This window comes from Salmonella sp. SAL04196 (genome assembly GCF_046550835.1).
Lineage (GTDB): Bacteria > Pseudomonadota > Gammaproteobacteria > Enterobacterales > Enterobacteriaceae > Salmonella > Salmonella enterica.
Window position 1 is genome coordinate 172806 of the sequence record NZ_JBGDXE010000001.1, and the last position, 224254, is coordinate 397059.

The following is a 224254-nucleotide window of genomic DNA, read 5'->3' on the forward strand; positions in this document are numbered from 1 at the left end:
GGCTTGTCTAATGGTTTGCTTATTGCACAACATCATGATGTGGTGGCGTTAGACATTGTTCCTTCCCGTGTTGAACTGTTAAATGATCGGATATCTCCGATTGTTGATAAAGAAATTCAGCAATTTTTAAAGGAAGATAACATCAGATTCAGGGCAACGCTGGATAAGTTTGATGCGTACCAGAATGCAGATTACGTCATCATTGCTACGCCTACGGATTACGATCCCAAAACCAACTATTTTAATACGTCCAGTGTGGAATCGGTCATTCAGGATGTGATCAGCATCAACCCCGCAGCCGTGATGATTATTAAGTCTACGGTGCCGGTTGGCTTCACGGCGGCAATGCGTCAGAAGTTTGCGACAGAAAATATCATTTTCTCTCCGGAGTTTTTACGTGAAGGTAAAGCCCTTTACGATAACCTTTATCCCTCCCGTATCGTGATTGGGGAACAGTCTGAGCGCGCCAGAGAATTTGCCGCATTACTCCAGGAAGGCGCTATTAAACAGGAGATTCCGACGCTGTTTACGGACTCCACTGAAGCGGAAGCCATTAAACTTTTCGCCAATACTTATCTCGCTATGCGAGTCGCTTATTTTAATGAATTAGACAGCTATGCTGAAACGTTAGGATTAAATACCCGACAAATTATTGAAGGGGTGTGCCTCGATCCGCGTATTGGCAATCATTATAATAATCCCTCTTTTGGTTATGGCGGATATTGTTTGCCAAAAGATACCAAACAGTTGCTGGCTAATTATCAGTCGGTGCCTAATAATATTATCTCCGCTATCGTTGAAGCAAACCGTACGCGTAAAGATTTTATTGCCGACGCTATCCTCGCCAGAAAGCCTAAAGTGGTGGGCATTTATCGCCTGATTATGAAGAGTGGCTCCGATAACTTCCGCGCCTCATCGATTCAGGGGATTATGAAGCGCATTAAAGCGAAAGGCGTAGAGGTCATCATCTATGAGCCGGTAATGGAAGAAGATACTTTCTTTAACTCACGTCTTGAACGTGATTTGCACTGCTTTAAACAGCAGGCGGATGTCATTATTTCCAACAGGATGGCGGCAGAGCTTTTGGATGTTGCTGAAAAAGTGTATACCCGCGATCTTTTCGGTAGTGATTAATAAGGCAATCGGGGCTGATGAGTCCCGATGATTTATTGACCAAATGGAAATAATGTCTGATTTTTATCATTAATCCTATGGCATATATTTGCTTTATGACTACACTGTCTCCAGCTTCATCCTTTTTTTAGTTAGGGTATCTATGACAGTGGATAGTAATACGTCTTCCGGGCGTGGGAACGATCCGGAACAGATTGATTTGATTGAGTTATTGCTACAGTTATGGCGTGGGAAGATGACCATTATTGTAGCCGTTGTTATCGCCATTTTGCTGGCCGTAGGCTACCTGATGATAGCCAAAGAAAAATGGACATCCACGGCGATTATTACCCAACCTGATGCCGCGCAGGTTGCCACCTATACCAACGCGCTCAACGTCTTGTATGGCGGGAATGCTCCCAAAATCTCTGAAGTGCAGGCGAATTTTATAAGCCGCTTTAGCTCTGCGTTTTCCGCATTATCGGAAGCGCTGGATAATCAGAAAGAGCGGGAAAAGCTCACCATTGAACAGTCGGTAAAGGGGCAGGCGCTGCCACTCTCGGTTTCTTATGTGAGTACTACCGCTGAAGGGGCGCAGCGTCGGCTGGCGGAATATATCCAACAGGTGGATGAAGAGGTCGCTAAGGAACTGGAAGTTGACCTGAAAGATAACATCACGCTGCAAACCAAAACGTTGCAGGAGTCTCTTGAGACGCAGGAAGTTGTGGCGCAGGAACAAAAAGATCTGCGTATTAAGCAAATCGAAGAAGCGTTGCGTTATGCGGATGAGGCCAAAATCACGCAGCCGCAGATTCAGCAAACCCAGGATGTTACCCAGGACACGATGTTCCTGCTGGGCAGCGATGCGCTGAAATCGATGATACAGAACGAAGCGACGCGTCCACTGGTCTTTTCTCCGGCCTATTACCAGACGAAGCAGACACTGCTGGACATTAAAAATCTGAAAGTGACTGCCGATACGGTGCACGTCTATCGTTATGTGATGAAGCCGACGCTGCCGGTCCGTCGCGATAGCCCGAAAAAAGCCATTACCCTCGTGCTGGCAGTGTTGCTGGGCGGGATGATCGGCGCCGGGATTGTGCTAGGGCGCAATGCGCTACGTAGCTATAAGCCAAAAGCCTTGTAAGCTTCTTTGCCGGATGGTGGGTTGGCTTCGAAAGGTTAAATTTCTCACTAAAAAACCGGGCATTGCCCGGTTTTTTTATGCTTATTGATGACGCTTACGAAGATTGTCGATCACGGTGGTGAGGTTGAGATCCTGATCCTGCAACAGCACCAGCAGGTGGTACATCAAATCAGACGCTTCATTGGTTAATTCAAAACGATCATTGACGGTGGCCGCCAGCGCGGTTTCTACACCTTCTTCGCCAACTTTTTGCGCAATACGTTTAGTACCGCTGGCGTACAGTTTCGCCGTGTAAGAGCTGGCCGGATCGGCGGTTTTGCGCTCTGCCAGTAGCTGCTCCAGTTGATACAGGAATAACCACTGATGGCTGGCGTCGCCAAAGCAACTGCTGGTACCTTTGTGGCAGGTCGGCCCGACAGGGTTTGCCAGCACCAGCAGTGTATCGTTGTCGCAATCTGGCGCAATGCTGACGACATTCAGCACATGGCCTGAGGTTTCGCCTTTGGTCCATAAACGCTGTTTCGTGCGTGAGAAGAACGTGACATGGCCGGATTCAATGGTTTTGTCCAGCGCTTGTGGGTTCATATAGCCCAGCATCAATACTTCGCCGGATACCGCATGTTGCACGATGGCTGGCATCAGGCCATCGGTTTTTTCCCAGTCCAGCTCGCGGCGTTGTTGCTCTGTTAACATATCCTGATCTCCACGCCCTGGCCTGCCAGGTACGCTTTTAATTCGCCAATATTGATGATTTGCTTATGAAAAACGGAGGCGGCAAGCGCGCCGTCGACATCGGCATCACGGAATGCCTCAAGAAAGTGTTCCATCGTGCCCGCGCCGCCGGAGGCGATCAGCGGCACGCGGCAAACGTCACGGACTTTTTTCAACTGCGTCAGATCGTAACCGTTACGCACACCGTCCTGGTTCATCATATTCAGGACGATTTCCCCCGCGCCGCGCTGTTGTACCTCTTGCACCCAATCCAGCGTCTCCCACTGCGTCACGCGGGTACGGTTTTCATCGCCGGTATACTGGTTAACATGATATTTCCCCGTGGCGTCGTCAAACCAGGTATCAATCCCGACGACAATGCACTGTACGCCAAAACGGTCAGCCAGACGGGTAATCAGCGTTGGGTCAGCCAGCGCCGGGGAGTTGATAGAGATCTTATCCGCCCCGAAAGAAAGAATTTTGGCGGCGTCGTCAATTGACCGGATACCGCCCGCTACACAAAACGGAATGTCGATCACCTCGGCAACGCGCGCCACCCAGCTTTTATCGACTACGCGGCCATCGCTGGAGGCGGTAATGTCATAGAACACCAGTTCGTCCGCGCCTTCGTCGGCATAGCGTTTGGCCAGCGGAACGATATCGCCAATGATCTCATGGTTGCGAAACTGTACGCCTTTCACCACCTGACCATCACGAACATCCAGACACGGAATTATACGTTTTGCCAGCATTGGATGGCCTCCTTAACGGTAAATTTCCCTTCTAACAGCGCGCGCCCGACAATCACGCCGCGCACGCCGGTGCCGCGCAGGGCGGCAATATCATCGATATCGCCAATACCGCCGGAGGATTGAAAGGCGATCTGCGGATATCTGGCGCATACTTCTTCGTACAGCGACACGTTAGAGCCCGCCAGCGTGCCGTCGCGAGAAATATCGGTACACAGTACATGTTTCAGGCCGACAGGGAGATAGGTCTCCACCAGTTGTTCCAGCGAGACGCCGGAATTTTCCTGCCAGCCGCTAACCGCCACCTGCTTGGTGCCGTGTTCGTCTATGCGAACGTCCAGCGCCAGCACCAGCGCCTGCGCGCCAAAACGTTCAAACCAGCCTTTCACCACGTCAGGGGATTTCACCGCCGTTGAACCGATGACCACACGGGCAACGCCAGCTTTCAGTAATGCCGCAACGTCTTCTTCGGTACGCACGCCGCCGCCGACCTGAACAGGCACGTTCACGCCCGCGACCAGGGTTTTAATCAGCGGTATCTGTCGCTTCGCCGGATCTTTAGCGCCGGTCAGATCTACCAGATGCAGCACCCCGGCGCCCTGGGCGGCGTAATCCTGCAAACGGGGCAGGGGATCGTTACCGTAATCCCGCTGGCGGGCGTAGTCGCCCTGATGGAGACGCACCACGGTGCCGTCAATTAAATCTAATGCCGGAATAATCATTACATCTCCAGGAAGTTTTTCAGCAACTGAGCGCCCGCCGCGCCAGAACGTTCCGGGTGGAACTGTACGCCGAAGAAATTATCTTTCTGTACCGCCGCGGTGAATGGCTCGCCGTAATTGCACTGGGCGATAGTCCACGGGTTGACCGGCATCGCGTAGCTGTGAACAAAGTAAAAATAGGCGCCATCTTCGATGCCCTGAAACAGTCGGTTGCCCGCCTGCGGATACACACGATTCCAGCCCATGTGCGGCAGCGGCAGACCAAAGTCGGTCATTTTCGGCACGTCTTGTTCGATAATGTTCAGCAGATCCACGCCGCGCGTCTCTTCGCTGCGACGACCCAGCAGTTGCATCCCTAAGCAGATACCCAGTACCGGCTGAGTACACGCTTTAATTAAGTCGATCAGTTCACGTTCGCGCAGTTGATCCATAGCGGCCTGCGCCGTGCCGACGCCGGGTAGAAAGAGTTTGTCAGCGCGTAATACGATTTCCGCTTCGCGGCTGACCACCGGGGTATAACCGTGGCGCGCCACGGCGGATTTTACCGAGCTTAAATTGGCGCAGCCGGTGTCAAGGATGACGACGTTCATCACAGCACTCCTTTCGAGGACGGTAATGTATCGCCCTCCACGCGAATAGCCTGGCGTAGCGTTCGACCAAAGGCTTTAAACAAACTTTCGACACGGTGGTGATCGTTCTTACCCTTAGTCTTGAGATGCAGAGTGACGCCCATCGTGTAAGAGAGTGAGCGGAAAAAGTGTTCAATCATCTCTGTGCTCAAATCGCCCACACGCTGGTAGGTAAATTCAGCTTTATATTCCAGATGCGGACGACCGGAAATATCCAGCGCGCAGCGCGCCAGACATTCATCCATCGGCAGTACAAAGCCAAAACGGCAGATACCGCGCTTGTCGCCGAGTGCCAGTTTTAATGCCTCACCGAGCGCCAGTCCGGTATCTTCTACCGTGTGGTGATCGTCGATATAGAGATCGCCCTTAACGGTAATCTCCATGCGAAAGCCGCCGTGGGTGGCGATTTGATCGAGCATATGGTCAAAGAAGCCGACGCCGGTATTAATCTTGCTGTTGCCTTCGCGATCCAGCCAGACGCTGACATCAATCTGTGTCTCTTTGGTGTTGCGGACCACATGCGCATAGCGATCGCGTTTCGTTAGCTGTTCGCCAATCATCGTCCAGTTCAGCGTTTCACGGTGATAGCGTAAACCAGTAATGCCCATATTATCAGCGAGCTGGATATCGGTCGCACGATCGCCGATCACATAGCTGTTGGCGCTATCCATCGCTTGTTCCGCAAGATAACGCTCCACCAGCTTCACTTTGGGCTTGCGGCACTCGCAATCGTCTGCGGGCAGGTGAGGGCAGATCAGCACCTCATCAAAGCATACGCCCTGAGAAGTGAAAATCTGCATCATCAGATTGTGCGGTCCGTCGAAGTCCGCCTGCGGGAAGCTTTGCGTGCCAAGTCCATCCTGGTTAGTGATCATCACCAGCTTAAAACCGGCTTTTTGCAGCTTCAGCAATACGGGAATCACCTCTGGCTCAAAGGCCAGTTTATCAAAGCGGTCTACCTGAAAATCGCTTGGCGGTTCGGAAATCAAGGTTCCGTCCCGGTCGATGAAAAGATACTTCTGACTCATACTGGCTCCGCACGTAAGGCGTCAATGACGCGCTGGTTTTCCTGGCGGGTGCCGACCGTAATCCGCAGGCAGCCGCTTAAAGAAGGTTGTTTATTCTGATCGCGTAAGATAATGCCCTGATCCCATAAGGATTTAAACACGCTGCTGGAGGCAGTAAATCGCGCCAGAATATAGTTGGTTTCAGAGTCAAAGACGTGTTCTACGCAGGCGGTCTGTTGCAGGGCATTCACCAGATACTGACGTTCCTGCACTGTCTGCGCCACGCGATCGCGCATTGCGTTTATTCCCTGCGGGCTCAGCGCCTGGGCGGCGATATCCGCCACTGGCGTAGAAAGCGGATAAGGGGCGATCACTTTTAACAGCAGGTTGATCACCTCTTCATTAGCCAGAGTAAAGCCGCAGCGCAGACCCGCCAGCGCAAAAGCTTTCGACAATGTGCGCAGGATAACCAGATGAGGATATTCAACCAGCCAGCCTGTCAGCGTGGCCTGTGGGCAAAACTCAATATAAGCTTCGTCGGCGACGACTATCGCTTTACCGCGTGTCAACTCCAGCAGCGTGCGCAGATCCTGCGGGTTGATAAGTTGCCCGGTAGGATTATTGGGGCTACAAACGAACACCACTTTTGCGCCGTCAAGGTTGTCGGAAATCCCCTGTAGATCCAGCTGCCAGTTTTCAAGCGCGGGAACCGTCCGGCGCTCTACGCCAATAGTTTCGGCGCTGACGCTGTACATTCCGTAAGTGGGCGGACAGTAGAGAATGGCGTCTTTCCCCGGTTCGCAGAAGGCGCGGATCACCAGCTCGATCCCTTCATCCGCGCCGCGGCTGACCAGCACCTGCTCCGGCTTTACGCCAGCATATTGCGCGTAGTTTTCAATCACGGCCTTTGGCTGGCATTCCGGGTAGCGGTTAAGCGTTTGTTGGGTGAGCTGAAACTCCACCGCTGTCGGGAATTCATTCGCGTTCAGCCAGACATCGCCGTTACCGCCCAGACGGCGGGCGGACTGATACGGTACCAGGTTGCGGACATTTTCACGGGCTAAGTCAGCGACGCTGAGAGTGTTTTCAGTGCTCATGCTTGCTCCTTGAGGGCGTTTACGCGCAGGGTCACGGCATTTTTATGGGCGGTCAGACGTTCTGCCGCCGCCAATGTTTCAATGGTTGATGCCAGAGTGGAAAAGCCCGCTTTCGACAGTTCCTGAACGGTCATCCGTTTCTGGAAATCCGCTAACCCAAGGCTGGAACAGGTAGCAGTATAGCCATAGGTCGGTAAAACATGGTTGGTTCCGGAAGCGTAATCACCGGCGGATTCCGGCGACCAGTCGCCGAGAAATACCGAGCCTGCGCTGGTAATCGCATCCACCAAATCGCGCGCATTGCGCGTCTGGATAATTAAGTGTTCCGGCCCATACTGATTAGAGATGGCGACGCACTGCGCTAAATCTTTGGTCACAATCAGACGACTGGCGCTCAGGGCCTGCCGGGCGGTGTCCGCGCGCGGCAGTTCCGCCAGTTGACGTTCTACCGCCTCCGCCACCTTGCGGGCAATGTCAGCATCAGGCGTCAGCAGGATCACCTGCGAATCCGGACCGTGTTCTGCCTGGGAGAGTAGGTCAGACGCGACGAAATCCGGTGTTGCGCCGCTGTCGGCGATCACCAGTACTTCAGACGGCCCGGCAGGCATATCGATAGCCGCGCCGTCGAGGCGTTGGCTGACCTGACGCTTGGCTTCGGTTACAAAGGCGTTGCCGGGGCCAAAAATTTTATCCACTTTCGGTACGGACTCGCTGCCGAAGGCCAGAGCGGCAATCGCCTGCGCGCCGCCGACGTTAAAGATTTCCTGCACGCCACACAGTTGCGCCGCATAGAGGATTTCATCAGCGATGGGCGGCGGCGAGCACAGAACTACGTTCTGACATCCCGCAATGCGCGCCGGCGTCGCCAGCATCAGCACCGTTGAGAAGAGCGGAGCCGAGCCGCCGGGAATATACAGACCGACAGACGTGACGGGACGCGTAACCTGCTGGCAACGCACGCCTGGCTGGGTTTCCACATCTACAGGCGGTAGCGTCTGCGCGGAATGGAACGTTTCAATATTTTTGACGGCAGCGGCCATCGCCTGTTTTAATTCGTCGCTCAGACGCGCGCCGGCGGCGGCGATCTCTTCAGGGGTGACGCGTAGCGCTGTCACTTCTGTTTTATCAAATTTAGCGCTGTATTCACGCAGGGCATCGTCACCGCGCGTTTTTACATTATCCAGAATATCGCTGACCGTCCGGGTAATACTGTCAGAGGCGGAAATCGCCGGACGCGTCAGCAGCGCACGCTGCTGTTCAGGGCTACAGCTGTTCCAGTCAATCAGGGTATTGAAGCTCATGGTCTTTACTCCATCACAGGGTTCCGCCTTATCCGGCCTACTGAACCCAAAATATCAACGCATTACGTAGGCCTGATAAGCGCAGCGCCATCAGGCGTCAGATCACTCCATCATCTTCTCGATCGGCAGTACCAGAATCGAGCTGGCGCCAAGCGCTTTCAGTTTCTCCATGGTTTCCCAGAACAGCGTTTCGCTGCTGACCATGTGCATCGCCACGCGCTGTTGCTCGCCCGCCAGCGGCAGAATTGTCGGCCTTTCGGCGCCTGGCAGCAGGGCGATAACCTCTTCCAGGCGTTCACTTGGCGCGTGCATCATGATGTATTTCGATTCGCGCGCCTGAATCACGCCCTGAATACGGGTCAGCAATTTATCGATCAGCTCTTGCTTGCTCTGTGCCATCTCACCGTCGCGCTGAATCAGACAGGCTTTAGAGCGGTAGATAACTTCGACTTCACGCAGGCCGTTAGCTTCAAGCGTCGCGCCGGTAGAGACCAAATCGCAGATAGCGTCGGCCAGCCCCGCGCGCGGCGCGACTTCGACAGAACCATTTAACAGACACGATTTAAAAGAGACGCCTTTCTGGTCGAGGTAGCGTTTGAGGAGGTGCGGATAAGAGGTAGCGATACGTTTACCGTCCAGCGCGGCCGGGCCGTCCCAGGCTTCGTCAACCGGCGTTGCCAGCGATAAACGGCAGCCGCCGAAGTCAAGACGGCGCAGGGTAAAATAGCGCGGATCTTCGCCCTGCGCGCGGCGGTTGAGTAGCTCTTCTTCCAGCACGTTCTCGCCGATAATGCCGAGATCGACCACGCCATCCATCACCAGACCCGGAATGTCATCATCACGCACGCGCAGGATATCAATCGGCATGTTTTCCGCCATCGCAATCAGGCGCTGAGTGTGTAAATTAATTTTTATGCCGCAGCGGGCCAGCAATTCTCGTGAATCATCGCTTAAACGGCCTGATTTCTGAATAGCTATGCGTAAGCGGGTGTTGTCTAACATTCTGCGTTCCTCTTTATCCTGTCTGAACCGGTCTGTATCGCGCGCCAAAAAAAAGCCCCCGGAAGATGATCTTCCGGGGGCTTTCTCATGCGTTCATGCACCACTGGAAGATCTGAATGTCTTCCAGCACACATCGCCTGAAAGACTAGTCAGGATGATGGTGATGATGGTGGTGTTTAAATTGAACGCGTGTCATAAAAATTCCGATGAATGCTTATTCATTTGATACCTTTTAACCTAAACCACTTTTACGCCTTAAAGCAAGCGCTTTTTTCATTTCGCATTTATAGTATGAATTGTCAGTCACGGCGGGCTGGCGTAGCCTTATGTATAAGGCGTTAAAGTCAGGAGAAAATGGATGAAAAAGGTCGCAATTGTCGGTTTAGGTTGGTTAGGCATGCCGCTGGCAATGTCGCTGGCAGCGAGAGGCTGGCAGGTTACCGGCAGCAAAACCACCCTTGACGGGGTGGAAGCGGCCCGTATGAGTGGAATTGAAAGCTATCCGCTGCGTCTGGAGCCGGAGCTGGTCTGTGAGGCGGACGATCTTGACGCTCTGCTGGATGTCGATGCGCTGGTGATAACACTGCCCGCGCGCCGTAGCGGTCCGGGAGAGGATTTTTATCTGCAGGCGATGCAGGAACTGGTCGACAGCGCGCTGGCTTATCGTATCCCGCGTATTATTTTTACCAGTTCGACGTCTGTTTACGGCGATGCGCAAGGCGTGGTGAAAGAGAATACGCCGCGTAATCCGGTCACGGCCAGCGGGCGTACCCTGAAGGAACTGGAAGATTGGCTGCATAATCTGCCGGGCACGTCAGTGGATATTCTGCGGCTGGCGGGGTTGGTCGGGCCTGGACGCCACCCCGGACGTTTCTTTGCTGGAAAAACCGCGCCGGATGGTCAACACGGGGTCAATCTGGTGCATCTTGAAGACGTGGTTGGCGCAATTACCCTCTTGCTACAGGCACCAAAAGGAGGGCACATCTATAATATATGTGCGCCGGCGCATCCAGCCCGCAACGTGTTTTATCCGCAAATGACGCGTTTGCTGGGAATGGCGCCGCCGCATTTTCGTGACGCACCGGACAACGGCAAAGGGAAGATTATCGACGGTAGCCGGATTTGTAATGAGCTGGGATTTGAATATCAATATCCCGATCCGCTGGTGATGCCGATGGAGTGAGTCGCTGTCCAGCAGGTGGTCGCCATATAGCGCAAGGGGACGAGTATGAAACCACTGCTGGACGTTCTGGTTATTCTTGATGCGTTAGAAAAAGAAGGCAGCTTCGCGGCGGCGTCGGCAAAATTATTTAAAACGCCGTCCGCCCTCAGTTATACCGTTCATAAGCTGGAAAACGATCTTAATATCCAACTGCTCGACCGTAGCGGGCATCGCGCGCGATTTACGCGAACCGGTAAGATGCTACTGGAAAAAGGCCGTGAAGTGCTGCACACCGTTCGCGAGCTGGAAAAGCAGGCGATTAAACTGCATGAAGGCTGGGAGAACGAACTGGTCATCGGTGTGGATGATACCTTTCCCTTTTCTCTTCTGGCCCCGCTTATCGACGCTTTTTATCAACGCCACAGCGTGACGCGCCTTAAATTTGTTAATGGCGTTCTCGGCGGTTCATGGGAGACGCTGACGCAGGGAAGGGCGGATATCATCGTTGGCGCCATGCGCGCGCCGCCGCCTGACACCGGCTTTGGCTTTGCAAGACTGGGCGATCTTGAACTGGTGTTTGCTGTCGCCCCGCATCATCCGCTGGTTCATGAAGAGGAACCGCTTAGCCGCCAGACGATCAAACGTTTTCGCGCGATTGTGGTTGGCGATAGCGTCCATTCCTCGCGATCAATAGGGTCTGAACTGCTCGACGCTCAGGAAGCGATTACCGTGTTTGATTTTAAAACCAAGCTGGAGCTGCAAATTAGCGGCCTGGGATGCGGCTATTTACCGCGTTATCTGGCGCAGCGATTTTTGGAAAGCGGCGCGCTTATAGAGAAGAAAGTTGTGGCGCAAATCGTCTATGAACCGGTGTGGGTTGGCTGGAATGAACAGACCGCCGGGCTGGCCAGCGGCTGGTGGCGGGATGAAATTTTAGCAAATAATGCTATTGTTGGGGTGTATGCAAAATCGCCGGTTTAAAAATCAATCGCTTATGAAAAATAATTTTTTGAACGCGCTCGCATTCTCTTGTCATTTCACTTCAATTTAGGGCAGAATACGCCGCTTGCAAAAAATGACACTAACCGACGTTTTAATACGCGTCGGTTATTTTTTTGCTTCAAACACATCATTCAATACCAAGAGGCCGGGCTTCGTACCGGATAGATACTTACTTAAAAATCGACAGTTGTTGTCGCTGAGGAATCCAGAAAATGGGGCAATTTTTTGCTTACGCGACGGCATTCGCCGTAAAGGAGAATGACCATGTCGCATAACGTTACTCCAAACACCTCTCGCGTGGAATTACGTAAAACGCTTACGTTAGTTCCGGTTGTAATGATGGGTCTTGCCTATATGCAGCCGATGACGCTGTTCGATACATTTGGTATCGTTTCAGGCCTCACTGACGGTCACGTACCGACGGCGTATGCATTCGCGTTAATCGCGATTCTGTTTACGGCGTTGAGCTACGGGAAACTGGTGCGTCGCTACCCTTCCGCGGGTTCGGCGTACACCTATGCCCAGAAATCCATCAGCCCGACCGTTGGCTTTATGGTGGGTTGGTCTTCTCTGCTCGATTATCTGTTCGCGCCGATGATCAACATTCTGTTGGCGAAAATTTATTTTGAAGCGCTGGTGCCCTCCATTCCGTCATGGGTGTTTGTCGTGGCGCTGGTGGCCTTTATGACGGCCTTTAACCTGCGCAGCCTCAAATCGGTCGCTAACTTCAACACCGTGATTGTAGTGCTACAGGTGGTGCTGATTGCGGTCATTCTGGGCATGGTGGTTTATGGCGTATTTGAAGGCGAAGGCGCCGGTACGCTGGCGAGCACCCGTCCGTTCTGGTCCGGCGATGCGCACGTTATCCCGATGATTACGGGAGCGACGATCCTGTGCTTCTCCTTTACCGGCTTTGACGGCATCAGTAACCTGTCGGAAGAGACCAAAGATGCTGAACGCGTGATCCCGCGTGCGATTTTCCTGACCGCGCTGATTGGCGGCCTGATCTTCATCTTTGCAACCTATTTCCTGCAATTGTACTTCCCGGATATCTCTCGCTTTAAAGATCCGGATGCGTCTCAGCCGGAAATCATGCTGTACGTGGCGGGTAAAACCTTCCAGGTTGGTGCGCTGATCTTCTCTACTATCACCGTGCTGGCTTCCGGTATGGCGGCGCATGCAGGCGTAGCGCGCCTGATGTACGTAATGGGGCGTGACGGCGTATTCCCGAAAAGCTTCTTCGGTTACGTTCATCCGAAATGGCGTACGCCAGCGATGAACATCATCCTGGTCGGGGCGATCGCGCTGCTGGCGATTAATTTTGACCTGGTGATGGCGACGGCGCTGATTAACTTTGGTGCGCTGGTCGCGTTTACCTTTGTTAACCTGTCGGTGATTTCGCAGTTCTGGATCCGTGAGAAGCGTAATAAAACGTTGAAAGATCACTTCCAGTATCTGTTCCTGCCGATGTGCGGCGCGCTCACGGTTGGTGCGTTGTGGGTTAACCTGGAAGAGAGCTCAATGGTACTGGGCCTGATCTGGGCGGGTATCGGGCTGATTTATCTGGCGTGCGTAACTAAAAGCTTCCGCAACCCGGTTCCACAGTACGAAGACGTCGCGTAATCGCGCGTATTATCGGCAATAGTAAAACCGGAGGCAGTGCCTCCGGTTTTTTGTTTGTCATCCAGCATGTTTACCGGATGGCGGCGTCACTATTTATCCGCTCTGGATTAACAATGCCCGTCAGGCATTGGTCAATTACACAATCTCAGTTGCGTACTGCCACAGTGATTTCAGCAACCCCAGCTTCGTTTTATCTTCCGCATACTGCTGAGAAAGCATCTGCAATTCGTTGGCATACTGTTGTAAAAACTCCGGCGTCAGCACCTGACGGCGATGCTCCAGCCAGCGCTGCTGCTCTGCGTCATCCAGCGTACCGGGAAAATTGCGTGCGCGGTAATTAAACAGCAGCTTCTCAATGCGCTTATCGACAAAGGTAATATCCAGCGCGGGCAGGTTACGCGGCTCGGTTTCGAGTACGATTTTCATGGCTGCGCGATCGGCATCGCTGAAAAAACCATCATAGAGCTGGGCATCAACGTTATCCGAGGCGGCAAAAGGTTCGGCTTCGGCGAAAATCGCCACCACTTTGTCGCGGACCTGCGGGTTTTCACGCAACACTTTCAGGTTATCCAGGCAGTGCTGGCGGTTAATTCCCAGCCGGTCGGCATCCTCCGGGCGCAAGGTATTCGCCTGCGCCAGTACCGGACATTTATTGATATGCACCAGCTTTACCGGCACTGCGGCGTGATCGCCAAGATCGGTTTTGGCCGTATAAAGCCGCTCGCGAAGGGTGTCGCTGTCCAGCTCAAGAAGAGGAGAAATATCGCCTGCTAAATCGACCATGATCACCGCGTTACGGTTTTCAGGATGCCACGCCAGCGGCGCGACCCAGCTTGTATTACCGCGCCACGCGCCAAACATGCCGGAGACATGTACCAGCGGCTTCATTTGCGGAACGTCAATCAGCGCCGCCAGTTTATGTTTACTGCGGTGGCTATAAAGATAATCAAACAGCCGCGGCTGGCGTGTTTTCACCAGTTGCGCCATCGCAATAGTGGCGTAGACATCCGCCATCGCATCATGCGCGTTGCTGTGTTCGATCCCGTTCGCCTGGGTTAAATGTTCCAGACGAAAGCTGGGCAGGCCGTCGTCGTTTTCCGGCCAGTTAATTCCCTCCGGGCGCAGCGCATAACAGGCGCGCATGACATCCAATAGATCCCAACGTGAATTATCATGCTGCCAGCTCCAGGCATAGGGATCGTAAAAGTTGCGATAAAAAATATTGCGCGTGACTTCATCATCAAAGCGCACATTGTTGTAGCCCACAACGCAGGTTTTAGGAACGGTAAACAGCGCATGAATGCGTCTGGCGAAAGCGGCTTCGTTTTCTCCTTTCTCACGCGCTTCCTGCGGCGTGATGCCGGTAATCAGCACTGCGCCGGGCTGCGGTAGATAATCATCGGCGGGTTTGCAATAAAACACCTCCGGCTCGCCAATAACGTTGAAGTCGTTATCCGTACGGAGCGCGGCGAATTGCGCAGGTCTGTCGAGGGCCGGATGCGTACCGAAGGTTTCGTAATCGTGGAAGAGGAATGTGCTCTGTATGCTGTCGTTTTTAACTGTCACTTGATGTACACGCCTGATGTTATATGTATATGAAATATTTTATTCTTTTATTTTGTCGTTGATGGATTGTATTTGTACACCAATTGATATTGTTGCTAATGTTCGTACATGCGATGGTGAGTACAAAATACTAAAATGACCATCAGCGACACTAAGCTACGCTCCCTCTATGGTAAACCATATTCCGGTTCATCTGAAATTACTGATTCCGATTTAGTACTGTATGGAATTTAGGCCAGGGTCAATCTGGCCGGGATCTCAAAAAATGCATGGACTAAAACGGGTCTATTTACAGAGGGACACAACGCTGTGTCCCTTAATTCCATGCGGGTTAAGGCTGGACTACGCCCAGGCCAGTGGCAGGATGGATGACAGAACACTCGGGAAATATTTTCTGGCATGACGTTGCATACTATCCGCCACAACGCTGGTACAGGTAAAGGCGCCATGGAGGCCGTGAAAACGGTCGGACCAGTCGGTAAACTGTTCGCTGGACGGGAAGATCGCCGGAGACAGCTCCCAGGCTTTCTGCATCAGCGCCTCCGCATAGCCTCTCAGGGCCGGCGGAGAGTCATGCTCAGTGCCGAAAATGGCGCTGGAGGAATAGCGTGCGAATGCGGTACTGAGACAGAACAGGGTTTCCGCCTGCTTCTGTGGGGTGGCGTCAGTCAGGTGATAAGCACTGAGGATGTGCTGGTAGTGTGCCGGGCTGAGTTTGCCTTCAGGAAGCAGGGGGTCAAAAATGGTGTTCAGACGCGACACTGAGGCATCATCAATCAACTTCACGGTGGAATGTTTCTGGTTCGTGGCGGCAATAAACTGCTGGTTCAGCTCCCCGTGCTCTTCAGTGCTGAGGATGATATCAATCAGTTCCCCAAAGCGTCGCTGCACGGCCTGCTGATTAAATGCGGCGAGAAACACCGGAAAGTCATGACGGAATAACTCTACCGGAGAGATTTGCGCGGTGGAAACGTTCTCTCCGGCTCGCAGCAGGTAAAAGTTGTCCCATGCAGTGTCAGGAGTAGGGTTTAGCATTGTTAACAGCGTGTCAGTGGAGAGCATCATCGCCGTGTCTGAATCTTGGGAGGAAAGCAGCAGGAAATTATCTGCCGCGCGGGTTGTCCAGTCCGGGCTGCCGTCATAATTGCCGAAGAGCCCATTATGGATGTGGGGAGACACCGCCGGGTGAGCAAGATACTGTTCATAAAGCGCTGCAGCTTTCTGGCGGATGCCATCAGTGCAGTCCACGCCTGTCATACAGTGTAAAATCACCTGATTAAAGAGTCCGCTGTGAGTGGTCATGGCGGCGCTGTTCCTGTCAAACGAATCCAGCAACACAGGCAGTATGCGCTGCTGATAATATGTGTCAGGAGCCGGCAGGGGAACGTCATTATAGGTCTGGCACTGGTGGGCAAAAAAACGTTCCTGAACAGGCCTGATCCACTCGCTGATAAGCGCACTTTGCGTATAGGGGGGGTGGGCCAGTACGCTCACCAGCGAGCTTTCAACTGGCCGGATACGTGCCTCTGTTAAGCGGCCACTCCGAAATGACTTTACCAGATCTTCCATTGCCCGGACTTTTTCCTGTCTGTATTTATCGGGCAGGTTGTTAATGGTCATCAGAATACTTTTACCATTATTATGTTCATGATTTAAAAATCCATCCACAGCGTTCTCAGTCCAAAGGAGTGGCATTTGCAGCCAGATATCACCTAGACGAATAAAATTTCCGCCCCCTGACACTGACGGAGGTGATGAATTATCCGGTTCATTTAAAATAACGTCGGAGAGGTTGGCTTTGTGAGGTATAAGCGTATTTTTTAAGGTTGTATTAATAAAAGAGGGCTGTTGTTGTGTAGTAATTGAATACAGTAAAGACACTTCATTCATGTCTGAATTACTAAATTTCGTATTACTGCAGACTACATCATTCAGTGTCGAATAAGTGAATCGGCATTCGTCAAAATGTAAATGAGATATATCAGAATAAGTAAATTTTGAATTTGAAAAGTTGAACCCCTTGATAATATCGCCGTCTCGCTTCATGAAGTTGGGGGGCAATATTTTGCTGAATTTAATATTACGGAAATCTGCGTTTGAAAAATCGCGATCTGCGGTCGTAAGGGGTTCTCCGGCTTGCTGTCGTAAAACTGCATCCGTGAGTTTCTTAGCCCAGTCGGCAGGTGATGACGGGGAAGACGTAGCCTGAAGTGAGAGGGAGGGGGATACTGGTGGTGTTCTACCTTCAGAAACCGTTGGCCTGTTATTGGCTGATACAGAGACTCCACCGGGGAGCGGGGCCGCACCTGTCACTCTGTAATTATAATCACGTGATTGATTTGCTATATGCTTACGCATGAATGCTGCAGTCATTTTTGAGGCATCTTCTTCTGAAATATTTTTCTTACCTGTATTATTTGTATCTTTAATATTTTTAACAGTAATCAATGTTTTGTTTAAGGTGTTTTTATCTTTCGGCTGAAAGAAGCCTTTTATTTTTTGTGGTAACGTGAACTCAATCGGTGAGTCCTTTCCTGTTTTAAATTTTTCATTTAAAGATGTATGCGTGTTTTTAACACTGGTTATTTTTGAGGCGAGCCCGTTTTTCGTATGTTCACGAATAGAGGTAATTAATTTTTTAACCTGGTTAGGAATAGTAGAAAAATTAATTGTGCCTGATGATATTTTCATTAGAATTCCTTATCAACATCATTATGGAAAAACGGTCTGGATTTTTAACGCCTTAGAAGTAAGTTTCATATGTCGGTATGGCGATGGAGATCACAATTCACCATGTTATCTGGCAGGTTTCTTTCAGAAAGTGTCCATCCTGCCATCATGTCACCGTATTGTGGGATGCTGACGTATCTGAGGAAAAATCCATGCATAAGAGAGCGGGTCGGGTAACGAAGCCTATAAGTGCGCAAAAGTAAATCCGCTTTGATGCTCAATCAGCGTTTTTTCGCCGGCATTCGGGATATCGTCGGCGGACGGTCCGGCGCGTATGAGAAAGAACTGCGAAAAGCCGCGCGAAATCGCTTTTCAGGAACTAATCGTTTTTTTTAAAATATTATTACGTGTTATTGGAGTTGTATCATTTTTATAATTAACAGTGAGTTGTTTGATAATTCTGCTGATTATTTAATGACAGTCCATGTGCGTGTTCAGAAAATATAAAATTTTTATAAAACAAAAGGTTTTATCGTGTCGGCATCTTCATTTTAACAACTATTTCAAATTGTGATTGAAGCCGACATTTCATAATACAAATTAAATATAATCTTCAGCTATATCTAATAACAGGAGGTTATATGAGCATTAGTCGTCGTTCTTTTTTGCAGGGGGTAGGCATCGGCTGCTCTGCCTGCGCGCTGGGCGCTTTTCCGCCCGGGGCGCTGGCGCGCAACCCGATTGCCGGCATTAACGGTAAAACCACGCTAACGCCAAGCTTGTGCGAAATGTGTTCCTTTCGTTGCCCTATTCAGGCGCAGGTAGTCAATAACAAGACCGTTTTTATCCAGGGCAATCCTTCTGCGCCGCAGCAGGGGACGCGCATATGCGCCAGGGGCGGGAGCGGCGTCAGCCTGGTCAATGACCCGCAACGGATTGTAAAACCTATGAAACGCACCGGGCCACGCGGCGACGGTGAATGGCAGGTGATTAGCTGGCAACAGGCTTACCAGGAAATCGCGGCGAAAATGAATGCCATCAAAGCGCAGCATGGCCCCGAGACCGTGGCTTTCTCTTCCAAATCGGGCTCGCTCTCCAGCCATCTTTTCCATCTGGCTACGGCCTTTGGTTCGCCTAATACCTTTACTCACGCCTCAACATGCCCTGCCGGGAAAGCCATTGCGGCAAAAGTGATGATGGGCGGCGATCTGGCGATGGATATCGCTAACACGCGCTATCTGGTTTCGTTTGGCCACAATTTGTATGAAGGGATTGAAGTTGCCGATACCCATGAGTTAATGACCGCGCAGGAGAAGGGGGCCAAAATGGTGAGCTTCGATCCGCGTTTGTCGATATTTTCCAGCAAGGCGGATGAGTGGCACGCTATTCGTCCCGGGGGGGATTTAGCGGTTCTGCTGGCGATGTGCCACGTCATGATTGATGAACAACTCTACGATGCGTCTTTTGTTGAGCGTTATACCAGCGGATTTGAACAGTTAGCACAGGCGGTAAAAGAGACGACGCCGGAATGGGCCGCCGCGCAGGCCGATGTCCCAGCCGACGTTATTGTCCGGGTGACACGCGAACTGGCCGCCTGCGCGCCTCACGCTATTGTCAGTCCTGGTCATCGCGCGACGTTCTCGCAGGAAGAGATCGATATGCGGCGTATGATTTTTACGCTTAATGTACTGCTCGGTAATATTGAGCGCGAAGGCGGGCTATATCAGAAAAAAAACGCGTCGGTTTACAACAAACTGGCCGGAGAAAAGGTCGCGCCAACGCTGGCGAAACTCAACATTAAAAATATGCCGAAACCGACGGCGCAACGAATCGATTTGGTCGCACCGCAGTTTAAATATATCGCCGCTGGCGGCGGCGTGGTGCAAAGCATTATGGACGCGGTGTTAACCCAGAAGCCTTACCCGATAAAGGCGTGGATTATGTCGCGGCATAATCCTTTCCAGACCGTCACCTGTCGTTCGGACCTGGTAAAAACCGTTGAGCAACTGGATCTGGTGGTCAGCTGCGATGTCTATTTGAGCGAGAGCGCGGCATATGCCGACTATCTGCTGCCGGAATGCACCTATCTCGAACGGGACGAAGAGGTATCGGATATGTCGGGACTGCACCCGGCTTACGCTCTGCGCCAACAGGTCGTAGAGCCGATTGGCGAGGCGCGTCCGAGTTGGCAAATCTGGAAAGAGCTTGGCGAGCTGTTGGGATTAGGGCAGTACTATCCGTGGCAGGATATGCAGACGCGCCAACTCTATCAGTTGAACGGCGACCATGCCTTAGCGAAGGAACTCCGACAGAAAGGGTATCTCGAATGGGGCGTTCCGCTGCTATTACGCGAACCAGAATCCGTTCGCCAGTTTACGGCGCGTTACCCCGGCGCTATCGCGACGGACAGCGACAACACCTATGGCGAACAGCTTCGCTTCAAATCGCCCTCCGGCAAAATCGAACTTTATTCCGCAACCCTGGAGGAATTGCTCCCAGGCTACGGCGTTCCGCGCGTTCGTGACTTTGCGCTTAAAAAAGAGAATGAGCTTTACTTCATTCAGGGCAAAGTGGCTGTGCATACCAATGGCGCGACGCAGTACGTACCTTTACTCAGCGAGCTAATGTGGGATAACGCGGTCTGGGTCCATCCGCAAACGGCGCAAGAAAAAGGCATTAAGACCGGAGATGAGATCTGGCTGGAAAATGCTACGGGTAAAGAGAAAGGTAAGGCGCTGGTGACGCCCGGAATCCGCCCGGACACGCTTTTTGTCTATATGGGATTTGGCGCTAAAGCTGGGGCCAAAACGGCGGCGACGACACACGGTATCCACTGTGGCAATTTACTGCCGCACGTGACGAGTCCGGTATCCGGTACGGTAGTGCATACCGCAGGCGTGACGCTGAGCCGGGCATGAGGGAGGAGGGAACCATGAATCATTTAACGAATCAGTACGTCATGCTGCATGATGAAAAACGTTGTATCGGCTGCCAGGCGTGTACCGTTGCCTGCAAAGTGCTTAATGACGTACCGGAGGGATTTAGCCGCGTACAGGTACAAATTCGCGCCCCTGAACAGGCATCCAACGCACTAACCCATTTTCAATTTGTCCGCGTCTCCTGTCAGCACTGTGAAAATGCGCCATGTGTCAGCGTTTGTCCTACCGGAGCGTCATATCGTGATGAAAACGGGATCGTGCAGGTGGATAAATCGCGCTGTATTGGCTGCGATTATTGTGTTGCCGCGTGTCCTTTCCATGTGCGCTATTTGAATCCGCAAACCGGTGTCGCCGACAAGTGTAACTTCTGTGCCGACACGCGGTTGGCGGCTGGCCAGTCTCCGGCGTGCGTATCCGTTTGCCCAACGGACGCGCTGAAATTCGGCAGACTGGATGAGAGCGAGATCCAGCGCTGGGTCGGTCAGAAAGAGGTCTATCGCCAGCAGGAGGCGCGTAGCGGCGCGGTCAGTCTGTACCGTCGTAAAGAAGTCCATCAGGAGGGTAAAGCATGAATACTATCTGGGGAGCGGAACTACATTATGCGCCAGATTATTGGCCGCTGTGGTTAATTTACGCAGGCGTCGTGGTGCTGCTCATGCTTGTTGGGCTGGTTATCCATGCGTTATTGCGCCGGATGCTGGCGCCAAAAACGGCGGGCGGCGAAGAGCATCGTGACTATCTCTACTCGCTGGCGATTCGCCGTTGGCATTGGGGAAATGCGTTACTGTTTGTTTTATTACTGTTAAGCGGTTTATTTGGTCATTTTTCTCTCGGCCCTGTAGCGCTAATGGTACAAGTGCATACCTGGTGTGGTTTTGCCTTACTGGCTTTCTGGGTCGGGTTTGTGCTGATCAACCTCACCACAGGTAACGGGCGTCACTATCGGGTAAATTTTTCCGGACTGGTAACGCGCTGCATACGCCAGACGCGTTTTTACCTTTTTGGCATTATGAAAGGGGAAGCGCATCCGTTCGCGGCAACAGAGCAGAATAAGTTCAATCCACTGCAACAACTGGCATATCTGGCGATTATGTACGCGCTGGTACCGCTGTTAATCATCACCGGTTTGCTGTGTCTCTATCCGCAGGTTGCGGGTCTGGGCCCTGTGATGCTGGTGCTGCATATGGCGCTTGCTATCATCGGCTTACTGTTTATTTGCGCGCATCTCTATCTGTGTACTCTTGGCGACACGCCGGGACAAATTTTCCGTAGCATGGTTGACGGCTATCATCGTCATCGTACCGCGCCGCGCGGGGATAAGTCCGCCGTCTGAGCGTATCCATAAAATGAAGTCAGCAAGAAAATGTGCCTTGTGTCACATTTTCTTGCAATTTATCCATGTTTGTTTAACTGAACTTCCGTAAAAAGAACGGCAAATAGAGACCATCCTGAGGACATGCTGTTGAAACGCCGTTTGTTTATTGCCGCTTCTTTATTCGCGATGCACCTTTCTCCTGCGCTTGCGGCCGATGCCGTAAGTTTTGCTCCCCAACCGCCAGCCATTGATGCAGGCGCCTGGGTGTTGATGGATTACACTACGGGACAGGTTCTTACCGCCGGTAATGAACACCAGCAACGTAATCCTGCCAGCCTTACCAAGCTAATGACGGGCTACGTCGTCGATCGCGCCATCGATAGTCATCGTATCAGCCCTGACGATATCGTCACCGTTGGGCGCGACGCCTGGGCGAAGGATAATCCGGTGTTTGTCGGCTCCTCGTTGATGTTTTTAAAAGAAGGGGATCGCGTGTCGGTGCGTGATTTAAGCCGTGGCTTAATCGTGGATTCCGGTAACGATGCCTGTGTGGCGCTGGCGGATTATATCGCGGGCGGGCAGCCGCAGTTTGTGGCGATGATGAACAGCTATGTGAAAAAACTCAATTTGCAGGATACCCATTTTGAAACCGTCCACGGTCTGGATGCGCCGGGACAACATAGCTCCGCGTATGATCTGGCCGTACTCTCCCGGGCGATTATTCACGGCGAACCTGAATTTTATCACATGTACAGCGAGAAAAGCCTGACCTGGAACGGCATCACGCAGCAGAACCGCAACGGCTTGTTGTGGGATAAGACCATGCATATTGATGGGCTTAAAACCGGACACACATCGGGGGCGGGATATAATCTTATCGCATCGGCGGTGGACGGGCAGCGTCGACTTATCGCTGTTGTGATGGGAGCGAAAAGTTCGAAAGGCCGTGAAGAACAGGCGCGAAAACTGTTGCAGTGGGGCCTGCAAAACTTTGCGACGGTGCAGATTTTGCACAGCGGTAAAAAAGTGGGCAGCGAGCGAATCTGGTATGGAGACAAAGAAAAGATTGCGCTGGGTACGGAACAGGATTTCTGGATGGCGCTGCCTAAAGCGGAAATTCCGCATATCAAAGCAAAATATGTGCTGGATAGAAAAGAGCTGGAGGCGCCAATCGCCGCTCATCAACAGGTAGGTGAAATAGAGCTCTACGATCGGGATAAACTGATCGCTCAGTGGCCGCTGGTCACTCTGGAATCGGTGGGTAAAGGCGGTATGTTCTCTCGTCTGAGCGACTATTTTCAGCATAAAGCGTAAGCCGTTGTCACATACCGTTCACCGTCATCTGAGGTGTCAAAAGGGCGGGATTGCGAGGTTGCTCACAAAATGATCACGCTGTCCTTGTGACCGTAAAATGCTGTAATTATACTGTACATTCATACAGTATGGTAAAGTGACGGAGGCAGCATGGATTACGAAATCAGGCAGGAACAAAAACGCAAGATAGCCGGTTTCCACATGGTCGGTCCATGGGAACACACCGTGAAGCAGGGTTTTGAACAACTGATGACGTGGGTGGATCGACAGCGGATCGTGCCAGTTGAATGGATTGCCGTCTATTACGACAATCCAGATGTCGTACCTGCAGAAAAACTCCGCTGCGATACCGTGGTGTCCGTGGCAGAGAATTTCATCCTGCCGGACAATAGTGAAGGCGTAATCGTGACCGCCATTGAAGGCGGCGAATATGCCACTGCTGTCGCGCGAGTGGAAGACCGTGACTTTGCGAAGCCGTGGGAACGGTTTTTTGACGTCCTGGAGCAGGATAGCGCTTATCAGATAGCCTCTGCGCCCTGTTTTGAAACCTATCTGAATAACGGTATGGAAGATGGATACTGGGATATTGAAATGTATATTCCGGTACAGCGGAAGTGATCGACTGGTTTCTTGGCTGAAAAGAGCGGACGGATAATGTGTTCCGTCCGCCAGTGCGCTATTTTTGCTATAAAGCAGGTACAATGCATTTTTTGCCATTCCCGTAAGGAGCGCAAGCGTGCGTGCCGATAAGTCATTAAGCCCTTTTGAAATACGGTTGTACCGTCATTATCGCATCGTGCACGGCATACGTATCGCCCTGGCGTTCATTCTTACCTTTCTGCTGGTTCGTCTGTTTTCTATTCCCGAGGGCACATGGCCGCTAATCACGTTAGTGGTGATTATGGGGCCCATCTCATTCTGGGGAAATGTAGTGCCTCGTGCTTTTGAGCGCATAGGCGGTACGATCCTGGGCGCGGCGTTAGGGCTGGTGGCGCTACGCCTGGAGCTCTTTTCCTTACCGTTGATGCTGGTGTGGTGTGCGATAGCGATGTTTTTGTGCGGCTGGCTGGCATTAGGGAAAAAACCGTATCAGGCGCTACTGATAGGCATAACGCTCGCCGTTGTTGTCGGCGCTCCCGCTGGTGATATGAATACGGCATTATGGCGTGGCGGGGATGTGATTTTGGGGGCGCTACTGGCAATGTTGTTTACCGGCATCTGGCCCCAGCGCGCCTTTTTGCACTGGCGCATCCAACTGGCGCATTGCGTCACGGCGTATAATCGGGTGTATCAGGCAGCGCTGTCGCCGAATTTGCTGGAGCGCCCCCGGTTGGATAAACATTTGCAACGGTTGCTGAACGATGTCGTCAAAATGCGCGGGCTGATAACGCCCGCCAGTAAAGAAACCCGGATACAAAAATCTATTTTCGAGGCCATTCAGACCATCAACCGCAATCTGGTTTGTATGCTTGAATTACAAATCAACGCCCACTGGGCGACGCGCGCCAGCCATTTTGTGATGCTTAACGCGCACACATTGCGTGAAACCCAGCAGATGACGCAGCAAACCTTGTTAACGATCGCCCACGCGTTGTTTGAAGGCAACCCGCAGCCGGTACTGGCAAACACCGGTAAACTGAATGATATTGCTGCCGAGTTGCGGCAGCTAATGAACGAGCAGCAGGGCGACGCGGTGGCTGAAACCCCCATCCACGGCTATGTTTGGCTAAGTATGGAAACGGCCCGACAGTTGGAACTGCTTTCGCATTTGATCTGCCGGGCTTTGCGCAAATAAAAAGCAGATGGGGTGAATGAATTTGTTGCTGCTTCGATTCAGCAAAGATTAAGAGTATGATACTAATATAAGGATAAAATGAGTGCTACTGGCAACGATTTTATCTCCGAACCTTCAGGTTTCCCCAGACGGCGACGTAACGGTGTTTCCTCTGGCGGCTTGAAGTATGACGGGGATAAACGTAATGTTTATCCACTAGCAGTTGCTTAACGAATCCGAATCTCACATTATCAGGGGTGTAAAAATGGAAACAACCAAGCCTTCTTTCCAGGACGTGCTGGAGTTTGTTCGTCTGTTCCGTCGCAAAAATAAACTGCAACGTGAAATTCAGGACATTGAGAAGAAGATCCGTGACAACCAGAAGCGTGTGCTGCTGCTGGACAACCTGAGCGACTACATCAAGCCAGGTATGAGCGTTGAGGCGATTCAGGGTATCATCGCCAGTATGAAAAGCGACTATGAAGATCGTGTTGATGACTACATCATTAAAAATGCCGAAATCTCCAAAGAGCGTCGCGACATTTCCAAAAAGCTGAAAGCGATGGGCGAAATGAAACACGCCGATGTAAAAGCCGAATAATGCGCTACGGCAGTGGGAGCGTATATCAGGCTCTCACTGCAGTTTGACCCCGCCTGTGACCATCTTGAGTAAATGTTGTTTTGGCCAGTGTCGGGTAAGTTTTTTCTCTGCCAGCTTACCTTTCAGACGCGCAATATCATGACGTTTCCGGTCCAGCATCAGACCCACCACGCTACCGCTATGCGCCACGTTCAATCCGTATAAATCACACTCTTCGACCAGCGACAGCAGGGCGGTAAAGCCCGGCTTAGGTAACAGCGTCTGGCTGGCGATTGCGCTAAGCGTAGCCGCCTCACCCAGTCGGAGCGGATTTTGCGTTATACAGGCTTCCTGCACCAGATTCCAGGCCTGCTGCAAGGTTGCTGAACTTGCTATTAATTTCTGCTGGCGAGGGAGACGGTGGTAATCTTGCGTGCGCAGTGTGACCGGGCTTTCCAGTACCAGCAAATCGATTGGCGGCGGTGGCTCGCAGGCGATTTGCGTGGCTGCATTATTATGATCAAACAGCGTTAACTGATGAAAAACGGTGCTATCAGTGGGTTCGATTGAGACGCAAAGCTGTGCAAGGGTGGTTTCATCCAGCGAATGGCCAAGATGATGCGCCGTTGCCACCGCCGTAGCGGCGATATCTGCGGTACTGCTGGCCATGCCTTTGGCAACGGGAATTGACGAACGCACATCGACGCGAATCTCGTTACTCCAGTGCGCAGGATACTGCCAGTGCGCCAAAACGCGCTCCACCATCGCCCGCGACAATGGACGCTCGTTTACCAGCGGCGGCGCAGCCGTGACTGCTACGGTGCTGTACCAGTCAACAGGGCAGGAGACCAGTTTCTCACTGCCCAGAATCCATCCCTGGATAAGTTCCCCGCATGAGGCGGGGCATTGCGCAACAGCCACGTTATCACCTTTCAGGTACAAATAGTGTGCGCGCATAGTGTCATGGTAAAAGCGTTATTACCATGACTTGCCGCAATGCGTCGTATAACCCTCTCAGGCTGGTACACAAAGCCCTTCCGTGGCCGGTAGCGCAATGCGCATAACGTCTTGTGCGATCATTAACTCTTCGTTGGTGTTGATGACGGCGACTTTCACCAGGGCGTTCTCCGTCTGGATAAATGTCGCATTACGTTGATTTTTCTCTTCATCAACGGCTAAGCCCAAAAATTGCAAATTATGGCACACCGCCGATCTGGCGCGCGCTGAGTTCTCGCCAATGCCCCCAGTGAATACCAGCGCATCCAGTCCTCCCATTTGCATAATATAGCTGCCGATGGTGGCGCGAATGCGTTCGGCAAACAGAGTGAGAGCGAGTTTAGCCTGCCGGTTACCGGTATTGGCTGCCTGTTCGACATCGCGGTAATCAGACGACACGCCAGAAACGCCCAGCAAGCCTGACTCATTATTTAATAACTGATTCAACTGTTGCGGCGTTTTGTTTTCGCGCTGGGCTATCCACGGCAGAATAGAGGGATCAATATCTCCGCTACGAGTGCCCATCATCACGCCTGACTGCGGCGTAAAGCCCATCGACGTATTGACCGAACGCCCGTTCTTGATAGCGCAAATGCTGCTACCGTTTCCAAGATGACAACAAATCACCCGTAATGCGCTGAGTGGTACGCCCAGCTTTTCAGCCAGAACGCCGCTGACATACTTATGGCTGGTGCCATGAAAGCCATAACGGCGAATCCCCAGTTCAGCGTAATAATGCCAGGGAAGCGGGTAAATATAGGCGGGTTCATCCAGCGTCTGGTGAAATGCCGTATCAAACACGGCTACGGAAGGGGCATCAGGCAACAGTTGACGAAAAACGTGAATACCCAACGCGTTTACCGGGTTGTGAAGCGGAGCCAGTTCGGCAAGACGTTCGATTTGCGCTAACGTTTCATCCGTGACCAGCGTCGAGTCTTTAAAAAACTCACCGCCGTGCGCCACTCGATGGCCCACCCCGTCAATGTCCCGCAGACTGTTAATGATTTGATAACCCAGCAGCTTTTCCAGAAGCAGCGTTACCGCATCGCGATGATCGGCAACGGGGACGGTTTCCTGCCATTTTTGGCTGTGCGTCTTAATTGTCACCTGCGCATCCGCCATACCGATACGCTCAATCAGCCCCTGGCAGAGCATGTCGCCCTGCGGCATCTCCAGCAGCTGGAATTTTAACGATGAGCTGCCGGCGTTAATGGCCATTATTTTGTAAGACATAAAGGTTCCTTCGAATTCAGAAAATCCAGCACGGCGTCGAGACCCGAGTTATTCAGCGCGCTGGTAATAAAAATCTGCCGGGCGCCAGCCTGCGTAAGCCATTGTGCGATAAGCGAAATACGCTGCGGGTCAGCGAGATCGGCTTTGGTGACAAGGCCAATCGTCGGGCGGTTCATCGGGGCGGTAAAACCCGGAGAAAAGGGCGACCACTGGGCGTCGGCATTCAGCACCAGCGCGATGACGTCGGCCTCGCAGGCGCTGGTTAGCAGGGCGCTATACAGGCAGCGGTTCTCCAGATATTCGCCCGGCGTATCGATAGCCATCGGAGACCATTCAATGGCCTGAGTTTTCTTATAATGGAGCGCTTCGCCGCGCAGGCTTTGGGTCAGCGAGGTTTTCCCGCATTGGCTGGGGCCGATAAACATCAAACGCTTCATGACGTTACGTCCGGGTGATCGAACAGGTGGTGAACTGCATCATTTCGCCCAGCGTGCGCGTTACCTGCTTGAGGGCATACTCGACGGCGGAAACGTCGCCGGTCAGCACTACGGCACCGGTAAAGCGATCGAGAAAACCAATTTCCACCGCGCCGGATTTAGTGGCGATATCGCAGGCGATAATCGATGCTTCGCTCGGCGTGATGGTAAGGATGCCAATCGCGGAAACCGCATCCGGCAGGCCCAGCTTCTTAAAGAGATCTTTCCCCGGATTGGCAATCAGGTGCGCGAGGGTGACCTGTTTCCCGGGAACGTACTCCTGAATCATGCGATCCGTTGTTGGCTGTCTTTCCATTATCCCTCCACCATCTGTCGCCACATGGCTTCATGCGGGCGCGGGATCACCGAGCGGTAAACCAGCAACCCTTTTTCGCCCGCGCTTTCGCTGGCAACCGTCACGGCGTTGTTGACATCAGAAACGTCGCCCGCCACCACCATGTAGCATTTACCGCCGATGCCGAAGGCCATATGCACCCGCACCAGGGTGACGTTTGAGCCTTTCACCGCCCGGTCTGCGGCGCTAATGCAGGCCGCTACGCTCCAGGTTTCGACGATACCTACCGCCTGGCGCTTATCGACGCTGTTCAGGCCGCTGATGGCCGGAAGTACGCTGGGATGAATATTTGCCAGCACCAGGCTGTCGACGAGCATTTCGCCGGCCTGGGACGTACCGGTTTCAATGGCCTGCTGGATAGCGCCGATATCGCCGCCGAGCATCAGCAAAAACTTCCCCGGACAGATGGTTTTACTGACCAGCAGATTAACGTTGGCGCTTTTCAGCATCGCATCGCCGAGTTCCATCCCTTTGGCGATGCTGGTGAGTTCTAAAATTCCTATAGCCTGAGACATGGTTAACCTCTTACAACCGTGATGGCCTGTTCGCTGATGGCCGAAACAATGCCGTCGATGCTGGCGTGAATGGGGGTGCCGAGCGCGCCAGGCGGGACATCGGCAACGCACTGTCCGCGCGTCACGCGCTCGCCGACGGCAACAGTCGGTACTGCGCTGGCACCAATATGCTGGCGCAGCTGCAAAGTGACTTTTTCTACTGACGGCTCTTCTTCCACCAGCGGTGCCTCCTGGTACCAGGGACTTAGTCCCAGTTTGGCGATCAGCCGCTTCACCGGCACCAGGCGATATTTCGCCATCTCGTCGGCCGGGTTCAGCGGCCCTACGTAGCGCTGGTTTTGCGCCCGCAGCTCGCGTTTTAACATGCGGTTGATGCGCATCGGCGAGATCCCCACCGGGCAGGCCACGCTTTCGCAAACGTTGCATTCCGAGCAGGTAAGGGCGCTCAGCAGCAGCTGCGGCGTGGCGGCCTGGTGAAAGTTCAACGCCCGCACCAGCAGGTGCGGGGAGAGTTCGTGGCCGATCAGATGCCGTGGGCAGAGATCGGTACACAGTCGGCACTGCTCGCAGACGGTGCGCGCGACGGAAAGCACCGTGCGCTCGTCCTGCATTCTCCGCTGGATAAGCGGATGGCTTTTGGGGAGCACCAGCAGGCCGCCGGTAGTTTTCGTCACCGGGTTATCAAGAGAGGTAATCAGGCCACCCATCATCGGGCCGCCGTTAATAAAACCAGGGTCGTCGACCGTTGCGCCGCCCGCCAGCGCCAGCACTTCATGCAGTGACATGCCGACAGGAACGGTAACGGTCAACGGTCTGGCGACCGCGCCGTTTACGGTCAACGTGCGACGAGTGACCGGAAACTGCTGCTCGACCGCCCGGGCAATATTCAGCACCGTTTGCACGTTATTGACGACCACGCCGACGCTGGCCGGTAGCGCAGCCGGGGCGACCCGGCGGCCGGTTGCCATCCAGATAGTCAGCACCTCATCGCCCGCAGGATAAACATCCGGCAGGATATGCAGGCGGATACCGGCTGGCAGCTGCGGGGTGAGCGCGTCGATGGCCCGGCGGTATTTTTCTTTCAGGGCTATCACCCCTTCGCGCGCGCCGGTTGCCGTCATCGCGTACTGCACGCCGCGAACAAGACGCGCGGCCTGCTGCCACATCAGTTGCTGGTCAACTTTGAGCATCGGTTCACACTCGGCGGCGTTCACCAGAAAAATCTCTACCTGCGCCTGTAGTTTGACGTGAGCGGGAAAACCTGCGCCGCCCGCGCCGACAACGCCCGCTGCGCGGACGCGCTCGCGAATTTCATCAGCGCTATAAGACATTTCAACGACGTTGACGGCGGTACTCATAGCAGTTCCTCCAGCAGTTCACGAATTTCCTCGGCATTGGCCGGGCGCGGGTTAGTGCGCAGCGTAACGTCAGCCAGCGCAGCCTGCACCATCGCCGGAATGCGTGCGGAAAAGTCGGATCTTCCTTCTTTAAGCGCAACGGCCAGTGAGGGAAGGGCGCAGCGTTGCTTAAGCAGTTCGATTTGCTGAATCAGCGCATTGATTGCCGCGATATCATTGGCTTCTGCCGGGCAAAAACCGCAGGCTTTGGCCATCCGCGCGTAGCGTTTGGCGGCGCGTGGAACTCCGGCGTTAAAACGGATCACCGCCGTGAGCAGCAGCGCATTGGCCAGCCCGTGCGGCAGATGAAACTGTCCGCCAAGCTGGTGGGCTATCGCGTGGTTAAGCCCCAGCCCCGCCTGGCTGAAGGCCATCCCGGCGAGCGTTGAGGCATTGTGCATTTTCCCGCGCGTCGCCACGCAGTCGCCTTTTTCCACCGCCGTGGGCAGATACTGGAACACCAGTTTGGCAGCCTTTTCCGCTAGCGCGTCGGTAAAGTCGCTGGCGTGTGGTGACACCCAGGCCTCCAGGGCGTGGGTCAGCACGTCCATGCCGGTGTTGGCGGTAATCTGCGGCGGTACGCTGACCACCAGCTCCGGGTCGAGGATCGCCATATCCGGATACAGCGCATTGTTGAACAGCGGGTACTTGATGCCTTTATCCGGGTCGCTAATTACGCAGGCGCTGGTCACTTCCGAACCGGTGCCGCTGGTGGTCGGGATCGCCACGCAGGTTTCGATGTTGATCCCGCTCTGCTGGCTAAACCAGACAATCGCTTTCGCCGCGTCCATTGCCGAGCCGCCGCCAAAACCGATCACCACCTGCGGTTGCAGAGCCTGCATTTGCGCAATGCCCTGAACCACTGTGTGGATGGTGGGGTCCGGCGTTATCTCGCTAAAGACGCTGATGCGGTTATCTGCGGGCAGCGCGTTACGCAGGGTATCCAGCAGCGGAGAGCGAGCCAGAAAGCCATCGCAGATTATCCAGATGTGCTTATTGGTAAAGCGCTTGAGCACCGCCAGGCTGCCCTGACCGCTGTACAACCGCGTTTGTAGTGAGAAGGTATTCATCGCGACCTCGGTTAGCGAATAGAAAAGCCGTTGGTCAGTACGCAGCGCCGGGAGCGGGCAAAAGTACGCGCTGACGTGGTCCCTTCACCGGTTGGCGTGGCAATAGTAAAGGTGGTAAAGCCTTCGCCGCCGACGCCGATCCCGGCATAAGAGGGGCCGTTTTTGACGAATATCGAGGTTTGCAGCGTGCGGGCCGCGAGGTTCAGGCGCGACACGTTCTGCGAGTGCATAATGGCGGTATGATGCAGCCCCTCTTCAACCTTCAGGGCCAGCGCCAGCGCGCTATCGAAATCGCTGACTTTTACCACCGGCAGCATCGGCATCAGCTGTTCGCTGGTGACCCACGGATCGTCGGCGTTGACAACGGCAATCAGCAGACGCGGCGCTTTTGCAGGGACAGCGATCCCGGCGGCTTCCAGCATGGCCGATGGGCTCTTGCCGACCAGTTTTTTATTCGCCTGGCCTTCAGGCAGGCAGACGGCGCGGAGTTTGTCGGTATCGGCAGGGCTTAGCAGCAGCGCACCGAAGGTTTGCATTTGCTGCACCAGACGTTCGGCGACGCTCTCCACTACGATCAGGCTCTTCTCGGCAATGCAGGGCAGGTTGTAATCGAATGAAGCGCCGTTGATGATATCTTCCGCCGCTTTCACCAGGTCCGCTGTTTCATCGACGATGCAGGGCGGGTTACCCGCGCCAGCGCCAATCACCTTCTTACCGCTCTTCATGCCCATTGCCACAATGCCGGGGCCGCCGGTAATAGCCAGTACCGCGATTCGCAGGTGGGCCATCATCTGCTGGGTCGCTTCGAAGGTGGGTTCAGCTACAGTCACCACCAGATTGCGGATGCCGCAGCAGCGGAAGGCAATCTCTTCAATCAGGCTAATCAGCTTCAGAGAGACCTTTTTCGCGCCCGGATGCGGGCTAAAGTAGATACTGTTGCCCGCCGCCAACATGCTGATGCTGTTATTGATGATGGTTTCCGTCGGGTTGGTGCTTGGGGCGACTGAACCGATGACGCCAAACGGCGAGTATTCAAAGAGTACCATGCCGCCGTCACCGGTCAGCGCGGTGGTGGTGAGATCTTCTACGCCCGGCGTGTTGTCCAGCGCAGCCTTGTTTTTGAGGAATTTATCTTCTTTGTTGCCCATTCCCGTTTCATTGGCGCTCTCCTCTGCCAGAGCAGCCAGCAGCGGCGTCAGTTCCTGACGCATCGCGCTGATGATAGCGCTGCGGGTTTTCAGCGGACACTGCTGATAACGTAAGAACGCCTGATGCGCGGCATCGATGGCCTCGCTCACGGACTGGAAAATCCCTTTGCCCTGAGGCTGGGCCGGTGTTTGCGCTGGCGTGGTTAATTGCTCGCTAAGAATGGTGCGAATCAGGGTTTCGAGTTCAGAAGTATTCATTGATGTGTTCCCACGTTAATAGCCGCGATGGCGGTCTGTGCTATGTCCATGTCCTGCTCAACGCTGCCGCCGCTGATGCCAAGACCCCCAATTAATATGCCGTCGCGCCACAGGGCGTAACCGCCGCCAAAGGTGACCACTTTTCCCTGTAAATGACTTTCCAGACCGTAAAGCGCGGCGCCCGGCTGAACGATATCGCTCAGCTCATGGGTCGCCGTTTTCATCGCCACTGCGGTCCAGGCCTTTTTCGGCGCCAGCTCGCTGCTGACCAGCAGGGCGTCCGGCATCCGCCAGGTCACAGTTTCCGTGCCGTGCGCGTCAACGATGCTGACGACTACCGGAACCTGCAGTTGCTGCGCGCGTTCAACGGCGGCGCGGGTGAGCTGGTGCAGATCGTGGAATGAGAGGGCCACTGGCGTCGTCTCCTTGCTGTGGGGCGGCTGGCAGGCAGCCAGATAGCGCTTGCTAACTTCACGGATGATGTTGGCCTGGTGCGCATCGCTATCTTCCGCGCGGGCCAGGGCGTACAGGCAGTCCGATAAGCGGTTGATATAGCGCATCAGCACCTGACGTACGTTGACTTCCGCCGCCAGCTCAACCAGCCGGCGTTCGGCGCGGCGCGCCAGCGTGCGGGCAAAATGTAATCGGCTCGCGGCTTCGCAGCGTCCGGGTAAAATAAAGCTGTGCAGCGGTTCGACGCGGGCCATTGCCCGATCGATAGCGGCTTCCAGGGCCGAAATCTCTTCGCTGCTGATGTAGCGCTGTTTGGGCGACGGGTGCTCGCTGTCGCTGGCCAGCTCTGCGCTAAACCAAAAAAGTTGCTGCTGGATGGCCTCGAGTAAGGTGCGGTGATTTTCATCCGCAGCGGCGCAGGCGCACAGGCTCAGCGCGGCGTTCAGCTCATCCAGCGTGCCGTAGGCTTCAACCCGCGGGTGGGTTTTGCTCACCCGCTGGCCGGTAAACAGTGATGTGGTGCCAGCGTCACCTGTTCGGGTATAAATCGCCATAACCGCCCCTTAACGCGAAAGCGTATCTACAATGCCGACAACGGCGAGGTCGATGGCCTCATTTGGCCCGGAAAAAACGTGCCTGGCGCTGGAGCCGCCGCTGAGCAAAACCAGTTCGCCGACGCCCGCGCCGACGGAGTCCACGGCCACTTCATCGCCGGAGGTGGGCGAGGCGGGGAGTTCGCCATCGGCGCTGACCCGACGCACCAGCAGCAGCTTTTTCCCAATCAAAGAAGGTGATTTTTGCGTGGAGACAACCGCGCCCGTGACTCGTGCCAGATGCATGATTTACTCCTGCTTAATTAATTGAATATTCCGCGCATTGGCCGCGTCACGCGCCATGGCGGTCACGATGCATTTGCGGTGGACAACCACACGCCCCCGGCTTAGCAGCGCGACATCGCGATAGCTCAGCACCGAACCCGCATGCAGAACCAGCGGCAGTCCGTGCTCGTCGGTGAATACCAGCGGCAGACGAGCCAGTTTTTTTACCGGGATAACCGGCAGCAACTGGCTGTGCAGGCTGAGCTGTACGCGGATGCCAAACGCCAGCGCGTCGTGAATTTTCCGGGCTGCGGCATCGTCGGTTTCTGCATCCGCAAGCTCACCCAGCAGCGGCAGGTCGACGAGCAGGATGCGCAGCGACGCGTGCTGACAGAACAGTGCTGGACAGTCGGCATCGCGAAGTTGCGTAACGCTCAGCGTCGCCGTGCTCTGGGCACGGCGCTGCAGCCGGGAGACAATCTCCTCGACAATGCGCTGCAGGGTTTCGCCGTTCATCGCGGGCCTACCAGCCGGGCAAAGGCCTGCGGGTTATCGGCACCAGCGGCGTTGGCTTCATCGGTATCAATGTGCATTTCGAGGCGCATGTCCGGTGAAACGCGAATCGCCACGTTGTTGAAAATCAGCCCGCGATCGTCGCCTTCAATCGCCACTGAAACCATATCGCCGTGGGAAACCTTCAGGATCAACGCATCAAGCGGCGACATATGGATATGTCGCTGCGCGACGATAACCCCGGAAGGTAGCTCCAGTTCGGCAAAGGGGCTGACCAGGCGGATGCCCGGCGTCCCCTTCAGGTTGCCGGACATTCTCAGCGGCGCGGCAATCCCCAGCGTTCTCGCATCGGTACGCGAAATTTCCACCTGGCTTACCGAGCGCAGCGGGCCGAGCAGGCGCACATTTTTTAGCTGTCCTTTCGGCCCTACCAGGGTGACGGTTTGCTCCGCAGCGTATTGTCCCGGCTGCAGCAGCGCTTTTTTCTCGCTGATGGGATGGCCGGGAAACAGCCGCTCATAATCCTGTGCGGACAGGTGGATATGACGGTTTGAGACGCCCAGCGGGATAGGCCACTGGCGCATCTCATCAAGAACTTTACTGACCGTTGATTGCAGAAGCTCTTTATCCATTACGCTTCACCTCGCTTACCGGGATGAATGCAAAGCGTGCGAGGTTCGCCCTTCTGGCGAGGACATTTTGGATCCAGACACAGGTTGCAACTGACCAGTTCTGATTCCTGCGGGGCCTCTTCTGCTGGCGCTTCAGAAACGACATCAGCTATCTCTGACTCTTCAGGCTCAGGTTCAATGACGGAGGGTGGGGGTGTTTCTGCGAGCAGGATCCCTTCTCCGGGCCTGGCGATAACCTTGTGGGCCACCAGGCCATTCCGCTGTTCGGCGAAATGCGCACCGGTGGTGATAGCCGCCTGAACGGAGGCCACATCACCGGTAATTTTAATCACCATCCAGCCTGAACCATTGGTCTTTTCGAGGGCGAGCAGCGTGATAGAAGCGGATTTCGCCATGATATCGGCGCAGCTGATAGCCAGTGCCAGACCACAAACTTCAAGTAATCCCAGTGATTGCTTCACGCGGTGCTCCTTATTCGCCATCGATTAGGCTGATTTCGGTAAAATGGCCTCAACATCGCTGTGCGGACGCGGGATAACGTGGCAGGATTTCACTTCACCCACGACGCTTGCCGCCGCGCTGCCTGCATCTACGGCTGCTTTAACCGCGCCGACATCGCCGCGAACCATGACGGTAACCAGGCCAGAACCAATTTTTTCGTAGCCCACCAGCTGTACGTTGGCGGATTTAACCATTGCATCGGCGGCTTCAATGGCGCCGACCAGCCCTTTTGTTTCAACCAGTCCCAGTGCGTTATTCATACTGCAGTTCTCCTGTTGCTTAGCTATTCAGATCCCGGAAAGGGATCCCTTTGACCAGCCGTGCCGCGTTATTACCGGTATTGCGATGGGCCTGACTGTCCTGATGATGCATCAGCGTAAAAAGCGGCGCCGATGCGGGTAAATTCTTGTAATGTACGACCAGCGTATGGCGATCGCAGGCAATGCCGACCAGCAGCGGCGAGCTGCGCGCCGCCTGCCAGGCGCTGTCAACGACCTCTCCTGCCGGATGATGCTGAAGCAGGAAAGGGATGCCTTCCTCTTCAATGCCCAGCAGCACTTCGTGCCAAAGGCTGGCGCAGTCGCTGATAACGGTAATGACGATGGCCGGGGCGCTGTGATTACTGTCCATGTGCAAACTCCTTATGCCAGGAGAGAATCAGGCCGGTGGCCACCGCGTTTCTTGGGCCTTCGCTGCCGCGAATATTTCCTCGCCCGGCGACCAGGCGGTAGTGCGCCAGCGCATCGGTGACCAGCTGCGGAACTTCGAAATCCAGCGACGAGCCGCCGACCAGCACCACGAACGGAATATCGCGAATGTTGCCGGTTGGACTGACCTGACGCAGCGCGCGCAGGGCGTTGGTGACAAAGACGCGCTCTTTGGCGCTGCGGCGAATGGCGCGCACTTTTTCCAGCGCTAAGTCGCCGGGAAGCGGCACCAGTTCGTCCGGTTTCACCACGCAGACGCGGGCGAACACCGCAGGAGGCAGCGGCGTCGGGAAGAACTGGACGCTGCCGTCCTCGTGGCGTAAGTGGAACAGGCTTTCGACCTTAGCCAGCGGGTATTTTTTGATCTCTTCCGCCAGATAGCGGTCTTCCAGCCCCAGTTCGCGGGCAATAATCATCGTGACCATGTCGCCTGCCCCGGCGAGATGGGTGGCGATGATTTCACCTTTAGGGTTGATGATGGAGGCATCGGTGGAACCCGCGCCGAGGTCGAGGATCGCCAGCGGTCGGGTGGTGCCCGGTGTGGTCAGCGCGCCCAGAATGGCGGCTTCAGCCTCAGCGCCGCCGATCTGCACGTCGATATTAAGCTTCTGCTCAATTTCACGGGCAATCATCGCCATCTGCAGACGGTCTGATTTCACCATCGAGGCGATGCCGACGGCCTGCTCCAGCGAGAACTCCCCGGCCAGACCGCCGGTGACGCTCACCGGAACCGAGGTGTCAACGGCCAGAAGATCCTGAATGAAAATCTCGCTGCTGGGTTTATTGGTTAGCTCGGCCATGGTCTGGCGCACGTGCTCCAGCATGCCGCCGATATTGGTCCCGGCCTCGCCGGTGACGTTGTCGAGCTTGCCGCAGCCGTCCACCGCTTTCATGATAGCTTCGGCACCGGCGGCAACATCCACGCGCACGGTACGACCCTGCGCCTGCAGCTCCAGGTTACCGGCGGGTATCGCACGAGCTTTGACGTCGCCGGATGGCGTTTTAACCACCACGGCGGAACGGTTGCCGATCAGCGCGCGCGCCATCGGAACGATGTTTTTCGTCTCATCGGCGTTGAGATTAAATACGGTGGCGATGCCGTAAGGGTTAGAGAGGGTTTCGATAACCTTTCCCGGCACGGCGACTTCAATCGCCGCCAGCATCCCCAGCGGAATACGGTCGATGTACAGAACTTCGTCAACGATCGGCAGCGATTTTTCCAGCCGGTTACTGACCAGTACGCCATCGTCGCGCTGCAAAATGACGCCGGTAATCTGGTATCCGGCGCGCATTGAGGCGTTGATAACATTGGCGATATCGGCAAAATCAAAGGCTGACGATACCACCAGAATATAGGGCGAGTCCGCCGGGCGGGTTAACAGCTCCTCCGGCGTAATCGTGATACCCACACCAAGGCCTACTCCCCCCGGCGTTTTTGGGTTATGGCCGATCATTGTCGATTCGGTGATGATGGTTTCGGTAATGGTTTCCATCGCCACATCGCCAATCACCGGCGTGGCTTCGTTAATGCGGATGAGCGAAATATCGCTGACATTGATCCCCGCGCGCTTTGCGACGAGGGCGAGCGCTTCCTGAATGCCGAACACGTTACGCAACGTGCCTTTGATCCCGGTGGTTTCCGCCAGCGCGCTGTGGGTGATTGTCAGCGCGCCAGCCTCATTCAGAGTCGCCAGGGCGACTTCCGTCGATGAGTTGCCGATATCAATGCCAGCTATATATCGCATCACATACCCCTGTAATTAATCGTCGCCTTTGAGTTTTTTACGCTCAACGTACAGCCCTGCCGCTTCACGAACGAAAGCTGCGCAAATCTTTGCCTGATAACGGTTTTCGAGATCGTCGGCGATAGCGAGCAGCTCTTCTTTCGTTGAACGATACGGACGAAGGGCGTTGTAGATTTCAAGAATGCGATCGTCCGGTACCGCGGTCAGTTCGGCGGCGCGTTCGAAGTTCATCGCCAGCCGGTCGCGGCCCGCATCTTTGGCGATAGACGCCTGTAAGCGCAGGGTTTCCGGGGTAATACGCATATCCTGAGCGGTGACTTTATTGCTCAGCACGTTTTCCAGCGTAAAGTCGTCCAGCGTTTTATTGGTGGCGGTTTTCACCCATTCCGGGTGTTTGTTCGCCAGCGGGTAGTCGCTGACCTTTGCGCTGCGGGACGTGCCGCCTGCCGCAGGAGCCGCTGCTGGCGCATCGCCCTGCAGGCTGTTCATGCGGCTCAATACGTCCCGGACCATCGATTCAATTGCGTCGGTATTCATGGAGTTATCCTTTATCAAAGCGCCACGCGCAGTTCCTGCGGGTTTTTGCCCGTCACGACGTACTTGGTCTCTTTAATGTGCAAAATGGCCGACTTTGCCTGGTACTTCGGGCGTGCCATCTGGTCATTGAGCGTAGGGACCGGCTGCGGTGATTCTCGTTTCGCATAGCGGGCGGCGTTTTTACCAATCTGACGGTAGGTTTCCAGCGTCAGCAGCGGTGCCTGCGGGAACAGCTCCAGGTTGGAGAGCGGCGGTAGCCCCTGCTGGTGGATAACCGTAGTACCTTTCGACTGGATGCCGATGGAGATGCCGGAGCCGCTCAGGCGGTTACCTTCAACGGCGACGAACGCCACGTCGGAAGATTTAAAGCAGCGAATCACGCGCGCCTTGATGCCTTCTTCTTCAATACCGGCAATGACTTCGCGCAGAATGCTCTTATGCGGTAAGCCCACGATATTGACGGTTTGCGCCAGGCCAAATGCCGGGCCGACGGCGATAATGACTTCGTCCTGCTGAGTGCCCTGGCGCGCTTCGCCCACTTCGGTCAGAAAGCCGTCGCCCGCAGGCGCAGCGGTCTGTGGCGCTGTGGATGCCGCAGGCGCATTAAACGAGACGGGTTTATCGCTGCCCTTCATGTCGCGGAGCACGTCTTCAATTATCTGGCGCAGCAATTTTTCATTAATTTCCATTTCTCACCCCTTAATCAATCTCGTTGGGATCAAGAGCGCCAGGGATATTTTTAATCTCTTCCCAGCGTTCTCCCTGCAGGCGATAACCTGTTGCCGGACCGGCATAGTCATTGACGTCATTAACCGCAGAGAGCACTTGTCCGTCGCCGACGATAATGGCGGAGGTGTGCAAATAGTCGCCGGTTAGCTTGGCTTTCTGGATGTTGAGCATGTCCTGGGCCACGTCGGTAAACCCGCCCTGCGCCAGCGCTTTAACGACTTCCAGACCGTTGCGGTTTTTATTGATGATTTCCTGGGCGAACTTGATGTCTTCGACGATGTTACGCTCCGGCATATCTTTCGAACCGTGGGCATAGGTCGCGGCTTCAACTTCTTCATCGGTAATCGGCGGTAGTCCCATTCCGGCAAACACGGCCTGCAGCGCGCGGGCGGCTTTGTTACGGATGGCGATAACGTCCTCTTCGCGAACCGGGCGCAGACCGCCGTCCACTTTCAGGTCACGCTGGATAACGTTGTAGTCGTCAAAGTCTTCCGCATCTTCGTTGGAACCGGCGAACATGTTGTCGTAGTTCGGCACCGCGGAATAACCAGAGGAGATAAAGTCGGTACCCGGCAGAAACTGCATCAGCAGGCGCGCGGTACGACGCATATCGGAGTGGGTGAAGGTCTGGTCGTTACTGGAGGCGCATTCCAGATCCAGCGACGAGCAGATCAGGTTTTCCGCCAGCACGGCACGAATGCCTGACGGCACGGCAGACGGTACGCCGATGCAGCTTACTGAGCCGTTTTGCAGCCCCTGAACGCCCGCGGCTTTGGTGATATAGATGCAGCGCGCTTCCAGATACAGCATGGATTTGCCTTCGGCGTAGCCCATCTGCACTTCGGAGCCGGAGCCGGAGGTGAAGCGCATTTTCAGGCCGCGAGAGGCGTAGGAAGAGGCTAAGAAGCCTTTCGACCATGGCGTATCGTCACCGTCGGTGAAGACCGGCTCGGTGCCGTAAACGGAGATGGTTTCAGCGTAGCAGGTGTGGCCCAGCATGCCGAGCTTCAGCTCGGTGGCTTCTTCCAGCGAGCACTGCGTCAGTACACCCGGACGACCAACCTGAGAACCGACCAACAGCGCGATGGCGTTGAACGGCGCGTAGCGTGCTACCGCAACCGTGGTTTCTTGTTCGTCAAACCCGCGCCATGCGCCTTCGGCGGCATCGGCGGCAATTTGCACCGGGTTATCCTTGACGTTGGTGACGTGCGCCTGCTGAGATGGAGTGCGGCGGGCGCGCATTTTCTGCATCGCCATCATCATCTCAACCACGTTCATATGCGAAACCACTTCAACAATTTTCGCCGGGGTCATGGCGGTGGTCAGCGGAACGATTTCGCTGCGCTTGACGTTCGGATCGCACAGCATATTGGCAAGCTTGACCGAATCCATCGCCATCACTTCTTCGGCGCGGTTCAGGTTGATGCCGTAGCGAGCGATAAAGTGGTCGATCAGGTCGAATTCGCTAACCGGTTTTCCGTCCAGCTCGGTCACCGCGCCGTTAACGATTTTAATCGACGGTTTTGGATCGTTCGGGCTTTCCATCGCGATAAAGCCTTCTTCGATCCACTCCTTAACGAAGCCGTCCTGATTCACAGGGCGTTTCGCCAGTGCTTCAAATCTTTTCGATCTCATGAATCAGCCTCGTGGGTATCAGATGTAGGACGGGCGATCGTTTTTCGGTTCAGAACCGAGGGTCGCAAGGACGGTTTTGCCGATTTCGCGGGCGGAGGTCACCGCCTGACGGACCGCGCCGGAGTCGCCGGAAATCACCAGAATGGCTTCGTTACTAAAGCTGGTGCCGTGCGCCGGAGAGCTGTACGCCACGACTTCAACGTTGGCTGACTTCAGGGCGGTATCGGCCATCAGTACGCCGACGGAAGCCGGAGCGCCGACAATGACGCCGCAGGCACGGCCAATCGGCGCGCCGAACGCTTTTTCCAGCGCGTAGCTGGCGCGAGCGGTGTACTGCAGCTCGATATGCCCGGCTTCGTTGCCGTAAACATCACCGAAGGTACGGTCCAGCTCTTTCAGCGCGACTTCGATACCGCGCTTGACGTCGGAAACGTCGTTGCCGCCTAAAATAATCAGCGAACCGTGGCCCGCGCCGCCTTTGGTATCGCGCGGCAGCTCAATGCTGACTACTTCGGTATTGGTGGCTTTCACCGCTTCGTCCGCCGCCATAATGTGCGGGCCTGCGCCGGTGCGGGCGCCGAGAATGCCGATGGAGCGATAGCGCTTCTCAAGCTTCATCGCATCCAGCAGGGCGGTATCGACGTTAGCGATAACCAGGCCAAGGGTATCGCCAATGGCGGTCCCGACAAATTCCGTTAAACTGCAGCTTTTTTCTGCCATAGCCGTCTCTCGTATAGGTTGGGGTTGACCAGGGATGGCCTGTTGTTCCGGCGTTGCCACACGGGCAATCACCTGCGCCATGATCTGTTCCACCAGCTCATTGCTGCTCATTGGCTAATTCCCTTCGGTAAGATTTTTTCTACATCGGTGTGAGGGCGTGGGATGACGTGTACGGCTTTCACTTCACCCACGTTGCGTGCGGCTGCGGCACCTGCATCGGTGGCCGCTTTGACCGCGCCAACATCGCCGCGCACGATGACGGTTACCAGCCCGGAGCCAATCTTTTCATAGCCCACTAACATCACATTGGCTGACTTAACCATTGCATCAGCGGCCTCTATGGCTGCGGTTAAGCCTTTGGTTTCTACCATTCCTAGTGCTTCTTGTTGCATAAAGACCTCGCATGGAGTGTTCCGATAGTGGGGACTATAAGAAGATGCGAGGAAAAAGAATGGCTGACTTGCTGTTGAGCATCAGAAAATAATGGGAAAACAATATGACTAAATTGTCTTTTGCTTTTATAACTTATTGATAAATTACATTTAATTTATTATTGTCTATATGATTATTTTGTTTTTATTATTTCATTTTTACATTTTTGTTAGTGACGAGAGTATTTTTATTTGATATGGCGAAAGACGCAAAATGTGATGTTTATTCGAAATTGATAAGTTGGCTTGTGCAATATTTTATTATTTCAACAGGCGTATTTTATAGCTCAAATTTCCCGTGTGATGGGCTGATAAAAATATCGGAAAAGCAAAATTTTGCTATCGCAACACGATTTTTCCGGAAGGCAGGCCCGCAGGTTGCCAACAATTTACAGGTGGCACTTTTTATAGTGAGGTTAGCTGTACTCTACCGCCAGCCGAAACTTGCGCTGGCCAGGACACGAACTTTGCTCAGAAGGTGTCACATGAATGATTCTCTAAAGGCGCAATGTGGTGCGGAATTTTTAGGCACCGGACTCTTTTTGTTTTTTGGTATCGGTTGTTTGAGCGCGCTCAAAGTCGCAGGCGCCAGCCTCGGATTATGGGAGATTTGCATTATTTGGGGGCTTGGAATTTCACTGGCCGTTTACCTTACGGCCGGGATCTCCGGCGGACATCTTAACCCTGCGGTGACGATTGCGCTGTGGCTGTTTGCCTGCTTCCCCAAACAGAAAGTATTGCCTTATATTATTGCCCAGTTTGCCGGCGCTTTTGGCGGCGCTCTGCTGGCGTATGTGCTTTATAGTAGTCTTTTTACTGAATTTGAGACTGCGCATCATATGGTGCGCGGTAGCGTCGAAAGTTTGCAATTAGCCAGCATTTTCAGTACCTATCCGGCCGCAGCGCTAAATGTATGGCAGGCTGCGTTGGTGGAAGTGGTCATTACCTCGATTCTGATGGGCATGATCATGGCATTGACGGATGATGGCAATGGCATTCCTAAAGGGCCGCTTGCACCTTTGCTTATTGGGATACTGGTTGCCGTTATCGGCGCGTCTACTGGACCTCTTACCGGTTTTGCAATGAATCCGGCGCGTGATTTCGGTCCCAAACTGTTCACATGGTTAGCGGGGTGGGGGAACATGGCGATGAGCGGTGGGCGAGAGATCCCTTATTTTATCGTGCCGATTGTCGCGCCTGTTATCGGCGCCTGTGCCGGAGCAGCCATATATCGCTATTTTATTGGTAAGAATTTACCTTGTAACCGCTGTGAACTGTAAGAAAATGCGAACCAGATTCACAGCAATGATGTATCGTAAAAACAGGTGAGATAATTTCGTGATCTGCTTTCACGAACTGATCAAAACGTCTCCCAGCAATGGGAGACTTTTGATATTGTCATTGTACTTTTTATCAGGGCCAGGATAATGCTAATAAAAAGTGAATGTAAATAATGTGTTTTGTTTATAACAATAAATTAACTGAGGGGTTTTATCATGATTTCTGCGAGCGCTCTGAACTCAGAACTCATTAATAAAATCGCACAGGATTTTGCACAAGCCACCGGTCTGGCGGTTGTGGTTGTCAATATTCATGGTGATGAAATATCTGAGCTATTCAATTTCACGCCGTTTTGTCAGTTGATGCGGCAGCATCCCCAGCATAGTACACGTTGTCGTATGAGCGATCGCTGCGGGGGACTGGAGGCATCGAAGTCCGATCAACCCTGTATTTATCGTTGTCATGCCGGTCTAACGGATTTTTCTATTCCGCTGGTAATCGCAGGGCATTTAGTTGGCTTTGTTTTATGCGGGCAGGTTCGTTTAAGTAATGACGTGGAGCTGGTAAACATTCTTAATGTCGACGATCGCTGGCAGGCTGACCCTGAGCTCTTGAATGAATTTCGGAATGTGCCAGAGATGGACTATTCACGCGTTATCGCTTCCGCCGATCTCCTTAAACTGATTGTTGAGAATTGCCTGAAAAAACAGCTCAATTTCGTGGTTATCAAAGACAATCCGCAGCAATCGGCGGCAAATAAAGCCGCTCGTGGTCCCACTCCGCATGACAGTAAAATGAAAAAAGCGCTTCGCTATATTGATGCGCATTTGTCCGACGATCTTCGTCTTGAGGATGTCGCCTCACATGTCTATCTCAGCCCCTATTACTTCAGTAAGCTATTCAAGAAATATCAGGGAATCGGATTTAATGCGTGGGTGAACCGCCAGAGAATGGTTAGCGCCAGAGAATTGCTTTGCCATAGTGACTGGAGTATTGCCAGTATTGCGCGTAATTTAGGCTTTTCGCAAACCAGCTATTTTTGTAAAGTCTTCCGCCAGACCTATCAGGTTACGCCGCAGGCTTATCGCCAGCAGATAAATGAGAATTCTCATCCTCCATCGTTATGAATAGCAATATTTTGCTATTGCCGATTTTTGATAGTGTTTTGTATCTTAATCATTTCAGAAAGAAAATTTATCTGGTGTAACAATAAATTGTCATAGCGCAACAAAATAATAAAATTTAGGGCATAAACTGCACCAGTTTTTATTTTTGTGATGAAGTACAGTGTCAGGAAAGATAACTTTTATTACGCTTTGTCGACACGTTTTATCGTCAATATACCGGTAAGGATGAGTAGATTAACGTCAGATGAGCAACCGCTCAGGCTATTGCTCACAGAAATGTAAAACGTAACACATTATTAATTACCGTTATGGGTGTGCCGTACAGCCATAACGTAAACCAACAGGTTTGCCACATTTGTGGTAGGGAAGGGGGTGAAAATCCCCCGCAGCCCCCGCTGCTGTGATGCTGACGACCCCGTAAAGACCACTGATCGCAAGATTGGGAAGGACGGGCGAGGAGGACGCTAAGCCAGAAGACCTGCCTGTCGGTGATAACCAACAACTTCGGTGGGAAGTGGGTTGCGAAGACGCGTACAGTCGAAAGACTGAACATGCGCGTACCTGTATACCCCTACCACCCTGAACAGGATCAGGGTAATGGCGGCAAGGCATCACGCATTTATTCTTGCAGGCACAGGAAGCGGTTGCGGCAAAACCACGGTGACGCTTGGTTTGTTGAGGCTGCTGCAAAAACGCGCGCTGCGCGTACAGCCGTTTAAAGTTGGGCCAGATTACCTTGATACCGGCTGGCATACCGCTATCTGTGGCGTGGCGTCCCGTAATCTTGACAGTTTCATGCTTCCTCCTCCTGTTCTCAACGCCTTATTTTGCGAACAAATGCGGCAGGCGGATATCGCTGTCATTGAAGGCGTCATGGGGCTGTATGACGGCTATGGCGTCGACCCCAATTACTGCAGCACAGCCGCGATGGCCAAACAGCTTGGTTGCCCGGTCATCCTACTGGTGGACGGCAAGGCTGTTTCAACGTCGCTTGCGGCTACCGTTATGGGATTTCAGCACTTCGACCCGACCCTCAACCTCGCGGGCGTGATTGTGAATCGCGTCACTAGCGACGCCCACTATCAGCTCCTCAAAAATGCCATTGAACATTATTGCTCACTGCCGGTACTGGGGTATGTCCCTCCTTGCGACGGCATCGCATTACCTGAACGCCACCTGGGGTTGATTACTGCCAGAGAATCCCTCGTCAATCAGCAATCATGGCATGATTTTGCCGCCACGCTGGAACAAACAGTGGATGTGGATGCGTTACTCTCGCTGAGCGTGTTATCAGCGCTTCCGACGGGAATGTGGTCTGAGCGCCCCGATAACACAGCGGGGGCAGGGCTGACGCTTGCTCTGGCGGATGATGAGGCCTTTAACTTTTATTACCCCGATAACATCGATTTGCTGGAGCGTGCCGGCGTTAACATTGTGCGTTTTAGCCCACTGCATGACCGCGTATTGCCTGATTGTCAGATGATCTGGCTGGGCGGTGGATATCCCGAATTATACGCCGCAGAGCTGGCGGCAAATACGGCGATGTTAAAACATTTGCGGGCGGCGCATCAGCGCGGCGTGGCGATTTACGCGGAGTGTGGCGGTCTGATGTATTTGGGGAGCACTCTGGAGGATAGCGGCGGGGAAATTCATCAGATGGCGAATATTATCCCCGGTCACAGCAAAATGGGTAAGCGACTTACCCGCTTTGGTTACTGTGAGGCGCAGGCTATGCAGCCAACGCTATTGGCGGTGCCTGGTGAGATAGTGCGCGGCCATGAATTTCACTACTCAGATTTTATCCCCGAAACACCCGCCGTTATGGCCTGTCGTAAGGTTCGCGATGGTCGCGTGTTACAGGAATGGACCGGCGGCTGGCAGACAGGCAACACGTTTGCCAGCTATCTGCACGTCCATTTCGCCCAGCGTCCGGAAATGTTGCAGCACTGGCTGGCGGCGGCGAGGCGCATATTATGACGATCCTTGCCTGGTGTATCGCCTGGGTGCTGGATTTTATCATCGGCGACCCTCAAAACTGGCCCCATCCGGTACGCTGGATAGGCCGTTTAATCACGTTTGTGCAGCGTATTGTGCGTCGCTATTGTCCCGGCGATAAAGCGCTGCGGATTGGCGGCGGCGTAATGTGGGTTGTGGTTGTCGGGGCGACCTGGGGCGTGGCATGGGGCGTACTGGCGCTGGCGCAGCGGATTCACCCCTGGTTTGGCTGGAGCGTCGAAGTCTGGATGATCTTTACCACGCTGGCCGGACGCTCTCTGGCCCGCGCCGCGCAGGAGGTTGAGCGACCGTTGCGGGAGAACGACCTTGCGGAAAGCCGAATAAAACTCTCCTGGATCGTCGGGCGCGATACGTCGCAACTTCAGCCAGCGCAGATCAATCGCGCCGTGGTGGAAACGGTTGCAGAAAACACCGTTGACGGCATTATCGCGCCGCTCTTTTTCCTCTTTCTCGGCGGCGCGCCGCTGGCGATGGCCTACAAAGCCGTCAATACCCTGGATTCAATGGTGGGCTACAAACATGAAAAATACTGGGCGATTGGTATGGTCAGCGCCCGTATGGACGACGTAGCGAACTATCTTCCCGCCCGCCTGAGCTGGCTGTTGCTGGGCATTGCGGCAGGACTGTGTCGCCTGAGTGGTTGGCGGGCGCTGCGTATTGGCTGGCGTGACCGTTATAACCACAGTAGCCCAAATTGCGCCTGGTCGGAAGCGTGTGTGGCCGGCGCCTTAGGTATCCAGCTCGGCGGCCCAAATAACTACTTTGGCGAGCGTGTGGACAAGCCCTGGATCGGCGACGCGCAGCGCGATATTTCCGTGGACGATATTTCCCGAACGATTCGATTGATGTGGGTCGCTTCAACCCTGGCGCTGGCGCTGTTTATTGTAGCGCGGTGCGGGTTATCTGGCGTGGCCTGAGGACGACAGTATGCATTATATCCAGCAGCCCCAAACCATTGAGGCCAACAGTTTCACCATTATTAGCGACATTATTCGCGAAACGCGTCCTGATTACCGTTTCGCCAGTCCGCTCCATGAGGCCATTATCAAGCGGGTTATTCATACCACCGCCGATTTCGACTGGCTGGACATTTTGTGGTTCTCTGCCGATGCGCTGGAGCAGCTTTGTGATGCGCTACGCCAACCGTGCATTATTTATACCGATACCACGATGGCGCTGTCCGGCATTAATAAAAGATTACTGGCGACGTTTGGCGGCGAGTGTCGCTGTTATATCAGCGATCCGCGCGTGGTGCGCGCCGCAAAAACGCAGGGGATTACCCGTTCAATGGCCGCCGTCGATATCGCTATCGCCGAGGAGGAGAAAAACAAGCTCTTTGTTTTCGGTAATGCGCCGACGGCCCTGTTCCGTTTGCTTGAACATAACGTGACGGTGAGCGGCGTGGTGGGCGTACCGGTAGGCTTTGTCGGCGCGGCGGAGTCCAAAGAGGCACTCACCCATAGCCATTTCCCCGCGGTTGCCGCGTTAGGGCGTAAAGGCGGCAGTAACGTGGCTGCCGCTATCGTCAATGCGCTGCTCTATCACCTCCGGGAGGCCTGATGAGCGAGCTTTCTTTTGACGCGCCGGTCTGGCACCACGGTAAAGCGTTACGTAAAGGATATACCACCGGTTCCTGCGCGACGGCGGCGGCAAAAGTCGCCGCGCTGATGGTATTGCGTCAACATCTGATTCATCAGGTCTCCATCGTCACGCCGTCGGGCGTCACGCTATGCCTGAACGTGGAGTCGCCGCACATTGAAGGCCAGCAGGCGATAGCCGCAATTCGTAAAGATGGCGGCGATGATGTGGATGCCACGCACGGAATGCTGATTTTTGCCCGCGTTACGCTCAACGACAGCGGTGAGATTACGCTCACTGGCGGCGAAGGTATTGGTACGGTAACGCGTAAAGGGGTTGGGCTGCCGCTCGGGAGTGCCGCCATCAATCGTACGCCGCGTCATACCATTGAATCTGCGGTGCGCGAAGCGATAGGCCCGGCGCGTGGGGCCGATGTGGAGATTTTTGCCCCGGAAGGTGAAGCGCGGGCGCAAAAAACGTATAACTCGCGGCTTGGCATTCTTGGCGGCATTTCCATTATTGGCACTACCGGCATTGTGACGCCGATGTCGGAAGAAAGCTGGAAACGCTCGCTATCGCTGGAACTGGAGATCAAACGGGCGTCAGGATTAACGCGGGTGATACTCGTGCCGGGCAACCACGGCGAACGGTTTGTTCGCGAACAAATGGGCGTCGACACACAGGCGGTCGTCACCATGAGCAATTTTGTCGGCTACATGATTGAAGAGGCGGTACGGCTGGGATTTTGCCAGATAGTGCTGGTGGGGCATCCTGGAAAATTGATCAAAATCGCCGCCGGGATCTTTCATACCCATAGCCATATTGCCGATGCGCGCATGGAAACGCTGGTCGCGCATTTAGCTTTACTGGGCGCGCCGCTGGAGTTACTCACCCTGGTCAGCGATTGCGATACCACTGAAGCGGCAATGGAGCACATTGAAGCATATGGCTTCGGGCATATCTATAACCATCTTGCCAGGCGTATTTGTTTGCGAGTCATGCAGATGCTGCGTTTTACCAAAACGCCGCCTGTCTGCGACGCCATCCTGTTTTCTTTTGATAACCATATTCTCGGCAGTAATCGTCCCGTCGACGAGATTGCTAAGGAGCTGCAATGCTAACGGTCGTGGGAATGGGGCCCGCTGGACGGCATTTGATGACGCCTGCGGCGCTGGAAGCGATAGACCACGCCGATGCGCTGGCAGGCGGTAAACGGCATTTGGCGCAGTTTCCGGCGTTTGGCGGCGAACGATTTACGCTGGGCGCGGATATTGGCGCGTTGTTGTCATGGATTGCCGCCCGTCGGGATAAAGGGATCGTGGTGCTGGCCTCCGGCGATCCGCTGTTTTATGGCATCGGTACACGCCTGGTGGCGCATTTTGGTATCGAACAGGTTCGCATTATCCCTGGCATCAGCGCCGTACAGTATCTGTGCGCACAGGCTGGAATTGATATGAATGACATGTGGTTGACCAGTAGCCACGGTCGTTGCGTCAGCTTCGATCAGTTAGCGAACCATCGCAAAGTGGCGATGGTCACGGATGCCCGCTGCGGGCCGCGAGAAATCGCGCGGGAACTGGTCGCGCGGGGCAAAGGGCATCGCTTAATGGTGATTGGTGAAAATCTGGCGATGGAAAATGAGCGGATCCACTGGCTACCCGTCAGTGCGGTCAACGCCGACTATGAAATGAATGCAGTGGTGATCCTGGATGAAAGATGAGCTTTTTCTGCGCGGCGAGAACGTGCCAATGACCAAAGAGGCGGTACGGGCGCTGGCACTGTCGAAACTTGAGCTCCACCGCGCCAGTCACCTGATTGATGTCGGGGCGGGAACGGGAAGCGTCTCAATTGAAGCGGCGCTGCAATTTCCTTCGTTGCAGGTGACGGCTATCGAGCGTAATCCTGCCGCGCTACGGCTGCTTGATGAAAATCGTCAGCGCTTTGCCTGCGGCAATATCGATATTCTCCCCGGCGAAGCGCCAATGACCATAACCGGGAAAGCCGATGCGGTGTTTATGGGCGGCAGCGGCGGGCATCTGACGGCGCTGATTGACTGGGCGATGGGCCATCTGCATCCCGGTGGCCGTCTGGTGATGACCTTTATCTTGCAGGAAAACCTTCATAGCGCGCTGGCGCATCTTGCGCACATCGGCGCATGTCGAATGGACTGTGTACAGCTTCAGCTTTCATCGTTAACGCCGCTGGGGGCGGGACACTATTTCAAACCGAACAATCCTGTTTTTGTTATCGCCTGTCAGAAGGAAGAAAACCATGTCAGAGACATTTGATCCACGCTGTGTATGGTTCGTCGGCGCCGGGCCGGGCGATCGCGAGCTGATCACGCTTAAAGGCTACCGCCTGCTGCAACAGGCGCAGGTAGTTATCTATGCCGGTTCGCTGATCAATACCGAACTGCTGGATTACTGCTCCGCGCAGGCAGAACGCTACGACAGCGCCGAACTGCATCTTGAGCAGATTATCGAGCTGATGGCTGCGGGCGTGAAAGCGGGAAAAACGGTGGTGCGGTTGCAAACGGGCGATGTCTCGCTGTACGGCTCCGTGCGTGAGCAAGGCGAAGAGTTAACCCGCCGTGGTATCGACTGGCAGGTAGTGCCTGGCGTCAGCGCGTTTCTCGGCGCTGCGGCGGAGCTGGGTGTGGAATATACCGTACCGGAGGTATCGCAGAGTCTCATTATTACCCGTCTGGAAGGGCGCACGCCAGTACCGGCGCGCGAACAACTGGAGGCGTTCGCCAGTCACCAGACGTCGATGGCGATTTATCTTTCCGTTCAGCGTATTCACCGGGTGGCGGAACGTCTCATTGCCGGCGGTTATCCGGCAACTACGCCTGTCGTGGTCATCTATAAGGCTACCTGGCCGGAAAGCCAGACCGTTCGCGGCACGTTAGCGGATATTAGCGACAAAGTACGTGATGCTGGCATCCGTAAGACGGCGCTAATCCTGGTCGGGAATTTTCTGGGTAAGGAGTATCACTACTCAAGACTCTATGCAGCGGACTTTAGCCATGAATACCGTAAAGCCTGAATCCATTGCGTTGTTTTGCCTGACGCCCGGCGGCGTGGCGCTGGCAAAGAGACTCGCCGCGATGCTGCCGTTAACCTGCTTTACCAGTGAAAAACTGCGGGAAGAGGGATTTATTCCCTTCGATGGCGGATTCGCTAATACCGCCCGGCAGGCTTTTACCACTTATACCGCGCTTATTTTTATCGGCGCGACCGGCATTGCCGTTCGTGTCCTGGCGCCGTTAGTGAACGACAAGTTCAGCGATCCGGCGGTGGTCGTCATTGATGAACGTGGTCAGCATGTCATTAGCCTGCTTTCCGGTCATGCGGGAGGGGCCAATGCCTTGACGCGCTACCTGGCAGGAATGTTAGGCGCCGATCCGGTGATTACCACGGCAACGGATGTCAATGAGATGTCCGCGTTGGACACCTTAGCTTTCCAGCTTAACGCCCGTATGACCGATCTTCGAACGGCGGTAAAAACCGTTAACCAGATGTTGGTCAGTCATCAACGGGTGGGGTTATGGTGGGATGCCGAACTAACGGAAGAGATCGGCCAGTGCGATATTCGCGGTTTTATCCCTGTTGATGATTTGCAGCGGTTGCCTGAGCTGGATGCGCTTATCTGCGTCTCTTTGCGTAATGACCTCCCTGAGCTTCCCGTACTGCACTGGAAACTGGTGCCCCAGCGTGTGGTGGCGGGAATTGGCTGTCGCCGCAATACGCCATTTCCCCTGTTAGCGACATTACTGGCGCGCCAGCTTGAAGCGCAGAAACTCGATCCGCTGGCGTTAAAAGCGATTGGCAGCGTCACGCTCAAAAAAGGGGAGCCGGGGCTTATTCAGCTCGCCTCCTGCTGCCGCGTGCCTTTTAAAACCTTTACCGCCGAAGCGTTGCGCGAATTCGAACACCATTTTCCCGGTTCTGGCTTCGTCAGAAAAACGGTGGGCGTTGGCAGCGTATCCGGCCCGGCTGCGTGGTTATTAAGCCAGGGACAATTGTTAGGCGAGACCCTGCGAGAACAGGGCGTCACTATTACTTTAGGAGTTGCACACTGATGTTGAGCGTAATTGGTATTGGCCCCGGTTCGCAGGCAATGATGACGATGGAGGCGATTGAGGCGCTTCAGGCGGCGGAAATCGTCGTGGGCTACAAAACCTATACCCATCTGGTTAAAGCATTTACCGGCGATAAACAGGTGATCAAGACCGGCATGTGTAAGGAAATTGAACGCTGCCAGGCGGCTATTGAACTGGCGCAGGCCGGGCATAACGTCGCGCTCATCAGCAGCGGGGATGCGGGAATTTACGGCATGGCGGGTCTGGTGCTGGAACTGGTCGGCAAGCAAAAACTGGACGTCGAGGTGCGGCTCATTCCTGGCATGACCGCCAGCATCGCCGCCGCCTCTTTACTGGGCGCGCCGCTGATGCATGACTTCTGCCATATCAGCCTCAGCGACCTGCTGACCCCGTGGCCGGTAATTGAAAAACGCATCGTTGCCGCCGGAGAGGCAGACTTTGTTATCTGTTTTTACAACCCGCGCAGCCGCGGGCGCGAAGGGCATCTGGCGCGCGCGTTTGACCTGCTTGCCGCCAGTAAAAGCGCGCAAACGCCGGTTGGCGTGGTGAAATCCGCCGGACGTAAGAAAGAGGAAAAATGGCTGACTACGCTCGGCGATATGGATTTTGAACCGGTAGATATGACCAGTCTGGTCATCGTCGGTAATAAAACGACCTATGTTCAGGATGGGCTGATGATAACGCCGCGAGGTTACACGCTGTGAATGAGGGGGAAGTGCTGGTGGTGGGCGGCACCAGCGATGCGCGCGCGTTATGCCGACAACTGGATGCGGCGAACGTCGCATACACCTTATCCGTGGCGACGCCAGCCGGAAAAGCGCTGGCTGGCGACATTAAAGGACAGGTGCGCTGTGGTCGTCTGGAGTACGGGCAGATGGTCGCCTGGCTAAAAGAAAACCGTACTCGCTGGGTAATAGATGCATCGCATCCTTATGCAGAAATGGTCAGCCATAACCTCCTTCGCGCCTGTGAAACGGCAGGCGTGTTGTTAAGTCGTTATCAGCGTCCGGAGCAGCTTAGCAATCTGACGCATCCGCTTCTCTATACGGCGCGCAGTATTGCCGATGCCTGCGAGATAGCGAGGCGTTTTGGTTCGCGCGTGTTACTGACGACCGGCAGTAAAGATCTGGCCGTCTGGCGTGCCGGGCTGGCGGAAAAAACGTTGCTGGCGCGCGTACTGCCCGTGGCGGAGGTGATTCAACGCTGCAGCGAACTGGGGTTCGGCGTTGGAGAAATTTTCGCTCTGTGTGGGCCGTTCAGCGCTGATTTTAACGCCGCGTTTTACCACCAGTGCCGGGCCGACGTAGTCATTACCAAAGCGTCCGGCGCGGAGGGGGGATATCAGGAAAAAGTTCAGCCCTGTCTGGATGCGGGCATTCCCTGCATCGTTATTGCGCGCCCGACGCCGCTTGTGACGGGTGATGAGTTACTGGAAAGCCAGGCCGCCTTTGCGCAGCGTTTATCGCGCTGGCTGGCCGCAGCTAAGGAGTAAAAATGAAAAAAGCGCTTCTGGTAGTCAGTTTTGGCACCAGCTATCACGACACCTGTGAAAAAAACATTGTGGCGTGCGAACGTGATCTGGCGGCGTCCTGTCCCGATCGCGACCTGTTTCGCGCCTTCACTTCCGGAATGATCATTCGCAAGCTTCGCCAGCGTGACGGTATCGACATCGATACGCCATTACAGGCTTTGCAAAAGCTTGCCGCACAGGGATATCAGGACGTGGCGATTCAGTCGTTGCACATTATTAACGGCGACGAATATGAAAAAATTGTCCGTGAAGTACAAACCTTGCGCCCGTTATTCACTCGCCTGACGCTGGGCGTGCCGCTGCTGAGCAGCCATAACGATTATGTGCAGCTAATGCAGGCGTTGCGACAACAGATGCCATCGCTCAGACAAACGGAGAAAGTCGTTTTTATGGGCCACGGCGCCAGCCATCACGCATTCGCAGCTTATGCCTGTCTCGATCATATGATGACCGTGCAGCGCTTTCCGGCGCGCGTCGGCGCCGTAGAAAGCTACCCGGAGGTCGACATCCTGATCGACAGCCTGCGTGACGAAGGCGTCACCGGCGTACATTTGATGCCATTAATGCTGGTGGCGGGCGATCACGCCATTAATGATATGGCTTCAGACGACGGCGACTCATGGAAAATGCGCTTTAACGCGGCGGGCATTCCGGCGACGCCGTGGCTGAGCGGGCTGGGAGAAAACCCGGCTATCCGGGCGATGTTTGTCGCGCATTTGCACCAGGCGCTGAACCTGGCGGTAGAGGAGGCGGCATGAACGGTAAATTATACGCATTAAGTACCGGGCCAGGCGCGCCCGACCTGATAACCGTCCGCGCAGCGCGGATTCTTGGCTCGCTGGACATTCTGTATGCGCCCGCCGGTCGTAAGGGGGGCGATAGTCTGGCGCTGTCGATTGTGCGCGACTATCTCGGCGAGCAGACGGAAGTACGTTGTTGCCATTTCCCTATGAGCGCTGACGGCGCCGAGAAAGAAGCGGTCTGGAACGAGGTTGCCGCCGCGCTTACCGTAGAGGTGGAAGCGGGTAAACAGGTCGGTTTTATTACCCTGGGCGATGCGATGCTATTCAGTACCTGGATTTTTTTACTCCAGCGAATCGGCTGCCCGGAGTGGCTGGAGATTGTCCCCGGCGTCACGTCCTTCGCCGCGATAGCCGCCCGCGCGAAAATGCCGCTTGCCATAGAACGGCAATCGCTGGCGGTTATTTCTTGTACCGCGCCGGAAGCGGAAATAGCCCAGGCGCTACAACAGCATGATAGCCTGGTGCTGATGAAAGTGTATGGCCGATTCGCCCGTATTAAAGCGTTGCTGGCGCAGGCTGGCCTGCTGGAATGCGCCTTAATGATGTCCGAGGCCACGCTGCCCGGCGAGCAGTGCTGGCGCCATCTCCACGAGGTCAACGATGATCGACCGTTGCCCTATTTTTCGACCATTCTGGTCAATAAACAGTGGGAGTATGCAGAATGAAACTTGAACAGCAGCTTAGACAGTTGTCTTTCAGTGGACTGGCTGCAGCGCTATTGCTGATGGTTGTCCCGCAACAGGCGTTTGCGATGCATATCATGGAGGGTTTTTTACCGCCAGTGTGGGCGCTGGCCTGGTGGTTACTGTTTTTACCCTGCTTGTGGTATGGGCTGGTGCGCTTACGGCGTATTGTGCAGGAGGATAATCATCAGAAGGTGCTGCTGGCGCTGTGCGGCGCGTTTATTTTTGTCCTGTCCGCGCTCAAAATTCCGTCGGTAACGGGGAGTTGTTCACATCCGACCGGCGTTGGTCTGGCGGTTATCTTGTTCGGGCCCGGGGTGGTGGCGATTCTCGGCGCGGTTGTGCTGTTGTTTCAGGCGCTATTGCTGGCGCACGGCGGCCTGACGACGCTTGGCGCAAATGGAATGTCGATGGCGGTGATTGGCCCGGTTGTCGGTTATCTGGTGTGGAAAATGGCCTGCCGTGCCGGACTGCGCCGCGATGTCGCCGTTTTTCTGTGCGCGATGCTGGCGGATTTGGCGACCTATTTTGTGACTTCAGTCCAGCTTGGCGTTGCGTTTCCCGATCCCCATGCCGGAGCGACAGGGTCTGTTGTGAAGTTTATGGGGATTTTCTGCCTCACACAGATTCCTGTCGCCATTGCCGAAGGTTTATTAACCGTCATGATTTATGATCAGTTAACCAAACGGCAAGTGATTACCGTACAAGGACATTAAAATGAAAAAAACGTTGATGTTGTTAGCGATGGTGGTGGCGCTGGTGATTCTGCCGTTTTTTATTAATCATGGCGGTGAATATGGCGGTTCAGACGGCGAAGCGGAAAGCCAGATTCAGGCTATTGCGCCGCAGTATAAACCCTGGTTTCAGCCGTTATATGAACCCGCCAGCGGTGAAATTGAAAGCCTGCTGTTTACCCTTCAGGGCTCTCTTGGCGCGGCGGTGATTTTTTATATCCTGGGGTATTGCAAAGGTAAACAACGCCGTGATGACCGGGCTTGATCGACTCAGCTATCAAAGCCGCTGGGCACACGTTGCGCCGCAGCGCAAGTTTTTGCTGTGGCTGGCGATGATGATACTGGCGTTTGCTCTGCCGCCTGTAGGGCAGGGCATTGAGCTGCTGATCATTGCCGGATTGAGCTGTTGGCTATTGCGCATATCCCTCTGGCGCTGGTGTCGATGGATGGCGATACCTTTTGGATTTTTGTTGGTCGGCGTGATAACGATTATCTTCAGCATCAGCCGCGAGCCGCAAATGCTGCTGGCTGGCATATCTGTCGGGCCATACTGGATCGGGATTACCCGTGCGGGCGTGGTTACGGCGAATGAAACGTTCTGGCGTAGCCTGACGGCGCTGTCCGCGACGTTGTGGCTGGTGATGAACCTACCGTTTCCGCAGTTAATTAGCTTGCTTAAGCGCGCGCATATTCCACGCCTGCTTACTGAGCAAATCCTGTTAACGTGGCGCTTTCTCTTTATTCTTCTGGATGAGGCGGCGGCAATTCGTCGCGCGCAAACGCTGCGTTTTGGTTATTGCAGCCTGCCGAACGGCTATCGATCTCTGGCAATGCTGACTGGACTCCTGTTTACGCGGGTGTTAATGCGTTATCAGCAAATGACCACCACGCTGGATATCAAACTGTATCAGGGTGATTTTCACCTGTAAGGACTATTATGCTTGCCACTTCAGACCTGTGGTTTCGTTATCAGGATGAGCCGGTACTTAAAGGGTTAAATCTGGATTTTTCGCTTTCGCCTGTTACCGGTTTGGTGGGTGCGAACGGCTGTGGGAAGTCTACGCTTTTTATGAACCTGAGCGGCCTGTTGCGTCCGCAAAAAGGGGCCGTGTTGTGGCAGGGAAAACCGCTGGATTACAGCAAGCGCGGACTACTGGCGCTGCGCCAGCAAGTTGCGACGGTTTTTCAGGACCCTGAACAGCAGATTTTTTATACTGATATCGATAGCGATATTGCGTTTAGTTTACGTAATTTGGGGGTGCCGGAAGCGGAAATCACGCGCCGCGTCGACGAGGCGCTAACGCTGGTTGACGCCCAACATTTTCGCCATCAGCCCATTCAGTGTTTGAGTCATGGGCAAAAAAAACGTGTGGCTATCGCCGGAGCGCTGGTGCTACAGGCGCGCTATCTATTGCTGGATGAACCCACTGCTGGTCTCGATCCCGCAGGGCGCACTCAGATGCTTGCTATCATCAGGCGGATTGTGGCGCAGGGCAATCATGTCATTATCTCCAGCCATGATATCGATCTTATTTATGAAATTAGCGATGCCGTATACGTGTTACGTCAGGGCCAGGTCCTGACGCATGGCGCGCCTGGCGAGGTTTTCGCGTGTACGGAAGCGATGGAACAAGCGGGGCTAACCCAGCCCTGGCTGGTCAAACTTCATACTCAACTGGGACTGCCGCTGTGTAAAACAGAAACGGAGTTTTTTCATCGAATGCAAAAGTGCGCATTCAGGGAGGCGTCATGACACAGGCAGTTATGTTGCAGGGGACGGCATCCGACGTCGGCAAAAGTGTGCTGGCGGCGGGTTTATGCCGCATTTTTTATCAGGATGGTCTGCGTACCGCGCCGTTTAAATCGCAAAATATGGCGCTTAATTCTGGTATTACGCCGGATGGCAAAGAGATGGGGCGGGCGCAGATTTTTCAGGCGGAAGCCGCGGGGATCACGCCAGATGTGCGTATGAATCCGGTGCTGCTCAAACCGACCAGCGATCGCCAGGCGCAGGTCGTGCTGATGGGGAAAGTGGCGACCAATATGGATGCGGTTAGTTACCATGACTATAAACCGCGTTTGCGTGAGCAAATCCTTGCGGTCTATAACAGCCTGGCGCAGGAATATGACGTTATTGTGCTGGAAGGCGCCGGAAGCCCGGCGGAAATCAATCTGCGCGATCGTGATATCGTCAATATGGGAATGGCGGAAATGGCCCAGTGTCCGGTTATTCTGGTGGCGGATATCGACCGGGGCGGCGTATTCGCCGCTATTTATGGCACGCTGGCGCTGTTGCATAAACAGGAGCGTGACAGAGTAAAGGGCGTCATTATCAACAAATTCCGCGGCGACGTGGCACTACTCTATTCCGGTATCGAACAAATCGAATCGCTTACCGGCGTCCCGGTCCTGGGCGTGATGCCGTGGCTGGATGTGGATCTGGAAGATGAGGATGGCGTCGCGCTGCAAAACGATAAATATCGCGGTAACGCCCCCCGTGATATCACTATTGCCATTGTGCAACTGCCACATATTTCTAACTTTACGGATTTTAACGCTCTGGCGGCGCAGCCGGATGTGCGCATACGCTATATTCGCCGCCCGGAAGCATTGACTGACGTTGATCTGGTGATCCTGCCGGGCAGTAAGAATACGCTGAGCGACCTCGCCTGGCTGCGCGAAAGCGGGATGGCGGATGCGGTATTGCAGACACATCGGCAGGGCGTGCCGGTGATGGGAATTTGCGGCGGCTACCAGATGCTGGGCGACACCATTGTGGATGAGGTGGAGTCGGGGCTGGGTACGCAGCCGGGCCTGGGGCTGCTTAATACGATCACTCGCTTTGCACAGGATAAAACCACGACGCAGGTTAACGCGACAATGTCAGACGAGCTGCCCGGCTGGCTGGCTGCCGCAGCGGGGCTACCGGTACGCGGTTATGAAATTCACATGGGGGAAACGGTGCTGCAGGAAGGATGCTGTACGGCCATGACGTTACAGAAAAATGGATGCTCTGTGGCGGATGGTGCGGTCACCGCCGACGGACTGGCGTTTGGCACTTACCTTCACGGCCTGTTTGACAGCGATGCGTTTACCCGTGCGGTGGTCAATGGGTTACGGGCACGAAAAGGGCTTGCGCCGTGGGAAACGACTTTTTGTTATGCGGAGCATAAAGCGCGGCAATTTGATCTGCTGGCGGAAGCGATGCGGCAACATATTGATATTGATAAAATTTATACCATCATGCAACAACATCAGGAGCCGGTATGATGATTCTGGTGACGGGCGGGGCGCGTAGTGGTAAAAGCCGTCATGCTGAAACCTTAATTGGCGATGCGCCGCAGGTACTGTATATCGCCACCTCGCACATTCTTGATGACGAGATGGCGGCGAGAATTCAGCATCATAAAGATGACAGGCCGGCACACTGGCGGACCGCAGAATGCTGGCGGCATCTTGATACGTTGATTACCGCGGATCTTGCCCCTGACGACGCGATTTTACTGGAATGTATTACCACCATGGTGACGAATCTGCTGTTTGCGCTGGGAGGAGAAAACGATCCCGAACAGTGGGATTACGCGGCGATGGAGCGCGCCATTGACGATGAAATTCAGATTTTAATTGCAGCCTGCCAGCGCTGCCCGGCGAAAGTGGTACTGGTGACAAATGAGGTGGGAATGGGGATCGTCCCGGAAAATCGTTTGGCGCGCCATTTTCGTGATATTGCCGGTCGGGTCAACCAACGACTGGCGGCAGCGGCGGATGAGGTCTGGCTGGTGGTCTCAGGTATTGGAGTCAAAATTAAATGAGTAAGCTGTTTTGGGCCATGCTCGCTTTTATTAGCCGCTTGCCCGTGCCATCACGCTGGTCGCAGGGACTGGATTTCGAGCAGTATTCGCGTGGGATCGTGATGTTTCCCTTTATCGGGTTGATTCTGGGGGGCGTAAGCGGCCTGATTTTCATCCTCCTGCAATCCTGGTGCGGTATTCCGCTAGCGGCGTTGTTCTGTATTCTGGCGCTGGCGCTGCTGACCGGTGGTTTTCACCTGGATGGGCTGGCCGATACCTGCGATGGTATTTTTTCCGCGCGCCGCCGTGAGCGAATGCTGGAGATTATGCGCGATAGTCGTCTGGGAACCCATGGCGGGTTGGCGCTTATTTTTGTGCTACTGGCAAAAATTCTGGTGGTCAGCGAACTGGCGTTACGTGGAACGCCAATGTTGGCGGCGTTGGCGGCGGCCTGTGCGGCCGGACGCGGCAGCGCCGTTTTATTGATGTACCGTCATCGCTACGCCCGTGAAGAGGGGCTTGGCAATGTATTTATCGGTAAAGTCAGCGGACGGCAAACCAGCATTACTCTGGGATTGGCGGTAATCGTCGCCACGGTATTACTGCCTGGTATGCAAGGACTGGCCGCAATGGTGGTCACACTCGCGGCGATTTTCATCCTTGGCCAGTTGCTTAAACGTACGCTTGGCGGTCAAACCGGCGATACGCTGGGCGCGGCGATCGAACTTGGCGAACTGATCTTTCTGCTGGCTCTGTTATGAGCCGATTATTACGGACGAGACATCTTATGCAGACACTACACGCTTTACTCCGTGACATTCCTGCGCCGGACGCCGAGGCGATGGCGCATGCGCAGCAACATATTGACGGCCTGCTCAAACCGCCGGGCAGCCTGGGCAGACTGGAAGCCTTAGCCGTTCAGCTCGCGGGAATGCCGGGGCTTAACGGTACGCCGCAGGTAGGTGAAAAGGCGATGCTGGTGATGTGCGCCGACCATGGCGTCTGGGATGAAGGCGTAGCGGTTTCGCCCAAAATCGTGACGGCGATTCAGGCGGCGAATATGACGCGGGGAACAACCGGCGTATGCGTGCTTGCCGCTCAGGCCGGTGCGAAGGTGCATGTCATTGATGTTGGTATTGATGCTGAACCTATTCCTGGCGTAGTTGATATGCGCGTCGCGCGCGGCTGCGGAAATATTGCCGTTGGCCCGGCGATGAGTCGCTCGCAGGCTGAGGCGCTTTTGCTGGAGGTTTCCCGCTACACCTGCGACCTGGCGCAACGCGGCGTGACCTTATTTGGCGTAGGGGAGCTGGGAATGGCGAACACCACGCCAGCCGCCGCGATGGTCAGCGTTTTTACAGGAAGTGATGCAAAAGAGGTGGTGGGGATTGGCGCGAATCTTCCGCCTTCCCGCATCGATAATAAAGTGGACGTCGTGCGGCGGGCGATTGCGATTAATCAGCCCAATCCGCGCGATGGCATTGATGTGTTGTCGAAGGTGGGTGGTTTCGATCTGGTCGGGATGACCGGCGTGATGCTTGGTGCGGCAAGGTGTGGCTTACCCGTATTGCTGGATGGCTTTCTTTCCTACTCGGCAGCGCTGGCGGCCTGTCAGATTGCGCCTGCGGTGAGACCTTATCTGATCCCGTCGCACTTTTCGGCGGAAAAGGGTGCCCGCATCGCGCTCGCGCATTTGTCTATGGAACCCTATTTGCATATGGCGATGCGGTTAGGTGAAGGAAGCGGCGCGGCGCTGGCGATGCCGATCGTGGAAGCCGCGTGCGCCATGTTCCACAATATGGGGGAGTTAGCGGCCAGTAATATTGTCCTGCCGGAGGGGAACGCAAACGCAACATAACCCGGGCGCACAACACCAGCCATGTGAGAAAAAAGCTATACTTAACGCACACCTGCCGCGACAAAGGAAGGGATATAATGCGTCGTACCACACCTTTTTTTCCGTTTTTCGTCTTGTTGGTAAGCCATTTCTCGCTGGCTATAAGCTATCCGTTGCCGCCCGAAGGCAGTCGTCTGGTAGGACAGCCTGTCACAATCGCTGTACCGCAGAACAATACTCAGCCCTTAGAGTCATTTGCCGCCCGCTACGGTCAGGGACTGAGTAATATGCTTGAAGCGAATCCCGGCGTGGATGTGTTTTTACCTCAGTCTGGTTCCACACTGGTAGTGCCGCAGCAGTTGATTCTGCCTGACACCGTTCGTGAAGGTATTGTGGTAAACGTCGCCGAGATGCGCCTTTATTATTATCCCGCAGGCACGAATACGGTTGAGGTGCTACCCATTGGTATTGGTCAGGCTGGCCGTGAAACGCCGCGCAACTGGGTAACTGCGGTTGAACGCAAACAAGATGGCCCGGTTTGGGTGCCAACGGCTAATACGCGTCGGGAATATGCTAAAGAGGGAAAAACGCTGCCCGCGATGGTGCCTGCGGGGCCGGATAACCCTATGGGGCTATACGCAATATATATCGGCAGGTTATATGCCATCCATGGCACTAACGCTAACTTTGGCATTGGCCTTCGCGTCAGTCAGGGCTGTATCCGTTTACGCAATGACGATATTAAATATTTATTCGACCATGTTCCTGTAGGAACCCGCGTTCAGATTATCGACAGGCCCGTTAAATTTTCGGTAGAGCCGGATGGCAGCCGTTGGCTGGAGGTACACGAACCGCTTTCTCGCAACCGTGCTGAATTTGAGTCAGACAAAAAAGTTCCATTGCCCGTTACGCCAGTGCTGCGCACGTTTATCAAAGGGGCTGACGTTGATACTTCGCGGGTTAATGAGGTGCTGGAGCGCCGTTCCGGAATGCCGGTCAACATTAGCGCGGGCAGGTCTGGCCTTTAAATATCCTGCCACATTGCTGGTTTTCATGGGCTGGAGTATCTGTATTAGTAGTGAGTGTCATGGCAGGGGCTTCATTTTCTCAACGAACCGTGAGGCCCCCGATTAAGTCCCCAAAAACTATGGGTGTCAAAAAACCCGGCAAACCTTATCAGGTCAACCGGGTAAAGATAAGTTCTTGTTTTTTAAACGTCTCCGGACTCACCAGGATGTCCCGAAACTAAAATCTGGCTCCTCTGACTGGACTCGAACCAGTGACATACGGATTAACAGTCCGCCGTTCTACCGACTGAACTACAGAGGAATCGTGTGGGGTCGTATATTAGCGGCGGAAAAATTTTTGTCAAACCCCATTTAACCCCTTACAGATTCGATTGCGGGTTATCTCATCACTTTGTTGCATTTGCAGACATTTTTTCTGCAAAAAGCTTTGCAGCCTTACGATTTCTCGCTCATTATTGAAATGTGGTTTCAACTCTCTTCTTTAAGGTCCATTTTGAACGTCTCCACTGCCTTACGCCAGGTTGTCGTCCGTACGCCCTGGTATGCCAAACGCAAGAGTTACAAGGTGTTGTTCTGGCGTGAAATCACCCCACTTGCTATCCCCATTTTTCTGGAAAATACCTGTGTTTTGCTAATGGGCGTGCTCAGTACTTTTCTCGTCAGTTGGCTGGGCAAGGAAGCAATGGCGGGCGTGGGGCTTGCCGACAGTTTTAATATGGTAATTATGGCTTTTTTTGCGGCTATCGATCTTGGTACTACGGTGGTGGTCGCCTTTAGCCTCGGCAAGCGCGACAGGCGACGGGCAAGGGCGGCGGCGCGCCAGTCGCTGGTGATTATGACGCTATTTGCCGTTGTGCTGGCAGTGGTCATTCATTATTTCGGCAGTGAAATTATTAATATTGTCGCAGGCGAGGCGACGCCAGAAGTAAAGGGGCTGGCGTTAACGTACCTTGAACTGACGGTGCTGAGTTATCCGGCTGCGGCAATTGCGCTAATCGGTAGCGGCGCGCTGCGTGGGGCAGGGAATACGAAAATCCCGTTGATGATTAACGGCGGGATGAACATTCTCAATATTATCATCAGCAGCATCCTGATTTACGGGGCTTTCTCCTGGCAAGGGCTGGGTTTTGCCGGCGCGGGGCTGGGATTAACCATTTCGCGCTACATCGGCGCGGTAGCGATTATTTGGGTGCTGATGATTGGTTTTAATCCGGCGCTGCGCATTCCGCTGAAAAGCTATCTGAAGCCGCTGAATTTCGGCATTATCTGGGAAGTGATGGGTATCGGTATTCCGGCGAGCATTGAGTCAGTGCTGTTCAACGGTGGCAAGCTACTGACACAAATGTTTGTCGCCGGAATGGGCACTAACGTTATTGCGGGTAACTTTATTGCCTTTTCCGTGGCGGCGCTTATCAACCTGCCGGGTAACGCCCTTGGTTCGGCGTCGACTATTATCACTGGTAAGCGTCTTGGTACCGGGCAAATTGGTCAGGCAGAGCGTCAACTGCGCCATGTATTCTGGATGTCAACTATCGTACTTACGGCAATTGCCTGGGGGACAGCGCCGTTCGCGGGTCTGTTTGCCTCATTTTATACCCAGGAGCAGGACGTAAAAGAGGTAGTGAAAGTTCTGCTCTGGCTTAATGCTGCCTTTATGCCAATTTGGGCGGCCGCGTGGGTGTTGCCGTCGGGTTTTAAAGGCGCGCGCGATGTGCGATTTGCGATGTGGGTATCGATGCTGGGGATGTGGGGCTGTCGCGTTGTGGCAGGGTATACGCTTGGTATTGTGCTGGGTATGGGGGTTGTAGGGGTTTGGCTGGGGATGTTTCTTGACTGGGCCGTGCGCGGCGCGCTGTTTTACTGGCGTCTGGTAAGCGGGCGCTGGCTGTGGAGATACCCGCGCGTAAAGAGGGAGTAAGCGCTTTTTGCTGTGAAAATCATCAGGAAACGGTGAATTTTAACCGAAGTGTGGAATAAAACAGCAAACGAACTTTTTTTGTGAAAACAGGCTTTGACAAGCCAGGGGCACCTCGTTAATATTCGCCCCGTTCACACGATTCCTCTGTAGTTCAGTCGGTAGAACGGCGGACTGTTAATCCGTATGTCACTGGTTCGAGTCCAGTCAGAGGAGCCAGATTTTAGTTTCGGGACATCCTGGTGAGTCCGGAGACGTTTAAAAAACAAGAAATTATCTTTACCCGGTTGACCTGAGAAGGTTTGCCGGGTTTTTTGACATCCATAGTTTTTGGGGCTTAATCGGGGCCTCACGGTTCGTTGGAAAAATGGAGCCCCCGCCGATGGCATTAACCGATACCGCTATCCGCAAGATCAAACCCGTATCAGTATGCTGACATATAGATGTGTTCGGTTCAAACGGAGCGATCACACAAGCTTGCCAGGTGATGCCCCTGGTGGGAATCGCGACTGTCTCTTTCATCTGATTTCAGATATTTTCCGTGATCTTGATCCGTTCTTTCCCAAGAGATTGATTTCTTTCATTCGAAACAAGGCTGTACAATAAGTAAACCAAAATAGCAGCTATAGAGTTTCTAATGGATACAGTAGAAGAACTAAATGGAACATACTTCTATGCAGGAAAATCCAATCTGAATGCTGCCGAACTTCTGTTTATGATTTTTTGTGAGAATACCGCAAGCCAGTTTGGGATTGGTGTTGCAGATTTCGGGGCCGTTGTTGCTCTGGTATCAGGTCGCAATAATCTCTGGACAAGGGCGAAACCCGCTGGAGCGACTAAAGGCACATCATACGCGTCCAGGACTGCACGTGCAGTGTTTAAAAAGTCAAAATTTCCCTTTGGAATATCCCTTCCGACATGGTTAGGGCGGTTACACCCCGTGGACAGCCAGACGTGTTATGGTTCGTAACATTGCGCCGTTTGTTGGACGTTCCATTCCTTTGATCGGGGAAATTATCCTTGCCGCAGATGTGTCACAAATAACATATCGCACTATACGCGACTACAATACCATTGCTCGGGGCAATGATAAGTTATGGTAGACAATATTGAACAGCAAGTTTACGAGCTTGTACGGCCTTATGTTGGCACATATCTGTTCAACATTAAGCAAGTGGAATTAACACCAGAGATTGACCTTGATACTGATCTGAGCATTGATGAACTTGAAGCCGAAGATCTCATGAATAAATTCTTCGAGAAACTCAATGTCGAGCGAGGTAACTTCAGAATAGAAACCTATTTTCCTAATCACCCTTTTTCATGGCATCCGTTCAAGAAAACGGAGCCTGTACCCGTCCCAGATTTCACTATCAGCATGCTGATCGAGTCAGCAAAAGCCGGGAAATGGTTATATGACTAATTGTAATGAACTTAACAAATGGCTGTACCAGTACCCTTCTTTTTGAGCGATGATGGTGGCGCTAAGATAGTTCTCTTTTCTTTTTAAAGGGTTCATGTTTACTGCCGCCGCCCTTACGCTAACCCTTTTAGTTTCTTCCTTTGCTGTCATACTATCGAATGACGTGCCTCACCAGTGAACGCTAAGGAGAATAATATGGAAAATAAAGGCACAAACCTGACGCCCGAGCAGGCGCTGGATCGCCTGGAGGAGCTGTACGAGCAGTCGGTTAACGCGCTCCGTGAAGCCATCGCTGACTATGTTGATAACGGCACGCTGCCCGATCCCCATGCCAGGCTTAACGGACTGTTTGTTTATCCTTCGCTGTCTGTAAGCTGGGATGGCGCGACACCGAACCCGCCTAAAACACGCGCTTTTGGACGCTTTACTCATCCCGGCTGTTATACCACTACCGTTACGCGGCCTGCGCTATTTCGCGCTTATCTTCTGGAACAGCTTAACCTCGTTTATCATGATTATGGCGCGCATATTGCGGTGGAGGCCTCGCACCATGAGATCCCGTATCCTTACGTGATTGACGGCTCAGCTCTGACGCTGGATCGTTCTATGAGCGCCGGGCTAACGCGCCATTTTCCTACCACAGAACTGGCGCAGATTGGCGATGAGACGGCAGACGGTCTGTTCCACCCCGGCGAATTCTATCCGTTATCGCACTTCGACGCGCGTCGTGTTGACTTCTCGTTGGCCCGGTTACGGCACTATACCGGTACGCCGGTTGAACATTTTCAGCCCTTCGTTTTGTTTACCAACTACACCCGCTATGTCGATGAGTTTGTGCGCTGGGGATGCAGCCAAATTCTTGATCCTGACAGCCCCTATATCGCGCTTTCCTGTGCCGGCGGAATTTGGATCACGGCAGAAACGGAAGCGCCGGAAGAGGCTATTTCCGATCTGGCCTGGAAGAAGCATCAGATGCCCGCCTGGCACCTGGTAACGGCAGATGGGCAGGGGATTACGCTGGTAAATATTGGTGTCGGCCCTTCAAATGCTAAAACGATTTGCGACCATTTGGCCGTGTTGCGGCCTGACGTCTGGCTTATGATTGGGCACTGTGGAGGGTTACGAGAAAGTCAGGCGATTGGCGATTATGTGCTGGCCCATGCCTACTTACGCGATGATCATGTGCTGGATGCTGTTCTGCCGCCTGATATTCCTATTCCAAGCATTGCGGAAGTACAGCGTGCGCTGTACGACGCTACCAAAGCGGTTAGCGGAATGCCCGGCGAAGAGGTGAAACAGCGACTGCGCACGGGAACAGTCGTCACCACGGATGATCGTAACTGGGAGCTTCGTTATTCCGCATCGGCGCTGCGATTCAACCTTAGCCGCGCGGTTGCGATTGATATGGAGAGCGCGACGATTGCAGCCCAGGGCTATCGCTTTCGTGTGCCTTACGGCACGTTGCTTTGTGTTTCTGACAAACCTTTACACGGTGAAATTAAACTGCCCGGGCAGGCAAACCGGTTTTATGAGGGGGCTATTTCAGAACATTTGCAAATTGGTATTCGTGCTATTGATTTGCTACGCGCAGAAGGTGATCGTTTGCACTCACGTAAATTACGCACGTTTAATGAGCCACCGTTTCGCTAACGAAATGAGCTGTCGCCTGCTGTTGGACAGGAGCGGAAGAGGCGTATTTATATGATATGGAAAGTGGCTGAATGAAGCCTTAGCGGGAGGCGATTCCGCATCCCGCTAAGGCCTTATTGTGCCGCGAGCTTCATCACCATCGCCGGAGACCTGTCGCCGATAATCACGTCTACGCCAGGAAACGCGCCGGAAGGCGAAAACATTGCGCCACACTTCACGCTCCTTGAGCGCCTGACCCACAAGCCCGGATTGACAAGCAGATACAATCGTGTGAATCGATCAGTTTAAAGGGGTTATCAAAAGGCTTGATACTGCGGATTTTCGTGTCGGACAGGAATATAGGGTGGTCACGCCATTATCGAACTGAAATGGCCCCAAATCAGACCACTAATTTCGCCGGATACGCAGGAAAAACCAGACACACATCGGGAAAGATTTTCACGCTAACTTATTGGAACCTAACTGAATAGTGACTTATAAGTACGCCTGAAAACAGGAATTTGGCTCCTCTGACTGGACTCGAACCAGTGACATACGGATTAACAGTCCGCCGTTCTACCGACTGAACTACAGAGGAATCGTGTGAACGGGGCGCATAGTAACGATGTGTGATCGGCTTGTCAAAGGGGGAAATAAGATTACGCGTTTGTTTGCTGACAAAAACAACAAAGCGTTGAAGTTTTGATCTAATCCCTGCTTTGCCCCGGCATGGCGCAACTTTGTCTGTAATTACACAAGTCAAATTTTCCTGAAGGATTTTTTCATCAGCCTGTTTTTTTGCGTTCGGGTCAATCCCCTGAGCCAGCTACCTTTTAGCCTCGTCACGGCATTATCTGGCATCGGCAAGCGATACAGCAGGGTAAACCCCAATGGAAAACACCTCCTGATTGCCATAATAGCGGTAGCCCAACAGCCAGTATTTCGAACCGATAGAGGCCAAACCCGTCAGTGAGCTTGACAGCCTTTTCCGCTGGTCTGGCATTTTTTACTTTGGTATCAGTCAGTGACATGACGGTTCCCTCGGCGTACCGATAAAACGCAAATCGAACCAGCTTTACCAGCAAAAGGGTATGGTTTCGAATGATTTTTAGTGAACGAGGGTGAGCCTGAAGAAGGAGATAACCAGTTGATATAAATGCAGAAAGCAGACGTCAGTGAACGTCTGCTTCCCTAAATTTGGCTCCTCTGACTGGACTCGAACCAGTGACATACGGATTAACAGTCCGCCGTTCTACCGACTGAACTACAGAGGAATTGTTTCAACGAGGCGCATAATACTGGGCCCGCTATAACGTGTCAACAGTAAAATTAACGCGCCAATTCAATTGGTTAATTAACCCACAAAGTGAGGAATTAATGTTCGGATTCCTCGCCGTAGTCGCCTTCGGCAGCGTTTACCCGTAAGCGCTGAGAAGGATCCTGGCGATAGAACTGGCAAAAACGCTGCCATAGCGCCGGGAAACGTGGAGCAAACAGTTCTGGCGCGCTGAAAAAATACTCTGACAACACGGCAAAACATTCTGCAGGGTCGGTGGCGGCATAGGCATCTATACTGGCAGCGCTTTCGCCAACAAGATCGATTTCATCCTGAATATTATTCATTGCCGCGTGGAGATCGTGTTCCCAGCCAGCCACATCGCGCAACGGGATGAAAGGGATGCCGCTGGCGCGATCGCCATTACGCATATCCAGTTTGTGCGCGACTTCATGAATAATGAGGTTGAAACCTGAAGCATCGAACGAGTCCTGGATATCCAGCCAGTTCAGAATGATGGGCCCTTGTTGCCAGCTTTGCCCCGACTGTACGACACGCTGGCTGTGCACCAGACCTATGTCATCTTCCCATTCATCATCTACCACAAAGGGCGCGGGATAAATGAGCACTTCATGAAAACCATCAAGCCACTCAATACCGAGCTCCAGGATCGGTAAGCAAAAAATTAACGCAATACGTGCACTTTTTAACGAGTCGAGCTCAAATCCCTGTAGCGCTACCAGTCTTTTCTGCTGCAAAAAACGTTCGGCTAGCGCAATAAGCCGAGCCTGTTCTTGCGCGGTGAGGTTTACCAGAAGAGGTATAGCCAGCGCATCATCCCACGGCCAGTCTTCGTTCTGGGTTATTTCTTGTGCTTTCCAGGGCCACTTAATCATCGTTTTGCTCGTAAACTCGTCACTTGAACAAAATTACCCGAATAGGGTCTGTTAAAATGCCAAATTACCTGGCATCATTGCAATATACGGAGAGATGCCGGAGCGGCTGAACGGACCGGTCTCGAAAACCGGAGTAGGGGCAACTCTACCGGGGGTTCAAATCCCCCTCTCTCCGCCACAATTCAAACACTTAGCTCGTCTTCTTTCAGCGATCAGTCTCACACTTAGAATACACTTAGAATATTCTGTTAGAATATTACGTGAAAAACGTATCGCCATCTTATGCTTTTTCTGCCAGAAGAGGGGCCAGGGATAGTGTGATTTTTACTTTTCGATCATAAGTCAACTCCTGGTTTTCTGCCCCCGCTCTTTCGCCGTACCCCATCTGGATTAATATTGATGTCACTAGCGGCGATTTAACGCCGTCGTCCTCGGTAATCGTCGCCCCCGGCCTGTTGCCCGAAATGTTCCCCTGTAGACATGGGCGCAGGGCGAAAGATTAATTGCTGTCAGGGAAACGCGCTGGCGCGTGGCGATAATTTACGCTGCGGGGCTGTCGACGCTGTACAGAAAATGTGGCCTCCAGACTGGCTTAAATATGCGCACATGACAATACAACCAGAAAATTTACAAAACCCATAATTTGAACTGAGAGAGAAACTTACAAACGAAACGACGAAGATTTAAACAGCCGTAGCGATTCCGGTATCTTGCGCGCATGTTCAAATAATACTACTGTATATAAAAACAGTATTCGAGGTATGGATTATGGAATTTTTCAGACCTACAGAGTTGCGCGAAATTATTCCTCTCCCATTTTTCAGTTACTTAGTGCCGTGTGGATTCCCCAGCCCCGCAGCGGACTACATTGAGCAGCGTATCGATCTTAATGAGTTGCTCGTTTCTCATCCCAGCTCAACATATTTTGTCAAAGCCACGGGTGATTCAATGATTGAAGCAGGCATCAGCGACGGCGACCTGCTGGTGGTGGATAGCTCACGGAACGCTGACCACGGTGACATTGTAATTGCGGCAATTGAAGGAGAGTTCACCGTAAAACGGTTGCAGTTGCGCCCGACAGTGCAGCTAATCCCCATGAACGGCGCCTATCGACCTATACCTGTCGGCAGTGAAGACACGCTCGACATATTTGGGGTGGTGACCTTTATCATTAAAGCGGTCAGTTGATTATGTTCGCGCTCTGCGATGTTAATAGCTTTTACGCCTCCTGCGAAACGGTCTTTCGTCCTGATTTATGTGGCCGACCGGTGGTGGTGTTATCAAACAATGATGGCTGCGTTATCGCGTGTAGCGCTGAGGCGAAACAGCTCGGTATCGCACCAGGTGAGCCATACTTCAAACAGAAAGAACGCTTCCGGCGATCCGGTGTTGTTTGCTTCAGCAGTAATTACGAGCTTTACGCTGATATGTCGAACCGGGTAATGACCACACTCGAGGAGATGGTGCCGCGGGTAGAAATTTACAGCATTGATGAGGCTTTTTGTGATCTGACGGGGGTACGAAACTGCCGGGATCTGACAGATTTCGGGCACGAGATAAGAGCGACGGTCTTGAAGCGCACGCACCTGACTGTCGGTGTAGGCATTGCCCAGACGAAAACCCTTGCCAAGCTGGCTAATCATGCTGCGAAAAAGTGGCAGCGCCAGACCGGCGGGGTGGTTGACCTATCGAACATCGATCGCCAGCGTCGGCTGCTAGCCCTGATACCCGTAGAGGATGTCTGGGGTGTCGGCAGGCGTATCAGTAAGAAGCTCAATGCCCTGGGCATCAAGACTGCTCTCGATCTCTCTGAACAAAGTATCTGGATCATCAGGAAACACTTCAATGTCGTGCTGGAGCGTACCGTGAGAGAGCTTCGCGGAGAGCCATGTCTGGAGCTTGAAGAGTTTGCGCCGGCAAAGCAGGAAATCGTTTGTAGCCGCTCTTTCGGCGAGCGGGTCACAGACTATGAAGAAATGCGCCAGGCTATTTACAGCTACGCTGCGCGCGCGGCAGAAAAACTCCGCGGCGAGCACCAGTACTGCCGTTTCATCTCAACATTCGTCAAAACATCACCCTTTGCCCTGAACGAGCCCTACTACGGTAACAGCGCCGCGGTGACGCTTCTCACCCCCACGCAGGATTCACGCGACATTATCAATGCGGCTGTGAAGTGCCTGGATAAAATCTGGCGCGACGGCCATCGCTACCAGAAAGCGGGGGTGATGCTGGGTGACTTCTTCAGTCAGGGCGTAGCGCAACTCAACCTTTTCGACGATAACGCGCCGCGCGCCGGTAGTGAGAAGCTGATGGAAGTACTGGACCATCTTAACGCAAAAGCCGGGAAGGGGACGCTGTACTTCGCCGGGCAGGGGATGTCGCAACAGTGGGCTATGAAGCGAGAAATGCTTTCGCCTCGGTACACCACAAGATACTCTGATCTACTGCGTGTTAAGTAACTTGTGCGATCAATGCCTGAGATGGTTGCCAAATCATCCCCGTTCTCTAACCGGTTTTGGTCGCACAAGATCACAGGAACCTCTCACGATGAGGCGCATGTATCCTGGTTTACGACATAAGTAAATGTGGCGCGTTTATTGCCAGGTAGGCGTTGTGAGACGTCACTTATTTACGCCAGGTTTCAGCCGTAGCGACAGGCATGGATAAAAAGAGTATGGCAATCAGCGTGATAATGATAAAAAACAATTAATATTTTTTTAACAAAACTAAAGCTTGCTATGTGCAGTTAACCATGCGTTAATGGTTGTGCGGTTTGATACAAACTTATCTGAAGTAGTGATTGTAATATTTCTCATCATTTGTTCCTCTTGAGATCTCCTTTAGGTTTTTTTCTCTCTGATAATTTTCTTCAGGCCATTTTGCCCAAGGGCTCATTCAAAAGGTAACAATATTATGACGACGAAAATCACTGGTTTAGTAAAATGGTTTAACCCTGAAAAGGGCTTTGGTTTCATTACGCCTAAAGATGGCAGCAAAGATGTGTTTGTGCATTTTTCCGCCATTCAAAGTAATGAATTCCGCACTCTGAATGAAAATCAGGAAGTGGAGTTTTCAGTAGAGCAGGGACCAAAAGGTCCATCAGCGGTCAACGTTGTGGCGCTTTAAGGCAACTGATATTACTAATAAAATTCACTTCCGGTGTCCATGTTGCCATGGTTCACAATACAGAACATCGACATTCGATGTTACTGAGCAAAACCCGTTTGGCGCGAAATGTATTTTTTGTAAGTCAACCATGATCACTTTTGATAATGTTGGATTATACATTCGCTCAGGACAGGTTCCGCCAGATTTTAGAAAATAATTCATATTAGCTCCGTACAGGAGCTTTTTTTATGCCCGGATGATTATCATCTATAGACGCTGACATCCATCATCTATAGTGGCATTTACCTTTCCCCAAAGGTGTTATTTCTCTTGCAGACAGCGCCTGAAAAGAGCGACGTTGTCTTCATCTATCCGATGAAGCCAGGTCACCTGTCTTTGCGCCGTTATCCGTTATTTAATTCTTGCCCTATAATAACAAGCCCGCGCTAAGCACGGGCTTGAATAACATAAAGCGTCTTAGAACTGGTAGACCAGACCAACACCTACGATATCATCAGTTGCAATACCGTTGTTTGCGTAGAAGTCATCATCTTCGTCCAGCAGGTTGATTTTATAATCAACGTAGGTGGACATATTTTTGTTGAAGTAGTAAGTCATACCGACGTCAACATATTTAACCAGATCTTTGTTGGTGTAACGCCAGTTGCCACGATGGACTTCCTGACCGCCTAAATCTTTGCCCTTAGACTGCAAGTAGGCGATGGACGGACGCAGACCGAAATCGAACTGATACTGCGCAACCACTTCAAAGTTCTGAGTTTTGTTAGCAATACCGCCATTATCTTCGCCATTGCCGCCGCCATAATAGGTCATGTTGCGGGTTTCAGCGTACATCGCCGCCAGGTAAACATTGTAGGCGTCATATTTGGCACCTACAGTCCAGGCTTCAGCGGTTTCACCACCAGCATAGTTGTTGCGCTCATTCATGCCGTCGCCATAACCACGAGCAACCTGATTGTCCGTACGGTCAGAGGAAGAGTAGGCCGCACCCAGGCTTAACCCGAAGTCAAAGTCGTAGGAGGCAGACATACCGAAACCGTCGCCGTTTTCACGGGCCAGTTTGCGGCTGCCGCCGTTACCTGTACCTTCACCAGCACCGCCATTTTCATTATTACCCTGGTACTGCAACGCGAAGTTCAGGCCTTCCACCAGACCGAAGAAGTCGGTATTACGGTAGGTAGCAACGCCGTTGGTTCTGCCCAGCATATAGACATCGGTCTGGGTATAAGTATCACCGCCGAATTCCGGCAGCGCATCGGTCCAGGCTTCAATGTCGTAGATAACACCATAGTTACGGCCATAATCGAAAGAACCGTACTCGCCGAATTTCAGACCGGCAAAGCCCAGACGAGTCCAGGAGTTTGCACCTTCGCCTTCGGTGGTGTTTACCTTAATGTTGTATTCCCACTGACCATAGCCGGTCAGCATATCGTTAATCTGCGTTTCGCCTTTAAAGCCAAAACGGGCGTAGGACTGGTCGCCGTCGTCGCCTGCATTGTCAGAGAAGTAACGCAGACCATCAACTTTGCCGTACAGGTCGAGTTTGTTGCCATTTTTATTATAAACTTCAGCCGCATTTGCTGCGCCTGCCACTAATAACGCCGGGACAAGCAGTGCCAGAACTTTTCTGTTCATTATGTATTCCCTTATGATAATAATTTATATGAATATGTAGCCACTTCAACAAAACTACAAATTGATACTATTCTATGAAGTTCATGGAATTTAAAAAATAACATGTAACAAAGGTATTTAAAATATTTCAATTTGTTTCTGTTTGGTTTTTTATAATACAGACTATATAAGTAACTAAGAATATATATTCTATAATTATCATTTTTTATCAATGGGTTATGTGTTTTGATTTGATGTTTTTTGGCGTGAATATAATTTGTTTTTTATATGTATTTCATGATTTGATTATGAAAAAGCATAAAAAAAACCGGCATAAATGCCGGTAATGTGGGTAATGATAAAATAAATGATAAAAGGCTAATAACCGAATCATTCTGACATTTAATGCTAATAAAATAAAACGCTATCGCGGTGCGTAAAAATAAGTTGTTCTGGTTATGGGTTATTCTGCATCAGAGTGCGATTCAATCACCATTCCCTTATTTAACAGCAGGTTCAGCGCCAGGCGTAACATTAACTGAGAATAAACTATTTGTGGAATGAATAACCAAAACAGGTGGATAAGGTATTCTATGGTCGAAATGTGACTAATGTCACATTATAATGTAATTAATGTCATATGACTTACATCACAAAAGCGGAGTAAAGTTTGAGTACCAGGGAGGACAACGCCACCCGTAGCATGGGTGGCAAATTAGCGTTATGGGTTTTTTATACCTTTTGCGGCTACTTCATCTGGGCGATGGCGCGTTGCGTGTGGCTGATGTCCGCCATACAAACCGAGCCGGTTCTCGGCCCAATCAGCACTCCTGGCAGCGCAACGGAAAAATGGCTTAACGCGCTTTCGCTGGGCGTCGTCTGGCTTATTCTGGGGAGTATTGCCTGGTATACCCGGCCTCGCAAAAACAGGGCTTATCCCGCCGACACTAAGCCAGAAACGCGCAAGTAAGCAGGGATGTAAAGTGGTGGCGGATATGTCAGGATAGCGAACCCTGTGCTCAGGCATGTAATAAAAATGGTCTGCTATAAAGAGAGGGCGTATGGACTCAGGATACTGGCAATCGCAGTTTGAAGACTGGCTACGTCACCACCATCAGGAACAGGATGCCGCCCATGACATCTTCCATTTTCGTCGTGTTTGGGCAACCGCGCAAACGCTGGGGGAAAACAGTCCTGTCGACTGGCTGGTGGTGCTATCGGCATGTTATTTCCATGACATCGTCAGCCTGGCGAAAAATCATCCGCAGCGGCATCGTTCTTCCATTCTGGCGGCGGCAGAAACCCGGCGTATTTTTCTGCGGGATTTTCCTGACTTTCCGGCAGAAAAACTGGCGGGCATTTGTCATGCTATCGAAGCGCATAGCTTCAGCGCAAAAATTGCGCCTACCACGCCAGAGGCAAAAATCGTGCAGGATGCAGACAGGCTGGAGGCGTTGGGCGCCATTGGTCTGGCGCGGGTCTTCGCGGTCTCCGGCGCGCTGGGCGTCGCGCTGTTTGATGCCGACGATCCCTTTGCCGACAGACGGCCTCTTAACGATAAGCAATTCGCGCTCGACCATTTTCAAACCAAACTGCTGAAACTGCCGCTGACGATGCAGACCGAACGGGGCAAGTACCTGGCGCAGCGTAATGCGGATTTTCTGGTGTCGTACATGGCGAAACTGAGCGCTGAGCTGAAAGGCGACTATGAAACACGGGATGAGGCGGTCATCCAGATGTTTGCTACGCATCAGTAACCCCTGCCGCTGAAACGTAAACCGCGTCATTTTATGTTAGTCTGTCGGCAATTATTTTTGGCCGGTTAAATGTATGCAGGAAAATATTTCAGTAACACACGCCCGGAACCTCATCGCCGACGACGCCGGAAGCGAGATCCAGGCGATGCTGAGTCAATTGCTGGAAATCTATGATGTTAAAACGCTGGTGGCGCACCTTAACGGCCTGGGCGAGCAGCACTGGAGCCCGGCCATCTTCAAGCGCGTAATGATGAACGCGGCATGGCATCGCTTGAGCGACAATGAACTCACCTGTCTTAAAACAGGGTTGCCGACGCCGCCAGCGCATCATCCGCATTACGCCTTTCGTTTTATCGATCTCTTCGCGGGCATCGGCGGCATTCGCCGCGGATTTGAAGCGATAGGCGGACAGTGCGTGTTTACCAGCGAATGGAATAAGCACGCGGTACGGACATATAAAGCGAACTATTTTTGCGATCCGCTGCAACATCGCTTTAATGAAGATATCCGCGATATCACGTTGAGCCACCGGGAAGGGGTCAGCGATGATGAGGCGGCGGAACACATTCGCCAGCATATTCCGCAACATGATGTCCTGCTGGCGGGCTTTCCCTGTCAGCCATTTTCTCTGGCGGGCGTTTCCAAGAAAAATGCGCTGGGCCGCGCCCACGGCTTTGCCTGCGAGACTCAGGGGACGTTATTTTTTGATGTCGTAAGAATTATCGACGCTCGCCGCCCCGCGCTGTTTGTGCTGGAAAATGTGAAAAACCTTAAAAGTCACGACCAGGGCAACACCTTCCGCATTATTATGCAAACGCTCGATGAACTGGGATATGACGTGGCGGATGCCGCTGACAATGGCCCGGACGATCCGAAAATTATCGACGGGCAGCACTTTCTTCCTCAGCATCGGGAACGTATTGTGTTGGTGGGATTCCGCCGCGATTTAAACCTGAAAACCGATTTTACGTTACGCAATATCGCCCGCTGTTATCCACTGCGCCGTCCGACGCTGGCAGAACTGCTGGAGCCCGTCGTCGAAGCCAAATATATCCTGACGCCGGTGCTGTGGAAATATTTATATCGCTACGCGAAAAAGCACCAGGCGCGGGGAAACGGTTTTGGCTATGGCATGGTTTATCCTGACAATCCGGAAAGTGTGGCGCGCACGTTATCTGCTCGTTACTACAAAGATGGCGCCGAAATTCTGATCGATCGTGGTTGGGATATGGCGAAAGGCGAAGTGGATTTCGACGATGCTGGCAACCAACAACATCGTCCCCGCCGACTCACGCCGAGAGAGTGCGCGCGTTTAATGGGATTTGAGGCGCCGCAAACGTACCAGTTCAGGATACCTGTCTCGGATACGCAGGCCTATCGCCAGTTTGGCAATTCCGTGGTGGTGCCGGTATTTGCCGCGGTAGCAAAGCTGCTGGAACCCAAAATTCACCAGGCGGTGACGCTGCGTCAGAGAGAGACGGTAGATGGCGGACGTTCACGATAAAGCCACGCGCAGTAAAAATATGCGCGCGATAGCGACCCGCGATACGGCTATTGAAAAACGTCTTGCCGGCCTGCTAAGCGCGCAGGGGATTACGTTTCATACTCAGGACGCGACATTACCAGGCAAGCCGGACTTTGTGGTGAATGACTATGATTGTGTGATTTTTACTCACGGCTGCTTTTGGCATCATCACCACTGTTATCTGTTCAAAGTACCGGCCACGCGAACGGCTTTCTGGCTGGAAAAAATCGGTAAGAACGTTGAGCGCGATGAGCGCGATATTCAGCGTTTACAGGCGCTTGGCTGGCGGGTGCTGATCGTCTGGGAGTGCGCCTTGCGCGGACGAGCGAAATTGAGCGACGCGGCGTTGGCGGAGCGCCTGGAAGAGTGGATCTGCGGCGGCGGCGCCAGCGCGCAGATCGACACCCAGGGGATTCATCTACTGGCGTGAATCTTCCGTTTTACACGGCGTGACCACCGCCTTGACAGGAAACAGGTACTTACCCAGAGTCACCAGCACTACGGCAAACACAATCACACCCAGCGCGGCCCATTCAACGGGCGATAACCTCTCGCCGCCCAGGCCAGTGCCAAGCAACACGGCGACAACCGGATTCACATAGGCGTAGCTGGTCGCCAGCGCCGGACTGACGTTGCGAATCAGGTACATATAGGCATTAATGGCGATAATAGAACCGAACAACGCCAGGTAGCCGACGGCCATAAACCCCGATAAGCCAGGCAGCGTGGCGAGCTTTTCGCCGGAAAGAAATGCCGCGCAAAGCAATACCACGCCCGCCGCCAGCATTTCAATCGCGCCCGCCATCATGCCCACAGGGAGGGCGATGCGCGAGCCGTAAACGGAACCAAATGCCCAGCTCATCGAACCTATCAGGATCAAAATCGCGCCCCACGGATTGCCGCTTAAATTGCCGCCGCTGTTCAGCAGAATAATCCCGGCAAGTCCAATGGCAATCCCCACCCATTCTAATTTGCGCGTTTTAATACCAAAAAAGTAGCTAAAGCACAGCGTAAATAGCGGGACAGTGGCGACCACGACGGCAGCAATGCCTGATGGCACGTTTTGATGCTCCGCCACCGTCACCAGACCGTTACCCACCGCCAGCAGCAGTAGACCAATCAGCGCGGCGTTGATGGTCTGGCGCAGCGGCGGAAGTTTTTCGCCGCGCAGCAGCAAAAACGCCATGAGCAACATCCCCGCCGAGAGAAAACGTACGCCTGCCATCATCAGCGGCGGCCAGCTTTCAACGCCTATGCGGATAACAAAATAGGTAGACCCCCAAATGATGTACAAGGCAAAAAGCGCGCCAAAAAGAGGTAATAACTGCCGGAAACGCATAATCACTCACGGTGAAATAAAAAGGGTGAATATAGTAAACGTCAAAATTATTATGCTGGCGAGCATTATAATTGTCCTTTTGGAATAAAAAGGCGTTGACCCGCGCCGCCGGTTTCGGCATTGCGCGTTTTGCTACATACTTAACGTCTTAGAAGAAAAGACCGAGGAAATCATTTTGGCAGGAAGTAGCTTACTGACATTACTCGACGATATCGCCACGCTGCTGGACGATATTTCGATAATGGGCAAATTGGCCGCGAAAAAAACCGCGGGCGTACTGGGGGACGACCTGTCGCTCAATGCACAGCAGGTGACCGGCGTTCGTGCTAATCGCGAGCTGCCAGTGGTATGGAGCGTGGCGAAAGGATCATTAATCAACAAGGTTATTCTGGTGCCGTTGGCGCTGCTGATAAGCGCATTTATCCCGTGGGCCATTACGCCTTTATTAATGTTAGGCGGCGCGTTTCTCTGCTTTGAAGGGGTAGAAAAAGTCCTGCATACCTTTGAGGCGCGAAAACACAAAGAAGACCCGGCGGAGCGGCAAAAACGTCTTGAGGCGCTGGCTGCACAAGATCCTTTGGCCTTTGAAAAAGATAAAGTAAAAGGGGCGATCCGTACCGATTTCATTCTGTCCGCTGAAATTGTGGCAATTACCCTGGGGATTGTCGCGCAGGCGCCGCTGCTTAATCAGGTGTTGGTACTGGCGGGGATTGCGTTGATTGTGACCATTGGCGTGTATGGCCTGGTGGGTATTATTGTCAAACTGGATGATATGGGGTACTGGCTGGCGGAAAAGCGTAGCGTGCTGGCGCAGGGCGTCGGTAAAGGATTGCTGATTATCGCGCCCTGGTTAATGAAAGCATTATCCATTGTCGGTACGCTGGCGATGTTTCTGGTTGGCGGCGGGATTGTCGTACACGGTATTGCGCCGCTACACCATGCCATTGAACATTTTGCGCAGCAGCAGGGAGCTTTCATGGCGCATACGATCCCTGCGGGGCTGAATCTGGTGCTCGGCTTTATTATCGGCGCCATTGTGGTGGCGCTGGTGAAAGGTGTGGCGAAAATTCGCGGTGTTTCGCACTGATTTTCTACAATGAATTATGCAAAATTGCCCATCCTCGTCTAAGGTGAAAACGTTTCATCTGATACAGGAGGCAGGTATGGTCTTTTCTGTCAGTGAGGAAGTTACCGTGAAAGATGGTGGACCCCGGATGATCGTCACCGGTTATTCCAGCGGAATGGTAGAGTGTCGCTGGTATGATGGTTTTGGCGTAAAGCGGGAGGCATTCCATGAGAATGAGCTCGTGCCAGGCAAGGAAAGGCGCGTGCGGGACGAAGCCCGATGACAAAACGCCCGGTTAATGCCGGGCGTTTTGCTGTGGAGAAAAAGAGTCGTCGCGCTGCGACATGCTGCTACCTGGTTATGCCAGGATTGAGTGGTATCCCTTGATGAGGTCTGGCTACCGTAAGCCATCAGGGGGCGTTGTATCAATAACCAGGAGTTACCAGGGTGCCGCACGAAACACTGTTAGATAATCAAGGCTGGTTTAAAAAGCTGGCGCGGCGTTTTGGTCCCGGTCATGTCGTCAACACCTGCTTTCTGATCGTAATGCTGTTCTCGACGCTACTTACCTGGCGGGAAGTGATGATACTGAAAGACGCGTATGTCGCCAGTCAGCGCAATCATCTGGGGAGCGTCGCGAATGTCCTTGACCGCCAACTGCAATTCAACATGGACAGGTTGATCTTTTTACGCAACGGTATGCATGAAGCGCTGGTGGCGCCGCTGGCTTTTTCCGCATTGCAAAGCGCGGTGACGCAGTTTGAGCAACGACGCGTCAGACATTTCTGGCAACTGGAGCTGGATAAGCGGCGGACATTGCCGTTATATGGCGTTTCCGATCAATTTGTCGCCCGGACGACGCTTCTTTCGCGGGAGAGTCGTGACCTGGCAAATGAATTGACCGCCACGCTGGAGTTAGGGTATCTGGCGCGTCTGGCGCGCTCATCCGCCATGCTGACGCTGGAGACGATGTATGTTTCTCGCTCAGGGTTTTACCTCTCAACTCTCCCTACGGCGTACGGTAGCGATATTGTCTCCCGTTACTATCAGTACGTGACCCAGCCCTGGTTTATCGAGCAAAGCCAACGGCGTAACCCACAGCGCGGCGTGCGGTGGTTTACCTCCGCACAGCCCTATGTTGCTGACGAGCAGAAAAAAGTGACAGCCAGTCTACCGCTGGATCACGATAATTACTGGTATGGCGTACTGGCAATGGATATTCCCGTCGCGTCATTACAGCGGTTCCTGCGCGATGCGGCCGAAAAGGATATTGAAGGGGAATATCAGCTATACGATAACCATCTCCGTTTGTTGACGGACTCCGCGCCGGAACAACAAACCGCGAATACGTTAAATGACCGTGAGCGCGCCTTACTGGCGCGTGAAATAGAAAAAGATACCCTGGGCGGGCTGCGTTTAGGAACGCATTATGTAAGCTGGGAGCGGCTGGATCATTTTGATGGCGTCCTGCTGCGCGTGCATACATTACGTGAAGGCATACAAGGGAATTTTGGCAGTATTAGTATCGCGCTGACGCTGTTATGGGTGCTTTTTACGGCGATGCTGTTGATCTCCTGGGGCGTTATTCGACATATGGTCAAAAACATGTTTGTTCTGCAAAATTCGCTGCAATGGCAGGCATGGCACGATCCGCTGACCCGGCTATATAACCGTGGCGCGCTGTTTGAAAAAGCGTCCAGGCTGGCAAAGCGCTACCGGGAAGCCCGCCAGCCATTTTCTGTGATACAGCTGGATTTAGATTATTTTAAAAGCGTTAACGATCGCTTTGGTCATCAGGCAGGCGATCGCGTGTTGTCCCATGCCGCTGGGCTCATTGGCAGCACCATTCGAGCGCACGACATCGCCGGACGGGTAGGGGGCGAAGAGTTTTGTATCGTGCTGCCCGGCGCGACGAAAGCGCAGGCGCTGCAGATTGCCGAACGCATACGCCAGCGCATTAATGACAAAGAGATTCTGGTGACGAAAAGCACGACGCTTCGTATCAGCGCGTCAATGGGGATCAGTAGCGCGGAGGAATACGGCGACTATGATTTTGAGCAGTTGCAGTCGCTGGCCGACAAACGGCTTTATTACGCCAAACAGTCCGGACGTAACCGTATTTGCGCCAGCGACGCGACTCAGGAGCGGGAAAAGAAATAGTCCATTCCTTCGCGCCAGCCATCCGGCCCTTCGTTCTGGCTACGGTAGACGCGCTGAGGATCGTCGTTACGCAAATGTACGCCCTCCCGGTTTAGCCCTTTAACGACAACCGCATAATCCATCACATCCAGTAAGGGCGCATCATTGGGGCCGTCTCCTAGCCCCAACGTCAGAGGGCGCGTGCGCCACTGCCGACGATATGCTTCTATCAGCCAGTTGGCAGCCTGATCTTTACCGGCGGAGGCGTCCAGCACATGCCAGAAACGGGCGCCATGGACAAATTGCAGTCCCAGGTCATTTAAATGGGCGACAAACTGCGCCATGCGTTCATCGCTATCGCGCCAGATCAGCGACACCGACGCTTCATGCAGACGGGTTAGGGCAGACTGTGCCCGGTTTAGGCCCGTCCATTCGCTTATCACCTGATCGTCAACGTCATCAAACGTGGTGAACTTAAACTGTTCCTTTTCACGCAATTTATGCAGGACGAGGCGGATTTCGTTGTGAGAAATACCGGCTATCAGGCGGGGATAGTTGGGATGGTCTTCCCAATGAACGTCCAGTTGGATCACTGCGCCGTTTTCCGCAATCAGCGGCTGTCCCTGTAGATTTAACGTCGTCTGGAGCTGGAGCATTTCAGCCGCGGTTTTACTGCTACAGAGGATCACGGGCACGCCACTTTCATGCAGGCGTGTAAGCCAGGGAGCCGCGGGCTGCCACTCAAAAGTGTGGCTGTTCAGCAATGTGCCGTCCAGATCGGTAAAAATCAGCAAGGGGTCATGGATTGAGAGCATTTTTTCCTCATTTTCCGTTGCAACGGCGGGCTTATTTCCAGGAAAAGTCCTAAAGCACACCCGAAAGAAGTCGAACGCTAACTGGAACCGATCCCGTCGCTTCCAGGCAGCACATGCGTTGTCACACTTTTGCTACCGAACTATTAGCGTGCTTAATCATTCATGTAAAAAATATTTACTTGTCATGCAAAAAAATTGCAGATAAGGTAAATCTCACATCAGATTTCCTGGTGTAACGAATTTTCAAGTGCTTCTTGCATAAGCAAGTTTGATCCCGACCCGTAGGGCCGGGATTTTTTTCGGCCATTTTTAACGGTTTACTTCTGTTACACTAAAATCATGAATATCCAGCTCGAATGCTTCAGCTAATTCATGCCATGTATGATATTCCCGTCCGTCTACGCTCACCCGCTCAGGATCTTCCTGGCTACGGTGAACCTCGCTTTCGCTGATTTCATTGATGGCCGCCAGTAGCGCATCTACATCGACGCTCACTTCGCGCTTGGCCGTATCACTGTACTCTTTTGCCGTTTTCATCTTCACTACCTCACGGGTTCCTGACAGCCTAAGTATAGACCGTTGAGAAAACCAGCAAACACGCCGGCAAGGCGCTGTCAGACGCAGAAAATTGTTCTACACTGGCACAAAGCGACAGGAGGAAAATGATGAAGGTGAATGATCGGGTAACCGTTAAAACGGACGGCGGTCCCCGCCGACCGGGCGTGGTACTGGCAGTGGAAGAATTTAGTGAAGGCACAATGTACCTGGTTTCGCTGGAGGATTACCCGCTCGGCATCTGGTTCTTCAATGAGTCAGGTCACCAGGATGGTATTTTTGTCGAGAAGGCGGAGCAGGACTAATTGAGCCGGACTGGAGGTACATTGCCAGTCCGGATGTCTCAGCGCATGTTAACAAAAATGCCGTTAGTGACGTTATCTGTCAGCCGCACTACGTGATAGATCACTTGTTTATTATGCGTTTTTATCTTTCTTTTTATATTCCCCTTATGGGAGGATACTGTTTTTGCTTTAATATTCATTCTGTCAGAAATCTGAATGGTTCCCTGACCTTCCATCCACATTCGCAACATGCTGGATTCAGTTCGACTTAACGACAATGTTGGTAAATTTATGGTTCCTGAAATACCCGACTCTTTTTTCAGAATATCGCCAAGAATGGTATCCAGCGAGTCAGGTTTAATCGATTTCGAGCTAATCAATAAGTTTTTTCTTACTAATAAATATTCATCAAAATGCACATTAGCAATTGCCATAAAAACAATAAATAACGTGTCAGGATGTTGATTAATGATTTGCTTTATTTGTTGACTGTCTGAAGGCGTATGAATGAAACAGTCCTCATTAATAAACACCACCGAAGGCTGATGCGCGCCACAAGCGATAGCGAGTTCGTCAACGGTTTCGATGTCGTTGATTTCCCTTTTTTTCACCCCTCTGCTGACCAGATACCCGCTTAACCCTAGCCGGGTGTAACTGCATAAATCCATAATAATCGTTGACATGGCATACCCTCACTCAATGCGTAACGATAATTCCCCTTACCTGAATAACTCACCATAATCAGACGGAACACGAATAGTCACCTTAGACAACGCTTACGCGGTTTTTCAGGCGAACTTACTATCCCGTAAAGTTACATATAATTTGCCAGGAATCATCTTAAAGTAAAGTGAATGTTGCGTTATGTGAGTGAAGTAAAAACAAATAAGGGGCAGCGGATATATCCTGGTAAATGTTTTTTAAAATTTATTTTCGGATAAACCTTAGTAAAACAGGATAAAAATTATGGGTTATTATTTATCGGCATCTCGCTAACAATATCAGCAAGCAAATTGAAAATTTCGCTGAATAAATGTTCGCAAAACGGCGCAATTAATGGCATTAGCGCGGCCATCAGCATAATGCCGACGGTGAGGGTAAGCGGGAAACCGATAACAAATATCGAGAGCTGCGGCGCCATGCGGTTTAATAGCCCCAGCGCCAGGTTGAGCGTAAGCAGGAGGGTAATGACCGGCAATGCCAGCATCAGTCCGTTTAAGAAAATGAGTCCTCCGGCCCTGGCGAGCGCCATAAATGCATTACTGTTCACCGGGTTACTACCGATGGGCAGAGTATGGAAGGTATCGACCAGCAGCGAAATAAGCCACAAATGGCCATTAAAGGTGAGAAACAGTAGCATGGCGAGCATATCCATAATACGCGCCAGAACCGGCATATTCAGGTGGCTGCCCGGGTCGACGAAGGTGGCAAAGGAAAGCCCCATTTGCAGACCGATAAACTCACCTGCGGTACGCACCGCCGCAAAGGCGAATTGCATGGTAAATCCCAGCGCAATACCGATCAGAATTTGTTGCATCGCCAGCCATAAGGCGGCAATAGAAAAAAGCGGCGTATCGTTTGCCGGTAGCGACGGCGCGATAACAAGGGTAATCATTATTCCCAACCCCAGTTTTACCCGCTTGGGAATAGCGCGCTCGCTGAGAATTGGCGCCGTTGAAATCAGCGCCAGTACGCGCAGCAAAGGCCAGAAATAGAGATGCAGCCAGTATAGCCATTGCTCGCTTGTAACCTGTATCATCGTTCTGTTTATCCGATGATATAAGGTAAATTGCTGAACAGAGTGCGCACGTAATCCAGCAGCAGGTTGAGCATCCACGGGCCGGCAACGATAATTGCGATGAATACCGCGACGATTTTAGGGATAAACGACAGCGTCATTTCATTAATCTGAGTCGCGGCCTGCAAGATGCTGATAATGAGGCCGGTAATCAGCGCGACGAGTAACAGCGGCGCAGCCAGGGCGAGAGCGACTTTCATCGCCTCGGTGCCCATCATCATGACGGATTCAGGAGTCATTTTGCGCCTCTAACTGTAAAAGCTTTGGGCCAGCGACCCCACAAGCAATTGCCAACCATCGACCAGCACAAACAGCATCAGCTTAAACGGTAGGGCGATTGTCGCTGGCGGCACCATCATCATCCCTAACGCCATCAATACGCTGGCGATCACCAGGTCGATAATCAAAAAAGGGATGAAAATCGTAAAACCGATCTGAAACGCCGTCTTTAATTCGCTGGTGACATAAGCGGGCAGGAGGATACGCATCGGTACTGCTTCCGGTCCCTGTAACGGACCGCTATTGGCCAGACGGGCAAACAGCGCCAGATCGGCTTCGCGGGTTTGGCGCAGCATGAACGCGCGTAACGGTTGCGCGCCTTTATCCAGCGCTTCCTGCATAGAAATTTTCTGCTCGCTAAACGGCTGGTAAGCATCCACGTAAATCTTGTCAATGACGGGCGACATAATAAAAAAGGTCAAAAACAACGCCAGTCCGAGTAACACCTGATTTGGCGGTGCCGAGGGCGTGCCCAGCGCGTTACGCAACAGGCCAAAAACAATGATGATACGCGTGAAGCTCGTCATCATCAGTAAAATCGCCGGCAGAAACGTCAGCGAGGTGATGAAAACCAGCGTCTGGACGGATAATGACCAGCTTTGGCCTCCGCCCGCTAATGGTTGGCTGATAAGCCCCGGCAGTTGCGCAGCGGCGGCGGGACTAAAAAGCCACAGACCCGCCAGAGAAAGGAATAACAAACGGCGCATCAGGATCTCCCGGAACGCTTGAGTAAGCTCTTCATCATGTTCTGGAAATCCGCCGGTGGGGCAACGGGCGCTTCCGTGTCATTCTCCGCGGGCGGCAGGGTGTGCAGCAGGTTGATCTGAGAGGCGGTCACGCCCAGTACCAGGCGCGCATTTTCGACCTCGACAATCACCACGCGTTCGCGCGGGCCAAGCGAGGCGCTGGCTGACACCTTGAGTCCCCGGACGCTATTTCCTTTTGGTGCGAATCCCATACGCTTAATCACCCAGGCCGCCGCCAGAATGAGCGCAATAATGCCAATTAATGCGCCGCTCACCTGCATGAGCGGCGATCCGGCTGGCGCGGTGGGCTGAGAAACCGTGGCCTCTGTCTTCATCATTAACGACTCAAACGACGCATACGCTCGGATGGCGTAATAATATCGGTGATACGTACGCCGTATTTATCCGCCACGACGACCACTTCACCCTGGGCAATCAGGTAGCCATTAATCAGGATATCCAGCGGCTCGCCCGCCAGCCCGTCCAGCGCGACGACCGACCCCTGCGTCAGTCGCAGCAGTTCTTTAATGGTCATTCGCGTGCGGCCCAGCTCTACGGTCAGTTTGACCGGGATATCCATAATCAGATCGATATCCTGCATAGCACCGCTGACATCGCCGCCGCCAAGCTGTTGGAAAACCGCGTCGGCGGCGCTTTTATTGGTGGTCGCTTTTTGCTCGTTTAACGCGTCAGCCCACAGATCATCCAATGCGCCAGTATTCTCATCGGACGGATTATTCATGTCACTCATTTGGGCTGTTCCTCATTCAGCGAATTCAAAATTGGGTTGATCAAATGTTCTACGCGTAGCGCATACTGTCCGTTTACGGTGCCATATTGGCTGGTGAGTACCGGAACGCCGTCCACATGAGCAATAATGCGGTCGGGTTTTTCAATCGGCAGTACATCGCCGGGTTTCAGCTTCAAAATCTGGGAAAGACGTAACGGAATATCGGCAAAATTGGCTACCAGCTCCAGTTCAGAGTGCTGAACCTGGCGCACCAGGTTATCACGCCAGTTCTGATCTTCATGGCGCGAGTTTTCCAGCGGCGGATTCACCAACAGCTCACGCAGCGGCTCGATCATGCTAAATGGCAGACAGATGTTAAATTCACCGGTCAGATTGCCGATCTCCACATGAAACGGCGTATTGACGACGATATCGTTCGGCGAGGTGGTGATATTGGTAAATTTCACCTGCATTTCGGAACGCACATACTCCACTTCCAGCGGATTAATGGCTTTCCATGCGTCGCTATAGCCTTCCAGCGCCAGTTTCAGCATACGGTTGATGACACGCTGTTCCGTATGGGTAAACTCGCGGCCCTCGACTTTGGTCGGAAAACGGCCGTCGCCGCCGAACAGGTTATCGACGGCAATAAACACCAGACTCGGCGAGAACACCACCAGCCCGGTACCGCGTAGCGGCTTCAGGTGGATCAGGTTCAGGTTGGTCGGTACCGGCAGGTTACGCGCAAATTCGTGATACGGCTGAATACGTATGGCGCCCACGGTAATATCCGGGCTGCGGCGCAGCAGGTTAAATAATCCCATCCGGAACTGGCGTGCGAAACGCTCGTTAATAATCTCCAGCGCCTGCAAGCGTTCACGCACGACGCGACGCTGGGTATTGGGATCGTAAGGGCGAATATCGCTATCGCTTGCGATACCGGGAGTGGGTTCGTCTTTGGTGTCGCTGTCGCCGTTCAACAGCGCATCGATTTCAGCCTGAGAAAGAATACTATCGCCCATATCGTTACCGCAGAATAAAAGCTGTATAAAGCACGTCAGTGACGACCTGTTTTGGTTGTCCGGCAACGAGCGGCGCGGCCAGCGTCTCTTTAATGGCGGCAATCAGTTTTTGTTTGCCAGCTTCTGTTGAGAGCTCGGCGGCATTCTGGCGGGAAAACAACAACAGCAGACGGCTGCGCACTTCCGGCAGATATTCATTTAATCGCGCGCGCGTCGCTTCGTCTTTCAGACGCAGGGTCACGCCGATATACAACACGCGATCCGCATCGCCCAGATTGACGGTAAACGTATCCAGCGCAAAAAATACCGGCGCAGGCGGCGGAGCCGGTTCTGCTTTAGCGTTCGTGGTCGGTTGCTGCTGCATACGCCAGTAGCTATAACCGGCGGTCGCGCAGGCGGCGAGGGTAATCAACACCAGCAAAGGTATCCAAATCGAGCGTTTGCTCTTTTTGTTAATCGCGGAGTCAGTCATCTGATACGGGCTTCCTGTTTCGGTACTGCTTATTGGCTGATTATCCCGTGTCCTGTCCACGACAAAGCGTGGAAAAGACGCGGATAATCATGCTACCTCTGGCGTTAGGCGAAGATATCCACTGCGCCATTGCCGCGCGCGGCGGCCTGAAGTGAGGCCGGCGCCGCTAACGCTATGTCATCTTCAGCGCCAAACGCGTCCGTGTGTTGGGCGCGGGCAGACTGCTGTTGCGACGAAGACTGCTGCTGTCCGGCAAAGCTTTCGCTACTGATACTGCTTTGTCCCAACTGAATGCCGCTTTCCGCCAACTGAGTGCGCAACATGGGCAGGGCGGCTTCCAGCGCGGCGCGGACATGGCTGTGCGGCGATACCATCTGGAGCTGCGCCTGATTGTCATCCAGCTTGAGCGAAATATGCACCTGACCTAACTCTTCCGGATGCAATCGAAGCTGCGCGCTTTGCTGTCCCTGACGCGTAAATAACATGACCTGCTGACTGAACGTTTGCTGCCATTCATGGCTGCCTAACGGCGCGCTGAGTACCGGGGCTGAGGCGACAGGTAGCGGTTGCGGTTGCGCCGTGGCGCTGCTGAGCGTCGGCATTGCCGCGCCATGCGTTACTGGCGCGGACGGGCTATCCACCTCCACTTTCGCGCTGGTTGCGGCGGCAGCGACCACCAGCGGCGTCAGTGCTGGACCCGTGGCGCGATCGTCGCTGGCGCGCGCAAGCGACGCCTCGGTTTTCCCTTTTTCATGCTCGCTAAAAGAGAGCGTATGTGTCTCTTCCTGCGGCGCCGATGGCATGTCGCCGCGCAACAGTGACGGCAAGGCGATGTGATTTTCAGCCGGCGTCTCTCCGGCGACAGGCGTCGCGACAGATTGTCCGGGCAGCATGGCGAATAAGGCGCTCAGACTGGCAAGATCCTCATCGCTCAGCGCGGGCGTTTTCTCATCATGCTGCGCCGTTTTACTCAATGCGGCCAGAGCGCTGGTTTTCAACGATGGCGTTAGCGTAGACAGTAGATGCTGCGCTTGTGTCAGATCGGTAAGCGTTTCATCCGTCGCATTCGCTTTTTGCGCCAGCAGGTCGGCAAGCTTCACCGCCTGGCCCGGCTCGCCATGTTGGGTCAGTAACTCTTTCGATAATTTGCCGCCTGCCGCCTGTAAATCGGCCAGCGTGATGCGGGCGTCTTTGCCCTGTGCGCCGTCTGCGCCTAACGCGCCCGCCAGGAGCGCCAGAAAGTCCTCGGCTGAACCGGTGGTTTTTCCTGACGTCAGACCCGCGGTCATGTCGGTATCGGTGGTGATCAGTTGGGGCAGGGTGATCATTCGGGTTTCCTCATTGCTGCACGCTGAGCAAATTCATCCATCTTTTTCTGATCCATGCGGTTTTCAGCTAACAGCGCTGCCGCGGTTTGTCGGTCCTGTAAGGTTTGCCAGGCCTGAAGTCGCTGCTTTTTCTCACGCCAGCTCTTCAGCGCCAGGTCGACTTTTTGCGTCCACTGCGTAAGCTGGAGGCGATGCTGCTCTATCGCCTTTTCCAGTGTCTGAATAAACTGCTGATAGTTGATCCAGCGATTACTGGCGATGCCGTTGCCCATATCGGTGTTCAAATTACTGCGATACTCATTCTGATAATCGATCAGCATTTTGAGCTGTTCTTCCGCCTGTTGGCAGCCGCGACGCATTTCGCCCAGTAAACGCGCCGCGTCATCTACCTCTTTTTCGGCCAGATCTTTGAGTGTTTCCAGAGCGCCATGTTGTGCCATGATCGTCGCCCTCCTGCTTTATCACACCGTCGGGAAAATTAAATCGAGCGCCTGCAGAGAGTCCTCCCAGTCGGCCCGTTCAAAAATGCCTTGCTGTAAAAACGCTTCCAGTTGCGGCCATAAGGTAATGGCTTTATCGAGCATCGGATCGCTACCTTTGGCATAAGCGCCGACGCTGACCAGATCGCGGTTACGCTGGAAACTGGAAAGCAACTGTTTAAATAGCCGTACCCGCGCATAGTGCTGCTCGGTAATGAGCGCGGTCATCGCCCGGCTGATTGACGCCTCGATATCAATGGCCGGATAGTGCCCGGCCTCCGCCAGACGGCGGGACAAGACAATGTGCCCGTCGAGGATTGCGCGTGCCGAGTCGGCAATGGGATCTTGTTGGTCGTCCCCCTCGGTCAACACGGTATAAAACGCGGTGATAGAGCCACCGCCGTGGATGCCATTACCGGCACGCTCGACCAGCGCCGGCAGCTTTGCGAACACCGAAGGCGGATAACCTTTGGTGGCTGGCGGTTCGCCGATTGCCAGCGCAATTTCACGCTGCGCCATCGCATAGCGCGTCAGCGAATCCATAATCAGCAACACATGCTGTCCGCGATCGCGAAAGTCTTCGGCGATGCGGGTGGCATAGGCGGCGCCCTGCATTCGCAGCAGCGGCGAGACATCCGCCGGGGCGGCAATCACCACCGAACGCGCGCGACCGTCGGGGCCGAGAATATTTTCGATAAAATCTTTAACTTCGCGGCCACGTTCGCCGATAAGTCCCACGACAATCACGTCCGCCCGCGTGTAGCGCGCCATCATGCCAAGCAGAACCGACTTACCGACGCCGGAACCGGCAAAGAGTCCCATACGCTGACCGCGCCCTACGGTTAACAACGCGTTGATAGCGCGTACGCCGGTATCCAACACATGTTCGATTGGCGTTCGCTGTAGCGGGTTAAACGGCGGCGTGATTAACGCGCCAGTTTCCAGCGTATCCGGCGCAGGCAGTCCGTCGAGCGGTTTACCGCCGCCATCCAGCACCCGACCAAGCAGGGCCGGGCCGAGCGGTAACTGTTTGCCGCTTTGCAGACCGTCGCCATGCCCGTTACGGGCGTAAACGCGGGCACCGGGCAGAATGCCTTCGACCTCTTCCAGCGGCATTAAAAACAGACGCTGGCCGTTAAAACCGACGACTTCCGATTCCACCTCTTTGGTTTCAGGACCGTCCTGGCGCTCAATAATGCAGGTGGCGCCCAGCGGAAGCTGGAGACCGGTGGCCTCCAGTACCAGGCCAGTGGCGCGGGTTAAACGTCCATAACGACGCACCGCCGGCAATAACGCCATTTTTGCTTCAAAGTTGTCGAGCGCGGTAAGCCAGCGGGTCAGACGCGTGGTCATCAGAGCACTCCCGGCGCCGCCAGGCGACACAACTCTTGCCAGCGAGTAGCGACGCTGGCGTCCAGATCGCCCTCATCGGCGGAGACTTTACATCCGCCGTGATGCAACGTTGGATCGCCGCGCAACCGCCATCCGTGAAGACTGAGCGTGGCGCCCAGCATCTCTTCCACCCGCTGTAAGTCGTCCGGATGCACGCGCAACTGCGGCTTGCCGCTAAAGAGCGGCTCTTGCTGCAACAGTTGTTGGATCTGTTTAATCAGCGCCGAGTTGTCCACCGCCGGCGTTTGGCCGATGACCTGACGTGCGGCCTCCAGGGCCATTTGCATCAGCCGTGAGGCGATAACGCTATCGAGCGCGTCAAGCGTGTTCTGAAACTCGCTCACTAACTGCTGCATACGGGCATGAATCGGCGCCTGCTGCGTCTGCGCCTGAGCTTGTCCTTGCTCCAGCCCCTGCGCTAACCCTTCCTGGTATCCCTGCGCGTGTCCTTTTTGCCGTCCCTCCGCCAGTCCGGCGTTATAACCTTGTTCATGGGCCTGTATTTTTAACTGCGCCAGCTCCTGCTCCAGCTGCTGTTCGGCAGTGAGTTCGGGCTCCGGCGTATCGTCTGTCAAGATCACGTTATCAGCCTCAACCGGCATAAATGTTTCTGGCGGCGGGGCGAGATCGTCGGGGGTCCAGACTTGCCACGGCAATTCATTAGACATAGGTATCCTCGCCGCTGCCAATCACCATTTCGCCGGTTTCCGCCAGACGACGCACAATAAGCAGAATCGCTTTCTGCTCGTTTTCCACCTGAGACAGACGAACCGGGCCACGGTTGGCAAGGTCGTCGCGCAGGATATCGGCGGCGCGCTGGGACATATTGCGCAGGAACTTCTCGCGTAATGGCGGTTCGGCGCCTTTCAGAGCGATCAGCAGCGATTCGGAATCCACTTCCTGCAACAGACGCTGGATACTGCGATCGTCCACATCCACCAGATTTTCGAACAGGAACATCTCGTCGATGATTTTCTGCGCCAGTTCGCCGTCGAATTCGCGCACAGCGGTAATAACCGCTTCTTCCTGCTGCGTTTTCATCAGGTTGATAATTTCCGCCGCGGTTCTTACGCCGCCCATTTTGCTGCGTTTCAGGTTCTGACCGTCGAGCAGGCCATTCAGCACTTCGGTCAACTCCGCCAGTGCCGCCGGCTGTACGCCGCCAAATGTCGCGATACGCAGCATCACATCATGACGCAGACGTTCGTCAAACAGCGCCAGAATATCGGCGGCCTGACTGCGTTTGAGGTGGACCAGAATGGTGGCGATAATCTGCGGGTGTTCATCGCGAATCAGGTCGGCGGCGCTCTGCGGTTCCATAAAGTTGAGCGTTTCGATACCGCTGGTGGTATCGCGTGTTTCCAGAATATCTTCCAGCAGGCTGGAGGCGCGTTCTTCGCCCAGCGCTTTAACCAGTACGGAGCGCAGGTATTCGTTGGCGTTAATATTCAGCGCGGCGAACTGCTCCGCTTCTTGCTCAAACTCTGATAGTACGTCCGTCAGTTGTTTGTTGGAGATCTGACGCACGTTAGCCATCGCCGTACTTAGCGCCTGCACTTCGCGGGTGGAGAGGTGTTTAAACACCTCTGCCGCCCGGTCTTCGCCAATGGTCATCAACAAAATGACGCTTTTATCGGTACCGCTAAGATTACTCATGATCGTTACTCATCCACTGGCGAATGACCAGCGCCACCACGCGCGGATCGTTGTCTGACATTTCGCGAATACGCTGGCTCATCACCTCAGCGCCCAGACGCTGGTTAGCCCGGCGTTGCTGGAGCTGCTCGTCTTTGCTAAGGCGTACTTCCACGGCTTCTTCGGTTTCCTGACGAACCTGCGCCTGTTCCTGCGCCGCTTTCGCTTCTTCAACACGGCGCGTCAACTGCGGACGTACCGCTTTGCGCCACAGAATCCAGGCCACCACCAGTACCAGCAACCAGCGACCTGCCGCGAGCAACTGATCGATAAAGGACTGCTGTTGCCAGAAGGGCAGTTCGCCGCCGGTGTTATCCACTGCGCTAAACGGTGAATTCACCACGTTTAGCGTATCGCCGCGTTTATCAGAAAAACCCATCGCTTCACGGGTTAAATCCTCGATCTGTTTCATCTGATCGGCGGTCAATGGCAGCGGTTTGCCATCTGCCAGCGTTTTGTAATTCACCACGACGGCCACGGAGAGACGCTCAATATCGCCCACATTCATTTTGGTGTGACGAATGGTGCGGTCCACTTCGTAGTTACTGGTTTCATTACGCTGTGTATTGCGCGGGCCAGCGCTGTTACTGTTAGTACTGGTGCTGGTTTGTGGCGTATTTTGCGCGTTTTGTTGATTGGTCGGCGGCGTGGCGATCGGCGCCTCGTTAGGCGGCGCTGGTTGGTTCGACAGCGCGCCAGGCACGCCGCCGGGATAGCCCGCGCCTACCTGTTCGCTAATATTCAACTGACGTGAACGCAGGGTGGCCTTCGACGCATCGCCGTTCGGGCTGTAGTGCTCTTCCGTCTGTTCTTTATTGGCAAAATCCAACTGGGCGGTTACCTGAGCGTGAACATTACCGTTCCCGACGATAGGCGACAGAATGGCTTCGATACGGCGTTGGATGCGGCTTTCCACATCATTAGCAAATTTTAATTGCGCGTCATTAAGGTCGCGACCGCTGGTATTGGATTGCGTGAGCAGATGACCGGATTGATCGACCAGAGTGACGTTTCCTGGCGGCAAACCGGCGACAGCGCTGGAAACCAGATGTACCACGGCGCTAATTTGTCCTTCATCCAGCGCCCGTCCCGGTTCCAGTGTGACGGTGACGGAGGCGGAAGGGGATTTTTGTTCCCGCACAAATAGCGACGGCTTTGGCATCGCCAGGTGAACGCGGGCGCTTTTTACCGGACCCAGCGTCTCGATCGTCCGGGCCAGTTCACCTTCCAGCGCGCGCTGATAATTCACCTGCTCGCTGAACTGACTGATACCGAATTTTTCCTGATCAAGCAGTTCAAAGCCTACCGCGCCGCCTTTAGGCAGCCCCTGCTGCGCCAGACGCAGACGCAGTTCATGCACTTTGTCGGCGGGCACTTCAATCGCGCCGCTGCCATTGGCAAAGCGATAGGGGATATTCATCTGGGTCAACTGCGCGACGATCGCGCCGCCGTCCTGATCGGAAAGGTTGCTAAATAGCGTGCGGTAATCGGGCGTTTTGGCCCACAGCACCATCGCAACGATGATCGCCACGGCAGCGGAACCCGCTACAATTAACGGAATTCGGGGATTCGCGCGTAGGCGATTAAGCCACTCGAGAGGTTTAGGTTGGGTTGCAGTCGATGCAGTCGCACTCATCTCGCACCTCGTGACTGATCGTGGACGGCGTTTTTTGCAAAGTGGAACAAGACTCACTCCCGGGTCAGCAAACTCGAAAAATTGACGGTCTCATTATTTGTGGTTTCGAATTTTTCTATGCGCTAAAAACCGAGGTTTTTTATCGTTATTTAACGCCTTTATCTTATTGACAAACTGGTAATCTCTGCTGCGTAAAAAATCATCCAGGGGAATAGCATGGCAGCAATACAGGGGATTGAAGGGGTTATTAGCCAGTTGCAGGCGACGGCGATGGCCGCGCGCGGGCAAGACACGCACTCGCAGTCGACGGTGAGTTTTGCCGGCCAGCTACATGCTGCGCTGGATCGTATTAGCGACAGACAGACGACGGCGCGCGTTCAGGCGGAAAAATTCACTCTGGGTGAGCCGGGCATTGCGCTTAATGACGTGATGGCTGATATGCAAAAAGCGTCCGTCTCCATGCAAATGGGGATTCAGGTGCGCAATAAGCTGGTCGCCGCGTATCAGGAAGTCATGTCCATGCAGGTTTAAGCCAGGGCTGAAAACCCATCCGCAACGAACTCCCGGGCGCTTACCTAGGTCAGCGGCGGGGGACGCGACGCCCATGCAACCAGTGCGTGATTATGTGGGCTTGTTTTTTGCGAGGCGCGCTCATTTTATTGATAAGCGGGTTGCACATTGTTGCAGGGACTTATTAAAAATAGGGTACGCCTGTTTACTGACGCCATTCATTCCTACTATTCGTTCTGAGGCTATTGTCATTGAGTTTGCAATCCAGAATGTTCCTGCAATATATGCGCCGTTGCGATAATACACGGTAAATTCTTTACTAATGCCTGGAATATCTGTTTCATGGAGATCCAGTATATACCCATACGGGGACAGATTATCAGCGAGACAGTGGGCAATGGCGCTCGGATGTGCATTGACCACTGTGACGGGTGAGTAACGGGCAGCGGCAAGACAGACGACTCCAATAATGGAGATGAAAATAATTTTTATCATTTTTTTGGCTTCTGCTGTGCATAAATAAATCATCACCTGATAATGTCAGTGAGTAAAAATATAAATACCTGATAGTCTTTTATGACGTAGAGGGAAAATAATAATTATTTTATGTTTTGCTTAAAATAGTCATGGGTTTTTCATCGACTCAGACAAAATTAAAACGGTATACGTTATATAATAGATTTATGCCACGGCGCACAAGACGACCTTGTCTGATTTCTTTTATGCGTTTTAGATTTTTGCCGGTTACGCCGTAAAAGGTCTCCCGCCGTAACGTACAGCGGGAGCATGCGTTTATTTTTGAATCAGATAACGAATTGTCGGGCCATCCTGCTGGATATCCAGCACCGTATAGCCGTGATTGCGCGCATCCAGTGGAATATTATTAATGGACTGCGGACAGTCGCTCACCACCTCCAGGATCTCCCCTTTTTTTAGCTGCGGCATCGCTTCCAGAGTGGCGACCGCCGGGTACGGACAAGGTTCGCCAACCATATCCAGACGGTAATCAGGGACGATATTTTTCATACAGATTCCTTAGCAGGCGTCAGCCCCGCACGGCGGAAAAAACGTTTTTCCCAGCCGATAATTAACATCAGCGCGGCAAATAATAACAGGTAGGTGACCAGCAGACCGCCCAGCGGACCAAAGGTATTCAGCAGGTTAACTTTATCCCAACTGGTCGCCAGCGCGGGCGCGAAATCATCCCAGTAGTAAGCCAGGATGGTCGAACCGATGACATTGCCGAGGCCCACCCACCAGTAATGCACCTGGCCTTCTACGGCGCGGTACATCCAGCCGGTTTCGCAGCCGCCCGCCAGCACGATGCCAAAACCGAACAGCAGTCCGCCAATGACCGCATTCGGGCCAGCCCACATAATTTTAGGTGCAACGCCCAACTGCACGTAGCTGAAAATACCAATGGCGCTGACCGCCATGCCGAAAATAATCGCTTTCGCCATATGGGCGCGTCCGGAGATCCACAGATCGCGAAAGGCCGAGGTAAAGCAGATTTGCGCGCGCTCGATCAGCAGCCCAAACCCGACGCCGAACAGCATCGCCAGCCCCAGTTTCGGCTGATGCATTGCCGTTAATAACGCCCAGCCAATCATGCCGATAAAGACCAGCATACCGAGCCTGAAACGCCGTCTTGCCTGATCCGGTTTCTGCGTCAGTGGTGAAGCCGCGGAGACCTTCTGCATTTTCACCGGTATGCGAAATATCGGCAGCAACGTAAAGCGGGCGCCGAACCAGGAGCCGATAGCGGTCGCCAGCGCAAAGAACCACGCGTGTAGGGAGAACTGCGGGATCCCGGTAAAAAAGGCGGCCAGGTTACACCCCATCGCCAGACGCGCGCCGAAGCCAGCGATCATGCCTCCGACCACCGCCTGTACGATACGGATTCGGCTGCGCGGCATACGCAGTTTTACGTTGTTGGCCCACAGCGCCGCGGCGAAACAGCCGCCGAACATGCCGAGGATCATCATGCCGTCGATACGCGTCAGCGGCGTACCTTCCAGATGAATCAGCTTGTAGTAGCCCCACTGTTCGGCATGAACGCCAAAAAGCTGCAAAATTTGCCCGCCCCAGCGGGTAAATTCGCCCGTCACGGCCCAGAACGTGCCGGTGATGCCAAAATAGTAGGTAGAGAGAATACCGGCTGCGATCACCGCAGGGGCCGGCGCCCAGAATTTAATTAACCAGGTTTGCTTGAAGTGTTGCCATGACATGTGTTTAGCCTCTGAACTCAGAAGGTGTGAAACAAGAAGTGCGCATACTACACCGATCACAGAATTTGCCTACACCTAATAAGCGGTAATACCGACTGGATCAAATTGCGGTCAGCGCCTGGAAAGGCTGGCGGCGTCAGGGCTTTAATGCCACAATTCCTCTTTCTTCTGATGCAGGATGAATGATGAAAAAAGTAGCGATCGTTGGAGCATTGCTGGTTCTGGCCGGATGCGCCGAGGTGGAAAACTATAATGATGTGGTGAAAACGCCCGCGCCGGCCGGTCTGGAAGGGTACTGGCAGTCAAAAGGCCCGCAACGTAAGCTGGTGAGCCCTGAAGCTATCGCCAGCCTGGTAGTGACTAAAGAAGGCGATACGCTGGACTGCCGCCAGTGGCAGCGCGTTATTGCTCTGCCGGGCAAGCTGACCATGCTCTCCGATGACTTAACCAATGTTACGGTTAAGCGTGAGCTCTATGAAATTGAGCGCGACGGGAATACTCTGGAATATGATGGCATGACGCTGCAACGGGTCGCTCGTCCGACGCCGGAGTGTGCCGCCGCGTTAGAAAAAACGCCGCTGCCGTAATTTCGCTTCCCGGCAGCGCTCTGCCGCCGGGAACGCTCATCACACGTCCTCAATGACCCACACGCTGACGCTGCCTGCGTTGCAGAAGAACGTCGCTTCGCCTTGATCATTAGTTACAACATGCTCACTGCGGTTTCCCAGAAAATCACGCCAGGTCTTGTTAGCGTAATTGTCGCCGAGCAGGAGGGTTTTTTCACCGTCGTCGCCATTGGAAAGTACAACCACACAGCCCGAATTCTCTTCAGTACCGCTGCGACTAAAGGCGATACAGTTAGGATGATCGAAAAAGAGAGTTTGTATACCGTGCGCAAAACGCTGACGAGCGAGGATCAGCCGATCCAGTTGGTTAATCACCGGCATGTCGACCCGACAGGTCTCGCCATTTTCGCCGCTATCCTCATAGCTGGCGCCGTATAAATCGGGATAAAACACCGACGGCACGCCGTTTTCACGCAGCAGGATCAGCGCATAGGCCAATGGTTTGAACCAGGGTTCTACTGGCGCTTCCAGCGCCTGTAACGGTTGTGTATCGTGGTTAGCGACCAGCGTCACCGCATGAAAAGGGTCGGCTTCTACCAGCGTGCCGGTGAAAATGTGGCGCATGTCATACTCCGCGCCCTGGCGCGAGGCCTCGTGAAATTTCATTTGCAACGGCGCGTCGAACAGCATGGTTTTCCCGTCGACCTGATCGATGTACGTTTGCAGTTTATCCACTTCATGCGACCAGTATTCTGCGACAATAAACAGCGGTTTTGGTGCAACCGCCTGTACATGCTCAATCCATTCTTTATAAAACCAGGCGGGTATATGTTTTACCGCGTCCAGGCGAAAGCCGTCACAGTGGGTTTGTTCCATGACCCAACGAGCCCAATATTTAATCTCTTCCGTAACCGCGTGATTGCGAAAATCGATATTTTCCCCCATCAGATAGTCAAAATTACCCATCTCATCATCAACCTGATCGTTCCAGCCATCGCCGGTATAGTCATTGACGATCTTAAAAATGCCGTCTTCGTCGGGATTCTCGATGTGATCAATGCCGCTGAAACAGTGATAGTCCCAAATAAAGTTGGAATACTGGCCCGCGCGGGCAGGGAAGGTGTAGCGCGTCCAGCCTTCGCATTCAATGATGTTGTCATCGATTTGCGTGCGGTCATCCTGATTCACGCGCTGAACGCGAATACGTTCTTTTTCGTCTGCCCCCATTTTGTGATTCACGACGACGTCGAGCAGCACCGCAATACTATTTTTTTTGAGCGCGTCTATCGCCGTCAGTAACTGGCGTTTATCGCCGTACTTTGTCGCGATAGTTCCTTTTTGGTCAAATTCGCCGAGGTCAAACAGGTCGTAGGTATCATAGCCTACGGAATAGCCGCCGGAGGCGCCTTTACAGGCAGGCGGTAGCCAGACCATATTGATACCGATATCATTCAGCCCATCAGCACGTTCCGCCAGCTCAGACCAGAGTTTACCGCCGTCGGGATAATACCAGTGGAAGTACTGCAATAACGTGGGGTTTTTCATCTTCCGTGCTCCAGAAGTCGTTTAGCCGACCTCTGGAGTATGGAAGAATTTTCATACGAGACGGGAAAATATTATGAGGCGCCAGGCGCGTCTGGCACGAGTAACATACCGGAAAGACGGCCATAAGCGTTGTTGAGTGATTTTTGGCGGGTGGATTGTCCGATCAAACTACTGAGTTCATCCAGTCGCTGTTGCAGCAGCCCTTTCAGGAGCTGTTCATTATCCAGCGTTTGTTTGATGTATCCGGCGACCATATCCTGAATACTTCGCGTAATGCCCGGTGGAGTTTGCTTTTCCATCACCGTTTCAATACTTTGCAGATAGGAGACCTCTTGTTGCAGTAAGAGATCCCATTCACCTCGCTGCGCAAGTTCAAGCAGCGATTGACTGAGCAGCGCAATACGCTGCCAACGGTTGATAAACTCCACGGTTGAGGTCATTAACGAGACTCCTGGAAAGATGCTTTCGGTGAAATCTGTTTCCAGGCTTCTGCAATATTGCTGAGTAACCCTTCCACTTCTTCGATGGCCTGAGCGTCGTTACGCAAATTAGCCTGCAGTAAACGGCGAATCATATAGTCGTATAGCTCGGAAAGATTCGTCGCAATCTCACCGCCTTTTTCCTGATCGAGGCCGGCTTTCAGACCGTTATCGATAATATTAATGGCTTTGCTTAACGCTTCACCTTTCGCGACAACATCGCCTTGTTCTAAAAACAGGCGAGCGCGCACCAGAGCGCTATTCGCGCCATCAAACAACATTTCAATCAACTGATGCGGGCTGGCGCTCATCACGGCGCTTTCCACGCTGACTTGCGCATAAGCTTTGATACCGCTCGCGGTGTACATGGTGACCTCTGTTATCAGGACTTGTTCATAGCTGTAAATTGCTGGGTCAAATAACTACTGGTGTTATTCAGTTTACTCATCATGGTATCCAGTTGGGTAAACTGGGCCTTGTAACGGGCAACGGTTTCATCGATGCTGTTGCTAACGGACAGGTACTGTTTTGTCAGGCTTTTCAGCGTGGCGTTAACGTTGTCCTGCGCATTATCAATAATGCCGTCATCCGCCAGATAACTTTTCACTTCGGTGGCAATTTTGGTGGTGATACCTGTTTCTTTACCATCGCCTACCAGCAGCTCACGCGCTGCGGCTGTGTTATCTTTCAGTACCTTGGTCAGCTTATCATCATCAATCTTCAGTTTGCCGGAAGTCCCATCCTGGGTGATGCCAATTTCCGCCATTGTTTTGAACGCAGAATTACTGCCGCTATTGGCGAATTGTGCCCGAATCCCGGTCTGGATAGTACGAACCACACTATCGCCTAACAGCGCGCCGTTTTTATCGCTGGCTTCTTCGCCCGGCTCAACGGCGGTATATTTGGTTAACGAGCTAAAGGTATCCACCAGCGAGTTATAGGCATCCACCCAGGATTTAATCGCCTCTTTCGCCTTGGTATCATCTTTCGTTACCGTCACGGTCGCGTCGGTCACTTTCTTGGTCAGGGTGAGTGTAATTCCCTGAGGGGCGTCGGTTACGGTATTGCTCTGACGCTCAATGTCGATGCCGTTTACGTTCAGCTTCGCGTTTTCTGCTTTCACCAGCTCTTGCATATTGCCGGTATTGGTGGTGCTGTCATAAGCGAGTAGATCGTTAAGTTTTGTATCGCCTTCCACCGTGATCTTCATCGTATTGTCAGTACCGCTATTGGCGGTAAGCACCAACTGGAATTCGTTCTCTTTGACCTTAACGATACTGGCGGCGATACCGCTGTCGGCGTCATTGATGGCGTCACGGATCGCCTCCATGGAGGTGTCGCCTTTATCCAGCTTAATTTCCAGCGGCTCTTTACGTCCCGGCTGTTCAATTTTAATTGTCCGGGACGTGACCGACGTATCGCCCAACTGCTCTTTGGTGGTCGCGAAGGTGGTTTTTGTCGCCAGCGACTGTGCGGCGGCAAGCTGGGTTACGCTAATCTTATAAGTCCCTGCGGCAGCGCCAGCGGTAGTACTGACTTTGAGATCCTCCGTCGTGCTGGACGCCACGGTAGACTTAAATAAATCCGCTTTATTTAACGCGGTATTTGCTGTCTGGAATTTTTCTAATGCGCTTTTCAATGTGCCATAGGCGGTTAGCTTTGCCGAATTCGCGCTCTGCTGTTTGGTAATTGGCGTTAAGCGTCCTTTTTCGTTCTTTGTCAGGTCTGTCAACAACTGGTCTAACGGTAAGTTTGATCCCACACCTAATGATGAAATTGAAGCCATGCCTTCTTCCTTTTTGATTGCAAACAGTAGTTAAGCGCGTTATCGGCAATCTGGAGGCAAAGTTTAATGATAATTTTGCAAAAATAATGCGCGGAATAATGATGCATAAAGCGGCTATTTCGCCGCCTAAGAAAAAGATCGGGGGAAGTGAAAAATTTTCTAAAGTTCGAAATTCAGGTGCCGATACAAGGGTTACGGTGAGAAACCGTGGGCAACAGCCCAATAACATCAAGTTGTAATTGATAAGGAAAAGATCATGGCACAAGTCATTAATACAAACAGCCTGTCGCTGTTGACCCAGAATAACCTGAACAAATCCCAGTCTGCTCTGGGCACCGCTATCGAGCGTCTGTCTTCCGGTCTGCGTATCAACAGCGCGAAAGACGATGCGGCAGGTCAGGCGATTGCTAACCGTTTCACCGCGAACATCAAAGGTCTGACTCAGGCTTCCCGTAACGCTAACGACGGTATTTCTATTGCGCAGACCACTGAAGGCGCGCTGAACGAAATCAACAACAACCTGCAGCGTGTGCGTGAACTGGCGGTTCAGTCTGCTAACAGCACCAACTCCCAGTCTGACCTCGACTCCATCCAGGCTGAAATCACCCAGCGCCTGAACGAAATCGACCGTGTATCCGGCCAGACTCAGTTCAACGGCGTGAAAGTCCTGGCGCAGGACAACACCCTGACCATCCAGGTTGGTGCCAACGACGGTGAAACTATCGATATCGATCTGAAGCAGATCAACTCTCAGACCCTGGGTCTGGATACGCTGAATGTGCAGAAAAAATATGATGTGAAGAGCGAAGCAGTTAAAAGCGGCGGTGGGGCAACACTCAATACCACTGGTCTTAATGATGCAGCTCTTAAAACGGGTGTTGGTGGTGCAACAAACGGTACTGCTGCAATTAAGGATGGTAAAGTCTTCTTCGATGCAACTGATAATAAATATTTTATTGAAGTAGAAGGTTTAACCGCTGGCGACGCTACTAAAAATGGTGTTTATGAAGTTAGTGTTGCAGATGATGGCACTGTTACAATGCCGACAACCACGAAAGTGACAGGAGGCATGCCAGCCACGGCGACGGCAGTAACCGAAACGCAGCCAAAACCTGTAGCTCTCAGTACAGCAGTTAAAGATCAGTTGACCGACAGTGGTATTAGTGCTGCTGATGCTGCAAAAGGCCAATTAGTTACGATGTCTTATACGGATAAAAACGGTAAGACTATTGATGGCGGTTTCGGTGTTAAAGTTGGGGCTAATATTTATGCTGCAACAAAAAATAAAGATGGATCGTTCAGCATTAACACCACTGAATATACCGATAAAGGCGGCAACACTAAAACTGCACTGAACCAACTGGGTGGCGCAGACGGTAAAACTGAAGTCGTTTCTATCGACGGTAAAACCTATAATGCCAGCAAAGCTGCTGGTCACAACTTCAAAGCACAGCCAGAGCTGGCTGAAGCGGCTGCTACAACCACCGAAAACCCGCTGGCTAAAATTGATGCCGCGCTGGCGCAGGTTGATGCGCTGCGTTCTGACCTGGGTGCGGTACAGAACCGTTTCAACTCCGCTATCACCAACCTGGGCAATACCGTAAATAACCTGTCTTCTGCCCGTAGCCGTATCGAAGATTCCGACTACGCGACCGAAGTTTCCAACATGTCTCGCGCGCAGATCCTGCAGCAGGCCGGTACCTCCGTTCTGGCGCAGGCGAACCAGGTTCCGCAAAACGTCCTCTCTTTACTGCGTTAATCCGGCGATTGATTCACCGACACGTGGTACACAATCAAGGCAGCGAAAGCTGCCTTTTTTAATTCCGGAGCCTGTGTAATGAAAGAAATCACCGTCACTGAACCTGCCTTTGTCACCCGCTTTTCCTGTTCTGGCTCGGCCTGCCGCGACCACTGTTGTAAGGGCTGGAAAATCACGCTGGATAAGACGACGGTTAAAAAGTATCTCGCCAGTAAAGACGCGACGATTCGTACCATCGCGCAAGATAATATTATTCTGCTGAAAAAGAACAACAGCCACTGGGGCGAAATTAAGCTGCCTTCGGCGCTGGGGAATTGTCCCTATCTGGATGAGGACCGTCTGTGCCGGGTACAAAAAACGTTAGGCGCAAAGGCATTAAGTCATACCTGTTCCTCTTTCCCGCGGGCGCACCATACCTATAAAAATGAGGTACGTAACTCCCTGAGTCTTGCCTGCCCGGAGGTGACGTCCCGCATTTTAAACGATCCTGACGCGATGGCGCTCGGCGAAAAAACTATCATTCAGCAGACATTCAATACTGCGCCGTTATTCCCAGCGCAGCAAAAGTTACTCAATCTGTTTTGCCTGAGTCTGATCAACCATGCCAACAGCAGTACGGAAGCCGCGCTCTATGCGTTGATTAAATTTGTCATGTATACGCAGAAATTTGCCAAAATAGATGATGCCGCGCTGGGCGAACTGGAACAGGTGTATGCCGCGTTACTTGAACAGTTGCAGACCGGCGTGCTGGCGCAGGAGTTAATGAATATCGCGCCGGACAGCAAGGTAAAAACCTCGCTGGTATTGCAGATGCAGGACTATTTCCGCTCGCTCCCGCTTAGTCGTGGCAGTGTTATCCTCGATCACTATATCCAGTGCCTTCTGCGGGTGCTGACGGCGGAAGAGGGCGTCTCAATGGAGCAGAAGGTTAGCGATATTGAGTCCTCATTAGCGCGCTGTTTACAGGCGGATGAGCAGCAGAAGAACTGGGCCTTCAGAAATTTAATTCTCTATAAAATTTGGGAAAATAATTTCCCCAACCAGCCGAATGTCGACCCGTTACGCGCGCTGTATATTATCGTGGCGGAATATGCGTTTATTAAGCTATTAACGGCAGCCAGCGTGCATGAGCGCGGGCGGCTTGAGTGGGATGACGTTACTAATATTGTGTATAGCTTTCACTCCCGCAGCCAGCATAACAGCGAGGTGGCGGCGAATTTTCATCGCCATATAGAAACGGTGCGTACTGGCGACGATCTGTCGATGATTCATCTTCTGACATAGTTTTGTTCGGGGTGGGCTTTTGCGCATCCCGTTTATCCTATCTGGCTGATTTTATTCTGCTCTTTTAGCCGCTAAAAAGGCGCTACAGGTTACATAAGTGAAATAACCCTTCTTTTATAGCCTTATTCCTTCGATAGAACCCTCTGTAGAAACGGATAATCATGCCGATAACTCATTTAACGCAGGGCTGTTTATCGTGAATTCACTGTATACCGCTGAAGGTGTAATGGATAAACACTCGCTGTGGCAGCGTTATGTACCGCTGGTGCGTCACGAAGCATTGCGCCTGCAGGTGCGATTGCCGGCGAGCGTGGAACTGGACGATCTGCTACAAGCGGGCGGCATCGGGTTATTAAATGCGGTCGACCGATATGACGCTTTGCAAGGAACGGCATTTACCACTTACGCAGTGCAGCGTATTCGTGGGGCGATGCTGGATGAATTACGCAGCCGCGATTGGGTGCCGCGTAGCGTCCGGCGTAATGCCCGCGAAGTGGCGCAGGCGATGGGACAACTGGAGCAGGAACTGGGGCGTAATGCGACGGAAACCGAAGTGGCGGAACGTCTTGGCATCCCTGTTGCGGAGTATCGTCAGATGTTGCTCGATACCAACAACAGCCAACTTTTCTCTTACGATGAGTGGCGGGAAGAGCATGGCGATAGCATCGAACTGGTGACTGAAGAACATCAACAGGAAAACCCGTTACATCAACTGCTGGAGGGCGACCTGCGACAGCGGGTAATGGATGCGATTGAATCGCTGCCGGAACGCGAGCAACTGGTGTTAACGCTGTATTACCAGGAAGAGCTCAATCTCAAAGAGATTGGCGCGGTACTGGAAGTCGGCGAATCGCGGGTCAGCCAGTTGCATAGTCAGGCCATCAAACGATTACGCACCAAACTGGGTAAGTTATAGGTCGCGCATGGTCGCACCCGAAAAGTGCCGCACAACGTATAGACTACCAGGAGTTCTCATGACGGTGCAGCAACCTAAAAGGCGGCCCTTGAGCCGCTATCTTAAAGACTTTAAACACAGCCAGACGCATTGCGCGCATTGTCACAAATTGCTTGACCGCATTACGCTGGTTCGCCGTGGCAAGATCGTTAATAAAATCGCTATTTCACAGCTGGATATGCTACTTGACGACGCTGCCTGGCAGCGGGAGCAGAAGGAGTGGGTGGCGCTGTGTCGCTTTTGCGGCGATTTGCACTGCAAAAAGCAGAGTGATTTTTTCGATATTATCGGTTTCAAGCAGTATTTGTTTGAACAAACCGAGATGAGCCATGGCACGGTGCGGGAATATGTCGTGCGTTTACGACGTCTTGGCAATTACCTCAGCGAGCAAAACATTTCCCACGATCTGCTGCAGGACGGTTTTCTCGATGAAAGCCTGGCGCCATGGTTGCCGCAAACCAGCACCAATAATTACCGTATCGCACTACGTAAATACCAGCAATATAAAGCGCATCAGCAGATTGCGCCCAGACAGAAATCCCCCTTTACCGCCAGTTCTGATATATATTAAAAAAGCATAAGATGTAGCAGAGTCGTGTTGGTGAAACGTGGCAAACCTTCTACATTAGGCTGAGTCCCCCAAAGGTTCGCGAGACGTGACGATGCGCCATGGCGGGACACAGTCTATGGTCATTAACGGCAATATTCGGGGTTACTATGAAATTAGCACTGCTGGGACGTCAGGCACTGATGGGAGTAATGGCTGTAGCGCTGGTGGCGGGAATGAGCGCGAAGAGCTTTGCCGATGAGGGTTTGCTGAACAAAGTTAAAGAACGCGGCACGCTGCTGGTAGGGCTGGAAGGTACCTATCCGCCGTTTAGTTTTCAGGGCGAAGACGGCAAATTAACCGGTTTTGAAGTCGATTTCGCCGAGGCGTTGGCAAAACACCTGGGCGTTAAAGCGTCGTTGAAGCCGACCAAATGGGACGGAATACTGGCGTCGCTGGACGCTAAACGCATTGATGTGGTGATAAACCAGGTCACGATTTCAGACGTCCGCAAGAAAAAGTATGATTTCTCTACGCCTTACACTGTCTCCGGCGTTCAGGCGCTGGTGAAAAAAGGCAATGAAGGCACGATCAAAACGGCGGCCGATCTGCAGGGCAAAAAAGTTGGCGTTGGGCTGGGGACTAACTATGAAGAGTGGCTACGTCAACATGTTCAGGGTGTGGATATCCGTACTTATGACGATGATCCTACAAAATACCAGGATCTGCGCGTAGGCCGTATTGACGCGATTTTAGTCGATCGTCTGGCGGCGCTGGATCTGGTGAAAAAAACCAAAGGTACGCTGGCTGTCACCGGTGATGCGTTTTCGCGTCAGGAGTCCGGCGTTGCGTTACGTAAAGGCAACGAAGACTTGCTGAAGGCGGTAGATAACGCCATTGCGGAAATGCAAAAAGATGGCACCTTAAAAGCGCTCTCTGAAAAATGGTTTGGCGCTGACGTGACCCAATAATGCTCTACGTTGCCCGGCAGGCAGAGCGCCGCCGGGCAATATCAACCTCATACTATGTCAGCAAACGGAGGCGCGTGAATCGGCGCCTTTTTTATTTCCGTTAGATCAACGTGCATAATAAAAAGAACACACCACAACGTTACCGGAGGCTCAATGCCACTACATCACTTAACGCGCTTCCCTCGCCTGGAGCTTATCGGCGCGCCGACCCCGCTCGAATACCTGCCGCGATTGTCTGATTATCTTGGCCGTGAGATTTACATTAAGCGCGATGACGTTACGCCCATTGCAATGGGCGGCAATAAACTGCGCAAGCTGGAGTTTCTGGTGGCCGACGCGCTGCGAGAAGGGGCGGATACGCTGATAACCGCAGGGGCGATTCAGTCGAACCATGTCCGTCAGACGGCGGCGGTCGCGGCCAAATTGGGGCTGCATTGCGTCGCTTTGCTGGAAAATCCAATCGGTACCACCGCGGAAAATTACCTGACGAATGGTAATCGCCTGTTACTGGATTTATTTAATACACAAATTGAGATGTGCGATGCGCTAACCGATCCGGATGCGCAGCTGCAAACGCTGGCGACGCGCATTGAAGCGCAAGGGTTCAGGCCCTATGTGATTCCGGTCGGCGGCTCCAGCGCGCTGGGCGCAATGGGATACGTAGAGAGCGCCCTGGAAATCGCCCAGCAGTGTGAAGAGGTCGTCGGGCTCTCTTCGGTAGTGGTGGCCTCCGGCAGCGCCGGAACGCACGCCGGGTTAGCTGTCGGGCTGGAACATCTGATGCCGGATGTCGAACTAATTGGCGTGACCGTTTCACGTGCTGTCGCCGAGCAGAAACCCAAAGTAATTGCCTTGCAGCAGGCTATTGCCGGTCAGCTGGCGCTGACGGCGACGGCGGATATTCATTTATGGGATGACTATTTTGCCCCGGGGTACGGCGTGCCAAATGACGCGGGGATGGAGGCGGTGAAACTGCTGGCGAGCCTGGAGGGGGTGCTGCTGGATCCGGTATATACCGGCAAAGCGATGGCGGGTCTGATAGACGGCATCAGCCAGAAACGCTTTAACGATGACGGGCCGATTCTCTTTATTCACACCGGTGGGGCGCCTGCGCTGTTTGCCTACCATCCTCATGTATAACCTCCAGGTAATCAACGCGAATGCAAGAAAGTATCCAACTGGTTATTGAATCGCTGCCGTATTTGCTTAAAGGCGCCGTCTTTACCCTGCAACTGAGTATTGGCGGTATGTTTTTTGGTCTGCTGCTGGGATTTGTGCTGGCGCTGATGCGGATGTCTCCGCTATGGCCGGTTCGCTGGCTGGCGCGCTTTTATATCTCGATTTTTCGCGGTACGCCGCTTATCGCCCAGTTATTTATGATCTATTACGGCCTGCCGCAATTTGGGATTGAGCTGGACCCTATCCCGGCGGCGATGATTGGTTTATCGCTCAATACCGCGGCTTACACGTCCGAGACGCTGCGCGCGGCGATCTCGGCTATCGACAAGGGACAATGGGAAGCGGCGGCGAGCATTGGCATGACGCCGTGGCAAACGCTACGTCGCGCTATTTTGCCGCAGGCGGCTCGCGTCGCGCTTCCGCCGTTGAGCAACAGCTTTATCAGCCTGGTGAAAGATACGTCGCTCGCCGCGACGATTCAGGTGCCGGAGTTGTTCCGCCAGGCGCAGTTAATTACCTCGCGAACGCTGGAGGTGTTTACCATGTATCTGGCCGCGTCGTTAATCTACTGGGTAATGGCGACCGTCTTATCGGCACTGCAAAACTATTTTGAAAACCAGCTTAACCGCCAGGAGAGAGAGCCAAAATGAGTGCGATCGAAGTCACCAACCTGGTCAAAAAATTTCATGGTCAAACGGTGCTGCACGGTATCGACCTTGAGGTGAAGCCCGGAGAAGTCGTCGCCATTATCGGCCCGAGCGGCTCAGGGAAGACAACGTTATTACGCTGCATTAACCTGCTGGAACAACCGGAAGCGGGCACCATTAAAGTAGGCGATATTATCATCGATACCGCCCGCCCATTCAGCCAGCAAAAAGGGTTGATTCGCCAGCTACGTCAGCATGTCGGCTTTGTCTTTCAGAGTTTTAACCTGTTCCCGCATCGTACCGTGCTGGAAAATATCATTGAAGGTCCGGTGATTGTAAAGGGAGAGCCGAAAGCCGAGGCGACGGCGCTGGCGCGGGAACTGTTAGCCAAAGTCGGGTTGGCTGGTAAAGAGACCCGTTATCCGCGCCGCCTGTCGGGCGGGCAACAGCAGCGCGTGGCGATTGCACGCGCGCTGGCGATGCGCCCGGAAGTGATTCTGTTTGATGAGCCGACGTCGGCGCTTGATCCTGAATTAGTCGGCGAGGTGCTTAATACGATTCGCCAGCTGGCGCAGGAAAAGCGCACGATGGTGATCGTCACTCACGAAATGAGCTTTGCGCGTGACGTGGCTGATCGGGCAATATTTATGGATCAGGGGCAAATCGTTGAGCAGGGGCCGGCGAAAACCTTGTTCGCCGATCCTCAGCATCCGCGTACCCGCCAGTTCCTTGAGAAATTTTTAGTGAAATAATACCTTTTCAACGCTCGCCCGAATTAGCCGCGCCTCGGGCGAGCGCAATGAATAATTATGAAGTCATTCTGCCAGATTATTAACCTCGCTCTCAGGCGGAAGCCAAAAAACTGTAATGCCGCTCAAGTATTCTACGATTCGTCCGATATTTCTTATATATAAACACTATTTATGTGTTAATTTAAGTCATTCATAATAATGATTATCAATATCAAAGGCGTGACCATAAAATATGCAGGAAAATGATTTCTTCACCTGGCGACGCGCAATGTTGTTACGCTTTCAGGAGATGGCGGCAGCAGAGGATGTTTATACTGAATTGCAATATCAGACACAGCGGCTGGAATTTGATTATTATGCCCTGTGTGTTCGTCATCCCGTTCCCTTTACCCGGCCTAAAATATCGCTTCGTACCACTTATCCTCCGGCGTGGGTAACGCATTATCAGTCCGAAAACTATTTTGCGATCGATCCGGTATTAAAGCCGGAAAATTTCAGGCAGGGTCATTTACATTGGGATGACATGCTATTTCATGAAGCGCAGGCGATGTGGGATGCCGCCCAGCGTTTCGGATTACGCAGAGGCGTAACCCAGTGTGTGATGTTGCCGAACCGGGCGCTGGGCTTTTTATCTTTCTCCCGAAGCAGTTTACGCTGCTCCTCGTTTACCTACGATGAAGTGGAGCTGAGGTTGCAACTGCTGGCGCGGGAGAGTCTTTCGGCGCTGACAAGATTTGAAGACGACATGGTGATGGCGCCTGAGATGCGTTTCAGTAAACGTGAGAAAGAGATTCTGAAGTGGACGGCGGAAGGGAAGACCTCATCGGAGATCGCCATTATTCTGTCGATTTCTGAAAATACCGTTAACTTCCATCAGAAAAACATGCAGAAGAAATTCAATGCGCCAAATAAAACACAGATTGCCTGCTACGCTGCGGCGACAGGTCTGATATGACGTGCTGACGATGCTTCGCGCCAGACGCGAAACCGGCTGAAAGCGATGCTAACAGCCGGTTTTTTACTACTGGCGGTAAGCTTGTTTAATTTGCTTAACCGTACTGGAAAATACCGCCGCTTGTGCTTCATCATCCATCTGCGCGATCTGTTTTTCCATTTTAAGAATCACGCGCCCTGCATCGGCCTGGCCCATCGCCTGCAGCATCAGCGTTAACATGGCTTTCAGGCAGTTGACTTCAGTAGCCAGTTCTTGATTATTCTCAGCGGTGGAAAAATCAGGCGTACTCATTTATTTTCCTCGTTATGTTTCAGTGAAAATGTGCGATAGCAGATGTTAAGGCGGCGGAGTATACCATAAGCTACGCTAAAAATAGCAGTGGTTGTTTTTTGATCAAAAAGGGGAAGGTTTACCCACAAAATAAACGTTGCCGCGTGATGCATATATTTTCTTCATTCTTTGTTTATTACGCGTATTTCACTCGTTAATTATTGTTACAAAGTTGATTCTCTAATTAGTGTTTAGACAGCGGAACGTGAAATTTTTGTCACCATTATGAAATAGCAGCGCGGGACAGCGCCGCCAGAAGGGGCTACAACGTTGGCAGTTGCCACATGACGTACAACATAATTTCCAAAAACGAGAGCAAAATCGAATACCCGGTGTTTTTTTACGTTTCAAAGTTGAGATAAAACCAGCTAATATAAGGACGATTAACTATCAGTAGCGTTATCCCTATTCTGGAGATATTCCTTTGATCAACGTTCTTCTTGTTGATGACCACGAACTGGTGCGCGCAGGGATACGACGCATTCTTGAAGATATAAAGGGCATTAAAGTTGTCGGTGAAGCGTGCTGCGGAGAGGATGCGGTAAAATGGTGCCGTACTAACGCCGTTGACGTCGTGCTGATGGATATGAACATGCCCGGTATTGGCGGCCTTGAGGCAACGCGTAAAATTGCCCGATCGACAGCGGATATCAAAGTGATCATGCTGACCGTCCATACGGAGAACCCGTTGCCCGCCAAAGTGATGCAGGCTGGCGCAGCTGGCTATCTCAGCAAAGGCGCTGCGCCTCAGGAGGTGGTGAGCGCTATTCGTTCGGTGTATTCCGGACAACGTTATATCGCCTCCGATATCGCTCAGCAGATGGCGCTCAGTCAGATCGAGCCTGCAAAAACGGAAACGCCGTTCGCCAGTTTGTCTGAACGCGAGTTGCAGATTATGCTGATGATCACCAAGGGTCAGAAGGTCAATGAGATTTCAGAACAGCTGAATCTCAGTCCTAAAACGGTGAACAGCTATCGCTATCGTATGTTCAGTAAATTAAACATTCATGGTGATGTTGAGCTGACTCACCTGGCAATCCGCCATGGCCTGTGTAATGCGGAGACGTTAACAAGCCAGTGAGTGAAATATTTGACGCAAAGGCGTTTTTGAAAACCGTTACCAGCCAACCCGGTGTCTATCGTATGTATGACGCCGGCGGTACGGTTATCTATGTTGGTAAAGCAAAAGACCTGAAAAAGCGTCTTTCCAGCTACTTTCGCAGCAACCTGGCTTCGCGTAAAACCGAAGCGCTAGTTGCGCAAATTCAACACATTGATGTCACGGTAACGCATACCGAAACGGAAGCGCTGCTGCTTGAGCATAATTACATCAAGTTGTATCAACCGCGTTACAACGTGTTGTTGCGTGATGATAAATCCTATCCTTTTATTTTTCTGAGCGGCGATACCCATCCGCGTCTGGCGATGCACCGTGGCGCTAAACATGCGAAAGGCGAGTACTTCGGCCCATTTCCTAACGGCTATGCCGTGCGGGAAACGCTGGCGCTGTTACAGAAAATTTTCCCTATCCGCCAGTGCGAAAACAGCGTGTATCGCAACCGCTCGCGTCCTTGCCTGCAATACCAGATTGGTCGCTGCTTAGGCCCCTGCGTTGCAGGACTGGTCAGCGAGGAGGAGTACACGCAACAGGTGGAGTATGTCCGGTTGTTTTTGTCCGGCAAGGACGACCAGGTCTTAACACAGCTGATTGCCCGGATGGAAAAGGCCAGCCAGGATTTGGCATTTGAAGAGGCGGCGCGTATTCGCGATCAGATCCAGGCGGTACGCCGGGTCACGGAGAGACAGTTTGTCTCCAATGCGGGCGACGATCTCGACGTTATCGGCGTGGCTTTCGATGCGGGTATGGCCTGTGTGCATGTGCTGTTTATTCGCCAGGGTAAGGTGCTGGGCAGCCGCAGCTATTTTCCAAAAGTGCCTGGCGGTACGGAACTGGGCGAAGTGGTGGAAACCTTTGTCGGGCAGTTTTACCTGCAGGGTAGCCAGATGCGCACGCTACCGGGCGAGATACTGCTCGATTTTAATCTGAGTGATAAAACGCTGCTCGCCGACTCGTTGTCGGAGCTTGCCGGACGGCGTATTCATGTCCAGACAAAACCGCGCGGCGATCGCGCCCGTTATCTCAAGCTGGCGCGGACCAACGCGGCAACGGCCTTAATTACAAAACTTTCGCAGCAGTCCACCATCACGCAGCGTTTGACTGCGCTGGCGGCGGTATTAAAACTTCCTGCTATCAAGCGGATGGAGTGTTTTGACATCAGCCATACCATGGGGGAGCAAACGGTCGCATCCTGTGTGGTATTTGACGCTAACGGGCCGTTACGCGCCGAGTATCGTCGTTATAATATCGCGGGCATCACGCCGGGTGATGACTACGCGGCGATGAATCAGGTGCTACGTCGGCGTTATGGCAAGGCCATAGAAGAAAGTAAGATTCCGGACGTTATTCTGATCGACGGCGGAAAAGGGCAGCTCGCCCAGGCGAAAGCCGTTTTCGCTGAGCTGGATGTCCCCTGGGATAAGCATCGCCCTTTGTTGCTCGGCGTCGCCAAAGGCGCAGACAGAAAGGCCGGTCTGGAAACACTCTTTTTTGAACCGGAAGGAGAGGGGTTTAGCCTGCCGCCGGACTCGCCGGCGCTGCATGTTATTCAGCATATTCGCGATGAGTCGCACGATCACGCGATCGGCGGACACCGTAAAAAACGCGCAAAGGTTAAAAATACCAGTACGCTGGAAACTATTGAAGGCGTTGGGCCTAAACGTCGCCAGATGCTGCTGAAATATATGGGCGGTTTGCAAGGACTACGTAACGCCAGCGTAGAAGAAATTGCAAAAGTGCCGGGTATTTCGCAAGGTCTGGCAGAAAAGATCTTCTGGTCGTTGAAACATTGAGGCCACTGTAGCAACATAGGGGTAATTTCACTGACAACAGATAGTTACCCGTCACTATGCAATTTAATATCCCTACGTTGCTCACGCTGTTTCGCGTCATCCTGATTCCATTCTTTGTCGTGGTGTTTTATTTGCCGTTCGCCTGGGCGCCGATGGTCAGCGCGCTGATTTTCTGTATTGCCGCTATTACCGACTGGTTTGACGGCTTTCTGGCGCGACGCTGGAACCAGAGTACGCGTTTCGGCGCTTTCCTCGACCCCGTCGCCGACAAGGTGCTGGTGGCGATCGCCATGGTGCTGGTCACCGAGCATTATCATAGCTGGTGGGTGACGTTACCTGCGGCGACGATGATAGCCCGCGAAATTATTATCTCTGCTCTGCGTGAATGGATGGCTGAGCTGGGCAAACGCAGTAGTGTAGCGGTCTCCTGGATCGGTAAAGTCAAAACTACCGCGCAGATGGTGGCGCTGGCGTGGCTCTTGTGGCGTCCGAATATCTGGGTAGAGTATGCCGGGATCGCGCTTTTCTTTGTTGCAGCGGTGCTAACATTGTGGTCCATGTTGCAATATTTGAGCGCTGCACGCGGAGATTTGCTTGATCAGTGATCGTTTCGCCGCAAATTTCAGCAAACGATCGTGAGTGACGAAAAATATCGTTGACTCAGTGCGTCAGGTAAGTAGAATGCAACGCATCGAACGGCAGCACTGATTGCCAGACGATAACAAAATCAAGTGATTAACAAAGTTGCTTGATACTGCGGGAATAGCTCAGTTGGTAGAGCACGACCTTGCCAAGGTCGGGGTCGCGAGTTCGAGTCTCGTTTCCCGCTCCAGTTTAAAAGCATTGGCGTAAAGCGGATGCTGGCTGAAAAGCAAAAAAATTTGGCGCGTTAACAAAGCGGTTATGTAGCGGATTGCAAATCCGTCTAGTCCGGTTCGACTCCGGAACGCGCCTCCAATTTTTCCCGAGCCCGGATGGTGGAATCGGTAGACACAAGGGATTTAAAATCCCTCGGCGTTCGCGCTGTGCGGGTTCAAGTCCCGCTCCGGGTACCATGGGAAAGACAAGAATAATCAAAGCAATAAGCAGTGTCGTGAAACCACCTACGGGTGGTTTTTTTGTGTCTTCAATTTGTATGCCGACCGCGAGCGTGAACTTTCCAGCGCGATATACAGTAAAAACATCGGTAGCGGCATTTCTGCCAGTACAGCAGTTATGTGCTACCGACCCGCAAGAACTTATGGCTGGTAAATACTAAACGTCGGGTAAATCAGCCGATAAAATCCATTAATCTCTATAAAAAATGCTGATATGTTTTATGCCTGCTTTATTAAAGAGAGTAGGTCTGCCAGTGAAATATACCGATAATGCAAAATTATTTATTAGCTTCATTAATATTGGGATTGTAGGTTGCGCTTTTTTACTTTTTTTTATTTTGTATGAGCCTGAGAGTGCAATCGTAACCTACTCTCTTTCCGGTGAGCTTTCCTCTTCGACATGTGATGCGCGTAATTTTATTGGCTACGTCGATGAAAACGACTTTGCAGAGTATATAAAAAAAGTAGAACTGACGCGCTACAGTATGTATTGTCTGAAAAAAACAGGGGCGGGTCAGTGGAGTATTTATGCAAATTAAACGAGTATATAACTGTTCAGGGGTGTTTTCTGCACAATTTAATTAAAGGTAGATAGCGAACTAATATTCATCATAAGGTAATGTGATCCGCTTCATGCTTTAATCACGTTTTGCAATATTGTCTTAATAACAGGTCAACTACAGATAATTTCGGGTTTTCGTGAATGGCGGTTTTGGTCAGTCTCTATATTATGCTTTCCCCGCTTTACGGAGATGATGATGCAAAAGAAAACCTGGGCCGTTTTATTGATACCATTGTGCCTCACCGCTTGCCACCAGACGACCTACCGATCAACAGCCAAAGATGAAATTCTCACAGGGAGCTATATTGACCCGACAAAAACACGCTTTCCGTTAGCGGATTATTCACAGTCGGTTGATAAATGGATACCTCCGGACTCGGCTGATTACACTATTCCGGTTATTGATAGTGCTACCCAACAACGCTACTTTAACGCACTAAAATCTCATTATTTCGGAATGGACAGTGAAGCGCACTCGCCGTGGAATGATTTTTATATTACCGCATTGCTGAAAAAAAACGCAGCACAGGCCCGGGATGCCAGTATTAAGCAGTTTCTTAGCGACGGCAGTGCTTATTGGGGGGAAAACTTCAGACTTTATACCTCTCGCTGGAAAGAGGAGGTTAGAGGGAATACGGATACGCAGATTGACAATATCTATCATGCCTCCCGGCGAGGAATTATGGTCAGAGAAAGTTTAGTCAGAGCGCTGCCAACGGACGACCCGCTCTTTAACGATCCCCGTCAGGCGGGCGAGGGGTATCCGTTTGATAATTTACAAATGTCTTCGCTGCGTCCCGGTACGCCGGTCTATACGCTGACGAAGAGCAAAGACCAACGCTGGCAATATGTCGTTTCACCAGCGGTAACTGGCTGGGTTCATAGTGAAGATATTGCCAGTGCGGATCAGAAATTTATAACACAGTGGGTTTTGCTTGCTCATAAGCAACTGGGGGCATTTATCAACGCGCCGGTTTCTGTCCATGCCGCAGGCGTCTATTATTTCACCGGGCGACCGGGCACTATTTTACCGTTCCGACATCAACGGGCGGGCCAGTTCCTGATTGCGGCGCCAGTTCGCGATAGCAATGGTCGTGCGTTTATCCATTGGGTCTGGCTAAGCGGTAACGAGTTTACGGCTATGCCGTGGAAAATGACGCCGGAAAATATCGCCGTGCTAATGAAAGCAATGCACGGCGCCCCCTACGGTTGGGGAAATTTTAACTTTTATAATGATTGTTCAGCCGAAGTCCGCAGCCTGTTAATGCCGTTTGGCATATTCCTGCCCAGACATTCATCCGCGCAGGTAGAGTCTGCTGGACGGGTGGTCGATCTTAGTCATAAAAATCCCCAAATGCGGATCGATTATCTCACCAGATACGGAAAACCGTTTACTACGTTGGTCTATATTCCAGGGCATATTATGCTGTATATCGGTAACACAACCATGAATGGGCAGGTCGTGCCGATGACTTATCAGAATATCTGGGGATTGCGCCCAAACCATGCTAATAGCCGGAGCATTATCGGTGAGGCGGTATTTTTGCCGTTACTGCGTTTTTATCCTGAAAATCCTGAGCTGATATCGCTGGCTGGTAAGGTTCTGTTTAAGCTTGGTTATATAGAATAGGTTGACAAACTGTGTTATCGCGGAAGACATGATTAAGGCAACCGTGCGCGTGGATATAAAGAGAGTATCCCTGTAAACTGTGTCTGAAAAAAGTATGCGCTATAGTGCGGGCTGTTTATTTGAAATACTATCTGGAGCTGATTCTGGATGTGATTATGTGCCTCACACATTGAAGTGAGAGTTATTGTTGGCGGTATCTGGCTGGAGGCTGGGTGGTAAAAAGACGTAATTTATTGCATTTTAATAACGGTGCCCGGTCAGAGCGCGATCTTGGGGATCTGGTCACTAAAGTTTTTGAGAAAGCGGCGAAAAAAGAACCGCAACCGCTATACACATTTAGCCTGCCGTTGCTGAGTGTGCAGGATGAGATCCGTGTTTACTGTAAGAAAAAAAATATCAAAATAGGGTACGATACGCTGTTTATGGAAATAACCTTTTCTGCTGACAGAGAAGCGGTAGACGAACTCATTAAACACTTTTTTACTGAAAATAAGCTCTATTTGAGAGGGCGGTTTTATCTGTCCGCGGCGGTGGTATAAGTTAGCATGAGTATAATATAGCGAGAAACCCATCTCTCGCTTTTGTGTGGGGCGAGCGTTTCCTGGCGGAAAATCTGCGCCCTGATCCTCCTTTTGTGCGTTAACTTCCGGAATCCTCCTCATTTCGTGTTAATCTGGCCCCTGATGGTTGCCATCCAAACTGCCTGCAAAAAAATTATTTTTATCCGCTGCAATGTAAGAGGCCTACAGGCGGAAGTCATCACTGAGGAAAAGCGTTATGAAAATGGAACCATTAAACGAGAACGAGCTGGAATGGCTGGATGATGTGCTGACGAAATACAATACCGATCAGGCCATTTTGGATGTCGCGGAGCTGGACGGTCTGATTACTGCGGTACTAAGTTCTCCGCGTCCCATCGAGCCGGAACAGTGGCTGGTCGCGATATGGGGGGGACCCGCGTACGTACCGCGCTGGACATCTGAAAAAGAAATGACGCGATTTATGGATCTGGTGTTCCAGCACATGGCGGACACAGCCGCCCGGCTTGAAGACTATCCAGAACAGTTCGAGCCGCTGTTTGGCCTGCGAGAAGTTGATGGCCATGAATTAACGATTGTTGAAGAATGGTGCTTTGGTTACATGCGCGGAGTGTCGCTGTCCGACTGGTCTGACTTGCCGGATACGCTAAAACCGGCGCTGGAAGCGATTGCCTTACACGGCACTGAAGAAAACTTTGCGCTGTTGGATAAAATGAGCCCGGAAGCGTTCGATAAAAGCGTTGACGCTATCCGTATCGCGGCGCTTGAGCTTCATGCCTGGTGGATGGCGCATCCGCACACGACGCCGCTACAGATGCCGATAAAAGCAGAGGTGAAAGTGGGGCGTAACGATCCTTGTCCATGCGGGAGCGGCAAAAAATTTAAGCAGTGCTGCCTGCATTAATGGCTCGTAAACGGCCATAGCGTGATGATTATCGAGCCTGGACGGCGTCCGGGCCCGGTAATCTTTGCCTGGCATTAACCTGGATCGGGCAGGAACCCCAGTGCGATCGAAAACTGGACGCCAATCACGACAATGCCGCAGATAAACACCAGCGCCAGCGCTGGCGTGCCGCCTGCCACACGATATCCCGCCTGAGGGATCTGGATCTGTTTACGGCATTGCCAGACCAGCATGGCAGGGATGAGCAGTGCCAGCACTGCCAGCGCTACGCCGGCATAGCCTAATGCCATCACAAATCCGCGTGGGTAGAAAAGCGCAAACGCCAGCGGCGGCAGAAAGGTAATCAGCCCGGTTTGCAGGCGTCCGGACACCGTACTGCGGCGCTGGAATAGATCGGCCAGGTAATCAAATAATCCTAGCGCTACGCCCAGAAAAGAGGTCGCCAGCGCCAGATCGGCGAACAGGTGGACCGCCAGTTCGACATGTGGCGAAGCGACCACTTCTCTGAGTGCCTGCAGCAGGCCATTTAACCCGGCATGGCTGGCCAGTAGCCCTCTGAATGTCGGCGAGTCGATACTTCCCAACGTGGCGAGCTGCCAAAAAATATAGGCCACTAACGGAATGGCACTACCCGTCATAAAGACCCAACGCAGCCGGCGAATGTTGCCGTTCATATAACTCACAATACTCGGTACGCTTCCGTGAAAACCAAACGAGGTGAAAATGACCGGTATGGCGGATAACGCCAGCCCCTGCTGTAAAGGAAGCGTAAGAAGATTTACTTTATGAATATGTGGCGTGAGCAACGCAAGCATGATGACCAGAAAAATGATCTTTGCGCTAAACAGGAAGCGGTTAAAAAGGTCGACCAGCGAGGTGCCCACACACACCACCCCACCGGCAACAAAGGTGAACAGCAGCACCCCGGCAGCGGGCGAGAGCGTGGCGCCAAGCCAGTTATTAATACTGGATGCCAGTAATTCTCCGGCTCCGGAAATGTAGGCGGCGGTGAGCGCATACATTAAGAACATCATACTGAATCCCGTAAGCCACTGTCCGTAACGTCCAAGATAGCGTTTTGCCAACGAGCCCAGCCCGGTATCTGCCGGAACGTGTTGATATACCTCAAGTAATAGTAGCGCGGTATAACACATCAGCGCCCACAGGCCAATCAACAATCCCAGCGTGACGCTGAAACCAACGCCAGCCGCTGCCAGCGGCATTGCCAGCATCCCGGCGCCGATAGTGGTGCCTGCCACGATAAAAATACTGCCCAGAGTTCTGTTTTTCACGCTTTCTACTACCCCGGTAACAAAGAACGGTGATATCCGCGGCGCAGGGTAAGGCATTACGCTATTTTCGTCAAATGGTCGTTACAATGGGTGTACTGTAAAATTTACAGTTCCGGGCATAAAAGCGAATATGGGAAGAGACGCGGACAACCGCCGCAAACCTGCGCTAGCGCAAAGTCGCTCGCACACGGACACATTAGGCTACGAGTTTTATTCAGGAGGGGTTATGGATTCCATTCACGGTCACGAAGTACTCAATATGATGATTGAGTCTGGCGAGCAGTACACGCATACCTCGCTGGAGGCGGCAATAAAAGCGCGCTTTGGCGAGCGGGCACGATTTCACACCTGTTCAGCGTCAGATATGACGGCGGCGGAACTGGTCGCGTTTCTGGCGGCGAAAGGAAAGTTTATTGCCGTGGAGGACGGTTTTTCAACGCATGAGAGTAAAATCTGCCGCCACTAATACGCCACGGTGAGAGCTCGTCTCACCGTGTAAGGACGTGTTGGATTAATTTTGCGTATCCAGTGTGGAGAGTTCTTTATCAATGAAATAAAGCCCTTCGCCGCTTTTTCCCGCCAGCGTTAATTTATCAATAATAGATTTGAACAGTTTTTCTTCTTCATGCTGTTCTGCCACATACCACTGCAAGAAATTAAATGTCGGATAATCCTGGCTGGTCATTGCGGCATGAGCCAGTTCATTAATTTTTTGCGTAATAAGCTGCTCATGCTCATAGGTCGCGCGGAACAGCTCATCCAGTGAGGTGTACTCAGCGAAGGGCGAAGAAACGGTATTAATGCGCGGCAGGCTTCCGGTATCGGTAAGGTAGTCAAACAGGCGCTGCATATGCGTCATCTCTTCTTGCGCATGGCGACGAAGAAATGCGGCCGCGCCTTCAAAACTGTGATAGCTGCACCACGCGCTCATTTGTTGATAGAGCAGGGAGGAGTACAACTCCAGATTCATTTGCTCATTCAGTTTGTCGATCATTTCTGTTTTCAGCATGGTTCCGCTCCACAAATAGCAAAAGATATACAGTAATGTGGCGCCACTATAATTTGTTATTTTATTATTTGCAAAAGGTAAAATATTAAATTTAATTATTAAAAATACGAATGGGAATAAAACGCATTAACGCCAGTGTATAGGGTATAAAAATAAAGGAAAGCCAGCACCTTCATGCTGGCAATAGCGACCTTGCACTCTCCTCCATTGTAGATGGTGTCGGCGTTAAGCCAGCCGCCTTAATAATAAAGCGGCATGATTTGCGGGACGGCAACGCCCCGGCACTGCCAGGAGAGGGTAAATCGGGTGTTCAGACACAACGAGCCCGCATAAATGCTACAGGTTCCTACCGGCTGACCAAACGAAACGGCATCGGCATAGCCCATCTGCTGGCATTCGCGTGTTGCGGTCCCGTGAGATACATAGTCATCTGTCCGTGAAGTAAAAAATAGCGGCTGGTTATACGTCAGGCGCACGATGCCGCTTATCGGGCTGGCTTCGCTGACCTGCGCTTGTCGAGTAATGGTGCATCCCGTCAGGGCTAGCAGTGAAAGAGTAAAAATAAGAGGCTTCATAAAATCGCTCCGACAATTCGGTATCAGACCATGCTACCTCGTGTCTTGCACCGTCAATGGCTGGAATAACTTACGGATTCGCCTTGATTAAAGGTAACGGCAGGAGGCTTACAGCGGGAACAGAAAATGTGTGAGCGTCTCTTCATTTAATGAAACTTGGTTTCATTAAATTTGAATGCGTGTTCTTAAGTGTGTAGTGTGGGCAAAACGTCATGATTTACGCAGGCAAGACCGTCTGCATTCAGGAGGAACACGATGAAAATTGCACTGATGATGGAAAATAGCCAGGCCAGCAAAAATGCCATCATTTATAACGAACTTAGCGCCGTCGCCAATGAAAAGGGATTTCCCGTTTTTAACGTCGGCATGTGCGACGAAAATGACCATCACCTGACGTACATTCATTTAGGCATCATGGCGAGTATTCTGCTTAATGCAAACGCGGTTGATTTTGTGGTTACTGGCTGTGGCACCGGGCAGGGCGCGCTGATGTCGTTAAATATTCATCCTGGTGTCATTTGTGGCTATTGCATCGATCCGGCAGATGCTTTTCTGTTTGCGCAGATCAACAACGGCAATGCGTTGTCCCTGCCATTTGCGAAAGGCTTTGGCTGGGGCGCTGAGCTGAACGTGCGTTTCATCTTTGAAAAAGCGTTTACCGGGCGTAAAGGCGAGGGGTATCCGCCTGAGCGCAAAGCGCCGCAGGTACGCAATGCGGGCATTTTGAACCAGGTTAAGGCCGCGGTCGTCAAAGAGAATTATCTGGATACACTACGGGCTATCGATCCTGAACTGGTTAAAACGGCGGTTTCAGGGCCGCGTTTCCAGCAATGTTTGTTTGAAAACGGCCAGAATAAAGAAATAGAAGCGTTTGTACGTGAGATGCTGGGGTAATGCCCGGACAAGACAGAGACGTTTCGCGCCTGTCGGCTGGCATGATGTGCCGATAATACGCCAGTAGCGACAGGCGCCACCTCTGGCAAACAGACCAGAAACGGTGTAGGCCGGATAAGCTGCTTCGCGTTGCTATCCGGCTAATAACGTCTCAATATTGTCGCTCGGGGTGCCGCTATCAGTGATGCTGATAGGTCACGACGTTAAGGAGATGCTGATCGGTTTGCGCCAGGCATAACCCTGCTCGTTTAGCGCTGCGAACTTCTTCGAGAATAGTTTGTAAAAGTACGCCATCCTGCTGCTGCTCTTTTTCCAGGGTATGGAGAAAATCGAGCGTTGAGGCATCATTCAGCGCTTTCGCTTCATCTGCCAGACGCGACAGCGTGCTGGCGCGTTGCTGATAATCCTCCAGGGTTTTCTGGAACAATTCTTCCAGAGAGCAGAGCTCTTCACCCGGAACGTCAATGGCTTTAACGATAGGGGTGGCGCCGGCGTTTTTCATAAAATTAAACATGCGCATCATTTGCGTCACGTTGCCTTGCGCCTGGGTACGAAGAAAGGTGGCGGTGCCTGTTAAACTGTGTTCAGAACACCATTCGCTTAGATGGAGGTAAAGATTTGATGCGTAAAACTCAAGGTTCATTGGCGTGTTGAGCTTTTGAACCATTCCTACAGCTGCCATAACAATATCCTTATTTCCAGAAAGTGTTGATGTGCATGACAGACGAGAATGCAACGGGTCGTTGTCACTTTCTTACATCTATCATCTATGCACAATAAATACTCTTAGCAGAAGAACTCCGTTCCGCCAGTCCCTTATGCGATCTCATTTCCTGTTTATCGATCGGTAATGAGAATAGCGCGTCAATAAAAATAAGAAAATCCTTAAATGCAATTGTTTATCTTTTTTTACATTTTCAGCGGTGTGATTTTTTTAGGTGTAATGATTTTTGGTGTGGAGTAGTTGCAACTGTTTGAAAGTTAAATGATATTATATAGATTTATAATTTATGAAACATTGTTTTAGATCATGGGGCGAGCCTTTCAAGTATGGTAATTTCAATAAAATAAACATTAGCCAGTCTGGATATCACACGCATAAACGGTTGAGAGCAAATATGCCTGTTTTTATAAACTAGCCGATTTTGCGGTAGATCATTTTTAATGTCATTAATCATACGAGCACGTTATTCGGTTGAGCGCAGTTTTGATGGGTGACTCGTTAACAAGGAGCAGTCAATGAAAAAGGTCGCGGTGCTGTTGGTACCAGGATTTGAAGAAGCAGAGGCCATTGTTACTCTTGATATTCTGCGACGTTTGCATATCGACGTCGAAACGCTGGCGTGTGCTGAATCACGGGCGGTGGTGAGTTACCATGATATTCCTATGGTTGCGGACAGCACGCTGAGTGAACGCCAGCAGGCGCTTTTCGATGCGGTAGTGCTGCCGGGCGGTCCGCAGGGGAGCGCTAATCTGGCGGCTAATCCGGCGGTGATCGCTTTCGTTGCGCGTCATGATGCGGCAGGCAAATTAATTTGTCCTATCTGTTCCGCGGCGGCAAGGGTGCTGGGTGCTCACGGATTGCTGAAGGGGCGTCGTTATGTCTGTTCCGGCGACCTGTGGAAAGCGGTTCCGGAAGGTGTCTATGTGGATGCGCCCGTTGTTGAAGATGGTAATTTAATTAGCGGCAAAGGCTTGGGGCATGTCTTTGATTTCGCGCTAACCCTTTCCGCCAGACTGCTGGGAGACGATGTGCCGGTTCGCGAACAGGCTGAACATATCTATTATTCCTGGTAATCGTTATTCACCCAGGGCCGTAAGGATTAGCTGGCTGATGTTATGGATTAATGTGCTGGCTTTCCTGCCTTTTGGCTGATGAATTCGCTCTGGGTTATGTCATTTTTCGCTAAAACTATTCCTGCCATCAGCATTTATCTAATGAATGAAAGATAGTGCACCGTTTTACGTCTTCTCTAACAAGAATCGTTTGACTTTACCCTACATAAAAAACGCTAAAGCTGGTCAATGACTTCCCTGGGTTATGAGTTAATCGTTATTTCTGCGGGTGTCTTAGGGGGGGGGTATTCCTGAAAGGCGGCCTCGGAAAAGTCTCATATGTGGTGGCGAGCGTACTGATATCAGGAACGGTGGAGAACGCGATGAACCTGTTCAACATTTCACCTTTTGCACAGTACGTGGTTCGCGGCTGAATCCTTCTGGCAGCAGTTATCTTCGACCATTATAAGCAAAAAGCGAAGCGTACGATTTGATGAATTAACACTCAACTAAACAGTATAGCTTCACGTCATCGCCAGCCGCTACCCTGGCTGGCGATGGTCTTTCTAAATGGCGAGCAGCGTCACACTGTCTATACTTACATGACTAATGAGACCGTTTGTGAGTCTCAATATGATGATAAGGAGGAGACCAGGGTGGCAGAACCGTTAACCGTATCCCCCGAACTCACTGCGAACTATGCGTATTTTTTTGACCTTGATGGCACATTGGCAGAGATAAAGCCTCATCCCGATCAGGTAGTGGTACCGCATAAAATCCTTCAGTTGTTAGACCGTCTCGCGGCGCACAACGCAGGGGCACTGGCATTGATTTCAGGGCGTTCAATGACTGAGCTGGATGCTTTGGCGAAGCCTTTTCGCTTTCCGCTCGCTGGCGTTCACGGGGCAGAGCGTCGTGACATCAATGGTAAAACCCATATCGTGCGCCTTCCTGAAGCGGTAGTCCGTGAGGTGGAGGCGTTATTACGTTCGACGCTTGTAGCGCTGCCCGGAACGGAGCTGGAGACGAAGGGGATGGCGTTTGCGCTGCACTACCGTCAGGCTCCGGAACATGAAGCGGCGCTATTGGCGCTTGCGCAACACGTTACGCAGCACTGGCCGCAACTGGCGTTGCAGCCTGGTAAATGTGTTGTGGAAATCAAACCTAAGGGAACCAATAAAGGCGAAGCGATTGCCGCCTTTATGCAGGAGGCGCCCTTTGCGGGACGGATTCCCGTTTTTGTGGGCGACGATTTGACCGATGAGGCTGGCTTTGGCGTGGTGAATCACGCTGGCGGAATTTCCGTAAAAGTGGGCGTCGGGGCAACCCAGGCGGCATGGCGGCTGGAAAGCGTACCCGATGTCTGGCGCTGGCTGGAGCAAATCAATTATCCACAACAAGAACAACAAGTAATGAATAACAGGAGAGATGGCTATGAGTCGTTTAGTCGTAGTATCTAATCGAATTGCCCCCCCGGATAATAAAGGCGGCGCCGGCGGCCTCGCCGTTGGCGTGCTTGGCGCGCTAAAAGCGGCTGGCGGGTTGTGGTTCGGCTGGAGTGGCGAGACAGGTAACGAGGATGAGCCATTAAAAAAGGTGACAAAAGGTAATATTACCTGGGCATCGTTTAACCTGAGTGAACAAGATTACGAAGATTATTACTGTCAATTTTCCAATGCGGTTCTCTGGCCTGCGTTCCATTATCGTCTGGACCTGGTACAGTTTCAGCGTCCTGCATGGGAAGGCTATATGCGGGTGAATGCGTTATTAGCGGATAAGTTATTGCCCCTCATTAAAGAGAACGACATCATTTGGGTGCATGACTACCACCTGTTACCGTTCGCCAGCGAGCTGCGTAAACGCGGCGTGAACAACCGAATTGGTTTTTTCCTGCATATTCCATTCCCGACCCCGGAGATTTTTAACGCTTTACCGCCGCATGATGAACTGCTGGAGCAGTTGTGTGACTTTGATCTGCTCGGGTTCCAGACAGAAAATGATCGCCTGGCTTTTCTGGATAGCCTTTCGAGTCAAACGCGAGTCACGACTCGCAGCGGCAAGCAGCATATCGCGTGGGGTAAAGACTTCCAGACAGAAGTGTATCCTATCGGTATTGAGCCCGATGAGATTGCTCTGCAGGCAGCCGGGCCGTTGCCGCCTAAACTGGCGCAGCTCAAGGCGGAACTGAAAAATGTGAAGAATATTTTTTCCGTTGAGCGGCTGGATTATTCGAAAGGGCTGCCGGAACGCTTTCTGGCGTATGAAGCGCTACTGGAAAACTACCCGCAGCATCGGGGAAAAATTCGTTATACCCAAATTGCGCCTACGTCACGCGGCGAAGTACAGGCATATCAGGATATTCGCCACCAGCTTGAGACGGAAGCAGGCCGGATTAATGGGAAATATGGACAATTGGGCTGGACGCCGCTCTATTATCTGAATCAGCATTTTGACCGTAAACTGTTAATGAAGATATTCCGTTATTCAGACGTCGGGCTCGTCACCCCGTTGCGTGACGGGATGAACCTGGTGGCGAAAGAGTTTGTCGCCGCGCAGGACCCCGCTAATCCTGGCGTACTGGTACTGTCACAGTTTGCCGGCGCGGCGAATGAACTGACGTCGGCGTTAATCGTCAATCCTTACGATCGGGATGACGTGGCGGCGGCGCTCAATCGTGCGTTAACGATGCCCCTTGCCGAGCGTATTTCGCGCCATGCGGAAATGCTGGACGTGATCGTTAAAAATGACATTAACCGCTGGCAGGAGCGTTTTATTCATGACCTAAAGGAGGTCACGCCGCGTAGCCCTGAGCGTCAGCAGCAGAACAACGTGGCGACGTTCCCTAAGCTGGCCTGAAATATTGCGAGCGGCGACTAGTCGCCCGCTAACGGCACCAGCAACACATCTACCTGGCTGGCGCTGACGACACTTTTTGCCGAGCAGGACGCGCGCGAAAAGAAACTGTGGTTATGGTTGCCGCAAATGACCAGATCAACATGGTGTTTGCGGCACACAGCCAAAATATGCTGGCTTAACTCACCTGATGCGATGAAAGTTTGTTCAATCGGATAATCCGCCTTTTCCCCCAGCATCTTAAGAAAATTCTCAGTTTCCTCATGCATAACCGCGCGTAAATCCTCCATCATGGGCGCGGCGAACTGGTTATACAGTTCGGGATCGGAAGCGAGAGTAATCAGGCTTACTTTCGCCTGAACAGGGCGGGCGATAGAGACCGCTTTAGCCAGTAGCTGGTGACTTTCCGGGGTGACGGCAACGGCGACAAGAATATGGGTGTAGCTCATAACTCGCTCCTTGATTGCAAGAATATGAGATTGTGCTTTAGCTTTACTCTGTTTAGCGCATTTCTGCAATGCGTTAATGCCACATTAATGTGAAGGACATCATAATTAATCATTAATTATTCTTATGTAAAGAATCGTGGCATAAGACACTTTTTACACACCACCAGGATGCTTTATTTAAACGGGTGAACAAGGAAAGCTAAAAGTTAAATCAAATGAGCTTATTTTTAACAGAGGAGGGCGTATGCTGTGACGAGATTAATTAATAACGTTTAATATTTAAGCCACTGTTTACTAAAGGTAAAATAGAATCGTTTCTAAAATAGAAATAATAGCCTGTTATCTATTATCCTGGCGTTATTTTAACAGAGAGAAACAAAAAAGAATTTGGTGTTGACGTCCCCCTATTCAGCAGTGTGGAATAGAAAAAGTGAACATTAGGTTATTAATTAAACAAAGTAAAAGCCATGCTGATGGTTTTATAGTAAGTATTCTGTTAAATTATGTGATCTACATCACATATTTTCTAAAATCGCCGTCCCGCTCCGTTGTATGTCACGAAGCTGACGAGTAGAGTTGCGTCGAATTAGGAAAAATCTTAGGCATTTGTAAAAATTGATGTAAACGTGTAAGGCGAATCTCAGTGGGAAGCTGCGTTATACGTCACAATGTCCACAATGTCTGAGCGCTGCTATGCATTTGACCTTTTTGCTTCTTTTACCGGGCCTTCCCGGCGACATCACGGGGTGCGGCTACGTCGCACAAAAATAAAGTTGGTTATTCTGGATGGGAACAATGCATACATCCGAGTTGCTAAAACACATTTATGACATCAATTTGTCATATTTACTCCTTGCACAGCGTTTGATCGTCCAGGACAAAGCATCTGCGATGTTCCGCCTCGGTATCAACGAAGAGATGGCAAACACACTGGGCGCGTTGACCTTGCCGCAGATGGTCAAACTGGCGGAGACGAACCAGTTAGTTTGTCATTTCCGGTTTGACGATCATCAGACGATCACCCGTTTGACTCAGGATTCGCGCGTCGATGATTTACAGCAGATTCACACAGGTATCATGCTTTCAACGCGTCTGCTCAATGAAGTGGACGATACGGCGCGTAAGAAAAGGGCATGATAATGAGTGAAAAAAGCATTGTTCAGGAAGCTCGCGATATCCAGTTGGCGATGGAGTTGATTAATCTTGGCGCTCGTCTACAAATGCTGGAAAGCGAAACACAGCTCAGCCGTGGTCGCCTCATCAGGCTGTACAAAGAATTACGCGGTAGCCCGCCGCCTAAAGGGATGCTGCCATTTTCGACAGACTGGTTTATGACCTGGGAGCAAAATATTCATGCCTCCATGTTCTGCAACGCCTGGCAATTTTTACTGAAGACCGGCTTATGCAGCGGTGTGGATGCGGTGATTAAAGCTTATCGGCTTTATCTTGAGCAGTGTCCGCAACCGCCTGAAGGGCCGTTGTTGGCGCTGACTCGCGCATGGACGCTGGTGCGTTTTGTTGAAAGTGGGTTGCTTGAATTGTCGAGCTGTAACTGCTGCGGTGGGAACTTTATTACCCATGCGCATCAGCCCGTGGGCAGCTTTGCGTGTAGTTTATGCCAGCCGCCATCCCGCGCAGTAAAAAGACGTAAACTTTCCCGAGATGCTGCCGATATTATTCCACAACTGCTGGATGAACAGATCGAACAGGCTGTTTAACCGAAACGGTGTGGACAAACACTCCAGCAGCGGTAAGTCATTACCGCTGCTTTTTTTTGCCTTGCCTTCGCGTTAATCGCCCGACTGCGCATCCTGTCATAGTCAACAGCGGAAGGATGATGTCGTGCTTATCTTATTAGGTTACCTGGTGGTTATCGGTACAGTTTTCGGCGGTTATGTCATGACCGGCGGACACCTTGGGGCACTCTATCAACCTGCTGAACTGGTCATCATTGGCGGCGCGGGGATAGGGGCGTTCATTGTCGGCAACAACGGGAAGGCCATCAAAGGCACGATGAAAGCGATCCCGTTGTTATTTCGTCGTTCGAAATACACGAAATCTATGTACATGGATTTGCTGGCGTTGCTCTATCGCCTGATGGCCAAATCACGCCAGCAGGGGATGTTCTCCCTTGAACGCGATATTGAAAATCCGAAAGAGAGTGAAATCTTCGCCAGTTATCCGCGTATTCTGGCCGATGCGGTAATGCTTGATTTTATTGTCGATTATCTGCGCCTGATCATCAGCGGCAACATGAATACGTTCGAAATTGAAGCGTTGATGGATGAAGAGATTGAAACCCATGAAAGCGAGGCGGAAGTCCCGGCCAACAGCCTGGCGATGGTGGGGGATTCGCTGCCTGCCTTTGGTATCGTCGCGGCGGTAATGGGGGTGGTTCACGCTCTGGCTTCAGCCGATCGTCCGGCAGCGGAGTTGGGGGCGCTGATTGCCCATGCCATGGTAGGTACGTTCCTCGGTATTTTACTGGCTTATGGATTCATTTCACCGTTAGCGACCGTTTTGCGCCAGAAGAGCGCCGAAACCACCAAGATGATGCAGTGCGTAAAAATTACACTGCTGTCTAATCTGAACGGCTATGCGCCGCCGATTGCCGTGGAATTTGGTCGTAAAACGCTTTATTCCAGTGAGCGTCCATCGTTTATTGAGTTGGAAGAACATGTTCGCGCAGTGAGAAACCCAAACCAGCAGCAGACGACTGAGGAAGCATGAAAAATCAGGCTCATCCCATTGTCGTCGTAAAACGCCGCAGGCACAAACCGCACGGCGGCGGGGCGCACGGTTCCTGGAAAATTGCCTACGCCGATTTTATGACGGCGATGATGGCTTTTTTTCTGGTGATGTGGCTGATTTCCATCTCCAGCCCTAAAGAATTAATTCAGATTGCCGAATATTTTCGTACGCCGTTGGCCACCGCGGTCACGGGGGGGAACCGGATTGCCAATAGCGAGAGCCCGATACCAGGCGGCGGCGATGATTACACCCAACAGCAGGGTGAAGTGGAAAAGCAGCCGAATATCGACGAGCTGAAAAAACGGATGGAGCAGAGTCGCTTAAACAAACTGCGCGGCGATCTGGATCAACTGATCGAGTCCGATCCCAAACTGCGCGCGTTACGTCCGCATCTGAAAATTGATTTAGTTCAGGAGGGGTTGCGCATCCAGATTATCGACAGCCAGAACCGCCCGATGTTTAAAACCGGCAGCGCCGAAGTTGAGCCGTATATGCGCGATATCCTGCGTGCGATTGCGCCAGTGTTAAACGGTATACCTAATCGCATTAGCCTGGCCGGCCATACCGATGACTTTCCCTACGCGAACGGCGAAAAAGGCTATAGCAACTGGGAGTTATCCGCCGATCGCGCCAATGCCTCTCGTCGCGAACTGGTCGCTGGCGGGCTGGATAACGGAAAAGTATTACGGGTGGTTGGCATGGCCGCCACGATGCGGCTGAGCGATCGCGGTCCTGATGACGCCATCAACCGCCGTATAAGCCTGCTGGTGTTAAACAAACAGGCGGAACAGGCCATTTTGCATGAAAACGCTGAAAGCCAGAATGAGCCGGTAAGTGTATTACAACAGCCTGCGGCAGCCCCGCCGGCAAGCGTACCCACATCGCCAAAAGCGGAACCGAGGTGATAGCGTGAGCATGGATATTAGCGATTTTTATCAGACATTTTTTGATGAAGCTGACGAGCTGTTGGCTGATATGGAGCAGCATCTGCTGGATTTGGTGCCGGAATCCCCGGACGCTGAACAACTGAACGCCATTTTTCGCGCGGCGCACTCCATTAAAGGCGGCGCGGGCACATTCGGCTTCACTATTCTGCAGGAAACCACGCATTTAATGGAAAACCTGCTGGATGAAGCCCGACGCGGTGAAATGCAGCTCAATACCGACATTATCAACCTGTTTTTGGAAACGAAAGATATTATGCAGGAACAGCTCGACGCCTATAAAAACTCCGAAGAGCCGGATGCCGCAAGCTTCGAATATATCTGCAATGCGCTACGCCAGTTGGCGCTGGAGGCGAAAGGCGAAACCACGCCGGCGGTCGTAGAAACCGCGGCACTAAGCGCGGCGATCCAGGAAGAGAGCGTAGCCGAAACCGAATCGCCTCGTGACGAGAGTAAACTGCGCATTGTACTTTCACGGTTGAAAGCCAATGAGGTCGATCTGCTTGAAGAAGAGTTGGGCAATCTGGCTACTCTGACGGATGTCGTTAAGGGAACGGATTCACTGTCGGCAACTCTGGATGGCAGCGTCGCGGAAGATGACATTGTCGCGGTGCTCTGTTTTGTCATTGAGGCCGATCAGATCGCTTTTGAAAAAGTGGTCGCCGCGCCGGTTGAAAAAGCGCAAGAGAAAACCGAGGTAGCGCCGGTAGCGTCTCCGGCAGTCGTTGCGCCAGCCGCCAAAAGCGCGGCGCATGAACATCATGCGGGGCGTGAAAAACCTGCGCGTGAACGCGAGTCCACCAGCATTCGCGTGGCGGTAGAGAAAGTGGATCAGCTTATAAACCTGGTCGGCGAGTTAGTGATTACCCAGTCAATGTTGGCCCAGCGTTCTAACGAGCTGGACCCGGTAAACCACGGCGATCTCATTACCAGTATGGGTCAGTTACAACGTAACGCCCGCGACTTACAAGAGTCGGTGATGTCGATTCGCATGATGCCTATGGAGTACGTCTTCAGCCGTTTCCCGCGTCTGGTACGCGATTTAGCGGGCAAACTGGGCAAGCAGGTAGAGCTGACGCTGGTGGGGAGCTCCACTGAACTTGATAAAAGCCTGATCGAACGCATTATCGACCCGCTGACGCACCTGGTGCGCAACAGTCTCGACCACGGGATTGAAATGCCGGAAAAACGCCTTGAGGCGGGGAAAAATGTTGTCGGCAATCTGATCCTTTCCGCAGAACATCAGGGCGGGAATATTTGTATTGAAGTGACCGATGACGGCGCGGGGCTTAACCGTGAGCGTATCCTGGCGAAGGCCATGTCGCAGGGGATGGCGGTGAATGAAAACATGACCGACGATGAAGTAGGCATGTTGATCTTCGCGCCGGGATTCTCAACTGCGGAACAGGTCACGGATGTCTCCGGTCGCGGCGTTGGCATGGATGTGGTGAAACGTAACATTCAGGAGATGGGCGGTCACGTTGAGATCCAGTCAAAGCAAGGCTCCGGCACCACGATTCGTATTCTGCTGCCGCTGACGCTGGCCATCCTCGATGGGATGTCGGTTCGCGTGGCGGGGGAAGTTTTTATCCTGCCGTTGAATGCGGTGATGGAGTCGCTGCAACCGCGTGAAGAGGATCTTCATCCGCTGGCGGGCGGCGAACGGGTTCTGGAAGTTCGCGGCGAGTATTTGCCGCTGGTCGAATTGTGGAAAGTGTTTGACGTGGACGGGGCGAAAACCGAAGCCACGCAGGGCATTGTTGTGATCCTGCAAAGCGCGGGACGCCGTTACGCGCTGCTGGTCGATCAGCTCATCGGTCAGCACCAGGTGGTGGTCAAAAATCTGGAAAGCAATTATCGCAAGGTACCGGGGATTTCCGCCGCGACGATCCTGGGCGACGGCAGCGTCGCGCTGATTGTTGATGTTTCCGCATTGCAGGGTTTAAACCGCGAACAACGTATGGCGATCACAGCCGCCTGATTGAGTGAGAAGGGAATAATATGACCGGTATGAGTAATGTAAGCAAACTGGCCGGCGAGCCGTCAGGTCAGGAATTCCTGGTGTTTACACTGGGAAATGAAGAGTACGGCATCGATATCCTGAAAGTGCAGGAGATCCGTGGCTATGACCAGGTGACGCGCATCGCCAATACTCCGGCCTTTATAAAAGGGGTGACTAACCTGCGCGGCGTGATTGTCCCCATTGTCGATCTGCGCGTGAAATTCTGCGAAGGCGACGTAGAGTACGATGACAATACGGTAGTGATCGTACTGAATCTGGGGCAACGCGTCGTCGGGATAGTGGTAGACGGCGTGTCTGACGTACTGTCGTTAACGGCGGAACAAATCCGTCCGGCGCCAGAATTTGCCGTGACCTTGTCAACAGAATATTTGACGGGATTGGGCGCGCTCGGCGAGCGTATGCTGATTCTGGTGAATATCGAAAAACTGCTTAACAGCGAAGAGATGGCGCTGCTGGATATCGCAGCATCACACGTCGCGTAATAACGTTGCCGGATGGCGTCGCGCCATCCGGCAATATTCACCGTTATGCTTCCGCCAGCGGTGAGAGTGCCTCTTCATCGCCCGCGCCCAGCCCCTGCATTTTGCGCCGGCATCGCCGCTGCGACACTGTTATTGTCAATATCGTCTTCCGGAACAGCGTATTTCCTTTTTGCAAAAGTAAAGTTATCACCGCAGGTGCCGATAACGTTGATAACTCGTTATCAGGAAGGTGCCTTATGTTTAACCGTATCCGCGTTGTCACAATGCTGATGATGGTGCTGGGGGTTTTCGCACTGCTACAGCTTGTTTCCGGTGGTTTGCTGTTTTCTTCATTACAGCATAACCAGCAAGGTTTTGTTATTTCTAACGAATTACGCCAGCAACAAAGCGAACTCACGTCGACATGGGACTTAATGCTGCAAACGCGCATTAACCTGAGCCGCTCCGCCGCACGCATGATGATGGACGCTTCTAACCAGCAGAGCAGCGCCAAAACGGATTTACTCCAGAATGCAAAAACGACCCTCGCACAGGCGGCGGCGCACTACGCCAATTTCAAAAACATGACGCCATTGCCAGCGATGGCGGAGGCCAGCGCGAACGTCGATGAAAAATATCAGCGCTATCAGGCCGCATTAACCGAACTTATTCAGTTTCTGGACAATGGCAATATGGATGCCTACTTCGCCCAGCCAACCCAGGGAATGCAAAACGCGTTGGGCGAGGCGCTGGGCAATTACGCCCGGGTGAGCGAAAACCTGTACCGCCAGACATTTGATCAAAGCGCTCATGACTACCGTTTTGCGCAATGGCAACTGGGGGTTCTTGCGGTCGTGCTGGTGCTGATTTTGATGGTGGTTTGGTTCGGCATTCGTCATGCCCTGCTTAACCCATTAGCGCGAGTGATTACTCATATCCGTGAAATTGCCAGCGGCGATCTGACGAAAACGCTCACCGTCTCAGGACGTAATGAAATTGGCGAACTGGCGGGAACGGTTGAACATATGCAACGCTCGCTGATTGACACCGTGACGCAGGTTCGTGAAGGTTCGGATGCGATTTATTCCGGCACCAGTGAAATTGCCGCCGGTAATACCGACCTCTCTTCCCGTACCGAACAGCAGGCCTCCGCTCTGGAGGAGACGGCTGCCAGCATGGAACAACTGACGGCCACCGTGAAGCAAAACGCCGATAACGCCCGTCAGGCTTCGCAACTGGCGCAAAGCGCCTCCGAGACCGCGCGTCATGGCGGCAAAGTGGTCGACGGCGTGGTAAACACTATGCACGAAATTGCCGACAGTTCGAAAAAAATCGCTGACATTATCAGCGTTATCGACGGTATTGCCTTCCAGACTAACATTCTGGCGCTGAACGCGGCGGTAGAAGCGGCGCGCGCGGGAGAGCAGGGGCGCGGTTTTGCGGTCGTGGCAGGCGAGGTGCGTAATCTGGCCAGCCGCAGCGCCCAGGCGGCGAAAGAAATAAAAGCGTTGATTGAAGATTCCGTCTCGCGTGTCGATACCGGTTCTGTGCTGGTGGAAAGCGCCGGGGAAACCATGACTGACATCGTCAATGCCGTTACACGCGTCACGGATATCATGGGCGAAATCGCCTCCGCCTCGGATGAGCAAAGCCGGGGTATCGATCAGGTCGCTTTGGCCGTTTCCGAAATGGATCGCGTAACGCAACAGAACGCCTCGCTGGTTCAGGAATCCGCAGCGGCCGCCGCCGCGCTGGAAGAGCAGGCCAGCCGTCTGACCCAGGCGGTATCGGCTTTCCGCCTGGCATCGCGACCGCTGGCGGTAAATAAACCTGAGATGCGTTTGTCAGTGGACGCTCAGTCCGGCAATACGCCGCGGCCCTTAGCCGCCGGGGATGATGCGAACTGGGAAACCTTCTGATCGACGTGTGCTGTCGGTTCTCGATTAATTTGCGAACCCGCCGATCCCTTTCGTCTGGTTCGCATAGATAAAAGCAAAAAATGTGTAATACGGGAAGCATGGCGCTGCCGCAGGGCGCGCCCGTTGTATTTTGAATGTGATTAAGAAGGCGCTATGACATCATCTCTGCCCCCCGGGCAAACGTCAGTATTGTTACAGATGACACAGCGCCTCGCGCTGTCCGACGCGCATTTTCGTCGGATATGTCAATTAATCTACCAGCGCGCAGGGATCGTGCTGGCCGACCATAAGCGGGATATGGTTTATAACCGACTGGTCCGTCGGCTGCGTACCCTAGGACTGGATGATTTTGGCCGTTATCTCAGTATGCTGGAGTCTAACCAAAACAGCGCTGAGTGGCAGGCTTTTATCAACGCTCTGACTACCAACCTGACCGCTTTTTTTCGCGAGGCGCACCATTTTCCCATCCTTGCGGAACATGCGCGTCGCCGCCACGGCGAGTACCGCGTCTGGAGTGCGGCGGCATCGACAGGAGAAGAACCTTACAGTATCGCCATTACGCTGGCGGATGCGTTGGGGATGGCCCCCGGTCGCTGGAAAGTATTCGCCAGCGATATTGATACTGAAGTGCTGGAAAAAGCGAGAAGCGGTATTTATCGCCTCAGCGAACTGAAAACGTTATCGCCGCAGCAGCTACAACGTTATTTCATGCGCGGTACGGGGCCGCATGAAGGACTGGTGCGCGTGCGTCAGGAACTGGCCAATTATGTTGAATTTTCCTCCGTTAATTTGTTGGAAAAGCAGTACAACGTACCTGGTCCCTTTGACGCGATTTTTTGCCGTAACGTCATGATCTATTTTGATAAAACGACTCAGGAGGACATTCTGCGCCGTTTTGTTCCACTCCTTAAACCTGACGGACTGTTGTTTGCCGGTCACTCAGAAAACTTTAGCAACCTCGTGCGCGAGTTTAGCCTGCGCGGACAGACGGTGTATGCGCTAAGTAAGGATAAAGCATGAGTAAAATCAGGGTATTGTCAGTTGATGATTCCGCGCTAATGCGCCAAATCATGACTGAAATTATTAATAGCCATAGCGACATGGAGATGGTGGCGACTGCGCCGGACCCGTTGGTCGCCAGGGATCTCATCAAAAAATTTAATCCGGACGTATTGACCCTGGACGTTGAGATGCCGCGTATGGACGGCCTCGATTTTCTGGAAAAACTGATGCGCCTGCGACCGATGCCGGTGGTGATGGTCTCTTCGCTGACCGGTAAAGGTTCCGAAGTGACGCTACGGGCGCTGGAGTTGGGGGCCATCGATTTTGTCACTAAACCGCAGCTTGGCATTCGTGAAGGTATGCTGGCGTATAGCGAGATGATCGCCGAAAAAGTGCGTACCGCCGCGCGGGCCCGCATCGCCGCACATAAACCGGTGGCGGCCCCGGCAACCTTAAAAGCCGGTCCGCTCCTCAGTTCGGAGAAACTGATTGCTATCGGCGCTTCAACGGGCGGTACTGAAGCTATCCGACATGTGCTGCAACCGCTGCCGCTTTCCAGTCCGGCAGTGATTATTACGCAGCATATGCCGCCTGGCTTTACCCGCTCGTTTGCCGAGCGCCTGAATAAACTCTGTCAAATCAGCGTGAAGGAGGCCGAGGACGGCGAACGCGTATTGCCAGGTCATGCCTACATTGCGCCCGGCGACAAGCATATGGAGCTGGCGCGTAGCGGGGCGAATTATCAAATCAAAATTCATGATGGCCCGCCGGTAAACCGGCATCGGCCTTCCGTGGATGTGCTGTTTCATTCGGTGGCGAAACACGCGGGGCGCAACGCCGTAGGCGTCATTCTTACGGGGATGGGCAACGATGGCGCCGCTGGAATGTTAGCGATGTACCAGGCTGGCGCCTGGACCATTGCGCAAAACGAAGCAAGTTGTGTGGTGTTCGGCATGCCGCGCGAGGCCATCAATATGGGTGGCGTAAGCGAAGTGGTCGATCTTAGCCAGGTAAGCCAGCAGATGCTGGCGAAAATCAGTGCCGGACAGGCGATACGTATTTGAACCAGGAGTAGTATTTTATGGCGGATAAAGAGCTTAAATTTTTGGTTGTGGATGACTTTTCGACCATGCGTCGTATCGTGCGCAACCTCTTAAAAGAGCTTGGATTTAACAATGTGGAAGAGGCCGAAGACGGCGTCGATGCACTGAACAAGCTCCAGGCGGGCGGCTTTGGTTTTATTATCTCCGACTGGAACATGCCGAACATGGATGGCCTGGAGCTGCTGAAAACCATTCGCGCCGATAGCGCCATGTCGGCGTTACCCGTGTTGATGGTCACGGCGGAAGCCAAAAAAGAGAATATTATCGCCGCCGCACAGGCTGGCGCCAGCGGTTATGTCGTAAAACCGTTCACCGCAGCGACTCTGGAAGAGAAGCTCAACAAAATCTTTGAGAAACTGGGCATGTGAGGATGCGATGATGATGCAACCATCTATCAAGCCTGCTGATGAAGGCTCAGCAGGAGACATCATTGCGCGCATCGGTAGTCTGACCCGAATGCTGCGCGACAGCCTGCGTGAACTGGGGCTGGACCAGGCGATTGCCGAAGCGGCGGAGGCGATCCCTGATGCGCGCGACCGTCTGGATTACGTCGTCCAGATGACGGCGCAGGCGGCGGAACGCGCGCTAAACAGTGTCGAAGCTTCGCAGCCGCATCAGGATGCGATGGAAAAAGAGGCGAAAGCGCTAACCCAACGTTGGGACGAGTGGTTTGACAATCCGATCGAGCTTTCCGACGCCCGTGAACTGGTGACGGATACGCGCCAGTTTCTCAGGGATGTCCCGGGCCATACTAGTTTTACTAACGCGCAACTGCTGGACATCATGATGGCGCAGGATTTCCAGGATCTGACGGGTCAGGTGATCAAACGCATGATGGACGTGATTCAGGAGATTGAGCGCCAGTTGTTAATGGTGCTGCTGGAAAACATCCCGGAACAGAGCGCGCGACCAAAACGCGAGAACGAAAGCTTACTCAACGGCCCGCAGGTGGATACTTCGAAAGCTGGCGTCGTTGCCAGTCAGGATCAGGTGGACGACCTGCTGGACAGTCTTGGCTTTTAAGCTTTTTTGACCTGATGGCGCGGCGCTTATCGGGTCCGAATCCGTCAACCAGGCCGGATACGAGACTTTCTTATCGTATCCGGCTATCTCTATTAACGCCATAAACCCCGCCTTTTTTACCGCTTACTCTGCCCATTGGCGTAAAGCGGTTCTGGCATCATTCTCGCTTATCAATCTATCCAGGGTTTGCTGCGTGGCAGAAGAGAGCGACGACGACAAAACAGAAGCCCCCACCCCCCACCGACTTGAAAAAGCGCGGGAAGAAGGGCAGATCCCCCGTTCCAGAGAACTGACCTCACTGCTGATATTGCTGGTGGGCGTTTGTATTATTTGGTTCGGCGGCGAGTCGTTAGCGCGGCAGCTGGCGGGAATGCTTTCAGCAGGCCTGCACTTCGATCACCGTATGGTGAACGATCCTAACCTGATCCTGGGGCAGATAATTTTGCTGATTAAAGCGGCGATGATGGCACTGCTACCGCTCATCGCGGGCGTGGTGCTGGTGGCGCTTATCTCGCCGGTTATGCTTGGCGGCCTGATTTTTAGCGGTAAGTCGCTACAGCCAAAATTTTCTAAATTAAACCCGCTGCCGGGAATTAAGCGCATGTTTTCGGCGCAGACCGGCGCGGAACTGCTAAAAGCGGTGTTGAAATCCACGCTGGTCGGCTGCGTTACCGGCTTTTATCTCTGGCATAACTGGCCGCAAATGATGCGTCTGATGGCGGAGTCGCCGATCGTCGCAATGGGGAATGCGCTGGATCTGGTTGGACTCTGCGCGTTACTGGTGGTACTGGGCGTGATTCCGATGGTGGGATTTGACGTGTTTTTCCAGATCTTTAGCCACCTGAAAAAATTACGCATGTCGCGACAGGACATTCGCGACGAATTTAAAGAGAGCGAAGGCGATCCGCATGTTAAGGGCAAAATTCGCCAGATGCAACGCGCCGCCGCGCAGCGCCGCATGATGGAAGATGTGCCGAAAGCGGACGTCATTGTCACTAACCCGACGCACTATTCCGTGGCGCTGCAGTATGACGAAAACAAAATGAGCGCGCCGAAAGTGGTCGCGAAGGGGGCTGGATTAATAGCGCTGCGCATTCGCGAGATCGGCGCTGAACATCGGGTTCCCACTTTAGAAGCGCCGCCGCTGGCGCGGGCATTATATCGCCACGCCGAAATTGGTCAGCAAATTCCCGGGCAGTTATATGCTGCCGTTGCGGAAGTGTTGGCCTGGGTCTGGCAGCTTAAACGCTGGCGGCTTGCGGGCGGGCAACGTCCTCCACAACCTGAGAACCTTCCGGTGCCAGAAGCGCTGGATTTTATGAACGAGAAGAATACTGATGGCTAATCTGGTCGCGATGCTGCGCCTGCCCAGCAACCTGAAATCGACGCAATGGCAAATTCTTGCCGGGCCGATCCTCATTCTGCTGATTTTGTCGATGATGGTGCTGCCGCTACCTGCTTTTATCCTCGACTTATTGTTTACCTTTAATATTGCGCTATCGATCATGGTGCTGCTGGTGGCGATGTTTACCCAGCGTACTCTGGATTTTGCCGCGTTTCCGACCATTCTGCTGTTTACCACGCTACTGCGTCTGGCGCTTAACGTAGCCTCAACGCGCATTATTTTGATGGAAGGGCATACCGGCGCGGCGGCGGCGGGAAAGGTGGTGGAGGCGTTTGGTCATTTCCTGGTCGGTGGTAACTTCGCGATCGGGATTGTGGTTTTTATCATCCTCGTCATTATCAACTTCATGGTCATCACCAAAGGCGCCGGACGTATTGCCGAAGTCGGCGCGCGCTTTGTGCTGGACGGTATGCCCGGCAAGCAAATGGCGATTGACGCCGATCTTAATGCCGGTCTGATTGGTGAAGACGAGGCCAAAAAACGGCGTTCGGAAGTCACTCAGGAAGCCGATTTCTACGGCTCGATGGACGGGGCAAGTAAATTTGTGCGCGGCGACGCCATCGCCGGTATTCTCATCATGGTCATTAACGTGGTAGGCGGGCTGCTGGTCGGCGTATTGCAGCACGGAATGAGCATAGGCAGCGCGGCGGAAAGCTACACCCTGCTGACCATTGGCGACGGCCTGGTCGCCCAGATCCCGGCGCTGGTTATCTCCACGGCGGCGGGCGTCATTGTGACCCGCGTCAGTACCGATCAGGATGTAGGCGAGCAGATGGTTGGCCAACTGTTCAGTAATCCAAGGGTGATGCTGCTGGCGGCGGCGGTGCTGGGGCTGCTTGGCATGGTGCCAGGAATGCCTAACCTGGTATTTTTACTCTTTACCGCCGCTTTGCTCGGCCTGGCATGGTGGCTGCGCGGGCGTGAAGAAAAAGCGCCGGAGGAGCCGCAGCCGGTAAAAATGCCGGAAAATAACTCGGTGGTCGAAGCCACCTGGAATGACGTACAGCTTGAGGATTCACTGGGGATGGAAGTGGGCTACCGCCTGATCCCGATGGTGGATTTTCAACAGGATGGCGAATTGCTCGGACGTATTCGCAGTATTCGTAAAAAATTCGCTCAGGATATGGGGTTCCTGCCGCCGGTTGTCCATATTCGCGACAATATGGATTTACAGCCTGCGCGCTACCGTATTTTGATGAAAGGGGTAGAGATTGGCAGCGGGGACGCCTATCCGGGACGCTGGCTGGCTATTAACCCCGGCACGGCGGCGGGAACGCTACCGGGTGAGAAAACCGTCGATCCAGCTTTTGGCCTTGATGCCATCTGGATTGAAAGCGCCCTGAAAGAGCAGGCGCAAATTCAGGGCTTTACCGTTGTTGAAGCCAGTACCGTTGTGGCGACGCACCTTAACCACTTGATTGGCCAATTCTCCGCCGAACTGTTTGGCCGCCAGGAAGCGCAGCAACTGTTGGATCGTGTCTCTCAGGAGATGCCTAAACTCACGGAAGATCTGGTCCCCGGCGTCGTGACCCTCACGACTTTACATAAAGTCCTGCAAAACTTACTGGCGGAAAAAGTCCCGATTCGCGATATGCGCACCATTCTGGAAACGCTGGCGGAACATGCGCCGTTACAAAGCGATCCGCATGAATTAACCGCCGTGGTACGCGTGGCATTAGGACGAGCGATTACGCAACAGTGGTTCCCCGGTAATGAAGAAGTGCAGGTGATTGGCCTGGATACCGCGCTGGAGCGTTTGCTGCTTCAGGCATTGCAGGGCGGCGGTGGACTTGAGCCGGGGTTGGCGGATCGCCTGCTGGCGCAGACGCAAGAGGCGCTTTCTCGCCAGGAGATGCTTGGCGCGCCGCCGGTATTACTGGTTAACCATGCGCTACGTCCATTATTGTCCCGCTTTTTGCGGCGCAGTTTACCGCAGCTGGTGGTGTTGTCGAACCTTGAGCTTTCCGATAACCGTCATATCCGCATGACGGCGACCATTGGAGGAAAATAATGCGTAAATGGCTGGCGTTGTTGCTCTTTCCCCTGACGGTTCAGGCCGCAGGCGAAGGCGCGTGGCAGGATAGCGGTATGGGCGTAACCTTAAATTACCGGGGCGTTTCCGCATCGTCTTCGCCATTGTCGGCGCGTCAGCCGGTTTCCGGTGTGATGACGTTGGTCGCCTGGCGTTATGAACTGAATGGCCCGACCCCCGCGGGCTTACGGGTACGTTTATGTTCCCAGTCCCGTTGCGTAGAACTTGATGGTCAGAGTGGCACGACCCACGGTTTTGCTCATGTTCCCGCAGTCGAGCCGCTCCGCTTTGTCTGGGAAGTCCCCGGCGGCGGCCGACTTATCCCGGCGTTAAAAGTGCGGAGCAATCAGGTGATTGTGAACTACCGCTAACCGCCCCTTTCTTTACCAGGTAACAGACCTGACTCTCTTTTTGAATAAATAGAAACACCGTTTTATAAAATGGTGAGGTAGGTTGCCGAACTCTTTGCGTTTTTGCCATTTACGCTCTGGCAATGGCAGAAACAAAAAGGTTTCCGCCCAGCTTAGCTTTTACTGTAGCGAATCGACTGCGTCGGCGGTAAAACTGCACGCAGCACTGAATTCGACATTACACAGAGGTTAAGCAAATGATGGTTTATCCAGTCAAACACAGTCCGCTATTGCGTCAGCCTGAGCATTTTATCGCCAGAGATGAACTAAAAGCCCTGGTGCAAAAGGTGACGCATAACCTGGTCAATATTAAAGATGAGACAGGCGAATTTTTATTGCGACTGGACGACGGACGCGTGATCGATACTAAAGGCTGGGCCGGATGGGAGTGGACGCACGGCGTGGGCCTGTACGGAATGTATCACTATTACCAACAGACCGGCGACCAGACGATGCGTAAGATCATTGATGACTGGTTTGCCGATCGTTTTGCGGAAGGCGCGACGACGAAAAACGTTAATACGATGGCGCCATTTTTAACGCTGGCGTATCGCTATGAAGAGACGCGTAATCCAGCGTATTTACCGTGGCTGGAAACGTGGGCCGAATGGGCGATGAATGAAATGCCCCGAACCGATCACGGTGGAATGCAGCACATCACGCTGGCGGAGGAAAATCATCAGCAGATGTGGGACGACACGCTAATGATGACGGTGCTGCCGCTGGCGAAAATCGGTAAGCTGCTGAACCGGCCGGAATATGTGGAAGAGGCAACCTATCAGTTCCTGCTACACGTGCAGAATTTGATGGATAAAGAGACGGGGCTGTGGTTCCACGGCTGGAGCTATGACGGTCATCATAACTTCGCTAACGCTCGCTGGGCGCGCGGCAACAGTTGGCTGACCATTGTGATCCCGGATTTTCTTGAACTGCTGGACTTGCCGGAAAATAATGCCGTGCGCCGTTACCTGGTCCAGGTACTGAATGCGCAGATCGCCGCGCTGGCGAAATGTCAGGATGAAAGCGGTTTGTGGCATACGCTGCTTGACGATCCGCACTCTTATCTTGAGGCGTCGGCGACGGCGGGTTTTGCCTACGGTATTCTTAAAGCGGTGCGCAAACGCTATGTCGGGCGGCACTATGCGCAGGTGGCGGAAAAAGCTATTCGGGGGATAGTGAAACATATCTCGCCGGAAGGTGAACTGCTGCAAACGTCATTTGGCACTGGCATGGGCCACGATCTCGATTTTTACCGTCATATTCCGTTGACCTCTATGCCTTACGGGCAGGCGATGGCTATGCTGTGTTTGACGGAATATCTGCGTAACTATTTCTGATGTATGCGGATATTCCGGTCGTATCCTTGTCTGATGGCGCTTTGCTTATTTGACTATGGCGCCTGACCCGACTGTGTGGTATCAGCCTGTGGATCAAACAGGTGGTCAAGGATTTTTCGCATGATGGGCGCGGCGGTAACGCCGTCGCTTCCGCCGTTTTCCAGAATCAAGGCAATAGCGACCTTAGGGTTTTTATACGGTGCAAAAGCGGTATAAAACACATGATCGCGCAGGCGAATGGGGATCATTTTCGCATTGTAGGTCTGATTTTCTTTCAGGCTAAACACCTGCGACGTGCCGCTTTTGGCCGCAATGCCGTAGGGCGCGGTGTGAAAGAACTTATAGCCCGTTCCGTTGGGTGCATTCGCCATGCCGTACATCGCCTGACGCACCAGTCCCCAGTATGGCGACGCCGGATCGGCTATCTGTGCCGGTGTTCCTGAAGGGCGATACGGAACCACCGTTTTGCCGCTCTCTTCATTGAGTAACAGGTGAGGGGCAATCACCTTACCGTTGTTGATGAGCGCCACCATCGCTTTTACCATCTGGATGGGGGTGGCAATCCAGTAGCCCTGGCCGATGCCGACAGAGATGGTATCGCCCTGATACCAGGCTTTTTTATGGACCCGCTGTTTCCATGCGCGGCTGGGAAGCAGCCCGTCATACTCTTCATTAAGGTCGATCCCCGTCGGTTTGCCATAGCCGAACTGAGACAACATCGTGTCGATACGGTCAATACCCATCATATAAGCAACCTGATAGAAAAAGGTATCCGCAGATTCCTCAATCGCTTTAGTGACATCCAGCATACCGTGTCCGGTTTTTTTCCAGTCCCGGTAATGCCGCTGCGTGCCGGGAAGCGTCCAGGTTGGCGCGCCAAAGAAGGTGGTTTGCGGCGTAATAATCCCGCTTAACAGCGCGGACATCGCCATATAGGGTTTAACCGTTGACGCCGGAGGATAAAGCCCTTGCGTCACGCGGTTGATCAGCGGCAGATTTTTATCGTGCAGCAGTTTGCCGTAATCCTGATAGCTAATGCCTTTTACAAAGGGGTTCGGATCGTAGCTGGGCATAGATACCATCGCCAGCACTGAACCATCGTGCGGATCTTCAACCAGTACGGCAGCACGCTGCCCGGCCAGCAAACTTTCAATGTACTCTTGTAAATGGAGATCCAGCGTCAGGTGAATGTTCTTACCCGCGATGGGAGGAACGTCTTTCAGCAGGCGGACAATACGCCCGTGATTATCCACCTCGACCTCCTGATAACCGGTTTTGCCATGAAGATCGTTTTCGTAGTAACGCTCAATCCCCTGTTTACCGATGTTATGGTCCGCCGCGTAATTCTCTGCCAGCCCTTTTTTATCCAGCGCTTTAAGGTCGTTATCGTTTATCTTTGACACGTAACCGAGAACATGCGCCAGCTCCGCGCCGTAAGGATACTGCCGATCCTGATAGCTATTGATCGTGACGCCGTTGAAATGAAACTGATTGACCGCAAAGCGTGCGATTTCAACATCCGTTAGCGCGTTTTTGAGCACTACCGGACGATAGCGGCTACTGGATTTTAGCGCGCGGCGAAAGTCGGCGATATCATCGGGGGAGAGATCAACAATAGGGGTGAGCTGTTTTAGCAGCGCATCCATATCGGCAATTTTATAGGGCGTAACCGCGATATCATACCAGGTTACGTTACGCACCAGCGGAATGCCGTTGCGATCGTAAATGATGCCGCGCGTGGGCGCGACGGGTAGCATCTTGATATCGTTCTCATTCGAACGGGTGGTGTAGTAGTGGTGCTGGCGGATTTGCAAGTTATAGAGGTTGAAGATCAGGATACCAAAGCAGACAACCACTACACCAAACGCCACAATCACACGTCTCAGGAAGAGTTTCTCTTCCGCATCAAAGTCTTTAAAAGTCATTACCTGTACCTGAACAATCCGCCGCCTAATGATACGGGGCGGTCAGCGCCAGCACAGGTAAAAGATGTTCCATCTCTCTATAGAAATGTGTCATTCCTTGTGATTTGTTACAGATATACCGCAGTGGCAATAAAAAGGCCTGAGTCCGTTACCCGGAGTCAGGCCTGATGATGTTAACGACGGCGCGTTTACATGCGTTCTACGGTTTCGATACCCAACGTATCCAGACCCAGTTTCAGCGTCTTCGCCGTCAGTTGCGCCAGTTTTAGGCGGCTATTGCGAACCGCGTCATTCTCGGCGCTGAGAATAGGGCAGTGCTCGTAGAAGCCGGAGAACAGCCCGGCGACGTCATACAGATACGCGCACATGACGTGCGGCGTACCTTCACGCGCGACCACCGTCAGGGTTTCTTCAAACTGCAGCAAACGGGCAGCGAGCTGCGCTTCGCGATCTTCGCTAATGATAACCGGCGCGCTCGCCAGCGCCTGCTCGTCGATGTCCGCTTTACGGAAAACAGACAGCACACGCGTATAGGCATACTGCATATAAGGAGCGGTATTGCCTTCGAAAGCCAACATATTATCCCAGTCGAAGATATAGTCAGTGGTGCGGTTTTTTGACAGATCGGCGTATTTCACCGCGCCAATACCGACGGCGTTAGCCAGTTTTTCCAGCTCGTCAGCCGGCATATCCGGGTTCTTCTCCGCCACCAGACGACGCGCGCGCTCCAGCGCCTCATCCAACAGATCCGCCAGTTTCACCGTACCGCCCGCGCGAGTTTTAAACGGTTTACCGTCTTTACCCAACATCATGCCGAACATGTGGTGTTCCAGCGGAACGGAATCCGGCACATAACCGGCTTTGCGCACAATGGTCCAGGCTTGCATCAGGTGCTGGTGCTGACGGGAGTCAATGTAGTAGAGCACGCGGTCGGCGTGCAGCGTTTCGTAACGGTATTTGGCGCAGGCGATATCGGTAGTGGTATACAGATAACCGCCATCTTTCTTCTGAATAATGACGCCCATCGGGTCGCCTTCCTTGTTTTTAAACTCATCAAGGAAAACCACCGTTGCGCCTTCGCTTTCAACCGCCAGGCCTTTGGCTTTCAGATCGGCGACGATGCCCGGCAGCATCGGATTATACAGACTTTCGCCCATCACATCGTCACGCGTCAGAGTGACGTTCAGACGATCATAGGTGATCTGGTTTTGCGTCATCGTGATGTCAACCAGCTTACGCCACATCTCACGGAAATAGGTATCACCGCTCTGCAATTTGACGACGTAGTTACGCGCGCGCTCGGCAAACGCTTCATCTTCGTCATAATGCTTTTTCGCATCGCGGTAAAATCCTTCGAGATCCGCCAGCGCCATGTCGCCCGCGTTTTCCTGCTGCTGTTTTTCCAGCCAGGCGATCAGCATACCGAACTGGGTTCCCCAGTCGCCGACGTGGTTAGCGCGAATAACATGATGGCCCAGAAACTCCAGCGTGCGCACTGCCGCATCGCCGATAATTGTGGAGCGTAGATGACCGACGTGCATCTCTTTCGCGACGTTGGGCGCGGAGTAGTCGACGACAATCGTCTGACGAGTCGGCTGAGAAACGCCCAGACGATCGGAGGCCAGCGCCTGTTGCACCTGTTCAGCGAGAAAAGCCGGTTCGAGGAAAATATTGATAAAGCCAGGGCCGGCGATTTCAACCTTGTTGGCGATGCCGCTGAGATCCAGATGAGTCAGCACCTGCTCTGCAAGTTGTCGGGGGGCCATACCCAGTTTTTTCGCAACTGCCATCATGCCGTTGGCCTGATAGTCGCCGAACTGAACTTTGGCTGACTGACGAACCTGGGGCTCGCAATCTGCAGGCGCGCCTGCAGCAATCATGGCCTGACTAACTTTTTCTGAGAGAAGAGCCTGAATATTCACCGGAATACCTTACGTTTATGAAGCGGACTGTATTGCCCGCGCCAGTTTAAGAATTAGGGCGGGAGTATACTGCAAATGCCCGTTGGCGTCAGCATTGCGCGCGCGGCGCGTCGCCTGAAATATACGCAACAATAATCTGCATAAGCATTCAATAAACGCCCAATCAAATCAAAGGTTGGTTGCCGGGGCGCAACAGCGTAAATTAGCGGTTTTCACAGCAAGAAGAGCGTCCTGATATGGCGAACTGGCAACACATTGATGAACTGCATGATATTTCCGCAGATTTACCGCGATTCACTCTGGCGTTCAGAGAACTTTCCACTCGCCTTGGTCTGCAGATTAGCGCCCTTGAGGCCGATCACATTTCATTGCGCTGTCACCAGAATACGACGGCGGAGCGTTGGCGTCGCGGTTTTGAACAATGCGGCGAGCTACTGTCGGAAAATATCATCAACGGCAGGCCGATTTGTCTGTTTAAACTGCATGAACCGGTATGTGTGGAACACTGGCGGTTTTCTGTTATTGAATTACCGTGGCCGGGAGAAAAACGCTATCCACACGAAGGGTGGGAGCATATTGAAATCGTGCTGCCCGGCGAGCCGGAGACCTTGAACGCGAGGGCGCTGGCGTTGTTGTCGGATGAGGGGCTTAGTCAGCCGGGGATCGTGGTTAAAACCAGTTCGCCACAGGGCGAGCATGAACGTTTGCCAAACCCTACGCTGGCCGTGACCGATGGCCGCATCACGGTAAAATTTCATCCATGGTCGATTGAAGCGATTGTCGCCAGCGAACAGGCGGCCCATTAACCTGCCGAGCGGAGTGAATATGGCGTTACTTGAGATCTGTTGTTACAGCATGGAATGCGCGCTCACCGCGCAGCGAAACGGCGCGGATCGTATCGAACTGTGCGCCGCGCCGAAAGAAGGCGGGCTTACGCCTTCGCTGGGCGTCTTACGCAGCGTGCGCGAGCATATTACGATTCCCGTACATCCGATTATTCGTCCTCGTGGCGGGGATTTTTACTACACTGACGGCGAATTTGCCGCCATGCTGGAAGATATCCGCCTCGTCAGAGAGTTGGGGTTTCCCGGGCTGGTTACTGGCGTGTTGACCGTTGATGGGGATGTCGATATGTCGCGAATGGAAAAAATAATGGCGGCGGCCGGACCGCTGGCAGTGACATTCCACCGCGCCTTCGATATGTGCGCTAATCCCTTCAATGCGCTAAAGAATCTGGCTGACGCAGGCGTATCAAGAGTACTGACTTCCGGGCAAAAAGCCGATGCGGCGCAAGGTTTATCAATAATTATGGAACTTATTGCCCAGGGGGATGCTCCAATCATTATGGCTGGTGCGGGGGTTCGTGCAAATAACCTGCAGAATTTCCTCGATGCCGGAGTACGGGAAGTACACAGTTCCGCCGGAGTCTTACTGCCTTCGCCGATGCGCTATCGCAATCAGGGGTTATCGATGTCTGCCGATATACAGGCGGACGAGTATTCTCGCTATAGGGTAGAGGGTGCGGCGGTCGCTGAAATGAAAGGAATCATTGTTCGCCATCAGGCCAAATGATTTTTACCGTTGCATCATGTCGCCCAATATGATGCTTGCTCGTACCAGGCCCCTGCCAATTCAACAGGGGCCTTTTTTTCTCCTTCATATTTCAAGCCGCAGCAGCGTTGGCCGCCTCGCGCACCCCGGTCACGTAGCTACCTACGTTCCCGGGGATTTGCTGCGTTGCCGCCTTGCTGCAACTTGAACTATTTTGGAGAAACGGTGCTATACGTAACGGTCATTCGGCAATCCATCACGGTTTACGCGCAATCAGCACCGCGCGCTGCGGGGCGGGATAGCCTTCCACCGTCTTGCTGCGATCGTTCGGGTCAAGGAAATCGGCCAGCGACTCGGTAACCATCCATTTGGTACGGCGTTGCTCTTCGGTGGTAGTGACGCAGACATCGGCGATACGCACGTCAATAAAGCCGCATTTTTCCAGCCATTTTTTTAATGCCGGCGCGGAAGGAATAAAATAGACGTTACGCATCTGCGCGTAGCGGTCACCCGGCACCAAAACGGTATTTTCGTCGCCGTCGACGACCAGCGTTTCCAGTACCAGTTCACCCTCGTTGACCAACTGATCTTTTAACTGCCACAGATGCTCCAGCGGCGAGCGACGGTGATAAAGCACCCCCATCGAGAAGACGGTATCAAATGCTTTCAGCGCCGGGAGTTGTTCAATGCCTAACGGCAGCAGATGCGCGCGCTGATCGTTACCCAACAGTTTACGCACCGCCTCAAACTGGCAGAGGAAAAGCTGTGTAGGATCGATGCCGACCGCCAGATGTGCGCCCGCGCCAATCATCCGCCACAGGTGATAGCCGCTGCCGCAGCCGACATCAAGGATCGTCCGGCCGGTTAAATCTGACAGATGCGGCAGTACGCGATCCCACTTCCAGTCGGAGCGCCATTCGGTATCAATATCTACGCCATAAAGCGAGAACGGGCCTTTACGCCACGGCATCAGATTACGCAGCAATGTATCAATACGCTTTAGCTGACCTTCGCTGAGCGGCGTTTCGCTTTCCGCCGTGACACTGTGCAGTAAATCCAGCCGCCAGGGCGTAATTTCCGGTAAAAATTCTACCGCGTTCGACCACTGTTTAAACAAGCCATGCTGCTGCTCGCGTTGCCAGGCGGCAATCTGCGCGGGCAATGTTTCCAGCCAGTGGGAGAGATGATTTTTAGCAATGAGCTGATAAAAGTTACCAAACTCGATCATGCGGCAACTCCGGCTTTTAACGCGACAAGCGACCCGAAATTAAAGCACTGGAACCACAGTTCACTGTGTTCGAAACCCGCCTGACGCAGGCGCGCTTTATGTGTTTCCACCGAGTCGGTGAGCATCACGTTTTCCAGCATACTGCGCTTCTGGCTGATCTCCAGTTCGCTGTACCCATTAGCGCGTTTAAAATCGTGGTGCATGTTGAATAACAGCTCGCCCACTTTCGCGTCTTCAAAGCTAAATTTTTCCGACAGTACCAGCGCGCCGCCGGGATTCAACCCCAGGTAAATCTTATCCAGCAATGCCTGGCGTTCGGCAGGTTCAAGGAATTGCAGGGTAAAATTCAGCACCACCATCGAGGCGTTTTCAATAGTGATATCGCGGATATCGCCTTCAACGACTTCAACCGGCGTAGGCGCTTTATACGCATCAATATGACGGCGGCAGCGTTCAATCATGGCCGGGGAGTTATCGACGGCGATAATGCGACAATGCTCATGGCGGATATTACGCCGAACAGACAGCGTCGCGGCACCCAGCGAGCAGCCCAGATCGTAGACCTGCGTGTTCGGCTGCACAAAGCGTTCAGCTAACATGCCGATCATGGAGATGATGTTGGAGTAGCCTGGTACCGAACGCTGAATCATGTCGGGAAAAACTTCGGCTACTCGTTCATCAAAAGTCCAGTCGCCGAGACGGGCGATAGGCGCAGAAAAAAGCGTGTCGCGGTGAGACATAACGTATACATCCGGGAAAAATAAAGGCGCATATTGTGCGCTAATACAGGGAGAAAACCAACTCCCAGGGCATATACCACAGGTTTGCCAGCACCATCAGCAACAATGCGCACCAGGTCGCGCTCATCCCCGCCCGCCGCCAGCGGAACAGGCGGTGGTGAAAACCGTAATAATGCATCAGCCGACCGGCGATTAAAATGATGCCGCAGATATGCACCATCCACGTTTCGGCGCCGTTCATTTCCATAAACAGCAGCAGCACCAGCGCGACAGGAATATATTCCACCGCGTTGCCATGAATACGGATGGCGCTTTGCAATTCGCTAAAACCGCCGTCGCCATAGGCGACACGGTACTGCATTCGCAAGCGAACGACATTAAAAGAGAACTTCATTAATAATAACGCACCCAAAACGGCATACAGCGCGCTTACCATACAAACTCCCTTTTAAAATGGCTGATGGCACTGTCTATGATAGGGGGCATTTTCAGAAAAGAGAAGATTGCTGTGGAATGGACGGAGCAGTGCCGATTTCCGGTAAGACGCTGCGTAAATCATGCCAAAGCGTATTCACCAGTTCCGGCGCCTGCGCGATATCCGGAGTATGTAAAAACAGAAAAGGCGTGGTGGTCTGCCGCCACTGCGGGAGTTTCTGCAACCAGGCGGCGAAAAATTCACGGTTTTGCGCCATATTATCGCTACCGATAAAACGCACCATCGGATGACTAGCCGTCACGACTGCATGTACCGGGACTTTGGGCTTTTTTCGCTGCGCGTCGCGGACGGCCTCGCTGTGGGGATGGGCGGCATGAACCGGACGACTATCCAGGATCACGCGGTTTACGCCGCGCGCGTGTAACCCGCGATTGAGCCGCTGTTCATCCTCACCCTTGTCAAAAAAACACGGATGACGAACTTCTACGCCATAGGTAAACGTGGCGGGGAGCGCATCAAGAAACTGCCATAAGGCGGGGAGATCGCGCGGTCCAAAGGCGGCGGGCAACTGCAGCCAGTATTGGCCAATACGCGTTTCCAGCGGCTCCAGCCGGGTAAAAAACGCCTGTACCAGATCGTCGCAATGGCGCAGCGCGGCCTGGTGAGAAATGGTGGCGGGAAATTTAAAGCAAAAACGGAAATCGTCCGTAGTTTGCGCATACCAGCGATCGACAATTTCCGCTTTCGGCAGCGCGTAAAGCGTGGTGTTGCCCTCCACGCAGTTAAAGTGGCGGGCATACTCTTCCAGACTGGTGATGCCGAGCCGCGCCCATTTCGGGTGCGACCATTGCGGCAAGCCAATGTAGATCATAAGGCGTTTAAAATATCCTCTACGCTGCGTACCCGGCCAATGCGCGGGAAAATATGCGTCATACTGCTCTGATGCTGCTCACTGCTGGCGGCGCTACAGGCATCTTCGGCAATAATAAGGTTAAATCCTAACTCCCAGGCGTTACGCGCTGTGGATTCGACGCCGATATTGGTTGAGATCCCGCACAATATGATGGTGTCGATACCCCGGCGGCGAAGCTGTAATTCCAGGTCGGTGCCGTAAAACGCGCCCCACTGGCGTTTAGTCACTTCCAGATCGCTGTCCTTTTTACCCAATGCCGTAGGCCAGGTCCACCAGTTTTCCGGCAATGCGTGCGCAGGCGTTGCGGCATCCACCGGCTGTTTTAACGCTTCGGCATAATCATCAGACCATCCAACGCGTACCATAACCACGGGTGAGCCGTTGGCGCGACACTTTTCCGCCAGCCGCGCGGCGCGGGCGACCACCTCATTTGCCGTATACGGGCCGCCGGCAAACGGAAGAATTCCTTCCTGTAAATCAATAACCACCAGGGCGGTTGTGGTCGCGTTGAGTTTCAGCATGATAATCACTCTCCTAAAAATAGCGGATTTCACTACACCTTAAGCGCGATTAAAGAGGAAAGCGGCGACAAATATTGTTAATTTTTGTGAGCATACGCAATACCCGCGTGAAAAACCCGGGTACAGTCAGTATGAACCAAGTGTCGATACCGCATGAAACGGGCAAGTTATCGCTCCCATGCTGGATTGACTCTTATCGTGCGGCAGAATTTCCAGTATAATAGCTGCCTTTTTTCATCCAGTTGTGACATACAGCTAAAGCTGCGACTTCGTCGCCTGCATGGCAGGCAACAATCCGCCTGCGGCTAAGTTAAGGGATATCTCATGCGTACAGAATATTGCGGACAGCTACGTCTGTCCCACGTGGGGCAGCAGGTGACTCTGTGTGGTTGGGTCAACCGTCGTCGTGATCTTGGCAGCCTGATCTTTATCGATATGCGCGACCGCGAAGGTATTGTGCAGGTGTTCTTCGATCCGGATCGTGCGGACGCGTTAAAGCTGGCCTCTGAACTGCGTAATGAGTTCTGCATTCAGGTTACGGGCACCGTGCGTGCGCGTGACGCGAAAAACGTCAATGCGGATATGGCGACCGGCGAAATTGAAGTGCTGGCGTCCTCTCTCACTATCATCAACCGCGCAGACTCACTGCCGCTTGACGCTAACCACGTTAATACCGAAGAGGCGCGTCTCAAGTACCGCTATCTGGATTTGCGTCGTCCGGAAATGGCGCTGCGCCTGAAAACCCGCGCCAAAATTACCAGCCTGGTGCGTCGTTTTATGGACGATCACGGTTTCCTTGATATTGAAACGCCGATGCTGACCAAAGCCACGCCGGAAGGCGCGCGCGACTATCTGGTGCCTTCGCGCGTGCACAAAGGTAAATTCTACGCGCTGCCGCAGTCGCCGCAGCTGTTCAAACAGCTCCTGATGATGTCCGGTTTCGACCGTTACTATCAGATAGTCAAATGCTTCCGTGATGAAGACTTACGTGCTGACCGTCAGCCGGAGTTTACTCAGATCGACGTCGAGACCTCCTTCATGACCGCGCCACAGGTGCGCGAAGTGATGGAAGCGCTGGTGCGCCATTTGTGGCTGGAAGTGAAAGGCGTGGATCTGGGGGATTTCCCGGTCATGACGTTTGCCGAAGCGGAACGTCGCTACGGTTCCGACAAACCAGACCTGCGTAACCCGATGGAGCTGGTAGATGTCGCTGACCTGCTGAAATCGGTAGAGTTCGCGGTCTTCGCGGGCCCGGCTAACGATCCGAAAGGCCGCGTGGCAGCACTGCGTGTGCCTGGCGGCGCACAGCTTAGTCGTAAGCAGATCGACGATTACGGTAACTTTGTTAAGATCTACGGCGCGAAGGGCCTGGCGTATATCAAAGTTAACGAACGCGCGAAAGGTCTGGACGGGATTAACAGTCCGGTGGCCAAGTTCCTGACCGCCGACATCGTCGACGCTATCCTTGAACGTACCGGCGCGCAGGACGGCGACATGATCTTCTTCGGCGCAGATAACAAAAAAGTGGTTGCCGATGCGCTGGGCGCGCTGCGTCTGAAACTGGGCAAAGACCTGAACCTGACCGACGAAGACAAATGGGCGCCGCTGTGGGTGATTGACTTCCCGATGTTCGAAGACGACGGCGAAGGCGGTCTGACCGCGATGCACCATCCGTTTACCGCTCCGCGTGACATGACGGCGTCTGAACTGAAAACTGCGCCGGAAGAAGCCGTCGCTAACGCTTACGATATGGTGATTAACGGCTATGAAGTTGGCGGCGGTTCGGTGCGTATTCACAACGGTGAAATGCAGCAAACCGTATTTGGTATTCTCGGTATCAATGAGCAGGAGCAGCGCGAGAAGTTCGGCTTCCTGTTGGATGCGTTGAAATACGGTACGCCGCCGCATGCGGGCCTGGCGTTTGGTCTGGACCGTCTGACCATGCTGTTGACCGGCACCGATAATATTCGTGATGTTATCGCCTTCCCGAAAACGACCGCCGCCGCGTGTCTGATGACCGAAGCGCCGAGTTTCGCCAACCAGGCAGCGTTGACGGAGTTAGGGATTCAGGTTGTGAAGAAAGCCGAGAATAACTGATATGAACAATGTACACGACATCATTCGCGTGATATCGCGGCGGCCCGCAAGGGCGAGTCTCATCAATGCGCGGCGTCACCCAACAGCCAACAACGAGGTCGCGTGAAGGATAAAGTGTACAAGCGCCCCGTTTCGGTCCTGGTGGTTATTTTCGCGCAGGATACGAAACGGGTGCTAATGTTGCAGCGACGCGATGACCCGGATTTTTGGCAGTCAGTGACTGGCAGCATAGAAGAAGGGGAGACCGCGTTGCAGGCCGCCGTACGTGAAGTCAAAGAAGAGGTCACGATTGATGTTTCGGCAGAGCAACTGACCTTAATCGACTGCCAACGTACGGTGGAGTTTGAAATTTTTTCACATTTACGTCATCGCTATGCGCCGGGCGTTATGCACAATACAGAATTCTGGTTCTGCCTTGCGTTACCGCATGAGCGGCAGGTGATATTCACTGAACATCTGACGTACCAGTGGCTTGATGCGCCTGACGCGGCGGCGCTTACCAAGTCCTGGAGTAACCGGCAAGCGATTGAAGAGTTTGTCATTAACGTCGCCTGAAAAGGCGCGCTTTTTTTGAGGAAATATTTATGGCAGGTCATAGTAAATGGGCCAACACCAGACATCGTAAAGCTGCGCAGGATGCCAAGCGCGGTAAAATCTTCACTAAAATTATTCGTGAACTGGTAACGGCAGCTAAATTGGGCGGCGGCGATCCGGATGCCAACCCGCGTCTGCGCGCGGCTGTAGATAAAGCGCTGGCCAACAACATGACCCGCGACACTCTGAACCGTGCCATCGCTCGCGGTGTGGGTGGTGATGAAGACTCGAACATGGAAACCATCATCTATGAAGGTTATGGTCCTGGCGGCACGGCCATTATGATTGAGTGTCTGAGTGACAACCGTAACCGTACCGTAGCGGAAGTGCGTCATGCTTTTAGCAAGTGCGGCGGTAATCTGGGTACCGATGGCTCAGTGGCGTACCTGTTCAGTAAGAAAGGGGTCATCTCCTTTGAGAAAGGCGATGAAGACACCATCATGGAAGCCGCTCTGGAAGCCGGCGCGGAAGATGTTGTGACCTATGATGATGGCGCGATTGATGTTTACACTGCCTGGGAAGAGATGGGCAAAGTGCGTGACGCGCTGGAAGCGGCGGGTCTGAAAGCAGACAGCGCCGAAGTGTCCATGATCCCGTCAACTAAAGCGGATATGGATGCGGAAACCGCGCCGAAACTGCTACGTCTGATCGATATGCTGGAAGACTGTGACGATGTTCAGGAAGTCTACCATAACGGTGAGATCTCTGATGAGGTGGCGGCGACCCTGTAATGGTGCTGTTAAACGCCGGCGGGCAGGGGGTATAGCGTGTCGATTATTCTCGGTATTGACCCCGGCTCGCGCATTACCGGTTATGGCGTTATCCGCCAGGTAGGCAGACAACTGACCTATCTGGGCAGCGGATGTATTCGCACCAAAGTCGATGATTTGCCGTCTCGTTTGAAGCTTATATACGCAGGCGTGACGGAAATCATCACGCAGTTCCAGCCGGACTATTTTGCTATCGAACAGGTGTTTATGGCGAAAAATGCCGACTCAGCCCTCAAGCTGGGACAGGCGCGCGGCGTCGCGATTGTCGCCGCGGTCAATCAGGAACTGCCCGTGTTTGAATACGCGGCGCGTCAGGTGAAGCAAACCGTCGTCGGTATTGGTAGCGCGGAAAAAAGCCAGGTTCAGCATATGGTGCGCACGTTGCTCAAACTGCCCGCTAACCCGCAGGCCGATGCCGCGGATGCGCTGGCTATCGCCATTACGCATTGCCACGTTAGCCAGAACGCGATGCAAATGAGCGAGAGCCGACTCAATCTGGCGCGGGGAAGGTTGCGCTAAATCATTCTCCCTCAGCCTCGCGTTGAGGGGTTTCAATTCCACAGGCGCTAATTAATTCTAAATTGGGATGTTGCCACAGGCTGGCGGGCGTCACCGTCTTACGATCCCACGGGATTGAACCTAAAAACCAGAACTTCCAGAAGGCGAGTTTCGCATCAGGATTGCTGTGAAGTAATTCTTCGAATGTCTCAATATCGCCTACCGGAATACACAATGCTTCTTTATAGATATCAAACACAAATTTCGAGCAGAACTGGCGTGATGACTCGTATTTAAACCCCGTGTGATAAAACTTATTCAGCCGGGCGGGAACCTGCTCCATGATGGCGAGTTTCTGTTCGACCGTCAGGCCGCCGCACAGGCGACGAACCGCGTAACGTTGTCCGGCTGAACGTTGTATAAACAGTGACAGCGTGGTGACGGTTGAGAGGGGGACGCGGCTTTCCGCCACCAGATAGTCATCACCATTATGACCAATAATAATCCCAACATGGTTGCTCCAGCACTGTGAAGCGGTGGATATCTGGCCGAAAAGCGCGGCACCTATACAGGTAAAGACGATATCCCCGGTTTCATATTGGACAGGATAATGTTTTTTCATCTCTGCATTCCATTATTTGAAATAAATTCCTTTTATTTATTCTACAGGGTAGTTAGCATTATACCAGATAAATGACAAGCCTTAGTGTCATCGAAATATGTATGGTGAATATTTCATTTATTGGAATTAATGTCGTAAATATATCTGGGGGAGGAATTAAGGTGGTAAATTTCTCATCATCTGATCTCTTATATTGACAGGGAGTATGACGTGGTTGATGATAAACCAATGAGAATAGGCTGGGTGTTTTATTTTCCTTATATTTTTGTTGCTATTATCCTTCATCTGTTTATTAGTTTTTGTTATTGTTTGAGTATTGATATGGCGGAGGCTAATACCGTTGTTTTTTTATTAAAGCCAGGGACGATTTCATTATTATTTTTACTTCTCCCTGCCAGGCGGTTCAGAACCAGACTGTTGGCAACATTGAGTTCAGTTTTCATTACCTTAGTATTTAACCAGTGGCATTTGGTTGCCGGGAATAAAGAACTGGTTTTGTGCCTGCAGGCAGCGTGCTTTATGGCTTTCCTGGCTATGACATCGGTAAAAAAATCCGGGTGGATGATTAGCGCATCATTATTTTTGGTTTGTGCGGCCGGAACGATTCGCCAGTGCTGGCTGGAACAGTTGTTTAACGCTGCCGATATATATATTGTTGATGATGGGCGGAGCTGTGGCGCCAGCGGCCACTGCTTCCAGTATATTGCAGCAAAAGGTCGTGGGTTAGCAGCAAAACGACAGGCACTTTTTAGTAGCGAAGAGTATGTGAATATTTATTATAATTATTCAGAAGGGATGCCAGCCGTGAATTTCGATGGCATGAAAAATGAGTTTGCACAATATTTATTGTGTCATGGTGAATTAAAATCTGTTATGCGCGATGATAAAACAACATGCGATTAAATTCAGCGCTAGTGGTTAATATTATTACATCTATTCTCGGGTCTGTTTTTGGGAGGCCCGATGTTCCGCTGTTGGCATTCGTACTGGATACAGTATTAGTGTTATCAGGATACTCATTATTGAAGACTACCGAACGTGCGCCACGGCATGTTGGCAAAAGTTATTCGCGTAGGACGCAAAAAGTTGTCAATGAGTGTACGACTTATTTTGTACGCAGCGGGGAGCGTACCCGTCGTTAACCATCGCGGGATGTCGGAGTAGAGAAATATCGGGATACGTGTTTTTCATCTGGATAAACATCCAGTCTTTTTTTATGATAGTGCATTATCTTTTCAGCCCTTTACGCAGGAGCGTCATGTGATAGGCAGACTCAGAGGCATTATTCTCGAAAAACAACCCCCGATCGTGCTGCTGGAGACAGGGGGCGTAGGCTATGAAGTACATATGCCTATGACCTGCTTTTACGAGCTGCCGGAGGCCGGGCAGGAGGCAATCGTCTTCACCCACTTTGTGGTGCGTGAAGATGCGCAGTTGCTGTACGGATTCAACAATAAGCAAGAGCGCACGCTGTTTAAAGAGCTAATTAAAACGAATGGCGTCGGGCCTAAGCTGGCGCTGGCGATTCTCTCCGGCATGTCGGCGCAGCAGTTTGTGAATGCGGTTGAGCGCGAAGAGCTTGGCGCACTGGTGAAGCTGCCGGGTATCGGCAAGAAAACCGCCGAAAGGCTGATTGTCGAAATGAAAGACCGCTTTAAAGGGCTACATGGCGATCTCTTTACGCCAGCGGTCGATCTGGTATTGACATCGCCGGCCAGCCCAGGCTCGGAAGATGCAGAACAAGAAGCAGTTGCTGCGCTGGTGGCGCTGGGTTATAAACCGCAAGAAGCCAGTCGGATGGTAAGCAAGATCGCCCGTCCGGATGCAAGCAGTGAAACACTGATTCGCGACGCGTTACGCGCCGCGTTATGAGGTAAAGGATGATAGAAGCAGATCGCCTGATTTCAGCAGGCGCCACGATCGCAGAAGACGTCGCCGATCGCGCCATTCGCCCAAAGTTATTGGCGGAATATGTCGGCCAACCGCAGGTGCGCTCCCAGATGGAGATCTTTATTCAGGCGGCAAAACTGCGTGGCGACGCACTAGATCACTTGCTGATTTTCGGCCCGCCAGGGTTAGGTAAGACGACTCTGGCGAATATCGTTGCCAATGAAATGGGCGTCAATCTCCGAACCACGTCCGGCCCGGTGCTGGAAAAAGCAGGCGATCTGGCGGCTATGCTCACCAATCTTGAACCGCATGATGTGCTGTTTATTGATGAGATTCACCGGCTTTCACCGGTGGTGGAAGAAGTACTCTATCCGGCGATGGAAGATTACCAGCTGGATATTATGATTGGCGAAGGGCCTGCTGCACGTTCCATTAAGATCGATCTGCCGCCGTTTACGCTCATTGGCGCGACGACGCGAGCAGGTTCGCTGACCTCGCCGCTACGCGACCGTTTTGGTATTGTGCAGCGCCTGGAGTTCTACCAGGTGCCCGATCTGCAGCACATCGTCGGGCGCAGCGCAAGGCACATGGGGCTTGAGATGAGCGATGACGGCGCGCTGGAAGTGGCGCGTCGGGCGCGCGGTACGCCGCGTATAGCCAACCGCCTGCTCAGACGTGTGCGTGATTTCGCCGAGGTGAAGCATGACGGGGCTATTTCAGCGGAAATTGCCGCACAGGCGCTGGATATGCTGAACGTCGATGCGGAAGGGTTTGACTATATGGATCGCAAGCTGCTGCTGGCGGTTATTGATAAATTCTTCGGTGGACCGGTCGGCCTGGATAACCTGGCGGCGGCGATTGGCGAAGAGCGTGAAACCATTGAGGATGTGCTGGAGCCGTATCTGATTCAGCAAGGCTTTTTGCAGCGCACGCCGCGTGGGCGTATGGCAACGGTGCGCGCCTGGAACCATTTCGGGATCACGCCGCCAGAGATGCCTTAGCGCCTGAAGTCGCTGCGCTCATCAGACCTGGGCGATTTTGTAGGCCCGGTAAGCGCAGCGCCACCGGGCAACACACGCTTAGCTTGCCTGCTTTTTCATCATACTGAAGATAAACAGCAGCGCGGCACACAGCACTACGGATGGCCCTGCCGGGGTATCATAAAAGGCTGAGAAGGTCAGTCCACCTGTAACCGCTATCATACCTACACCAACGGCGACGCCCGCCATCTGTTCCGGCGTACGGGCAAAGCGACGCGCGGTTGCGGCGGGGATAATCAGTAGCGACGTAATGATCAGCGCTCCGACAAACTTCATCGCCACGCCGATAGTTAACGCCGTTACCAGCATCAATAGCAGCTTCACGCGCTGTAACTTCACGCCATCGACAAAGGCAAGATCCGGACTGATAGTCATTGACAGCAAGTTGCGCCACTGCCAGAAGAGAATGGCCAGCACAATAACGACCCCAATAGCGATCGAGATAAGATCTTCCGGCGTGACGGCCAGCAAATCGCCAAACAGATAAGCCATTAAATCAACGCGGACATTGGACATCAGGCTGACCACGACCAGTCCTAAAGATAAGGCGCTGTGCGCCATAATGCCCAGTAAGGTATCAATCGCGAGGTGAGGGCGTTTCTCCAGCCATACCAGACCGGCGGCCAGCAGCAGCGTAACGGCGATTACCGCATAAAAGGGGTTAACGTCCAGCAACAGGCCAAACGCCACGCCCAGAAGCGACGCGTGAGCCAGCGTATCGCCAAAATAGGACATCCGACGCCAGACCACAAATGAGCCCAAAGGACCAGCGGCGCAGGCCAGCATCATCCCGGCCAGCCAGCCGGGCAGTAATAATTCAATCATGAGTGACCATTTCCCCGGCGCAGTACAATACGACCCTGTAAATCGTGGCGATGATTATGATGATGGCGATAAATCCCTAATTGCTCCGCGCCTCGCGGGCCAAACATAGAGATAAATTCCGGATGCATAGACACCACTTCCGGCGCGCCGGAACAGCAAATATGATGGTTCAGACATAACACTTCATCCGTCTTTGCCATGACCAGATGTAGGTCATGCGACACCATCAGCACGGCGCAATCGAGTTCACGGCGCAGCTGATCGATAAGGTCGTATAACGCGACCTGGCCGTTGACATCCACGCCTTGCGTCGGCTCATCAAGTACCAGCAACTGCGGCCTGTTAAGCAGAGCACGCGCCAGCAGTACGCGCTGTGCCTCACCGCCGGAGAGTTTTTGCATGGGCGCGTCAATCAAATGTCCGGCCTGAACGCGTTTAAGCGCCGGGAGAATATCCGTTTTTTGCGTGCCGGGACGTAAACGTAAAAACCGGTTTACCGTCAGCGGAAGCGTGGTATCGAGATAGAGCTTTTGCGGGACATAGCCGATACGGAGTTGCCCGTTGCGCTTGATCACCCCATCATCAGGGGCTACCAGTCCTAAAACCACGCGTACAAGCGTTGACTTCCCCGCGCCGTTAGGGCCGAGAAGCGTTAAAATTTTTCCGGGGCTCAATTCAAGCGACACGTCAGAGAGGACGCGGCGTTGACCAAATGAGACCGAGACGTTTTCCAGTGAAACTAAACTTGTCATGTTAATTTTAGGCTTGCAGAAGTGATAGAATGTTATAATATCACATTTCACACATTCATTACGATGATTAGTCGCATTATGTTACAGAAAAATACGCTTCTTTTCGCAGCATTATCCGCCGCGCTTTGGGGGAGTGCAACCCAGGCTGCCGACGCCGCCGTTGTCGCTTCGCTTAAACCACTTGGGTTTATCGCTTCCGCCATTGCTGATGGCGTTACGGATACGCAAGTATTACTTCCGGATGGGGCATCCGAGCATGATTATTCATTGCGTCCATCAGACGTAAAACGCTTACAGGGCGCGGACTTAGTCGTCTGGGTTGGCCCGGAAATGGAAGCCTTTATGGAGAAGTCGGTCAGGAATATCCCTGATAATAAGCAGGTTACCATTGCGCAACTTGCCGATGTAAAACCGTTACTCATGAAGGGCGCGGATGATGATGAGGATGAACATGCGCATACGGGCACCGATGAGGAAAAAGGTGACGTACATCACCATCACGGCGAATATAACATGCATCTTTGGCTCTCCCCAGAGATAGCGCGGGCTACAGCGGTTGCAATCCATGAAAAATTAGTGGAACTTATGCCGCAAAGTCGAGCCAAACTCGACGCCAACCTGAAGGATTTTGAGGCACAATTAGCCGCAACCGATAAACAGGTCGGTAACGAGCTCGCGCCGCTCAAGGGGAAAGGGTATTTCGTTTTTCATGACGCCTACGGTTACTACGAAAAACACTACGGACTCACCCCGCTCGGTCACTTTACCGTGAACCCTGAGATACAACCTGGCGCGCAGCGTTTACATGAAATAAGAACACAGTTGGTTGAGCAAAAAGCAACCTGCGTTTTTGCTGAGCCACAATTCAGGCCAGCGGTCGTGGAAGCCGTGGCGAGAGGGACATCCGTTCGAATGGGAACACTGGACCCCCTCGGGACGAACATTAAACTGGGTAAAACAAGCTATTCAGCGTTTTTAAGCCAATTAGCCAACCAGTATGCGAGCTGCCTGAAAGGAGATTAACGAGGAAGTGAATACGTGCAACAGATAGCCCGCTCTGTCGCCCTGGCATTTAATAATCTGCCCCGACCCCACCGCGTTATGCTGGGGTCACTTACCGTTCTGACACTGGCCGTCGCCGTATGGCGGCCCTATGTTTACCACCCAGAATCCGCACCAATCGTTAAAACTATTGAACTGGAGAAAAGCGAGATTCGTTCCCTCTTACCGGAGGCCAGCGAACCCATCGATCAGGCCGCGCAGGAAGATGAAGCTATTCCTCAGGATGAGCTGGACGATAAAACCGCAGGCGAAGTCGGCGTCCATGAATACGTCGTCTCCACAGGCGATACGTTAAGCAGCATTCTGAATCAGTACGGCATCGATATGAGCGATATTAGCCGACTTGCCGCTTCTGATAAGGAGCTGCGCAATCTGAAAATTGGCCAACAGCTTTCCTGGACACTGACCGCCGATGGCGATTTACAGCGTCTGACATGGGAAGTCTCCCGCCGTGAAACGCGTACCTACGATCGCACTGCCAACGGTTTTAAAATGAGCAGTGAAATGCAGCAGGGGGACTGGGTCAACAGTCTGCTGAAAGGTACGGTAGGGGGTAGCTTTGTCGCCAGCGCGAAAGAGGCCGGTTTAACCAGCAGCGAAATCAGCGCAGTGATAAAAGCCATGCAGTGGCAGATGGATTTTCGCAAGCTGAAAAAGGGCGATGAATTTTCGGTTCTGATGTCGCGCGAGATGCTGGATGGCAAGCGTGAACAGAGTCAGTTGTTGGGCGTGCGGATGCGTTCCGATGGTAAAGATTACTACGCCATTCGCGCCGCTGACGGTAAATTCTATGACCGTAACGGGGTTGGCCTGGCGAAAGGCTTTTTACGCTTCCCGACCGCCAAACAGTTCCGCATCTCCTCCAACTTCAATCCGCGCCGTCTGAACCCGGTTACCGGACGCGTTGCGCCGCATCGTGGCGTTGACTTTGCGATGCCGCAGGGTACGCCGGTGCTGTCGGTGGGGGATGGCGAGGTCGTGGTCGCTAAACGTAGCGGCGCTGCCGGTTACTACATTGCGATTCGTCATGGACGCACCTACACCACACGTTATATGCACTTGCGTAAGCTGCTGGTGAAACCGGGGCAAAAAGTGAAACGTGGCGATCGTATTGCGCTTTCTGGTAACACCGGGCGCTCCACAGGGCCGCATCTGCATTATGAGGTATGGATCAACCAGCAAGCCGTTAACCCTCTGACAGCAAAATTGCCGCGCACGGAAGGTCTGACGGGGTCAGATCGTCGTGAATACCTGGCACAGGTGAAAGAGGTTCTGCCACAACTGCGCTTCGATTAACAAATGCGCTGACAGAGCCGGTACGCGATGTGTGCCGGCTTTTTTGTTTTGTGTGAGACGCAGACGTCGCTACACTATTCACAATTCCTTTTCGCGTCAGCAGACCCTGGAAAAGCATGGAAACCAAAAAAAATAATAGTGAGTATATCCCTGAGTTCGAAAAATCCTTTCGCTATCCGCAGTATTGGGGCGCCTGGTTGGGCGCGGCGGCAATGGCGGGGATCGCATTAACACCGGCATCATTCCGCGACCCTTTGCTGGCGACGCTGGGGCGTTTTGCCGGACGGCTGGGGAAGAGTTCTCGTCGCCGGGCGCTAATTAATCTGTCGTTGTGCTTTCCGCAGCGTAGCGAAGCTGAGCGCGAAGCGATTGTCGATGAGATGTTCGCCACCGCGCCACAGGCAATGGCGATGATGGCTGAGTTGGCGATGCGCGGTCCGAAAAAAATTCAACAGCGTGTTGACTGGGAAGGTCTGGAAATCATTGAGGAGATGCGTCGTAACGACGAAAAAGTCATTTTTCTCGTACCGCATGGCTGGGGCGTCGACATTCCAGCCATGCTGATGGCTTCTCAGGGGCAAAAAATGGCGGCGATGTTTCATAATCAGGGTAATCCGGTTTTTGACTATATCTGGAACACCGTGCGTCGGCGTTTCGGCGGACGTTTGCATGCGCGTAATGACGGGATTAAACCCTTTATTCAGTCTGTTCGTCAGGGCTACTGGGGCTACTACCTGCCGGACCAGGATCACGGCCCGGAGCATAGTGAATTCGTTGATTTCTTTGCGACATACAAAGCGACGCTGCCTGCGATTGGTCGGCTGATGAAAGTGTGCCGCGCACGCGTGATACCGCTTTTCCCGGTGTATAATGGTAAAACGCATCGCCTGACTATCCAGATTCGCCCGCCCATGGACGATCTGCTCACGGCTGACGACCACACTATCGCCAGACGGATGAACGAAGAGGTCGAAATTTTTGTCGGCCCGCATCCGGAACAGTACACCTGGATCCTGAAGCTGCTCAAAACCCGCAAGCCAGGCGAGATTCAGCCGTATAAGCGTAAAGATCTTTATCCCATCAAATAAATAAAGCCTCTCGTAAGAGAGGCTTTATGCTGACAAACCCTGTACTACCTGATGAACAGGCCTGGAGGAGTTTTACTCAACGGTCAAAATACGCGTGGTATTGGTTGAGCCGACGGTGCTCATGACATCGCCCTGAGTCACGATCACCAGGTCGCCGGAAACCAGATACCCTTTATCGCGCAGCAGATTAACAGCTTCATGCGCCGCGACAACGCCATCAGCCGCGCTATCAAAATGCACCGGCGTTACTCCGCGGTAGAGCGCGGTCAGGTTCAGCGTGCGTTCATGGCGCGACATGGCGAAAATCGGCAGGCCGGAGCTGATACGGGAAGTCATTAGTGCGGTACGACCGGATTCCGTCATGGTGATGATCGCGGTAACGCCTTTCAGATGGTTTGCCGCATACATCGCAGACATGGCAATGGCTTCTTCAACGTTGTCGAACTGCACGTCGAGACGGTGTTTAGACACATTGATGCTGGGGATTTTTTCTGCGCCCAGGCAGACGCGCGCCATTGCGGCAACGGTTTCAGAAGGATACTGACCGGCTGCGGTTTCGGCAGACAGCATAACCGCATCCGTGCCATCCAGGACGGCGTTCGCCACGTCCATCACTTCCGCACGGGTCGGCATCGGGTTGGTGATCATCGACTCCATCATCTGCGTTGCGGTGATGACTGCGCGGTTTAGCTGACGCGCACGGCGAATCAGCGCCTTCTGGATACCAACCAGCTCCGGATCGCCGATTTCAACGCCCAGGTCGCCACGTGCGACCATCACAACGTCAGAGGCCAGAATGATATCGTCCATGGCGTTTTGATCGCATACCGCTTCGGCGCGTTCGACCTTAGCCACAATTTTCGCGTCGCAGCCGGCGTCGCGCGCCAGGCGGCGTGCATAGTTCAGATCTTCGCCGCAGCGCGGGAAGGAGACAGCCAGATAGTCAACGCCTATCAGCGCAGCGGTTTGAATATCGGCTTTGTCTTTTTCGGTCAGCGCTTCAGCAGAAAGCCCGCCGCCGAGCTTGTTAATGCCTTTATTGTTAGACAGCGGACCGCCGACGGTGACCTCGGTAAAGACTTTCATGCCCTGGACTTCAAGCACTTTCAACTGCACTCGACCATCGTCAAGCAGCAGGATATCGCCAGGAACGACGTCTGCCGGCAACCCTTTGTAATCAATGCCGACTTTTTCTTTATCGCCTTCGCCTTTACCCAGGTTAGCGTCTAACAGAAATTTGTCCCCGATATTGAGGAACACTTTGCCTTCTTTAAAAGTGGAAACGCGAATTTTTGGCCCTTGCAGGTCGCCTAAAATAGCCACATGACGCCCCAGTTTGGCGGCAATCTCACGGACTTTATCAGCACGCATTTTATGATCTTCCGGCGAGCCGTGAGAGAAGTTCATACGTACTACGTTTGCGCCCGCGGCGATAACTTTCTCAAGGTTGTTATCGCGGTCAGTTGCCGGGCCTAACGTGGTAACGATTTTGGTTCTGCGAAGCCTTCTGGACATGTAATACTCCGTTGACTAAAACAACTTGGTGTTGCGTGAACATTGATCCGGTCGTTCTGAAACCTTAACGGTATAAAATGAACGTCCCCGGATGACGAAAAGGGTAGAACATTGTTATTGCTTTTAGCGGTCATCACTCCTGATGAGTAATTCTTTATCAAAACGCGATTCCTTGAGCGCTTCCTTGACACGCTTCAAGTTATCTCTGAATTTTGCCCCGCGACGCAAAGTAAATCCCGTTGCCAGCACATCTATCACGGTCAGCTGAGCAAGTCGAGAGACCATGGGCATATAAATGTCTGTATCTTCCGGTACGTCGAGGGTAATGGCCAGCGTGGCTTCGCGCGCCAGCGGCGTTCCAGCGGAGGTCAGGGCGATCACCATCGCATCGTTTTCCCGCGCTAACTGCGCCAGCTCCACCAGGCTCTTGGTTCTGCCAGTATGCGAAATGAGCACGACGACGTCATCATCGTTACAATTCATACAGCTCATCCGTTGCAGCACGATATCGTCGGAGTAAATCACCGGTACATTGAAGCGAAAAAACTTATTCATGGCGTCATGCGCGACTGCGGCGGAGGAACCAAGACCAAAAAAGGCGATTTTTTTTGCCTGGGTCAGTAAATCGACGGCGCGGTTGACGGCCGATTTATCCAGCGACTGGCGAACATGGTCGAGACTGGCCATGGCGGACTCGAAGATTTTTCCTGTATAGGCCTCAACGCTGTCATCTTCATCCACATTGCGATTAACATAGGGGGTGCCATTTGCCAGACTTTGCGCCAGATGCAGTTTAAAATCAGGAAAGCCGCGGGTATTCATGCTGCGACAGAAACGGTTCACCGTTGGCTCGCTAACGTTAGCTTCCTGGGCCAGCATGGCAATGCTTAAGTGAATCGATCTGCCTGGGGCGGCCAGAATAACATCGGCGACTTTTCGTTCAGATTTGCTTAAATGTTCCAGTTGAGACTGGACTTTTTCCAGCATATTCATGATTAGCAAGGCTCATGGGTATTAGCGATTTCAATGATGCGCGAAACCGAGCGCGTTTTGTTAGATATTACTCCTGGCGGCTGTCAAAGGGGGCAAAATGGCTAAAAAAGGTGTCGTTTTTTTTCATTACATGACCGACGTCGGATTTTAAGTTCCAGCTTGTGTGGAAAAGCGACAATTTTATTAGGCGTTTTGCCGATTATATTGCCAATCAAACGCTGGTTCACCCATGAAAAGGCGTTTACGGTTTCCGTAATCTCGTAAAAGCAGTACAGTGCTGTGTAATAAAATTACAACGATATCCTGGCTAAAGTACCAGGAGATTAACTGAGGAGAATGACATGGCGGTAACGCAAACAGCCCAGGCATGTGACCTGGTCATTTTCGGCGCGAAAGGCGACCTGGCGCGCCGGAAACTGCTGCCTTCCCTGTATCAGCTTGAGAAAGCCGGCCAGATCCATCCGGATACCCGGATCATTGGGGTGGGGCGCGCGGACTGGGATAAAGAAGCTTATACCCACGTCGTGCGTGAGGCGCTGGAAACCTTCATGAAGGAAAAAATTGATGAAGGCTTGTGGGATACGCTGAGCGGCCGTCTGGATTTTTGTAATCTTGACGTGAACGATACGCCTGCGTTTAGTCGCCTGGGCGATATGCTGGATCAAAAAAACCGCACCACCATTAACTATTTTGCGATGCCGCCCAGCACGTTTGGCGCTATTTGCAAAGGGTTAGGGGAGGCTAAACTCAACGCCAAACCGGCGCGTGTCGTGATGGAAAAACCGTTGGGTACTTCGCTGGCGACCTCGCGTGAGATTAACGATCGGGTCGGCGAATACTTTGAAGAGTGCCAGGTGTACCGTATCGACCACTATCTGGGCAAAGAAACGGTTCTCAACCTGCTGGCGCTGCGTTTTGCCAACTCGTTATTCGTTAATAACTGGGATAACCGCACTATCGATCACGTTGAGATTACCGTAGCGGAAGAGGTGGGGATTGAAGGGCGCTGGGGATATTTTGACCAGGCCGGTCAGATGCGCGATATGATCCAGAACCACTTGCTGCAAATTCTCTGCATGATTGCCATGTCACCGCCGTCTGACCTGAGCGCCGACAGTATTCGCGATGAAAAAGTCAAAGTGTTGAAATCGCTGCGCCGTATTGATCGCTCCAACGTGCGTGAAAAAACGGTTCGTGGTCAATACACCGCGGGCTTTGCGCAGGGGCAAAAGGTGCCGGGCTATCTGGAAGAAGAGGGCGCGAATAAAAGCAGCAACACCGAAACTTTCGTCGCGATCCGCGTCGACATCGATAACTGGCGTTGGGCGGGCGTGCCATTCTATCTGCGCACCGGCAAGCGTCTGCCAACCAAGTGCTCTGAAGTCGTGGTTTATTTCAAGACGCCTGAACTGAACCTCTTTAAAGAATCCTGGCAAGACCTGCCGCAGAACAAATTGACGATTCGCCTGCAGCCGGATGAAGGCGTAGATATTCAGGTGCTTAACAAAGTACCGGGGCTGGATCATAAGCATAATCTGCAGATCACGAAGCTTGATCTGAGCTACTCCGAGACCTTTAATCAGACGCACCTGGCGGATGCATATGAGCGCCTGCTGCTGGAAACGATGCGTGGCATTCAGGCGCTATTTGTCCGCCGTGACGAAGTGGAAGAAGCCTGGAAGTGGGTGGACTCCATTACCGAAGCATGGGCGATGGACAACGACGCGCCGAAGCCGTATCAGGCGGGCACCTGGGGACCGGTAGCGTCCGTGGCGATGATTACCCGTGACGGTCGTTCGTGGAATGAGTTTGAGTAAATTTGCCACTCACTCTTAGGTGGTATTTTACCGGTAACATGATCTAACACAGATTGTAGAATCATTTTTGCACTTTTAAGCCTCGTGTGGATTCACCTGCGAGGCTTTTTTTATTACACTGCCTGAAACGATTTTGCCCCATTATCACCGGACATCATGTATTTCACTGTCTTTCCACATTGATGAAACGCATGGTAAACCCGGTAGCCGGACAGATAAATTTCAGGAGCCTCTATGAATCCTAATTTGTTACGCGTAACACAGCGTATTGTCGAACGCTCGCAGCAGACCCGAGAAGCCTATCTTGCCCGCATTGAGCAGGCGAAAACCGCCACGGTCCACCGATCTCAACTGGCCTGCGGCAACCTGGCGCATGGCTTCGCCGCCTGTCAGCCAGAGGACAAAGCCTCGCTGAAAAGTATGTTGCGCAATAATATCGCCATCATTACCTCCTACAATGACATGCTCTCTGCGCATCAACCGTATGAACATTATCCGGAAATTATTCGTCAGGCCCTGCATTCCGTGAATGCGGTAGGTCAGGTCGCAGGCGGCGTACCGGCAATGTGCGATGGCGTTACGCAAGGGCAGGATGGCATGGAGTTGTCATTACTCAGCCGCGAAGTGATAGCGATGTCGGCAGCAGTAGGCCTCTCTCACAATATGTTTGACGGCGCGTTATTCCTCGGCGTATGCGACAAAATCGTTCCGGGGCTGGCGATGGCCGCGCTCTCTTTTGGTCATTTACCCGCGATTTTTGTTCCGTCAGGCCCGATGGCGAGCGGCCTGCCGAATAAAGAAAAAGTCCGTATTCGTCAGCTATATGCGGAAGGAAAAGTAGACAGAATGGCGCTGCTGGAGTCAGAAGCCGCCTCTTACCATGCGCCGGGCACCTGTACATTTTACGGCACCGCCAACACCAACCAGATGGTGGTGGAGTTTATGGGAATGCAGTTGCCGGGTTCCTCGTTTGTGCATCCGGATGCGCCGCTGCGCGAGGCATTGACTGCCGCTGCCGCACGTCAGGTAACACGTCTTACCGGCAACGGCAATACGTGGATGCCGCTCGGTAAAATGATCGACGAAAAAGTCGTGGTGAACGGCATTGTCGCGCTGCTGGCTACCGGCGGTTCCACCAACCACACCATGCATCTGGTTGCAATGGCGCGCGCGGCGGGCATTCTGATCAACTGGGATGACTTCTCGGATTTGTCGGAAGTGGTTCCGTTGATGGCGCGTCTGTACCCGAACGGTCCGGCGGACATTAACCACTTCCAGGCGGCGGGCGGCGTACCGGTATTGATGCGTGAGCTGCTCAATGCCGGATTGTTGCACGAAGACGTTAACACTGTCGCAGGCTTCGGCCTGAAACGCTATACGCTGGAGCCCTGGCTCAACAACGGCGAGCTGGACTGGCGTGAAGGCGCGGAAAGGTCACTGGATAACGATGTCATTGCCTCTTTTGATAAGCCGTTCTCTCCTCACGGCGGTACTAAGGTGCTAAGCGGTAATCTGGGGCGCGCAGTAATGAAGACGTCTGCGGTACCGGTTGAAAACCAGATCATTGAAGCGCCTGCCATGGTATTTGAAAGTCAGCATGATGTGCTGCCTGCGTTTGACGCGGGCCTGCTTGACCGGGATTGTGTCGTTGTCGTGCGTCATCAGGGACCAAAAGCGAATGGAATGCCAGAATTACATAAACTCATGCCGCCACTTGGTGTATTATTGGACCGCCGTTTCAAAATCGCGTTAGTTACTGATGGACGACTTTCAGGCGCTTCGGGTAAAGTGCCTTCAGCTATCCACGTAACGCCGGAAGCCTACGATGGCGGCTTACTGGCAAAAGTGCGCGATGGCGACATCATTCGCGTGAATGGGCAGACAGGTGAGTTAACTCTGCTGGTCGACGAGGCGGAACTTGCCGCTCGTCAGCCTCATATTCCGGACCTGAGCGCGTCGCGCGTCGGAACGGGGCGTGAGTTGTTTGGCGCGCTGCGCGAAAAGCTGTCGGGTGCGGAGCAGGGCGCAACCTGTATCACTTTTTAAGATGACACACTAGTAATCAGGCGAGAGAAGAATTCCGATGAAAAACTGGAAAACAAGTGCAGAAGCAATCCTGACCACCGGCCCGGTTGTCCCGGTCATTGTAGTCAATAAACTGGAGCACGCGGTGCCGATGGCTAAAGCGCTGGTGGCCGGGGGCGTTCGCGTTCTGGAAGTGACTTTACGTACGGCCTGCGCGATGGATGCTATTCGCGCTATCGCTAAAGAAGTACCGGAAGCGATTGTCGGCGCCGGAACCGTTCTCAATCCGCAGCAGTTGGCGGAGGTGACGGAAGCGGGCGCGCAGTTTGCGATTAGCCCGGGGCTGACTGAGCCACTGCTGAAAGCCGCGACGGCAGGCACTATCCCATTGATTCCCGGTATTAGCACCGTTTCTGAGCTGATGTTGGGCATGGACTATGGTCTGAAAGAGTTCAAATTCTTCCCGGCGGAAGCGAATGGCGGCACTAAAGCGTTGCAGGCGATTGCCGGTCCGTTCTCTCAGGTGCGTTTCTGCCCAACTGGCGGCATCTCTCCGGCAAACTATCGTGACTATCTGGCGCTGAAAAGCGTATTGTGCATCGGCGGTTCCTGGCTGGTGCCGGCCGACGCGCTGGAAGCGGGTGATTACGATCGCATCACCAAACTGGCGCGCGAAGCGGTAGAAGGCGCGAAGCAGTAAGCCGTTAAATGCCCGATGGCGCTTGCTTATCGGGCTTACGAGTGGCGATCTGGCAGGCCTGATAAAAATGCGCTAACGTCGCCATCAGGCGATGGCGCATTAGCCTTTTACCGTCACGCGGCTGGCGGCCTTTTTCGCTCTTATCACCGCTTCTTCAACGTTTTCACCTGTCGCTAACGCTACACCAAGACGACGGGTGCCGTCGATCTCAGGCTTACCAAACAGCCGTACCTGCACTCCGGCCCCTACCGCCGCGTGAACATTATCAAACGTCACATTTTGACTGGTAAGCTGCGGCAGAATCACGGCCGAGGCAGCGGGACCATACTGGCGAATAGCGCCTACGGGCATTCCCAGAAAGGCGCGCACATGCAGCGCAAACTCAGAGAGATCCTGAGAAATCAACGTGACCATTCCGGTATCGTGCGGGCGAGGGGAGACTTCGCTGAAAATGACTTCATCGCCACAGACGAAGAGTTCAACGCCGAACAGGCCATGACCGCCTAACGCCAGTACCACATGACGGGCAATCTCTTGCGCCCGCTTCAGCGCCAGTTCGCTCATCTGCTGTGGCTGCCAGGATTCGCGATAGTCGCCATCTTGCTGACGATGACCGACCGGTGCGCAGAAATGCACGCCATCGACGGCGCTAACGGTGAGCAGCGTAATTTCAAAATCAAATTTAACCACGCCTTCCACAATCACGCGACCCGCGCCAGCGCGTCCGCCCTGTTGAGCATACTCCCATGCCTGCGCGAGCTGTTCGGCCGAGCGGATAAAGCTCTGGCCTTTGCCGGAAGAGCTCATGACCGGTTTGACGATGCAAGGAAAACCCACTGCGGCTACCGCATCATGAAAACTGGCCTCACTGTCGGCAAAGCGATACGTCGATGTCGGCAGTCCTAATTCTTCTGCGGCCAGGCGACGGATCCCTTCGCGGTTCATCGTGAGCTGCGTTGCACGAGCGCAAGGCACGACATTCAGTCCTTCGCCCTCCAGTTCACGCAGCGTATCGGTGGCGATCGCTTCTATTTCCGGCACGATATAATGCGGTTTTTCCTCTGTAATCACATGACGTAGCGCCTCGCCGTCCAGCATATTAATGACGTGTGAACGGTGAGCCACATGCATGGCGGGAGCATCAGGATAGCGATCGACGGCGATAACCTCGATCCCCAGGCGTTGGCATTCAATCGCCACCTCTTTTCCCAATTCACCTGCCCCTAATAACATCACCCGCGTTGCTGCCGGACGCAGCGCAGTGCCTAATAGCGTCATATTTCTGTCCCCTTATTTACCTGCGCGCAGTATATACGAAAACGTTTGCGCATGTCTTTTCGAATAGATTGCTTTTCTTGCTGCCTTGCAATATACTGTATATAAATACAGGTAAATAAGGGGCTGCAAAATGGCGGTTGAAGTTAAATACGTAGTCATTCGCGAGGGTGAGGAGAAGATGTCATTTACCAGTAAAAAGGAAGCCGACGCCTGGGACAAAATGCTCGATACTGCCGATCTTCTTGATACCTGGCTTGAGCAGTCGCCAGTCGTGCTGGAAGATGGGCAGCGCGAAGCGTTGTCGCTGTGGCTGGCGGAACATAAAGAGGTGTTAAGCACTATCCTCAAAACCGGTAAGTTGCCTTCTCCGCAGGCGGTTGAAAAGGACGCCGCGAGTAAAACGAAAAAGCAAGCCGCCTGAACCCACACTTGCGCTCCCGGCGTTTTGTACCATGCTTTTCCTGAATCATTGTGCTAAGGAGAAAAGTATGAATAAAAGAGGAGCGTTGTTGAGCCTGCTGTTGTTATCCGCCAGCGTATCGGCATTTGCGGCATCCACCGAGAGTAAATCGGTTAAGTTTCCGCAGTGCGAAGGGCTGGATGCCGCCGGGATTGCGGCAAGCGTGAAGCGCGACTACCAGCAAAATCGTATCGTGCGGTGGGCAGACGACCAAAAAAAGGTCGGGCAGGCTGACCCGGTCGCGTGGGTTAATGTGCAGGACGTTGTAGGTCAAAATGATAAATGGACAGTTCCGCTAACTGTTCGCGGTAAAAGTGCCGATATTCATTATCAGGTCATCGTTGATTGCAAAGCCGGCAAGGCGGAATATAAGCCCCGCTAGCAGCGTAATTTGCGCTTCTTTTGCCGGAACAGACAATTCCTGACATCCCCTCAGGTACGCTTGACCATTATTGGTCTGTATTTGAGGGGTACTATGGCTAACTGGTTGAACCAATTACAATCACTTCTTGGGCAAAAAGGCGCTTCCGCATCGCCTTCCGGTGAACATGGGTTAAATAAACTGCTGGTTCCCGGCGCGCTGGGCGGTCTGGCTGGACTGTTGGTCGCCAATAAGTCTTCGCGCAAATTATTAACCAAATACGGTACTGGCGCTTTGCTGGTGGGCGGCGGCGCGGTGGCGGGTTCCGTATTGTGGAATAAGTACAAAGATAAAGTACGCGCTGCGCATCAGGGGGAGCCGCAATTCGGCAGCCAAAGTACGCCGCTGGATGTTCGCACTGAGCGACTGATCCTGGCGCTGGTTTTTGCTGCAAAAAGCGATGGGCATATTGATGCCAAAGAACGCGCGGCGATTGAGCACCAACTGCGAGAATCAGGTGTAGAAGAGCAAGGGCGTGTGTTTATCGAGAAAGCTATTGAGCAGCCGCTTGATCCACAACGTCTGGCACAGGGTGTTCGCAATGAAGAAGAAGCCCTGGAAATCTACTTCCTGAGCTGCGCCGCCATTGATATTGACCACTTTATGGAACGTAGCTATCTGAATGCGTTAGGAGACGCGCTAAAAATTCCTCAGGAGGTTCGGGACGGTATCGAGCAGGACTTGCAGCAGCAAAAACAGGCGCTACCAGGCTGATAACCTGCCATTAAGTAACATGTTTCGCTTGCATCATGCGTGTCTTTTGCCACCCTTATAGGATGGATAGTTTACGTCATTCATGTTGCAGGATAGCGGCGAAGCAGTGACATCTCAGGCGCTTACCGAGGTGAGCGACCGGGACTACCATGCTACGCCGCTGTGTTTGCCGCGTGATATATAACAAATATTAACGCAAAAGAAAAAACGACATGTTGCCAAAAGCCAATCGAATTCCCTATGCCATGACCGTACATGGCGATACGCGCATTGATAATTATTACTGGCTGCGAGATGACACTCGCTCGCAGCCGGAAGTCCTTGATTACCTGCATCAGGAAAATGAGTATGGCCGGAAGGTCATGTCCTCTCAGCAGGCGTTACAGGACCGCATTCTAAAAGAAATTATCGATCGCATCCCGCCCAGAGAAGTTTCCGCTCCGTATGTGAAAAACGGCTATCGCTACCGTTATATCTATGAACCCGGCTGCGAATATGCCATCTATCAACGACAATCGGCGTTAAGCGAAGAGTGGGATGTGTGGGAAACCTTGCTCGATGCGAACCAGCGGGCCGCGCACAGCGAATTTTATACGCTCGGCGGACTTGCCATTACGCCGGATAATACCATCATGGCGCTGGCGGAAGATTATTTATCCCGTCGTCAGTATGGGTTGCGTTTTCGTAACCTCGAAAGCGGTAACTGGTATCCGGAACTGCTGGATAACGTTGCGCCTGAATTTGTCTGGGCCAATGATTCCCTGACCCTTTACTATGTGCGTAAGCATAAGAAGACGCTGCTGCCCTATCAGGTTTGGCGGCACACGATTGGCACTCCGTCATCGCAAGATGAACTGGTATATGAGGAGAAAGACGATACCTTTTATGTCAGCCTGCATAAAACCACTTCGCAGCATTATGTGGTGATTCATCTTGCCAGCGCCACCACTAGCGAAGTGCTGTTACTTGACGCGGAACTGGCCGATGCCGAGCCGTTTTCATTTTTACCGCGCCGCAAAGACCATGAATATAGTCTCGATCACTATCAACATAAGTTTTACCTGCGTTCTAACCGGAACGGTAAAAACTTTGGGTTGTACCGTACCCGCGTGCGCAATGAAAACGCCTGGGAAGAGCTGATCCCTCCGCGCGAGCATATTATGCTGGAAGGGTTTACCCTGTTTACCGACTGGTTAGTGGTCGAAGAGCGTCAACGGGGGCTTACCAGCCTGCGGCAAATTAACCGTAAAACCCGTGAAGTGATAGGCATTGCCTTTGACGATCCGGCTTACGTGACGTGGCTTGCCTATAATCCCGAACCTGAGACCTCCCGGCTGCGTTACGGCTATTCTTCAATGACGACGCCAGATACCTTGTTTGAACTGGATATGGATACCGGAGAACGACGGGTACTTAAACAGACGGAAGTGCCTGGGTTTGATTCTGGCTGTTATCAGAGCGAACACCTGTGGATCACCGCACGCGACGGCGTCGAAGTGCCGGTATCGCTGGTTTATCATCAGAAGTATTTTCGTAAAGGGCAAAATCCGCTTCTGGTTTACGGCTACGGATCTTACGGTTCCAGTATTGACGCCGACTTCAGCAGCAGCCGACTGAGCTTGCTGGATCGTGGCTTTGTTTACGCAATCGTACACGTTCGCGGCGGCGGTGAGCTGGGGCAGCAGTGGTATGAAGATGGCAAATTCCTCAAAAAGCGGAATACTTTTAATGATTATCTTGATGCCTGCGATGCCTTATTAAAACTGGGTTACGGTTCGCCGTCGCTGTGTTATGGGATGGGCGGGAGCGCGGGCGGAATGCTAATGGGCGTCGCTATCAACGAACGCCCCGAGCTTTTCCACGGCGTTATTGCCCAGGTACCCTTTGTTGATGTATTAACCACGATGCTGGATGAGTCGATCCCACTAACGACAGGAGAGTTTGAAGAGTGGGGGAACCCGCAGGATATTGAGTATTATGACTATATGAAAAGCTATAGTCCTTATGACAATGTCAAAGCGCAGGACTATCCGCACCTGCTGGTGACGACAGGATTGCACGATTCCCAGGTGCAATACTGGGAACCGGCGAAGTGGGTGGCAAAATTACGCGAGCTAAAAACGGATCAACGTCTGCTGCTGTTATGTACGGATATGGACTCCGGGCACGGTGGTAAGTCGGGGCGGTTTAAATCCTACGAAGGCGTCGCGCTGGAGTTCGCCTTTTTAATCGGCCTGGCGCAGGGAACCTTACATAGCGCATAGACGCGCGAGCTCGCAACGGCTTGTGAGCGTCGCGGGTTATTGTGGTGTTCCATTGCTGCGTTGCTCGTCAGCCTGAACATCTTACAGGTAGTGTTTAAGCGTCAGGCGAAGTTCCGGGCTCATATTATCAAGGTTATTAAAAAGCCAGCGTAAATAGCCCGGATCGCGTTTTGCGACTTCAGATACCGCCTTACCGCGGTATTTACCGAACGGGAAAGTGGTTAACAGCGCAGGACGGCCCGTGATATTGACCATCTCTTCCGCGGTCCAGCCAGTGGTTCGCATAATATCAATCAGCAAGGCGGCGGTGATATAGCAATCATAAAGCGCCCGGTGATGATGCAGCCCCGGCGGCGTTTGTACGCTTAGTTTGCGCGATTTATAGAGCGCCATATTGCTGTATTTTATTCCCGGCCACAGGCGTCGCGACAACTTCATGGTACAGATCCACTCACCCGGCAATTCAGGTAATACGCGTCTGTCGAAACTGGCATTGTGAGCGACATACCACTCACTACCGTAATAAAGCGGTATGACATCTTCAATCCACGGCTTATCGGCGACCATGGCTTCGGTAATACGGTGTATCGCCATCGCCTGCGGCGTAATAGGGCGATCGGGGCGTATCAGGTGACTCATGGGATTGACAATGTTGCCATCAATGACATCAACAGAGGCTATCTCTACGATCCCGCCCTGCAGCCCGCAGGTTTCCGTGTCTATAATCCGCAACATGATTCATTCCTCACCGAAAGACCTTAGCGTAATGGAATGATATCGCCTTGCCAACCCTCGGTTGTGCGCAGACCCGTCAGTAATAGCGAACCGCAATCGGCACGAACAATAAGTTGCCCGCTTTCATCCCACAGCGCGCTACTGCCACAGGCATTGGCCATCAGTACGGCCAGCGCATATTTATGCGAAAAACGTTGTAAGCGTGAGGTAGAAGCATGTAGTTCAGGTTCGTTAAGACATTGACTGGTTGTGAATAACGTAAATGAGGGATCTATATCACCACCTTCTGGCTGCTCATCCACCACGTTGATAGCGCTTCGCTGCCTGGCTATACAGGCGCCATGACTTTTGTGAAACATGAGCGGCGACGTTAGCCATGGGGCAAAAATAGCGATGCCTTTTACGAAGCGGCAGTTATGCTCAACAGGCATACCCACAATGATAGTCATATGGTGAGTATCGGCCGCATGAGTGAGCGGCTGTAAAAGCGCCTCGTCAGGTGGGGCGGGCAACGATTTATTTCTTTCGTCGCAGCCTAATAGCGACAGTGACGGAAAGACCAGCAGTTCGCACTGTTGACGAGCCGCAAGCTCAATATATTCCAGATGATGGGCGACATGCTCCGCCGGCGAGGCGTTCAGGGGCGCATACTGCGCAGCAGCAATTTTCCAGGAGGACATAATGACTTCCTTTTCATAGTCTCTACAGCCATTCTAAAAAGCATAGGTTAAGAATCGCCTTATAATGTAGTCGTCTGCATGTAAGGAAGTGTAACGTTATATAATTTTATTTAACTTTGGGTTCGTAAGGGAGTCGGGATAGTGATACGGAAGCCAGACGATGGGCAATCAGCCGCTCGCGAAACCAGGCGCGTAGATGCTCTGGCTGCTCACGTTCGACCACCTCCGCGACAACTGGCATATTGTAGCGCTCTTTAAATGCCACCCCGGCTGCCGCCAGGTCCACATTGACTTTATCCATTTCCGCTTGTTCAAGCTGAGCCAGATTCGTTTTCATACGCGTCTCCTTTTTTGTTGCCGCCAGAAGGTACTAAGAGTCCGCGGTAATGGCAAGATGGAAATGATGATCCTCGACTCATTGATTGTTGAAGGTTATTCTTTGTAACGTAGGTATAACAAAAAGGAATAGTGAATATGGCTTCTTCTGCACCATCGCGACGTTTAGCTTTACTGCTGTTGGCATCGACATTTGCGACGCCAGCGGCCTGGGCACATGCGCACCTGACGCATCAGTATCCAGCGGCGAATGCTGCCGTTACGGCCTCGCCACAGGCGCTGACCCTGAATTTTTCTGAAGGGATTGAGCCAGGATTCAGCGGCGCAACCATTACAGGCCCTCAGCAAGAGCTCATCAAAACGCGCCCGGCAAAGCGAAATGAACAGGATAAAACGCAGTTGATTATCCCGCTTGAGCAGCCGTTAAAATCTGGCGCTTACACGGTAGACTGGCACGTTGTGTCGGTGGATGGGCATAAAACAAAAGGGAAATACACCTTCAGCGTGAAATAAATGATGCTGACATTCGTCTGGATAACTCTCCGATTTATTCATTTTGCTAGTTTGATGCTGGTCTACGGCTGCGCGCTTTACGGCGCCTGGCTGGCACCCGCACCAATTCGTCGTTTAATGACGCGTCGATTTTTACATCTGCAACGACATGCTGCCGCCTGGAGCGTTATCAGCGCGGCTTTTATGCTGGCGATTCAGGGCGGACTGATGGGCGGCGGCTGGCCCGATGTTTTTTCCGTCTCGGTGTGGGGCGCGGTACTGCAAACCCGCTTTGGCGCGGTCTGGATATGGCAAATTATCCTCGCGCTGGTCACGCTGGTGGTGGTAGTCATTGCGCCGGTAAAAATGCAACGACGGCTTCTTATTCTAACCGTTGCTCAGTTTATCCTGCTGGCAGGCGTTGGACATGCGACGATGCGCGATGGTGTAGCGGGAACATTACAGCAAATTAACCATGCTCTGCATTTGCTCTGTGCCGCAGCCTGGTTTGGCGGGCTGTTGCCAGTGGTTTATTGTATGCGCATGGCTCAGGGACGCTGGCGTCAACATGCCATTAGCGCCATGATGCGTTTTTCTCGTTATGGTCACTTTTTTGTGGCGGGCGTATTGCTCACAGGCATTGGCAACACGCTATTTATCACGGGATTTACCGCTATCTGGCAGACCACCTATGGACAGTTGCTTTTGTTAAAATGTGCGCTGGTGGTGCTTATGGTAGCAATTGCGCTGACGAATCGGTATGTTCTCGTACCACGTATGCGACAGGAAAATCCCCGGACTGACCTATGGTTTGTCAGGATGACGCAAATTGAATGGGGAGTTGGAGGCATAGTTCTGGCGATCGTCAGCCTGTTTGCAACCCTCGAACCTTTCTGATGGACTGGCATAACGAATGAAAAAAATACTCCTTCCGGCGCTTCTGCTGGCCACTTCGGGCGTAGCGTTGGCGGCGCCGCAGGTGATTACCGTAAGTCGTTTTGAAGTAGGAAAAGACAAGTGGGCGTTTAATCGGGAAGAGGTCATGTTGACCTGTCTACCTGGCCAGGCGCTCTATGTGATCAACCCCAGTACGCTGGTGCAGTATCCCTTGAATGCCATTGCCGAACAGCAAGTAGCGGAGGGTAAAACGCGCGCTCAGCCTATCGCCGTCATTCAAATCGATAACCCGGCGAAGCCCGGTGAGAAAATGAGTCTGGCGCCGTTTATCGAACGTGCGCAAAAGCTTTGTGATCCATCCAATAGCTGACTGATTTTTAATAAAAAACCGTAAACCTTCACGAAAAGGCTTACGGTTTTTTTATCTCTGATGACAGACAAAACGCCAGGTTTTTTCAATCACCTTCGTCACAAACTGGAAAACCTGGCGTCGTCATCTATTCTTAAAGGGCAAGGCGATTTAGCCTGCATTAATGCCAACTTTTAGCGCACGGCTCTCTCCCAAGAGCCATTTCCCTGGACCGAATACAGGAATCGTATTCGGTCTCTTTTTATTTCGATTATAAATCAATGGGTTATGTGTATCCCCTCGAAATTCCTCGAAATTTCCTCGAATTTCTGTATTCCGGTCTTTTTGTTTATATCACATCCAAATCCAGTTTAACATTTCTTTTACAACAAAATCAGAGCATCACGTAAGCTTTATTATCGCGTTCATCGAGATAGAGTTTCGTGGTGTTCTCTGAGGTGTGGCCCAGTAGTTTTTGAGCGAACTCCTCGCCGCGTTCGTCTTTGTACAGCCGACCAGCCAGGCTACGGATCTCGTGAAATGTCGGTGGGTTATCACTAAATTTAGCGCCTGAAATTTTTCTGGCTTTTACAAATTTCTTTGTCAGCCCATCCGGGTGAATATTCCCGGTTGGGCTATTTTTCCTGATTCCTGCACTGATCATGAAATCAGTTCGGCTTACCAGCCGGCAGCGATCGATTACCGTTCCCAGACGTAACCCCGTTGCCTGAAGTGTCAGGGAGAGGGGAATGGCTATTTTCATTCCGGTTTTAATCTGAGTTACGTATAAGCGGTTGTCAAAATCATCACTAAATTTCATATTTACGATATCCTCCCTACGTTGACCAGTAACGAGCGCTAAATCCATCGTGAGAGGGAACCATGCAGGCATATGCTCTGCTGCCGCTCGTGTGGCGTTATACGTTTCCAGTTGCAAGCGTTCCCTGGCCGCCTTAATCTCTGGTAACCGGGTTGCTTCCACCGGATTCGTTGTTATTCTTCCTTCCACAATTGCCTCACGAAAAATGTCAGATAGTACAGACCTCATCGCCCCCGCCATCGTGTTTTTACCTTCCGCGATCCATGACTCCGGATACTCAGCAATATGCCGCGTGGTCACCTTCTGCCAATATCATTTCCCCATTTTTTCGCGCACGGTCGCTAACTGATTGCCGCGAATTTTGTATGTGTTGGCCGCTAAATCCCGTCGTTTTAGTAACACGTCATAGCGGTCTATCCCGTTTTCTCCGGCAGAGGGGCCAGCACCGTCGGTGCGTTCTGTTTCATCTGATTTAACAGCAGAAGCTGCGCCGGGGATAGCCAGACCGGGCAGCAGCCAGGGATGAGCGAACAGATATCAACCTCATTCATCGGTAACCGTAAACCGGATGAGTTGCTAAATGCTGTGGAGCGGTATTTCAGGGAGAAGGCCATCACAGCCAGTGTTAACGACCAGAACACAGGGATTATCGCCGGTACCGGGGATGATCCGGAACTGAGTTCGTTGTATCTGGACTGTTCACTGTTACCGCAGACACAAAATATCCAGGAGCATTACCGTATCGTCGCGCAGGTCTGGAGTGCCGGTGAAGGCAGTAATGTTTCGGTAATGGTGACAGGCACTGCCGGACTGGATATTGCCGACGGTAGCGCCACATACCAGATTACCGTCAAACTGTACCGATATTGCCCCTCCTGATATTCCGGCCAGTCATATTGCTGTATTTGACTCTGAAACCGAAACGTGGAGTCTGAACGAAGACCATCGCGGCGAAACAGTGTGCGACACGCAAACCGGCAACCCGATTTATATTTCAAAACCCGGCCCGTTACCGGAGAACACTACCACACAGGCCCCCACATCACCAATAGATAAATTTGAAAACGGTCAGTGGGTGGCTGACCTTGCGACCGTACTCGGTCAGAAATACGCTGAGATTAATGCGTGGCGTAATGCGCAGGAAAACGGTAACTACCCGTTCACACTGAATGATCACCACTGGGGCTGCGGTAAAGCGTCGCAGGACCGACTGTCGCCAGTAACGGCGGTGGCAAAACAGGGAGCGCTACCGCCAGGATTCTTCTGGACGGATGCAGATAACATCGATGTGCCAATGAGCGCAGACGAACTGATTAAACTCGAAGCCGCTATGCAACAAAACATGGTACTGGTGGGTTTTAAAATACACGAACGCCAGCGGCAGATGAAGGACGAAGTGAACAGTCTCACCAACGCACAGGCTGTACTGGATTACGTGGTTGGCTGGCCGGAAAACCGTTAAGGAATGTATTATGAGCTGCTTCACAACCCCGGCCATTCTTGAAATGCCTGGCCACTACCTTTGGCGTGTACATGAACCTTTTGAATTTTACCTCAGCGACGACAACAGCGACGTAATCAGCGTACCAGCCGGATTTGTAACTGATCTCGCCACCGTTCCACGCATCTTCTGGTCAGTCATGCCGCCAGACGGCAAATACGCTAAAGCGGCAATAATCCACGACTACCTTTACGACAATGCGCCGCGCACGAAAAAAGAAGCCGATTTGATATTCCTTGATGGAATGACCGTGCCTGGCGTGCCGAAGTGGAAACGGATTGTGATGTATCTGGCGGTCAGGTGGTTTGGCAGGGGAATGTATGGGAAAGAACGTAAATACTGTGAATGATTTGCCACAGATGACGAGATTAAACGGCTGGAGGCATGGGAACTCTACAGCGTAATGGTAAACAGGGTGGATATATCTGCCCCCTCCTGGCCGGATAAACCAGCCAGTCTGTAGTCGTTACTGTGGTACTTTAATTATCCATATATCACAAATTACTTGTTTACACGGTAATTAATCACTCAGGTTAATAAAAGGTTGTTTCGTTTACCAGCATATTTTACCCTCTGGTAGTTCTGGGATTGATATACCTGCCGGCCAGATTTTACACCACGGAAACGAAATGCCCGGGAATCCTTTGTTACCGCTTTCAGTGGCCATTGCAGATGAAGAAAATGTTATGGCTGATATAGCAAAAACCAGCGCTAACAATACACTGTTAAATTTATTCATAATATTATCCACATAGTTGAGAGTTATGCTTCCTTCTTAATTTTTACCGCAATCCTTTTACCAGGATAAAGCAGAGGCGAAAATTTTTCTTGTCTGTCTACTGATTGTTAAGCAAGTATTTACTTTTAAAATGGAATAATAAGTATGGTAACTTTCATTCTCTACAGAAAATTTACTTGTATCTGAATGAACTCGTGTAGATACCAGAACCAAATTAACGCCTAAAAAACTGCAAGTTAGTAGTATTACTGTGGTAATGCAGACCATCTGATTACTGTGAAGGTGGCCTCATCTGAAACGCCTGTTAAATCCAGCGTTTTAAGCTTCCTGATATAAGCCATCCATTTAGCCTGGCTGGCTTTATCGTCGTCACTGCTTTCACCCCGCGCCAGTTCTGTTCGTCAGTCGGCAATGGTGCTTGTCAAAACTTTGTGGCAGCTACTCTGGATTTATCTGCCACTTTCTGGCAAGTATGATTCTGTTTTCATCAGATAACCAGCTATTTACAGCGTCAAGAAGATACTGATTATCCTTCGCCATCATATAGACTTTATTGTTGGCAGTGTCGGGGAGGATACTCTTGGTTGATACGCAGAAGACACCTGGCTCTTTGTTCTGGTAATAAGTACCTTCGAGCAAGTCGGTAAACATGACATCAGCGCTGCGTTCACGAATCCTCTGCAGAGTGGTATCATTATCTCTTTCGTGAATAACATCTGCATACCTGATATGCTTGTCAACATAGTCCTGATTTGTACCACCTGGATTAACAACAATCCGCACGCCCTTACGGTCAATATCTCCAAGAGATTTGAAGTCATTAATCCTGTTACATTGCGTCAGCGCTATTTTCCCATTTTTAAGTACCGGAGAAGAAAGTGCGAACTGTTTTCTTCTGCCGGGAGTTTCTGTAACCCCTCCCATTGCAATATCAAATTTGTCTGCAGCCAGGTCAGCTGACAGCGTAGACCAACTGCTAGGTACAAACAGGATATTCAGGTGCAGAGCTTTGCCCAGTGAATATGCCATATCAATATCAAAACCGATTAATTTATTTTGTCTGTTGTGAAATGCGAGGGGAGCATAGTCACCAGGCACCCCCACACGTAACTCTTTGCTTTCTTTAATCTCCTGCCAGGGTTTTGCCATCGCGGAATAAATACTTGAAAGTGACAACAAGATAAAAAACATAAAATATACTTTTTTCATTACTCTTACCCTAATGTTTGATCAGTAGACTACAGATGAGATTGTCTTCTCTCCATTGCGCCTGTAACCTTTACTGGGCAGGGAATCCAATAATAGTGGTATATTAAACGGGAGATCCTCTCGCCACGATATACCATCCGCTATGAAGACCTGCTTCGGGTTAAGTGACAGCTTCAATTAAATTTTCACCCTGATTTTTCACATTTCTGATGTGATGGATTACCGCAGTCACGTTGTTTGCAAGAGCGTGCCTTGGTAGGCTGCCTGCTGTTTAGTCAGAACTGACTGTAATCGTGTTTATAGGTCGTACAGTTCACTATTGTGATGTAACGTCGTATGTTGATCAGCAGATCGTATGCTGACGATTTCAAAAGTACATAATTAAGTACATTTTTATATGTCACTTTTGTTTAATTCTATTTAATTCAGTTAGTTGAGTTTTTGCTTTCGTAATCGTTATTAAATAATAATCACAGGAACAATGGGAGCAGCCGGGCGCCTCATTAGGGCCGGAGTACCGTGACAGCAGGTAGCGATTATTTATGATGTTGGCGTTTCGACGTTGTACAGAAAATTTCCGGCGAGTAACATGCCTTTGATGCCATTCATGGGAAAATAACACTCCTTTAATCATCCATAAGAGTTAATTATATAAACTTAAATGGATTGGTTAATTGAATTTCATCAAGATTAACTCTATATAAAAGATTTATTGTCTTTGTTATGGCGTCTATATATTCTGCGCTATTCATTATAGCAGTGTATTTATCGTATGCTTCGAAGCAATGATTTTCATTAATATATTCACTGCTATTGTTTTTATAAATTTCATATGACTCTTCCTTTTTGAAAATGCGCGCATCTAGCCAAGGGTCAAGTATATATTCCGATATTCCTTTTGAATCAGTAAAAGTCAAAAAAACGACCACATGATTCCCTCCTGACGCGCTATTATACATAAGGGATGTGCTTATTCTGGCATCAAATACACTATTTTTCGAAAATCCTATTCCGGTTAGTCTTTGTGGTATATATTTTGCAATAATCGCACCTAAAATTAGCGACATATCAGCACAGTTCCCTGTGTTATATTTTATTGAATCAATGGAAGAATATATTAGACTCAGAGATATTGGGTTTTCTGGTCTTTCAGCCATAGCTCTGTCAAAAGAGTTTGCTTTTATAGCTTGCAGAAATTTCTTGTGATGTTCTCTTTGTAAATTAAGAGCGTCGTATTTTTCCTGCGTATCAATTTTAAGCCTGTCAATTTGCATAGCATCATAACTGTCCGATTTCTTTATTATTGTTCTGACAAAAACGGTACATTCTGAAGCAGCATTAATAATACAGGAGGATAAATCAACTGAAGTACTCTGTTGGTTGTTACAGGCGCTCACTCCAGTTGTGTCGAATTTTTCTGTAGCTACATGTCCAACATTTATAATCAATTATATTTCCCTATATTCAAAATTAAGCGATATTCTTATGTCACGACAACCTAACAGGGACTGACTACAAAGATCTTTAAATAAACGTTCATTATTGTATCTATTGATGAACTCCCTTCAGATTTAGAGGTTGTGCCCATGGTCGAAAAGCTCCTATACGCTCATATATTTAACTTATCGGGGACATGGTAGGTTAGGATGTGAAAACACAGGGACAGTTACTGTCACTGCGAAGGCAGCAATAAGGAAGCCTATCCTGTACGAACTGTGGAAAACTATATCTTGTTCACGATCACCTGCATCGTTGACGATGCGCGATCCCGGAGGTTTGACGACTGCCCGGTATGATCGGTGCCGCAGCCACATCGTATGCAAGAACGAGCTGCGGCAAGCTGGCGATCGTTCGATAGTGCGAGTATTGAATGGTTGCCAGTTGCGGCGGATTTTACTTGTTCAGGATGACTAACCAATGTGTTTAATCTGAAACTAGCCACCTGTTCAACTTTTCGCGATCGCTTTTGTTGGCATCACTATTAAGCCTTCGTCTACATGGGTATTTGGCATCGGGAGTCCCCCAGTGGAAGAGGTCGAGTGATATATGGGCAGTGAGTTTGTTTGGTCGGAGGATTTATACGCAAAATGGTTCGAAATATGTCCGAATTAAAACATAAAAAGTGATAACTAATTGAATCTATTAGAATCAAAAATAACGTATTCTAATCGTTAAAATCACTTAGTTAATATGTAATGTTATGAATTTAAAGAGAAAAATCAATTGTTGCCGTAAACAGGAATCGTATTCGATCTATTTTTATTTCGATTATAAATCAATGGGTTATGTGTTTCCCCTCGAAATTCCTCGAAATTTCCTCGAATTTCTGTATTCCGGTCTTTTTGGTTATATCACAATCAAATTAAATTTAACATTTATTTCACAACGAAAATTGGAGTATTAGAGCATCATATAAGCTTTATCATCACGCTCATCGAGATAGCGTTTCGTGGTGTTCTCTGAGGGGTGGCCCAGTAGTTTTTGGGCGAACACCTCGCCGTGCTCGTTTTTGTACAACCGCCCGGCCAGACTTCGGATCTCGTGAAATGTCGGTGGATTATTGCTGAAGTTAACGCCGGAGGCTTTTCTTGCTTTTACAAATGTCTTTGTCAATCCATCCGGATGAATATTCCCGGTCGGGCTATTTTCCTGATTCCGGCACTGCTCATGAAATCAGTCCGGCTTACCAGTCGGCAGCGATCGATTAAGGCGGGCAACGGCATAGACATGAGTAACCTGTGCATCTTCGTTCTCACCCGGACAGTGTACCAGCTTCTCTTCCAGACCAAACTCGAAGCTGAAATCGTCACCTTCACGGACAACGCGCGCGGAAAGGCTGGCAATCTGTCCGGAACGGCGGGCAAGGTCGATCATTCCCCGGTAGCCAATAATTAACTGAACGTTTTTTTGCCTGACTTTTCGTTTTTGTTTCCGAACGGCAGCAGATAGGCATGACCGAGCGCGCCGCCGGGTTCCAGCCCAAGCTGGGAACACTGAATGATGGCGCTGACAAAACTCATGGTGTCACAGTCACACAGCGCCGGAACTTTTCGGATTTCCGTTGTGGCTACCGCCGGTACGCCGTCAACTGGCAGAGCCGCGTCATCCGGCAGGGCCAACCCCGGCACAACTGATGATGGAAGAATTTAGACGGCGTAAGGCGGCGGGAAGGCTTTAACAGGGGGGACTTATGAGCAGAAATTACACACCGGCGCAGAAAGCTGAAATACAGAAGCGCCTGACGGAACTGGTACGAACACACGGTCGGATGACGTTTGGAGAGCTGCGGAAGATAACAAGGTTAACCATTTTTACAGCCCGCCACTACCTGGAAAAGGCGGAAAGTTGTGGGGATCTGTATCAGGCCGGGAGAAGCGGTATTTTTCCTTCGGAACAGGCTTTCCTGCTTTGGAAGCAGAAACGTGAAGATGCCAGGATTACCCGCTTTCTGAAAACGCCGGAAGGTGTCGTGAGTTCCTACGACCGGACCAGAAACGTTATCTGTACGGAGTGCCGGAACAGCGTGACGATGCAAAGGGTACTGGCATTTTATCCGGGACATTACCGGGAGGCGAAATCTGCATGAAAATCGAATAATATAACTTTGCAGAGGTAGTGAATATCGTAATCACCCGTTCGGCATTTGAATTCCGTGAGCACAGTCGTGTTGTGAATGTCGCCTTGTTCACAACACCAGGAATATTCCACTGTCAACTGGTTGTCTGCGGCTGGACATAATTTTATCTGATATTCAGGCTGTACCAGCGCAAAGGTTCCGTGAGTCCGACTGTCTTTTTTGCTTCCAAATATTCAGTTTTAATTATCTGAGTATGGCAAGGTGATCATCTGTATCAAACACCGGGCAACTGGTTTTACTTTACCCAACGATTACGTCCCTGTTGTTTAGCCCGATAAAGGGCCTCGTCCGCTCTGGCAATAATGCCGGTAACAGTGTCACCGGCTGTGGAAAGGGTGATGCCCATGCTGACGGTGACCGTTTCGCTAACCGCAGATGCTGCATGCGGCAGTGCGGTTTCACGCAGGTTTGTCTGAATACGTTGAGCAACCAGTGCTGCTTCATTCAGCGACGAAGAAGGCAGCACAACGACAAACTCCTCGCCCCCGTAACGTGCCACCAGGTCTGCCGGAGTACGAATCGACCTCTTCACTACACAGGCCACCTTTGCCAGACAGGCATCGCCAGCCTGGTGACCATAATGGTCGTTATAGTTTTTGAAATAGTCCACATCGAGCATGATCAGTGCAAACGGCTCCGTCTGGCGGAGAGCATCCCCAAGAAAACTTTCCATTGAACGTCGATTAGCGGTCCCGGTCAGTGCATCCTGGTGAGCCATAACGTCGAGACGCGCGATAAGCATCCGGTTTTCCTGGTAACGCAACCAGGCTTCATCAAACCAGCGCTGCAGGATAAAGCGACCATAAATGAGTATGGCGGTAAGAGTAAGCCAGACTAATAAAAACCGGATATTCACATACTGGTTAAGCTGCACACTGGCCAGTAGGGCGGTCAGCCATAACGGGACGATGAAAAGTAGCAACGCTAGCAGATGATAATAAAGCGCAGCCAGCGCGGTAAGCATAAGGATGACACTGAGAGGCCAGGCAAAAGGCAGCTGCCACCAGACAATAAAACAGTAGCTACAATAGCTCCACATCAGACTGAGAATCAGCAGCATCACCAGACAAAGAGGAGTAAATCTGGTCGGAAGGCGGTAAATGAAAAGGAGTATCAGGAACGAAAAAACAATAATACTGCCCATAATATCGTCTATTAAAGGCAGTATTCCAGTCTGTGCACTGATCGACTTGTCAAAGTCACTGATGAGTATGTGGCGAAATAAAATGATAAGCGCAAAGCTGATATTCACAAATGTGAACCACGGAATACTTACACGTAGCGCTTGCCTGACCATATCTTTATGATCCTGCCATACCCTTCCAGCACTGGAGGTACGGCGCCTGTCGTCCGAATCCTGCCCCATCCTTAATCGCCTCATATAATGAATAATTACTATCCAGTGTAGTGCGGAGATACTTCACGGTGAAAAATGGAAAAGCTATCAGGCCAGGCTGCATTTTTGGCTGATGAGATGATTTTTTGCTCCACAGTGACGAACTTATAGTCACAATTCCTGTAGTAGGGGGGAGAATTATAGTGTCTCCCGGAAACTGGAAGCGAGTTTACCCCACTTACTAAAAGAGGATGTAACTGGCAGACGTAAAATACGATTTATTTGTATCCATAAATAGTGAAATGTAACGTTTTGATTATATTTAAAAGAGCGAAAATGGCCAGGAATAACTTTAATTGTTTGAATTAACAGATAATTAATCGATCAGACTGAGTGATACAGAACATTTTTACATGAGGGGTACAAATGAGACTTAAGTTGATCGTTAAAAGTTTTGCGCTGGCGGGGCTACTCTCTTCCACTGCGCTGACACCTTTATTTGCACAGGAAGCCCCAAAAGGTGCCACTGCTTCAACCAAGCAAGCTAACGATGCGCTTTATAACCAACTTCCTTTCTCTGATAACACCGATTTCACGAATGCCCATAAAGGCTTTATCGCTGGTTTACCTGAAGAGGTGATTAAGGGAGAGCAAGGGAATGTCATCTGGAATCCACAGCAGTACGCTTTCATAAAAGAAGGAGAAAAATCTCCTGACACTGTTAACCCTGGTCTGTGGCTTCAGTCCCAACTAATCAATATCAGTGGCTTGTTTGAAGTAACAGACGGCGTCTACCAGATTCGTAACCTTGATTTTGATCTTACCCAGTAATAGTGGACACGCGACTAAGTGAGTAAACTCTCAAGTAAGAGGTGACTTATATGACAAAACCAGCATCAACCACCAAAAAGCCACGCAAGCAGCACACGCCTGAATTTCGTCAGGAAGCCCTGAAACTGGCTGAACGCATTGGGGTGGCCGCTGCCGCCCGCGAACTTAACCTGTATGAATCACAGCTCTACAACTGGCGAAGCAAACCGCAAAATCAGCTCTCTTCCTTCTGAACGCGAGCAGGAGATGTCCGCTGAGATCGCCCGTCTGAAACGTCAACTGGCAGAACGGGATGAGGAACTGGCCATTCTCCAGAATGGCCGCGATATCATATTTAAACTATCGTAATGGAACAAAGAGTTACTTTAAAGAGCTCTTTGTTCCTTTAACCTTGATGAAGATGGTCAACGTCTGGTTTTACAAATCCGATACAGACAGGATAGCTGCTATGTTTGTTATCCATCTGGAAGGTTATCTGGCTGATAGCATCAAGCGCCAGTTGTGGCCATTGCTTCAGTACCCAGTGTGCCACTACAGTGCCACTACATTGGTGGCCGTAGGCCAAAACTGACGCCGGAGCAATGGGCGCAGGCAGGGGGCCTTATTAGGGCAGGAGTACCGCGACAGCAGGTAGCGATTATTTATGATGCGGGGCTGTCGACGCTGTACAGAAAATTCCCTGTGTTAGGGTAATGCAGTATTTCCACGGTGCGTGCCACCCAAATATGTGCTGTGGATGCTTTATAGGGTGTGCCATTTTTGTGTCAAACATGGTGAAGCATCATTCTATTTCTAACATCATGTGCCATTGAGTTGAGCAATGTGAATGCGGAAATGTGTATTTGAAAGAGTTAGTTAAATGTGATTCTACTAATTCGTAATGCGAAGGTTGTAAGTTTGATTCCTGTTATTGCAACATTTCAATGTTACTGTAACTTCCGTGTTAGCCCATAACCATTCCAATTTCTACAAGACAGGTGCTTGCTATATATTTACCAATCAGTCATTTTAAAAGTGCGTCATAACCGGAGAACTGTCCTCGTCAGGAGGCCTGTTTTCAGAAAGGCAATATCCTGTTTCGACAGTAGCTTATATGTGACCGGGTTAGCAGCACATTCCCCTCCGCCACATTCCAGTACAGTTGAAATAAGGTTGGCAGTAATCAGTAACAGAAATACCCAACCGACAATACTGAACAGGTCCGGATTAATATTCAATGAACGAAATGCAACATTCATGCTACTGATTGCCAGAATTACCGCAACAGCAATAATAATCAGAATTGACGTAATCAGAGTCCTGGTATAAAAGTGTAATCCAAAAAATGCAGAACCATATCCTGTGTCACCGGGCATGATATGCAAACATATTTGCCGGGATGCCATAACTCCGGTCAGGATACTGCCAATAATTACCATCCCGTAATGTATACCTCGTAGACCAAAGCAGAGGTTAAATAAAAAGCCAAAACCGGCGATGATGAGGCCAGCCCGCTGTAATAAGCAAATTGGACAAGGCAGCTCATGCCTAACGAGTTGATAATAAAAGGCTACAACCAGAGCAACGCATATCCCAAGGAGTCCCATCTGATTAATCAGATGAACAAATGTTGTTGGATGATGATGCGTTTTCATACACACTCCTTAAAATGACAAAGTCAGCGAATTGGTCATATGATGGATGAATGATAAAATAGTGACGATGAGTAAAACGGCCCACAGAATGTAGCTGACTTTATCCTTTCTGTTTATGGCTCCCATTGCCACGCTCAGTGCAAGCAAGAATGGCAGAAACATGAACATAAAAAACTCCTTTATTACATTGCTTGTTAATATAATCGCTGTGTATTACCGGGTCTGTATTCCAGCTTATCCACCCCGCATTAGCTGGAGCTCAGTAAGGCATCAGGAATTATTTGCGTTATTATAAATCGATTATTTCTGTGATGAATTATCCCGGCATCGGCTGGTTACAGGGATATTTCTGGCGACAAGAGTAAGAAATATCCCGATAGCTAATGGTATAATAAGCAGCATTGAGTGTGTTGAAATAGCATATCCATAAATATAGTCTTCCAGACTTACCGCAATCAGCGGAAAGATAAGAAATACAAGCGAAGCCTGGAAGGCATTAGCCTTTTGCTGAAGCGCAAAGTAGCACAGGATACCAAAAACTCCAGCAAAAGCCCCGAGATACAGGGTAGCTAATATTGAGTGTACTGAGAAGGTTGATACTTGTGGTCTTTCAAAAAACCATCCTGTCGCAGAAAGTATCAACCCAGCTAAAAGGCACGGGAGTGCATTAAATGTGATAACAGAGACAGTACAACTTCTTTTCTTACATTGTGTATATATTATGGCATGGATTAACACAGCAGAAATAAGTGCAGTGATACCCTGCCAGTGACTCTCTGTACTTGTATTCGTTTCTTCAAGAAGTATCCCCGTCAATGCAGTGATTGCGATAGTTAATCCCGCGATCTGCATTAGTTTCGCTTTTTCATTTAGAAACAAAACCGATGCTATCAAAACGGCCACAGGCATATTCGCAAAGATAATGGCGGCAAGCCCAGAGTTGACATAGGTTTCACCATAAATCATTAGTGAGAAAGGAATAGAAAAATAAAAGATGCAAATCACAAACTGGAATAATCGTTGTCCGGGAGGAAACAACAGTGTTTTTTTTCTTAACCATGCAATGATGATTAAAAAAGGTGCTGCAAACATAAACCTCATTCCGGTTGCAAACACTGGAGGGATAGTTTCAACGGCAATTCGCATAGCCAACCATGTAGTCCCCCAGGTCAGTGAAACTAGCATGAATAATATAGATATCGACACCTTGCGCATAAGATCCTCTCCGTAAAAAAATTAATTTAGCTTTTTAGCTAGAAAAAAGTAGCGTTTTCTTCACTGTGTTTTTTATATGTTTAGATAAAAATTTCTCTATCAGAAGACGCAGTTATGCTGAATGAGAAAAATAAGAAATGACTCAGGCTGTTACCACACGATTGTCCACTGCGCCTGCAAGACCTGGCAGCAGTTGTCGATTTAATGTCTATTCTTGCTGGAAGGCATAAAACGCCTTGAAGATGAAGAGCTCATCATTAGTCGGGTTCCCTTGTTGAGCCAGGACAAGTTTAACTTATCGCTTTCAACCCTTACGATGATAAATGATCTTATCCACCCATAATGGACATACGGCTAAATGAGTAAATTCTCAAGTAAGAGGCAGGATCTGTATCAACCAGTAAGAAGCCCCGGAAACAGCACCGGCGGAATTCCGTCAGGAAGCTCTGAAACTCGCTGAATGTACGTTGCCCGCGAACGATTGTTAATCAGCGCCATAGCAAGAATAATTGTTTGTTTCACAAGGAGATAGAAAAAACTATAGCTTTGCGCCGGGGCGGAGGCAGGAGGAGATAACTCGTTGTAAGAGAATGTTTTTATATGGCGACCTTAATACTGGCGCCATTTGGGATAAAATCTAATCAATTAACAAAATTGTGATCCGCTTCTAAATTACTTCTCCTGGCCGTACGGCTAACTGGAAGAATTTGTTCTGAGTCAGATTCATCACGAGAGCTTGTTAAACCCATTACGTAGCCGCAGAACATAATGGGTTACCAGAGCAAAACAGTTTATAACGTAACATAGATGCCAGACACACTACGACGCGATGCCTGTAATTGCGCATTAACGCTTCCTGCTGTTACTGTTTGTCCGCCGATCGCCTCAAGTGAGGCAGTAAAATCACCGCTGTAGGTTTCTACTGAACCGGATGATACCCGTGTGGTTAAATCTTTATAGCCATACCAGCCTCGGGCGTTGCCGATGCCCGTCCTGATACGATCGGGCAACAGATTAATCGGCGTACCGGCATCGTTATAGATGCGAATTCCCACTCCGGAAGCTACGCCGGGTTCGCTATAATGGGTGTCCAGTAGCCACGACAGACCGCCTGCGGATGCGGGTATCCCCAGCGACGAGCCACCGCCACGGCGGTGGGTTGATTAACGACAAACCCCATCGCGACATTGGCGGCACTAATGGTTGGATGGGGGCTGGATACGGCGCCGGACTCACATTCCAGGCTGACGTGGAAAGGTACCTGGCTACTCCCCCCGGCGGCTAATACGCCGACGGCGACAGGGGGAATTTTCACGATCGCAGGATAATCTGTGATTTTACATAACGCGCCGCGCGCCGGTAGTGCGAAGCTGATGGAAGTACTGGACCATCTTAACGCAAAAGACGGGAAGGGGACGCTGTACTTCGCCGGGGGGGATGCCGCAACAGTGGGCTATGAAGCGAGAAATGCTTTCGCCTCGGTATACCACCCGCTATGAAGACCTGCTTCTTCCTGATTTTAAGGACATCCTGATTACCTGTGTGGATGGTCTGAAGGGCTTCCCGGATGCGATAAACAGCGTCTTCCCGCAGACCCATATCCAGCTGTGCATCATTCATATGGTGCGTAACAGCCTGAAATACGTAGCCTGGAAAGGCTACAAAGCCGTCACCAGCGGCCTGAAGACGGTCTATCAGGTCCCGACCGAAGATGCGGCACTGATGGCGATGGATGCGTTCGCGAAAGTCCGGGACGATAAATATCCGCAAATCAGCAAAAGCTGGCGTGCGCACCGGGAAAACCTCAATACGCTCTTCAGTTATCCGCCGGATATCCGCAAGGCCATCTACAAGACAAACGCAATCGAATCCCTGAACAGCGTGATCCGTGCCGCGATTAAGAAACGCAAGGTGTTCCCGACGGATGACTCGGTACGAAAGGTTATTTATCTGGCGATCAAGGATGCGTCGAAAAAATGGAGTATGCCGATCCAGAACTGGTAGTGAGTCGTTTTATTCTCAAGTTAGGTGACCACCTGAGCGATCACCTTTAATAACTGGGCAGTTACACAGAATTACTGACAGGCTCATTCTTTTGTGTTGCGCATCTCTGTTTCTATTGTTTTAGATAGCCATGAGAGCTCCGTTGCTGAGAATTTTAGTCGTGGGGTTCTTTCTTCTGCACCGGGTGGGCGCATTTCAAAACTGCAGGAACATCTGCTGAATACTGTATAGTCCTGTATTTTGCATGTTGTTGAGGTCAGTGTGCAATTCCTCGGTACTGGCTTGTCCTGTATAGGTCTGGAGATTTCTGGATAGTGTCCTTGTGGACCTGAACATATGTTTTTGATTGAAAATGGCATCGTGTTTTATCCTTTACGCTGTGAAATGCTGTTTTGTGCTCTTCCGTTGTGATTGGTGATGTGACGGGATCGTCCATGCTCCCTTTCTTCTATTGACGGCGTATCAGTCCATTGATGCCATGCTTGTTTAATTTGTCCAGCATCAGCAAGCCGTCGTTTTCTTTCTGCTGCAATTCAAGCAACTTAAACCGTATTTCGTTAAGTAAAGATTTAATAACTCCGCGCTTGCGAACCACCTTTTTGATAACGTCTTTTTCGAAGTATAAACGGCAGAAGTGATTTTCATAATTCGCCTACACTCTTCACCCAGCGCTGGCAAATTTTCAACGCTGAAAGGCTGGGGAGAAGGGCGTCCAGTTGCTGAACGGAGAGCGTACCAAACGCCCTGATTCCACGCGTTATCAAACTTCATACCGTGGTTATCATCCAGACAAGGCGCTTGAGGTTGTTCATGTCTTTTGGGGAAAAGGTTCGGTGGTGGGTACTGGATATCCTGGATCGGGAAGTGGGTTCCACCGGTGCCAAATACAGGGTGCTGGTAAACCGGGTGGATACCTCAAATCCTGACAGGCCAGAGCATCAGCCTGATAAAATCGTATTACTGATTTCTAACCAGTGGCACATTAATTGTACCAGCTCAGACTCCAACTGACAGTTTGCTTGAAGTGAGTAGCGGACGTGACCTGCCCCCAGGAGTAAAAATAAACTTTCTATTGATACATTTAATTAACTTATTTATAACGTTATATTCCAAATGCAAACTTGTTCAATTGGATATGTATGGACATTCAAATCACACATCAAGTTACTGAATTTGATAAAGAAGAACTATTAACCGGGTTAAGAAGCTACAATGCTCAGTTCGTCGATTTTAGTAAAAATGGGCAGCTTGGGGTCTACTGCAGAAACGAAAGCGGCGAAATGGTAGGCGGATTAATTGCTGACAGAAAAGGTCCGTGGCTCTGCATCGACTATCTTTGGGTAAGTGAATCTGCAAGGAGCAACGGTCTGGGGAGCAAACTTATGGAGATGGCCGAAAAAGAAGGTTTGCGGAAAGGCTGTGTTCATGGACTTGTAGATACCTTTAGCTTCCAGGCTCTCCCTTTTTATGAAAAACAGGGTTATATACTTCAAATGTCGCTACCGGACTTTCCTAAAGTAGGTTCGCAAAGGCATTATTTAATTAAGCCTGGTTTATAGCTTTGCTGCATTTGAATACCCATAGTTTTATGAAAGCTGCAATCAGGTGGCTTTATAATATATCGTACTGGTGGCCTGTACACACTATGATCAGCGTCCGCTTCTGGCACAGGCGTTTAGAAGACAGTTCAATTGCGATCTGCTGGCTGGGATTTCGTCGCGCCACTCAAAAATGCACAGAGTTTTTCACCCGTCGTCAATGGCTCAATGGGCGTTTTTCCGAGGGCGGTCTCAGTCATGACGATGGCAGGACCAATAAGCATGGACCATACTTCGCTCGCGTCTTGCTCAAGCGATGTGAAGGCAAGGAACAGTGTCTTATCTGAAGGAAAGCGGTGCTGAGTATTAAAAAGTTTCAACCAGGCGCGGGACTGCCGATCGGCCTGTGCTGATCGCGTGCCGAAGCGGAGTACTCTTTTTAGTATGGCGATACCCACAATGCCTGGCCCCAGAATAAAGGGACTCCCGACGTTTATGGTGACGCCGACCCCGAGAAAAACGAGGGCAAATGACAGCACGTTATCTACTCTTCTGGTAAGGGTACTGTATAGCTTTTCCAGATAGTACCGGTAAAGAATTTGATAACTGATTTCATCCTTGCTCATACATCTCCAGATGGTTTTTCGATTACGCTCCGGCATGCTCCCGGAATCCTGACAGATTCTGCAATTATGCCACACTTCCTGGAGGGTATTAATTAGATAGAATATAAATAGCATGCAAATATTTTGAGCTTTTAGTCGATATCGCTTTGAAAATCATTTCTCCTGCACCAGGAGATGCTGTTGTCGGGAATCGCGTCAAACGTTGCTGCGTCGGTCGGACTGTACAGGGTAACTCTCGCAGTCAGACTCTCATTATGGTCTCTAAATGGATAACCCGCAGTCGTAACACGCCGAATGTCACGACTGACGCTATTATTACCCTGGCTTGTTAAAGCGGCATGACCACATTTTCTATATATAATAATTGGTTGTCTTTCGACCAGTATTGTCGAGTTTTTTGGTTTAATTCAACAATCCATTTAAAAACGCCTGCTGTTGCCAGATCGGTACAGTATTTTTCATAGGAATGTTCCCCCGAAAAGTGTTTGGCTGAAGTCAATTTTATTAATTGCGTATTTGGTGTTGAATTGACTTTAATCAGCTTTCTATTGCTTTTAATAGAAATGAAGTGGCCTGCATGAGTGATAATTTTAACATTACCGGTAGCAACAAAATAGATGTAATAAGCGATATTATTATATTCCAGATCGATTAGAAATGCGTTGAAATTTGCATCCTTTCTGACGCGCTCGAAAAAGTGGTTAAGCATAAGCTGTAATTCCATTTGTTAACCTATTGTAAGTTATAATGTTATATGTTGTGTTAGAGTATTGTTGCTTAAAAGCAGCCATACAAAGATGTTACCTAAAAGCAATAATAATCGTCTGGTATCATATAGTTTACGTTATGATTGGAATAGTGTTGCAATTGTTACTGATTATTTCTCGTAGCGCGTTTTTTTGACCACTAATAGATGAGTCAATCCATTTCATTTGTAGTTTTTCTGAACGCCATGAAAAGTCATAATATATAAAAATCAGTTAATTAATTGATATTTAGATAAGGGTTACAGTGGCGGAGAGGTTTGGCATGGCGACTTTATAGGTTTTGAAAAAGCGGCTAACTCGCTGGCAGGATAATTGGTCGCCAGCCTGTGAATGGGGGCAAAATCGTAACAACATCAGCATAAATAATAATATTCATGAATGTTTTGTGTGACGCAGCAGTTGAATTGAAGTGATGTTTTGCCTGTTCAGGATTGTCCCGATAAAAATATTGCTCGATAAAAGTCGATCACCTTGCGCCGAAAAAAAACAGGCTAAGTGACAGAAGAACAAAATCCATCAGGAAAATAAAATTTATAAAGATCAATGAGTAAAAATGGTTGTGGAGAAGGTGGCTATTTTTTGAAAGCAAGAAATATAAATAAAGTGTAGCTATGCATAGTTATCTAAAAGGAGAACTACCGTGACTAACATAACACTATCCACCCAGCACTACAGAATCCATAGAAGTGACGTTGAACCAGTAAAAGAAAAAACAACGGAGAAGGACATTTTTGCAAAAAGTATTACTGCCGTTAGAAATAGCTTTATCAGCCTGTCGACGAGTTTGTCAGATCGCTTTAGCCTGCATCTGCAAACAGACATACCGACTACCCATTTTCATCGTGGGAGCGCCTCTGAGGGGAGGGCAGTATTAACCAGTAAAACTGTTAAAGATTTTATGCTGCAAAAGCTCAATAGCCTGGATATCAAAGGTAATGCGAGTAAAGATCCGGCCTATGCTCGTCAGACATGCGAAGCCATATTAGCAGCCGTGTACAGTAATAATAAAGATCAATGTTGTAAATTACTCATCAGTAAAGGGATCAGTATTACCCCATTTCTGAAAGAGATAGGAGAGGCTGCGCAGAATGCGGGGCTACCTGGAGAGATGAAAAACGGCGTATTTACTCCAGGTGGGGCAGGGCGAATCCTTTTGTCGTCCCCCTCATTGCTGCAGCGAGCATTAAATATCCGCATATGTTTATAAATCATAATCAGCAGGTGTCTTTTAAAGCGCATGCTGAGAAAATCGTTATGAAAGAAGTTACGCCGCTGTTTAATAAGGGGACGATGCCAACGCCACAACAATTTCAGTTAACTATAGAAAATATTGCGAATAAGTATCTTCAGAATGCCTCCTGAAGATAGCAAACACAATACCGCTATTAACCGTATGAATTAATAGCAGATTTTCTGAAACTATATATTCATTTTTATGGCGACGCTTTTAACAAAACGTCGTCATATTTATTTTAATATAAAAATCAAATGGATACCCTTAAAACTTAAAATAATTGTTATTACTCTAAATACCAGTATAACCAGACAGCTTTTTTTGTAACGCTGCGTGTTGTTAAGTCTATGATACCCGCGCACGGATGATGTCTCGATAAGGATTAATGGTCTGTTAACTGTCAGGAGAGGTTATGCCGCCTTTAAAAAAAATTATGCTGCTCCTGTTTGTGGGGGCGATGGTCGCCACGGTAACGACACCTGCATTGGCGCTGGTTTGCCTTGCAACTCACTCAGCTGAAGAGTGTGCTGAAGCCTGTGGTGTCGATATGTGGTTTATGTTTCCGATATGTTTTTAAGGAGGAAGAATATTGAACGTGAACAGGCGATAGTGAGTAGCTCGCTGCGCCAGGGGATAACACTCCCCTGGCGCAGCCAGTTATATTTTATTGCGATGATAACAAAGCATTTACTCGCTACTGATGAAATTCGCTATTTACAACAGAGCACGTTTACTAAGCAAAAAAAATCTGCACACGCTATCTTTTTATATCTGTCCTGGGTAATGAACGACAGGAAAAACATGATGCGGCCTGAAGAGATTTATCAGCGAATAGAGGCAAAGAATTGGCGGCATGTCTGGGTGGTCGGCGATATCCACGGCTGTTTTTCAATGTTAATGAAAAAGTTACGTGAGTGTCGATTTGATCCGCAACAAGACTTGTTAGTTTCTGTGGGCGATCTCATTGATAGAGGCCCGGACAGCCTGGGTTGCCTGGCTTTACTGCGTGAGTCCTGGATGATGGCGGTTCGCGGCAATCATGAACAAATGGCGCTGGATGCGCGGGCCTCATCGCAGTCGACGCTGTGGTTGATGAATGGTGGCGACTGGTTTACCCGCCTGACGGCTGAACACGCTGCGCAAGCTGAAGCGCTTTTTATCCTTTGTCAGCGGCTGCCCTGGATACTGGAAGTTCGCTGCCGCCATAGCACGCATGTGATCGCTCATGCAGATTATCCAGCGTCAACCTATCAATGGCAAAAAAAGGTCGACTTACATCAGGTTCTCTGGAGCCGCGAACGGCTCATAAATAAGCGTGGCGGGATTAGCGGAGCCGATCATTTTTGGTTTGGCCATACGCCGTTGCGCCGGCGCATGGATTTTGCCAACGTACACTATATTGATACAGGCGCGGTATTTGGCGGGCAATTGACGTTAGCGCGGATACAATAGCGGTATCAGCGACCAGGGTTAAAAATCGCTATATTGCTGCGCAGGTCGCCAGAAGCCGTCGATAAAATCCTCTACCGGAAAACAGCCGCCATGGCGAATCCGTTGATCGTCCATCGAATAAAGACATTGCTGCTCGGTATCGTAGATGTCCACGACAATATCCTCGCATCCTCCATCCAGGTAACATACAAAAAGTACCAGCGCGAACATTACATCCTCAATGTTAACTACTTTACACGATAGTGTAGGAGAGGTTAGCGCAGGGGGGAAATGAGAAAAGGAAGAATAAATAACCCGCCTGGCGACGGGTTCTTTTTGAGTCAGGCAAGACGCATGACCCAGGCATCAGATTTAGGATCGTAATGATTACGGAACAAAACGGAATGTTCCCCGTTGAGAATGGCGGGAACGCTGGTTTCGGCATCCCAGGCGTCCAGTTGCATACATAAATCCGGATCGGATTTACAGGGGATTGTTAACGTTCGCTCCCCCGGCGATTCGCCATGTAATTCGGCATCGTCGATTTCAAAAGCGCCAATGCGCACACTGGTTTTCATCATCGTGCTCTCCGTTAATACGCTAATTGTGGTACGACCAGTTTAGCCGTCCATTTTTCAGCGTAGTCAACGTACGCAAAAGCGCCAGTCAAAAAGTGCGGTTTTTTTGTGCGCTTTTAGCTATTACCAGTAAAGAGTTTGCCATCACGTACCAGTTCACGCGGGTAACTGTTCTTTATTCTGGCGCCGATACGTTTTGCCAGACCAAGCGGCTGATGCTGGAATGTCACCAGGACATCATCAGCGGCAGGGGGTGTTTGCGGATAAATATCCCGACCGCGATACCACTCCTCCGCCTCTTGCACAGAAAGTTCGAACGCGTGAGCATGAGTCGGGCAGGCAAGGGCTATCGTCGCCTCATGTTGCCAGCGATAGCCTTTATTATGACTTTCGGCCAGCTTAATGCCGAGCCGGGAAAAACGGACTTTTCCGATCAGTGATTCAATTTCTGCCGGGAACAGCCAGACCTCTTTTTCACGCTGCCAAAGATGGAGATTTTCATCCCATAGCAGTCCGACGGCGTTGGCCGCCTGGGTAACGTGTAATGCTTCGCGGCCTTTGAGAGGGGTAAAAGGAAATGCCCCCACTTTATACCCCGGCGCAGGCATGGCTGGAAGGGATGACATTTTACGCAGACGTGCGACGAAGAATCCTTCGCAGTCGTAAATTTGCGGGAAGACGTGCAGGAAGCCTTCCGGGGTGAGGGCGCGGTCAGCATCAGGAAACAGATCACCCAGCGGCAAAAATTCAACGGCGTCGGCGTAGGTCTCTTTCAGCCAGAGGCAGACCGCTTCGTTTTCCTGGCGATTTAACGTGCAGGTGGAGTAGACCAGCGTGCCGCCGGGTCGTAAAGCATGAAAAGCGCTGTCGAGCAGTTCCCGCTGTGTCGCCGCGATATCCAGATTGCTTTCTGGCGACCAGTTTTTTAGCGCATCAGGATCTTTACGTACTACGCCTTCGCCAGAGCAGGGCGCATCCAGCAGGATAGCGTCAAACATCTCCGGTAACGCAGCGCCAAATACGCGGCCATCGAAATGCGTCAGTGCGGTATTGGCGATTCCACATCGGCTGATATTAGCGTGCAGAACTTTGACGCGGCTGGCCGAAAATTCGTTGGCCAGAATGGCGCCGCGGTTCCCCATGCGGGCAGCGATCTGCGTGGTTTTGGAACCAGGCGCCGCTGCCATATCCATGACCCGCTGCGGATGATTACCATCGGCGAACAGGGCCGCGACCGGCAGCATCGAACTGGCCTCCTGAATGTAAAACAGGCCGCTTAAATGCTCAGCGGTACTGCCAAGCGGCAATGCCTCTTCATCATCGCGCTCGATCCAGAATCCTTCATGACACCACGGAATTGGCGTGAGCGACCAGCCGTAGGGCGCGATTAGGGCAAGGAAATCAGCCACGGAGATTTTAAGTGTATTGATGCGTATACTGCGGCGCAACGGGCGTTGGCAGGCCGAAATAAATTCATCAAAAGAGAGCGTGGAAGGCATTGCTTCACGCATTTGCGTCAGAAAAGCGTCAGGAAAATAGACAGCGTGTTGAGCCACAGGTGTATCGCCGGCAAAAAAACAGGCGCGCAGTGTAGCATAAAACGCTCCGGCGCGAGTACGCCGGAGCCGGGTGTTTAACGTGGCAGAGCGGTACCCCATTCACGCCACTCTTTCGGTTCGCTCTCTTGTAACAGGAAATGCTTACCGGCTTGCGCTTTTGGCGCCAGCGGCGTACCTGGTGGAGTAGCGAAGGCGATACCGCCACGGATGAATTGATTAAATGTCCCCGTTTTCACCACGCCGCCTGTCAGACCAAAGTCGAGACTATAGCCGGAGGCAAGCCAGAATACGGAGTTATTCCGCACCAGATATTGGTAACGCTTACTGATACGCAAGGTGATCATCACGCGATCGGAGAGCGACCCCAGGGACATTCCGGTGACGGTTCCCACTTCGATACCGCGGAACAGGACGGGTGTACCAATATTAAGCGAGCCTGCTTCTGGCGCCTCCACGACGATGCTTAACCCATCCAGATAGCGTGAGTCGGTAATCGTGGCTTCCTGCAGTTCAAAGTCGCGCCGTGCCGCGCCGCGTCCTGGCTCAACGTTAATATAGGGCTGGAGAATCGTATCCAGATGCTCGACGCCCGCCGCGGAGATTTGTGGCGTAATAACGGAAAAACGTGTCCCGGCGCGGGCAAATGTCTGTACGTACTCCGGATAAAGGACGGCTTTTGCCTGCACTTCATTACGTGCGGTGATCAATTCCAGCGTCTGGATCTGGCCGATATCAATACCGAGGTAACGAATTGGCATCCCCTCCGCCAATTTTCCGGCGTCGAACGCGTGCAGCGTAATTTGTCCGCCTACCGCGCGGGCGGAAGTTTCTGAAGCATAAAGAATGCGTTTATCGCCTTTGCGCCGACTGGCGCTGGCGCCGCTCAGGTTATCAAAACTAATGGCCCCTTTCAGCGCGCGGGAGAGTGGCGAGGCCTGTACCGTTAGGCCGCTGCCGTTAAGTTGCACCTTCGCGCCGCCTTCCGCCCAGAACACGCTATTGCTGGTTAACAGGTGGCGATACTCCGGCTTAATATGCAGGTCGATGTCAAAGGTATTGGCGCGTGGGCGAACGGTGATGACTTCGCCTACTTCAAATTTTCGATACAGCACGACGGAACCTGCCTGGACATCCGGCAACGTTTCGGCCGTCAGCGTTAAGGTGGTAGTCGGTAAGTCACTGAGGCTATTTTCCAGCGCTTTTTCCAGGTTAGCATAGAGCGGGTAGGTGGATTTCATCTTCCCGCTCGTACCGGGTAAAATACGAATTCCGCCGTCAATCCACTCGCTGGCGCTGGCGCCGAGGAACTCTACGCCGTCAAGGCCGACTTTGACATCCACCCGGCTGTTGACCACGAATTTACTGTCGCCCTGTACCAAATCTCGGTGCTGCGGTTCAATCGCGACGATGAATGACACGCCTTTACTGGATAAGTTGCGCTCAATGACCTGGCCAATTTTTACGCCATGTAAAATTAACGGCTGGCCTGGTTCGATGCCGTAACTCTCCGGGGCCGTCAGCGTCAGGGTTAAGGCATTCGCCTCATGCAGCAGGGCCTTTTCACCCGGCACCACCACAAATTCACTGCGCGGTTCGCCGTCGCCCGGCACCAGCTCGAAGGTTTTTCCGGTTAACAACGAACTGATATTCGCGTCGCTCAGCGACAGTTTGGGATTGCGTAACTCAATGCGCGTATTTTCCCGCATCAGCGGAACAACGCTGGGATCGACGGTCATCTCTCCGGTGACTTTACCGCCAGGGTTGAGCGTCAGTTTAGAAAGCTCACCCACCTCCAGTCCCTGGTACATGAGCGGCGTAGATTCCGCTTTCAGACCGTCTCCGCTGGGCAGCTCAAGTTTAACGATTACCCCTCGTTGGCTGTGGGCTAAATCTTTATATAAGCCGAACGTGTCATCCTGGGCGGCGGGTTTGGAATTGTCCGGTGAGTCAAACGCAATCGCGCCATTGACCAGGGCCGCGAGGCTCTCCAGTTTCACCTTCGCGCCGCTCAGGCTTAGATCGGCGTCAATGCCGGAGACATTCCAAAAACGGCTGCCTTTTTTCACCAGATCGGTAAACCGTCGCTCAATCAGAACGTCAATCGTCACGCCCTGTTTGTTAGGGTTAATCGAATAGTCATACACCCGTCCGACAGGGATTTTACGGAAATAGACCAGTGAACCGCTATTAAGCGAACCGAGATCCGGCGCATTGAGATGAATCATCAGATCGCCGTTGCTAAGCCGGTATTTAGGCTGTGTATCCAGGGCGACGAAATGATCTCTGGGCTTACCTTTACCTGGCATCATACCGATGTAATTCCCGCCGACCAACGCATCCAGGCCGGAAACGCCCGCCAGCGAGGCTTTGGGCGTCACCAGCCAGAATTGCGTCTCTTCGCGCAACGCATCTTCCATATCTGATTTGATACTGACGCGAACTTCAATTTTGCGCAGATCTTTGCTCAGACTGACATCTTCCACGGTGCCGACTTCTACTCCCTGATAACGCACGGGAGTACGGCCCGGTACGATACCGTCCGCCGACATAAAATCGATAGTCACGCTATTGCCGCGATCCTGGTAGCTATCCCATACTAGCCACCCTGCGATCATTAGCGCGATAAGCGGTAGCAGCCAGAAAGGTGAAATACGGCGTTTGGTTTTAATTTGCGCTTCAGTCTTCGAAGCGGGCGTTTCCTGACTCATGTGCATCCCAAAGTAAGCGGCTATCCAGCCATTCCACTGCAAGAATAGTCAAAATTACCGCTGCGCCGAAATAAAACGCAGCCGGTCCCATAGTAAAAGCCAGAATCTGATCGCGATTAATCAGAGACATGGTTAACGAGATAACGAAAAGATCCAGCATCGACCAGCGGCCTATCCATGTCACCAGACGCAGCAACAGAATTCGCGTCCGCAGTCCCTGTTCGCATTTAAAATGGATACTCAACAGTAGCGTAAACATCACGATGACTTTGGTAAACGGCACCAAAATACTGGCGATAAAAACGACGGCGGCGACGGCGATATTGCTGCTGGCAAGCGACATAATGCCAGACAGGATAGTATCTTCCTGACGCCCGCCATTAATGTAGATTACCGAGATAGGCAGCAGGTTTGCCGGCAGCAAAAAGACAATAGACGCCAGCAAGGCCGCCCAACACTTCTGTATGCTCTGTTTTCTGCGTAACCGTAGCGGAATATGACAACGCGGGCATCGTCCTTTCGCATCCGGATAGCCACTAAAGTGGCAGCCAAGACAGACGCGCAATCTTTCGTCCGCACGTTGAGCAGGGCGCTGCGGATAAAATCGTTCCCATAGTTGCTCCACATTCAGATGAATCATAGTCAGAATGCTAAGAACCACCAACGAGACGAACGCTAAAAGCCCGATGCCCGGCTGCAGAAAGGCATAGTCCTGCACTTTGATAGAGGCAACGCCAATACCGACCAGATAGATGTCCAGCATCACCCACTCTTTCAGTTTTTCCAGCATCAGCAGGACTGGACGCAGATTCATGCCGAGAAGGCTGCCAAACCACAGATAAGCAATTGAAAAAACCAGAATAAGCGGCGCGCCCACCACGCAAAAGAGCACCATTGCGGCGGTTAACGGATCGCCCTGCTGCGTCATTTGCCAGATGCCGTGCATCACATTGGCATCAATGCGTACGCCCAACAGGTAGATATGGAGTAACGGTTCGCTCCAGGCAAACGGCATCAATAGCAGCATGGTTACCGCCATCGCGGTCAGCCGCGTCAGCGACCAGTCGCGCCCATCGCGAATTTTGGCCTGGCAACGAGGACAATAAGCGCTTTGATGAGCGCTCATCTCCGGCAAGCTGAACAGCATGTCGCATTCAGGGCAGCGCTGATAGTGGCTGCGCGGCAGCGCTTCGCTAATTGACCTGATCGTTAGCTTTTTTGTTGGCGTGACGTGTGAGGTGTTCAGAGCCATGTATCGTGAATCAAAGTGTTAGAATAATGTAATCTTAACTCATGACAGGAATAATCTTGAGCAAGAACGCATTTAATGCTTATTTTAATAGCCTGTGTTTAGGAGTAAGACCACGAAGTGATTATATAATGAGCAAAACAGAACTATACGCGGCGTTAAACCGCGATTTTCAGTCGTTAATGGCAGGTGAAACCAGCTTTCTGGCCACGCTGGCGAATACCAGCGCGTTACTGTTCGAACGTCTTACCGAGGTGAACTGGGCAGGATTTTATCTCCTCGAAGGCGATACGCTGGTGTTGGGGCCGTTTCAGGGGCGAATCGCCTGTGTGCGGATTCCGGTTGGTCGCGGCGTGTGCGGCGCAGCGGTAGCGCAGAATAAGGTTCAACGTATTGATGATGTTCATGCGTTTGACGGCCATATTGCCTGTGATGCCGCCAGCAACGCCGAAATTGTGCTGCCTGTCACGGTTGGTGAACGGATTATCGGTGTGCTGGATATAGATAGCACGGCGTTTGGCCGTTTTACCGAAGAAGATGAACACGGCCTGCGTACGCTGGTCGCACAGCTTGAAACCGTGCTTGCAACGACGGATTACAAAAAATTCTTTGCGAGCGTCGCAGGATAATCAACGGATAACGTAGCAATTACTGATGGCGTCATTATAATGACGCCTGTTCATGCCTGCTGCTTGTTGGCTACGTCCGTTGTAATCAGGAAATTTCATGGAAAATCAACCTAAGTTGAATAGCAGTAAAGAAGTTATCGCGTTTCTGGCCGAGCGTTTTCCTCACTGTTTTAGTGCGGAAGGCGAAGCTCGCCCGCTGAAAATTGGTATTTTTCAGGATCTGGTAGAGCGAGTTGGGGGCGAAATGAACCTCAGCAAAACGCAACTTCGTTCCGCTTTACGTCTTTATACTTCAAGCTGGCGTTACCTGTACGGCGTTAAGCCGGGCGCAACGCGCGTCGACCTTGATGGCAATCCGTGCGGCGAGCTGGAAGAACAGCATGTCGAACATGCGCGTAAGCAGCTTGAAGAAGCCAAAGCCCGTGTTCAGGCGCAGCGCGCAGAGCAGCAAGCGAAAAAACGCGAAGCTGCCGCGGCGGCTGGCGAAAAAGAAGACGCGCCGCGACGCGAGCGTAAACCTCGCCCGGTAGCGCGTCGTAAAGAAGGCGCTGAACGTAAACCTCGCGCTGATAAACCGACGACGAAAGCGCCGCGTGCGCCTCGCGAAGAGAAGCACACGCCGGTTTCTGATATTTCAGTATTGACCGTAGGGCAGTCCCTCAAGGTGAAAGCGGGTAATAATGCGATGGATGCCACCGTATTAGAAATCACCAAAGATGGTGTCCGTGTACAGCTGAATTCGGGTATGTCTTTGATTGTACGCGCAGAACACCTGGTGTTCTGAAACGGAGGCCAGGCCTGGCATGAACACTTTTTTTAGGCTTACCGCGTTAGCTGGCCTGCTTGCATTAGCAGGCCAGTCCTTCGCCGTGGAAGATATTACGCGTGCCGATCAAATTCCCGTACTAAAGGAAGAGACGCAACATGCGACGGTGAGCGAGCGAGTAACGTCGCGTTTTACCCGCTCCCACTATCGCCAGTTCGATCTGGATGAAGCATTTTCGGCAAAGATTTTTGATCGCTATCTGAATCTTCTCGACTATAGCCACAACGTTTTGTTGGCGAGCGATGTCGAGCAGTTTGCGAAAAAGAAAACCGTGTTGGGCGATGAGCTGCGCACGGGTAAGCTGGATGTTTTTTACGATCTTTATAACCTGGCGCAAAAGCGCCGGTTTGAACGTTACCAGTACGCGCTAAAAGTGCTGGAGCGGCCAATGGATTTCACCGGAAACGATACGTTTAACCTGGACCGCAGTAAAGCGCCCTGGCCGAAAGATGAGGCTGAGCTAAATGCGCTGTGGGATGGTAAAGTGAAATTCGATGAGCTCAGTCTGAAACTCACCGGCAAGAGCGACAAAGAAATTCGCGAAACGCTGACGCGTCGCTACAAATTCGCTATTCGTCGCCTGGCGCAGACCAACAGTGAAGATGTGTTCTCGCTGGCGATGACCGCTTTTGCGCGTGAAATCGACCCGCATACGAATTATCTTTCTCCCCGCAATACCGAGCAGTTTAATACCGAAATGAGCCTGTCTCTGGAAGGTATCGGCGCGGTGCTGCAAATGGATGACGATTATACTGTCATTAACTCATTGGTCGCCGGCGGCCCGGCAGCGAAGAGTAAGTCAATTAGCGTCGGCGATCGTATCGTTGGCGTAGGGCAGGCCGGAAAACCGATGGTCGACGTCATTGGCTGGCGTCTTGACGATGTGGTGGCGCTGATCAAAGGGCCAAAAGGCAGCAAGGTCCGACTGGAAATACTGCCGGCTGGTAAAGGGACGAAAACGCGTATTATCACGCTGACGCGTGAACGGATTCGTCTTGAAGATCGCGCGGTTAAAATGTCGGTGAAAACCGTCGGCAAGGAAAAAGTTGGCGTACTGGATATTCCAGGCTTCTATGTTGGCTTGACCGATGATGTCAAAGTTCAGCTTCAGAAGCTGGAAAAACAGAACGTTAACAGCATCGTTATCGATCTGCGTTCAAACGGCGGTGGGGCGCTGACGGAAGCCGTTTCGCTTTCCGGTCTGTTTATCCCTTCTGGTCCGATAGTTCAGGTGCGCGACAATAACGGCAAAGTGCGTGAGGATAGCGACACCGACGGCGTGGTCTACTACAAAGGCCCGCTGGTGGTGCTGGTCGATCGTTTCAGTGCCTCGGCATCGGAAATCTTTGCTGCCGCGATGCAGGATTATGGGCGCGCGCTGATTGTCGGTGAGCCGACCTTCGGTAAAGGGACGGTACAACAATATCGTTCGCTAAACCGAATTTACGATCAGATGCTTCGCCCGGAATGGCCTGCGCTGGGTTCGGTGCAGTACACCATTCAGAAGTTTTACCGTGTCAACGGCGGTAGTACGCAGCGTAAAGGGGTCACGCCGGATATCATCATGCCGACTGGCAATGAAGAGACGGAAACCGGAGAAAAATTTGAAGATAACGCCTTGCCGTGGGATAGCATTGATGCGGCGAAATACGTGAAATCGGACGATTTGGCCCCGTTTGGCCCGGAATTATTGAAAGAACACAACGCGCGTATCGCCAAAGATCCTGAGTTCCAGTACATCATGAAGGATATCGCACGTTTCAATGCCATGAAGGATAAGCGCAACATCGTCTCTCTGAATTATGCGCAGCGTGAGAAAGAGAACAATGAAGAAGACGCTCTGCGTCTGGCGCGTATTAACGATCGGTTTAAACGCGAGGGTAAACCGTTGCTGAAGAAACTGGACGATCTGCCAAAGGATTACCAGGAGCCGGACCCGTACCTTGATGAAACGGTGAAGATTGCTCTGGACCTGGCGCATCTTGAAAAAGAAAAACCAGCGGAGCAGGCGGCAGCCAATAAGTAACGCTAAACAGGCACAAAAAATTGTGCCTGTTTTTTTTAACAAGCGCAGAAGTCGTCAGGATAATGCTACAAAATGTAAAGTTGTGTTTTTCTCGTGACTTACCGCCTGGTGATGCTTGAAAATAGCCATAAGACCCATACGATGTGGGTAATCGCATAGTGCGCTTTGTTAAATTGAGGTTAAAAGAAAATTATGATGCGAATCGCGCTCTTCCTGCTGACGAACCTGGCCGTGATGGTCGTTTTCGGGCTGGTTCTGAGCCTGACAGGGATACAGTCGAGCAGCGTGCAAGGCTTGCTGATCATGGCGCTGCTGTTTGGTTTTGGCGGTTCTTTTATTTCATTGCTGATGTCCAAATGGATGGCGTTAAAATCCGTAGGAGGGGAAGTTATTGAACAGCCTCGCAATGAAAGAGAACGCTGGTTGATGAACACCGTAGCAACGCAAGCGCGCCAGGCCGGTATCGCCATGCCGCAGGTTGCTATCTACCATGCGCCGGACATTAACGCGTTTGCGACGGGCGCACGCCGTGACGCCTCATTGGTCGCTGTGAGCACCGGTTTGTTGCAAAACATGAGCCCTGACGAAGCGGAAGCCGTCATTGCGCATGAAATCAGCCATATTGCCAATGGCGATATGGTGACGATGACGTTGATTCAGGGGGTGGTTAACACCTTCGTTATCTTTATTTCGCGCATTATCGCGCAAATTGCCGCTGGTTTTCTGGGCGGCAACCGTGATGAGGGCGAAGGAAGTAACGGTAATCCGCTAATCTATTTCGCCGTTGCGACGGTGCTGGAACTGGTCTTCGGTATTCTGGCGAGCATTATCACCATGTGGTTCTCCCGTTACCGTGAGTTTCATGCCGATGCGGGATCGGCGAAGCTGGTTGGCCGTGAAAAAATGATTGCTGCGTTGCAGCGCCTGAAAACCAGCTACGAGCCGCAAGAAGCGACCAGCATGATGGCGTTTTGTATTAACGGTAAATCGAAATCGTTAAGCGAGCTGTTTATGACGCACCCACCGCTTGATAAACGCATTGAAGCGCTGCGTAGCGGCGAGTACCTGAAATAATAAGCCCACTGGCAAGTATGAAAAGCGCGTCGAATGACGCGCTTTTTTTACGCCTGAACGCGTGGTTGCGTAATACGTAAACCGCTCACTACCGCCGCGAGAGTCGCCAGGATCGCCGCTGCGAGCAGCGAAAGATGCGTACCGCTATCGCCAAACTGGTTCAACATCAGCGCTACCAGCGCGGCGCCAGTACTTTGGCCTAACAGTCGCGCCGTGCCCAGCATCCCGCTGGCGCCACCGCTGCGCTCACGCGGCGCGGAAGTGATAATGGTGTGATTATTCGGCGACTGGAACAGGCCAAACCCTGCGCCGCAAAGGATCATCGGCCAGATAATATTCAGATCGGAGGGGGAGGCTGGCAACATGACCAGCGCAAACAACCCGGCTGCCATTATCACCATTCCCAGCGCCCCCAGCAAACCGGCATGAAGACGTTCTATCAGGTATCCCGCCAGCGGTGCCATCACCATCGTTGCCAGTGGCCAGGGCGTCAATAACAGGCCGGTTTCTACTTCGCTACGGCCCAGCACGGTTTGCAGATAAAAAGGTAGCGAGACCATGGCTAACATTTGCGCGCAGAACGAGCAAATTGACGTGCCGATCGAGAGTGAAAAAAGCGGAATGCGTAACAAGTCGATGGGTAACAAGGGGACGGGCAAAGAAAGCTGGCGGCGCACGAAGAAAAACCCGACCACGACCAGAACGAGCAGCTCTGCGCCAATCAACGTTAGCGACTGTCCCTGGGCAAAGCCGCTCAATGCGGTAATCAGCAGGCCAAATGTGAGCGCATTCATTACCGCGCTCGGTAAGTCAAAGCGTGGCTTAGTGTCATGGGCGATGTTTGCTGGTAAAAAGCGGATGGCCAGAATTAACGCGATGATACCTAACGGGACATTAATCAGAAACAGCCATTTCCATGATGAGATGGACAGGATCGCCGCGGCGATCGTCGGACCCGCGGCGGAAGAGACTGCGACGATAAAAGAGTTAATTCCCATGCCTCGTCCCAGATGACGCTGGGGGTAGATAAGACGAATCAGCGCCGTGTTTACGCTCATTAGCGCCGCGCCGCCAAATCCCTGCGCGATGCGCGCCAGCGTCAGCATCTGCAGCGAGTCTGAAAGCGCGCAAAACAATGATGAAAGCAGAAATACCACTAAACCACATTTATAGATCCGGCGATAACTAAACATGTCGCCTAAAAAAGACAGGGAAAGTAGTGAGACGACAATGGCGATTTGGTATGCATTGACAATCCAGATAGAGCTGGCAGGGGAGGCATGTAAATCAGTCGCAATGGTTGGCAGCGCGACATTAGCGATTGCGCCATCCAGAACCGCCATCGAAATACCGATAATAATCGTCAGGATAGCGCCGTATCTCTGCGGGAGGGGCAGGCCATCGGCCCGTGTTTTTTCCATAAGTATTTTGTAATAAGGGGAATTATGAGCTGAATAATAATGTTAGCATTAATACTGAGTTGTTATGTCGCAGATTTGTAACGAAGTAAGCAAAGATGGATTGCGGGCGACCTGGCGTGAAATTATAATAAAAACTCGTTCTGAATTTTATAAAACGCTCGTAATGAGGTGATAAATGGCAAACGCAGATCTGGATAAGCAGCCTGATTCTGTATCTTCTGTGCTGAAAGTTTTCGGCATTCTGCAGGCGCTGGGTGAAGAGCGTGAAATAGGGATTACCGAGCTATCGCAGCGCGTCATGATGTCGAAAAGTACCGTTTATCGCTTTTTGCAAACCATGAAAACGCTGGGCTACGTGGCTCAGGAGGGGGAGTCTGAAAAATACTCTCTGACGCTAAAGCTGTTTGAGCTGGGCGCACGAGCTTTGCAAAATGTTGATCTCATCCGCAGTGCGGACATTCAGATGCGCGAACTGTCTCGTCTGACAAAAGAAACTATCCATCTTGGCGCGCTGGATGAAGACAGCATTGTCTATATCCATAAAATTGACTCTATGTACAATCTGCGGATGTACTCACGTATTGGGCGTCGTAATCCGCTGTACAGTACGGCCATCGGTAAAGTGCTTCTGGCCTGGCGCGACCGTGATGAGGTTAAGCAGATTCTCGACGGCGTAGAGTATAAGCAAAGCACTGGACGCACGATTACCAGCACTGAAGCGTTGCTGCCGCTGTTGGATGAAGTGCGTGCGCAAGGCTACGGTGAAGATAACGAAGAACAGGAAGAAGGGTTACGTTGTATCGGCGTACCGGTATTTGACCGTTTTGGCGTAGTCATCGCAGGGTTAAGCATTTCGTTCCCGACGCTGCGTTTTTCAGAAGAACGCCTACAGGAATATGTGGCTATGTTACACGCCGCCGCGCGTAAAATTTCTGAGCAAATGGGTTACAACGATTATCCCTTCTAAGCAACGTTATTAGCATGACGTTAAAAAAAAGCAGCTGCGAAAAATGTAGCTGCTTTTTTTATAACATCGGGTGGGATGAAATCGTAAAAGAAGATAATGTCTGTCGGCTTATTTAACGGTTATTAAAATATTATTTAACAGTACTTATGAACAACAGCCAATATAGCGGAATTATTGGTGATAGTTTCACTGTGAAATTATTTATTGCCGCTTAGCCATTATCCACCACGGTGGCGCTTTTTCTAAAAATGGGACAGTCGGAAAAGCCAATAATGCCGCTGTTGGTATGGAGATATTGCGCCGTGCTGGTGCCGCGTGCGGTCAGGTAATGGCACTGTAAACCCAGCCCCGCAGCGTTCACTTTACTTCCCACCAGGATGCCATAGCCGCTCATCAGCAGGCCTATCCACACCAGGGCAAACAATACAATTGCGCGAATGATCAAACGCATTACTACCTCTTTTCTTTTTTAGTTAGAATAAGAGTAGCGTGTACATTGATTGAAACAAGTGAATCATTCCTAAAAACATATAATGCCGCTACAGTTACTCCTGGTTTAAGTAACTCATGATAATTTAGCGACATAAGATGTAAGATCGGAGAGTGGAGTGAAAAAATTTCGATGGGTCGTTCTCGGCATCGTGGTGGTAGTATGCCTGTTGCTGTGGGCGCAGGTGTTTAATATCATGTGCGATCAGGATGTACAATTTTTCAGCGGTATTTGCGCCATCAATAAATTTATTCCCTGGTAAACGTTTTACACCAGAGATTTCCTTCCCGTGTAGCAGTGGTAGAATGACGTCTCTACATCGAGGTGGTGAAATGAACGACGTTTTAAACTCTGGTGCGTTTTCTCTTGCATCTTTAATAGTATCAATGGTGGTTCTGGTGGTGGGGCTGGCGCTCTGGTTCTTTGTCAACCGGGCAAGTTCCCGTGCCAACGAGCAGATAGAACTGCTCGAAGCGTTATTGGATCAACAGAAGCGGCAAAACGCGTTGTTACGCCGCCTTTGCGAAGCAAACGAACCAGAAAAAGAAGCGGAACCCGCAACAGCGGCAAGCGAACCAAAAGAGGATGAGGACATCATTCGTCTGGTTGCTGAACGATAATGCTTACCGGGGCGCAAATGGCGCCAGTGCCATACGCCCCATTTCCCCGTCGGATCACTCCGCGTTGCCGTTTGCAACTGATACTACGGCATCAACGCCTTACATAATGTATGGCTTTATATGCAACATAGTTTTATATGTATAACAAAAGGACATATGGCATTTTTGTGATACCGCTCATTCTCTATTAAAAGCGAAACGTTTCTCTCTCTTTATGGATTGTCATTGTTTGTTCATTATTTTAAGGCATTCTGTAAAGACGCAGAACATCACAAAAAGCGGTGTCGAAAATCGCTTTTCTTTTCTATTATTTTGATTAAAAGGTGTTTTTTATCATTGTGACAATTTATGCATAACTCAGCATAAAAAGTGATATGAAAAATACAGCTTTTAAATGTGATTTGATGCACTGGAAGAAGCGAAGTTATTGAGCTATGGTAGAAAAATGGCTTTTCAGCAGTGACGTTGTCAGGAGTCCGTCAGCGCGTGAGGATATATCTTTCGCAACTTTGTTGCATAAACGTGCTGTCAATTTGTGAAGGTTCTCGTAATTTGTGCGACGGATCGAGACACGTTTAAAAATGGCTTGCCATAATTAACGTTGTATGTGATAACAGGCTTTGGGTTAAACGAGGTACAGTTCTGTTTATGTGTGGCATTTTCAGTAAAGAAGTCCTGAGTAAACACGTTGACGTTGAATACCGCTTCTCTGCCGAACCTTATATTAGTGCCTCAAGCAGTAATGTCTCAGTTTTATCTATGTTATGCCTACGGGCAAAGAAAACACTCTAAGGAATTTTGCAAATGGCAAAGATTAAAGGTCAAGTTAAGTGGTTCAACGAATCCAAAGGTTTTGGCTTCATTACTCCGGCTGACGGCAGCAAAGATGTGTTCGTACACTTCTCCGCTATCCAGGGCAATGGTTTCAAAACTCTGGCTGAAGGCCAGAACGTTGAGTTCGAAATTCAGGACGGCCAGAAAGGTCCGGCTGCTGTTAACGTAACAGCTATCTGATCGACACCACTGATTTGATGCGTTTGTCGCGTCAGCCTCAGATATAAAGCCTCGCTAAAAGCGGGGCTTTTTAATTCAATATCCTTCAAAATGTGTCTGGACGCGCTCTCGTTAGCGATTTGTTGCAAAGGCGCGATATTATTAGCATTGTTTTTTCTGGTTTTTCCGTCCGTTTCCCGTTAAATCAATCACCTGAAAAATGATTCGGCTGGAGATCAGGTGAAAAAGAAAAGCGACGGCGATACCCGTAATTTTACGCCCATACGTTTTGCACTACTTTGCACTGCCATTCTGCTCAGTATGGCATTGTTGTTAGGGCGGGTGGCATGGCTGCAAATTGTTACGCCGTCGAAACTGGTGAAACAAGAAGATATGCGCTCGCTTCGTGAAGTGACCACGGCCTCTCCACGCGGCATGATCACCGACAGAGAAGGGCGGCCCTTAGCGGTGAGCGTTCCGGTTAATGCTGTCTGGGCCGATCCGAAGACTATCATAAGCAAAGGCGGCGTTGGCTACAATGAGCGCTGGCAGGCGCTGGCCAGCGCCCTGCATCTGTCGCTCAGTACGCTTGCGGAACGGGTAAACAGTAACCCGGCAGGCCGTTTTATCTACCTCGCGCGCCAGGTTTCACCCCAGCAAGCCGAATGGATAGATAAACTGAATCTACCGGGTATTAACCTGCGGGAAGAGTCGCGCCGTTTTTACCCTGCCGGACACGTAGCGGCCAATTTGATCGGCTTTACCAATATCGACGGGCAGGGAATAGAAGGTATTGAAAAGAGCTTTAATGCGCAACTGACGGGAAAACCGGGCTCCCGGCTGGTGCGTAAAGATAAATTTGGTCACGTTATTGAGAACATTACGGAAGTGAATCCGGTTCCTGCTCATGAACTTCAGCTTAGCATTGATGAACGTCTGCAAACGGTTACCGAAGATGCGCTGGATAACGCCGTCATCTGGAACAAAGCGGAATCCGGCGCTGCCGTATTGATTAACATCCCAACGGGTGAAATTCTCTCGATGGCGAGCTACCCGGATTTCAACCCGAACAATCGTGAAGGCGCGCAGTTGGACGATTTTCGTAACCGCGCGATTAGCGACACTTTCGAACCCGGTTCTACTGTGAAGCCATTGGTCATTATGACTGCGTTACAGCAGGGCATCGTGCAGCCGGACAGCGTTATCGATACCCATCCTTTTACTCTCGATGGACACCGTATCCGCGACGTCGGTTACTATCCGGAACTGACATTAACCGGCATTTTGCAAAAATCCAGCGATACCGGCGTTTCTCACCTTTCTCTGGCGATGCCGGTGCAGAAATTAATGGATACTTATAAAAGCTTTGGTTTCGGCGTGCCTACCGGACTGGGTCTCACCGGAGAGAGCAGCGGGTTATTACCGAAACGCCGTTACTGGAGTGATTTAGATCGCGCTACCTTCGCTTTTGGCTATGGATTAATGGTGACGCCGCTGCAACTGGCGCATGTTTATGCCACGATTGGCAGCTTTGGTATCTACCGTCCGTTATCGATCACCAAAGTTGATCCGCCCGTGATCGGCACGCGGGTAATGCCGGAAGAACTGGTGCACGAGGTGGAACATATGATGGAGAGCGTCGCGTTGCCTGGCGGCGGCGGAACAAAAGCCGCAGTAAGAGACTACCGTATTGCGGTCAAAACCGGGACGGCGAAAAAAATTGGCGATGATGGTAAATACGTCGATAAGTATGTGGCATATACCGCAGGCGTCGCGCCGGCAAGTAACCCCAGATTTGCGCTGGTGGTGGTGATTAATAATCCGCAAAACGGGGCTTATTATGGCGGCGCGGTATCTGCGCCCGTATTCAGCCAGATCATGGGCGATGTGCTGCGGCTGGAAAATGTTGAGCCAGACGGTATGCCAGCCGATTCAGATCACCTTCTGGTGATGCATGGCAGCCACGTTGCGGTTCCGGGCTCGTAAAGGATTTTCCCGGGGCGCAATTCGCGTTACACTTGCGCCCTTTAGCGCCCCAGTCCGGAGTTGTCATGTCGTTTACCTGTCCGCTTTGCCATCAGCCGCTTACGCAGATTAATAACAGCGTTATATGTCCACAGCGCCATCAGTTTGATGTGGCGAAAGAGGGCTACATCAATCTGCTGCCGGTACAGCATAAACGTTCGCGCGATCCGGGCGACAGTGCCGAAATGATGCAGGCGCGGAGAGCGTTTCTTGATGCGGGCCATTATCAGCCGCTGCGCGATGCCGTGATTAACCTGTTGCGCGAGCGGCTGGATCAGTCGGCCACGGCGATTCTGGATATTGGCTGCGGCGAGGGGTATTACACTCACGCTTTTGCCGAGGCGTTGCCGGAAGTCACCACGTTTGGACTGGACGTTGCTAAAACGGCGATCAAAGCGGCGGCGAAACGCTATTCGCAGGTGAAGTTTTGTGTGGCGTCAAGCCATCGACTGCCCTTTGCCGATGCGTCAATGGATGCGGTGATCAGAATCTATGCCCCGTGTAAGGCGCAGGAATTGGCGCGTGTGGTGAAACCTGGTGGTTGGGTCGTTACCGCCACGCCGGGGCCGCATCATCTGATGGAACTAAAAGGGCTCATTTATGATGAGGTGCGTTTACATGCGCCGTATACCGAGCAGCTCGACGGATTCACATTGCAGCAGAGTACCCGCCTTGCTTATCACATGCAGCTCACCGCCGAAGCGGCTGTAGCACTGTTGCAAATGACGCCATTTGCCTGGCGCGCCAGGCCAGAAGTGTGGGAACAACTGGCCGCCAGCACCGGACTTAGCTGCCAGACGGATTTCAACCTTCATCTCTGGCAGCGTAACCGTTAACCGTGAAAATGCGTCCAGAGGATCTGGACGCCAATTCCTATCAGTACGACCCCGCCGAGAATTTCAGCACGCTTACCCAGCATTGGGCCGATAAAGCGACCGATCATCATTCCGAGGGTGGACATGATAAGCGTGGCGCAACCGATAGCTAATGCGGTAGCGATGATGTTTACCTGCAAAAACGCCAGACCGACGCCAACCGCCATCGCATCAAGGCTGGTCGCAATAGCCGTCGTGACTAATAGCCAAAAGCTGTGGCGGCGTAACGGTGTTTCGTCTTCATCACTACCGCCGCGGATACCTTCGATGATCATGCGTCCGCCCAGAAAGATCAGCAGAACAAAGGCTATCCAGTGGTTCCACTCCAGAACGAATTTACTCGCCAATATCCCCAGCCCCCAGCCGATTAACGGGGTCAGCGTTTCAACCGCGCCAAAGATAAGGCCGGTACGCAACGCTTCTGAGAATTTGGGTTTATGTAGGGTGGCGCCTTTGCCAATTGATGCCGCGAAAGCATCCATCGACATGCCGAAAGCGAGAAGAACAGTAGCAGTAAAGTGCATGACAACGTCCTGACCGGGGTATCCATTAAACACATCACTGCCCCCAGCAAACATGCATGTCGCCATTCTGTGACGAAATACACAGCAGTTGATGCGCCTATGGTCTCGCCTGACCAGCGGCGGCTGGTCCGTACGCGCCACGTTTTGCAACGAGTATGTTGACGCGTACATTTCCGGAGTCTGGAAATCGGCTACTCCCCAATTGACGGCGCAACATTAACATATTTTTAGAATATAAAACAACAGCGATAAAATATTATTTGTCTTCTAATTGAAAACGATTTTCATTTAGATTTATTCATCAATAAAACGTTAAATTAAATAACAATTGGTCAATAGAAAATATAGCCTTAGCTATATTATGATTCGAAATAAAATTCGAAAAACATAGTTGAGGCTATATCTTAGGTTATTGATTTTCAATAAGAAGCTTATATATTTTTTCCAGATCGTCGATATTGCGTACACGGATAAGCAAGCGTCGTTGTTCTAATTGCATCACCAGTACGCCGTCCTCCGATAAATTCATCTCTTTAATACGGTTATATTCTATCCAGACATTGGCGAAGAAAAAGCCACGTTGTTTAAAGATGATCCGTGGCGTGCGGATCCAGAATATATAAAACCCCATTAACGCCAGCGCACTTAATAACCATGTGGTCATCTGCGCTCCGTGGCTGGTTACGTTGTTATAAATAAGGATGGCGACCAGCCCAACGAAGATAACGCTGTCTACGCGACCACGGCGAAGCAGGGCTATAGAAAGCAGAGTGGGGCCATTGCGACGGGGCATGATGAACTGATCGTAGAGAGCGTAAGCCAATAATGCGGCAATAAAGAGAATCAGCACCAGGTCCGTGATAGTCATTTATCCTCCAGAGAAATAAAAAAACGGGGCCGTTTGGCCCCGGTAGTGTACAACAGCCTTATTGGCCCAGCAGTCCTACGGAGTAGCCGGCGATACCGATGACGAAGAAGCCCACGATAATCCACAGCGGGTTAACTTTCTTACGCAGCAGCCACATACAGGCAAAGGTCAACAGTAGCGGAACCAGCCCCGGCATCAGCTGGTCGAGAATGGTTTGCACGGTGGTAACGCGTGTCTGACCATCCTGACCGGTGATGGTGGAGACCACCAGCGGGATATTCACATGCGTCCACTTGTTAACCAATGCCCCCATGACAAACAGGCCGAGGATTGACGCCCCCTCAGTCAGTTTTTGCAGGAAGCCGCCGCCCATGTCTTTAACGATATCGACGCCTTTGCGGTAGCCATAAGCCACGCCATAATAACGGGTCGCCAGACGCACCAGGTTAAACAGGATGAAAAACAGCAGCGGACCAAGCAGGCTGCCGCTCATCGCAATACCTGCGCCCAGCGCCGCGAATACCGGACGGACGGTACCCCAGAAGATAGGGTCGCCGACGCCTGCCAGCGGTCCCATCAGACCGACTTTGATACCGTTGATAGCGCCATCGTCAATCTCTGCGCCGTTCGCACGCTTTTCTTCCATTGCCAGGGTCACGCCCAGTACCGGCGCCGCAACGTAAGGATGAGTGTTAAAGAACTCCAGGTGACGTTTAATCGCCTGTTTACGCGCGTCATTATTCTCCGGATACAGGCGACGAATCGCCGGCACCATAGAGAAGCAGAAGCCCAGCGCTTGCATACGTTCGAAGTTCCATGACCCCTGGAACAGGTTAGAACGAAGAAATACGCCGCGAATATCGCTCGGAGTGAGTTTTTTCTCGGTGGTAGTTTTAGTCATATCAACCATTTCGCTCACCTGTTAGTCCAGTTCGTTGTCGAGATCGTTATTGCCAGCAGCCGCTGCAGGCGCGCCTGCTACACGGTTGTATTTCGGGCTCAGCTGGATGTAAAGAATAGCCATCACTGCGCCGATGACACCCAGTGCGACCAGGTTGAAGTTTGTGAAAGCCGCGGTGACGAAACCGAGGTAGAAGAACGGCATCAGGTAGCCTGCGCGCATCATGTTGATAACCATCGCATAACCAACCACGACGATCATGCCGCCAGCGATGTTCAGACCGCCTGTGACGACTTCAGGAATCGCATTCAGCATTCCCTGTACTTCGCTGGTGCCTACGGAGATGGCAACGATAACCGCCGGGATAGCGATACGCATTGCCTGCAGGAACAGAGAAGAAACGTGCAGCCAGGAGAGCGCCGTCAGGTTGCCGTTTTCAGCCGCCTTGTCCGCCGCGTGCTGGAATGCCACGGTGATGGTACGAACGATAATGGTCAGTACCTGGCCTGCCGCCGCCAGCGGAATCGCCAGCGCGATACCGGCGCCAATGCTTTGATGCCCGGCGATGACCAGAACGGTAGAGATGATGGACGCCAGTGCGGCATCAGGCGCAACGGCAGCACCGATGTTCATCCAGCCCAGAGCGATCATTTCCAGAGTACCGCCGATGATAATACCGGTTTTCATGTCCCCCAGAACGGCGCCGATTAAGGTACAGGCGATCAGCGGACGGTGGAACTGAAATTCATCAAGTACCGACTCCATACCTGCGATACATGCGACGATGAACACCAGCACAATCTGAAGAGTGGTAATCT

General features: G+C 52.0%; 235 protein-coding genes, 8 tRNA genes, 20 pseudogenes, 2 riboswitches and 1 other annotated feature (2 of these 266 only partly in view). Of the genes and pseudogenes, 148 read left to right on the top strand and 115 right to left on the bottom strand.

The genetic code is table 11. From position 1 onward, the window contains the following. On the top strand, window positions 1-1134 hold the 3' portion of the coding sequence (gene ugd, locus ACLJPE_RS00775) for a UDP-glucose 6-dehydrogenase (protein ID WP_000704825.1). It extends 33 nt beyond the left edge of the window; 1134 of the gene's 1167 nt are visible here — the last part of the coding sequence; the start codon falls outside the window, past its left edge; the stop codon is at window positions 1132-1134. Window positions 1135-1276: 142 nt separating this feature from the next. Continuing rightward, the gene (wzzB, locus tag ACLJPE_RS00780; RefSeq protein WP_000215265.1) at window positions 1277-2260 is read left to right on the top strand and encodes an LPS O-antigen chain length determinant protein WzzB; all 984 of its coding nucleotides are present in this window, start codon (window positions 1277-1279) and stop codon (window positions 2258-2260) included. A gap of 81 nt (window positions 2261-2341) precedes the next feature. On the opposite strand, the gene hisIE is transcribed toward wzzB, so the two are convergent. From hisIE to hisL, 9 genes are all read right to left on the bottom strand, one after another. Beyond that, entirely contained in the window at window positions 2342-2953 is a 612-nt protein-coding gene (gene hisIE / locus ACLJPE_RS00785) for a bifunctional phosphoribosyl-AMP cyclohydrolase/phosphoribosyl-ATP diphosphatase HisIE (protein WP_000954846.1), read from the bottom strand. After that, window positions 2947-3723: an imidazole glycerol phosphate synthase subunit HisF gene (hisF, locus tag ACLJPE_RS00790; protein ID WP_000880125.1), complete on the bottom strand. Its 777-nt coding sequence runs from the start codon at window positions 3721-3723 to the stop codon at window positions 2947-2949. Before hisF ends, hisIE begins: the two co-directional genes overlap by 7 nt. Further along, window positions 3705-4442, bottom strand: coding sequence for a 1-(5-phosphoribosyl)-5-[(5-phosphoribosylamino)methylideneamino]imidazole-4-carboxamide isomerase (gene hisA, locus ACLJPE_RS00795; protein ID WP_000586409.1), 738 nt, complete (start codon window positions 4440-4442; stop codon window positions 3705-3707). The genes hisF and hisA overlap by 19 nt, the downstream gene beginning before the upstream one ends. Continuing rightward, complete coding sequence (gene hisH, locus ACLJPE_RS00800) at window positions 4442-5032, bottom strand: imidazole glycerol phosphate synthase subunit HisH (protein ID WP_001103591.1); 591 nt, start codon at window positions 5030-5032, stop codon at window positions 4442-4444. Before hisH ends, hisA begins: the two co-directional genes overlap by 1 nt. Then, window positions 5032-6099, bottom strand: a complete 1068-nt coding sequence (gene hisB, locus ACLJPE_RS00805; protein WP_001629766.1) for a bifunctional histidinol-phosphatase/imidazoleglycerol-phosphate dehydratase HisB — start codon at window positions 6097-6099, stop codon at window positions 5032-5034. Before hisB ends, hisH begins: the two co-directional genes overlap by 1 nt. After that, a complete protein-coding gene (gene hisC / locus ACLJPE_RS00810; RefSeq protein WP_000102710.1) occupies window positions 6096-7175 on the bottom strand; it encodes a histidinol-phosphate transaminase in 1080 nt (359 codons plus the stop codon). Before hisC ends, hisB begins: the two co-directional genes overlap by 4 nt. Further along, window positions 7172-8476, bottom strand: a complete 1305-nt coding sequence (gene hisD / locus ACLJPE_RS00815; protein ID WP_039513998.1) for a histidinol dehydrogenase — start codon at window positions 8474-8476, stop codon at window positions 7172-7174. Before hisD ends, hisC begins: the two co-directional genes overlap by 4 nt. Before the next feature lie 102 nt (window positions 8477-8578). Continuing rightward, window positions 8579-9478, bottom strand: a complete 900-nt coding sequence (gene hisG / locus ACLJPE_RS00820) for an ATP phosphoribosyltransferase (protein WP_000886599.1) — start codon at window positions 9476-9478, stop codon at window positions 8579-8581. Between the two features lie 46 nt (window positions 9479-9524). After that, window positions 9525-9648, bottom strand: a sequence feature (His leader region). Further along, a complete protein-coding gene (gene hisL / locus ACLJPE_RS00825; protein WP_001364200.1) occupies window positions 9624-9674 on the bottom strand; it encodes a his operon leader peptide in 51 nt (16 codons plus the stop codon). Its footprint overlaps the feature before it by 25 nt. Window positions 9675-9836: 162 nt before the next feature. Between hisL and ACLJPE_RS00830 the strand changes: the two genes are divergently transcribed. From ACLJPE_RS00830 to plaP, 4 genes are all read left to right on the top strand, one after another. Then, complete coding sequence (locus tag ACLJPE_RS00830) at window positions 9837-10661, top strand: SDR family oxidoreductase (RefSeq protein ID WP_000754712.1); 825 nt, start codon at window positions 9837-9839, stop codon at window positions 10659-10661. 45 nt (window positions 10662-10706) lie between these two features. Further along, complete coding sequence (locus ACLJPE_RS00835) at window positions 10707-11621, top strand: LysR family transcriptional regulator (protein ID WP_023233210.1); 915 nt, start codon at window positions 10707-10709, stop codon at window positions 11619-11621. A gap of 233 nt (window positions 11622-11854) precedes the next feature. Beyond that, window positions 11855-11917 (top strand): membrane protein YoeI, encoded by a 63-nt coding sequence (gene yoeI / locus ACLJPE_RS00840; protein ID WP_096335044.1) that lies wholly within the window; start codon window positions 11855-11857, stop codon window positions 11915-11917. Next, window positions 11907-13265: a putrescine/proton symporter PlaP gene (gene plaP / locus ACLJPE_RS00845; protein ID WP_001519005.1), complete on the top strand. Its 1359-nt coding sequence runs from the start codon at window positions 11907-11909 to the stop codon at window positions 13263-13265. Before yoeI ends, plaP begins: the two co-directional genes overlap by 11 nt. A gap of 135 nt (window positions 13266-13400) precedes the next feature. On the opposite strand, the gene sbcB is transcribed toward plaP, so the two are convergent. Beyond that, window positions 13401-14831 (bottom strand): exodeoxyribonuclease I, encoded by a 1431-nt coding sequence (gene sbcB, locus ACLJPE_RS00850; protein ID WP_023233211.1) that lies wholly within the window; start codon window positions 14829-14831, stop codon window positions 13401-13403. Between the two features lie 135 nt (window positions 14832-14966). On the opposite strand from sbcB, the pseudogene ACLJPE_RS00855 reads away from it, so the two are divergent. After that, a pseudogene (locus ACLJPE_RS00855) lies at window positions 14967-15044 on the top strand (hypothetical protein); the annotation flags it as partial. A 129-nt stretch (window positions 15045-15173) separates the two neighbouring features. Here ACLJPE_RS00855 and sopA read toward each other — a convergent pair. After that, the gene (gene sopA / locus ACLJPE_RS00860; RefSeq protein WP_031602127.1) at window positions 15174-17522 is read right to left on the bottom strand and encodes an SPI-1 type III secretion system effector HECT-type E3 ubiquitin transferase SopA; all 2349 of its coding nucleotides are present in this window, start codon (window positions 17520-17522) and stop codon (window positions 15174-15176) included. A gap of 267 nt (window positions 17523-17789) precedes the next feature. Between sopA and ACLJPE_RS00865 the strand changes: the two are divergent. From ACLJPE_RS00865 to ACLJPE_RS00900, 8 genes and pseudogenes are all read left to right on the top strand, one after another. Further along, window positions 17790-17883: pseudogene (locus tag ACLJPE_RS00865) on the top strand (heavy metal-binding domain-containing protein); the annotation flags it as partial. A 259-nt stretch (window positions 17884-18142) separates the two neighbouring features. Continuing rightward, on the top strand, window positions 18143-20419 hold the full coding sequence (phsA, locus tag ACLJPE_RS00870) for a thiosulfate reductase PhsA (RefSeq protein ID WP_023233214.1): 2277 nt from the start codon (window positions 18143-18145) through the stop codon (window positions 20417-20419). Window positions 20420-20433: 14 nt separating this feature from the next. Further along, a complete protein-coding gene (phsB, locus tag ACLJPE_RS00875) occupies window positions 20434-21012 on the top strand; it encodes a thiosulfate reductase electron transport protein PhsB (protein ID WP_001016236.1) in 579 nt (192 codons plus the stop codon). Continuing rightward, complete coding sequence (gene phsC / locus ACLJPE_RS00880; protein ID WP_001092553.1) at window positions 21009-21773, top strand: thiosulfate reductase cytochrome B subunit; 765 nt, start codon at window positions 21009-21011, stop codon at window positions 21771-21773. Before phsB ends, phsC begins: the two co-directional genes overlap by 4 nt. A 123-nt stretch (window positions 21774-21896) precedes the next feature. Further along, window positions 21897-23069, top strand: a complete 1173-nt coding sequence (gene dacD / locus ACLJPE_RS00885; RefSeq protein ID WP_000925050.1) for a serine-type D-Ala-D-Ala carboxypeptidase DacD — start codon at window positions 21897-21899, stop codon at window positions 23067-23069. A gap of 150 nt (window positions 23070-23219) precedes the next feature. Next, window positions 23220-23687, top strand: a complete 468-nt coding sequence (gene sbmC, locus ACLJPE_RS00890; protein ID WP_000384326.1) for a DNA gyrase inhibitor SbmC — start codon at window positions 23220-23222, stop codon at window positions 23685-23687. A gap of 118 nt (window positions 23688-23805) precedes the next feature. After that, a complete protein-coding gene (locus ACLJPE_RS00895) occupies window positions 23806-24864 on the top strand; it encodes an FUSC family protein (RefSeq protein ID WP_001200855.1) in 1059 nt (352 codons plus the stop codon). Between the two features lie 244 nt (window positions 24865-25108). Further along, entirely contained in the window at window positions 25109-25444 is a 336-nt protein-coding gene (locus tag ACLJPE_RS00900) for a DUF496 family protein (RefSeq protein WP_000450405.1), read from the top strand. Window positions 25445-25477: 33 nt separating this feature from the next. Here the strand turns inward: ACLJPE_RS00900 and pduX are convergent, their stop codons facing one another. The 21 genes from pduX to pduA all read right to left on the bottom strand — a co-directional run bounded on the left by pduX (window position 25478) and on the right by pduA (window position 42253). Beyond that, complete coding sequence (pduX, locus tag ACLJPE_RS00905; RefSeq protein ID WP_001518728.1) at window positions 25478-26344, bottom strand: L-threonine kinase PduX; 867 nt, start codon at window positions 26342-26344, stop codon at window positions 25478-25480. Window positions 26345-26437: 93 nt separating this feature from the next. Continuing rightward, window positions 26438-27652: a propanediol utilization propionate kinase PduW gene (pduW, locus tag ACLJPE_RS00910; RefSeq protein ID WP_000120645.1), complete on the bottom strand. Its 1215-nt coding sequence runs from the start codon at window positions 27650-27652 to the stop codon at window positions 26438-26440. Next, window positions 27637-28089 (bottom strand): propanediol utilization protein PduV, encoded by a 453-nt coding sequence (pduV, locus tag ACLJPE_RS00915; protein WP_000826270.1) that lies wholly within the window; start codon window positions 28087-28089, stop codon window positions 27637-27639. The genes pduW and pduV overlap by 16 nt, the downstream gene beginning before the upstream one ends. Before the next feature lie 4 nt (window positions 28090-28093). Next, the gene (pduU, locus tag ACLJPE_RS00920) at window positions 28094-28444 is read right to left on the bottom strand and encodes a propanediol utilization microcompartment protein PduU (RefSeq protein ID WP_000441100.1); all 351 of its coding nucleotides are present in this window, start codon (window positions 28442-28444) and stop codon (window positions 28094-28096) included. Beyond that, window positions 28444-28998, bottom strand: coding sequence for a propanediol utilization microcompartment protein PduT (gene pduT, locus ACLJPE_RS00925; protein WP_000075777.1), 555 nt, complete (start codon window positions 28996-28998; stop codon window positions 28444-28446). Before pduT ends, pduU begins: the two co-directional genes overlap by 1 nt. Window positions 28999-29000: 2 nt before the next feature. Continuing rightward, on the bottom strand, window positions 29001-30356 hold the full coding sequence (gene pduS, locus ACLJPE_RS00930) for a cobalamin reductase PduS (protein WP_000102038.1): 1356 nt from the start codon (window positions 30354-30356) through the stop codon (window positions 29001-29003). Beyond that, the gene (gene pduQ / locus ACLJPE_RS00935; RefSeq protein WP_001091452.1) at window positions 30353-31465 is read right to left on the bottom strand and encodes a 1-propanol dehydrogenase PduQ; all 1113 of its coding nucleotides are present in this window, start codon (window positions 31463-31465) and stop codon (window positions 30353-30355) included. The genes pduS and pduQ overlap by 4 nt, the downstream gene beginning before the upstream one ends. Window positions 31466-31476: 11 nt before the next feature. Then, complete coding sequence (gene pduP / locus ACLJPE_RS00940) at window positions 31477-32871, bottom strand: CoA-acylating propionaldehyde dehydrogenase PduP (protein ID WP_001097664.1); 1395 nt, start codon at window positions 32869-32871, stop codon at window positions 31477-31479. After that, a complete protein-coding gene (gene pduO / locus ACLJPE_RS00945; protein WP_001029481.1) occupies window positions 32868-33878 on the bottom strand; it encodes a two-domain cob(I)yrinic acid a,c-diamide adenosyltransferase PduO in 1011 nt (336 codons plus the stop codon). The genes pduP and pduO overlap by 4 nt, the downstream gene beginning before the upstream one ends. A 9-nt stretch (window positions 33879-33887) precedes the next feature. Next, window positions 33888-34163, bottom strand: coding sequence for a propanediol utilization microcompartment protein PduN (pduN, locus tag ACLJPE_RS00950; RefSeq protein ID WP_000549825.1), 276 nt, complete (start codon window positions 34161-34163; stop codon window positions 33888-33890). 3 nt (window positions 34164-34166) lie between these two features. Then, complete coding sequence (pduM, locus tag ACLJPE_RS00955; RefSeq protein WP_001012963.1) at window positions 34167-34658, bottom strand: propanediol utilization microcompartment protein PduM; 492 nt, start codon at window positions 34656-34658, stop codon at window positions 34167-34169. Further along, window positions 34655-35287: a phosphate propanoyltransferase gene (locus ACLJPE_RS00960; RefSeq protein WP_000356736.1), complete on the bottom strand. Its 633-nt coding sequence runs from the start codon at window positions 35285-35287 to the stop codon at window positions 34655-34657. Before ACLJPE_RS00960 ends, pduM begins: the two co-directional genes overlap by 4 nt. Continuing rightward, window positions 35287-35769, bottom strand: coding sequence for a propanediol utilization microcompartment protein PduK (gene pduK / locus ACLJPE_RS00965; protein WP_001284385.1), 483 nt, complete (start codon window positions 35767-35769; stop codon window positions 35287-35289). The genes ACLJPE_RS00960 and pduK overlap by 1 nt, the downstream gene beginning before the upstream one ends. Before the next feature lie 3 nt (window positions 35770-35772). After that, window positions 35773-36048, bottom strand: a complete 276-nt coding sequence (gene pduJ / locus ACLJPE_RS00970) for a propanediol utilization microcompartment protein PduJ (RefSeq protein WP_001057755.1) — start codon at window positions 36046-36048, stop codon at window positions 35773-35775. Between the two features lie 19 nt (window positions 36049-36067). After that, window positions 36068-36418 (bottom strand): propanediol dehydratase reactivase beta subunit PduH, encoded by a 351-nt coding sequence (gene pduH / locus ACLJPE_RS00975; protein WP_000377982.1) that lies wholly within the window; start codon window positions 36416-36418, stop codon window positions 36068-36070. Next, window positions 36408-38240: a propanediol dehydratase reactivase alpha subunit PduG gene (gene pduG, locus ACLJPE_RS00980; RefSeq protein WP_023233215.1), complete on the bottom strand. Its 1833-nt coding sequence runs from the start codon at window positions 38238-38240 to the stop codon at window positions 36408-36410. Before pduG ends, pduH begins: the two co-directional genes overlap by 11 nt. Window positions 38241-38255: 15 nt before the next feature. Beyond that, window positions 38256-38777 (bottom strand): propanediol dehydratase small subunit PduE, encoded by a 522-nt coding sequence (pduE, locus tag ACLJPE_RS00985; RefSeq protein WP_001090597.1) that lies wholly within the window; start codon window positions 38775-38777, stop codon window positions 38256-38258. A 14-nt stretch (window positions 38778-38791) separates the two neighbouring features. After that, window positions 38792-39466: a propanediol dehydratase medium subunit PduD gene (gene pduD, locus ACLJPE_RS00990; RefSeq protein WP_000405048.1), complete on the bottom strand. Its 675-nt coding sequence runs from the start codon at window positions 39464-39466 to the stop codon at window positions 38792-38794. Window positions 39467-39476: 10 nt separating this feature from the next. Beyond that, window positions 39477-41141 carry a propanediol dehydratase large subunit PduC gene (pduC, locus tag ACLJPE_RS00995; RefSeq protein ID WP_001256896.1) on the bottom strand — a complete coding sequence of 555 codons (1665 nt, stop codon included), beginning with the start codon at window positions 41139-41141 and terminating at the stop codon, window positions 39477-39479. Between the two features lie 18 nt (window positions 41142-41159). After that, a complete protein-coding gene (gene pduB / locus ACLJPE_RS01000; protein WP_000097500.1) occupies window positions 41160-41972 on the bottom strand; it encodes a propanediol utilization microcompartment protein PduB in 813 nt (270 codons plus the stop codon). Beyond that, entirely contained in the window at window positions 41969-42253 is a 285-nt protein-coding gene (pduA, locus tag ACLJPE_RS01005; protein WP_001183618.1) for a propanediol utilization microcompartment protein PduA, read from the bottom strand. The genes pduB and pduA overlap by 4 nt, the downstream gene beginning before the upstream one ends. Window positions 42254-42777: 524 nt before the next feature. On the opposite strand from pduA, the gene pduF reads away from it, so the two are divergent. The 23 genes from pduF to ldtA all read left to right on the top strand — a co-directional run bounded on the left by pduF (window position 42778) and on the right by ldtA (window position 62803). Further along, on the top strand, window positions 42778-43572 hold the full coding sequence (gene pduF / locus ACLJPE_RS01010) for a propanediol diffusion facilitator PduF (RefSeq protein WP_001000023.1): 795 nt from the start codon (window positions 42778-42780) through the stop codon (window positions 43570-43572). 216 nt (window positions 43573-43788) lie between these two features. Next, complete coding sequence (gene pocR / locus ACLJPE_RS01015) at window positions 43789-44700, top strand: transcriptional regulator PocR (RefSeq protein ID WP_031602261.1); 912 nt, start codon at window positions 43789-43791, stop codon at window positions 44698-44700. A 325-nt stretch (window positions 44701-45025) separates the two neighbouring features. Beyond that, window positions 45026-45201: riboswitch (cobalamin riboswitch) on the top strand. 96 nt (window positions 45202-45297) lie between these two features. After that, a complete protein-coding gene (locus ACLJPE_RS01020; RefSeq protein ID WP_039514008.1) occupies window positions 45298-46677 on the top strand; it encodes a cobyrinate a,c-diamide synthase in 1380 nt (459 codons plus the stop codon). After that, on the top strand, window positions 46674-47633 hold the full coding sequence (gene cbiB / locus ACLJPE_RS01025; RefSeq protein ID WP_000153668.1) for an adenosylcobinamide-phosphate synthase CbiB: 960 nt from the start codon (window positions 46674-46676) through the stop codon (window positions 47631-47633). Before ACLJPE_RS01020 ends, cbiB begins: the two co-directional genes overlap by 4 nt. A gap of 10 nt (window positions 47634-47643) precedes the next feature. Further along, window positions 47644-48276 carry a cobalt-precorrin-8 methylmutase gene (locus ACLJPE_RS01030; protein ID WP_000558993.1) on the top strand — a complete coding sequence of 211 codons (633 nt, stop codon included), beginning with the start codon at window positions 47644-47646 and terminating at the stop codon, window positions 48274-48276. Beyond that, entirely contained in the window at window positions 48276-49415 is a 1140-nt protein-coding gene (gene cbiD / locus ACLJPE_RS01035; protein ID WP_001292915.1) for a cobalt-precorrin-5B (C(1))-methyltransferase CbiD, read from the top strand. The genes ACLJPE_RS01030 and cbiD overlap by 1 nt, the downstream gene beginning before the upstream one ends. Continuing rightward, entirely contained in the window at window positions 49409-50014 is a 606-nt protein-coding gene (locus ACLJPE_RS01040; RefSeq protein WP_001528496.1) for a cobalt-precorrin-7 (C(5))-methyltransferase, read from the top strand. The genes cbiD and ACLJPE_RS01040 overlap by 7 nt, the downstream gene beginning before the upstream one ends. Then, a complete protein-coding gene (locus tag ACLJPE_RS01045; protein WP_000650985.1) occupies window positions 50004-50582 on the top strand; it encodes a decarboxylating cobalt-precorrin-6B (C(15))-methyltransferase in 579 nt (192 codons plus the stop codon). The genes ACLJPE_RS01040 and ACLJPE_RS01045 overlap by 11 nt, the downstream gene beginning before the upstream one ends. Further along, window positions 50566-51339 (top strand): cobalt-precorrin-4 methyltransferase, encoded by a 774-nt coding sequence (locus tag ACLJPE_RS01050; protein ID WP_000004875.1) that lies wholly within the window; start codon window positions 50566-50568, stop codon window positions 51337-51339. Before ACLJPE_RS01045 ends, ACLJPE_RS01050 begins: the two co-directional genes overlap by 17 nt. Continuing rightward, window positions 51320-52375, top strand: a complete 1056-nt coding sequence (gene cbiG, locus ACLJPE_RS01055) for a cobalt-precorrin 5A hydrolase (protein WP_001098922.1) — start codon at window positions 51320-51322, stop codon at window positions 52373-52375. Before ACLJPE_RS01050 ends, cbiG begins: the two co-directional genes overlap by 20 nt. Beyond that, window positions 52375-53100 (top strand): precorrin-3B C(17)-methyltransferase, encoded by a 726-nt coding sequence (locus tag ACLJPE_RS01060; protein ID WP_000953637.1) that lies wholly within the window; start codon window positions 52375-52377, stop codon window positions 53098-53100. The genes cbiG and ACLJPE_RS01060 overlap by 1 nt, the downstream gene beginning before the upstream one ends. Beyond that, complete coding sequence (locus ACLJPE_RS01065; protein WP_039514013.1) at window positions 53097-53888, top strand: cobalt-precorrin-6A reductase; 792 nt, start codon at window positions 53097-53099, stop codon at window positions 53886-53888. Before ACLJPE_RS01060 ends, ACLJPE_RS01065 begins: the two co-directional genes overlap by 4 nt. Window positions 53889-53890: 2 nt before the next feature. Continuing rightward, window positions 53891-54685 carry a sirohydrochlorin cobaltochelatase gene (gene cbiK, locus ACLJPE_RS01070; protein ID WP_031602262.1) on the top strand — a complete coding sequence of 265 codons (795 nt, stop codon included), beginning with the start codon at window positions 53891-53893 and terminating at the stop codon, window positions 54683-54685. Beyond that, complete coding sequence (locus ACLJPE_RS01075) at window positions 54682-55395, top strand: cobalt-factor II C(20)-methyltransferase (RefSeq protein ID WP_023214775.1); 714 nt, start codon at window positions 54682-54684, stop codon at window positions 55393-55395. Before cbiK ends, ACLJPE_RS01075 begins: the two co-directional genes overlap by 4 nt. Then, on the top strand, window positions 55392-56129 hold the full coding sequence (gene cbiM, locus ACLJPE_RS01080) for a cobalt ECF transporter S component CbiM (RefSeq protein WP_000764336.1): 738 nt from the start codon (window positions 55392-55394) through the stop codon (window positions 56127-56129). Before ACLJPE_RS01075 ends, cbiM begins: the two co-directional genes overlap by 4 nt. A 1-nt stretch (window position 56130) precedes the next feature. Then, complete coding sequence (locus ACLJPE_RS01085) at window positions 56131-56412, top strand: energy-coupling factor ABC transporter substrate-binding protein (RefSeq protein ID WP_000753212.1); 282 nt, start codon at window positions 56131-56133, stop codon at window positions 56410-56412. Further along, complete coding sequence (locus tag ACLJPE_RS01090; protein ID WP_000147126.1) at window positions 56399-57076, top strand: energy-coupling factor ABC transporter transmembrane protein; 678 nt, start codon at window positions 56399-56401, stop codon at window positions 57074-57076. The genes ACLJPE_RS01085 and ACLJPE_RS01090 overlap by 14 nt, the downstream gene beginning before the upstream one ends. Window positions 57077-57084: 8 nt before the next feature. Beyond that, window positions 57085-57900, top strand: coding sequence for an energy-coupling factor ABC transporter ATP-binding protein (locus ACLJPE_RS01095; protein ID WP_000881544.1), 816 nt, complete (start codon window positions 57085-57087; stop codon window positions 57898-57900). Beyond that, complete coding sequence (locus tag ACLJPE_RS01100; RefSeq protein ID WP_000189660.1) at window positions 57897-59417, top strand: cobyric acid synthase; 1521 nt, start codon at window positions 57897-57899, stop codon at window positions 59415-59417. The genes ACLJPE_RS01095 and ACLJPE_RS01100 overlap by 4 nt, the downstream gene beginning before the upstream one ends. After that, window positions 59414-59959 carry a bifunctional adenosylcobinamide kinase/adenosylcobinamide-phosphate guanylyltransferase gene (gene cobU, locus ACLJPE_RS01105; RefSeq protein ID WP_000973188.1) on the top strand — a complete coding sequence of 182 codons (546 nt, stop codon included), beginning with the start codon at window positions 59414-59416 and terminating at the stop codon, window positions 59957-59959. The genes ACLJPE_RS01100 and cobU overlap by 4 nt, the downstream gene beginning before the upstream one ends. Further along, complete coding sequence (gene cobS / locus ACLJPE_RS01110; RefSeq protein WP_031602263.1) at window positions 59956-60699, top strand: adenosylcobinamide-GDP ribazoletransferase; 744 nt, start codon at window positions 59956-59958, stop codon at window positions 60697-60699. The genes cobU and cobS overlap by 4 nt, the downstream gene beginning before the upstream one ends. Window positions 60700-60725: 26 nt before the next feature. Beyond that, window positions 60726-61796, top strand: coding sequence for a nicotinate-nucleotide--dimethylbenzimidazole phosphoribosyltransferase (gene cobT, locus ACLJPE_RS01115; protein ID WP_001193967.1), 1071 nt, complete (start codon window positions 60726-60728; stop codon window positions 61794-61796). Between the two features lie 77 nt (window positions 61797-61873). After that, the gene (ldtA, locus tag ACLJPE_RS01120) at window positions 61874-62803 is read left to right on the top strand and encodes a L,D-transpeptidase (RefSeq protein ID WP_001255047.1); all 930 of its coding nucleotides are present in this window, start codon (window positions 61874-61876) and stop codon (window positions 62801-62803) included. Between the two features lie 225 nt (window positions 62804-63028). On the opposite strand, the gene ACLJPE_RS01125 is transcribed toward ldtA, so the two are convergent. Continuing rightward, window positions 63029-63104, bottom strand: a tRNA-Asn gene (locus ACLJPE_RS01125). A 159-nt stretch (window positions 63105-63263) separates the two neighbouring features. On the opposite strand from ACLJPE_RS01125, the gene ACLJPE_RS01130 reads away from it, so the two are divergent. The 4 genes and pseudogenes from ACLJPE_RS01130 to ACLJPE_RS01145 all read left to right on the top strand — a co-directional run bounded on the left by ACLJPE_RS01130 (window position 63264) and on the right by ACLJPE_RS01145 (window position 66141). Next, complete coding sequence (locus ACLJPE_RS01130) at window positions 63264-64721, top strand: EmmdR/YeeO family multidrug/toxin efflux MATE transporter (protein WP_001542574.1); 1458 nt, start codon at window positions 63264-63266, stop codon at window positions 64719-64721. Between the two features lie 140 nt (window positions 64722-64861). After that, a tRNA-Asn gene (locus ACLJPE_RS01135) sits at window positions 64862-64937 on the top strand. A 418-nt stretch (window positions 64938-65355) separates the two neighbouring features. Further along, window positions 65356-65821 (top strand): annotated as a pseudogene (locus ACLJPE_RS01140) (STM2901 family protein). Continuing rightward, window positions 65815-66141, top strand: coding sequence for a DUF1493 family protein (locus tag ACLJPE_RS01145; RefSeq protein WP_000228161.1), 327 nt, complete (start codon window positions 65815-65817; stop codon window positions 66139-66141). Before ACLJPE_RS01140 ends, ACLJPE_RS01145 begins: the two are co-directional and overlap by 7 nt. Here ACLJPE_RS01145 and ACLJPE_RS01150 read toward each other — a convergent pair. Beyond that, complete coding sequence (locus tag ACLJPE_RS01150; protein ID WP_001531298.1) at window positions 66130-66291, bottom strand: hypothetical protein; 162 nt, start codon at window positions 66289-66291, stop codon at window positions 66130-66132. The genes ACLJPE_RS01145 and ACLJPE_RS01150 overlap by 12 nt on opposite strands. A gap of 45 nt (window positions 66292-66336) precedes the next feature. Between ACLJPE_RS01150 and ACLJPE_RS01155 the strand changes: the two genes are divergently transcribed. Beyond that, a complete protein-coding gene (locus tag ACLJPE_RS01155; RefSeq protein WP_000428191.1) occupies window positions 66337-67791 on the top strand; it encodes an AMP nucleosidase in 1455 nt (484 codons plus the stop codon). Window positions 67792-68292: 501 nt separating this feature from the next. On the opposite strand, the gene ACLJPE_RS01160 is transcribed toward ACLJPE_RS01155, so the two are convergent. From ACLJPE_RS01160 to mtfA, 4 genes and pseudogenes are all read right to left on the bottom strand, one after another. Then, a tRNA-Asn gene (locus tag ACLJPE_RS01160) sits at window positions 68293-68368 on the bottom strand. Between the two features lie 168 nt (window positions 68369-68536). Then, window positions 68537-68801 (bottom strand): annotated as a pseudogene (locus ACLJPE_RS01165) (Arm DNA-binding domain-containing protein); the annotation flags it as partial. A gap of 167 nt (window positions 68802-68968) precedes the next feature. Continuing rightward, window positions 68969-69044 (bottom strand) — tRNA-Asn (locus tag ACLJPE_RS01170). A gap of 100 nt (window positions 69045-69144) precedes the next feature. Continuing rightward, a complete protein-coding gene (gene mtfA, locus ACLJPE_RS01175; protein WP_000598918.1) occupies window positions 69145-69942 on the bottom strand; it encodes a DgsA anti-repressor MtfA in 798 nt (265 codons plus the stop codon). A gap of 88 nt (window positions 69943-70030) precedes the next feature. On the opposite strand from mtfA, the gene ACLJPE_RS01180 reads away from it, so the two are divergent. The 5 genes from ACLJPE_RS01180 to ACLJPE_RS01200 all read left to right on the top strand — a co-directional run bounded on the left by ACLJPE_RS01180 (window position 70031) and on the right by ACLJPE_RS01200 (window position 73267). Further along, window positions 70031-70120, top strand: a tRNA-Ser gene (locus tag ACLJPE_RS01180). 590 nt (window positions 70121-70710) lie between these two features. After that, window positions 70711-71130 carry a translesion error-prone DNA polymerase V autoproteolytic subunit gene (locus ACLJPE_RS01185; RefSeq protein WP_000394197.1) on the top strand — a complete coding sequence of 140 codons (420 nt, stop codon included), beginning with the start codon at window positions 70711-70713 and terminating at the stop codon, window positions 71128-71130. A gap of 2 nt (window positions 71131-71132) precedes the next feature. Further along, window positions 71133-72401 carry a Y-family DNA polymerase gene (locus ACLJPE_RS01190; RefSeq protein ID WP_039514021.1) on the top strand — a complete coding sequence of 423 codons (1269 nt, stop codon included), beginning with the start codon at window positions 71133-71135 and terminating at the stop codon, window positions 72399-72401. Window positions 72402-72855: 454 nt separating this feature from the next. Continuing rightward, the gene (locus ACLJPE_RS01195) at window positions 72856-73068 is read left to right on the top strand and encodes a cold shock domain-containing protein (RefSeq protein ID WP_000208509.1); all 213 of its coding nucleotides are present in this window, start codon (window positions 72856-72858) and stop codon (window positions 73066-73068) included. Between the two features lie 10 nt (window positions 73069-73078). Further along, window positions 73079-73267 (top strand): hypothetical protein, encoded by a 189-nt coding sequence (locus tag ACLJPE_RS01200; protein WP_024131109.1) that lies wholly within the window; start codon window positions 73079-73081, stop codon window positions 73265-73267. A 260-nt stretch (window positions 73268-73527) separates the two neighbouring features. On the opposite strand, the gene ompS1 is transcribed toward ACLJPE_RS01200, so the two are convergent. Then, on the bottom strand, window positions 73528-74706 hold the full coding sequence (gene ompS1 / locus ACLJPE_RS01205; protein WP_039514025.1) for a porin OmpS1: 1179 nt from the start codon (window positions 74704-74706) through the stop codon (window positions 73528-73530). Between the two features lie 649 nt (window positions 74707-75355). On the opposite strand from ompS1, the gene drpB reads away from it, so the two are divergent. From drpB to ACLJPE_RS01225, 4 genes are all read left to right on the top strand, one after another. After that, complete coding sequence (drpB, locus tag ACLJPE_RS01210; RefSeq protein ID WP_000107430.1) at window positions 75356-75655, top strand: cell division protein DrpB; 300 nt, start codon at window positions 75356-75358, stop codon at window positions 75653-75655. A gap of 91 nt (window positions 75656-75746) precedes the next feature. After that, window positions 75747-76442 carry a phosphohydrolase gene (locus ACLJPE_RS01215; protein ID WP_000377042.1) on the top strand — a complete coding sequence of 232 codons (696 nt, stop codon included), beginning with the start codon at window positions 75747-75749 and terminating at the stop codon, window positions 76440-76442. 73 nt (window positions 76443-76515) lie between these two features. Continuing rightward, a complete protein-coding gene (locus ACLJPE_RS01220) occupies window positions 76516-77946 on the top strand; it encodes a DNA cytosine methyltransferase (protein WP_001655552.1) in 1431 nt (476 codons plus the stop codon). Continuing rightward, a complete protein-coding gene (locus tag ACLJPE_RS01225; protein ID WP_000785978.1) occupies window positions 77927-78397 on the top strand; it encodes a very short patch repair endonuclease in 471 nt (156 codons plus the stop codon). Before ACLJPE_RS01220 ends, ACLJPE_RS01225 begins: the two co-directional genes overlap by 20 nt. Here the strand turns inward: ACLJPE_RS01225 and yedA are convergent. After that, window positions 78386-79306, bottom strand: coding sequence for a drug/metabolite exporter YedA (gene yedA, locus ACLJPE_RS01230; protein WP_001212264.1), 921 nt, complete (start codon window positions 79304-79306; stop codon window positions 78386-78388). The genes ACLJPE_RS01225 and yedA overlap by 12 nt on opposite strands. Window positions 79307-79475: 169 nt before the next feature. Here yedA and ACLJPE_RS01235 point away from each other — a divergent pair, with 169 nt between their 5' ends. The 3 genes from ACLJPE_RS01235 to dgcQ all read left to right on the top strand — a co-directional run bounded on the left by ACLJPE_RS01235 (window position 79476) and on the right by dgcQ (window position 82532). Continuing rightward, the gene (locus tag ACLJPE_RS01235; protein ID WP_114050497.1) at window positions 79476-80393 is read left to right on the top strand and encodes a DUF808 domain-containing protein; all 918 of its coding nucleotides are present in this window, start codon (window positions 79476-79478) and stop codon (window positions 80391-80393) included. A gap of 76 nt (window positions 80394-80469) precedes the next feature. Then, a complete protein-coding gene (locus ACLJPE_RS01240; protein WP_052894003.1) occupies window positions 80470-80655 on the top strand; it encodes a YodC family protein in 186 nt (61 codons plus the stop codon). 164 nt (window positions 80656-80819) lie between these two features. Next, a complete protein-coding gene (gene dgcQ, locus ACLJPE_RS01245; protein ID WP_001119828.1) occupies window positions 80820-82532 on the top strand; it encodes a cellulose biosynthesis regulator diguanylate cyclase DgcQ in 1713 nt (570 codons plus the stop codon). Here the strand turns inward: dgcQ and ACLJPE_RS01250 are convergent. Together ACLJPE_RS01250 and yodD are read right to left on the bottom strand one after the other, a co-directional pair. Beyond that, complete coding sequence (locus ACLJPE_RS01250; protein ID WP_039514034.1) at window positions 82511-83326, bottom strand: mannosyl-3-phosphoglycerate phosphatase-related protein; 816 nt, start codon at window positions 83324-83326, stop codon at window positions 82511-82513. The two genes, dgcQ and ACLJPE_RS01250, sit on opposite strands and share 22 nt — an antisense overlap. Window positions 83327-83635: 309 nt before the next feature. After that, window positions 83636-83863 carry a YodD family peroxide/acid resistance protein gene (yodD, locus tag ACLJPE_RS01255; RefSeq protein ID WP_000844798.1) on the bottom strand — a complete coding sequence of 76 codons (228 nt, stop codon included), beginning with the start codon at window positions 83861-83863 and terminating at the stop codon, window positions 83636-83638. Between the two features lie 128 nt (window positions 83864-83991). Here yodD and dsrB point away from each other — a divergent pair, with 128 nt between their 5' ends. Then, window positions 83992-84186 carry a protein DsrB gene (gene dsrB / locus ACLJPE_RS01260; protein ID WP_000867218.1) on the top strand — a complete coding sequence of 65 codons (195 nt, stop codon included), beginning with the start codon at window positions 83992-83994 and terminating at the stop codon, window positions 84184-84186. Between the two features lie 38 nt (window positions 84187-84224). On the opposite strand, the gene rcsA is transcribed toward dsrB, so the two are convergent. The 14 genes from rcsA to fliF all read right to left on the bottom strand — a co-directional run bounded on the left by rcsA (window position 84225) and on the right by fliF (window position 95742). Then, window positions 84225-84848 (bottom strand): transcriptional regulator RcsA, encoded by a 624-nt coding sequence (gene rcsA, locus ACLJPE_RS01265; protein ID WP_000103971.1) that lies wholly within the window; start codon window positions 84846-84848, stop codon window positions 84225-84227. A 281-nt stretch (window positions 84849-85129) separates the two neighbouring features. Beyond that, complete coding sequence (gene fliR / locus ACLJPE_RS01270; protein ID WP_000616953.1) at window positions 85130-85924, bottom strand: flagellar biosynthetic protein FliR; 795 nt, start codon at window positions 85922-85924, stop codon at window positions 85130-85132. Between the two features lie 8 nt (window positions 85925-85932). Further along, complete coding sequence (gene fliQ / locus ACLJPE_RS01275; protein WP_000187355.1) at window positions 85933-86202, bottom strand: flagellar biosynthesis protein FliQ; 270 nt, start codon at window positions 86200-86202, stop codon at window positions 85933-85935. Between the two features lie 9 nt (window positions 86203-86211). After that, window positions 86212-86949, bottom strand: coding sequence for a flagellar type III secretion system pore protein FliP (gene fliP / locus ACLJPE_RS01280; protein WP_001253411.1), 738 nt, complete (start codon window positions 86947-86949; stop codon window positions 86212-86214). Beyond that, complete coding sequence (fliO, locus tag ACLJPE_RS01285; protein ID WP_000978276.1) at window positions 86949-87326, bottom strand: flagellar biosynthetic protein FliO; 378 nt, start codon at window positions 87324-87326, stop codon at window positions 86949-86951. The genes fliP and fliO overlap by 1 nt, the downstream gene beginning before the upstream one ends. Beyond that, window positions 87326-87739: a flagellar motor switch protein FliN gene (fliN, locus tag ACLJPE_RS01290; protein ID WP_001282111.1), complete on the bottom strand. Its 414-nt coding sequence runs from the start codon at window positions 87737-87739 to the stop codon at window positions 87326-87328. The genes fliO and fliN overlap by 1 nt, the downstream gene beginning before the upstream one ends. Further along, a complete protein-coding gene (fliM, locus tag ACLJPE_RS01295; protein ID WP_000502811.1) occupies window positions 87736-88740 on the bottom strand; it encodes a flagellar motor switch protein FliM in 1005 nt (334 codons plus the stop codon). Before fliM ends, fliN begins: the two co-directional genes overlap by 4 nt. Before the next feature lie 4 nt (window positions 88741-88744). After that, entirely contained in the window at window positions 88745-89212 is a 468-nt protein-coding gene (gene fliL / locus ACLJPE_RS01300; protein ID WP_000132169.1) for a flagellar basal body-associated protein FliL, read from the bottom strand. A 104-nt stretch (window positions 89213-89316) separates the two neighbouring features. Then, the gene (gene fliK / locus ACLJPE_RS01305) at window positions 89317-90540 is read right to left on the bottom strand and encodes a flagellar hook length control protein FliK (protein ID WP_000631679.1); all 1224 of its coding nucleotides are present in this window, start codon (window positions 90538-90540) and stop codon (window positions 89317-89319) included. After that, window positions 90537-90980 carry a flagellar export protein FliJ gene (gene fliJ, locus ACLJPE_RS01310; RefSeq protein WP_000046981.1) on the bottom strand — a complete coding sequence of 148 codons (444 nt, stop codon included), beginning with the start codon at window positions 90978-90980 and terminating at the stop codon, window positions 90537-90539. The genes fliK and fliJ overlap by 4 nt, the downstream gene beginning before the upstream one ends. 21 nt (window positions 90981-91001) lie before the next feature. After that, window positions 91002-92372, bottom strand: coding sequence for a flagellar protein export ATPase FliI (gene fliI, locus ACLJPE_RS01315; RefSeq protein WP_000213257.1), 1371 nt, complete (start codon window positions 92370-92372; stop codon window positions 91002-91004). After that, a complete protein-coding gene (gene fliH / locus ACLJPE_RS01320; protein WP_039514036.1) occupies window positions 92372-93079 on the bottom strand; it encodes a flagellar assembly protein FliH in 708 nt (235 codons plus the stop codon). Before fliH ends, fliI begins: the two co-directional genes overlap by 1 nt. After that, the gene (gene fliG, locus ACLJPE_RS01325; protein ID WP_000067735.1) at window positions 93072-94067 is read right to left on the bottom strand and encodes a flagellar motor switch protein FliG; all 996 of its coding nucleotides are present in this window, start codon (window positions 94065-94067) and stop codon (window positions 93072-93074) included. The genes fliH and fliG overlap by 8 nt, the downstream gene beginning before the upstream one ends. Then, window positions 94060-95742, bottom strand: coding sequence for a flagellar basal-body MS-ring/collar protein FliF (fliF, locus tag ACLJPE_RS01330; protein ID WP_023231004.1), 1683 nt, complete (start codon window positions 95740-95742; stop codon window positions 94060-94062). Before fliF ends, fliG begins: the two co-directional genes overlap by 8 nt. A 216-nt stretch (window positions 95743-95958) precedes the next feature. Between fliF and fliE the strand changes: the two genes are divergently transcribed. Further along, the gene (fliE, locus tag ACLJPE_RS01335) at window positions 95959-96273 is read left to right on the top strand and encodes a flagellar hook-basal body complex protein FliE (protein ID WP_001529222.1); all 315 of its coding nucleotides are present in this window, start codon (window positions 95959-95961) and stop codon (window positions 96271-96273) included. 120 nt (window positions 96274-96393) lie between these two features. Here the strand turns inward: fliE and ACLJPE_RS01340 are convergent, their stop codons facing one another. The 3 genes from ACLJPE_RS01340 to yedE form a co-directional block, all read right to left on the bottom strand. Then, window positions 96394-96780: a hypothetical protein gene (locus ACLJPE_RS01340; protein ID WP_077908838.1), complete on the bottom strand. Its 387-nt coding sequence runs from the start codon at window positions 96778-96780 to the stop codon at window positions 96394-96396. Window positions 96781-97044: 264 nt separating this feature from the next. Beyond that, on the bottom strand, window positions 97045-97278 hold the full coding sequence (gene yedF / locus ACLJPE_RS01345; RefSeq protein WP_000790504.1) for a sulfurtransferase-like selenium metabolism protein YedF: 234 nt from the start codon (window positions 97276-97278) through the stop codon (window positions 97045-97047). Beyond that, entirely contained in the window at window positions 97275-98480 is a 1206-nt protein-coding gene (yedE, locus tag ACLJPE_RS01350; protein ID WP_001531105.1) for a selenium metabolism membrane protein YedE/FdhT, read from the bottom strand. Before yedE ends, yedF begins: the two co-directional genes overlap by 4 nt. A gap of 185 nt (window positions 98481-98665) precedes the next feature. Between yedE and yedD the strand changes: the two genes are divergently transcribed. Continuing rightward, window positions 98666-99067, top strand: coding sequence for a lipoprotein YedD (gene yedD / locus ACLJPE_RS01355; protein WP_000754693.1), 402 nt, complete (start codon window positions 98666-98668; stop codon window positions 99065-99067). 39 nt (window positions 99068-99106) lie between these two features. Here yedD and amyA read toward each other — a convergent pair whose 3' ends face one another. The 4 genes from amyA to fliD form a co-directional block, all read right to left on the bottom strand. Then, window positions 99107-100591 carry an alpha-amylase gene (gene amyA / locus ACLJPE_RS01360; RefSeq protein WP_023231003.1) on the bottom strand — a complete coding sequence of 495 codons (1485 nt, stop codon included), beginning with the start codon at window positions 100589-100591 and terminating at the stop codon, window positions 99107-99109. A gap of 71 nt (window positions 100592-100662) precedes the next feature. Beyond that, window positions 100663-101031 (bottom strand): flagella biosynthesis regulatory protein FliT, encoded by a 369-nt coding sequence (gene fliT, locus ACLJPE_RS01365; protein ID WP_000204899.1) that lies wholly within the window; start codon window positions 101029-101031, stop codon window positions 100663-100665. Continuing rightward, window positions 101031-101438 (bottom strand): flagellar export chaperone FliS, encoded by a 408-nt coding sequence (gene fliS / locus ACLJPE_RS01370; protein WP_000287764.1) that lies wholly within the window; start codon window positions 101436-101438, stop codon window positions 101031-101033. Before fliS ends, fliT begins: the two co-directional genes overlap by 1 nt. Before the next feature lie 14 nt (window positions 101439-101452). Next, window positions 101453-102856, bottom strand: a complete 1404-nt coding sequence (gene fliD / locus ACLJPE_RS01375; RefSeq protein WP_000146806.1) for a flagellar filament capping protein FliD — start codon at window positions 102854-102856, stop codon at window positions 101453-101455. A gap of 256 nt (window positions 102857-103112) precedes the next feature. Between fliD and ACLJPE_RS01380 the strand changes: the two genes are divergently transcribed. The 9 genes from ACLJPE_RS01380 (at window position 103113) to sdiA (ending at window position 111905) form a co-directional block, all read left to right on the top strand. Next, the gene (locus ACLJPE_RS01380; RefSeq protein ID WP_023212507.1) at window positions 103113-104615 is read left to right on the top strand and encodes a FliC/FljB family flagellin; all 1503 of its coding nucleotides are present in this window, start codon (window positions 103113-103115) and stop codon (window positions 104613-104615) included. 78 nt (window positions 104616-104693) lie between these two features. Further along, window positions 104694-105899 carry a flagellin lysine-N-methylase gene (gene fliB / locus ACLJPE_RS01385; protein ID WP_023231002.1) on the top strand — a complete coding sequence of 402 codons (1206 nt, stop codon included), beginning with the start codon at window positions 104694-104696 and terminating at the stop codon, window positions 105897-105899. Between the two features lie 196 nt (window positions 105900-106095). Further along, entirely contained in the window at window positions 106096-106815 is a 720-nt protein-coding gene (locus ACLJPE_RS01390; protein WP_001087453.1) for an RNA polymerase sigma factor FliA, read from the top strand. A 58-nt stretch (window positions 106816-106873) separates the two neighbouring features. After that, window positions 106874-107425, top strand: coding sequence for a flagella biosynthesis regulatory protein FliZ (gene fliZ, locus ACLJPE_RS01395; protein ID WP_000218082.1), 552 nt, complete (start codon window positions 106874-106876; stop codon window positions 107423-107425). A gap of 146 nt (window positions 107426-107571) precedes the next feature. Next, window positions 107572-108372, top strand: coding sequence for a cystine ABC transporter substrate-binding protein (gene tcyJ, locus ACLJPE_RS01400; protein ID WP_000761634.1), 801 nt, complete (start codon window positions 107572-107574; stop codon window positions 108370-108372). Between the two features lie 153 nt (window positions 108373-108525). After that, window positions 108526-109512 carry a D-cysteine desulfhydrase gene (gene dcyD / locus ACLJPE_RS01405; RefSeq protein ID WP_001128187.1) on the top strand — a complete coding sequence of 329 codons (987 nt, stop codon included), beginning with the start codon at window positions 108526-108528 and terminating at the stop codon, window positions 109510-109512. 20 nt (window positions 109513-109532) lie between these two features. Then, window positions 109533-110201 (top strand): cystine ABC transporter permease, encoded by a 669-nt coding sequence (tcyL, locus tag ACLJPE_RS01410; protein ID WP_001158238.1) that lies wholly within the window; start codon window positions 109533-109535, stop codon window positions 110199-110201. After that, window positions 110198-110950 (top strand): L-cystine ABC transporter ATP-binding protein TcyN, encoded by a 753-nt coding sequence (gene tcyN / locus ACLJPE_RS01415; protein ID WP_001273038.1) that lies wholly within the window; start codon window positions 110198-110200, stop codon window positions 110948-110950. The genes tcyL and tcyN overlap by 4 nt, the downstream gene beginning before the upstream one ends. A 232-nt stretch (window positions 110951-111182) precedes the next feature. Next, a complete protein-coding gene (gene sdiA / locus ACLJPE_RS01420; RefSeq protein ID WP_001157165.1) occupies window positions 111183-111905 on the top strand; it encodes a transcriptional regulator SdiA in 723 nt (240 codons plus the stop codon). Between the two features lie 66 nt (window positions 111906-111971). On the opposite strand, the gene ACLJPE_RS01425 is transcribed toward sdiA, so the two are convergent. Further along, entirely contained in the window at window positions 111972-112196 is a 225-nt protein-coding gene (locus ACLJPE_RS01425; RefSeq protein ID WP_000106483.1) for a DUF2594 family protein, read from the bottom strand. Beyond that, a complete protein-coding gene (locus ACLJPE_RS01430) occupies window positions 112193-112348 on the bottom strand; it encodes a hypothetical protein (RefSeq protein ID WP_000546183.1) in 156 nt (51 codons plus the stop codon). The genes ACLJPE_RS01425 and ACLJPE_RS01430 overlap by 4 nt, the downstream gene beginning before the upstream one ends. 311 nt (window positions 112349-112659) lie before the next feature. Here ACLJPE_RS01430 and uvrY point away from each other — a divergent pair, with 311 nt between their 5' ends. The 10 genes from uvrY (at window position 112660) to ACLJPE_RS01480 (ending at window position 119877) form a co-directional block, all read left to right on the top strand. Then, entirely contained in the window at window positions 112660-113316 is a 657-nt protein-coding gene (gene uvrY, locus ACLJPE_RS01435) for a UvrY/SirA/GacA family response regulator transcription factor (protein WP_000611323.1), read from the top strand. Continuing rightward, window positions 113313-115145 (top strand): excinuclease ABC subunit UvrC, encoded by a 1833-nt coding sequence (gene uvrC / locus ACLJPE_RS01440; RefSeq protein ID WP_001289475.1) that lies wholly within the window; start codon window positions 113313-113315, stop codon window positions 115143-115145. Before uvrY ends, uvrC begins: the two co-directional genes overlap by 4 nt. A 56-nt stretch (window positions 115146-115201) precedes the next feature. Continuing rightward, complete coding sequence (gene pgsA / locus ACLJPE_RS01445; RefSeq protein WP_001160192.1) at window positions 115202-115750, top strand: CDP-diacylglycerol--glycerol-3-phosphate 3-phosphatidyltransferase; 549 nt, start codon at window positions 115202-115204, stop codon at window positions 115748-115750. A gap of 151 nt (window positions 115751-115901) precedes the next feature. Continuing rightward, window positions 115902-115977: transfer RNA gene (locus tag ACLJPE_RS01450), tRNA-Gly, on the top strand. A 51-nt stretch (window positions 115978-116028) separates the two neighbouring features. Further along, window positions 116029-116102, top strand: a tRNA-Cys gene (locus ACLJPE_RS01455). Between the two features lie 11 nt (window positions 116103-116113). After that, window positions 116114-116200, top strand: a tRNA-Leu gene (locus ACLJPE_RS01460). Between the two features lie 248 nt (window positions 116201-116448). Then, complete coding sequence (locus tag ACLJPE_RS01465; RefSeq protein ID WP_001659711.1) at window positions 116449-116781, top strand: hypothetical protein; 333 nt, start codon at window positions 116449-116451, stop codon at window positions 116779-116781. A gap of 213 nt (window positions 116782-116994) precedes the next feature. Then, window positions 116995-118434, top strand: coding sequence for an SH3 domain-containing C40 family peptidase (locus ACLJPE_RS01470; RefSeq protein WP_077917719.1), 1440 nt, complete (start codon window positions 116995-116997; stop codon window positions 118432-118434). Between the two features lie 212 nt (window positions 118435-118646). After that, window positions 118647-118973, top strand: a complete 327-nt coding sequence (locus tag ACLJPE_RS01475) for a glucose-6-phosphate dehydrogenase (protein WP_000240837.1) — start codon at window positions 118647-118649, stop codon at window positions 118971-118973. 238 nt (window positions 118974-119211) lie between these two features. Continuing rightward, window positions 119212-119877, top strand: coding sequence for a YecA family protein (locus tag ACLJPE_RS01480; RefSeq protein WP_000781521.1), 666 nt, complete (start codon window positions 119212-119214; stop codon window positions 119875-119877). A 74-nt stretch (window positions 119878-119951) separates the two neighbouring features. Here ACLJPE_RS01480 and tyrP read toward each other — a convergent pair whose 3' ends face one another. After that, window positions 119952-121169 carry a tyrosine transporter TyrP gene (gene tyrP / locus ACLJPE_RS01485; protein ID WP_023230407.1) on the bottom strand — a complete coding sequence of 406 codons (1218 nt, stop codon included), beginning with the start codon at window positions 121167-121169 and terminating at the stop codon, window positions 119952-119954. 226 nt (window positions 121170-121395) lie between these two features. Here tyrP and ACLJPE_RS01490 point away from each other — a divergent pair, with 226 nt between their 5' ends. After that, a complete protein-coding gene (locus ACLJPE_RS01490) occupies window positions 121396-121635 on the top strand; it encodes a YecH family metal-binding protein (protein WP_000377238.1) in 240 nt (79 codons plus the stop codon). 45 nt (window positions 121636-121680) lie between these two features. On the opposite strand, the gene ftnA is transcribed toward ACLJPE_RS01490, so the two are convergent. After that, the gene (gene ftnA / locus ACLJPE_RS01495; RefSeq protein ID WP_000920619.1) at window positions 121681-122178 is read right to left on the bottom strand and encodes a non-heme ferritin; all 498 of its coding nucleotides are present in this window, start codon (window positions 122176-122178) and stop codon (window positions 121681-121683) included. A gap of 239 nt (window positions 122179-122417) precedes the next feature. Next, window positions 122418-122753: a YecR-like lipofamily protein gene (locus tag ACLJPE_RS01500; RefSeq protein WP_000803229.1), complete on the bottom strand. Its 336-nt coding sequence runs from the start codon at window positions 122751-122753 to the stop codon at window positions 122418-122420. A 255-nt stretch (window positions 122754-123008) separates the two neighbouring features. On the opposite strand from ACLJPE_RS01500, the gene ACLJPE_RS01505 reads away from it, so the two are divergent. Next, entirely contained in the window at window positions 123009-123647 is a 639-nt protein-coding gene (locus tag ACLJPE_RS01505) for an RpiB/LacA/LacB family sugar-phosphate isomerase (RefSeq protein ID WP_000684804.1), read from the top strand. A gap of 178 nt (window positions 123648-123825) precedes the next feature. Here ACLJPE_RS01505 and ACLJPE_RS01510 read toward each other — a convergent pair whose 3' ends face one another. Further along, a complete protein-coding gene (locus ACLJPE_RS01510) occupies window positions 123826-124329 on the bottom strand; it encodes a non-heme ferritin-like protein (protein ID WP_000741707.1) in 504 nt (167 codons plus the stop codon). Window positions 124330-124886: 557 nt separating this feature from the next. On the opposite strand from ACLJPE_RS01510, the gene ACLJPE_RS01515 reads away from it, so the two are divergent. The 4 genes and pseudogenes from ACLJPE_RS01515 (at window position 124887) to otsA (ending at window position 128279) form a co-directional block, all read left to right on the top strand. Then, entirely contained in the window at window positions 124887-125444 is a 558-nt protein-coding gene (locus ACLJPE_RS01515) for a DJ-1/PfpI family protein (RefSeq protein WP_039514046.1), read from the top strand. 228 nt (window positions 125445-125672) lie between these two features. Then, window positions 125673-125857 (top strand): annotated as a pseudogene (gene araH / locus ACLJPE_RS01520) (L-arabinose ABC transporter permease AraH); the annotation flags it as partial. A 222-nt stretch (window positions 125858-126079) separates the two neighbouring features. After that, window positions 126080-126883: a trehalose-phosphatase gene (otsB, locus tag ACLJPE_RS01525; RefSeq protein ID WP_000840114.1), complete on the top strand. Its 804-nt coding sequence runs from the start codon at window positions 126080-126082 to the stop codon at window positions 126881-126883. Further along, the gene (otsA, locus tag ACLJPE_RS01530) at window positions 126858-128279 is read left to right on the top strand and encodes an alpha,alpha-trehalose-phosphate synthase (RefSeq protein ID WP_000089042.1); all 1422 of its coding nucleotides are present in this window, start codon (window positions 126858-126860) and stop codon (window positions 128277-128279) included. The genes otsB and otsA overlap by 26 nt, the downstream gene beginning before the upstream one ends. A 17-nt stretch (window positions 128280-128296) precedes the next feature. Here the strand turns inward: otsA and uspC are convergent, their stop codons facing one another. Both uspC and ACLJPE_RS01540 read right to left on the bottom strand, forming a co-directional pair. Beyond that, a complete protein-coding gene (uspC, locus tag ACLJPE_RS01535) occupies window positions 128297-128725 on the bottom strand; it encodes a universal stress protein UspC (RefSeq protein ID WP_000122606.1) in 429 nt (142 codons plus the stop codon). Continuing rightward, a complete protein-coding gene (locus ACLJPE_RS01540; protein ID WP_031601778.1) occupies window positions 128722-128838 on the bottom strand; it encodes a hypothetical protein in 117 nt (38 codons plus the stop codon). The genes uspC and ACLJPE_RS01540 overlap by 4 nt, the downstream gene beginning before the upstream one ends. A gap of 682 nt (window positions 128839-129520) precedes the next feature. On the opposite strand from ACLJPE_RS01540, the gene flhD reads away from it, so the two are divergent. The 15 genes from flhD to ACLJPE_RS01615 all read left to right on the top strand — a co-directional run bounded on the left by flhD (window position 129521) and on the right by ACLJPE_RS01615 (window position 145135). Continuing rightward, window positions 129521-129862 (top strand): flagellar transcriptional regulator FlhD, encoded by a 342-nt coding sequence (flhD, locus tag ACLJPE_RS01545; protein WP_001518146.1) that lies wholly within the window; start codon window positions 129521-129523, stop codon window positions 129860-129862. Then, complete coding sequence (gene flhC / locus ACLJPE_RS01550) at window positions 129859-130443, top strand: flagellar transcriptional regulator FlhC (RefSeq protein ID WP_000605987.1); 585 nt, start codon at window positions 129859-129861, stop codon at window positions 130441-130443. Before flhD ends, flhC begins: the two co-directional genes overlap by 4 nt. A 124-nt stretch (window positions 130444-130567) precedes the next feature. Then, window positions 130568-131455 carry a flagellar motor stator protein MotA gene (gene motA, locus ACLJPE_RS01555; protein ID WP_000906312.1) on the top strand — a complete coding sequence of 296 codons (888 nt, stop codon included), beginning with the start codon at window positions 130568-130570 and terminating at the stop codon, window positions 131453-131455. Beyond that, window positions 131452-132381 carry a flagellar motor protein MotB gene (gene motB / locus ACLJPE_RS01560; RefSeq protein ID WP_000795653.1) on the top strand — a complete coding sequence of 310 codons (930 nt, stop codon included), beginning with the start codon at window positions 131452-131454 and terminating at the stop codon, window positions 132379-132381. Before motA ends, motB begins: the two co-directional genes overlap by 4 nt. Window positions 132382-132385: 4 nt before the next feature. After that, window positions 132386-134401 carry a chemotaxis protein CheA gene (gene cheA, locus ACLJPE_RS01565; RefSeq protein ID WP_023212500.1) on the top strand — a complete coding sequence of 672 codons (2016 nt, stop codon included), beginning with the start codon at window positions 132386-132388 and terminating at the stop codon, window positions 134399-134401. 20 nt (window positions 134402-134421) lie between these two features. Then, on the top strand, window positions 134422-134925 hold the full coding sequence (gene cheW / locus ACLJPE_RS01570) for a chemotaxis protein CheW (RefSeq protein ID WP_000147295.1): 504 nt from the start codon (window positions 134422-134424) through the stop codon (window positions 134923-134925). A 236-nt stretch (window positions 134926-135161) separates the two neighbouring features. Then, complete coding sequence (gene tar, locus ACLJPE_RS01575) at window positions 135162-136823, top strand: methyl-accepting chemotaxis protein II (RefSeq protein WP_000483279.1); 1662 nt, start codon at window positions 135162-135164, stop codon at window positions 136821-136823. A 153-nt stretch (window positions 136824-136976) separates the two neighbouring features. Beyond that, the gene (cheR, locus tag ACLJPE_RS01580) at window positions 136977-137843 is read left to right on the top strand and encodes a protein-glutamate O-methyltransferase CheR (protein ID WP_031601849.1); all 867 of its coding nucleotides are present in this window, start codon (window positions 136977-136979) and stop codon (window positions 137841-137843) included. Next, window positions 137840-138889: a protein-glutamate methylesterase/protein glutamine deamidase gene (gene cheB, locus ACLJPE_RS01585; RefSeq protein ID WP_000036395.1), complete on the top strand. Its 1050-nt coding sequence runs from the start codon at window positions 137840-137842 to the stop codon at window positions 138887-138889. The genes cheR and cheB overlap by 4 nt, the downstream gene beginning before the upstream one ends. A 17-nt stretch (window positions 138890-138906) precedes the next feature. Then, the gene (cheY, locus tag ACLJPE_RS01590; RefSeq protein WP_000763861.1) at window positions 138907-139296 is read left to right on the top strand and encodes a chemotaxis response regulator CheY; all 390 of its coding nucleotides are present in this window, start codon (window positions 138907-138909) and stop codon (window positions 139294-139296) included. Window positions 139297-139306: 10 nt separating this feature from the next. Beyond that, window positions 139307-139951 carry a protein phosphatase CheZ gene (gene cheZ / locus ACLJPE_RS01595; protein ID WP_000983586.1) on the top strand — a complete coding sequence of 215 codons (645 nt, stop codon included), beginning with the start codon at window positions 139307-139309 and terminating at the stop codon, window positions 139949-139951. A 193-nt stretch (window positions 139952-140144) separates the two neighbouring features. Continuing rightward, a complete protein-coding gene (gene flhB, locus ACLJPE_RS01600) occupies window positions 140145-141296 on the top strand; it encodes a flagellar biosynthesis protein FlhB (protein WP_000797084.1) in 1152 nt (383 codons plus the stop codon). Then, the gene (gene flhA, locus ACLJPE_RS01605; protein ID WP_000002386.1) at window positions 141289-143367 is read left to right on the top strand and encodes a flagellar biosynthesis protein FlhA; all 2079 of its coding nucleotides are present in this window, start codon (window positions 141289-141291) and stop codon (window positions 143365-143367) included. Before flhB ends, flhA begins: the two co-directional genes overlap by 8 nt. Continuing rightward, window positions 143367-143759, top strand: a complete 393-nt coding sequence (gene flhe / locus ACLJPE_RS01610; protein WP_001233619.1) for a flagellar protein FlhE — start codon at window positions 143367-143369, stop codon at window positions 143757-143759. Before flhA ends, flhe begins: the two co-directional genes overlap by 1 nt. A 236-nt stretch (window positions 143760-143995) precedes the next feature. Continuing rightward, window positions 143996-145135, top strand: coding sequence for a glycoside hydrolase family 105 protein (locus ACLJPE_RS01615; RefSeq protein WP_000989909.1), 1140 nt, complete (start codon window positions 143996-143998; stop codon window positions 145133-145135). A gap of 53 nt (window positions 145136-145188) precedes the next feature. Here ACLJPE_RS01615 and mrdA read toward each other — a convergent pair whose 3' ends face one another. Together mrdA and argS are read right to left on the bottom strand one after the other, a co-directional pair. Continuing rightward, a complete protein-coding gene (gene mrdA, locus ACLJPE_RS01620) occupies window positions 145189-147060 on the bottom strand; it encodes a penicillin-binding protein 2 (protein WP_031601848.1) in 1872 nt (623 codons plus the stop codon). A gap of 188 nt (window positions 147061-147248) precedes the next feature. Beyond that, on the bottom strand, window positions 147249-148982 hold the full coding sequence (gene argS, locus ACLJPE_RS01625) for an arginine--tRNA ligase (protein WP_031601847.1): 1734 nt from the start codon (window positions 148980-148982) through the stop codon (window positions 147249-147251). Window positions 148983-149218: 236 nt separating this feature from the next. On the opposite strand from argS, the gene ACLJPE_RS01630 reads away from it, so the two are divergent. Together ACLJPE_RS01630 and cutC are read left to right on the top strand one after the other, a co-directional pair. Beyond that, a complete protein-coding gene (locus ACLJPE_RS01630) occupies window positions 149219-149788 on the top strand; it encodes a VOC family protein (protein WP_000024794.1) in 570 nt (189 codons plus the stop codon). A gap of 19 nt (window positions 149789-149807) precedes the next feature. Further along, a complete protein-coding gene (cutC, locus tag ACLJPE_RS01635) occupies window positions 149808-150554 on the top strand; it encodes a copper homeostasis protein CutC (RefSeq protein WP_001185781.1) in 747 nt (248 codons plus the stop codon). Between the two features lie 235 nt (window positions 150555-150789). On the opposite strand, the gene cmoB is transcribed toward cutC, so the two are convergent. Genes cmoB through ACLJPE_RS01660 form a run of 5 tightly spaced genes read right to left on the bottom strand, consistent with a single transcriptional unit; the run spans window position 150790 to window position 154371 of the window. Next, window positions 150790-151761, bottom strand: a complete 972-nt coding sequence (gene cmoB / locus ACLJPE_RS01640; protein WP_023208332.1) for a tRNA 5-methoxyuridine(34)/uridine 5-oxyacetic acid(34) synthase CmoB — start codon at window positions 151759-151761, stop codon at window positions 150790-150792. Beyond that, window positions 151758-152501: a carboxy-S-adenosyl-L-methionine synthase CmoA gene (gene cmoA, locus ACLJPE_RS01645; protein ID WP_000019609.1), complete on the bottom strand. Its 744-nt coding sequence runs from the start codon at window positions 152499-152501 to the stop codon at window positions 151758-151760. Before cmoA ends, cmoB begins: the two co-directional genes overlap by 4 nt. A gap of 40 nt (window positions 152502-152541) precedes the next feature. Continuing rightward, a complete protein-coding gene (locus ACLJPE_RS01650; protein WP_000252975.1) occupies window positions 152542-152937 on the bottom strand; it encodes an MAPEG family protein in 396 nt (131 codons plus the stop codon). Between the two features lie 52 nt (window positions 152938-152989). Beyond that, window positions 152990-153808, bottom strand: a complete 819-nt coding sequence (locus ACLJPE_RS01655; RefSeq protein WP_000639235.1) for a DUF72 domain-containing protein — start codon at window positions 153806-153808, stop codon at window positions 152990-152992. Next, window positions 153805-154371 (bottom strand): hydrolase, encoded by a 567-nt coding sequence (locus ACLJPE_RS01660; protein WP_000916144.1) that lies wholly within the window; start codon window positions 154369-154371, stop codon window positions 153805-153807. The genes ACLJPE_RS01655 and ACLJPE_RS01660 overlap by 4 nt, the downstream gene beginning before the upstream one ends. 324 nt (window positions 154372-154695) lie before the next feature. Here ACLJPE_RS01660 and aspS point away from each other — a divergent pair, with 324 nt between their 5' ends. The 4 genes from aspS to ruvC all read left to right on the top strand — a co-directional run bounded on the left by aspS (window position 154696) and on the right by ruvC (window position 158351). After that, window positions 154696-156468 (top strand): aspartate--tRNA ligase, encoded by a 1773-nt coding sequence (aspS, locus tag ACLJPE_RS01665; protein WP_023233029.1) that lies wholly within the window; start codon window positions 154696-154698, stop codon window positions 156466-156468. 102 nt (window positions 156469-156570) lie between these two features. Further along, entirely contained in the window at window positions 156571-157023 is a 453-nt protein-coding gene (gene nudB / locus ACLJPE_RS01670; RefSeq protein WP_023213138.1) for a dihydroneopterin triphosphate diphosphatase, read from the top strand. Between the two features lie 29 nt (window positions 157024-157052). Continuing rightward, a complete protein-coding gene (locus ACLJPE_RS01675) occupies window positions 157053-157793 on the top strand; it encodes a YebC/PmpR family DNA-binding transcriptional regulator (protein ID WP_000907242.1) in 741 nt (246 codons plus the stop codon). A gap of 36 nt (window positions 157794-157829) precedes the next feature. Continuing rightward, the gene (ruvC, locus tag ACLJPE_RS01680) at window positions 157830-158351 is read left to right on the top strand and encodes a crossover junction endodeoxyribonuclease RuvC (RefSeq protein ID WP_000022509.1); all 522 of its coding nucleotides are present in this window, start codon (window positions 157830-157832) and stop codon (window positions 158349-158351) included. A gap of 1 nt (window position 158352) precedes the next feature. On the opposite strand, the gene ACLJPE_RS01685 is transcribed toward ruvC, so the two are convergent. Further along, window positions 158353-158952, bottom strand: a complete 600-nt coding sequence (locus ACLJPE_RS01685; RefSeq protein WP_000716739.1) for a YebB family permuted papain-like enzyme — start codon at window positions 158950-158952, stop codon at window positions 158353-158355. A gap of 210 nt (window positions 158953-159162) precedes the next feature. On the opposite strand from ACLJPE_RS01685, the gene ACLJPE_RS01690 reads away from it, so the two are divergent. The 3 genes from ACLJPE_RS01690 (at window position 159163) to ruvB (ending at window position 161843) form a co-directional block, all read left to right on the top strand. Continuing rightward, complete coding sequence (locus ACLJPE_RS01690) at window positions 159163-159855, top strand: hypothetical protein (RefSeq protein ID WP_023233028.1); 693 nt, start codon at window positions 159163-159165, stop codon at window positions 159853-159855. 357 nt (window positions 159856-160212) lie between these two features. Then, window positions 160213-160824, top strand: coding sequence for a Holliday junction branch migration protein RuvA (ruvA, locus tag ACLJPE_RS01695; RefSeq protein WP_000580333.1), 612 nt, complete (start codon window positions 160213-160215; stop codon window positions 160822-160824). Window positions 160825-160832: 8 nt separating this feature from the next. Then, window positions 160833-161843 carry a Holliday junction branch migration DNA helicase RuvB gene (gene ruvB / locus ACLJPE_RS01700; RefSeq protein WP_000568504.1) on the top strand — a complete coding sequence of 337 codons (1011 nt, stop codon included), beginning with the start codon at window positions 160833-160835 and terminating at the stop codon, window positions 161841-161843. Between the two features lie 78 nt (window positions 161844-161921). On the opposite strand, the gene znuB is transcribed toward ruvB, so the two are convergent. After that, window positions 161922-162707 carry a zinc ABC transporter permease subunit ZnuB gene (gene znuB / locus ACLJPE_RS01705; RefSeq protein ID WP_000571508.1) on the bottom strand — a complete coding sequence of 262 codons (786 nt, stop codon included), beginning with the start codon at window positions 162705-162707 and terminating at the stop codon, window positions 161922-161924. Further along, entirely contained in the window at window positions 162704-163459 is a 756-nt protein-coding gene (gene znuC, locus ACLJPE_RS01710; RefSeq protein WP_023233027.1) for a zinc ABC transporter ATP-binding protein ZnuC, read from the bottom strand. The genes znuB and znuC overlap by 4 nt, the downstream gene beginning before the upstream one ends. A gap of 78 nt (window positions 163460-163537) precedes the next feature. On the opposite strand from znuC, the gene znuA reads away from it, so the two are divergent. The 3 genes from znuA (at window position 163538) to lpxM (ending at window position 166905) form a co-directional block, all read left to right on the top strand. Further along, the gene (znuA, locus tag ACLJPE_RS01715) at window positions 163538-164482 is read left to right on the top strand and encodes a zinc ABC transporter substrate-binding protein ZnuA (protein ID WP_023233026.1); all 945 of its coding nucleotides are present in this window, start codon (window positions 163538-163540) and stop codon (window positions 164480-164482) included. 15 nt (window positions 164483-164497) lie between these two features. Then, complete coding sequence (mepM, locus tag ACLJPE_RS01720; protein ID WP_001184028.1) at window positions 164498-165817, top strand: murein DD-endopeptidase MepM; 1320 nt, start codon at window positions 164498-164500, stop codon at window positions 165815-165817. Window positions 165818-165933: 116 nt separating this feature from the next. After that, a complete protein-coding gene (gene lpxM / locus ACLJPE_RS01725) occupies window positions 165934-166905 on the top strand; it encodes a lauroyl-Kdo(2)-lipid IV(A) myristoyltransferase (RefSeq protein ID WP_000448401.1) in 972 nt (323 codons plus the stop codon). A gap of 72 nt (window positions 166906-166977) precedes the next feature. Here lpxM and pyk read toward each other — a convergent pair whose 3' ends face one another. Then, window positions 166978-168420 (bottom strand): pyruvate kinase, encoded by a 1443-nt coding sequence (gene pyk, locus ACLJPE_RS01730; RefSeq protein ID WP_000091156.1) that lies wholly within the window; start codon window positions 168418-168420, stop codon window positions 166978-166980. Window positions 168421-168543: 123 nt separating this feature from the next. After that, window positions 168544-169413: a MurR/RpiR family transcriptional regulator gene (locus ACLJPE_RS01735; protein WP_001056719.1), complete on the bottom strand. Its 870-nt coding sequence runs from the start codon at window positions 169411-169413 to the stop codon at window positions 168544-168546. Between the two features lie 341 nt (window positions 169414-169754). Here ACLJPE_RS01735 and zwf point away from each other — a divergent pair, with 341 nt between their 5' ends. The 3 genes from zwf to kdgA all read left to right on the top strand — a co-directional run bounded on the left by zwf (window position 169755) and on the right by kdgA (window position 173955). After that, window positions 169755-171230, top strand: coding sequence for a glucose-6-phosphate dehydrogenase (gene zwf / locus ACLJPE_RS01740; RefSeq protein ID WP_000301711.1), 1476 nt, complete (start codon window positions 169755-169757; stop codon window positions 171228-171230). Window positions 171231-171464: 234 nt separating this feature from the next. Continuing rightward, window positions 171465-173276, top strand: coding sequence for a phosphogluconate dehydratase (edd, locus tag ACLJPE_RS01745; protein ID WP_001069111.1), 1812 nt, complete (start codon window positions 171465-171467; stop codon window positions 173274-173276). A 37-nt stretch (window positions 173277-173313) separates the two neighbouring features. Continuing rightward, entirely contained in the window at window positions 173314-173955 is a 642-nt protein-coding gene (gene kdgA / locus ACLJPE_RS01750; protein ID WP_000800497.1) for a bifunctional 4-hydroxy-2-oxoglutarate aldolase/2-dehydro-3-deoxy-phosphogluconate aldolase, read from the top strand. Between the two features lie 99 nt (window positions 173956-174054). On the opposite strand, the gene purT is transcribed toward kdgA, so the two are convergent. Next, the gene (gene purT, locus ACLJPE_RS01755; RefSeq protein ID WP_000173430.1) at window positions 174055-175233 is read right to left on the bottom strand and encodes a formate-dependent phosphoribosylglycinamide formyltransferase; all 1179 of its coding nucleotides are present in this window, start codon (window positions 175231-175233) and stop codon (window positions 174055-174057) included. 130 nt (window positions 175234-175363) lie between these two features. On the opposite strand from purT, the gene yebG reads away from it, so the two are divergent. The 4 genes from yebG (at window position 175364) to ptrB (ending at window position 179092) form a co-directional block, all read left to right on the top strand. Continuing rightward, window positions 175364-175654 carry a DNA damage-inducible protein YebG gene (gene yebG, locus ACLJPE_RS01760; protein ID WP_000257723.1) on the top strand — a complete coding sequence of 97 codons (291 nt, stop codon included), beginning with the start codon at window positions 175364-175366 and terminating at the stop codon, window positions 175652-175654. 67 nt (window positions 175655-175721) lie between these two features. Beyond that, window positions 175722-176075, top strand: coding sequence for a protein YebF (yebF, locus tag ACLJPE_RS01765; RefSeq protein ID WP_001042123.1), 354 nt, complete (start codon window positions 175722-175724; stop codon window positions 176073-176075). 93 nt (window positions 176076-176168) lie between these two features. Next, window positions 176169-176828, top strand: a complete 660-nt coding sequence (locus ACLJPE_RS01770; protein ID WP_000024703.1) for a tellurite resistance TerB family protein — start codon at window positions 176169-176171, stop codon at window positions 176826-176828. Between the two features lie 212 nt (window positions 176829-177040). Further along, a complete protein-coding gene (gene ptrB, locus ACLJPE_RS01775; protein WP_000936990.1) occupies window positions 177041-179092 on the top strand; it encodes an oligopeptidase B in 2052 nt (683 codons plus the stop codon). An 81-nt stretch (window positions 179093-179173) separates the two neighbouring features. On the opposite strand, the gene exoX is transcribed toward ptrB, so the two are convergent. From exoX to ACLJPE_RS01790, 3 genes are all read right to left on the bottom strand, one after another. Continuing rightward, complete coding sequence (gene exoX, locus ACLJPE_RS01780) at window positions 179174-179827, bottom strand: exodeoxyribonuclease X (protein WP_023214468.1); 654 nt, start codon at window positions 179825-179827, stop codon at window positions 179174-179176. Window positions 179828-179850: 23 nt separating this feature from the next. Further along, complete coding sequence (locus tag ACLJPE_RS01785; RefSeq protein ID WP_000100257.1) at window positions 179851-180507, bottom strand: carbon-nitrogen hydrolase family protein; 657 nt, start codon at window positions 180505-180507, stop codon at window positions 179851-179853. A gap of 106 nt (window positions 180508-180613) precedes the next feature. Continuing rightward, entirely contained in the window at window positions 180614-180844 is a 231-nt protein-coding gene (locus ACLJPE_RS01790; RefSeq protein ID WP_000856225.1) for a DNA polymerase III subunit theta, read from the bottom strand. 137 nt (window positions 180845-180981) lie between these two features. Here ACLJPE_RS01790 and yobA point away from each other — a divergent pair, with 137 nt between their 5' ends. The 3 genes from yobA to ACLJPE_RS01805 are packed head-to-tail and all read left to right on the top strand — an operon-like array spanning window position 180982 to window position 182602. Beyond that, entirely contained in the window at window positions 180982-181356 is a 375-nt protein-coding gene (gene yobA / locus ACLJPE_RS01795) for a CopC domain-containing protein YobA (protein WP_000168393.1), read from the top strand. Continuing rightward, window positions 181357-182232, top strand: a complete 876-nt coding sequence (copD, locus tag ACLJPE_RS01800; RefSeq protein WP_023214467.1) for a copper homeostasis membrane protein CopD — start codon at window positions 181357-181359, stop codon at window positions 182230-182232. A gap of 16 nt (window positions 182233-182248) precedes the next feature. Then, complete coding sequence (locus ACLJPE_RS01805) at window positions 182249-182602, top strand: YebY family protein (RefSeq protein WP_039514051.1); 354 nt, start codon at window positions 182249-182251, stop codon at window positions 182600-182602. 373 nt (window positions 182603-182975) lie between these two features. Here ACLJPE_RS01805 and ACLJPE_RS01810 read toward each other — a convergent pair. Beyond that, window positions 182976-183818 (bottom strand): annotated as a pseudogene (locus tag ACLJPE_RS01810) (tyrosine-type recombinase/integrase); the annotation flags it as partial. A gap of 78 nt (window positions 183819-183896) precedes the next feature. Here ACLJPE_RS01810 and ACLJPE_RS01815 point away from each other — a divergent pair. The 4 genes and pseudogenes from ACLJPE_RS01815 to ACLJPE_RS01830 form a co-directional block, all read left to right on the top strand. Continuing rightward, window positions 183897-184232, top strand: a pseudogene (locus ACLJPE_RS01815) (hypothetical protein); the annotation flags it as partial. Continuing rightward, window positions 184204-184863 carry a DUF4376 domain-containing protein gene (locus tag ACLJPE_RS01820; protein ID WP_223152472.1) on the top strand — a complete coding sequence of 220 codons (660 nt, stop codon included), beginning with the start codon at window positions 184204-184206 and terminating at the stop codon, window positions 184861-184863. The pseudogene ACLJPE_RS01815 and the gene ACLJPE_RS01820, both read left to right, overlap by 29 nt. Window positions 184864-184873: 10 nt before the next feature. After that, window positions 184874-185251: a DUF1353 domain-containing protein gene (locus ACLJPE_RS01825; protein WP_001277619.1), complete on the top strand. Its 378-nt coding sequence runs from the start codon at window positions 184874-184876 to the stop codon at window positions 185249-185251. A 3-nt stretch (window positions 185252-185254) separates the two neighbouring features. Then, window positions 185255-185365, top strand: a pseudogene (locus tag ACLJPE_RS01830) (tail fiber assembly protein); the annotation flags it as partial. A 90-nt stretch (window positions 185366-185455) separates the two neighbouring features. On the opposite strand, the gene ACLJPE_RS01835 reads toward ACLJPE_RS01830, so the two are convergent. The 3 genes and pseudogenes from ACLJPE_RS01835 to ACLJPE_RS01845 all read right to left on the bottom strand — a co-directional run bounded on the left by ACLJPE_RS01835 (window position 185456) and on the right by ACLJPE_RS01845 (window position 186850). Continuing rightward, window positions 185456-185641: a PagK family vesicle-borne virulence factor gene (locus tag ACLJPE_RS01835; protein ID WP_071585801.1), complete on the bottom strand. Its 186-nt coding sequence runs from the start codon at window positions 185639-185641 to the stop codon at window positions 185456-185458. A 245-nt stretch (window positions 185642-185886) separates the two neighbouring features. Further along, window positions 185887-186060: pseudogene (locus tag ACLJPE_RS01840) on the bottom strand (tail fiber assembly protein); the annotation flags it as partial. A gap of 19 nt (window positions 186061-186079) precedes the next feature. After that, window positions 186080-186850, bottom strand: a complete 771-nt coding sequence (locus tag ACLJPE_RS01845; protein WP_039514054.1) for a transporter substrate-binding domain-containing protein — start codon at window positions 186848-186850, stop codon at window positions 186080-186082. Between the two features lie 490 nt (window positions 186851-187340). Between ACLJPE_RS01845 and ACLJPE_RS01850 the strand changes: the two are divergent. Further along, window positions 187341-187469, top strand: a pseudogene (locus ACLJPE_RS01850) (helix-turn-helix domain-containing protein); the annotation flags it as partial. Between the two features lie 28 nt (window positions 187470-187497). Here the strand turns inward: ACLJPE_RS01850 and ACLJPE_RS01855 are convergent. The 3 genes and pseudogenes from ACLJPE_RS01855 to ACLJPE_RS01865 all read right to left on the bottom strand — a co-directional run. After that, window positions 187498-188298 carry a hypothetical protein gene (locus tag ACLJPE_RS01855; protein WP_001542520.1) on the bottom strand — a complete coding sequence of 267 codons (801 nt, stop codon included), beginning with the start codon at window positions 188296-188298 and terminating at the stop codon, window positions 187498-187500. 952 nt (window positions 188299-189250) lie between these two features. Beyond that, a pseudogene (locus tag ACLJPE_RS01860) lies at window positions 189251-189558 on the bottom strand (tyrosine-type recombinase/integrase); the annotation flags it as partial. Further along, window positions 189557-189921 (bottom strand): annotated as a pseudogene (locus tag ACLJPE_RS01865) (recombinase RecT); the annotation flags it as partial. The pseudogenes ACLJPE_RS01860 and ACLJPE_RS01865, both read right to left, overlap by 2 nt. On the opposite strand from ACLJPE_RS01865, the pseudogene ACLJPE_RS01870 reads away from it, so the two are divergent. Together ACLJPE_RS01870 and ACLJPE_RS01875 are read left to right on the top strand one after the other, a co-directional pair. Beyond that, window positions 189918-190028 (top strand): annotated as a pseudogene (locus ACLJPE_RS01870) (replication protein); the annotation flags it as partial. The pseudogenes ACLJPE_RS01865 and ACLJPE_RS01870 sit on opposite strands and share 4 nt — an antisense overlap. A 12-nt stretch (window positions 190029-190040) precedes the next feature. Beyond that, the gene (locus ACLJPE_RS01875) at window positions 190041-190436 is read left to right on the top strand and encodes a DUF977 family protein (RefSeq protein ID WP_000089423.1); all 396 of its coding nucleotides are present in this window, start codon (window positions 190041-190043) and stop codon (window positions 190434-190436) included. A gap of 286 nt (window positions 190437-190722) precedes the next feature. Here ACLJPE_RS01875 and ACLJPE_RS01880 read toward each other — a convergent pair whose 3' ends face one another. After that, window positions 190723-191853, bottom strand: a complete 1131-nt coding sequence (locus tag ACLJPE_RS01880) for a GGDEF domain-containing protein (protein WP_000529514.1) — start codon at window positions 191851-191853, stop codon at window positions 190723-190725. A gap of 396 nt (window positions 191854-192249) precedes the next feature. Between ACLJPE_RS01880 and ACLJPE_RS01885 the strand changes: the two are divergent. Continuing rightward, a pseudogene (locus ACLJPE_RS01885) lies at window positions 192250-192636 on the top strand (hydrolase); the annotation flags it as partial. Between the two features lie 68 nt (window positions 192637-192704). Then, a pseudogene (locus ACLJPE_RS01890) lies at window positions 192705-192987 on the top strand (transposase); the annotation flags it as partial. Window positions 192988-193039: 52 nt separating this feature from the next. Here the strand turns inward: ACLJPE_RS01890 and ACLJPE_RS01895 are convergent. Next, window positions 193040-193186, bottom strand: a complete 147-nt coding sequence (locus ACLJPE_RS01895; protein WP_000951652.1) for a hypothetical protein — start codon at window positions 193184-193186, stop codon at window positions 193040-193042. A 14-nt stretch (window positions 193187-193200) separates the two neighbouring features. On the opposite strand from ACLJPE_RS01895, the pseudogene ACLJPE_RS01900 reads away from it, so the two are divergent. Continuing rightward, a pseudogene (locus tag ACLJPE_RS01900) lies at window positions 193201-193347 on the top strand (helix-turn-helix domain-containing protein); the annotation flags it as partial. Between the two features lie 326 nt (window positions 193348-193673). Here ACLJPE_RS01900 and ACLJPE_RS01905 read toward each other — a convergent pair. The 4 genes and pseudogenes from ACLJPE_RS01905 to ACLJPE_RS01920 all read right to left on the bottom strand — a co-directional run. Continuing rightward, a complete protein-coding gene (locus tag ACLJPE_RS01905; RefSeq protein ID WP_410966010.1) occupies window positions 193674-194288 on the bottom strand; it encodes a disulfide bond formation protein B in 615 nt (204 codons plus the stop codon). Window positions 194289-194297: 9 nt separating this feature from the next. Continuing rightward, window positions 194298-194456, bottom strand: a complete 159-nt coding sequence (locus ACLJPE_RS01910) for a DUF5993 family protein (RefSeq protein WP_000480735.1) — start codon at window positions 194454-194456, stop codon at window positions 194298-194300. A 132-nt stretch (window positions 194457-194588) separates the two neighbouring features. Beyond that, complete coding sequence (locus tag ACLJPE_RS01915) at window positions 194589-195503, bottom strand: DMT family transporter (protein ID WP_001233453.1); 915 nt, start codon at window positions 195501-195503, stop codon at window positions 194589-194591. Window positions 195504-196294: 791 nt separating this feature from the next. Next, a pseudogene (locus ACLJPE_RS01920) lies at window positions 196295-196860 on the bottom strand (fimbrial protein); the annotation flags it as partial. Here ACLJPE_RS01920 and ACLJPE_RS01925 point away from each other — a divergent pair. Continuing rightward, window positions 196847-197012: pseudogene (locus ACLJPE_RS01925) on the top strand (DUF4113 domain-containing protein); the annotation flags it as partial. The pseudogenes ACLJPE_RS01920 and ACLJPE_RS01925 sit on opposite strands and share 14 nt — an antisense overlap. A 12-nt stretch (window positions 197013-197024) precedes the next feature. Then, a pseudogene (locus tag ACLJPE_RS01930) lies at window positions 197025-197557 on the top strand (transposase); the annotation flags it as partial. Between the two features lie 145 nt (window positions 197558-197702). Here the strand turns inward: ACLJPE_RS01930 and ACLJPE_RS01935 are convergent. Both ACLJPE_RS01935 and ACLJPE_RS01940 read right to left on the bottom strand, forming a co-directional pair. Beyond that, window positions 197703-197843, bottom strand: coding sequence for a hypothetical protein (locus ACLJPE_RS01935; protein ID WP_001604859.1), 141 nt, complete (start codon window positions 197841-197843; stop codon window positions 197703-197705). A 165-nt stretch (window positions 197844-198008) separates the two neighbouring features. Further along, window positions 198009-198278 (bottom strand): hypothetical protein, encoded by a 270-nt coding sequence (locus ACLJPE_RS01940; RefSeq protein ID WP_001611547.1) that lies wholly within the window; start codon window positions 198276-198278, stop codon window positions 198009-198011. A 39-nt stretch (window positions 198279-198317) separates the two neighbouring features. Here ACLJPE_RS01940 and ACLJPE_RS01945 point away from each other — a divergent pair, with 39 nt between their 5' ends. Both ACLJPE_RS01945 and ACLJPE_RS01950 read left to right on the top strand, forming a co-directional pair. After that, a complete protein-coding gene (locus ACLJPE_RS01945; protein ID WP_000007801.1) occupies window positions 198318-198518 on the top strand; it encodes a hypothetical protein in 201 nt (66 codons plus the stop codon). A 128-nt stretch (window positions 198519-198646) separates the two neighbouring features. Continuing rightward, window positions 198647-199066: a GNAT family N-acetyltransferase gene (locus ACLJPE_RS01950; RefSeq protein WP_000354410.1), complete on the top strand. Its 420-nt coding sequence runs from the start codon at window positions 198647-198649 to the stop codon at window positions 199064-199066. 128 nt (window positions 199067-199194) lie between these two features. Here ACLJPE_RS01950 and ACLJPE_RS01955 read toward each other — a convergent pair whose 3' ends face one another. Continuing rightward, window positions 199195-199671: a hypothetical protein gene (locus ACLJPE_RS01955; RefSeq protein WP_023230990.1), complete on the bottom strand. Its 477-nt coding sequence runs from the start codon at window positions 199669-199671 to the stop codon at window positions 199195-199197. A gap of 328 nt (window positions 199672-199999) precedes the next feature. Further along, window positions 200000-200395: a DUF1398 domain-containing protein gene (locus ACLJPE_RS01960; RefSeq protein WP_000422887.1), complete on the bottom strand. Its 396-nt coding sequence runs from the start codon at window positions 200393-200395 to the stop codon at window positions 200000-200002. Between the two features lie 683 nt (window positions 200396-201078). Here ACLJPE_RS01960 and sopE2 point away from each other — a divergent pair. From sopE2 to pphA, 3 genes and pseudogenes are all read left to right on the top strand, one after another. Beyond that, a pseudogene (sopE2, locus tag ACLJPE_RS01965) lies at window positions 201079-201800 on the top strand (SPI-1 type III secretion system guanine nucleotide exchange factor SopE2). A gap of 284 nt (window positions 201801-202084) precedes the next feature. Then, a complete protein-coding gene (locus ACLJPE_RS01970; RefSeq protein WP_001134850.1) occupies window positions 202085-202249 on the top strand; it encodes a hypothetical protein in 165 nt (54 codons plus the stop codon). A gap of 224 nt (window positions 202250-202473) precedes the next feature. Further along, a complete protein-coding gene (gene pphA, locus ACLJPE_RS01975) occupies window positions 202474-203124 on the top strand; it encodes a protein-serine/threonine phosphatase (protein WP_000986166.1) in 651 nt (216 codons plus the stop codon). 18 nt (window positions 203125-203142) lie between these two features. Here the strand turns inward: pphA and ACLJPE_RS01980 are convergent, their stop codons facing one another. The 5 genes from ACLJPE_RS01980 to yebS all read right to left on the bottom strand — a co-directional run bounded on the left by ACLJPE_RS01980 (window position 203143) and on the right by yebS (window position 209200). Further along, complete coding sequence (locus tag ACLJPE_RS01980) at window positions 203143-203334, bottom strand: YebW family protein (protein WP_000457838.1); 192 nt, start codon at window positions 203332-203334, stop codon at window positions 203143-203145. A 110-nt stretch (window positions 203335-203444) separates the two neighbouring features. Next, window positions 203445-203681 carry a YebV family protein gene (locus ACLJPE_RS01985; RefSeq protein WP_024131167.1) on the bottom strand — a complete coding sequence of 79 codons (237 nt, stop codon included), beginning with the start codon at window positions 203679-203681 and terminating at the stop codon, window positions 203445-203447. A 116-nt stretch (window positions 203682-203797) separates the two neighbouring features. Beyond that, window positions 203798-205237 (bottom strand): 16S rRNA (cytosine(1407)-C(5))-methyltransferase RsmF, encoded by a 1440-nt coding sequence (rsmF, locus tag ACLJPE_RS01990; RefSeq protein WP_039514191.1) that lies wholly within the window; start codon window positions 205235-205237, stop codon window positions 203798-203800. A gap of 77 nt (window positions 205238-205314) precedes the next feature. Then, complete coding sequence (locus tag ACLJPE_RS01995) at window positions 205315-207948, bottom strand: PqiB family protein (RefSeq protein WP_001521100.1); 2634 nt, start codon at window positions 207946-207948, stop codon at window positions 205315-205317. After that, a complete protein-coding gene (yebS, locus tag ACLJPE_RS02000) occupies window positions 207917-209200 on the bottom strand; it encodes a membrane integrity lipid transport subunit YebS (protein ID WP_001207293.1) in 1284 nt (427 codons plus the stop codon). The genes ACLJPE_RS01995 and yebS overlap by 32 nt, the downstream gene beginning before the upstream one ends. Before the next feature lie 128 nt (window positions 209201-209328). Here yebS and ACLJPE_RS02005 point away from each other — a divergent pair, with 128 nt between their 5' ends. From ACLJPE_RS02005 to htpX, 4 genes are all read left to right on the top strand, one after another. Continuing rightward, the gene (locus tag ACLJPE_RS02005) at window positions 209329-209826 is read left to right on the top strand and encodes a GAF domain-containing protein (RefSeq protein WP_001518229.1); all 498 of its coding nucleotides are present in this window, start codon (window positions 209329-209331) and stop codon (window positions 209824-209826) included. Between the two features lie 97 nt (window positions 209827-209923). Next, entirely contained in the window at window positions 209924-210610 is a 687-nt protein-coding gene (gene proQ / locus ACLJPE_RS02010) for an RNA chaperone ProQ (protein ID WP_000431401.1), read from the top strand. A gap of 19 nt (window positions 210611-210629) precedes the next feature. Then, window positions 210630-212678 carry a carboxy terminal-processing peptidase gene (prc, locus tag ACLJPE_RS02015; protein ID WP_001091237.1) on the top strand — a complete coding sequence of 683 codons (2049 nt, stop codon included), beginning with the start codon at window positions 210630-210632 and terminating at the stop codon, window positions 212676-212678. Window positions 212679-212870: 192 nt separating this feature from the next. Further along, the gene (gene htpX, locus ACLJPE_RS02020; RefSeq protein WP_000984498.1) at window positions 212871-213752 is read left to right on the top strand and encodes a protease HtpX; all 882 of its coding nucleotides are present in this window, start codon (window positions 212871-212873) and stop codon (window positions 213750-213752) included. A 47-nt stretch (window positions 213753-213799) separates the two neighbouring features. Here the strand turns inward: htpX and ACLJPE_RS02025 are convergent, their stop codons facing one another. Next, on the bottom strand, window positions 213800-215173 hold the full coding sequence (locus ACLJPE_RS02025; protein WP_000416144.1) for an MFS transporter: 1374 nt from the start codon (window positions 215171-215173) through the stop codon (window positions 213800-213802). Window positions 215174-215348: 175 nt separating this feature from the next. On the opposite strand from ACLJPE_RS02025, the gene kdgR reads away from it, so the two are divergent. Beyond that, window positions 215349-216140, top strand: coding sequence for a DNA-binding transcriptional regulator KdgR (gene kdgR, locus ACLJPE_RS02030; protein WP_001262195.1), 792 nt, complete (start codon window positions 215349-215351; stop codon window positions 216138-216140). Window positions 216141-216351: 211 nt separating this feature from the next. On the opposite strand, the gene yobH is transcribed toward kdgR, so the two are convergent. Further along, the gene (gene yobH, locus ACLJPE_RS02035) at window positions 216352-216591 is read right to left on the bottom strand and encodes an invasion protein YobH (protein WP_001236778.1); all 240 of its coding nucleotides are present in this window, start codon (window positions 216589-216591) and stop codon (window positions 216352-216354) included. Window positions 216592-216748: 157 nt separating this feature from the next. Here yobH and mgrB point away from each other — a divergent pair, with 157 nt between their 5' ends. The 6 genes from mgrB (at window position 216749) to rlmA (ending at window position 221104) form a co-directional block, all read left to right on the top strand. Further along, window positions 216749-216892, top strand: coding sequence for a PhoP/PhoQ regulator MgrB (gene mgrB / locus ACLJPE_RS02040; protein WP_000714547.1), 144 nt, complete (start codon window positions 216749-216751; stop codon window positions 216890-216892). A 70-nt stretch (window positions 216893-216962) separates the two neighbouring features. Beyond that, window positions 216963-217250 (top strand): YebO family protein, encoded by a 288-nt coding sequence (locus ACLJPE_RS02045; protein ID WP_001000660.1) that lies wholly within the window; start codon window positions 216963-216965, stop codon window positions 217248-217250. 648 nt (window positions 217251-217898) lie between these two features. Further along, on the top strand, window positions 217899-218042 hold the full coding sequence (locus tag ACLJPE_RS02050) for a DUF2627 domain-containing protein (protein WP_001537930.1): 144 nt from the start codon (window positions 217899-217901) through the stop codon (window positions 218040-218042). Window positions 218043-218054: 12 nt separating this feature from the next. Continuing rightward, the gene (gene cspE / locus ACLJPE_RS02055) at window positions 218055-218264 is read left to right on the top strand and encodes a transcription antiterminator/RNA stability regulator CspE (protein WP_001062678.1); all 210 of its coding nucleotides are present in this window, start codon (window positions 218055-218057) and stop codon (window positions 218262-218264) included. 219 nt (window positions 218265-218483) lie between these two features. After that, window positions 218484-220229 (top strand): peptidoglycan glycosyltransferase FtsI, encoded by a 1746-nt coding sequence (gene ftsI, locus ACLJPE_RS02060; protein WP_000730322.1) that lies wholly within the window; start codon window positions 218484-218486, stop codon window positions 220227-220229. Window positions 220230-220294: 65 nt separating this feature from the next. Beyond that, window positions 220295-221104 carry a 23S rRNA (guanine(745)-N(1))-methyltransferase gene (gene rlmA / locus ACLJPE_RS02065; protein WP_000010916.1) on the top strand — a complete coding sequence of 270 codons (810 nt, stop codon included), beginning with the start codon at window positions 220295-220297 and terminating at the stop codon, window positions 221102-221104. Here rlmA and mntP read toward each other — a convergent pair. The 4 genes from mntP to manY form a co-directional block, all read right to left on the bottom strand. Next, entirely contained in the window at window positions 221101-221667 is a 567-nt protein-coding gene (gene mntP / locus ACLJPE_RS02070) for a manganese efflux pump MntP (protein ID WP_001518359.1), read from the bottom strand. The genes rlmA and mntP overlap by 4 nt on opposite strands. A 111-nt stretch (window positions 221668-221778) precedes the next feature. Then, window positions 221779-221880, bottom strand: a riboswitch (yybP-ykoY riboswitch). A 196-nt stretch (window positions 221881-222076) separates the two neighbouring features. Then, window positions 222077-222535 (bottom strand): DUF986 family protein, encoded by a 459-nt coding sequence (locus tag ACLJPE_RS02075; protein WP_000156280.1) that lies wholly within the window; start codon window positions 222533-222535, stop codon window positions 222077-222079. A gap of 58 nt (window positions 222536-222593) precedes the next feature. Then, entirely contained in the window at window positions 222594-223445 is an 852-nt protein-coding gene (locus tag ACLJPE_RS02080; RefSeq protein WP_001518647.1) for a PTS mannose transporter subunit IID, read from the bottom strand. Window positions 223446-223457: 12 nt separating this feature from the next. After that, window positions 223458-224254, bottom strand: partial view of a PTS mannose transporter subunit IIC gene (manY, locus tag ACLJPE_RS02085; protein WP_000406918.1) — the 3' portion only. 4 nt of this gene lie beyond the right edge of the window; the window shows 797 of its 801 coding nt (coding positions 5-801); its start codon lies off the right edge, out of view; it ends in the stop codon at window positions 223458-223460.

Excerpts from the sequence above, each read along its gene's own strand:
- hisA (WP_000586409.1), bottom strand. The coding sequence starts at position 4,442 with ATGATTATTCCGGCATTAGATTTAATTGACGGCACCGTGGTGCGTCTC.
- flhe (WP_001233619.1), top strand. The coding sequence starts at position 143,367 with ATGCGTAAATGGCTGGCGTTGTTGCTCTTTCCCCTGACGGTTCAGGCC.
- fliO (WP_000978276.1), bottom strand. The coding sequence starts at position 87,326 with ATGATGAAGACAGAGGCCACGGTTTCTCAGCCCACCGCGCCAGCCGGA.
- cobT (WP_001193967.1), top strand. The coding sequence starts at position 60,726 with ATGCAGACACTACACGCTTTACTCCGTGACATTCCTGCGCCGGACGCC.
- uspC (WP_000122606.1), bottom strand. The coding sequence starts at position 128,725 with ATGAGCTACACCCATATTCTTGTCGCCGTTGCCGTCACCCCGGAAAGT.
- hisD (WP_039513998.1), bottom strand. The coding sequence starts at position 8,476 with ATGAGCTTCAATACCCTGATTGACTGGAACAGCTGTAGCCCTGAACAG.
- cbiM (WP_000764336.1), top strand. The coding sequence starts at position 55,392 with ATGAAACTTGAACAGCAGCTTAGACAGTTGTCTTTCAGTGGACTGGCT.
- sdiA (WP_001157165.1), top strand. The coding sequence starts at position 111,183 with ATGCAGGAAAATGATTTCTTCACCTGGCGACGCGCAATGTTGTTACGC.
- cutC (WP_001185781.1), top strand. The coding sequence starts at position 149,808 with ATGGCGTTACTTGAGATCTGTTGTTACAGCATGGAATGCGCGCTCACC.
- ACLJPE_RS01150 (WP_001531298.1), bottom strand. The coding sequence starts at position 66,291 with ATGACAGCAAAGGAAGAAACTAAAAGGGTTAGCGTAAGGGCGGCGGCA.
- ACLJPE_RS01075 (WP_023214775.1), top strand. The coding sequence starts at position 54,682 with ATGAACGGTAAATTATACGCATTAAGTACCGGGCCAGGCGCGCCCGAC.
- plaP (WP_001519005.1), top strand. The coding sequence starts at position 11,907 with ATGTCGCATAACGTTACTCCAAACACCTCTCGCGTGGAATTACGTAAA.
- ACLJPE_RS01945 (WP_000007801.1), top strand. The coding sequence starts at position 198,318 with ATGTCTTTTGGGGAAAAGGTTCGGTGGTGGGTACTGGATATCCTGGAT.
- ACLJPE_RS01955 (WP_023230990.1), bottom strand. The coding sequence starts at position 199,671 with ATGAGCAAGGATGAAATCAGTTATCAAATTCTTTACCGGTACTATCTG.
- ACLJPE_RS01910 (WP_000480735.1), bottom strand. The coding sequence starts at position 194,456 with ATGTTCATGTTTCTGCCATTCTTGCTTGCACTGAGCGTGGCAATGGGA.
- copD (WP_023214467.1), top strand. The coding sequence starts at position 181,357 with ATGATGCTGACATTCGTCTGGATAACTCTCCGATTTATTCATTTTGCT.
- ACLJPE_RS01970 (WP_001134850.1), top strand. The coding sequence starts at position 202,085 with ATGCCGCCTTTAAAAAAAATTATGCTGCTCCTGTTTGTGGGGGCGATG.
- pduB (WP_000097500.1), bottom strand. The coding sequence starts at position 41,972 with ATGAGCAGCAATGAGCTGGTGGAACAGATCATGGCGCAGGTGATTGCC.
- fliM (WP_000502811.1), bottom strand. The coding sequence starts at position 88,740 with ATGGGCGATAGTATTCTTTCTCAGGCTGAAATCGATGCGCTGTTGAAC.
- kdgR (WP_001262195.1), top strand. The coding sequence starts at position 215,349 with ATGGCAAACGCAGATCTGGATAAGCAGCCTGATTCTGTATCTTCTGTG.
- ACLJPE_RS00835 (WP_023233210.1), top strand. The coding sequence starts at position 10,707 with ATGAAACCACTGCTGGACGTTCTGGTTATTCTTGATGCGTTAGAAAAA.
- fliS (WP_000287764.1), bottom strand. The coding sequence starts at position 101,438 with ATGTACACCGCGAGCGGTATCAAAGCTTATGCGCAAGTCAGCGTGGAA.
- cbiB (WP_000153668.1), top strand. The coding sequence starts at position 46,674 with ATGACGATCCTTGCCTGGTGTATCGCCTGGGTGCTGGATTTTATCATC.
- fliE (WP_001529222.1), top strand. The coding sequence starts at position 95,959 with ATGGCAGCAATACAGGGGATTGAAGGGGTTATTAGCCAGTTGCAGGCG.
- ACLJPE_RS01790 (WP_000856225.1), bottom strand. The coding sequence starts at position 180,844 with ATGAAAACGAATCTGGCTCAGCTTGAACAAGCGGAAATGGATAAAGTC.
- sopA (WP_031602127.1), bottom strand. The coding sequence starts at position 17,522 with ATGAAAATATCATCAGGCACAATTAATTTTTCTACTATTCCTAACCAG.
- fliN (WP_001282111.1), bottom strand. The coding sequence starts at position 87,739 with ATGAGTGACATGAATAATCCGTCCGATGAGAATACTGGCGCATTGGAT.
- fliG (WP_000067735.1), bottom strand. The coding sequence starts at position 94,067 with ATGAGTAATCTTAGCGGTACCGATAAAAGCGTCATTTTGTTGATGACC.
- ACLJPE_RS01940 (WP_001611547.1), bottom strand. The coding sequence starts at position 198,278 with ATGAAGTTTGATAACGCGTGGAATCAGGGCGTTTGGTACGCTCTCCGT.
- ompS1 (WP_039514025.1), bottom strand. The coding sequence starts at position 74,706 with ATGAACAGAAAAGTTCTGGCACTGCTTGTCCCGGCGTTATTAGTGGCA.
- pduE (WP_001090597.1), bottom strand. The coding sequence starts at position 38,777 with ATGAATACCGACGCAATTGAATCGATGGTCCGGGACGTATTGAGCCGC.
- yebS (WP_001207293.1), bottom strand. The coding sequence starts at position 209,200 with ATGGCTCTGAACACCTCACACGTCACGCCAACAAAAAAGCTAACGATC.
- mrdA (WP_031601848.1), bottom strand. The coding sequence starts at position 147,060 with ATGACTTTTAAAGACTTTGATGCGGAAGAGAAACTCTTCCTGAGACGT.
- fliP (WP_001253411.1), bottom strand. The coding sequence starts at position 86,949 with ATGCGCCGTTTGTTATTCCTTTCTCTGGCGGGTCTGTGGCTTTTTAGT.
- ACLJPE_RS02025 (WP_000416144.1), bottom strand. The coding sequence starts at position 215,173 with ATGGAAAAAACACGGGCCGATGGCCTGCCCCTCCCGCAGAGATACGGC.
- ACLJPE_RS01835 (WP_071585801.1), bottom strand. The coding sequence starts at position 185,641 with ATGAATAAATTTAACAGTGTATTGTTAGCGCTGGTTTTTGCTATATCA.
- ACLJPE_RS01960 (WP_000422887.1), bottom strand. The coding sequence starts at position 200,395 with ATGGAATTACAGCTTATGCTTAACCACTTTTTCGAGCGCGTCAGAAAG.
- cmoA (WP_000019609.1), bottom strand. The coding sequence starts at position 152,501 with ATGTCTCACCGCGACACGCTTTTTTCTGCGCCTATCGCCCGTCTCGGC.
- fliQ (WP_000187355.1), bottom strand. The coding sequence starts at position 86,202 with ATGACTCCTGAATCCGTCATGATGATGGGCACCGAGGCGATGAAAGTC.
- ACLJPE_RS01785 (WP_000100257.1), bottom strand. The coding sequence starts at position 180,507 with ATGTCCTCCTGGAAAATTGCTGCTGCGCAGTATGCGCCCCTGAACGCC.
- rlmA (WP_000010916.1), top strand. The coding sequence starts at position 220,295 with ATGTCGTTTACCTGTCCGCTTTGCCATCAGCCGCTTACGCAGATTAAT.
- znuB (WP_000571508.1), bottom strand. The coding sequence starts at position 162,707 with ATGATTGAATTATTACTGCCCGGCTGGCTGGCCGGGATGATGCTGGCC.
- ACLJPE_RS01540 (WP_031601778.1), bottom strand. The coding sequence starts at position 128,838 with ATGATTAATTATGATGTCCTTCACATTAATGTGGCATTAACGCATTGC.
- ACLJPE_RS01240 (WP_052894003.1), top strand. The coding sequence starts at position 80,470 with ATGGTCTTTTCTGTCAGTGAGGAAGTTACCGTGAAAGATGGTGGACCC.
- ruvB (WP_000568504.1), top strand. The coding sequence starts at position 160,833 with ATGATAGAAGCAGATCGCCTGATTTCAGCAGGCGCCACGATCGCAGAA.
- edd (WP_001069111.1), top strand. The coding sequence starts at position 171,465 with ATGAATCCTAATTTGTTACGCGTAACACAGCGTATTGTCGAACGCTCG.
- flhD (WP_001518146.1), top strand. The coding sequence starts at position 129,521 with ATGCATACATCCGAGTTGCTAAAACACATTTATGACATCAATTTGTCA.
- pocR (WP_031602261.1), top strand. The coding sequence starts at position 43,789 with ATGATTTCTGCGAGCGCTCTGAACTCAGAACTCATTAATAAAATCGCA.
- ACLJPE_RS01340 (WP_077908838.1), bottom strand. The coding sequence starts at position 96,780 with ATGATTTATTTATGCACAGCAGAAGCCAAAAAAATGATAAAAATTATT.
- ACLJPE_RS01845 (WP_039514054.1), bottom strand. The coding sequence starts at position 186,850 with ATGAAAAAAGTATATTTTATGTTTTTTATCTTGTTGTCACTTTCAAGT.
- dcyD (WP_001128187.1), top strand. The coding sequence starts at position 108,526 with ATGCCACTACATCACTTAACGCGCTTCCCTCGCCTGGAGCTTATCGGC.
- ACLJPE_RS01085 (WP_000753212.1), top strand. The coding sequence starts at position 56,131 with ATGAAAAAAACGTTGATGTTGTTAGCGATGGTGGTGGCGCTGGTGATT.
- fliF (WP_023231004.1), bottom strand. The coding sequence starts at position 95,742 with ATGAGTGCGACTGCATCGACTGCAACCCAACCTAAACCTCTCGAGTGG.
- cobU (WP_000973188.1), top strand. The coding sequence starts at position 59,414 with ATGATGATTCTGGTGACGGGCGGGGCGCGTAGTGGTAAAAGCCGTCAT.
- hisIE (WP_000954846.1), bottom strand. The coding sequence starts at position 2,953 with ATGTTAACAGAGCAACAACGCCGCGAGCTGGACTGGGAAAAAACCGAT.
- sbmC (WP_000384326.1), top strand. The coding sequence starts at position 23,220 with ATGGATTACGAAATCAGGCAGGAACAAAAACGCAAGATAGCCGGTTTC.
- fliB (WP_023231002.1), top strand. The coding sequence starts at position 104,694 with ATGAAAGAAATCACCGTCACTGAACCTGCCTTTGTCACCCGCTTTTCC.
- pduF (WP_001000023.1), top strand. The coding sequence starts at position 42,778 with ATGAATGATTCTCTAAAGGCGCAATGTGGTGCGGAATTTTTAGGCACC.
- ACLJPE_RS01470 (WP_077917719.1), top strand. The coding sequence starts at position 116,995 with ATGATGATGCAAAAGAAAACCTGGGCCGTTTTATTGATACCATTGTGC.
- wzzB (WP_000215265.1), top strand. The coding sequence starts at position 1,277 with ATGACAGTGGATAGTAATACGTCTTCCGGGCGTGGGAACGATCCGGAA.
- ACLJPE_RS01650 (WP_000252975.1), bottom strand. The coding sequence starts at position 152,937 with ATGGTAAGCGCGCTGTATGCCGTTTTGGGTGCGTTATTATTAATGAAG.
- proQ (WP_000431401.1), top strand. The coding sequence starts at position 209,924 with ATGGAAAATCAACCTAAGTTGAATAGCAGTAAAGAAGTTATCGCGTTT.
- cmoB (WP_023208332.1), bottom strand. The coding sequence starts at position 151,761 with ATGATCGAGTTTGGTAACTTTTATCAGCTCATTGCTAAAAATCATCTC.
- pduK (WP_001284385.1), bottom strand. The coding sequence starts at position 35,769 with ATGGCGAATAAGGAGCACCGCGTGAAGCAATCACTGGGATTACTTGAA.
- ACLJPE_RS01950 (WP_000354410.1), top strand. The coding sequence starts at position 198,647 with ATGGACATTCAAATCACACATCAAGTTACTGAATTTGATAAAGAAGAA.
- pduT (WP_000075777.1), bottom strand. The coding sequence starts at position 28,998 with ATGTCTCAGGCTATAGGAATTTTAGAACTCACCAGCATCGCCAAAGGG.
- fliI (WP_000213257.1), bottom strand. The coding sequence starts at position 92,372 with ATGACCACGCGTCTGACCCGCTGGCTTACCGCGCTCGACAACTTTGAA.
- motB (WP_000795653.1), top strand. The coding sequence starts at position 131,452 with ATGAAAAATCAGGCTCATCCCATTGTCGTCGTAAAACGCCGCAGGCAC.
- ACLJPE_RS02005 (WP_001518229.1), top strand. The coding sequence starts at position 209,329 with ATGAGCAAAACAGAACTATACGCGGCGTTAAACCGCGATTTTCAGTCG.
- ACLJPE_RS01675 (WP_000907242.1), top strand. The coding sequence starts at position 157,053 with ATGGCAGGTCATAGTAAATGGGCCAACACCAGACATCGTAAAGCTGCG.
- cheB (WP_000036395.1), top strand. The coding sequence starts at position 137,840 with ATGAGTAAAATCAGGGTATTGTCAGTTGATGATTCCGCGCTAATGCGC.
- tcyN (WP_001273038.1), top strand. The coding sequence starts at position 110,198 with ATGAGTGCGATCGAAGTCACCAACCTGGTCAAAAAATTTCATGGTCAA.
- ptrB (WP_000936990.1), top strand. The coding sequence starts at position 177,041 with ATGTTGCCAAAAGCCAATCGAATTCCCTATGCCATGACCGTACATGGC.
- ACLJPE_RS01020 (WP_039514008.1), top strand. The coding sequence starts at position 45,298 with ATGGCGGCAAGGCATCACGCATTTATTCTTGCAGGCACAGGAAGCGGT.
- hisB (WP_001629766.1), bottom strand. The coding sequence starts at position 6,099 with ATGAGTCAGAAGTATCTTTTCATCGACCGGGACGGAACCTTGATTTCC.
- yebG (WP_000257723.1), top strand. The coding sequence starts at position 175,364 with ATGGCGGTTGAAGTTAAATACGTAGTCATTCGCGAGGGTGAGGAGAAG.
- yobH (WP_001236778.1), bottom strand. The coding sequence starts at position 216,591 with ATGCGTTTGATCATTCGCGCAATTGTATTGTTTGCCCTGGTGTGGATA.
- ACLJPE_RS01500 (WP_000803229.1), bottom strand. The coding sequence starts at position 122,753 with ATGAAGCCTCTTATTTTTACTCTTTCACTGCTAGCCCTGACGGGATGC.
- fliK (WP_000631679.1), bottom strand. The coding sequence starts at position 90,540 with ATGATCACCCTGCCCCAACTGATCACCACCGATACCGACATGACCGCG.
- ACLJPE_RS01060 (WP_000953637.1), top strand. The coding sequence starts at position 52,375 with ATGTTGAGCGTAATTGGTATTGGCCCCGGTTCGCAGGCAATGATGACG.
- ACLJPE_RS01880 (WP_000529514.1), bottom strand. The coding sequence starts at position 191,853 with ATGGGGCAGGATTCGGACGACAGGCGCCGTACCTCCAGTGCTGGAAGG.
- ACLJPE_RS01250 (WP_039514034.1), bottom strand. The coding sequence starts at position 83,326 with ATGCTCTCAATCCATGACCCCTTGCTGATTTTTACCGATCTGGACGGC.
- cbiK (WP_031602262.1), top strand. The coding sequence starts at position 53,891 with ATGAAAAAAGCGCTTCTGGTAGTCAGTTTTGGCACCAGCTATCACGAC.
- pphA (WP_000986166.1), top strand. The coding sequence starts at position 202,474 with ATGATGCGGCCTGAAGAGATTTATCAGCGAATAGAGGCAAAGAATTGG.
- pgsA (WP_001160192.1), top strand. The coding sequence starts at position 115,202 with ATGCAATTTAATATCCCTACGTTGCTCACGCTGTTTCGCGTCATCCTG.
- ACLJPE_RS01185 (WP_000394197.1), top strand. The coding sequence starts at position 70,711 with ATGGAATTTTTCAGACCTACAGAGTTGCGCGAAATTATTCCTCTCCCA.
- ACLJPE_RS01095 (WP_000881544.1), top strand. The coding sequence starts at position 57,085 with ATGCTTGCCACTTCAGACCTGTGGTTTCGTTATCAGGATGAGCCGGTA.
- yedF (WP_000790504.1), bottom strand. The coding sequence starts at position 97,278 with ATGAAAAATATCGTCCCTGATTACCGTCTGGATATGGTTGGCGAACCT.
- hisH (WP_001103591.1), bottom strand. The coding sequence starts at position 5,032 with ATGAACGTCGTCATCCTTGACACCGGCTGCGCCAATTTAAGCTCGGTA.
- ACLJPE_RS01510 (WP_000741707.1), bottom strand. The coding sequence starts at position 124,329 with ATGGCAGCTGTAGGAATGGTTCAAAAGCTCAACACGCCAATGAACCTT.
- ACLJPE_RS01735 (WP_001056719.1), bottom strand. The coding sequence starts at position 169,413 with ATGAATATGCTGGAAAAAGTCCAGTCTCAACTGGAACATTTAAGCAAA.
- cbiG (WP_001098922.1), top strand. The coding sequence starts at position 51,320 with ATGAATACCGTAAAGCCTGAATCCATTGCGTTGTTTTGCCTGACGCCC.
- ACLJPE_RS01985 (WP_024131167.1), bottom strand. The coding sequence starts at position 203,681 with ATGAAAACCAGTGTGCGCATTGGCGCTTTTGAAATCGACGATGCCGAA.
- fliL (WP_000132169.1), bottom strand. The coding sequence starts at position 89,212 with ATGACTGACTCCGCGATTAACAAAAAGAGCAAACGCTCGATTTGGATA.
- hisF (WP_000880125.1), bottom strand. The coding sequence starts at position 3,723 with ATGCTGGCAAAACGTATAATTCCGTGTCTGGATGTTCGTGATGGTCAG.
- fliR (WP_000616953.1), bottom strand. The coding sequence starts at position 85,924 with ATGATACAGGTTACAAGCGAGCAATGGCTATACTGGCTGCATCTCTAT.
- ACLJPE_RS01805 (WP_039514051.1), top strand. The coding sequence starts at position 182,249 with ATGAAAAAAATACTCCTTCCGGCGCTTCTGCTGGCCACTTCGGGCGTA.
- cspE (WP_001062678.1), top strand. The coding sequence starts at position 218,055 with ATGGCAAAGATTAAAGGTCAAGTTAAGTGGTTCAACGAATCCAAAGGT.
- ACLJPE_RS01195 (WP_000208509.1), top strand. The coding sequence starts at position 72,856 with ATGACGACGAAAATCACTGGTTTAGTAAAATGGTTTAACCCTGAAAAG.
- ACLJPE_RS01915 (WP_001233453.1), bottom strand. The coding sequence starts at position 195,503 with ATGCGCAAGGTGTCGATATCTATATTATTCATGCTAGTTTCACTGACC.
- hisG (WP_000886599.1), bottom strand. The coding sequence starts at position 9,478 with ATGTTAGACAACACCCGCTTACGCATAGCTATTCAGAAATCAGGCCGT.
- ACLJPE_RS01980 (WP_000457838.1), bottom strand. The coding sequence starts at position 203,334 with ATGTTCGCGCTGGTACTTTTTGTATGTTACCTGGATGGAGGATGCGAG.
- pduD (WP_000405048.1), bottom strand. The coding sequence starts at position 39,466 with ATGGAAATTAATGAAAAATTGCTGCGCCAGATAATTGAAGACGTGCTC.
- yobA (WP_000168393.1), top strand. The coding sequence starts at position 180,982 with ATGGCTTCTTCTGCACCATCGCGACGTTTAGCTTTACTGCTGTTGGCA.
- pduM (WP_001012963.1), bottom strand. The coding sequence starts at position 34,658 with ATGAACGGCGAAACCCTGCAGCGCATTGTCGAGGAGATTGTCTCCCGG.
- ACLJPE_RS01685 (WP_000716739.1), bottom strand. The coding sequence starts at position 158,952 with ATGAAAAAACATTATCCTGTCCAATATGAAACCGGGGATATCGTCTTT.
- yedD (WP_000754693.1), top strand. The coding sequence starts at position 98,666 with ATGAAAAAAGTAGCGATCGTTGGAGCATTGCTGGTTCTGGCCGGATGC.
- purT (WP_000173430.1), bottom strand. The coding sequence starts at position 175,233 with ATGACGCTATTAGGCACTGCGCTGCGTCCGGCAGCAACGCGGGTGATG.
- rcsA (WP_000103971.1), bottom strand. The coding sequence starts at position 84,848 with ATGTCAACGATTATTATGGATTTATGCAGTTACACCCGGCTAGGGTTA.
- ACLJPE_RS01040 (WP_001528496.1), top strand. The coding sequence starts at position 49,409 with ATGCTAACGGTCGTGGGAATGGGGCCCGCTGGACGGCATTTGATGACG.
- pyk (WP_000091156.1), bottom strand. The coding sequence starts at position 168,420 with ATGTCCAGAAGGCTTCGCAGAACCAAAATCGTTACCACGTTAGGCCCG.
- amyA (WP_023231003.1), bottom strand. The coding sequence starts at position 100,591 with ATGAAAAACCCCACGTTATTGCAGTACTTCCACTGGTATTATCCCGAC.
- ACLJPE_RS01045 (WP_000650985.1), top strand. The coding sequence starts at position 50,004 with ATGAAAGATGAGCTTTTTCTGCGCGGCGAGAACGTGCCAATGACCAAA.
- ACLJPE_RS01430 (WP_000546183.1), bottom strand. The coding sequence starts at position 112,348 with ATGCATCACGCGGCAACGTTTATTTTGTGGGTAAACCTTCCCCTTTTT.
- ACLJPE_RS01215 (WP_000377042.1), top strand. The coding sequence starts at position 75,747 with ATGGACTCAGGATACTGGCAATCGCAGTTTGAAGACTGGCTACGTCAC.
- ACLJPE_RS01380 (WP_023212507.1), top strand. The coding sequence starts at position 103,113 with ATGGCACAAGTCATTAATACAAACAGCCTGTCGCTGTTGACCCAGAAT.
- yedA (WP_001212264.1), bottom strand. The coding sequence starts at position 79,306 with ATGCGTTTCCGGCAGTTATTACCTCTTTTTGGCGCGCTTTTTGCCTTG.
- pduG (WP_023233215.1), bottom strand. The coding sequence starts at position 38,240 with ATGCGATATATAGCTGGCATTGATATCGGCAACTCATCGACGGAAGTC.
- fliZ (WP_000218082.1), top strand. The coding sequence starts at position 106,874 with ATGACGGTGCAGCAACCTAAAAGGCGGCCCTTGAGCCGCTATCTTAAA.
- fliD (WP_000146806.1), bottom strand. The coding sequence starts at position 102,856 with ATGGCTTCAATTTCATCATTAGGTGTGGGATCAAACTTACCGTTAGAC.
- fliH (WP_039514036.1), bottom strand. The coding sequence starts at position 93,079 with ATGTCTAATGAATTGCCGTGGCAAGTCTGGACCCCCGACGATCTCGCC.
- ACLJPE_RS01770 (WP_000024703.1), top strand. The coding sequence starts at position 176,169 with ATGGCTAACTGGTTGAACCAATTACAATCACTTCTTGGGCAAAAAGGC.
- htpX (WP_000984498.1), top strand. The coding sequence starts at position 212,871 with ATGATGCGAATCGCGCTCTTCCTGCTGACGAACCTGGCCGTGATGGTC.
- cobS (WP_031602263.1), top strand. The coding sequence starts at position 59,956 with ATGAGTAAGCTGTTTTGGGCCATGCTCGCTTTTATTAGCCGCTTGCCC.
- yodD (WP_000844798.1), bottom strand. The coding sequence starts at position 83,863 with ATGAAAACGGCAAAAGAGTACAGTGATACGGCCAAGCGCGAAGTGAGC.
- mntP (WP_001518359.1), bottom strand. The coding sequence starts at position 221,667 with ATGCACTTTACTGCTACTGTTCTTCTCGCTTTCGGCATGTCGATGGAT.
- otsA (WP_000089042.1), top strand. The coding sequence starts at position 126,858 with ATGAGTCGTTTAGTCGTAGTATCTAATCGAATTGCCCCCCCGGATAAT.
- ACLJPE_RS01155 (WP_000428191.1), top strand. The coding sequence starts at position 66,337 with ATGGAAAATAAAGGCACAAACCTGACGCCCGAGCAGGCGCTGGATCGC.
- ACLJPE_RS01825 (WP_001277619.1), top strand. The coding sequence starts at position 184,874 with ATGAGCTGCTTCACAACCCCGGCCATTCTTGAAATGCCTGGCCACTAC.
- phsC (WP_001092553.1), top strand. The coding sequence starts at position 21,009 with ATGAATACTATCTGGGGAGCGGAACTACATTATGCGCCAGATTATTGG.
- hisC (WP_000102710.1), bottom strand. The coding sequence starts at position 7,175 with ATGAGCACTGAAAACACTCTCAGCGTCGCTGACTTAGCCCGTGAAAAT.
- ftnA (WP_000920619.1), bottom strand. The coding sequence starts at position 122,178 with ATGCTGAAAACAGAAATGATCGACAAACTGAATGAGCAAATGAATCTG.
- flhC (WP_000605987.1), top strand. The coding sequence starts at position 129,859 with ATGATAATGAGTGAAAAAAGCATTGTTCAGGAAGCTCGCGATATCCAG.
- ACLJPE_RS02050 (WP_001537930.1), top strand. The coding sequence starts at position 217,899 with ATGTGTGGCATTTTCAGTAAAGAAGTCCTGAGTAAACACGTTGACGTT.
- exoX (WP_023214468.1), bottom strand. The coding sequence starts at position 179,827 with ATGTTGCGGATTATAGACACGGAAACCTGCGGGCTGCAGGGCGGGATC.
- dsrB (WP_000867218.1), top strand. The coding sequence starts at position 83,992 with ATGAAGGTGAATGATCGGGTAACCGTTAAAACGGACGGCGGTCCCCGC.
- flhA (WP_000002386.1), top strand. The coding sequence starts at position 141,289 with ATGGCTAATCTGGTCGCGATGCTGCGCCTGCCCAGCAACCTGAAATCG.
- cheW (WP_000147295.1), top strand. The coding sequence starts at position 134,422 with ATGACCGGTATGAGTAATGTAAGCAAACTGGCCGGCGAGCCGTCAGGT.
- pduC (WP_001256896.1), bottom strand. The coding sequence starts at position 41,141 with ATGAGATCGAAAAGATTTGAAGCACTGGCGAAACGCCCTGTGAATCAG.
- tcyL (WP_001158238.1), top strand. The coding sequence starts at position 109,533 with ATGCAAGAAAGTATCCAACTGGTTATTGAATCGCTGCCGTATTTGCTT.
- ACLJPE_RS01505 (WP_000684804.1), top strand. The coding sequence starts at position 123,009 with ATGAAAATTGCACTGATGATGGAAAATAGCCAGGCCAGCAAAAATGCC.
- ACLJPE_RS01425 (WP_000106483.1), bottom strand. The coding sequence starts at position 112,196 with ATGAGTACGCCTGATTTTTCCACCGCTGAGAATAATCAAGAACTGGCT.
- ACLJPE_RS01030 (WP_000558993.1), top strand. The coding sequence starts at position 47,644 with ATGCATTATATCCAGCAGCCCCAAACCATTGAGGCCAACAGTTTCACC.
- cheZ (WP_000983586.1), top strand. The coding sequence starts at position 139,307 with ATGATGCAACCATCTATCAAGCCTGCTGATGAAGGCTCAGCAGGAGAC.
- pduJ (WP_001057755.1), bottom strand. The coding sequence starts at position 36,048 with ATGAATAACGCACTGGGACTGGTTGAAACAAAAGGGCTGGTCGGCGCC.
- ACLJPE_RS01935 (WP_001604859.1), bottom strand. The coding sequence starts at position 197,843 with ATGTTCAGGTCCACAAGGACACTATCCAGAAATCTCCAGACCTATACA.
- phsA (WP_023233214.1), top strand. The coding sequence starts at position 18,143 with ATGAGCATTAGTCGTCGTTCTTTTTTGCAGGGGGTAGGCATCGGCTGC.
- ACLJPE_RS01050 (WP_000004875.1), top strand. The coding sequence starts at position 50,566 with ATGTCAGAGACATTTGATCCACGCTGTGTATGGTTCGTCGGCGCCGGG.
- ACLJPE_RS01630 (WP_000024794.1), top strand. The coding sequence starts at position 149,219 with ATGGCGAACTGGCAACACATTGATGAACTGCATGATATTTCCGCAGAT.
- pduA (WP_001183618.1), bottom strand. The coding sequence starts at position 42,253 with ATGCAACAAGAAGCACTAGGAATGGTAGAAACCAAAGGCTTAACCGCA.
- yedE (WP_001531105.1), bottom strand. The coding sequence starts at position 98,480 with ATGTCATGGCAACACTTCAAGCAAACCTGGTTAATTAAATTCTGGGCG.
- ACLJPE_RS01090 (WP_000147126.1), top strand. The coding sequence starts at position 56,399 with ATGACCGGGCTTGATCGACTCAGCTATCAAAGCCGCTGGGCACACGTT.
- pduO (WP_001029481.1), bottom strand. The coding sequence starts at position 33,878 with ATGGCGATTTATACCCGAACAGGTGACGCTGGCACCACATCACTGTTT.
- ACLJPE_RS02075 (WP_000156280.1), bottom strand. The coding sequence starts at position 222,535 with ATGACTATCACGGACCTGGTGCTGATTCTCTTTATTGCCGCATTATTG.
- kdgA (WP_000800497.1), top strand. The coding sequence starts at position 173,314 with ATGAAAAACTGGAAAACAAGTGCAGAAGCAATCCTGACCACCGGCCCG.
- pduQ (WP_001091452.1), bottom strand. The coding sequence starts at position 31,465 with ATGAATACCTTCTCACTACAAACGCGGTTGTACAGCGGTCAGGGCAGC.
- yebF (WP_001042123.1), top strand. The coding sequence starts at position 175,722 with ATGAATAAAAGAGGAGCGTTGTTGAGCCTGCTGTTGTTATCCGCCAGC.
- znuC (WP_023233027.1), bottom strand. The coding sequence starts at position 163,459 with ATGACAAGTTTAGTTTCACTGGAAAACGTCTCGGTCTCATTTGGTCAA.
- cbiD (WP_001292915.1), top strand. The coding sequence starts at position 48,276 with ATGAGCGAGCTTTCTTTTGACGCGCCGGTCTGGCACCACGGTAAAGCG.
- mtfA (WP_000598918.1), bottom strand. The coding sequence starts at position 69,942 with ATGATTAAGTGGCCCTGGAAAGCACAAGAAATAACCCAGAACGAAGAC.
- dacD (WP_000925050.1), top strand. The coding sequence starts at position 21,897 with ATGCTGTTGAAACGCCGTTTGTTTATTGCCGCTTCTTTATTCGCGATG.
- ACLJPE_RS01225 (WP_000785978.1), top strand. The coding sequence starts at position 77,927 with ATGGCGGACGTTCACGATAAAGCCACGCGCAGTAAAAATATGCGCGCG.
- ldtA (WP_001255047.1), top strand. The coding sequence starts at position 61,874 with ATGCGTCGTACCACACCTTTTTTTCCGTTTTTCGTCTTGTTGGTAAGC.
- tar (WP_000483279.1), top strand. The coding sequence starts at position 135,162 with ATGTTTAACCGTATCCGCGTTGTCACAATGCTGATGATGGTGCTGGGG.
- pduV (WP_000826270.1), bottom strand. The coding sequence starts at position 28,089 with ATGAAGCGTTTGATGTTTATCGGCCCCAGCCAATGCGGGAAAACCTCG.
- pduU (WP_000441100.1), bottom strand. The coding sequence starts at position 28,444 with ATGGAAAGACAGCCAACAACGGATCGCATGATTCAGGAGTACGTTCCC.
- lpxM (WP_000448401.1), top strand. The coding sequence starts at position 165,934 with ATGGAAACCAAAAAAAATAATAGTGAGTATATCCCTGAGTTCGAAAAA.
- ACLJPE_RS01145 (WP_000228161.1), top strand. The coding sequence starts at position 65,815 with ATGGTAGACAATATTGAACAGCAAGTTTACGAGCTTGTACGGCCTTAT.
- ACLJPE_RS01220 (WP_001655552.1), top strand. The coding sequence starts at position 76,516 with ATGCAGGAAAATATTTCAGTAACACACGCCCGGAACCTCATCGCCGAC.
- ACLJPE_RS01905 (WP_410966010.1), bottom strand. The coding sequence starts at position 194,288 with ATGAAAACGCATCATCATCCAACAACATTTGTTCATCTGATTAATCAG.
- ACLJPE_RS01995 (WP_001521100.1), bottom strand. The coding sequence starts at position 207,948 with ATGAGTCAGGAAACGCCCGCTTCGAAGACTGAAGCGCAAATTAAAACC.
- tcyJ (WP_000761634.1), top strand. The coding sequence starts at position 107,572 with ATGAAATTAGCACTGCTGGGACGTCAGGCACTGATGGGAGTAATGGCT.
- prc (WP_001091237.1), top strand. The coding sequence starts at position 210,630 with ATGAACACTTTTTTTAGGCTTACCGCGTTAGCTGGCCTGCTTGCATTA.
- phsB (WP_001016236.1), top strand. The coding sequence starts at position 20,434 with ATGAATCATTTAACGAATCAGTACGTCATGCTGCATGATGAAAAACGT.
- pduP (WP_001097664.1), bottom strand. The coding sequence starts at position 32,871 with ATGAATACTTCTGAACTCGAAACCCTGATTCGCACCATTCTTAGCGAG.
- ACLJPE_RS01190 (WP_039514021.1), top strand. The coding sequence starts at position 71,133 with ATGTTCGCGCTCTGCGATGTTAATAGCTTTTACGCCTCCTGCGAAACG.
- ACLJPE_RS00960 (WP_000356736.1), bottom strand. The coding sequence starts at position 35,287 with ATGGATAAAGAGCTTCTGCAATCAACGGTCAGTAAAGTTCTTGATGAG.
- ACLJPE_RS02080 (WP_001518647.1), bottom strand. The coding sequence starts at position 223,445 with ATGGTTGATATGACTAAAACTACCACCGAGAAAAAACTCACTCCGAGC.
- ACLJPE_RS00900 (WP_000450405.1), top strand. The coding sequence starts at position 25,109 with ATGGAAACAACCAAGCCTTCTTTCCAGGACGTGCTGGAGTTTGTTCGT.
- ACLJPE_RS01515 (WP_039514046.1), top strand. The coding sequence starts at position 124,887 with ATGAAAAAGGTCGCGGTGCTGTTGGTACCAGGATTTGAAGAAGCAGAG.
- ACLJPE_RS01875 (WP_000089423.1), top strand. The coding sequence starts at position 190,041 with ATGAGCAGAAATTACACACCGGCGCAGAAAGCTGAAATACAGAAGCGC.
- cheR (WP_031601849.1), top strand. The coding sequence starts at position 136,977 with ATGACATCATCTCTGCCCCCCGGGCAAACGTCAGTATTGTTACAGATG.
- pduN (WP_000549825.1), bottom strand. The coding sequence starts at position 34,163 with ATGCATCTGGCACGAGTCACGGGCGCGGTTGTCTCCACGCAAAAATCA.
- ACLJPE_RS01100 (WP_000189660.1), top strand. The coding sequence starts at position 57,897 with ATGACACAGGCAGTTATGTTGCAGGGGACGGCATCCGACGTCGGCAAA.
- znuA (WP_023233026.1), top strand. The coding sequence starts at position 163,538 with ATGTTACAGAAAAATACGCTTCTTTTCGCAGCATTATCCGCCGCGCTT.
- ACLJPE_RS00830 (WP_000754712.1), top strand. The coding sequence starts at position 9,837 with ATGAAAAAGGTCGCAATTGTCGGTTTAGGTTGGTTAGGCATGCCGCTG.
- ACLJPE_RS01465 (WP_001659711.1), top strand. The coding sequence starts at position 116,449 with ATGCTGATATGTTTTATGCCTGCTTTATTAAAGAGAGTAGGTCTGCCA.
- pduH (WP_000377982.1), bottom strand. The coding sequence starts at position 36,418 with ATGGACAGTAATCACAGCGCCCCGGCCATCGTCATTACCGTTATCAGC.
- pduS (WP_000102038.1), bottom strand. The coding sequence starts at position 30,356 with ATGAGTACCGCCGTCAACGTCGTTGAAATGTCTTATAGCGCTGATGAA.
- fliJ (WP_000046981.1), bottom strand. The coding sequence starts at position 90,980 with ATGGCACAACATGGCGCTCTGGAAACACTCAAAGATCTGGCCGAAAAA.
- zwf (WP_000301711.1), top strand. The coding sequence starts at position 169,755 with ATGGCGGTAACGCAAACAGCCCAGGCATGTGACCTGGTCATTTTCGGC.
- ACLJPE_RS01130 (WP_001542574.1), top strand. The coding sequence starts at position 63,264 with ATGTGGTTTCAACTCTCTTCTTTAAGGTCCATTTTGAACGTCTCCACT.
- pduW (WP_000120645.1), bottom strand. The coding sequence starts at position 27,652 with ATGTCTTACAAAATAATGGCCATTAACGCCGGCAGCTCATCGTTAAAA.
- ACLJPE_RS01660 (WP_000916144.1), bottom strand. The coding sequence starts at position 154,371 with ATGCTGAAACTCAACGCGACCACAACCGCCCTGGTGGTTATTGATTTA.
- cheY (WP_000763861.1), top strand. The coding sequence starts at position 138,907 with ATGGCGGATAAAGAGCTTAAATTTTTGGTTGTGGATGACTTTTCGACC.
- ACLJPE_RS01615 (WP_000989909.1), top strand. The coding sequence starts at position 143,996 with ATGATGGTTTATCCAGTCAAACACAGTCCGCTATTGCGTCAGCCTGAG.
- aspS (WP_023233029.1), top strand. The coding sequence starts at position 154,696 with ATGCGTACAGAATATTGCGGACAGCTACGTCTGTCCCACGTGGGGCAG.
- fliT (WP_000204899.1), bottom strand. The coding sequence starts at position 101,031 with ATGACCTCAACCGTGGAGTTTATCAACCGTTGGCAGCGTATTGCGCTG.
- ACLJPE_RS02045 (WP_001000660.1), top strand. The coding sequence starts at position 216,963 with ATGAACGACGTTTTAAACTCTGGTGCGTTTTCTCTTGCATCTTTAATA.
- ACLJPE_RS01655 (WP_000639235.1), bottom strand. The coding sequence starts at position 153,808 with ATGATCTACATTGGCTTGCCGCAATGGTCGCACCCGAAATGGGCGCGG.
- ACLJPE_RS01480 (WP_000781521.1), top strand. The coding sequence starts at position 119,212 with ATGAAAATGGAACCATTAAACGAGAACGAGCTGGAATGGCTGGATGAT.
- ACLJPE_RS01490 (WP_000377238.1), top strand. The coding sequence starts at position 121,396 with ATGGATTCCATTCACGGTCACGAAGTACTCAATATGATGATTGAGTCT.